The 221,665-nt window shown below is 67.8% G+C and carries 224 protein-coding genes, 3 tRNA genes and 1 riboswitch (2 of these 228 cut by a window edge); of the genes, 101 read left to right on the forward strand and 126 right to left on the reverse strand.

Annotation, left to right across the window (positions count from 1 at the left end):
- From ACP69V_RS00510 to ACP69V_RS00535, 6 genes are all read left to right on the forward strand, one after another.
- A protein-coding gene (locus ACP69V_RS00510) for an isoaspartyl peptidase/L-asparaginase family protein (protein ID WP_426022215.1) crosses the window boundary here: on the forward strand, positions 1-681 show its 3' portion. Its footprint begins 378 nt before the window's first position; the window shows 681 of its 1,059 coding nt (coding positions 379-1,059); the start codon falls outside the window, past its left edge; it ends in the stop codon at positions 679-681.
- A 48-nt stretch (positions 682-729) separates the two neighbouring features.
- A complete protein-coding gene (locus ACP69V_RS00515) occupies positions 730-996 on the forward strand; it encodes a hypothetical protein (RefSeq protein WP_426022216.1) in 267 nt (88 codons plus the stop codon).
- A 56-nt stretch (positions 997-1,052) separates the two neighbouring features.
- Positions 1,053-2,072 (forward strand): fumarylacetoacetate hydrolase family protein, encoded by a 1,020-nt coding sequence (locus ACP69V_RS00520; protein ID WP_426022217.1) that lies wholly within the window; start codon positions 1,053-1,055, stop codon positions 2,070-2,072.
- A 63-nt stretch (positions 2,073-2,135) separates the two neighbouring features.
- Positions 2,136-2,399: a hypothetical protein gene (locus ACP69V_RS00525; RefSeq protein WP_426022218.1), complete on the forward strand. Its 264-nt coding sequence runs from the start codon at positions 2,136-2,138 to the stop codon at positions 2,397-2,399.
- Entirely contained in the window at positions 2,396-3,184 is a 789-nt protein-coding gene (locus ACP69V_RS00530) for a hypothetical protein (RefSeq protein ID WP_426022219.1), read from the forward strand. Before ACP69V_RS00525 ends, ACP69V_RS00530 begins: the two co-directional genes overlap by 4 nt.
- A 48-nt stretch (positions 3,185-3,232) precedes the next feature.
- Positions 3,233-3,317: transfer RNA gene (locus ACP69V_RS00535), tRNA-Leu, on the forward strand.
- 17 nt (positions 3,318-3,334) lie between these two features.
- Here ACP69V_RS00535 and ACP69V_RS00540 read toward each other — a convergent pair.
- Positions 3,335-4,186: an alpha/beta hydrolase gene (locus tag ACP69V_RS00540; protein WP_426022220.1), complete on the reverse strand. Its 852-nt coding sequence runs from the start codon at positions 4,184-4,186 to the stop codon at positions 3,335-3,337.
- Positions 4,187-4,261: 75 nt separating this feature from the next.
- Positions 4,262-6,238, reverse strand: coding sequence for an AsmA family protein (locus ACP69V_RS00545; protein WP_426022221.1), 1,977 nt, complete (start codon positions 6,236-6,238; stop codon positions 4,262-4,264).
- 246 nt (positions 6,239-6,484) lie between these two features.
- Here ACP69V_RS00545 and ACP69V_RS00550 point away from each other — a divergent pair, with 246 nt between their 5' ends.
- Positions 6,485-6,841 carry a hypothetical protein gene (locus tag ACP69V_RS00550; RefSeq protein WP_426022222.1) on the forward strand — a complete coding sequence of 119 codons (357 nt, stop codon included), beginning with the start codon at positions 6,485-6,487 and terminating at the stop codon, positions 6,839-6,841.
- Positions 6,842-6,933: 92 nt separating this feature from the next.
- Here ACP69V_RS00550 and ACP69V_RS00555 read toward each other — a convergent pair whose 3' ends face one another.
- The gene (locus ACP69V_RS00555) at positions 6,934-9,045 is read right to left on the reverse strand and encodes a prolyl oligopeptidase family serine peptidase (protein WP_426022223.1); all 2,112 of its coding nucleotides are present in this window, start codon (positions 9,043-9,045) and stop codon (positions 6,934-6,936) included.
- Between the two features lie 125 nt (positions 9,046-9,170).
- Here ACP69V_RS00555 and ACP69V_RS00560 point away from each other — a divergent pair, with 125 nt between their 5' ends.
- A complete protein-coding gene (locus ACP69V_RS00560; protein WP_426022224.1) occupies positions 9,171-9,416 on the forward strand; it encodes a type II toxin-antitoxin system Phd/YefM family antitoxin in 246 nt (81 codons plus the stop codon).
- Positions 9,413-9,799, forward strand: coding sequence for a type II toxin-antitoxin system VapC family toxin (locus ACP69V_RS00565; RefSeq protein ID WP_426022225.1), 387 nt, complete (start codon positions 9,413-9,415; stop codon positions 9,797-9,799). The genes ACP69V_RS00560 and ACP69V_RS00565 overlap by 4 nt, the downstream gene beginning before the upstream one ends.
- A gap of 1 nt (position 9,800) precedes the next feature.
- Here the strand turns inward: ACP69V_RS00565 and ACP69V_RS00570 are convergent, their stop codons facing one another.
- Entirely contained in the window at positions 9,801-11,873 is a 2,073-nt protein-coding gene (locus tag ACP69V_RS00570; protein ID WP_426022226.1) for a prolyl oligopeptidase family serine peptidase, read from the reverse strand.
- A gap of 130 nt (positions 11,874-12,003) precedes the next feature.
- On the opposite strand from ACP69V_RS00570, the gene ACP69V_RS00575 reads away from it, so the two are divergent.
- The 8 genes from ACP69V_RS00575 to ACP69V_RS00610 all read left to right on the forward strand — a co-directional run bounded on the left by ACP69V_RS00575 (position 12,004) and on the right by ACP69V_RS00610 (position 22,558).
- Entirely contained in the window at positions 12,004-12,870 is an 867-nt protein-coding gene (locus ACP69V_RS00575) for a GNAT family N-acetyltransferase (protein ID WP_426022227.1), read from the forward strand.
- Entirely contained in the window at positions 12,867-13,325 is a 459-nt protein-coding gene (gene tsaE, locus ACP69V_RS00580; RefSeq protein WP_426022228.1) for a tRNA (adenosine(37)-N6)-threonylcarbamoyltransferase complex ATPase subunit type 1 TsaE, read from the forward strand. The genes ACP69V_RS00575 and tsaE overlap by 4 nt, the downstream gene beginning before the upstream one ends.
- Positions 13,312-14,409: an N-acetylmuramate/N-acetylglucosamine kinase AmgK gene (gene amgK, locus ACP69V_RS00585; protein ID WP_426022229.1), complete on the forward strand. Its 1,098-nt coding sequence runs from the start codon at positions 13,312-13,314 to the stop codon at positions 14,407-14,409. The genes tsaE and amgK overlap by 14 nt, the downstream gene beginning before the upstream one ends.
- Before the next feature lie 29 nt (positions 14,410-14,438).
- Positions 14,439-15,149: an N-acetylmuramate alpha-1-phosphate uridylyltransferase MurU gene (murU, locus tag ACP69V_RS00590; RefSeq protein WP_426024011.1), complete on the forward strand. Its 711-nt coding sequence runs from the start codon at positions 14,439-14,441 to the stop codon at positions 15,147-15,149.
- Between the two features lie 148 nt (positions 15,150-15,297).
- Positions 15,298-18,414, forward strand: coding sequence for a double-strand break repair protein AddB (addB, locus tag ACP69V_RS00595; RefSeq protein ID WP_426022230.1), 3,117 nt, complete (start codon positions 15,298-15,300; stop codon positions 18,412-18,414).
- Positions 18,411-21,833, forward strand: coding sequence for a double-strand break repair helicase AddA (gene addA, locus ACP69V_RS00600; protein ID WP_426022231.1), 3,423 nt, complete (start codon positions 18,411-18,413; stop codon positions 21,831-21,833). The genes addB and addA overlap by 4 nt, the downstream gene beginning before the upstream one ends.
- 117 nt (positions 21,834-21,950) lie before the next feature.
- On the forward strand, positions 21,951-22,286 hold the full coding sequence (gene trxA / locus ACP69V_RS00605) for a thioredoxin (RefSeq protein WP_135193854.1): 336 nt from the start codon (positions 21,951-21,953) through the stop codon (positions 22,284-22,286).
- 74 nt (positions 22,287-22,360) lie between these two features.
- Positions 22,361-22,558 (forward strand): hypothetical protein, encoded by a 198-nt coding sequence (locus ACP69V_RS00610; RefSeq protein ID WP_425986237.1) that lies wholly within the window; start codon positions 22,361-22,363, stop codon positions 22,556-22,558.
- Positions 22,559-22,739: 181 nt separating this feature from the next.
- Here ACP69V_RS00610 and ACP69V_RS00615 read toward each other — a convergent pair whose 3' ends face one another.
- Positions 22,740-24,026, reverse strand: coding sequence for a bifunctional folylpolyglutamate synthase/dihydrofolate synthase (locus tag ACP69V_RS00615; RefSeq protein WP_426022232.1), 1,287 nt, complete (start codon positions 24,024-24,026; stop codon positions 22,740-22,742).
- A 36-nt stretch (positions 24,027-24,062) separates the two neighbouring features.
- Between ACP69V_RS00615 and ACP69V_RS00620 the strand changes: the two genes are divergently transcribed.
- Positions 24,063-24,506, forward strand: a complete 444-nt coding sequence (locus tag ACP69V_RS00620; RefSeq protein WP_426022233.1) for a DoxX family protein — start codon at positions 24,063-24,065, stop codon at positions 24,504-24,506.
- Here the strand turns inward: ACP69V_RS00620 and accD are convergent.
- The 10 genes from accD to ACP69V_RS00670 form a co-directional block, all read right to left on the reverse strand.
- Positions 24,461-25,351, reverse strand: a complete 891-nt coding sequence (gene accD / locus ACP69V_RS00625; protein WP_426022234.1) for an acetyl-CoA carboxylase, carboxyltransferase subunit beta — start codon at positions 25,349-25,351, stop codon at positions 24,461-24,463. The two genes, ACP69V_RS00620 and accD, sit on opposite strands and share 46 nt — an antisense overlap.
- A 10-nt stretch (positions 25,352-25,361) precedes the next feature.
- Positions 25,362-26,204, reverse strand: a complete 843-nt coding sequence (gene trpA / locus ACP69V_RS00630) for a tryptophan synthase subunit alpha (RefSeq protein ID WP_426022235.1) — start codon at positions 26,202-26,204, stop codon at positions 25,362-25,364.
- A complete protein-coding gene (locus ACP69V_RS00635; RefSeq protein ID WP_426022236.1) occupies positions 26,201-26,671 on the reverse strand; it encodes a hypothetical protein in 471 nt (156 codons plus the stop codon). Before ACP69V_RS00635 ends, trpA begins: the two co-directional genes overlap by 4 nt.
- Positions 26,668-27,870, reverse strand: coding sequence for a tryptophan synthase subunit beta (trpB, locus tag ACP69V_RS00640; RefSeq protein WP_426024012.1), 1,203 nt, complete (start codon positions 27,868-27,870; stop codon positions 26,668-26,670). The genes ACP69V_RS00635 and trpB overlap by 4 nt, the downstream gene beginning before the upstream one ends.
- A 77-nt stretch (positions 27,871-27,947) precedes the next feature.
- Positions 27,948-28,589, reverse strand: coding sequence for a phosphoribosylanthranilate isomerase (locus ACP69V_RS00645; protein WP_426022237.1), 642 nt, complete (start codon positions 28,587-28,589; stop codon positions 27,948-27,950).
- Complete coding sequence (locus ACP69V_RS00650) at positions 28,586-28,999, reverse strand: type II toxin-antitoxin system VapC family toxin (protein WP_426022238.1); 414 nt, start codon at positions 28,997-28,999, stop codon at positions 28,586-28,588. Before ACP69V_RS00650 ends, ACP69V_RS00645 begins: the two co-directional genes overlap by 4 nt.
- Entirely contained in the window at positions 28,996-29,259 is a 264-nt protein-coding gene (locus tag ACP69V_RS00655) for a type II toxin-antitoxin system Phd/YefM family antitoxin (RefSeq protein WP_112863437.1), read from the reverse strand. The genes ACP69V_RS00650 and ACP69V_RS00655 overlap by 4 nt, the downstream gene beginning before the upstream one ends.
- 18 nt (positions 29,260-29,277) lie before the next feature.
- On the reverse strand, positions 29,278-30,027 hold the full coding sequence (locus ACP69V_RS00660; RefSeq protein ID WP_426022239.1) for a pseudouridine synthase: 750 nt from the start codon (positions 30,025-30,027) through the stop codon (positions 29,278-29,280).
- Between the two features lie 166 nt (positions 30,028-30,193).
- A complete protein-coding gene (locus ACP69V_RS00665) occupies positions 30,194-31,105 on the reverse strand; it encodes a class I SAM-dependent methyltransferase (RefSeq protein WP_426022240.1) in 912 nt (303 codons plus the stop codon).
- Positions 31,106-31,313: 208 nt separating this feature from the next.
- Positions 31,314-32,114, reverse strand: coding sequence for an undecaprenyl-diphosphate phosphatase (locus ACP69V_RS00670; RefSeq protein ID WP_426022241.1), 801 nt, complete (start codon positions 32,112-32,114; stop codon positions 31,314-31,316).
- Positions 32,115-32,244: 130 nt separating this feature from the next.
- Here ACP69V_RS00670 and ACP69V_RS00675 point away from each other — a divergent pair, with 130 nt between their 5' ends.
- Entirely contained in the window at positions 32,245-33,249 is a 1,005-nt protein-coding gene (locus ACP69V_RS00675) for a cation diffusion facilitator family transporter (protein WP_426022242.1), read from the forward strand.
- A 61-nt stretch (positions 33,250-33,310) separates the two neighbouring features.
- Positions 33,311-33,997, forward strand: coding sequence for a glutathione S-transferase family protein (locus ACP69V_RS00680; protein ID WP_426022243.1), 687 nt, complete (start codon positions 33,311-33,313; stop codon positions 33,995-33,997).
- 6 nt (positions 33,998-34,003) lie between these two features.
- Here ACP69V_RS00680 and ACP69V_RS00685 read toward each other — a convergent pair whose 3' ends face one another.
- On the reverse strand, positions 34,004-34,339 hold the full coding sequence (locus tag ACP69V_RS00685) for a GIY-YIG nuclease family protein (protein WP_426022244.1): 336 nt from the start codon (positions 34,337-34,339) through the stop codon (positions 34,004-34,006).
- 58 nt (positions 34,340-34,397) lie between these two features.
- Between ACP69V_RS00685 and ACP69V_RS00690 the strand changes: the two genes are divergently transcribed.
- Positions 34,398-34,946 carry a DUF2239 family protein gene (locus ACP69V_RS00690; protein ID WP_426022245.1) on the forward strand — a complete coding sequence of 183 codons (549 nt, stop codon included), beginning with the start codon at positions 34,398-34,400 and terminating at the stop codon, positions 34,944-34,946.
- A gap of 172 nt (positions 34,947-35,118) precedes the next feature.
- Positions 35,119-36,246, forward strand: coding sequence for a tRNA epoxyqueuosine(34) reductase QueG (queG, locus tag ACP69V_RS00695; protein WP_426022246.1), 1,128 nt, complete (start codon positions 35,119-35,121; stop codon positions 36,244-36,246).
- A gap of 340 nt (positions 36,247-36,586) precedes the next feature.
- Here queG and ACP69V_RS00700 read toward each other — a convergent pair whose 3' ends face one another.
- A complete protein-coding gene (locus ACP69V_RS00700) occupies positions 36,587-37,102 on the reverse strand; it encodes an FKBP-type peptidyl-prolyl cis-trans isomerase (protein WP_426018675.1) in 516 nt (171 codons plus the stop codon).
- A complete protein-coding gene (locus ACP69V_RS00705; protein WP_426022247.1) occupies positions 37,083-38,285 on the reverse strand; it encodes a threonine ammonia-lyase in 1,203 nt (400 codons plus the stop codon). Before ACP69V_RS00705 ends, ACP69V_RS00700 begins: the two co-directional genes overlap by 20 nt.
- Before the next feature lie 174 nt (positions 38,286-38,459).
- Here ACP69V_RS00705 and ACP69V_RS00710 point away from each other — a divergent pair, with 174 nt between their 5' ends.
- Both ACP69V_RS00710 and ACP69V_RS00715 read left to right on the forward strand, forming a co-directional pair.
- Entirely contained in the window at positions 38,460-38,975 is a 516-nt protein-coding gene (locus ACP69V_RS00710) for a hypothetical protein (protein ID WP_346495794.1), read from the forward strand.
- Positions 38,976-39,089: 114 nt separating this feature from the next.
- A complete protein-coding gene (locus ACP69V_RS00715) occupies positions 39,090-39,287 on the forward strand; it encodes a hypothetical protein (protein WP_135193876.1) in 198 nt (65 codons plus the stop codon).
- 15 nt (positions 39,288-39,302) lie between these two features.
- Here the strand turns inward: ACP69V_RS00715 and ACP69V_RS00720 are convergent, their stop codons facing one another.
- From ACP69V_RS00720 to ACP69V_RS00740, 5 genes are all read right to left on the reverse strand, one after another.
- Positions 39,303-39,836, reverse strand: a complete 534-nt coding sequence (locus ACP69V_RS00720; RefSeq protein ID WP_346495793.1) for a GNAT family N-acetyltransferase — start codon at positions 39,834-39,836, stop codon at positions 39,303-39,305.
- A gap of 167 nt (positions 39,837-40,003) precedes the next feature.
- Positions 40,004-40,291 carry a 50S ribosomal protein L27 gene (rpmA, locus tag ACP69V_RS00725; RefSeq protein WP_426022248.1) on the reverse strand — a complete coding sequence of 96 codons (288 nt, stop codon included), beginning with the start codon at positions 40,289-40,291 and terminating at the stop codon, positions 40,004-40,006.
- A 96-nt stretch (positions 40,292-40,387) separates the two neighbouring features.
- Entirely contained in the window at positions 40,388-40,942 is a 555-nt protein-coding gene (gene rplU / locus ACP69V_RS00730; protein WP_426022249.1) for a 50S ribosomal protein L21, read from the reverse strand.
- A 186-nt stretch (positions 40,943-41,128) separates the two neighbouring features.
- A complete protein-coding gene (locus ACP69V_RS00735; protein WP_426022250.1) occupies positions 41,129-41,662 on the reverse strand; it encodes a phosphoribosyltransferase in 534 nt (177 codons plus the stop codon).
- The gene (locus tag ACP69V_RS00740; protein ID WP_426022251.1) at positions 41,655-42,614 is read right to left on the reverse strand and encodes an MJ0042-type zinc finger domain-containing protein; all 960 of its coding nucleotides are present in this window, start codon (positions 42,612-42,614) and stop codon (positions 41,655-41,657) included. Before ACP69V_RS00740 ends, ACP69V_RS00735 begins: the two co-directional genes overlap by 8 nt.
- Before the next feature lie 71 nt (positions 42,615-42,685).
- Here ACP69V_RS00740 and ACP69V_RS00745 point away from each other — a divergent pair, with 71 nt between their 5' ends.
- The 5 genes from ACP69V_RS00745 to ACP69V_RS00765 are packed head-to-tail and all read left to right on the forward strand — an operon-like array spanning position 42,686 to position 46,513.
- A complete protein-coding gene (locus ACP69V_RS00745) occupies positions 42,686-43,408 on the forward strand; it encodes a cell division ATP-binding protein FtsE (RefSeq protein ID WP_426022252.1) in 723 nt (240 codons plus the stop codon).
- Positions 43,405-44,313 (forward strand): cell division protein FtsX, encoded by a 909-nt coding sequence (locus tag ACP69V_RS00750; RefSeq protein ID WP_426022253.1) that lies wholly within the window; start codon positions 43,405-43,407, stop codon positions 44,311-44,313. Before ACP69V_RS00745 ends, ACP69V_RS00750 begins: the two co-directional genes overlap by 4 nt.
- The gene (locus tag ACP69V_RS00755) at positions 44,310-44,969 is read left to right on the forward strand and encodes a YdcF family protein (protein WP_426022254.1); all 660 of its coding nucleotides are present in this window, start codon (positions 44,310-44,312) and stop codon (positions 44,967-44,969) included. Before ACP69V_RS00750 ends, ACP69V_RS00755 begins: the two co-directional genes overlap by 4 nt.
- The gene (locus ACP69V_RS00760) at positions 44,970-45,683 is read left to right on the forward strand and encodes a lysophospholipid acyltransferase family protein (RefSeq protein WP_426022255.1); all 714 of its coding nucleotides are present in this window, start codon (positions 44,970-44,972) and stop codon (positions 45,681-45,683) included.
- 41 nt (positions 45,684-45,724) lie between these two features.
- A complete protein-coding gene (locus ACP69V_RS00765; protein ID WP_426022256.1) occupies positions 45,725-46,513 on the forward strand; it encodes a MipA/OmpV family protein in 789 nt (262 codons plus the stop codon).
- 45 nt (positions 46,514-46,558) lie between these two features.
- On the opposite strand, the gene hisC is transcribed toward ACP69V_RS00765, so the two are convergent.
- The 5 genes from hisC to ACP69V_RS00790 are packed head-to-tail and all read right to left on the reverse strand — an operon-like array spanning position 46,559 to position 52,763.
- The gene (gene hisC / locus ACP69V_RS00770) at positions 46,559-47,647 is read right to left on the reverse strand and encodes a histidinol-phosphate transaminase (protein WP_426022257.1); all 1,089 of its coding nucleotides are present in this window, start codon (positions 47,645-47,647) and stop codon (positions 46,559-46,561) included.
- A gap of 13 nt (positions 47,648-47,660) precedes the next feature.
- Entirely contained in the window at positions 47,661-48,347 is a 687-nt protein-coding gene (locus ACP69V_RS00775; protein WP_426022258.1) for a hypothetical protein, read from the reverse strand.
- On the reverse strand, positions 48,347-49,399 hold the full coding sequence (locus ACP69V_RS00780; RefSeq protein ID WP_426022259.1) for a DUF2125 domain-containing protein: 1,053 nt from the start codon (positions 49,397-49,399) through the stop codon (positions 48,347-48,349). The genes ACP69V_RS00775 and ACP69V_RS00780 overlap by 1 nt, the downstream gene beginning before the upstream one ends.
- Positions 49,400-49,432: 33 nt before the next feature.
- Complete coding sequence (gene ybaK / locus ACP69V_RS00785) at positions 49,433-49,906, reverse strand: Cys-tRNA(Pro) deacylase (RefSeq protein WP_426022260.1); 474 nt, start codon at positions 49,904-49,906, stop codon at positions 49,433-49,435.
- A gap of 1 nt (position 49,907) precedes the next feature.
- Complete coding sequence (locus tag ACP69V_RS00790; RefSeq protein ID WP_426022261.1) at positions 49,908-52,763, reverse strand: ATP-dependent DNA helicase; 2,856 nt, start codon at positions 52,761-52,763, stop codon at positions 49,908-49,910.
- Between the two features lie 72 nt (positions 52,764-52,835).
- Between ACP69V_RS00790 and ACP69V_RS00795 the strand changes: the two genes are divergently transcribed.
- From ACP69V_RS00795 to ACP69V_RS00820, 6 genes are all read left to right on the forward strand, one after another.
- A complete protein-coding gene (locus ACP69V_RS00795) occupies positions 52,836-53,123 on the forward strand; it encodes a type II toxin-antitoxin system Phd/YefM family antitoxin (RefSeq protein WP_426022262.1) in 288 nt (95 codons plus the stop codon).
- Positions 53,123-53,539 carry a type II toxin-antitoxin system VapC family toxin gene (locus tag ACP69V_RS00800; RefSeq protein WP_426022263.1) on the forward strand — a complete coding sequence of 139 codons (417 nt, stop codon included), beginning with the start codon at positions 53,123-53,125 and terminating at the stop codon, positions 53,537-53,539. Before ACP69V_RS00795 ends, ACP69V_RS00800 begins: the two co-directional genes overlap by 1 nt.
- Positions 53,536-56,154: a ligase-associated DNA damage response DEXH box helicase gene (locus tag ACP69V_RS00805; protein WP_426022264.1), complete on the forward strand. Its 2,619-nt coding sequence runs from the start codon at positions 53,536-53,538 to the stop codon at positions 56,152-56,154. Before ACP69V_RS00800 ends, ACP69V_RS00805 begins: the two co-directional genes overlap by 4 nt.
- Complete coding sequence (gene pdeM / locus ACP69V_RS00810) at positions 56,151-56,903, forward strand: ligase-associated DNA damage response endonuclease PdeM (protein WP_426022265.1); 753 nt, start codon at positions 56,151-56,153, stop codon at positions 56,901-56,903. The genes ACP69V_RS00805 and pdeM overlap by 4 nt, the downstream gene beginning before the upstream one ends.
- A gap of 93 nt (positions 56,904-56,996) precedes the next feature.
- Positions 56,997-57,455 carry a hypothetical protein gene (locus tag ACP69V_RS00815; protein ID WP_426022266.1) on the forward strand — a complete coding sequence of 153 codons (459 nt, stop codon included), beginning with the start codon at positions 56,997-56,999 and terminating at the stop codon, positions 57,453-57,455.
- Positions 57,456-57,551: 96 nt separating this feature from the next.
- A complete protein-coding gene (locus ACP69V_RS00820; RefSeq protein ID WP_426022267.1) occupies positions 57,552-58,517 on the forward strand; it encodes a glycoside hydrolase family 5 protein in 966 nt (321 codons plus the stop codon).
- Positions 58,518-58,540: 23 nt separating this feature from the next.
- On the opposite strand, the gene ACP69V_RS00825 is transcribed toward ACP69V_RS00820, so the two are convergent.
- From ACP69V_RS00825 to ACP69V_RS00840, 4 genes are all read right to left on the reverse strand, one after another.
- Positions 58,541-59,101, reverse strand: coding sequence for an HNH endonuclease (locus ACP69V_RS00825; RefSeq protein ID WP_426022268.1), 561 nt, complete (start codon positions 59,099-59,101; stop codon positions 58,541-58,543).
- 139 nt (positions 59,102-59,240) lie between these two features.
- Positions 59,241-59,639: an ASCH domain-containing protein gene (locus tag ACP69V_RS00830; RefSeq protein ID WP_426022269.1), complete on the reverse strand. Its 399-nt coding sequence runs from the start codon at positions 59,637-59,639 to the stop codon at positions 59,241-59,243.
- A 3-nt stretch (positions 59,640-59,642) separates the two neighbouring features.
- Positions 59,643-60,302, reverse strand: coding sequence for a trimeric intracellular cation channel family protein (locus ACP69V_RS00835; RefSeq protein WP_426022270.1), 660 nt, complete (start codon positions 60,300-60,302; stop codon positions 59,643-59,645).
- Entirely contained in the window at positions 60,299-60,949 is a 651-nt protein-coding gene (locus tag ACP69V_RS00840; protein WP_426022271.1) for a DNA-3-methyladenine glycosylase family protein, read from the reverse strand. The genes ACP69V_RS00835 and ACP69V_RS00840 overlap by 4 nt, the downstream gene beginning before the upstream one ends.
- A gap of 80 nt (positions 60,950-61,029) precedes the next feature.
- On the opposite strand from ACP69V_RS00840, the gene gluQRS reads away from it, so the two are divergent.
- The gene (gene gluQRS / locus ACP69V_RS00845; RefSeq protein ID WP_426022272.1) at positions 61,030-61,890 is read left to right on the forward strand and encodes a tRNA glutamyl-Q(34) synthetase GluQRS; all 861 of its coding nucleotides are present in this window, start codon (positions 61,030-61,032) and stop codon (positions 61,888-61,890) included.
- Here gluQRS and ACP69V_RS00850 read toward each other — a convergent pair.
- The 3 genes from ACP69V_RS00850 to ACP69V_RS00860 all read right to left on the reverse strand — a co-directional run bounded on the left by ACP69V_RS00850 (position 61,874) and on the right by ACP69V_RS00860 (position 66,570).
- The gene (locus ACP69V_RS00850) at positions 61,874-62,683 is read right to left on the reverse strand and encodes a TIGR02186 family protein (protein ID WP_426022273.1); all 810 of its coding nucleotides are present in this window, start codon (positions 62,681-62,683) and stop codon (positions 61,874-61,876) included. The genes gluQRS and ACP69V_RS00850 overlap by 17 nt on opposite strands.
- On the reverse strand, positions 62,683-63,606 hold the full coding sequence (locus ACP69V_RS00855) for a sulfite exporter TauE/SafE family protein (RefSeq protein WP_346495768.1): 924 nt from the start codon (positions 63,604-63,606) through the stop codon (positions 62,683-62,685). Before ACP69V_RS00855 ends, ACP69V_RS00850 begins: the two co-directional genes overlap by 1 nt.
- Positions 63,607-63,705: 99 nt before the next feature.
- Positions 63,706-66,570, reverse strand: coding sequence for an SEL1-like repeat protein (locus ACP69V_RS00860; protein WP_426022274.1), 2,865 nt, complete (start codon positions 66,568-66,570; stop codon positions 63,706-63,708).
- A 216-nt stretch (positions 66,571-66,786) separates the two neighbouring features.
- Here ACP69V_RS00860 and ACP69V_RS00865 point away from each other — a divergent pair, with 216 nt between their 5' ends.
- The 3 genes from ACP69V_RS00865 to ACP69V_RS00875 all read left to right on the forward strand — a co-directional run bounded on the left by ACP69V_RS00865 (position 66,787) and on the right by ACP69V_RS00875 (position 68,555).
- A complete protein-coding gene (locus ACP69V_RS00865) occupies positions 66,787-67,005 on the forward strand; it encodes a hypothetical protein (RefSeq protein ID WP_135193905.1) in 219 nt (72 codons plus the stop codon).
- Between the two features lie 60 nt (positions 67,006-67,065).
- Positions 67,066-67,563 carry a pyridoxamine 5'-phosphate oxidase family protein gene (locus ACP69V_RS00870; RefSeq protein ID WP_135193906.1) on the forward strand — a complete coding sequence of 166 codons (498 nt, stop codon included), beginning with the start codon at positions 67,066-67,068 and terminating at the stop codon, positions 67,561-67,563.
- Between the two features lie 161 nt (positions 67,564-67,724).
- Positions 67,725-68,555: a hypothetical protein gene (locus ACP69V_RS00875; protein ID WP_426022275.1), complete on the forward strand. Its 831-nt coding sequence runs from the start codon at positions 67,725-67,727 to the stop codon at positions 68,553-68,555.
- 7 nt (positions 68,556-68,562) lie between these two features.
- Here ACP69V_RS00875 and argF read toward each other — a convergent pair whose 3' ends face one another.
- The 4 genes from argF to ACP69V_RS00895 form a co-directional block, all read right to left on the reverse strand.
- Complete coding sequence (gene argF, locus ACP69V_RS00880; RefSeq protein ID WP_426022276.1) at positions 68,563-69,477, reverse strand: ornithine carbamoyltransferase; 915 nt, start codon at positions 69,475-69,477, stop codon at positions 68,563-68,565.
- Between the two features lie 153 nt (positions 69,478-69,630).
- Complete coding sequence (locus ACP69V_RS00885) at positions 69,631-70,824, reverse strand: aspartate aminotransferase family protein (RefSeq protein WP_426022277.1); 1,194 nt, start codon at positions 70,822-70,824, stop codon at positions 69,631-69,633.
- Positions 70,825-70,942: 118 nt separating this feature from the next.
- Positions 70,943-71,941 carry a M28 family metallopeptidase gene (locus tag ACP69V_RS00890; RefSeq protein ID WP_426022278.1) on the reverse strand — a complete coding sequence of 333 codons (999 nt, stop codon included), beginning with the start codon at positions 71,939-71,941 and terminating at the stop codon, positions 70,943-70,945.
- Between the two features lie 40 nt (positions 71,942-71,981).
- Entirely contained in the window at positions 71,982-72,812 is an 831-nt protein-coding gene (locus tag ACP69V_RS00895) for an ABC transporter permease (protein WP_426022279.1), read from the reverse strand.
- A gap of 279 nt (positions 72,813-73,091) precedes the next feature.
- Between ACP69V_RS00895 and ACP69V_RS00900 the strand changes: the two genes are divergently transcribed.
- Positions 73,092-73,625: a GcrA family cell cycle regulator gene (locus ACP69V_RS00900; protein ID WP_135193912.1), complete on the forward strand. Its 534-nt coding sequence runs from the start codon at positions 73,092-73,094 to the stop codon at positions 73,623-73,625.
- Between the two features lie 383 nt (positions 73,626-74,008).
- Here ACP69V_RS00900 and apaG read toward each other — a convergent pair whose 3' ends face one another.
- Positions 74,009-74,416 carry a Co2+/Mg2+ efflux protein ApaG gene (gene apaG, locus ACP69V_RS00905; RefSeq protein WP_426022280.1) on the reverse strand — a complete coding sequence of 136 codons (408 nt, stop codon included), beginning with the start codon at positions 74,414-74,416 and terminating at the stop codon, positions 74,009-74,011.
- 81 nt (positions 74,417-74,497) lie between these two features.
- Here apaG and ACP69V_RS00910 point away from each other — a divergent pair, with 81 nt between their 5' ends.
- Positions 74,498-75,523, forward strand: coding sequence for a 2'-deoxycytidine 5'-triphosphate deaminase (locus tag ACP69V_RS00910; protein WP_426022281.1), 1,026 nt, complete (start codon positions 74,498-74,500; stop codon positions 75,521-75,523).
- A 161-nt stretch (positions 75,524-75,684) separates the two neighbouring features.
- Here ACP69V_RS00910 and ACP69V_RS00915 read toward each other — a convergent pair whose 3' ends face one another.
- Both ACP69V_RS00915 and ACP69V_RS00920 read right to left on the reverse strand, forming a co-directional pair.
- Positions 75,685-76,938: an MFS transporter gene (locus ACP69V_RS00915; protein WP_426022282.1), complete on the reverse strand. Its 1,254-nt coding sequence runs from the start codon at positions 76,936-76,938 to the stop codon at positions 75,685-75,687.
- On the reverse strand, positions 76,935-77,411 hold the full coding sequence (locus tag ACP69V_RS00920) for a cupin domain-containing protein (protein WP_426022283.1): 477 nt from the start codon (positions 77,409-77,411) through the stop codon (positions 76,935-76,937). Before ACP69V_RS00920 ends, ACP69V_RS00915 begins: the two co-directional genes overlap by 4 nt.
- A 42-nt stretch (positions 77,412-77,453) precedes the next feature.
- Between ACP69V_RS00920 and dapE the strand changes: the two genes are divergently transcribed.
- Positions 77,454-78,641 carry a succinyl-diaminopimelate desuccinylase gene (dapE, locus tag ACP69V_RS00925; RefSeq protein WP_426022284.1) on the forward strand — a complete coding sequence of 396 codons (1,188 nt, stop codon included), beginning with the start codon at positions 77,454-77,456 and terminating at the stop codon, positions 78,639-78,641.
- A gap of 161 nt (positions 78,642-78,802) precedes the next feature.
- Here the strand turns inward: dapE and ACP69V_RS00930 are convergent, their stop codons facing one another.
- Positions 78,803-80,107: an amidohydrolase gene (locus ACP69V_RS00930; RefSeq protein WP_426022285.1), complete on the reverse strand. Its 1,305-nt coding sequence runs from the start codon at positions 80,105-80,107 to the stop codon at positions 78,803-78,805.
- 90 nt (positions 80,108-80,197) lie between these two features.
- Between ACP69V_RS00930 and ACP69V_RS00935 the strand changes: the two genes are divergently transcribed.
- Positions 80,198-80,551 carry a hypothetical protein gene (locus ACP69V_RS00935; RefSeq protein WP_426022286.1) on the forward strand — a complete coding sequence of 118 codons (354 nt, stop codon included), beginning with the start codon at positions 80,198-80,200 and terminating at the stop codon, positions 80,549-80,551.
- Positions 80,552-80,607: 56 nt separating this feature from the next.
- Positions 80,608-81,042, forward strand: coding sequence for an SRPBCC family protein (locus ACP69V_RS00940; protein WP_426022287.1), 435 nt, complete (start codon positions 80,608-80,610; stop codon positions 81,040-81,042).
- On the opposite strand, the gene ACP69V_RS00945 is transcribed toward ACP69V_RS00940, so the two are convergent.
- The 10 genes from ACP69V_RS00945 to ACP69V_RS00990 all read right to left on the reverse strand — a co-directional run bounded on the left by ACP69V_RS00945 (position 81,039) and on the right by ACP69V_RS00990 (position 90,585).
- Positions 81,039-82,010 (reverse strand): type II secretion system F family protein, encoded by a 972-nt coding sequence (locus tag ACP69V_RS00945; RefSeq protein ID WP_426022288.1) that lies wholly within the window; start codon positions 82,008-82,010, stop codon positions 81,039-81,041. The two genes, ACP69V_RS00940 and ACP69V_RS00945, sit on opposite strands and share 4 nt — an antisense overlap.
- Before the next feature lie 22 nt (positions 82,011-82,032).
- Complete coding sequence (locus tag ACP69V_RS00950) at positions 82,033-83,010, reverse strand: type II secretion system F family protein (RefSeq protein ID WP_426022289.1); 978 nt, start codon at positions 83,008-83,010, stop codon at positions 82,033-82,035.
- Positions 83,011-83,014: 4 nt separating this feature from the next.
- Positions 83,015-84,688 (reverse strand): CpaF family protein, encoded by a 1,674-nt coding sequence (locus ACP69V_RS00955; protein WP_426022290.1) that lies wholly within the window; start codon positions 84,686-84,688, stop codon positions 83,015-83,017.
- Positions 84,689-84,691: 3 nt separating this feature from the next.
- A complete protein-coding gene (locus ACP69V_RS00960) occupies positions 84,692-86,260 on the reverse strand; it encodes an AAA family ATPase (protein WP_426022291.1) in 1,569 nt (522 codons plus the stop codon).
- Positions 86,261-86,264: 4 nt separating this feature from the next.
- Positions 86,265-86,966, reverse strand: a complete 702-nt coding sequence (locus ACP69V_RS00965) for a CpaD family pilus assembly protein (RefSeq protein WP_426022292.1) — start codon at positions 86,964-86,966, stop codon at positions 86,265-86,267.
- A 7-nt stretch (positions 86,967-86,973) separates the two neighbouring features.
- Complete coding sequence (locus ACP69V_RS00970; protein ID WP_426022293.1) at positions 86,974-88,497, reverse strand: type II and III secretion system protein family protein; 1,524 nt, start codon at positions 88,495-88,497, stop codon at positions 86,974-86,976.
- 11 nt (positions 88,498-88,508) lie between these two features.
- Complete coding sequence (gene cpaB, locus ACP69V_RS00975; protein WP_426022294.1) at positions 88,509-89,426, reverse strand: Flp pilus assembly protein CpaB; 918 nt, start codon at positions 89,424-89,426, stop codon at positions 88,509-88,511.
- A gap of 118 nt (positions 89,427-89,544) precedes the next feature.
- Positions 89,545-90,063 (reverse strand): A24 family peptidase, encoded by a 519-nt coding sequence (locus tag ACP69V_RS00980; RefSeq protein ID WP_426022295.1) that lies wholly within the window; start codon positions 90,061-90,063, stop codon positions 89,545-89,547.
- 49 nt (positions 90,064-90,112) lie between these two features.
- Entirely contained in the window at positions 90,113-90,301 is a 189-nt protein-coding gene (locus ACP69V_RS00985; protein WP_426022296.1) for a Flp family type IVb pilin, read from the reverse strand.
- A gap of 86 nt (positions 90,302-90,387) precedes the next feature.
- Complete coding sequence (locus tag ACP69V_RS00990) at positions 90,388-90,585, reverse strand: Flp family type IVb pilin (protein WP_426022297.1); 198 nt, start codon at positions 90,583-90,585, stop codon at positions 90,388-90,390.
- 237 nt (positions 90,586-90,822) lie between these two features.
- On the opposite strand from ACP69V_RS00990, the gene ACP69V_RS00995 reads away from it, so the two are divergent.
- From ACP69V_RS00995 to ACP69V_RS01005, 3 genes are read left to right on the forward strand one after another with little or no spacing between them, the layout of a single operon-like run.
- Entirely contained in the window at positions 90,823-91,224 is a 402-nt protein-coding gene (locus tag ACP69V_RS00995) for a pilus assembly protein N-terminal domain-containing protein (RefSeq protein ID WP_426022298.1), read from the forward strand.
- Positions 91,225-91,262: 38 nt separating this feature from the next.
- The gene (locus tag ACP69V_RS01000) at positions 91,263-91,805 is read left to right on the forward strand and encodes a TadE/TadG family type IV pilus assembly protein (RefSeq protein WP_426024013.1); all 543 of its coding nucleotides are present in this window, start codon (positions 91,263-91,265) and stop codon (positions 91,803-91,805) included.
- 38 nt (positions 91,806-91,843) lie between these two features.
- Complete coding sequence (locus tag ACP69V_RS01005; protein ID WP_426022299.1) at positions 91,844-92,341, forward strand: TadE/TadG family type IV pilus assembly protein; 498 nt, start codon at positions 91,844-91,846, stop codon at positions 92,339-92,341.
- 2 nt (positions 92,342-92,343) lie between these two features.
- On the opposite strand, the gene ACP69V_RS01010 is transcribed toward ACP69V_RS01005, so the two are convergent.
- From ACP69V_RS01010 to ACP69V_RS01040, 7 genes are all read right to left on the reverse strand, one after another.
- The gene (locus tag ACP69V_RS01010; RefSeq protein ID WP_426022300.1) at positions 92,344-93,651 is read right to left on the reverse strand and encodes an anthranilate synthase component I family protein; all 1,308 of its coding nucleotides are present in this window, start codon (positions 93,649-93,651) and stop codon (positions 92,344-92,346) included.
- Complete coding sequence (locus ACP69V_RS01015; protein WP_426022301.1) at positions 93,648-94,427, reverse strand: tyrosine-protein phosphatase; 780 nt, start codon at positions 94,425-94,427, stop codon at positions 93,648-93,650. Before ACP69V_RS01015 ends, ACP69V_RS01010 begins: the two co-directional genes overlap by 4 nt.
- A gap of 21 nt (positions 94,428-94,448) precedes the next feature.
- Entirely contained in the window at positions 94,449-94,751 is a 303-nt protein-coding gene (locus tag ACP69V_RS01020) for a winged helix-turn-helix domain-containing protein (RefSeq protein ID WP_135193933.1), read from the reverse strand.
- A gap of 2 nt (positions 94,752-94,753) precedes the next feature.
- On the reverse strand, positions 94,754-95,377 hold the full coding sequence (locus ACP69V_RS01025) for a hypothetical protein (protein WP_426022302.1): 624 nt from the start codon (positions 95,375-95,377) through the stop codon (positions 94,754-94,756).
- 137 nt (positions 95,378-95,514) lie between these two features.
- On the reverse strand, positions 95,515-95,694 hold the full coding sequence (locus ACP69V_RS01030) for a DUF1328 domain-containing protein (RefSeq protein WP_425986382.1): 180 nt from the start codon (positions 95,692-95,694) through the stop codon (positions 95,515-95,517).
- A 109-nt stretch (positions 95,695-95,803) separates the two neighbouring features.
- Positions 95,804-96,214 (reverse strand): hypothetical protein, encoded by a 411-nt coding sequence (locus ACP69V_RS01035; RefSeq protein WP_426022303.1) that lies wholly within the window; start codon positions 96,212-96,214, stop codon positions 95,804-95,806.
- Positions 96,214-96,558 carry a DUF883 family protein gene (locus tag ACP69V_RS01040; RefSeq protein ID WP_135193936.1) on the reverse strand — a complete coding sequence of 115 codons (345 nt, stop codon included), beginning with the start codon at positions 96,556-96,558 and terminating at the stop codon, positions 96,214-96,216. Before ACP69V_RS01040 ends, ACP69V_RS01035 begins: the two co-directional genes overlap by 1 nt.
- Positions 96,559-96,694: 136 nt before the next feature.
- Here ACP69V_RS01040 and ACP69V_RS01045 point away from each other — a divergent pair, with 136 nt between their 5' ends.
- From ACP69V_RS01045 to ACP69V_RS01055, 3 genes are all read left to right on the forward strand, one after another.
- A complete protein-coding gene (locus ACP69V_RS01045; protein ID WP_426022304.1) occupies positions 96,695-97,363 on the forward strand; it encodes a fumarylacetoacetate hydrolase family protein in 669 nt (222 codons plus the stop codon).
- Positions 97,360-97,995, forward strand: coding sequence for a maleylacetoacetate isomerase (maiA, locus tag ACP69V_RS01050; RefSeq protein WP_426022305.1), 636 nt, complete (start codon positions 97,360-97,362; stop codon positions 97,993-97,995). The genes ACP69V_RS01045 and maiA overlap by 4 nt, the downstream gene beginning before the upstream one ends.
- A 94-nt stretch (positions 97,996-98,089) precedes the next feature.
- On the forward strand, positions 98,090-99,010 hold the full coding sequence (locus ACP69V_RS01055) for an aldo/keto reductase (RefSeq protein ID WP_426018808.1): 921 nt from the start codon (positions 98,090-98,092) through the stop codon (positions 99,008-99,010).
- Here the strand turns inward: ACP69V_RS01055 and ACP69V_RS01060 are convergent.
- Complete coding sequence (locus ACP69V_RS01060; protein WP_426022306.1) at positions 98,994-100,820, reverse strand: TonB-dependent receptor plug domain-containing protein; 1,827 nt, start codon at positions 100,818-100,820, stop codon at positions 98,994-98,996. The two genes, ACP69V_RS01055 and ACP69V_RS01060, sit on opposite strands and share 17 nt — an antisense overlap.
- A 146-nt stretch (positions 100,821-100,966) precedes the next feature.
- A riboswitch (cobalamin riboswitch) is annotated at positions 100,967-101,152 on the reverse strand.
- 75 nt (positions 101,153-101,227) lie between these two features.
- On the opposite strand from ACP69V_RS01060, the gene mutS reads away from it, so the two are divergent.
- A complete protein-coding gene (gene mutS, locus ACP69V_RS01065; protein ID WP_426022307.1) occupies positions 101,228-103,909 on the forward strand; it encodes a DNA mismatch repair protein MutS in 2,682 nt (893 codons plus the stop codon).
- Between the two features lie 97 nt (positions 103,910-104,006).
- A complete protein-coding gene (locus ACP69V_RS01070) occupies positions 104,007-105,839 on the forward strand; it encodes a methyl-accepting chemotaxis protein (protein WP_426022308.1) in 1,833 nt (610 codons plus the stop codon).
- 91 nt (positions 105,840-105,930) lie between these two features.
- Here ACP69V_RS01070 and lpdA read toward each other — a convergent pair whose 3' ends face one another.
- Together lpdA and ACP69V_RS01080 are read right to left on the reverse strand one after the other, a co-directional pair.
- The gene (lpdA, locus tag ACP69V_RS01075) at positions 105,931-107,331 is read right to left on the reverse strand and encodes a dihydrolipoyl dehydrogenase (RefSeq protein ID WP_426022309.1); all 1,401 of its coding nucleotides are present in this window, start codon (positions 107,329-107,331) and stop codon (positions 105,931-105,933) included.
- A gap of 196 nt (positions 107,332-107,527) precedes the next feature.
- Entirely contained in the window at positions 107,528-109,780 is a 2,253-nt protein-coding gene (locus tag ACP69V_RS01080) for a TonB-dependent receptor plug domain-containing protein (protein ID WP_426022310.1), read from the reverse strand.
- A 261-nt stretch (positions 109,781-110,041) separates the two neighbouring features.
- Here ACP69V_RS01080 and ACP69V_RS01085 point away from each other — a divergent pair, with 261 nt between their 5' ends.
- Positions 110,042-111,151 carry a phytase gene (locus ACP69V_RS01085; RefSeq protein ID WP_426022311.1) on the forward strand — a complete coding sequence of 370 codons (1,110 nt, stop codon included), beginning with the start codon at positions 110,042-110,044 and terminating at the stop codon, positions 111,149-111,151.
- A 10-nt stretch (positions 111,152-111,161) separates the two neighbouring features.
- Here the strand turns inward: ACP69V_RS01085 and ACP69V_RS01090 are convergent, their stop codons facing one another.
- The 6 genes from ACP69V_RS01090 to ACP69V_RS01115 all read right to left on the reverse strand — a co-directional run bounded on the left by ACP69V_RS01090 (position 111,162) and on the right by ACP69V_RS01115 (position 115,574).
- On the reverse strand, positions 111,162-111,992 hold the full coding sequence (locus ACP69V_RS01090; protein ID WP_426022312.1) for a hypothetical protein: 831 nt from the start codon (positions 111,990-111,992) through the stop codon (positions 111,162-111,164).
- Positions 111,993-112,068: 76 nt separating this feature from the next.
- Entirely contained in the window at positions 112,069-112,341 is a 273-nt protein-coding gene (locus tag ACP69V_RS01095) for an HPr family phosphocarrier protein (protein ID WP_017506134.1), read from the reverse strand.
- The gene (locus ACP69V_RS01100; RefSeq protein ID WP_135193946.1) at positions 112,338-112,742 is read right to left on the reverse strand and encodes a PTS sugar transporter subunit IIA; all 405 of its coding nucleotides are present in this window, start codon (positions 112,740-112,742) and stop codon (positions 112,338-112,340) included. Before ACP69V_RS01100 ends, ACP69V_RS01095 begins: the two co-directional genes overlap by 4 nt.
- 120 nt (positions 112,743-112,862) lie before the next feature.
- Positions 112,863-113,291 carry a serine kinase gene (locus ACP69V_RS01105; RefSeq protein WP_346495725.1) on the reverse strand — a complete coding sequence of 143 codons (429 nt, stop codon included), beginning with the start codon at positions 113,289-113,291 and terminating at the stop codon, positions 112,863-112,865.
- Entirely contained in the window at positions 113,288-114,901 is a 1,614-nt protein-coding gene (locus tag ACP69V_RS01110; RefSeq protein WP_426022313.1) for an ATP-binding protein, read from the reverse strand. Before ACP69V_RS01110 ends, ACP69V_RS01105 begins: the two co-directional genes overlap by 4 nt.
- Complete coding sequence (locus ACP69V_RS01115) at positions 114,870-115,574, reverse strand: response regulator transcription factor (RefSeq protein ID WP_409719397.1); 705 nt, start codon at positions 115,572-115,574, stop codon at positions 114,870-114,872. The genes ACP69V_RS01110 and ACP69V_RS01115 overlap by 32 nt, the downstream gene beginning before the upstream one ends.
- A gap of 230 nt (positions 115,575-115,804) precedes the next feature.
- Between ACP69V_RS01115 and ACP69V_RS01120 the strand changes: the two genes are divergently transcribed.
- Positions 115,805-117,523, forward strand: coding sequence for a hypothetical protein (locus ACP69V_RS01120; protein ID WP_426022314.1), 1,719 nt, complete (start codon positions 115,805-115,807; stop codon positions 117,521-117,523).
- A 160-nt stretch (positions 117,524-117,683) separates the two neighbouring features.
- On the opposite strand, the gene ACP69V_RS01125 is transcribed toward ACP69V_RS01120, so the two are convergent.
- From ACP69V_RS01125 to ahcY, 3 genes are all read right to left on the reverse strand, one after another.
- Positions 117,684-118,061 carry a zf-TFIIB domain-containing protein gene (locus ACP69V_RS01125; RefSeq protein WP_346495721.1) on the reverse strand — a complete coding sequence of 126 codons (378 nt, stop codon included), beginning with the start codon at positions 118,059-118,061 and terminating at the stop codon, positions 117,684-117,686.
- Positions 118,062-118,576: 515 nt separating this feature from the next.
- Entirely contained in the window at positions 118,577-119,785 is a 1,209-nt protein-coding gene (locus ACP69V_RS01130; protein WP_426022315.1) for an NAD(P)/FAD-dependent oxidoreductase, read from the reverse strand.
- A 24-nt stretch (positions 119,786-119,809) separates the two neighbouring features.
- Positions 119,810-121,201, reverse strand: coding sequence for an adenosylhomocysteinase (ahcY, locus tag ACP69V_RS01135; RefSeq protein WP_346495719.1), 1,392 nt, complete (start codon positions 121,199-121,201; stop codon positions 119,810-119,812).
- Between the two features lie 188 nt (positions 121,202-121,389).
- Between ahcY and ACP69V_RS01140 the strand changes: the two genes are divergently transcribed.
- Together ACP69V_RS01140 and ACP69V_RS01145 are read left to right on the forward strand one after the other, a co-directional pair.
- On the forward strand, positions 121,390-122,874 hold the full coding sequence (locus ACP69V_RS01140) for a methyl-accepting chemotaxis protein (protein WP_426022316.1): 1,485 nt from the start codon (positions 121,390-121,392) through the stop codon (positions 122,872-122,874).
- Between the two features lie 35 nt (positions 122,875-122,909).
- Entirely contained in the window at positions 122,910-123,311 is a 402-nt protein-coding gene (locus tag ACP69V_RS01145) for a Tat pathway signal protein (protein WP_426022317.1), read from the forward strand.
- 4 nt (positions 123,312-123,315) lie between these two features.
- Here ACP69V_RS01145 and ACP69V_RS01150 read toward each other — a convergent pair whose 3' ends face one another.
- On the reverse strand, positions 123,316-125,496 hold the full coding sequence (locus tag ACP69V_RS01150; RefSeq protein WP_426022318.1) for a primosomal protein N': 2,181 nt from the start codon (positions 125,494-125,496) through the stop codon (positions 123,316-123,318).
- A 180-nt stretch (positions 125,497-125,676) separates the two neighbouring features.
- Between ACP69V_RS01150 and fsa the strand changes: the two genes are divergently transcribed.
- From fsa to ACP69V_RS01170, 4 genes are read left to right on the forward strand one after another with little or no spacing between them, the layout of a single operon-like run.
- Positions 125,677-126,330 (forward strand): fructose-6-phosphate aldolase, encoded by a 654-nt coding sequence (fsa, locus tag ACP69V_RS01155; protein WP_426022319.1) that lies wholly within the window; start codon positions 125,677-125,679, stop codon positions 126,328-126,330.
- A gap of 37 nt (positions 126,331-126,367) precedes the next feature.
- Positions 126,368-127,081: a DUF484 family protein gene (locus ACP69V_RS01160; protein WP_426022320.1), complete on the forward strand. Its 714-nt coding sequence runs from the start codon at positions 126,368-126,370 to the stop codon at positions 127,079-127,081.
- Entirely contained in the window at positions 127,063-128,007 is a 945-nt protein-coding gene (locus ACP69V_RS01165) for a tyrosine recombinase XerC (protein ID WP_426022321.1), read from the forward strand. Before ACP69V_RS01160 ends, ACP69V_RS01165 begins: the two co-directional genes overlap by 19 nt.
- Positions 128,008-128,016: 9 nt before the next feature.
- The gene (locus tag ACP69V_RS01170; RefSeq protein WP_426022322.1) at positions 128,017-128,964 is read left to right on the forward strand and encodes an NAD(P)-dependent oxidoreductase; all 948 of its coding nucleotides are present in this window, start codon (positions 128,017-128,019) and stop codon (positions 128,962-128,964) included.
- A 1-nt stretch (position 128,965) separates the two neighbouring features.
- Here ACP69V_RS01170 and ACP69V_RS01175 read toward each other — a convergent pair whose 3' ends face one another.
- The gene (locus ACP69V_RS01175) at positions 128,966-129,316 is read right to left on the reverse strand and encodes a hypothetical protein (RefSeq protein WP_426022323.1); all 351 of its coding nucleotides are present in this window, start codon (positions 129,314-129,316) and stop codon (positions 128,966-128,968) included.
- Positions 129,317-129,365: 49 nt separating this feature from the next.
- Positions 129,366-130,157, reverse strand: a complete 792-nt coding sequence (locus ACP69V_RS01180) for an SDR family oxidoreductase (RefSeq protein WP_426022324.1) — start codon at positions 130,155-130,157, stop codon at positions 129,366-129,368.
- Positions 130,158-130,297: 140 nt separating this feature from the next.
- Between ACP69V_RS01180 and ACP69V_RS01185 the strand changes: the two genes are divergently transcribed.
- Positions 130,298-130,675 carry a hypothetical protein gene (locus tag ACP69V_RS01185; RefSeq protein ID WP_426022325.1) on the forward strand — a complete coding sequence of 126 codons (378 nt, stop codon included), beginning with the start codon at positions 130,298-130,300 and terminating at the stop codon, positions 130,673-130,675.
- A gap of 97 nt (positions 130,676-130,772) precedes the next feature.
- On the opposite strand, the gene ACP69V_RS01190 is transcribed toward ACP69V_RS01185, so the two are convergent.
- The 3 genes from ACP69V_RS01190 to ACP69V_RS01200 form a co-directional block, all read right to left on the reverse strand.
- A complete protein-coding gene (locus tag ACP69V_RS01190) occupies positions 130,773-131,297 on the reverse strand; it encodes a hypothetical protein (protein WP_426022326.1) in 525 nt (174 codons plus the stop codon).
- A complete protein-coding gene (locus tag ACP69V_RS01195) occupies positions 131,294-132,217 on the reverse strand; it encodes a hypothetical protein (RefSeq protein WP_426022327.1) in 924 nt (307 codons plus the stop codon). The genes ACP69V_RS01190 and ACP69V_RS01195 overlap by 4 nt, the downstream gene beginning before the upstream one ends.
- A gap of 247 nt (positions 132,218-132,464) precedes the next feature.
- A tRNA-Ala gene (locus ACP69V_RS01200) sits at positions 132,465-132,540 on the reverse strand.
- A 162-nt stretch (positions 132,541-132,702) separates the two neighbouring features.
- Here ACP69V_RS01200 and ACP69V_RS01205 point away from each other — a divergent pair.
- From ACP69V_RS01205 to ACP69V_RS01230, 6 genes are all read left to right on the forward strand, one after another.
- The gene (locus ACP69V_RS01205) at positions 132,703-133,008 is read left to right on the forward strand and encodes a YggT family protein (protein WP_135193965.1); all 306 of its coding nucleotides are present in this window, start codon (positions 132,703-132,705) and stop codon (positions 133,006-133,008) included.
- 104 nt (positions 133,009-133,112) lie between these two features.
- Positions 133,113-133,994 (forward strand): 3-hydroxybutyryl-CoA dehydrogenase, encoded by an 882-nt coding sequence (locus ACP69V_RS01210; protein WP_426022328.1) that lies wholly within the window; start codon positions 133,113-133,115, stop codon positions 133,992-133,994.
- Positions 133,991-134,548, forward strand: coding sequence for a phthalate transporter (locus tag ACP69V_RS01215; protein ID WP_135193967.1), 558 nt, complete (start codon positions 133,991-133,993; stop codon positions 134,546-134,548). Before ACP69V_RS01210 ends, ACP69V_RS01215 begins: the two co-directional genes overlap by 4 nt.
- Before the next feature lie 46 nt (positions 134,549-134,594).
- Positions 134,595-135,839 (forward strand): DUF418 domain-containing protein, encoded by a 1,245-nt coding sequence (locus ACP69V_RS01220; protein ID WP_426022329.1) that lies wholly within the window; start codon positions 134,595-134,597, stop codon positions 135,837-135,839.
- A gap of 41 nt (positions 135,840-135,880) precedes the next feature.
- On the forward strand, positions 135,881-137,764 hold the full coding sequence (cobT, locus tag ACP69V_RS01225; RefSeq protein ID WP_426022330.1) for a cobaltochelatase subunit CobT: 1,884 nt from the start codon (positions 135,881-135,883) through the stop codon (positions 137,762-137,764).
- Positions 137,761-138,732, forward strand: coding sequence for an esterase-like activity of phytase family protein (locus ACP69V_RS01230; protein WP_426022331.1), 972 nt, complete (start codon positions 137,761-137,763; stop codon positions 138,730-138,732). Before cobT ends, ACP69V_RS01230 begins: the two co-directional genes overlap by 4 nt.
- A gap of 3 nt (positions 138,733-138,735) precedes the next feature.
- Here ACP69V_RS01230 and ACP69V_RS01235 read toward each other — a convergent pair whose 3' ends face one another.
- Genes ACP69V_RS01235 through otsB form a run of 3 tightly spaced genes read right to left on the reverse strand, consistent with a single transcriptional unit; the run spans position 138,736 to position 142,738 of the window.
- The gene (locus ACP69V_RS01235) at positions 138,736-140,148 is read right to left on the reverse strand and encodes an alpha,alpha-trehalose-phosphate synthase (UDP-forming) (RefSeq protein WP_426022332.1); all 1,413 of its coding nucleotides are present in this window, start codon (positions 140,146-140,148) and stop codon (positions 138,736-138,738) included.
- 42 nt (positions 140,149-140,190) lie between these two features.
- Entirely contained in the window at positions 140,191-141,975 is a 1,785-nt protein-coding gene (locus tag ACP69V_RS01240) for a glycoside hydrolase family 15 protein (RefSeq protein ID WP_426022333.1), read from the reverse strand.
- A 4-nt stretch (positions 141,976-141,979) separates the two neighbouring features.
- On the reverse strand, positions 141,980-142,738 hold the full coding sequence (otsB, locus tag ACP69V_RS01245) for a trehalose-phosphatase (RefSeq protein ID WP_426022334.1): 759 nt from the start codon (positions 142,736-142,738) through the stop codon (positions 141,980-141,982).
- Between the two features lie 168 nt (positions 142,739-142,906).
- Between otsB and ACP69V_RS01250 the strand changes: the two genes are divergently transcribed.
- From ACP69V_RS01250 to truA, 9 genes are read left to right on the forward strand one after another with little or no spacing between them, the layout of a single operon-like run.
- Positions 142,907-143,899, forward strand: a complete 993-nt coding sequence (locus ACP69V_RS01250) for a KpsF/GutQ family sugar-phosphate isomerase (RefSeq protein WP_426022335.1) — start codon at positions 142,907-142,909, stop codon at positions 143,897-143,899.
- Position 143,900: 1 nt separating this feature from the next.
- A complete protein-coding gene (locus tag ACP69V_RS01255; RefSeq protein WP_426022336.1) occupies positions 143,901-145,154 on the forward strand; it encodes a glycosyltransferase family 4 protein in 1,254 nt (417 codons plus the stop codon).
- Between the two features lie 60 nt (positions 145,155-145,214).
- Entirely contained in the window at positions 145,215-146,387 is a 1,173-nt protein-coding gene (locus tag ACP69V_RS01260; RefSeq protein ID WP_426022337.1) for a polysaccharide biosynthesis/export family protein, read from the forward strand.
- A 4-nt stretch (positions 146,388-146,391) separates the two neighbouring features.
- A complete protein-coding gene (locus ACP69V_RS01265; RefSeq protein WP_426022338.1) occupies positions 146,392-146,964 on the forward strand; it encodes a hypothetical protein in 573 nt (190 codons plus the stop codon).
- A gap of 32 nt (positions 146,965-146,996) precedes the next feature.
- Entirely contained in the window at positions 146,997-147,398 is a 402-nt protein-coding gene (locus ACP69V_RS01270; RefSeq protein WP_346495695.1) for an acyl-CoA thioesterase, read from the forward strand.
- Positions 147,399-147,458: 60 nt separating this feature from the next.
- Complete coding sequence (gene def / locus ACP69V_RS01275) at positions 147,459-148,037, forward strand: peptide deformylase (protein WP_426022339.1); 579 nt, start codon at positions 147,459-147,461, stop codon at positions 148,035-148,037.
- On the forward strand, positions 148,037-148,315 hold the full coding sequence (locus tag ACP69V_RS01280; protein WP_236547456.1) for a hypothetical protein: 279 nt from the start codon (positions 148,037-148,039) through the stop codon (positions 148,313-148,315). Before def ends, ACP69V_RS01280 begins: the two co-directional genes overlap by 1 nt.
- A 27-nt stretch (positions 148,316-148,342) precedes the next feature.
- The gene (fmt, locus tag ACP69V_RS01285) at positions 148,343-149,266 is read left to right on the forward strand and encodes a methionyl-tRNA formyltransferase (protein WP_426022340.1); all 924 of its coding nucleotides are present in this window, start codon (positions 148,343-148,345) and stop codon (positions 149,264-149,266) included.
- Entirely contained in the window at positions 149,266-150,009 is a 744-nt protein-coding gene (gene truA, locus ACP69V_RS01290; protein ID WP_426022341.1) for a tRNA pseudouridine(38-40) synthase TruA, read from the forward strand. The genes fmt and truA overlap by 1 nt, the downstream gene beginning before the upstream one ends.
- Positions 150,010-150,027: 18 nt before the next feature.
- Here truA and ACP69V_RS01295 read toward each other — a convergent pair whose 3' ends face one another.
- From ACP69V_RS01295 to ACP69V_RS01310, 4 genes are all read right to left on the reverse strand, one after another.
- Positions 150,028-151,071, reverse strand: coding sequence for an aspartate-semialdehyde dehydrogenase (locus ACP69V_RS01295; protein WP_426022342.1), 1,044 nt, complete (start codon positions 151,069-151,071; stop codon positions 150,028-150,030).
- A 420-nt stretch (positions 151,072-151,491) separates the two neighbouring features.
- Positions 151,492-152,709 (reverse strand): beta-ketoacyl-ACP synthase I, encoded by a 1,218-nt coding sequence (gene fabB, locus ACP69V_RS01300; protein WP_426022343.1) that lies wholly within the window; start codon positions 152,707-152,709, stop codon positions 151,492-151,494.
- Positions 152,710-152,773: 64 nt separating this feature from the next.
- Positions 152,774-153,307, reverse strand: a complete 534-nt coding sequence (fabA, locus tag ACP69V_RS01305; protein WP_426022344.1) for a 3-hydroxyacyl-[acyl-carrier-protein] dehydratase FabA — start codon at positions 153,305-153,307, stop codon at positions 152,774-152,776.
- Positions 153,308-153,376: 69 nt separating this feature from the next.
- Entirely contained in the window at positions 153,377-153,949 is a 573-nt protein-coding gene (locus tag ACP69V_RS01310; RefSeq protein ID WP_346495688.1) for an SH3 domain-containing protein, read from the reverse strand.
- Positions 153,950-154,017: 68 nt separating this feature from the next.
- Here ACP69V_RS01310 and ACP69V_RS01315 point away from each other — a divergent pair, with 68 nt between their 5' ends.
- Positions 154,018-155,004: a 2-hydroxyacid dehydrogenase gene (locus ACP69V_RS01315; protein ID WP_426022345.1), complete on the forward strand. Its 987-nt coding sequence runs from the start codon at positions 154,018-154,020 to the stop codon at positions 155,002-155,004.
- Here the strand turns inward: ACP69V_RS01315 and ACP69V_RS01320 are convergent.
- Entirely contained in the window at positions 155,001-156,209 is a 1,209-nt protein-coding gene (locus ACP69V_RS01320; RefSeq protein WP_426022346.1) for a DUF6880 family protein, read from the reverse strand. The genes ACP69V_RS01315 and ACP69V_RS01320 overlap by 4 nt on opposite strands.
- Before the next feature lie 120 nt (positions 156,210-156,329).
- Between ACP69V_RS01320 and ACP69V_RS01325 the strand changes: the two genes are divergently transcribed.
- Positions 156,330-156,581: a hypothetical protein gene (locus ACP69V_RS01325; protein ID WP_426022347.1), complete on the forward strand. Its 252-nt coding sequence runs from the start codon at positions 156,330-156,332 to the stop codon at positions 156,579-156,581.
- A gap of 3 nt (positions 156,582-156,584) precedes the next feature.
- Here the strand turns inward: ACP69V_RS01325 and ACP69V_RS01330 are convergent, their stop codons facing one another.
- From ACP69V_RS01330 to ACP69V_RS01340, 3 genes are all read right to left on the reverse strand, one after another.
- Positions 156,585-157,322: a HesA/MoeB/ThiF family protein gene (locus ACP69V_RS01330; protein WP_426022348.1), complete on the reverse strand. Its 738-nt coding sequence runs from the start codon at positions 157,320-157,322 to the stop codon at positions 156,585-156,587.
- A gap of 44 nt (positions 157,323-157,366) precedes the next feature.
- Positions 157,367-157,777, reverse strand: a complete 411-nt coding sequence (locus tag ACP69V_RS01335; protein ID WP_426022349.1) for a BLUF domain-containing protein — start codon at positions 157,775-157,777, stop codon at positions 157,367-157,369.
- A 94-nt stretch (positions 157,778-157,871) separates the two neighbouring features.
- The gene (locus ACP69V_RS01340) at positions 157,872-158,273 is read right to left on the reverse strand and encodes a BLUF domain-containing protein (RefSeq protein ID WP_426022350.1); all 402 of its coding nucleotides are present in this window, start codon (positions 158,271-158,273) and stop codon (positions 157,872-157,874) included.
- Positions 158,274-158,406: 133 nt separating this feature from the next.
- Between ACP69V_RS01340 and hslV the strand changes: the two genes are divergently transcribed.
- Entirely contained in the window at positions 158,407-158,979 is a 573-nt protein-coding gene (gene hslV / locus ACP69V_RS01345) for an ATP-dependent protease subunit HslV (protein WP_426022351.1), read from the forward strand.
- Positions 158,980-158,992: 13 nt separating this feature from the next.
- On the opposite strand, the gene ACP69V_RS01350 is transcribed toward hslV, so the two are convergent.
- Both ACP69V_RS01350 and ACP69V_RS01355 read right to left on the reverse strand, forming a co-directional pair.
- Complete coding sequence (locus ACP69V_RS01350) at positions 158,993-159,574, reverse strand: ClpP family protease (protein ID WP_426022352.1); 582 nt, start codon at positions 159,572-159,574, stop codon at positions 158,993-158,995.
- Positions 159,574-159,780, reverse strand: coding sequence for a hypothetical protein (locus ACP69V_RS01355; protein ID WP_426022353.1), 207 nt, complete (start codon positions 159,778-159,780; stop codon positions 159,574-159,576). The genes ACP69V_RS01350 and ACP69V_RS01355 overlap by 1 nt, the downstream gene beginning before the upstream one ends.
- A 165-nt stretch (positions 159,781-159,945) precedes the next feature.
- Here ACP69V_RS01355 and hisS point away from each other — a divergent pair, with 165 nt between their 5' ends.
- Positions 159,946-161,436 carry a histidine--tRNA ligase gene (hisS, locus tag ACP69V_RS01360; protein WP_426022354.1) on the forward strand — a complete coding sequence of 497 codons (1,491 nt, stop codon included), beginning with the start codon at positions 159,946-159,948 and terminating at the stop codon, positions 161,434-161,436.
- A gap of 366 nt (positions 161,437-161,802) precedes the next feature.
- Here hisS and ACP69V_RS01365 read toward each other — a convergent pair whose 3' ends face one another.
- Entirely contained in the window at positions 161,803-163,926 is a 2,124-nt protein-coding gene (locus ACP69V_RS01365; protein WP_426022355.1) for a M13 family metallopeptidase, read from the reverse strand.
- A gap of 156 nt (positions 163,927-164,082) precedes the next feature.
- Here ACP69V_RS01365 and ACP69V_RS01370 point away from each other — a divergent pair, with 156 nt between their 5' ends.
- Positions 164,083-165,918, forward strand: a complete 1,836-nt coding sequence (locus ACP69V_RS01370) for a cation:proton antiporter (protein WP_426022356.1) — start codon at positions 164,083-164,085, stop codon at positions 165,916-165,918.
- 193 nt (positions 165,919-166,111) lie between these two features.
- A complete protein-coding gene (locus ACP69V_RS01375; RefSeq protein WP_426022357.1) occupies positions 166,112-166,753 on the forward strand; it encodes a TetR family transcriptional regulator in 642 nt (213 codons plus the stop codon).
- A 66-nt stretch (positions 166,754-166,819) separates the two neighbouring features.
- Here ACP69V_RS01375 and ACP69V_RS01380 read toward each other — a convergent pair whose 3' ends face one another.
- From ACP69V_RS01380 to ACP69V_RS01390, 3 genes are read right to left on the reverse strand one after another with little or no spacing between them, the layout of a single operon-like run.
- The gene (locus tag ACP69V_RS01380) at positions 166,820-167,401 is read right to left on the reverse strand and encodes a Smr/MutS family protein (RefSeq protein WP_426022358.1); all 582 of its coding nucleotides are present in this window, start codon (positions 167,399-167,401) and stop codon (positions 166,820-166,822) included.
- Positions 167,398-167,637 (reverse strand): helix-turn-helix domain-containing protein, encoded by a 240-nt coding sequence (locus ACP69V_RS01385; protein WP_017504942.1) that lies wholly within the window; start codon positions 167,635-167,637, stop codon positions 167,398-167,400. Before ACP69V_RS01385 ends, ACP69V_RS01380 begins: the two co-directional genes overlap by 4 nt.
- A 24-nt stretch (positions 167,638-167,661) precedes the next feature.
- Positions 167,662-168,276 (reverse strand): DUF2975 domain-containing protein, encoded by a 615-nt coding sequence (locus tag ACP69V_RS01390; protein WP_426022359.1) that lies wholly within the window; start codon positions 168,274-168,276, stop codon positions 167,662-167,664.
- A 453-nt stretch (positions 168,277-168,729) separates the two neighbouring features.
- Here ACP69V_RS01390 and rdgB point away from each other — a divergent pair, with 453 nt between their 5' ends.
- Entirely contained in the window at positions 168,730-169,332 is a 603-nt protein-coding gene (rdgB, locus tag ACP69V_RS01395; protein ID WP_426022360.1) for an RdgB/HAM1 family non-canonical purine NTP pyrophosphatase, read from the forward strand.
- Positions 169,325-170,485, forward strand: a complete 1,161-nt coding sequence (hemW, locus tag ACP69V_RS01400; RefSeq protein ID WP_426022361.1) for a radical SAM family heme chaperone HemW — start codon at positions 169,325-169,327, stop codon at positions 170,483-170,485. Before rdgB ends, hemW begins: the two co-directional genes overlap by 8 nt.
- Here hemW and ACP69V_RS01405 read toward each other — a convergent pair.
- The gene (locus tag ACP69V_RS01405) at positions 170,482-172,107 is read right to left on the reverse strand and encodes a GNAT family N-acetyltransferase (RefSeq protein WP_426022362.1); all 1,626 of its coding nucleotides are present in this window, start codon (positions 172,105-172,107) and stop codon (positions 170,482-170,484) included. The genes hemW and ACP69V_RS01405 overlap by 4 nt on opposite strands.
- Positions 172,108-172,292: 185 nt before the next feature.
- On the opposite strand from ACP69V_RS01405, the gene ACP69V_RS01410 reads away from it, so the two are divergent.
- Positions 172,293-172,790, forward strand: a complete 498-nt coding sequence (locus ACP69V_RS01410) for a hypothetical protein (protein WP_426022363.1) — start codon at positions 172,293-172,295, stop codon at positions 172,788-172,790.
- 142 nt (positions 172,791-172,932) lie between these two features.
- Here the strand turns inward: ACP69V_RS01410 and ACP69V_RS01415 are convergent, their stop codons facing one another.
- On the reverse strand, positions 172,933-173,187 hold the full coding sequence (locus tag ACP69V_RS01415) for a GlsB/YeaQ/YmgE family stress response membrane protein (protein WP_055754335.1): 255 nt from the start codon (positions 173,185-173,187) through the stop codon (positions 172,933-172,935).
- Between the two features lie 179 nt (positions 173,188-173,366).
- On the opposite strand from ACP69V_RS01415, the gene ACP69V_RS01420 reads away from it, so the two are divergent.
- Entirely contained in the window at positions 173,367-173,753 is a 387-nt protein-coding gene (locus tag ACP69V_RS01420; protein ID WP_426024014.1) for a helix-turn-helix domain-containing protein, read from the forward strand.
- A 47-nt stretch (positions 173,754-173,800) separates the two neighbouring features.
- Positions 173,801-174,586, forward strand: a complete 786-nt coding sequence (gene hisN / locus ACP69V_RS01425) for a histidinol-phosphatase (RefSeq protein WP_426022364.1) — start codon at positions 173,801-173,803, stop codon at positions 174,584-174,586.
- A 21-nt stretch (positions 174,587-174,607) separates the two neighbouring features.
- On the opposite strand, the gene ACP69V_RS01430 is transcribed toward hisN, so the two are convergent.
- The 3 genes from ACP69V_RS01430 to ACP69V_RS01440 form a co-directional block, all read right to left on the reverse strand.
- Positions 174,608-175,660, reverse strand: a complete 1,053-nt coding sequence (locus ACP69V_RS01430; protein WP_426022365.1) for an alpha/beta fold hydrolase — start codon at positions 175,658-175,660, stop codon at positions 174,608-174,610.
- Entirely contained in the window at positions 175,657-176,577 is a 921-nt protein-coding gene (locus ACP69V_RS01435) for a methyltransferase (protein ID WP_346495666.1), read from the reverse strand. Before ACP69V_RS01435 ends, ACP69V_RS01430 begins: the two co-directional genes overlap by 4 nt.
- A gap of 113 nt (positions 176,578-176,690) precedes the next feature.
- Complete coding sequence (locus ACP69V_RS01440) at positions 176,691-177,497, reverse strand: class I SAM-dependent methyltransferase (protein ID WP_426022366.1); 807 nt, start codon at positions 177,495-177,497, stop codon at positions 176,691-176,693.
- Between the two features lie 271 nt (positions 177,498-177,768).
- Here ACP69V_RS01440 and ACP69V_RS01445 point away from each other — a divergent pair, with 271 nt between their 5' ends.
- The gene (locus tag ACP69V_RS01445) at positions 177,769-178,248 is read left to right on the forward strand and encodes an Hsp20 family protein (protein ID WP_426022367.1); all 480 of its coding nucleotides are present in this window, start codon (positions 177,769-177,771) and stop codon (positions 178,246-178,248) included.
- A 49-nt stretch (positions 178,249-178,297) separates the two neighbouring features.
- Here ACP69V_RS01445 and ACP69V_RS01450 read toward each other — a convergent pair whose 3' ends face one another.
- Both ACP69V_RS01450 and ACP69V_RS01455 read right to left on the reverse strand, forming a co-directional pair.
- On the reverse strand, positions 178,298-178,774 hold the full coding sequence (locus tag ACP69V_RS01450; RefSeq protein ID WP_426022368.1) for an RNA pyrophosphohydrolase: 477 nt from the start codon (positions 178,772-178,774) through the stop codon (positions 178,298-178,300).
- The gene (locus ACP69V_RS01455; protein ID WP_426024015.1) at positions 178,774-179,970 is read right to left on the reverse strand and encodes a divergent polysaccharide deacetylase family protein; all 1,197 of its coding nucleotides are present in this window, start codon (positions 179,968-179,970) and stop codon (positions 178,774-178,776) included. Before ACP69V_RS01455 ends, ACP69V_RS01450 begins: the two co-directional genes overlap by 1 nt.
- 191 nt (positions 179,971-180,161) lie before the next feature.
- On the opposite strand from ACP69V_RS01455, the gene ppc reads away from it, so the two are divergent.
- Complete coding sequence (ppc, locus tag ACP69V_RS01460; RefSeq protein ID WP_426022369.1) at positions 180,162-182,861, forward strand: phosphoenolpyruvate carboxylase; 2,700 nt, start codon at positions 180,162-180,164, stop codon at positions 182,859-182,861.
- Here ppc and ACP69V_RS01465 read toward each other — a convergent pair whose 3' ends face one another.
- Complete coding sequence (locus tag ACP69V_RS01465) at positions 182,862-183,827, reverse strand: magnesium and cobalt transport protein CorA (protein ID WP_135194013.1); 966 nt, start codon at positions 183,825-183,827, stop codon at positions 182,862-182,864.
- 137 nt (positions 183,828-183,964) lie between these two features.
- On the reverse strand, positions 183,965-186,148 hold the full coding sequence (locus ACP69V_RS01470) for a M3 family metallopeptidase (protein ID WP_426022370.1): 2,184 nt from the start codon (positions 186,146-186,148) through the stop codon (positions 183,965-183,967).
- Positions 186,149-186,278: 130 nt separating this feature from the next.
- Between ACP69V_RS01470 and ACP69V_RS01475 the strand changes: the two genes are divergently transcribed.
- Positions 186,279-187,136: a glutamate racemase gene (locus ACP69V_RS01475; RefSeq protein ID WP_426022371.1), complete on the forward strand. Its 858-nt coding sequence runs from the start codon at positions 186,279-186,281 to the stop codon at positions 187,134-187,136.
- A gap of 4 nt (positions 187,137-187,140) precedes the next feature.
- Here ACP69V_RS01475 and ACP69V_RS01480 read toward each other — a convergent pair whose 3' ends face one another.
- From ACP69V_RS01480 to argH, 5 genes are all read right to left on the reverse strand, one after another.
- Complete coding sequence (locus tag ACP69V_RS01480; protein ID WP_426022372.1) at positions 187,141-188,127, reverse strand: cation diffusion facilitator family transporter; 987 nt, start codon at positions 188,125-188,127, stop codon at positions 187,141-187,143.
- A gap of 78 nt (positions 188,128-188,205) precedes the next feature.
- The gene (locus ACP69V_RS01485) at positions 188,206-188,862 is read right to left on the reverse strand and encodes a hypothetical protein (RefSeq protein WP_426022373.1); all 657 of its coding nucleotides are present in this window, start codon (positions 188,860-188,862) and stop codon (positions 188,206-188,208) included.
- Positions 188,863-188,911: 49 nt separating this feature from the next.
- Positions 188,912-190,186, reverse strand: coding sequence for a diaminopimelate decarboxylase (gene lysA / locus ACP69V_RS01490; RefSeq protein WP_426022374.1), 1,275 nt, complete (start codon positions 190,184-190,186; stop codon positions 188,912-188,914).
- Positions 190,187-190,188: 2 nt separating this feature from the next.
- Positions 190,189-190,419 carry a hypothetical protein gene (locus ACP69V_RS01495; protein WP_426022375.1) on the reverse strand — a complete coding sequence of 77 codons (231 nt, stop codon included), beginning with the start codon at positions 190,417-190,419 and terminating at the stop codon, positions 190,189-190,191.
- The gene (argH, locus tag ACP69V_RS01500) at positions 190,416-191,855 is read right to left on the reverse strand and encodes an argininosuccinate lyase (RefSeq protein ID WP_426022376.1); all 1,440 of its coding nucleotides are present in this window, start codon (positions 191,853-191,855) and stop codon (positions 190,416-190,418) included. The genes ACP69V_RS01495 and argH overlap by 4 nt, the downstream gene beginning before the upstream one ends.
- Between argH and ACP69V_RS01505 the strand changes: the two genes are divergently transcribed.
- Positions 191,854-192,528: a TlpA family protein disulfide reductase gene (locus ACP69V_RS01505; protein ID WP_426022377.1), complete on the forward strand. Its 675-nt coding sequence runs from the start codon at positions 191,854-191,856 to the stop codon at positions 192,526-192,528. The genes argH and ACP69V_RS01505 overlap by 2 nt on opposite strands.
- Positions 192,529-192,536: 8 nt before the next feature.
- Here the strand turns inward: ACP69V_RS01505 and ACP69V_RS01510 are convergent, their stop codons facing one another.
- A complete protein-coding gene (locus ACP69V_RS01510) occupies positions 192,537-192,845 on the reverse strand; it encodes a hypothetical protein (protein WP_426022378.1) in 309 nt (102 codons plus the stop codon).
- A gap of 407 nt (positions 192,846-193,252) precedes the next feature.
- On the opposite strand from ACP69V_RS01510, the gene ACP69V_RS01515 reads away from it, so the two are divergent.
- A complete protein-coding gene (locus ACP69V_RS01515; RefSeq protein WP_426018943.1) occupies positions 193,253-193,408 on the forward strand; it encodes a hypothetical protein in 156 nt (51 codons plus the stop codon).
- Positions 193,409-195,083: 1,675 nt separating this feature from the next.
- On the opposite strand, the gene ACP69V_RS01520 is transcribed toward ACP69V_RS01515, so the two are convergent.
- Positions 195,084-195,160 (reverse strand) — tRNA-Met (locus ACP69V_RS01520).
- 185 nt (positions 195,161-195,345) lie between these two features.
- On the opposite strand from ACP69V_RS01520, the gene ACP69V_RS01525 reads away from it, so the two are divergent.
- The 4 genes from ACP69V_RS01525 (at position 195,346) to ACP69V_RS01540 (ending at position 200,517) form a co-directional block, all read left to right on the forward strand.
- On the forward strand, positions 195,346-196,581 hold the full coding sequence (locus ACP69V_RS01525; protein ID WP_426022379.1) for a PQQ-dependent sugar dehydrogenase: 1,236 nt from the start codon (positions 195,346-195,348) through the stop codon (positions 196,579-196,581).
- Positions 196,582-196,639: 58 nt separating this feature from the next.
- Positions 196,640-196,861, forward strand: a complete 222-nt coding sequence (locus ACP69V_RS01530; protein WP_426022380.1) for a hypothetical protein — start codon at positions 196,640-196,642, stop codon at positions 196,859-196,861.
- A gap of 241 nt (positions 196,862-197,102) precedes the next feature.
- The gene (locus ACP69V_RS01535) at positions 197,103-198,308 is read left to right on the forward strand and encodes an acetyl-CoA C-acetyltransferase (RefSeq protein ID WP_426022381.1); all 1,206 of its coding nucleotides are present in this window, start codon (positions 197,103-197,105) and stop codon (positions 198,306-198,308) included.
- Between the two features lie 16 nt (positions 198,309-198,324).
- Positions 198,325-200,517 carry a 3-hydroxyacyl-CoA dehydrogenase NAD-binding domain-containing protein gene (locus ACP69V_RS01540; RefSeq protein ID WP_426024016.1) on the forward strand — a complete coding sequence of 731 codons (2,193 nt, stop codon included), beginning with the start codon at positions 198,325-198,327 and terminating at the stop codon, positions 200,515-200,517.
- Between the two features lie 409 nt (positions 200,518-200,926).
- On the opposite strand, the gene recA is transcribed toward ACP69V_RS01540, so the two are convergent.
- The 7 genes from recA to ACP69V_RS01575 form a co-directional block, all read right to left on the reverse strand.
- Entirely contained in the window at positions 200,927-202,009 is a 1,083-nt protein-coding gene (gene recA / locus ACP69V_RS01545; protein WP_135194026.1) for a recombinase RecA, read from the reverse strand.
- A 169-nt stretch (positions 202,010-202,178) separates the two neighbouring features.
- Entirely contained in the window at positions 202,179-203,819 is a 1,641-nt protein-coding gene (locus ACP69V_RS01550; protein ID WP_426022382.1) for an MHYT domain-containing protein, read from the reverse strand.
- An 81-nt stretch (positions 203,820-203,900) separates the two neighbouring features.
- On the reverse strand, positions 203,901-205,754 hold the full coding sequence (locus ACP69V_RS01555) for a M20/M25/M40 family metallo-hydrolase (RefSeq protein WP_426022383.1): 1,854 nt from the start codon (positions 205,752-205,754) through the stop codon (positions 203,901-203,903).
- Positions 205,755-205,828: 74 nt separating this feature from the next.
- The gene (locus ACP69V_RS01560; protein WP_426022384.1) at positions 205,829-206,782 is read right to left on the reverse strand and encodes a right-handed parallel beta-helix repeat-containing protein; all 954 of its coding nucleotides are present in this window, start codon (positions 206,780-206,782) and stop codon (positions 205,829-205,831) included.
- Position 206,783: 1 nt separating this feature from the next.
- On the reverse strand, positions 206,784-207,581 hold the full coding sequence (locus tag ACP69V_RS01565) for a PA-phosphatase (RefSeq protein WP_426022385.1): 798 nt from the start codon (positions 207,579-207,581) through the stop codon (positions 206,784-206,786).
- Positions 207,578-208,081, reverse strand: coding sequence for a hypothetical protein (locus ACP69V_RS01570; protein WP_426022386.1), 504 nt, complete (start codon positions 208,079-208,081; stop codon positions 207,578-207,580). The genes ACP69V_RS01565 and ACP69V_RS01570 overlap by 4 nt, the downstream gene beginning before the upstream one ends.
- A gap of 76 nt (positions 208,082-208,157) precedes the next feature.
- Positions 208,158-208,427, reverse strand: a complete 270-nt coding sequence (locus ACP69V_RS01575; RefSeq protein ID WP_426022387.1) for a ribonuclease — start codon at positions 208,425-208,427, stop codon at positions 208,158-208,160.
- Between the two features lie 105 nt (positions 208,428-208,532).
- Here ACP69V_RS01575 and ACP69V_RS01580 point away from each other — a divergent pair, with 105 nt between their 5' ends.
- The gene (locus ACP69V_RS01580; protein WP_426022388.1) at positions 208,533-209,528 is read left to right on the forward strand and encodes an LLM class flavin-dependent oxidoreductase; all 996 of its coding nucleotides are present in this window, start codon (positions 208,533-208,535) and stop codon (positions 209,526-209,528) included.
- Between the two features lie 163 nt (positions 209,529-209,691).
- Here the strand turns inward: ACP69V_RS01580 and ACP69V_RS01585 are convergent, their stop codons facing one another.
- Entirely contained in the window at positions 209,692-210,663 is a 972-nt protein-coding gene (locus ACP69V_RS01585) for an alpha/beta fold hydrolase (protein ID WP_426022389.1), read from the reverse strand.
- A gap of 50 nt (positions 210,664-210,713) precedes the next feature.
- Between ACP69V_RS01585 and ACP69V_RS01590 the strand changes: the two genes are divergently transcribed.
- Positions 210,714-211,550: an aldo/keto reductase gene (locus ACP69V_RS01590; protein ID WP_372693276.1), complete on the forward strand. Its 837-nt coding sequence runs from the start codon at positions 210,714-210,716 to the stop codon at positions 211,548-211,550.
- A gap of 125 nt (positions 211,551-211,675) precedes the next feature.
- On the opposite strand, the gene ACP69V_RS01595 is transcribed toward ACP69V_RS01590, so the two are convergent.
- The gene (locus tag ACP69V_RS01595) at positions 211,676-212,080 is read right to left on the reverse strand and encodes an HIT domain-containing protein (protein ID WP_426024017.1); all 405 of its coding nucleotides are present in this window, start codon (positions 212,078-212,080) and stop codon (positions 211,676-211,678) included.
- Positions 212,077-212,982 (reverse strand): SIMPL domain-containing protein, encoded by a 906-nt coding sequence (locus ACP69V_RS01600; protein ID WP_426022390.1) that lies wholly within the window; start codon positions 212,980-212,982, stop codon positions 212,077-212,079. The genes ACP69V_RS01595 and ACP69V_RS01600 overlap by 4 nt, the downstream gene beginning before the upstream one ends.
- Positions 212,983-213,121: 139 nt before the next feature.
- Here ACP69V_RS01600 and mdh point away from each other — a divergent pair, with 139 nt between their 5' ends.
- A complete protein-coding gene (gene mdh / locus ACP69V_RS01605) occupies positions 213,122-214,084 on the forward strand; it encodes a malate dehydrogenase (protein WP_426022391.1) in 963 nt (320 codons plus the stop codon).
- A 207-nt stretch (positions 214,085-214,291) separates the two neighbouring features.
- Here the strand turns inward: mdh and ACP69V_RS01610 are convergent, their stop codons facing one another.
- Both ACP69V_RS01610 and zapE read right to left on the reverse strand, forming a co-directional pair.
- A complete protein-coding gene (locus ACP69V_RS01610) occupies positions 214,292-214,792 on the reverse strand; it encodes a YbjN domain-containing protein (RefSeq protein ID WP_426022392.1) in 501 nt (166 codons plus the stop codon).
- A gap of 36 nt (positions 214,793-214,828) precedes the next feature.
- On the reverse strand, positions 214,829-215,920 hold the full coding sequence (gene zapE, locus ACP69V_RS01615) for a cell division protein ZapE (protein WP_426022393.1): 1,092 nt from the start codon (positions 215,918-215,920) through the stop codon (positions 214,829-214,831).
- Between the two features lie 149 nt (positions 215,921-216,069).
- Here zapE and ACP69V_RS01620 point away from each other — a divergent pair, with 149 nt between their 5' ends.
- Together ACP69V_RS01620 and rarD are read left to right on the forward strand one after the other, a co-directional pair.
- Entirely contained in the window at positions 216,070-217,116 is a 1,047-nt protein-coding gene (locus ACP69V_RS01620; protein WP_426022394.1) for an aspartate-semialdehyde dehydrogenase, read from the forward strand.
- 143 nt (positions 217,117-217,259) lie between these two features.
- Positions 217,260-218,183: an EamA family transporter RarD gene (rarD, locus tag ACP69V_RS01625; RefSeq protein ID WP_426022395.1), complete on the forward strand. Its 924-nt coding sequence runs from the start codon at positions 217,260-217,262 to the stop codon at positions 218,181-218,183.
- On the opposite strand, the gene ACP69V_RS01630 is transcribed toward rarD, so the two are convergent.
- The 3 genes from ACP69V_RS01630 to atpD all read right to left on the reverse strand — a co-directional run.
- Positions 218,180-219,313, reverse strand: a complete 1,134-nt coding sequence (locus ACP69V_RS01630) for a serine hydrolase domain-containing protein (RefSeq protein WP_426024018.1) — start codon at positions 219,311-219,313, stop codon at positions 218,180-218,182. The genes rarD and ACP69V_RS01630 overlap by 4 nt on opposite strands.
- Before the next feature lie 706 nt (positions 219,314-220,019).
- Entirely contained in the window at positions 220,020-220,289 is a 270-nt protein-coding gene (locus ACP69V_RS01635; RefSeq protein ID WP_426022396.1) for an ATP synthase F1 subunit epsilon, read from the reverse strand.
- A 2-nt stretch (positions 220,290-220,291) separates the two neighbouring features.
- Positions 220,292-221,665 carry the 3' portion of a F0F1 ATP synthase subunit beta gene (gene atpD, locus ACP69V_RS01640; protein ID WP_409719602.1) on the reverse strand. 162 nt of this gene lie beyond the right edge of the window, so the window shows 1,374 of its 1,536 coding nt (coding positions 163-1,536); its start codon lies off the right edge, out of view; the stop codon is at positions 220,292-220,294.

Here is a 221,665-nt window from a genome sequence, read left to right on the forward strand (position 1 = left end):
ACCCGCCACCCCATCGCCGCCGCGCGGGCGGTGATGGAACGCTCGCCCCACGTCATGCTGATCGGCCCCGGCGCCGACGCCTTCGCCGCCTCGGTCGGGCTGGAACAGGTCGAGCCGTCCTGGTTCTTCACCGAACGCCGCTGGCAGGGTCTGACAAAGGCCCTGACCGAGGCCGGTCTGCCCGTCCCCGAGCGCCCCGCCGGCGCGCCGGCACCCAGCGATCAATCGGCCGCCGAAGTCGCCCCGCCCCTGAACGAGAAGAAGTTCGGCACGGTCGGCGCCGTGGCCCTGGACAGCCAGGGCCGCCTCGCCGCCGCCACCTCGACCGGCGGCATGACCGCCAAACGCTGGGGCCGGGTCGGCGACGTGCCGGTCATCGGCGCGGGCACCTACGCCTCCAACGCCGACGGCTGCGCCGTGTCGGCGACCGGAGACGGCGAATATTTCATCCGCGCCACAGTGGCCCGCGACATCTGCGCCCGGATCGGCGCCACAACGGCGGTCGACACGGCGGCCCAGGCCGAGATCGACGAGGCGAAAACCCTCGGCGGCCTGGGCGGCGTCATCGTCATGACCACGGGCGGCGCCCCCGCCTTCGCCATGTCCACCTCGGGCATGTATCGGGGCGCCGTCTCCTCGACCGCCCCGGCCCGCATCGCCATCTATGCCGACGAAGACTGATTTCAGACTATTCAGACGTTTCAGACTCTCTTTTTCCAGACCGAGCCCATGCCTGCATCCGACGATGAACTGACCCTGATGGCCCAGGAGGAGCTGGACGCCGCCTGCGCCATGCCCTTCGTCGAGCTGAAGAAGATCACCCCCTGGGGCGACAGCTACGAAGGCTTCGCCCCGTCCGGCCGCACGGTCGAGGTCGAGCGCCGCTACCTGTGGGCCGTCGAACCCGAGGGCGGCGTCATCGTCGAGGTCGAGGTCCGCGACGCGGCGGCCCGCACCGGCGCCGAGGCCCGCGCCCTGCTGACGCCGTCCGGTTGAGCCGACGCGTGATCGCTCGGTTTCCAACCCCGTGAATTCGGTTTAGGCCTTTGTCCATGAAACTCGCCTCGCTCAAGCACGGCCGCGATGGCCGCCTCGTCGTCGTCTCGCAGGACCTGAACTGGTTCACGGACGCCTTCCTGATCGCCCCCACCCTGCAGGCCGCCTTGGACGACTGGGAGCGTTGCGGTCCCCGCCTGCTGGCCCTGGCCGAAAGCCTGGAGCACGAGGCCGTCCCGCGCGGCCGCTTCCACGAGCGGGACGCCGCGTCCCCCCTGCCCCGCGCCTATCAGTGGGTCGATGGCTCGGCCTATGTGAACCACGTCGAGCTTGTGCGCCGCGCGCGCGGGGCCGAAATGCCCGCCACCTTCTGGACCGATCCGCTGATGTATCAGGGCGGTTCCGACAGCTTCCTCAGCCCCCGCGACGCCATCCCCTTGGCCGACGAGGCCTGGGGCTGCGACCTGGAGGCCGAGGTGGTCGTGGTCGTCGGCGACGTGCCCCAGGGCGCGACGCGGGAACAGGCGCTTGAGGCCATTCGCCTGGTCGGCCTGGTCAACGACGTATCCTTGCGCAACCTGATCCCGGCGGAACTGGCCAAGGGTTTCGGCTTCGTCCAGTCCAAGCCCGCCAGCGCCTTGTCGCCCGTCCTGGTCACACCCGAGGCGCTGGGCGACCGATGGAAAGACGGCAAGCTGCACGGCGCCCTGAACGTCCAGCTGAACGGCCAGGACTTCGGCAAGGCCGACGCCGGGGTGGACATGACCTTCGACTTCGGAACCCTGATCGCCCACCTGGCCAAGACCCGCTCGCTGGGCGCCGGCACCATCGTCGGTTCGGGCACCGTGTCCAACAAGGACGCCGACGGCGGCCCCGGCAAGCCGGTCAGCGAAGGCGGCCTGGGCTATAGCTGCATCGCCGAGGTCCGCACGGTCGAGACCATCCTGCGCGGCGCCGCCGAGACCCCCTTCCTCAAGCACGGCGACACGGTGCGGATCGAGATGCTGGACGACCGCCACCACTCCATTTTCGGCGCCATCGAACAGACCGTCGCCCCGCTTTCCAGCGACGCATGACAGGATTAGGCTGATCGCGTCGGCCTCGGGAGAGGCCGCATCCGGTCTTTGGGGAGAGACGACGTGCCGCCTGAAATGCTGATCCCTCTGCTCATGATCCCGATCATGCTGGTGATCCTGCTGGTCGTGCTGTTCGCCGGTCGGTCGCTGCTGCGCGACCTGGTCGAGAGCCACGCCGCGGACTGGCATCTGAACGCCATGGCCGTAACCGACGCCTTCCTGGTCTTCGCCATGGGCCTAATCGTCATGCAGCGCGTCGAAATGTATATCCGCGCCCGCCGCGTCCTGGCGGGCGGAACGGACAGCCATGTGGAGCTCGTGGCATGAGGGGCGCGTTGACGACTTTGGCCCTGATGCTGGCGGCCGGCTCTGCCATCGCCCAGGACGCTCCCCCGACCGGCGAAGACTGGGACCTGGTCAAGGACGCCAGGAAAAAGAGCACGATCGCCTATGTGACCACAACGACCGGCCTGTCCATCGCCACGCGCTGCATGGACTCCGGCTATTCCGCGCTCATCTTCGGCCTGCCGGAAGTGACCCGCCGGACCAAGACGCGTCCCCTGCAGATCACTTTCCGGGATGAGGAGGCCTCGGAATGGCGCTGGAACGTCACCACCGACCGGTCGGGCGCGGTGGCCGACTTTCCCGCACCCTTCGCTCGCGAACTGCGTCAGGGCGGGCGTCTTCAGATCGTCGTGCCGGACGGCGCCGGCGAGGGACGCAACCTCCGTTACGATTTGGAACTGCCGGCGTCAGGCTCAGCCATTGACGAGACTTTGACCGCCTGCAACCGCCCGCTTGTGGATCCGCGCGATCAGGAACTGGAAGCCATCGGCGAGGACGGCCTCCAGGTCGGCATGCGCTGGGATCGCCAAATCCGTCCGCGTTATCCGTCCCAAAGCCGCTATTCGGAGGGCTTCGCCGTAACAACCTGCGTCGCCCAGCCGGACGGCAAGCTGCGCGACTGTGTGATCGAGACCGAGCATCCGGGCGACGGCCGGTTCGGCGAAGCGGTGCTGAAGGCGGCCCGCGACGCCACCGTCGCCTATGACGGCGACCAGCCGACGGCGCCGCGCATGATGGCGTTCCGCGTGAACTTCATCATGCAGTGACAAGCCCTCTGGACCCACGTCGTGGGTCTGTGGCATGAGGCGGCCTCTGCGGGCGTGGTGGAATTGGTAGACGCGCTGGATTCAAAATCCTGTTCCGAAAGGAGTGCCGGTTCGACCCCGGCCGCCCGCACCACCTTCTTGAAAACCTGATCAGCCCAGTTGCCGGTGGAAGAACCCCGCCACGTCGGCGAGGACCGTCGCCTTCTTGCGGAACAGGGGCGAGAAGGTCGCGATCAGGTCGGCGTGGTCAAGGCCCGGATAGAGCTTGGCTTCCGAACGTCCGCCCACAGCGCGCATCCGATCGTTCAGGATGATCGTGTCCTCGTCGTGGACCACCGTATCGGCCGTGCCGTGGCCCAGCCACAGCGGCGGGGCGTCGGCGCGCACGAAGGTCACCGGCTGGGTCAGGGTCGGGTCCGGCGCGCGGCCGAAGGCGTTGCGCGACGCCGCCACATCGAACGGCAGGAAGTCGTAAGGCCCCGCCAGCCCCGCCGCCGCCTTGATCAGCTCGGGCCGGCCGACGGCGGCCATGTAGCGTCGGTCCAGCGCGATCATCATCGCCAGGTGCGCGCCCGCCGAATGGCCCAGCACGCCCAGCCGTGCGGGATCCCCGCCATGTTGAGCCGCCACGTCCGCCGCCTTGGCCGTGGCGGCGGCGGCGTCCTCGATGAAGGCGGGGAAGACGACCTGGGGCACGACGCGATAGTCCGGCAGGGCCACGACGAACCCCTGCGCCGCCAGAGCCTGCGCGGCCCAGCCGTACTGGCTGCGCGAGCCTGAATCCCAGCCGCCGCCATAGAAGAATACCAGGGTCGGATACGGTCCCGGCGCGGTCGGGGCGTAGAGGTCCATCTGCTGGCGCGGATCGTCGCCATAGGCGATGTCGCGCGCGACGCGGCGCACGCCGCCGTCCCTCGGCCCCAGGGTGTTGAGCAGGCCCAACGGCGAACAGGCGGCGGCGAGAAGCCCGAGGGCAGGCGCGAAAAGTCCACGGCGGGTCATGCGTAGTGCTCCATCGCGCTTCAATACGTTCGCTCCACCCGATCGGTCGTCGTCGCCTTGACGAATACCGCGCCCCTACCTGGCGTTGGCGATCAGCCGACCGCAGTCGGCGTCCTCGGCCAGGCCCGGATCGACGAAGGCGAACAGGGCCGTCACCGGCGCCACCACCGCGCCCAGCAGCCCCGCCAGCCCGCCCTGGGAGACCATCTCGCGCACGTCCACCCCGACCTTGGGCGCCGTCAATGGGCCAGACACCGTGATCGGCGCCCACAGGCGCAGCAGGCGCGGCTTCTTGGATTCGCCGTCGATCTTCAGGTTCAACGTCTCGGCCCCAAGGTCGATCGTGCCCTTGCCCTGGGCCAGCACGACATCGGTGTCGACGATGAAGGTCCGGGCCGTCGCCGTGCCCCCGCTGACGGTGAAGTCGGCGACCGCGCAGCGGATCTGGCTTTCGGACTGGTCGCCGCTGAGCAGTTTCAGCAGGCCCGCACTGGCGTTGATGCCCAGCAGTTCGGCGAAGGCCGCCCGCATCCGACCGTTCGGCACCACCAAGCTGAGCGAGCCCTTGGACGCCGCCGCAAAGTCATGGATCGAGGCGCCCGCCCCCTCCAGCTTGGCCCGGCCCAAGGCGCGACCGGTCAACGGCGAAGAGCCATTGCGCGCGGGAATGATCGATTCCAGCGGATAGCCGGCCAGCCGCAGATCGACGGTGCTGTAGGGCATGGTCTTGGTCGCATCGATCCGCGCTGTGCCGTTCATCTCGCCCCGGTTGAAGTTGAAGCTGATCGGGTCGAGCTTCAGGATGCCGTCCTTCAGATCGGCCCCCAGGTTCACGGCGCGCACGTCGAAGTCGTTCGCCTTCACCGCCGCCGCCCGATAGGTCAGTGTCCCGTCCATCGTCTGCAGGCGTTCGGTCTGAAGCTTGGCGTCCGGCAGAAGCTTGCCGCCGACGGCGACGGGCGCTTCGGTGTCGGTGCCGGCCGCATTGGTTTGGGTCCGCGCGCCCAGCACGGCGGCCAGGTCGTCGATGTCCAGCCGGCGCGAGGTCAGCTGGGCATCGACGCGCAGGCGCTCGGCGGAATCGATCCGCACCTCGCCCGACAGGTCGGATGCGCCGACCCGGCCGTCGAAATCCTTGAAGGTCCAGATTCGTTCGTTGCGGTTCAGCGCGCCCGACAGCCGATAGGCCGGGGTATTGGGCAGGGTGACGCCGGTCAGCAGATAGAGATCGGACAGATTGCCGCCCTCGATGGTCATCGTCGCGTCGAACCGGCCCAGGTCGAACGGCCGCGTGATCGCCCCCTTGGCGTTCAGCGACGAACCCGCCCCGGTCACGTTCGCCTCGAACCGATAGGGTCGATCGCGCCGAATGTTCATGAAGGGCCCGCCCTCGATCTTCAGCGTCAGCGGCGATCCCCTGACATCGCCCCGTCCGTCCAGCACGAAGCCGGCCGCGCCGCTGGCCGCCTCTCGCGCATTGACGGCGGCCTGCAGCGTCAGGCCGCGCCGTTGTTCGTCGAAGGACAGCTGGCCGTCGGTGATGATCAGTTGCTGGATGACCGGCAGCTTCAGCCCCTCTCCGGTGTCGGGCTTGTTCGGATTCAACGCCCAGCTCTTGCGACCGTCCTTGGCCGAGATCAGCACCACCCTGGGCCGGGTGAAGCTGAGCAGCGGCATCTCGATCTGGCCGGCCAGCAGCTTCCTCAGCCTGACCGAGGCGCGGATCTTATCGACATCGGCCGTATCGCGATCGCGCGCCCAGTCCGGCCCGCCGATCTTCAGCCCGCGCACCACGGTGGACGGCGTCCAGCTGAACAGGTTGACGTCCAGATCCCCCGTCAGGGCGATCTGCCGATCATATTTGACCGAGGCCCAGCGCCCTATGGGGCCGCGCAGCATGTTCCAATCGAACAGGGCCAGAAACAGCACCACAACCGCGACGAGGACCAGCACGACCCCGACCGCCCATTTTTCCACCGATCCGGGCCGCCGCGCCGCCGCATAGACGGGGTCGTTGTCGCGAACCCAGTCGCGCCAGGACCGCAGACGCACGCCCGCAGGAGCCAAGGCCCTTTGATGCACGTCAGCCCGAAAAGTCCGCCAATTCCGTGGGTTCGACAATCGCTCGTCTCCGTCAGCCACAGAGAACGCATCAGCCCCGGTTTGGCGCCGCAACGTCAACCCATCATTGGATGTCGCCTATTTGACGTGAAGTTGTCGCATAATCTTTACAAACAAAAATATCGGCGCATATTTCGTCAGAGTCCTGATCTTAATTCAGGCCGTGGAGGATGACCGATGACCCGTTTTCTCACCCCTGCCCTGATCGCCGCCGCCCTGGCGGCCGCCGCGACGCCCAGCCTTGCCCAGCAGAGTCTTGCCCAGCAAGGTTTGGCTCACCAGAGTCCGGCCCAGCAGACGCAAGCCCGCGAAACCGTCAGCCCCGCCGCGCTTCGGGCGGTCATGGCGTGCAAGACTGACACGGCCACGCGCCGCGCCTATCAGCGCGAGTTCGGCGCGGCGCCCGTCTTCGTGACCGCACAGGAGGCCGTCGCCGCCCGCCAGAACGGTCAGCGCTGGTCCACCCCGCGCTGCATGACCGAGCATCAGTACAACCGACTGGTCGCCTTCACACAGACGCGCGCCTCGCTCTGAGCCCCAGACCCAGCAGATAAGAACCGAGCGCATAAGATAAGGGGCGCGGCCTTTCGACCGCGCCCCTTTCTGTCATTCCGGACTGCCGCGCCTTACTGCGCGGGCGTCAGGTATTTGTTCAGCCAGCCGAACACTTCGTTGTGCCATTGCAGGCTGTTGGCCGGCTTCAGCACCCAGTGGTTCTCGTTGGGGAAGACGATCAGGCGGCTGTCGATGCCGCGACGTTGCAGGGCGGTGAAGGTCGACAGGCCCTGGGCGGTGGGAATGCGGAAGTCGCGGTCGCCCTGGACGACCAGCATCGGCGTCTTCCAGTTCTCGACGTGGTTGGCCGGGTTGAACTTCTGATAGCCCTCCGGCTTGTCCCACGGCGTGCCGCCGTATTCCCATTCTGTGAACCACAGCTCCTCGGTCGAATAACCCATGCCGAAGGTGTCGAAGACGCCGTCGTGATTGACCAGGCACTTGAATTCGTTGGACCAGTTGCCGGCGATCCAGTTGATCATATAGCCGCCGTACGACGCGCCGAGCGCGCAGGCGTTGTCGCCGTCCAGGAAGCTGTATTTCGCTTGAGCCGCCGCCCAGCCCTTCTGCAGGTCTTCCAGCGGGCGGTCGCCCCAGTGCTGGCTGATCGCGTCGGTGAAGGCTTGGCCGTAGCCGGTCGAGCCGTGGAAATCGATCATCACCACCGCATAGCCGGCGCCGGCATAGGTCTCGGGGTTCCAGCGATAGGACCAGCCGTCGCCGAACGAGCCCTGCGGCCCGCCGTGGATCAGGAAGGCGACCGGATATTTGCGGCCCTCGACATAGCCGACCGGCTTGATGACATAGCCGTGGACCGTCTCGTTGTTCCAGCCGGGGAAGCTGAACTGCTCATACTCGCCGAACGCCTTGGCGGCGAAGGCGGGGTTTGACTGCGTCAGGCGACGCGGCATTTCGCGACCGAGATAGGTCTTGAAATACAGGTCGCCCGGCTCGCGCAGGCTGTCCTGGGCGAAGACGAAGCCCGACGGTGTCTGCTGGAAGGCCGAGACATGGCCCGCGCCCGTGATCGGCGTCACCACGCCGTTGCGCGCATCCACCGAGAACAGCTTGGTCGAGCCCACGTCGCCCGCAGTGGTGTACAGCGTCTGGCCGTCGCGCGACCATTGCAGCGTGTCGGCCGATCGGTCCCAGTTCGAGGCGATCTCGCGCTTCTGGCCCGTTTCGACGTCCATCAGCACGATCTGATAGCGATCCGCCTCGAAGCCTGGCCGCGCCATGGCGCGATAGGCCAGGGTCCGCCCGTCCGGCGAGAAGACCGGGCCCGCATCCCAGGCGTCGTTGTCGTCGGTCAGGTTGGTGAAGGTGCCGTCGCCCGACAGGCCGTTGGTCTTCCACAGGTCGAAGTTGGTGCTCCACGGCTCGGTCTGACCCGCCAGACGCGCCGAGAAGACCACGGCGTCGCCCGCCGGCGTGAAGACGAACTCGCTCTCGTCGCCGAACGGTTTGGAGGGCGTGTCGCCGTCGAAGCCTTTCGTCACCCAGGCCGGCGTTCCCATGGCCTTGCCGTCGCGGCCGATGGACTGGACGAACAGGTGGTTCTGGGTGTGGTCGTTCCACGTGTCCCAGTGACGCACGAACATGCGGTCATAGACCTGGCCCGTCGTCTTGCCTTCGGCGATGGCCTTGCCCTGTTCGACCGAGGCGTTCAGGTCGGCCGCGTTCGGATAGACGGCCAGCGACACCGCCACCTTGTCGCCCGTCGGGCTGATCCGATAGGCGTTCACGTCGGTCGGCAGGTTAGTCACCTGCACCGGCGCCGACGTCGGCGAGGCGACGCGCCAGACCTGGCTCGCGCCCGATTTGCCCGACAGGAAATACAGATTGCCGTCCCCGCCCCAGCGCGCGGTGTTGGCGCCCTGGTCCGAGATGGCCAGTCGACGCGGCGCGGCGTCCGGCGTGGTCAGGTCCAGAATCCACAGGCTGCCGGCGCGGCTGTTGGCGTCCACGTCCGTGGTCGTGACCGAATAGACGACATAGCGACCGTCCGGCGACACCTGCGGATCGCCCAGCCGGTTGGCGGTGATCATGTCCTGATAGGTGAAGGCGTCAGGCGTCGCAGGCGCGGCGGGAACCGGGGCGGGCGGAACCTGGGCCAGGGCCGGAACGGCGCTCATCAGAGCGACAGCCGCGCAGGCGGCGGACAGAAGGGAACGGTGACGCATCAAGCTCTTCCTCGGAAATCTTGCTGCGGCGAGGCGTAGCACCGCCGTTCGTCGGGCGGAAGTTGTCGCGAACGACCGACTTAGCTAAGATAGTTAGACCAACCCACGATCCCGGGGAGCGAGACATGACCGTCGTCACCGTCCACCACGCCAAGACCCACCTGTCCAAACTGATCGCCGCCGCCGAACGCGGCGAAGAGGTCGTCATCGCCCGCGGCGACAAGCCGGCCGTGCGGATCGTGCCGTTCGAGCCCGCCGCCAAGCCTGATCGCAAGTCGGGTCGGTTGAAGGGCGTCGTCGCGATGGACGCGCGGTTCTTCGACCCCCTGCCAGAGGATGAACTGCGCCTTTGGGAGGGACGCGGCGAATGAGGCTGCTGCTCGACACCCACGCCCTGATCTGGTGGATGTCAGGCGAGGCAGGCCTCAGCCGAGCAGCCGAGGCGGCGATACGGGACGGCGGCAATACCGTCTTCGTCAGCGCGGTCTCGGCCTATGAGATCGCGCTCAAACACGGCATGGGTCGATTGCCTCAGGCTGCGCCTCTGGCGGAACGGTTCGAGGCTGAGGTCGAGCTCGAAGGATTCGCCATCCTCCCGATCACCGCCCGCGAGGCGTCGCAAGCCGGCCGCATGGACAATGCCCACCGCGATCCGTTCGACCGGCTGCTGATCGCCCAGGGCCTGCTGAACGAACTGACGCTCGTGTCCAACGAGCGCCTGTTCGACAGTTTCGAGGTCGCCCGGATCTGGTGACCTACTGCGCCGCCGTATAGCGGCCGACCCAGTCCAGGATTTCCTGCTGCCAGTCGACCCAGGTGCGGGGTTTCAGCACCCAGTGGTTCTCGTCCGGCACATGGACAAAGCGGCTGGGAACGCCCTGGCGCTGAAGGGCCGAGAAGGTCGCCAGACCCTGCTCCATCGGCACGCGGAAATCCTTGGACCCGTGCAGCACCAGCATCGGCTTGTTCCAGTCGCCCGCATAGGTCTCCGGGTTGAAGGCGTCGTACACCGCCTTGCGCTCCCAGCTCGGTCCGCCGAACTCGTGGATGAAGTTGCCGATATCCATGGCGTTCATCAGTTGGGGCACGTCGAACACCCCGGCGTGGTTGACCAGGCAGCGCCACGGCCCGTTCCACTTGCCGGCGATCATATTGACCATATAGCCGCCGTAGGAGGCGCCCAGGGCGCAGGCCCGGTCGCCGTCGATCCACGGATTGTTGGCCAGCGCCGCCGCCCAGCCCTTCTCCAGATCCTCCAGCGGTCGGTCGCCCCAGTGGTCGTTGATGGCGTCGGTGAAGGCCTGGCCGTAACCGGGCGAACCGTGGAAGTTGATCATCACCACCGCATAGCCGGCGGCCGTATAGGTCTGGGGGTTCCAGCGGTAGGAGAAGCTCTCGGTCCAGGGCGATTTCGGCCCGCCGTGGATCAGATAGACGGCCGGATAGCGCCGTCCCTCGACCGCGCCCGCAGGCTTGAACACCCAGCCCTGAACCGGCTCGTTGTTCCAGCCGGCAAAGGTGAAGGCCTCGCCCTTGGGCAGGTCCAGTTGCGCCAGCACCTCGGCGTTCTGGCGGCTGATCTGGCGCGGTTCGCCGTTGGCATGAACGAAGATCTGCGCCGGGGCGACGAAGCTTTCGTGGGCGTATGCCAGGACGCCCGCGACCTCTTCATAGGACCCGACCGCGCCGTTTCCGGTCAGGGGCGTGACCCGACCGTTGCGCGCATCGACCGAGAACAGCCGGTTCTGCCCCTCGTCCGCCGCCGAGACCAGCAGCGACCGGCCGTCGGTGCGCCATTGCAGGCCGCCCGCGCCGCGATCCCAGTCGGTCAGCTTCCTCGCGCCCGACCCGTCGGCGTCAGCCACCCAGACCGCCGCCTGATCCCCGCCGACATTCTCGCGCGGCGCCGACAGCCAGGCCAACTGACGGCCGTTCGGCGAGAAGACGGGATTGCCGTCGGGTCCCTTGTTGGCCTCCGTCAGATTGACCGGCGTCCCGCCATCGAGCGCCACGCGGAACACATCGCTGTTGCTGGTGAAGGGTTCGCCTGCCCCTTGCGTCTGGGTTCCGTAAACCAGCGTCCGCCCGTCCGGCGAAATATCGAAGCTGGAATCGCCCGCCGACACATCGGCGTCGAGGCCCGCCAGCAGATCGCGCGGCTCTCCTCCACCCAGGCCCGACCCGTTCAGCGGCTGGACGAACAGATGGGTGCGGCGCGTATCGACCCAATGATCGAAGTCGCGCAGCGGCAGACGGTCATAGGCCTGGAGCGTCGACTTGCCGCGCGCATCCAGCCGCGTCTTGGTGCAGGCCAGGTCAGCGCAATCGACGAAGACCGAGACCGCCAGCACCAGCGACCTGCCGTCCGGCGCGATGCGGAACCCCGACACGTCGAACGGCAGTGTCGTCACCTGGGCTGCAGCCATCCCGGCCACATCCGTGCGCCAGACCTGGTTCGATCCGCCCCGCGACGACAGGAAGTATATGGCCCCGCCGTCCGGCGCCCAGCGCGCGCCCGAGGCGCCGCCTTCCGAGATCGCCAGCCTGCGCGGCTCGCCGCCGTTGACGTCAGCCAGCCACAGGCCGTTGACGCCCTTGTTGCCGTCCCAGTCAGTGGTGCGCACGGCGTAGACGATCTGGCGGCCGTCCGGCGAGACGCGCGGCTCGCTGACCCGCTCCATCATCGCCAGGTCCTTCAACGACAGGCCGCGCGAAGCGGGCGCTGCCGCTTCGACTGGCGCAGGCGCCCCCTGTTGAGCGAACGCAGGCGCGGCGGCCAGCATCAGGGTTCCGAAGGCGGCAGCCGCCATCCAGCGTGAACGCGTCATGTCTCAATCCCCACAGGTTTTCCGACCTTGATAGGGGCCGCCCGCCGCATCGCCAAGCGTACAGGCCGTCGCGCCTCAACACGTCGGGCATCTTGCCCCCTCCGACCGAACCGGCGACAAGCGGTCATCCATGACCCCCGCCTCGCTCCCTGCCTCGACGCCCGCCAGACGCCAGCCGCACATCGTCGATGTGCTGATCGCCGAACGTGCGCCGCGCCTGACCGCCTCGCCCCTGTGGCCCGTGGTGCGACCGGCGCTTTACGGCGTGCTGGGCTATGGGGCGGCGGTGCGGATGGCCGACGCCATCCAGCCGCTGTCGGGGACTGAGACCTTCGACTACGTGTCCGATCTGCTGAAGCTGAAGGTCACGACGACGAACCTGCACCGCCTGCCCGCGACCGGCCGCTGCATCGTCGTGTGCAACCATCCGACCGGCATCGCCGACGGGGTCGCCGTGTTCGATGCGATCAAACAGCGGCGGAGCGACATGATCTTCTTCGCCAACGCCGACGCCATCCGCGTCTCGCCCCGGCTGGACGAGACCATCATCCCGGTCGAATGGGTCACCGACAAACGCACCCGCGAAAAGACCCGCGCCACCCTGACCGCGGCGAAAGAAGCCTTCGAGGCCGAACGCTGTGTCGTCATGTTCCCCGCTGGTCGTCTGGCGCGCGAGAGGAACGGCGTGCTGACCGATCCCGAATGGGCCCCGACCGCCGCCTCGATGGCGCGCAAATACGATGCGCCGGTGATCCCCATGCATGTCACCGGCCCCTACAGCCGCCTTTTCCACCTGTTCGACAAGGTCTCGCAGGAGCTGCGCGACGTGACCCTGTTCCACGAACTGCTGAACAAGGCGGGCAAGCCGTTCGGCGTCGATGTCGGCCTGCCGATTCCCGCTGACCGGCTGGATATTGACGCCGCAAAGGCGACCGAGGCGTTGAAGCATTTCACCGAACGGACCCTCGCCGCCGATGCCGACACGGTGTTCGCATGAAGATCGCCCTGCCCGACGCCGAGGCCACCACCGCCCTGGGCCAGGCCATCGCCCCCCTGCTCGCGCCGGGCGACAGCGTCCTGCTTTACGGGCCGCTGGGTATGGGCAAGTCGACGCTGGCGCGCGGCCTGATCCGCGCCCTGACCACGCCGGACGAGGACGTGCCGTCGCCGACCTTCACCCTGGTCCAGTTCTATGAGTCCGACCCGCCCGTCGCCCATTTCGACCTCTATCGCCTGACCCGGCCGGAAGAAGCCTTCGAGATCGGCCTGGACGAGGCGCTGGACGAGGGTTGCGCCGTCATCGAGTGGCCCGAACGGCTGGGCGAGGAACCGGGCCGATTCCTGGGGCCAGACCAACTGATGATTACGATTTCGGAACAGGGCGAAGGCCGCCTTGCGACCGTTTCCGGCGTAGGCCGATGGAAAGAGCTGATCGACCATGTCCGTTTCTGACCGCGAACAGCTTCGTCTCGACTTCCTGGCGTCCGCTGGCTTGGCCGACGCAGTGCGCGCCCCCCTGCCCGGCGACGCCTCGACGCGACGTTACGAGCGGCTGACGCCCGCGTCCGGCCCCACTCTGATGCTGATGGATCAGGCCCCCGCCGCCGAAAGCCCGCCCGCCGATCCGACGTGGAGTCCTGAGCAACGTCACGCCGCCGGCTGGAACGCCGTCGCCCGCCTGTCCGCCGGCCGGATCGAGGCCTTCGCCGCCGTCGCCGCCCATCTGAAATCCTTGGGCCTGTCCGCCCCCGGCATCCCGGCCCTCGACGCCCCGAACGGCCTTGCCGTGCTGGAGGATTTCGGCGACGATCTGTTCGCCCGCGTGATCGAGGACGGCGCCGACGAGACCTCGCTGTATCTGACCGCCGTCGACGCCCTGGCGACCCTTCACGACGCCGGCGTCCCGCCGCAGACCCTGCACGGCCCCGGCGGCGACTGGCCCCTGCTGACCTATGACGAGACCGCGCTTCAGGGCGGGGCCGACCTGTTCGTCGAATGGCTGCCCCGGCTGGACGATCGCGTCGCCTTCGACGCCGTCGCCGTCGCGGAGTGGCGCGAGGCCTGGGCGCCCCTGGTCGCCTCGGGCGCGGCCGGGGCCTCGGTCATGGCCCACCGCGACTATCACGCCGAGAACCTGATCTGGCTGCCCGACCGTGAAGGCCCCGCCCGCGTCGGCATGATCGACTTCCAGGACGCGGTGCGCGCCCACCCCTCCTGGGACCTGCACTCCCTGCTGCAGGACGCCCGCCGCGACGTGTCGCCGGCGCTGGAGGCCGAGGCCCTGGACCGCTATTTCGCCCTGCGTCCCGGCGTGGACCGCGCCGCCTTCATGGCCGACTACGCCGGGCTCGCCGCCCTGAACGAGGCGCGGATCATCGGCATCTTCGCCCGGCTGATCGCCCGCGACGGCAAGCCCCGCTACCGCCAGTTCCTGCCCCGCATGTGGCGGCATCTGAACGCCAATCTGGAACAGCCGGCCCTGGCGCCCGTCGCCCGCTGGTTCGACCGCCACGTCCCTGCCGAGGTGCGCGCATGACCGCTTCAAAGACCGCACCCAAGACGGCGATGGTCCTCGCCGCCGGCCTGGGCACCCGGATGCGTCCCCTGACCGACGACCGGCCCAAGGCCCTAGTCGAGGTTCAGGGCCGCGCCCTGATCGACCATGTGCTGGACCGATTGGCGGACGCCGGCGTCGAAAAGGCGGTGGTCAACGTCCACTGGTTCGCGGATCGTCTGGAAAGCCATCTGGCCGCGCGCGGCCAAAACCCTAAAAATCGAGGCCCGCAGATCGTCATCTCCGACGAACGCGCCGAACTGTTGGAGACCGGCGGCGGGCTGAAGAAGGCCCACCCTCTGCTGGGCAAGGATCCCGTCTTCGTCGCCAATATCGACAGCGTCTGGATCGACCGGGGCGATGCGTTGGGCGACCTCGTGCGCCTGTGGAACCCCGAGACGATGGACGCCGCCCTGCTGCTGGCTCGCCGCGAGGGCTCCATCGGCTTCGAAGGCGACGGCGATTTCTTCCTGCGTGATGACGGCGGCCTGGCCTTCCGGGGCGCGGCCGCATCCGCGCCTTACGCCTATATGGGCGTCCACATCACCCGGCCAAGCTATGCCGACAACGGCTGCGAAGGCCCCTTCTCCCTCAGCCCCCTGTGGCGCAAGTCCGCCGCCCAGGGCCGTCTGTTCGGCTGCGTCCTGGACGGCGACTGGATGCACGTCGGCGACCCCCAGGCGCGGGATCAGGCCGAAGCGAAACTGGCGGGAGACGCGTGATGCCGCCCGCCTCTTTCACGCGCCCCACCTCCTCCCCGTCATCCTCGGGCTCGTCCCGAGGATCCATACGCCCGGTGTTCGCCGGTGCGCACCGCCCTCGACGGAGTTTATGGATCCTAGGCACAAGGCCTAGGATAACGGAGTTGAAGTGAAGGCCTTCGACCCCTTCGCGGACGTCCCCCAAGCAGCCGACCGCCGCGCGGTCGGCGCTAGGGAAACGGAAGTGCGCCCCCGCTGGTACGCCATCCCCGCCCACCGGCCGTTCCTCGAAGACCTGGCCGCCGGCGTCCTGGCCTGGCTGGGCGAACTGCCGCCCGAGACCCTGTCCGACGCCACCATTCTGCTGCCCAACCGCCGGGCCGCGCGCGCCTTCACCGGCGCCCTGTCGAAACTGTCGGGCGACCGACCCATCCTGTTGCCCCAGGTCCGCCCGCTAGGCGATCTGGAGGAGGACGAGCCGCCCTTCACGCCCGGCGCTCTCGGTCTCGACCTGCCGCCCGCCATCCCCGCCCTGACCCGCCGGTTCGAAATGGCGCGGATGATCGTCGAACAGTTCGACAGCGACCTGACGCCGATGCGGGCCCTGGACCTGGCCGATGCGCTCGGCGGCTTCCTCGATTCCTGCCAACTGGAAGAAATCCAGAACCCCGAACGGATCGCTACACTGGTGGACGGCGAAATGGCCGAACACTGGGAACGATCGGCCGAGTTCCTGGGCCTCGCCGTCACCGCCTGGCCCAAACGCCTCGCCGAACTGGGTCTGGTCGATCCGGCCTGGCGCCGCGCCACCCTGCTGCGCCGCCTCGCCGAACTGTGGGACGCCCACCCCCCGACTCAGGCCATCATCGCCGCCGGCTCGACCGGCACCGTCCCCGCCGCTGGCGACGTGCTGAAGGCCGTGGCCAGGGCGCCGCTGGGCTGCGTCGTCCTGCCCGGCCTCGATCTCGATCTGGACTCCGGGGTCTGGGACCAGTTGGACGAACAGCATCCGCAGAGCGCGATGAAACGGCTGCTGGACCGCTGCGAAATTCCACGCGAGACCGTCCGCCCCTGGTTCCGCCCCGCCGTCTCCCCGGCCGTCGAGGCGCAAGGTCTGGCCCGCCAGCGGCTGGTCAACGAAGCCCTGCGCCCCGCCGAAGCCACCGACGACTGGCGCCGCGCCATCCGTGACATCCGCGCCGCCGCCGTCGCGCGCGGCGAGGCCCGCGACCCCATCGCCGAAGGCCTGCAAGGCCTGTCCCTGTTGACCGTCCGCGCCGAGGAGGAAGCCGCCGCCGCCATCGCCCTGATGATGCGCGAGACGCTGGAGACACCCGGCAAGACCTGCGCCCTGGTCACGCCGGACCAGGCCTTGGGCCGCCGTGTCGCCGCCCGGCTGGAACGCTGGGGCGTGATCCCCGATTCCTCGGCGGGCGCCCCCCTGTCGCGCCTGCCCGCCGGCGCCCTGGTCGATCTGTGCGCCCGCTGGATCGCCGATCCGGTCCAGCCCCATCTGCTGCTGGCGATCGTCAAACATCCGCTGGCCCGGTTCGACCTGGGCGACTCCCCTCAAGCCGCCGCCGTCGCCGCGCTGGAGGAGCACGCCCTGCGCGGCCCCCGCCCCCGCGACTCCGCCGCCATCCGCCTTCGCCTGATCGAGGCGGTCGAACCCGACCGACGCGGCAAGGCGCCGCCCGAATGGAAGCGTGACCGCCTGTCGGCCGCCACCCGCCTGGTCGAGCATCTGCAGGCCGCCGTCGAGGCCGCAACCGCCGCCTTCACGCCCGACGCCGATCTGAACCTCGCCGCCTCGGCCCTGACCCAGCTGATCGAGACCCTGGCGGGCCAGAACGCCTGGGCCGGTCCCGACGGCGAGGCCGCCGCGGGCCTTCTGTCCGGTCTGATCGAGGGCGGGGCGTCACTGGGCCGGATCGACCGCGCCGAACTGGCCGAACTGGTCACGTCCCTGGTCAAGGAAAACGTCGTGCGGACCGGCGGGGCGACCCACCCATCCCTGCGCATTCTCGGCGCCATCGAGGCGCGGCTGGTGCGCGCCGACCGGATGATCCTCGCCGGGCTGGAGGAAGGCGTCTGGCCCCAGGCCGCGCCGACCGATCCCTTCCTGTCGCGCCCGATGCGCAAGGCCCTGGGCCTGCCCCCGCCCGAACGCCGCCTGGGTCAGACGGCCCAGGACTTCGTCCAGGCCGCCTGCGCCGACGAGGTAATCCTGATCCACAGCGAACGGCGCGGCGGCCAGCCGGCCGTGCGGTCGCGCTGGCTGTGGCGGCTGGAGATGCTGACGCGGGGTGCAGACGCCAAGGACACGCCCGTCGCCATCGCCCGGCCGACCGCCGTCGTCGATTGGGCCCGCAGCCTTGACGCACCCCCGCCCGGTCCGCCGCGCTTCGCCAAACGGCCCGAGCCGCGCCCGCCGGTGCATCGCCGTCCGCGCAGCCTCTATGTCACCCGCATCGAGCGCTGGGTGCGCGACCCCTACGCCATCTACGCCCTGTGGGTGCTGGGGCTGGAAGCGATGGAGCGTCCCGGCGCCTCGGCCGAGGCCCTGGCGCGGGGCAACGCCGTCCATGCCGCGATCGAACGGCTGACCCTGGACTGGCCCGACGACCTGCCCGACGACTGCGAAGCCATCCTGCACGACCATCTGCTGCGCGAACTGGGCGCGCGCGGATTCGAGGATGCGGCCATGGCCCGCGAGGCCCCCCTGGCCCGCAACTGCGCCCGCTGGCTGACCGATTTCGAACGGCGCCGCCGGGCGCGCGGCGTCGACATCCTGGTCGAGCAGCAGGGGGCTATGACCTTCGACGCCCCCGCCGGCCCCTTCACCGTCAAGGCCTTCGCCGACCGGATCGAGCTGGCCTCCGACGGCGCGGCGGTGATGGACTTCAAGACCGGCGCCGCGCCCTCCGCCAAACAGGTCAAGTCCGGCTTCGCCCCGCAACTGACCCTGACCGCCGCCATCCTGGCCGACGGCGGGTTCGAACGCACCAACGGCCCGGTCACGCCCGACGAACTGACCTATGTCCGGGTGGTCGGCCGCAAGACGGCGGGCGAGGTCATCACCCGCGCCTCAGGCGCCGAGGCCGCCGACCTGGCCCAGGCGGCGCTGGAGGGGCTGAAGCGCCGCGTCGCCCGCTTCGACGACGAGAACACCCCCTATGTTTCCTGGGCCGCGCCCCAGTTCATGGGCAACCAGGGCGGCAACTACGATCACCTGGCCCGCGTCTGGGAATGGTCTGTGATCGGCGACGGCGAGGACAGCGAATGATCGCCCCCTCCCCTCAGATCGTTGCGGCCGACCCGCGCCTGACCGTCTTCGTCACCGCCAACGCCGGTTCGGGCAAGACCACCACCCTGGTCAACCGGGTGGCGCGGCTGCTGCTGGACCAGGTCGATCCCGGCGCCATCCTGTGCGTCACCTACACCAAGGCCGCCGCCGCCGAGATGCAGGCCCGCCTGTTCGACCAGCTGGGCGGCTGGGCCGTGCTGGACGACGCCGCCCTGTCGCGCGAACTGGCCCGGCTGGACGACGGCGACCCGCAGGCGATGGATCACGCCGCGCTTTCCCGCGCCCGCAAACTGTTCGCCCGCGCGCTGGAGACGCCGGGCGGGCTGAAGATCCAGACCATCCACGCCTTCTGCGAAAAACTGCTGCGCCGCTTCCCGCTGGAGGCCGGGGTCTCGCCCCGCTTCACCGTGCTGGAAGACCAGGCCGCGACCGCCCTCAGCCATTCCGCGCGCGAGGACCTGGCCCGCGCCGCCGTCGCCGACCCGGACGGTCCCATCGGCCTGGCCTACAGCCATTTCGCCGTCGAACTGGACTGGCAGAGGTTCCAGGCCCTGCTGTCGATGATCGAGGCCAAGCGCGCCGATCTGCTGGACTATATCGACCGCGCCGAGGCCGGAACCGCACCCGATCCCTGGTCCCTGACCGGCGCCGAGGCGGGCCGCAGTCCCGAGGCTCTGGAACACGACTTCGTCGCCTGGATCGACCCCGCCGAATGGAACCGCATGGCCGAGGCCATGGAGGCCGGCTCGACCAACGACCGCAAGATCGCCGACGCCATGAGCGTGGCCGCGCCCCCCTACGCCGGCTTCGCGGCCCTGGCCAGCGTCTTCTGCACCCAGGCGGGCGAGCCGCGAAAGAGCATGGGCACCAAGTCGGCGCCGCAAGGGGCGGTCGGCTGGTTGCTGGACCTCCAGACAAAATTCCTCGCCACCCGCGAGGCCCTGCGCAAGGCGCGAATCGCCGACGACACGATCAAGGTCCTGACCCTGGCCCGCGCTCACGCCGCCTTCTACGAGGCCGCCAAGGCGCAGCGCGGCGCCCTGGACTTCCCCGATCTGGTCGCCCGCGCCGCCGCCCTTCTGACCCGCAGCGGGGCCGCCGCCTGGGTGTTGTACAAGCTGGACGGCGGGGTCGATCACGTCCTGATCGACGAGGCCCAGGACACCGCCCCCGAACAATGGGCCATCGTCCGCGCCCTGACCGGGGAGTTCTATTCCGGCGAAAAGTCAGGCCGCACCGTCTTCGCCGTCGGCGACGAGAAACAGTCGATCTACTCCTTCCAGGGCGCCCGGCCGGAACGGCTTCGTCAGGAAAGGGCCGAATTCCTGGCCTTGGCCGAGGGCGCCGGCGAACCCTTCGCCGGACCCGAGCTGAACACCTCCTACCGTTCGACCGAAGAGGTTCTGACCTTCGTCGACGCCGTCTTCGCCGATCCCGACCGCACCCGCGCCCTGACCGGCCCCCAGGGCGACATCGCCCGTCACATCCCGGCGCGCATCGGCCAGCACGGCGCCATCGACCTGTGGCCCCTGTTCCTCGACGAACCCGCCCCCGAGACCGACGCCTGGGACGATCCGGTGGATCAAGAAAGCGTCGGCAGCGCCCGCAAGCGCCTGGCCCGCGACCTGGCCCGCGAAATCCGCCGCCAGGTCGAAAGCGGCCTCGCCGTCTTCGACCGCAGCACCCGCGAGCTCCGCCCCGCCGGCTACGGCGACTACATCGTCCTGGTTCGCCGCCGCGACGCCACCTTCGAGGAGATCATCCGCGCCCTGAAGACCGAGGGCGTCCCCGTCGCCGGGGCCGACCGGCTGAAACTGTCCAGCCATATCGTCTTCGACGACCTGATCGCCCTGGCCCGATTTGCTCTCTTCCCCGACGACGACCTGTCCCTGGCCGAGGTGCTGCGCAGCCCCCTGTGCGACGTGGACGAGGACGGCCTCTACGCCCTCGCCGGCCGCGAGAACCGCAAGTCCGGCCAGCTGTGGCGCGACCTGCGCGACCGGGCGCACGAACGCCCGGAATGGGCCCGCGCCCGCGACGCGCTCCAGGCCGCCGTCGATGGACGCGGCGGCGACCCCTTCGCCTTCTTCTCCCAGACCCTGAACCGCGTGGACGACTTAGGGCTCTCCGGCCGCGCCCGCATCCTGGCCCGGCTGGGCCGCGAGGCCGAGGAAGCCATCGACGAGACCCTGAACCAGGTCCTGGCGGCCGAGAACCGCGGCGCGATCGATCTGGAGACCTGCCTGGCCCAGCTGGAGGCCGCCGACGTCGAGGTGAAGCGCGAACTGGAAGGCGCGCGCGGCGAGGTTCGCGTCATGACCGTCCACGGCGCCAAGGGGCTGGAGGCGCCCATCGTCATCCTGCCCGACACCACGATGAAGGCGAAGGCCCAAGGGCCGTCCCTGATGCCCGCCGTCACGCCGGAGGGCGAAGGCGAAGCCTGGCTGATGGCCCCCGGCTCCGCCAAGGACGACTGCCCCGCCTCGGCCGACGCCCGCGCCGCGCGTCAGGCCCGCACCGACGACGAGACCCTGCGCCTGCTCTATGTCGCCCTGACCCGCGCCCGCGACCGTGTCATCGTCATGGGCCGCGCCTCCAGCCGGGGCGCCGAACCCGGCAGCTGGTGGTCGGTGATCGAAGAAACCTTCGACCGGCTGGGCGATCAGGTGCGCGAAGTCGAGAACGGCGTCCGCCGCTTCGGCGTCGATCCCGAACGCCGCCCGACACAGGCCGCCGCGACCGCCTCCACCAACGCCCTGCCCGCCTGGGCAGCCACCCCGCCGCCCGCCGACGCCGCCGCCCGCTTCGCCGCGCCGTCGCGGATGGAGGGGTCGATCCGTATCCCCGCCCCCTCGCCCCTGGCCCGCAGCGCAGCAGGCGGCGCCGCCCTGGGCCGATTCCGGCGCGGCGACCTGATCCACCGACTGCTGGAGCGCCTGCCCGAGATCGCGCCCGTCGACCGGCCCGACGCCGCGCGCCGCCTTCTGGCGCGCGAGACCGATCTGGACGACGCCCAGCGCGCCGAGATGATCGCCGCCGCCTTCTCGGTGCTGGACGACGCCCGCTTCGCCCCCGTCTTCGCCCCCGGCTCCCGCGCCGAGGTCGCCCTGACCGGCGCCCTGCCTGGCCCGTCCAGCGTGGCGGTCAACGGCCGTATCGACCGGCTGGTGGTCACCCCCGACCGGGTGCTGGTGATCGACTACAAGACCAACCGCCCAGCCCCTGACGCACTGGACCGGGTCGATCCCGCCTATGTGCTTCAGGCCGCCGTCTATGTCGCCGTGCTGAAACGTCTCTACCCCGACCGCCCGGTCGAGGCCGCCCTGGTCTGGACCGACGGCCCCAAACTGATGCCGATCCCGCAGGCCATGCTGGACGCGGCGTTGGCGGACAGTTGAATTGCCCGCGATTCGCTCCCACATCTGCCTCCGAACCCGGACGCTCCGGCCAACATCAACATGCGCTCAAACCGCTCGCCCCTGCGGGCCCGGCGACCGCGCCCCAAGGAGCCATTCATGGCGACTGTAAAAGTCACGGACGAAAGCTTTGACGCTGACGTCCTGAAATCCTCGACCCCCGTCCTGGTGGACTTCTGGGCCGAATGGTGCGGCCCCTGCAAACAGATTGGCCCGGCGCTGGAACAGATCGCCGACGAACTGGGCGGCAAGGTCACCGTCGCCAAGATCAACATCGACGACAGCCCCATGACCCCGTCCAAGCTGGGCGTGAAGGGCATCCCGACCCTGATGCTGTTCAAGGACGGCCAGATGACCTCGATGAAGGTCGGCGCCATGCCCAAGGGCAAGATCGTCGAATGGCTGGCCGAAGCCGGCGTCAAGGCCGACGCCTGATCCTTTCGACCGCTGTGAAGATCAAACGCCCGCCGGTCCCGACCGGCGGGCGTTTTTCGTGCTAGGATGCCGCCATGAGCGACGACGACACCCCCATCCCCGCCCCTATTTCTGACGAGGAAATTCCCGGCGAGACCCCCGTCCAGCGCGCCCTGCGCCTGAAGAACGCCAAGCTCGACGGCCGGCCGCAGGCCCCGCGCGGCGGCCGTTTCCAGCGCGAACAGAACGCCCGCATCGCGGCCGGCAAGTCGCGTCCCTGGATGAGCAAATAGAACGACTCTCCCTCCCCTTCATGGGGAGGGACGATCGCGAAGCGATCAGGGTGGGGGCGGCCCGGCAAAGCCGCACTTGCTTGACTGAAGAGCAGTCCGTGGGGCGTCGCTCTGCCGTCCCCACCCGGTCTCGCCTTCGGCTCGACCGCCCTCCCCCGCGGGGGGAGGGAAAATCCGGCGCCTAGTCCGGCCAAGTCTGTTCGCTGGCGCCCAGCACTTCGCCCGCCAGATACAGAGACCCACAAATGGCCACGCGGCCGGCGCCTAGGCGCAGCGCCAGGTCTAGCGCGTCGCCCACCGATCCCGCCGGGGTCGCCGCCAGCCCGTGCCCGCGCGCCACGGCCGCTAAAGCCACGGGATCGGCCGCCGCGCCGTCGAAGCCGACGGTGAAGACCGTCGCCTGGCTGTCCTTCAACGCGGCGAAGAACCCGCCCGCATCCTTGTTCGACAGCATGCCGCAAATCAGGGCCAGGGGACGCGGCGCCCGCGCCTGACGCTCGGCCAGAAACGCCGCCAGGGCCTTTGCGGCATGGGGATTGTGCCCCCCGTCCAGCCACAGCTCTGCCTCCGCCGCCCGTGCCGCCTCGCCATAAGGTCCGGCCGAAATCCGCTGCAGCCGCGCGGGCCAGCGCACGGCCTTCAGCCCTTCGGCGATCGCGGCCTCGGGCAGGTCCAACTCGACCGCCGCCGCCACGGCTAAGGCCGCATTGTCGATCTGGTGCGCCCCCGCCAGCGCCGGCGCCGGCAGGTCCATGAACAGTTCGGCCGTCTGGAACGCCAGGCCGCCCCGCTCGGCCCAGGCGTCGAAATCGACCCCCAGCACCGTCAGCCGCGCATGGACGTCGGCGGCGCGGCGTTCGATGGCCGCCATCGCCTCTTCGCGCTGTCGCGCGATCACGGCCGGCGCCCCGGCCTTCAGCACGCCCGCCTTCTCCGAGGCGATCCCCGCCAGGTCCGTGCCCAGGAACTCCGCATGGTCGTAATCGACGGGGGTGATCACGCTCAGCAGCGGCCGTTCGATCACATTGGTCGCGTCCAGCACCCCGCCCAGCCCGACCTCGATGATGGCCAGGTCGGCCGGCGTCTCCGCCATGGCCAGGAAGGCGGCGGCGGTGGTGCTTTCGAACACCGTGGCCTCGCTGTCCGTATCCGCCATCACGGCCTCGATCCGGTCCAGGATGGCGTTCAGCGCCTCGTCCTCGATCAGCTTGCCGGCCAGCCGTATCCGCTCGTTGAACCGCACCAGATGGGGCGAGGTATAGGCATGGACCTTCAGCCCCGCCGCCTCGGCGATGGCGCGGATCAAAGCGACGGTCGAGCCCTTGCCGTTGGTGCCCGCCACATGGATGACCGGCGGCAACTTGTGTTGAGGATCGCCCAGGGCGGCGCACAACACGCGCATTCTTTCCAGCGACAGGTCGATCCGCTGGGGGTGGCGCGCACGTAGACGTTCGGAGACGGGATCCATCCGCCTCCTTTAGCCCCTGATTTCGAGAACCGCGACATGACTTCCAGGCCGCACATCAGAACGGCGGCCCGCATCGTCCTGGCGACCGTCTTCCTGGGCGCCGGCGTGCTGCATCTGACGGTTCCCGGCCCGTTCGTGCGGATCACACCGCACTGGGTGTCGGACCCTGCCCAGGTCGTGGCGCTGACGGGGATAGCCGAGCTGTTGGGCGCGGCGGGGCTGATGATCCCGCGCCTGCGTGTCGTCGCCGGCTGGGCCCTGGCCCTCTATTGCGTCTGCGTCTATCCAGCCAACATCCAGCACGCCGTCCACGGCCTGACGACGGGCGTAGGGTTAGGCTGGGCCTATCACGGCCCGCGCCTGCTGCTTCAGCCGGTCATCGTCTGGTGGTGCCTGTGGGCCTCGACCGCGATCGACTGGCCCTTCAGGCGGTCTCAGGCGGCGGCGCGCGTCCCGCCCATCAGCATGGAGAGGATCTGACCCAGGGTGCGCGGCAGGTCGGCGCGGGTCACGACTCGGTCCACCATGCCCTTTTCCTGCAGATATTCGGCGCGCTGGAAGCCCGGCGGCAGTTTCTCGCGGATGGTGGCCTCGATCACGCGCGGACCGGCGAAGCCGATCAGGGCGCCCGGCTCGGCCAAGTGCACGTCGCCCAGCATGGCGTAGGAGGCGGTCACCCCGCCCGTCGTCGGGTCCGTCAGGACCACGGCGTAGGGCAGTTTGGCGTCCTTCAGCTCTTCAATGGCCAGGGTCGTGCGCGCCATCTGCATCAGCGACAGGGCGCCTTCCTGCATCCGCGCGCCGCCGGCGGCGGTGAAACAGATCATCGGGACCTTGCGGGCCACGGCCTCGCGCGCCGCCTTGATGAAGGCCTCGCCCGCCGCCATGCCCAGCGACCCGCCCATGAAGGTGAAATCCTGAACGATGACGACGGCCTCCTGGCCGCCGACGACGCCATAGCCGATGGCCATGGTGTCCTTGCGACCCGCCGCCTTGCGCGCGGCGCTCAGGCGATCCTTGTAGGACTTGCCGTCCGAGAATTTCAGCGGATCTTCCGGCACGTCCGGCGTGTCGATGGACTCATAGACGCCGCCGTCGAAGGTGGCCTTCAGGCGCGTCGGCGCATCGATCCGCATGTGACGGCCCGACGGCGTCACCCACAGGGACGCCTCCAGATCCGAACGATACAGCATCTCGCCGCTATCGGGATCCTTGACCCACAGATTGTCGGGGGTGTCGCGGCGCGACACGATCTTGCGGACGCCGGGCGCGAAACGGCTCAGCCAACCGCCGCGCTTTTCCTGAGGTTTGTTCTTGTCGACCATGGCCTGGCTCTTAGACGGTTTCCGCGGCGGAAGCACTACTGACGACCGATCGAACCGCGTCGCCCAGGGCCTTGACCCGGGCCAGAACGCGCGGCGCGGCGGGCTCATTGGCCTCCAGCGCGGCCGCCACCTCGTCCACCAGGGCCGAGCCGACCACCACCGCATCGGCCACCCGCGCGATCTCGGCCGCCCGCTCCGGCGTCTTGACACCGAACCCGACCGCGACCGGCAGGCCCGACGCCTTGCGCACCCGTTCCACCGCCGGCGCCACCACCTCGGCGTTGGCCTCCTTGACGCCCGTCACGCCCGCAACGGCGACGTAGTAGACGAAGCCCGAAGTGCCCTGGACCACGATCTTCAACCGCGCGTCGTCCGAGGTCGGGGTCGCCAGCCGGATCAGCGAGATCGACACCTTGTCCAGCGCCGCGATCAGCGGCCCGGCCTCTTCCGGCGGGCAGTCCACCACGATCAGGCCGTCGATACCGCAGTCGGCCGCATAGGCGGCGAAGGCGTCATAGCCCAGGCTCTCGATCGGGTTCAGATAACCCATCAGCACGATCGGTGTCGCGTCGTCGCCTTTGCGGAATTCCTTGGCCAGATCCATGGTCGAGCGCAGGCCGAACCCGGCCGCCATGCCCCGGATCGCCGCCCGCTGGATCGGCGGCCCCTCGGCCATCGGGTCGCTGAACGGAAAGCCCAGTTCGATGATGTCGGCCCCGGCGGCGGGCAGGCCGTTCAGGATCGCCAGCGCCTCCTCGCGCGACGGATCGCCCCCCATCACATAGGGAATGAAGGCCGCACGGCCCTCGGCCTTCAGCGCGGCGAAACGGGCGTCGATACGGGCGGTGGTCATTGCGGCGGCGATCCGGCGGGAGCGGCAGGCGGGGTCGCAGCAGCAGCCGCGCACACGTCGCCTGGAATGGTGGCGAAGCCCAGATAGGCGGGCAGTTCGGCGACGGCGGTCTTGGAGGTGTCGTAGAAGGCGACCATCTGCATGCCGTCGCAGCCGCCGGCCTCGCGGCGCTTGATAAGGACCACGCGGTTCTCGTCCCCGCCCGCCGCTAGCCAGCCCTTCGTCTCCAGATCGGCGATATAGGCGTCGGCCAGGGCGCCGATCTGGCCCAGTTGCGCGGTCACGCAATACGCCCGGCCGGCCAGATTGTTCAGTCCGCCGCAATCGGCCGACAGCTCCGCACCCGGCGACAGGCCGACATCGGCCGGGCCGCCCTGCTGTGCAGGGGGCGCGGGCGACGGCGTCTGGGCCTGAGCGGCGGTCGCGAGGCTCAAGACGGCGGTCGCCGCCAGCAGACTACGGATCACAGTTCCACTCCCAGATGTTTGGCGACCTGAAAGATGTCCTTGTCGCCGCGGCCCGACATCAGCAGCACGACATCGCCGCCCTTGCCGACTTCGCGCGCCACTTCGCCCGTCCGCGCCAGCGCGTGGGCTGGTTCCAGCGCCGGGATGATGCCTTCCAGCTTCGAGCACAGCTGGAACGCCTCCAGCGCCTCGTTGTCGGTCGCCGAACGATATTCCGCCCGGCCGATGTCATGCAGCCAGGCGTGTTCCGGCCCGATGCCGGGATAGTCCAGCCCGGCCGAGATCGAATGGCCTTCGACGATATTGCCGTCCTCGTCTTGCAGCAGATAGGTCCGGTTGCCGTGCAACACGCCCGAACGCCCGCCCTTCAGCGAGGCCGCGTGGTCCGGCGTATCCAGCCCATGCCCCGCCGCCTCGACGCCGATCAGGCGCACGGCCTCGTCCTCGATGAAGGGGTGGAAGGCGCCGATGGCGTTCGATCCGCCGCCGATGCAGGCGACCACCGCCTCGGGCAGCTTGCCCATCCGCGCCATCGACTGCGCCTTGATCTCCTTGCCGATCACCGACTGGAAATCGCGCACCATGGCCGGATAGGGGTGCGGACCCGCCGCCGTGCCGATGATGTAATAGGTGTCCGAGACGTTGGTCACCCAGTCGCGCATCGCCTCGTTCATCGCGTCCTTCAGGGTCGCGGCGCCCGCCGTGACCGAGAAGACTTCCGAGCCCAGCAGGCGCATGCGGAACACGTTCGGCTGCTGTCGCTCGACGTCCACCGCGCCCATATAGACGGTGCAGGGCAGGCCGAACCGCGCCGACACCGTCGCCGACGCCACGCCATGCTGACCGGCGCCGGTCTCGGCGATGATCCGGGTCTTGCCCATACGCCGCGCCAGCAGGATCTGGCCCATGCAATTATTGATCTTGTGCGCGCCCGTATGGTTCAGGTCCTCGCGCTTCAGCCAGATCCGCGCCCCGCCGAAATGTTCGGTCAGCCGCTCGGCGAAATACAGCGGGCTTTCGCGACCGACGTAATGGGTCAGGAAACCGTCCAGCTCGGCCTGGAAGCTCGGATCCGCCTTGGCCGCCTTATAGGCCGCGTCCAGCTCGTGGATCAGCGGCATCAGGGTCTCGGCCACGAACTGCCCGCCATAGGGCCCAAACCGACCCTGCGCGTCCGGCCAGGCGTAGGCGTTGGACAGCGGCTGGCCTGGGGTCGGGGTCTGGATGGGGGTTTGAGCGTTCACGAGTCCAACTTTCACGCGGGGAGGCGTCGTAATTACGTCCGGCGCGCGTTTTGGATGAAGGCCGCGATCCGGTCGGCGTCCTTAACACCCGGCGCGCTTTCCACGCCAGAGGACACATCGATCATGGGCGCCCCGGTGATCCTCAGCGCCTCGGCCACATTGTCCGGGTTCAGCCCCCCCGCCAGGAACCAGTCGTGGCGAAAAACCCGATCCGCCAGCAGGGTCCAGTCGAAACTATGCCCCACCCCGCCGGGCAGCACCGACCCCTCGGGCGGCTTGGCGTCGAACATCAAGTGATCGGCGTGATAATCCCATTCGTCGGCGGCGGCGAAGTCGTCGCCGTGCCGGATCGGCAGGGCCTTGATCACCCCCGTCCCGGTCAGGGCCCGCACCCGTTCCGCCCGCGGCGGGGTCTCCGCCCCATGCAACTGGACGAAGTCGGGCCGCAACACCCGCGCGATCTCATCCAGCAAGGCATCGTCCGGGTCCACCGTCACCGCCACGATCTTCGCTCGCCCCCGCGCCCGTTTGAACAGACGCGCCGCCGCCTCGGGCGCCAGATGCCGGGGGCTTTTCGCAAACACCACCGCCCCCACGAAATCCGCCCCGCCGTCCAGCGCGGCGTCCAGGGTGTCCGGCGTGATCAGGCCACAGATTTTTATTGCGGTCGTCATGGTACGATCACCGTCAGGCCGATGTCGGTCGCGACCGCAGCCATATCCGTATCAAGGGTTGCCAGAACGAAGCCGTGCCGCACGGCAAGGGCGAGATGGATGCCGTCGGGCGCGCGCAGCCTAACGTCGTTTCTGACCAGTCGGCGCGCGGCGACGATGTCGCTGTTCATCACGTCCAGCACGACTCGTGTCGATAACCAGTGATCGAGTTCGAGTTCGAGCTTACGACGGTCGCGGTCAATCAATCGCTTCATGCGCGACTGCACAGACAAGGCGGAAGTGAACTCGGTCGCGGTCCAGGTGCTCAAGACAAGATCATCGACATGCCCTGCCCACTCCAGGACGCGGACGGTGTGATGATCCTCATGCAGGAGCGACACCAGCACGCTGGTGTCCAGATAGACCGTCAAATCTCTTCGTCCCGCATCATCCGCACGAGCGTGACCGAATCCATCGGGACGGTAGGCTTCACGCGAACGCGCTTGAACCATTCGACATCGATCGGCCCCGACGTCGGAACGACCTCCTGCGCCGGCTCCAGCCGCGCGATCGGCACGCCGCGCCGCGTGATGGTCACGGCCTCGCCCGCCAGCATGCGATCCAGCAGCTTGGGCAGGTTGTTCTTGGCTTCGGCGACGGAGTAGCTGGACATGGCCATCAAGATAGCCATCTGCCGCCAAAAGTCCAATCAGCCGCCCGCCGGTTCCACAAAGATCGACGCGATCTCTTCCGGGCTCAGCAGCCGCCACTGTCCCGGCGCCAGATCGGCCGGCAGGGCCAGCCCGCCCATTCGTTCGCGGTGCAGGATCTCGACATGGTTGCCGGCGGCGGCGAACATGCGCCGCACCTGGTGATAGCGCCCCTCGGTCACCGTCAGCAGGGCCTCGGTCGGGGACACCACCTCCAGCACAGCGGGCGCCAGCGGCTTGTCCTCGCCCTCCAGCACCAGCTCCCCGGCGGCGAACAACTCACCTTCCGTCCCCACCAGCGGCCGCGCCAGCCCGGCGCGATAGACCTTGGTCACATGGCGCTTGGGCGAAATCACCCGGTGCAACAGGTCGCCGTCGTCGGTCAGCAGCAGCAGGCCCGTCGTCTGCTTGTCCAGCCGCCCGATCGTCGAAATGGCCGGATCGCGCGCCCGCCACCGTCCCGGCAGGATGTCATAGACCAGCGCCCCCTCTTCCTTGTGCGAACAGGTCATGCCCAGCGGCTTGTTCAGCATGATCACCAGCCCCTGCACGGGGTCCAGCGGCTCGCCGTCGATCTCCATCCGCGTGGGCAGGTCGCGCGTCACCGGGATGCGTTTGGACACATCCGTCAGATCCGCCCCGTCCAGCACGATCCCGCCCGCCTTGGCCATCCGCGCCATCTCGGCCCGCGAGCCATAGCCCATCGAGCCCAGCAGACGGTCCACGCGAGAGGTGGGGGTCTTGCTCATGCGTTCACCCCCACACCCACATCCGTCATCCACCCCAAACCCGTCATCCTAGGGCTTGTCCCTAGGATCCAGACTCCCGATGCGTCGGCAGACAACGCTCCCCTCGAACACCGGGAGTCTGGATCCTCGCCACAAGGGCGAGGATGACGGCTCAGAGAAGAGCGCGTCACTTCACCGCCTCGAACAGCTTGTAGCCGCCCGCCTCGGCGACCAGCCGCACCCGCTTGAACGCCGCATTCAGCTCCGCCTCATAGGGCAGGTGCCGGTTGGCGACGACCCAGGCGACACCGCCCTTCTTCAGCAGTTCGGCCGCCTTGCGGATGAAGGCCTGGCCCAGACGCCGGTCCTCGGCCCCGCCGTCGTGGAAGGGCGGGTTGCTGACCACGAAATCCTTGTCGCCCTTTGCCTCCAGGGTGCGGGCGTCGGACCACCAGACCTTGGCCCGCTCATCCGTGACGTTCTCGCGCGCGGCGCGGATGGCGCGGCGATCAAGATCGACCAGCTTCAGCTTGGTCACCGCCGGCGAACGCAGCGCCACGATCGACAGGGCGCCATAGCCGCAACCCAGATCGACCCCCTCGCCCTTCATCGGCGGCAGGTGTTCGGCCAGCAGCGCCGACCCCGCGTCGATCCGGTCCCAGGCGAAAATCCCCGGCTGCGACCAGGCCTCAAGCCCCGGCACGAACTGCGGCCCGCCCGCGGCGATGGCGGCGTCGATCGCCGCGTCCAGCCCCTGCGCCGTCTCGGGCTTGAAGACGATGCAGCGGCGATGGTGGGCCTTGGCCGTCTCGGCGACCTCGACGCCGAACGCCTTCAGCTCCTTGCCCAGGCGCGACCCGCCCTTGTCCTTGGGCGCCATCACGTCCAGCCGCCCGCCGACCTTCAGCGCCCTCAGCGCCAGGGCCAGGACATAGCGCCGTTCCAGCACGCCGGGCGGGGCGTAGATCATCACCGTATCGGCTGAGCCGGGGTCCTGTGCCTCCAGCGCGGCGGAATCCGGGATCAGGGGCGAGGTCTGGGTGGCATCGCCAGGCGGATCGAAAACGACAGGCGGGCGGCCATAGAGAAGCGTGGTCATGCCCCGCCCTTAGAGGGTGAAGGCGAAAATCGCCAGCCGGGGGACAGCCCTCCCCCCAATCCCGTCACCCTCGGGCTCGTCCCGAGGGCCCACTGCAAATGCGGACACTCGCCAACGCCATTTCGCAAAGGCGCCGAAACTTCAGGCCATCGAGATCGCCTGACCGTAGGCCCTCGGGACAAGCCCGAGGGTGACGGCCTATTGATGCTCAGAACCCCGCCTGCAGCAGCGCCAGCCCCACGACCCCGACCACGATCCGCCACCAGGCGAAGACGCCGAAGCCGCGCCTGGACACGAAATCCAGCAGGAACCGCACCACCGCCAGGGCCGAGAGGAAGGCCACGACGAAGCCCACGACGATCAGGCCCACGTCACTGAAATCCAGCGTCTTGTGGTTCTTGAACAGGTCATAGGCCACCGCCGCCCCCATGGTGGGCAGGGCCAGAAAGAAGCTGAACTCGGCCGCCGACCGCTTGTCGGTCTTCAGCAGCAGGCCGCCGGCGATGGTGGCGCCGGACCGCGACACGCCGGGGATCATGGCCAGGCACTGGAACAGGCCGATCAGGAAATAGATCCGCATCGGATAGGCCTCGGCGTCCAGCCATTTGGGCCGCTTGTCCATCCGGTCCAGAGCCAGCAGGATCACCCCGCCGACGATCAGGGCCACACACACCACCTGCGGCGTGTCGAACAGCACCGTCTTGATGTAGTCGTAAGCTAGGAAGCCGATCACGACGGCGGGCGCGAAGGCGACCAGCAGGCCGATCAGGAACCGCCGCGCCTCCGGATCGAACGGCCAGCGCGTCGCCAGCGCCCACAGCCGTCTAAAATAGACGCTGATGATGGCCAAGAGGGCGCCCAGCTGGATCACGATCTCGAACGTCTTGCCCGAACTCTCGAAGCCCATGAAATGGCCCAGCAGCAGCATATGGCCCGTGGACGAGACCGGAATGAACTCGGTCAGCCCCTCGACCAGACCCAGGATGATGGCCGCCAGCCAGTCCGACATGAAAACCCCGAAACAGGTCCGGGATCACGACGCGCCCGGTTCGCCCCTGCCTTAGCGCAATCGTCCCCGATTAGGCGAGGGACGGCGAGCGGTTGGCTTTCCGCCATGATTGCGCGAGAAGAGGCCGCATATGACGACGCCCGCCCCCGCACCTGCGCCTCTGGAAGACGCCAACCTGGCCACCCGCCGCATCACCCGCCTGTCGGTGGGGGTCGCGGTCGTGCTGATCGCGATGAAGGCGTTCGCGCTCGGCGCCTCCGGCTCGGTCTCCATCCTGGCGACCCTGGCGGATTCGGTGCTGGATTTGGCGGCGTCCCTGACCACCTTCTTCGCCGTGCGCTGGGCCGCCGCTCCCGCCGACGAAAACCACCGCTATGGTCACGGCAAGGGCGAGGCCCTGTCCACCCTGGTCCAGGCCGGCCTGGTCTTCGCCTCGGCCCTGTTCATCGCCTGGGAGGGGGTGCAGCGCATCTTCGATCCGCGCCCCGTCACCTCGGGCCTATGGGCGACCGGCGTCATGGTCGCCGCCATCGCCATCACGGCCTGGCTGGTGTGGATGCAGACCCGGGCGTTGAAGAAGACCGGCTCTCTCGCCGTCGCCGGCGACCGCGCCCACTACGCCGCAGACCTGGCCGCCAACGTCGTGGTGCTGATCGGGGTGATCTCGGGCGCCTTCCTGGGCGCGCCGGGCCTGGATGCGGCCGCCGGCATCGTCGTCGCCGTCTGGCTGTTCTGGGGCGCGACCGGCATGTTGAAGGCCGCCGCCGACCACCTGCTGGACCGCGCCGTGCCCGAGGCCGACCGCGCCGCCATCACCCAGGCCGTCCTGGCCGATCCTCAAGTCTTCGGCGTGCACCAGCTGCGCACCCGCATGGCCGGCCAGGTGATGATGATCCAGATGCACGTCGATCTGGACGCCCACCAGACCCTGGACACCGCCCACGCCATCGTCGTCGCGGCCGAGAACCGGGTGCTGGCCCTCTTCCCCACGGCCGACATCCTGATCCACGCCGACCCGCGCGGTCGCACCCGTCTGCAGGCGGACGTTCCCGCCGTCGCGACGCCCGCGCCAGAGCCTGAACGGCCGGCCGTCGAGGCCCCGACCGGCCCCGCGCCAAAGGGCCCCTGGTCCTGACCTTGCGTCCAATTTCAATGCAGTAAACGCGCATTAACGGGTCGGGGCGCATCAACCCCTGATGGCCGACCCTTGCGTTCTCTTCCACTTCGCCTTCCAGCCCGCCTCGCGCGCCGCGCGCCTGGCGCTGGGCGAGGCGCGGATCGAATGGACCGACACCCCGGTCCGTCCGTGGGAGGCCGACTGCCCGGTCAACGACTTCAATCCGTCCGGCCTGCCGCCGGTGATCCAGACGATGGATCGCGGCCGCCCCCTGGTCCTGTGCGAACTGCCCGCCGTCCTGGGCTGGATCGAGGATCAGCAGAAATCGCCCCTGCTGCTGCCCGCCGACGCCGCCGAACGCGCCGAGGCGCGGCGCCTGACCGGCTGGTTCGAGCGTCGCTTCATGGACGAGGTCGACGCCGTCCTGCTGCACGAGCGGATGGAGAAACCCCTGCTCAAGCTCGGCCCGCCCGAGGCCCGCGCCCTGCGCGAGGGCCGCGACGCCCTGAAAGCCCACCTCGCCATGCTGGAGGATCTGGTCGCCGCCCGCGACTGGCTGGCCGGCCGTCGCCTCAGCCAGGCCGACCTGATCGCCGCCGCCCACCTGTCGGTGCTGGACTATTTCGGCGAGGTCCAGTGGAAGAACTGGCCCGGTCTGAAGACCTGGTACTCCAAGCTCAAATCCCGCCCCTGCTTCCGCCCCCTGCTGGCGGACCGCTTCGTCGGCGTGCCCCCGTCGGCCTGGTATGCGGATCTGGATTTCTAGGCGCCCCTAAAGCGCCTCCGCCCCCAGCCGCGCGATCCACAGCTTCGCCCGGCTGACCAGTTCGTCCTTGCGCCGCAGGTCCGAGACATCCTCCGGCAGTCGGTCCAGCTGTTCGAACCGAAAGTCCTCGGGCGCATGCGCCTTCCACGCCGCCTGAAGCGACCGATAAGGACTGCCGCCGTGGCGCAGCGTGAACCACAGGCCGTTCTGTTCGGTGTCGATGTGGCGGCTCTTGCCGACCCAGGCCTGTCCCGTCGCGCTGCAGATCACGGCGAAGACCCCGGCGATGGTCGGCCGCTCCTTGTATTCCGCGATCTTCAGCTTGCGACTTGCCGGCGTCATGGCCTTCTCCTATTTATCCGGGTATAAATATGGCACGTGATTTTATCCGGGTAAATAGATGAGTGACGAGGATCGCGACCTGGTGCTGTTCGACGGCCCCAACCGCATCGCCAGGGGCTCCGACGCCGTCGTGTCCTCCGCCTTTCGCGCCGCCCTCTCCGCCTCGGCCCAGCCGACGCTTCGGGTGTTCGACCTCGAAACCGGCCGTCCGGTCGATCTGGACCTCCGCACCAAGACATCCGAGCCCGCCTCGCCGCCCCGGCGTGGGCGGCCGCGCCTGGGGGTCGCCGCGCGCGAGGTCACGCTTTTGCCCCGCCACTGGGACTGGCTGGCGACCCAGCCCGGCGGCGCCTCGGCCGCCCTGCGTCGTCTGGTGGAGCAGGCCCGCAAGACCGGCGCGGACGCCGACGCGCGCCGTCGCCGCACCGACGCCGCCTATGGCTTCATGGTCGAGATGGCCGGCGACGCCCCCGACTTCGAAGAGGCCAGCCGCGCCCTGTTCGCCGGCGACCGCGACCGGCTGACCGCCCTGATCACGCCTTGGGCCACGGACATCCGCGCCCAGATTTTGGATCTGTTCGACGGCGAGGCCGCATCAGGGGAATGACGATGTCGTCTCCTCCCCACGCAGTGGGGAGGGGGACCGCGAAGCGGTGGAGGGGCTCTTGAAGTCCCAAAGGCGCCTGTGATGCGGTGAAGAACCCCTCCGTCACGGCGCGAAGACGCGCCGCGCCACCTCCCCGCTCCGCAGGGAGGAGACTTCATGCTATCCCCCGCCCGTGTCCGATCGCCTGAAAACCTTCATCCGCCAGCGCGCGGCCGAGCTCGGCTTCGATGTCTGCCGTTTCGCCTCGGCGGCCGACGCCTGGCCGGCGGGCGAGCGGCTGCGGCGTTTCGTGGACGAGGGCCGGCATGGCGACATGGAGTGGATGGAAACGACCCTTGACCGTCGCCAGCACCCCACCGCCATGTGGGACGAAGCGAAGACCGCCATCGTCCTGGGCATGAACTACGGCCCCGAGGACAATCCGCTGGATCAGCTGGCCGACCGTTCGGCCGGATACATCTCGGTCTATGCGCGCGGCGACGACTATCACGAGGTCATCAAGGGCCGGCTGAAACAGCTGGCGGGTCAGATCGCGGCCCGCAACGGCGCCGACATCAAGGTCTTCGTCGATACCGCCCCCCTGATGGAGAAACCCCTGGCCCAGCGCGCCGGACTGGGCTGGCAGGGCAAGCACACCAATCTGCTCAGCCGCACCCACGGCAACTGGCTGTTCCTGGGGACCATACTGACCGCCGCCGAGATCGAACCGGACGCGGCCGAGACCGAACACTGCGGCCGCTGCACCGCCTGTCTGGACGCCTGCCCGACGAACGCCTTCCCCGCCCCGTTCCAGCTCGACGCCCGGCGCTGCCTGTCCTACCTGACCATCGAGTTCGCCGACCCCTGGCCGGTCGAGTTCCGCACCCTGACCGGATCGCGCATCTATGGCTGCGACGACTGCCTGGCGGTCTGTCCGTGGAACAAGTTCGCCCAGGAAGCCCGCGAGATCCGGCTGGCGCCCCGCGAGGCCTTCAAAAGCCCGCGCCTGCACGACCTCTTGGCGCTGGACGACGCCGCCTTCCGCGCCCTGTTCACCAAGAGCCCGGTCAAGCGGATCGGCCGCGACCGCTTCTTGCGGAACGTCCTCTACGCCGTCGGCAACTCGGGCGACGCGTCCCTGATCGCCCCGACGCAGGCCCTTCTGGCCGATCCCTCGCCCCTGGTGCGCGGCGCCGCCGTCTGGGCCCTGTCGCGACTGACGCCGCCCGCCGAGTTCGCGGCCCTGTCCGGCGCGACGATGGAGACCGACCCCCAGGTCCTGGCCGAATGGCGCCGGGCGCAAACGCCTCAACCCGCATAATCGCCGCGACGAACCGCAGCGATTTCAAGGCCCTGATCGGGACCAGCGACCGCTACCCTGCCGCCCTCGCGCGCTGGGCTATACTGCCCGCCTGGTCTTTGACATCCGCCGGGGAACTGCAAACCGCTCGCAAAAATCTGCACGAAAGTGCACTCAAAAAATTTGCAGTGCACTTTTCGTCTCCTCCCCGCTTCGCGGGGAGGGGGACCGCGCGTAGCGTGGTGGAGGGGCTCTTGAAGTCCCACAGGCGTCTGTGACGCGTCGCAGAACCCCTCCGTCACGTCGCCAAGCGGCGCCGCGCCACCTCCCCACGAAGTGGGGAGGAGCCGGATCGCTGGGATCACCCCATCGCCGTGCCGACACCCGATCCGCCGCCCGGCACCTTGGCCACGTCCAGCAGTTTCAGCCGGAAGATCAGCACCGAATTCGCCGGGATCTTGGGGCTTGAGCGCTCGCCATAGCCCAGCTCGGGCGGCACATAGAGCAGCCACTCGTCGCCGACGCGCATCTTCTGCAGCGCCTCGGTCCAACCCTTGACCACCTCTTCCGGTGTGAACACCGCCGGCGCCCCGCGCGCGAACGAGCTGTCGAACACGCTGTTGTCGACCAGCTTGCCCTCGTAATCGACCTTGACCAGGTCGTTGCGGTCCGGGCTGACGCCGCTGGCCGGCCCCGCCTGCACCACCTTGTATTGCAGGCCGCTGGGCAGGGTCACGACGCCGTCGGCCTTGGCGTTCTCGGTCATGAAGGCGACCGCCTCGGCCTTGCCCGCGTTCGGATCGACCGGCTCGGCCTGGCCGCAGCCCGCCAGCAGCAGCGCGGCGACGACTGCCGCCTTACCCCATCCGAAGTTCATAGCCGCGTTCCTTCAAGGCCTCGCCGATCTCGTCGGCGTGGGCGCTATCGCGCGTTTCGACCATGATGTCGAACTCGGCGCCCTTGGCCGGCACGTCCAGCGCCAGACGGTTGTGGACCACGTCGATGATATTGCCGCCCAGGCCGCCGATCACCGCCGCCATGGCCGACAGCATGCCCGGCCGGTCGTCGCCCAGGATGCGGTAAACCAGCAACCTCCGTTCACGGACCATCTCGCGGTTCAGCACCACGGCCAGCATCCGCGCATCGATGTTGCCGCCGCACAGCTCCAGCCCGACCTTCATCCCCTTGAACCGCTCGGGATAGGCCAGCAGGGCCGCCAGACCGCCGGCGCCGGCCCCCTCAGACACCGTCTTCTCATAGGTGACATAGTGGGCCACGGCCCGTTCGAAGTCCGCCTCCTCGCAGACGAAGACCTCGTCCACCAGCGGGTCGGCCAGGGCGAAGGGGATGTCGCCCACCGCCTTGATGGCGATGCCCTCGGCGATGGTCTGGCCGGTGCAGACCGGCGGCAGGCCCGCCCGCCGCGCGGTGAAGGACGGATAGCGCGCCGCCTCGACCCCGAACACCTTGATGTCCGGCTTCATCGCCTTGGCCGCGATGGCGCAGCCGGCGATCAGCCCGCCCCCGCCGATGGGGATCAGCAGCGCCTCGATGTCCGGCGCATCCTCCAGGAACTCGATGGCGCAGACCCCCTGGCCCGCCACGATCCCCGCGTCGTCGAAGGCCGAGACGAAGACATAGCCCTTCTCCGCCTCCAGCCGCTGGGCCGCCTCGGTCGAGCCGGTGAAGTCCAGCCCCTCGATCACCACGGTCGCCCCGTGCGACCGGGTGCCGTTGATCTTGGCGAAGGGCGTGCCCTCCGGCATGACGATGGTCACCGGCACCCCCAGCCGCCCGCCGTGATAGGCCAGGGCCTGGGCGTGGTTGCCGGCGCTGGCCGCCACCACGCCGCGCTTGCGCTCCTCGGGGCTCAGCATCAGCAGGCGGTTCAGGGCGCCGCGCTCCTTGAAGCTGCCGGTGAATTGCAGGTTGTCGAACTTGACCCAGACCTCGGCCCCGGTCAGCTGCGACAGCTTTCTGGAATAGCGGGTCGGGGTATGGTCGACCTGGCCTGCGATCCGGGCGCGGGCGGCTTGGATGTCGGCGAAGGTGACGGTCATGCGGGCGTTTCCGAGCTGTCGCGCCTCGACGAAGGGGCGCGTTGTTCGGGCCTGTTTCGCGCGTTGTCGGGTCCGGGTCCAGAGGCGGGCGTCTTGACCGTGGAAGTGGGAGGCCGGGTCTGCGATAGTGGGCGCGTCGTCCCCCCGACCGCGAAATCCCCCGGAGGAAAGCCCATGTCGATCCGCCCCTTCGCCGCCCCAGGCCTCGCCCTCGCCCTGACCGCCGCCGCCCTTTCGGCCTGCGCCCCCACGACCGGAGGCGGCCTGCCCTATGCCGGGCCTGCGGCCTTCGACGAAGGCGATTTCGGCTGGTCCCAGGCGCCCGGCCGCAACAGCATCGAAGGCCAGATCGCCTTCGCCCAGGACGGCAAGACCTTCGCCTGCGTCGGCTCGGCCGGCCTGACGCCCGACACCCCCTACACCCGCGCCCGCTTCCGCACCCTGTATGGCTCGACCGAGCGCGCGGCCGTCCCCGCCGCCGTGGTCCGCGCCCGCACCGTGCCGGACGCCAACGCCAACTACAGCGGCTATGTCCGCTCCGAACGCTGCGAGAACGGCCGCGTCCGCTTCGACGGCCTGCCGGACGGCGGCTGGTTCCTGATCGTGCCGGTGACGGCGGGCGATGCGCCTCTGGTGCTGATGCGCCACGTCCAGACGCGCGGGGGCCGGGTCGTCGCCGTCACCCTGTGACCCCCACGCCTGTTCTCACGAAGATGCGACCCCGGTAACGCGGATCGCCATCTTCTGACCACGAGCGCCCCGGACTGATCGCTTCTTCTGTGCGAGAGTTCGGGGAGCGTTTTCTTGTCCCAACACAATATCGTAGGGTCCGAGGCCTTTACACGAGGGCCATCGGTCATCATACGCAAATACAAGGCGGGCGGCATGCGGCGGCGACGGTCCAAGACCATCGCCACCTTCATCGCCGGCGCGGGCGCCATGCTGGTGGTCGGCCTGATCACCGCCGCCGCCGTCTATGGACCGACCCTGGCCGGCGGCTGACGCCTGGCTGGCTGTTCAGGCCAGCCAGACCATCATGCGGGTGTCCGCCTCGGCCCGACGCGCCTTGCTCCAGGCTCGGCGCGTCTCGCCGGTGTAGAGAAAGCCCGCCTTCTCCAGGACGCGGCCCGAGGCCGGGTTGTCGGCGAAATGGCCGGCGACCAGCGCCCGGCGCTTCCACTTGCGGCTGGCCCAGACCAGGGCGGCGTCCAGGGCCTCGGTGGCGAAGCCCCGACCCCAATACTCGCGCCCGATCCAGTAGCCCGTCTCGGGCACGCGATCCTCGCCCTCGAACAGGCCGATCACGCCGATCGGTCCCACATCCTCATGGTCGATGACGAAGGTGTTGGCCCGCCGGGGATCCTGGGACGCCACCTGCAGCACGAAGTCGTCGGCGTCGCGCATCTGGAAGGGATGCGGCATCCGCTTGGTCATGCGCGCGATGTCCAGGTCGTTGGCCAGGGCCGCGATGCGCGGGGCGTCCTGGGGCGCGGGCGCCCGCAGGACCAGACGCCGGGTCTCGACGACGGGAGAGGTTTCGATGACGCACATGGGCGTTGCCTCGGATCTTCAACCGTCTCCTTGAAGGGCTCGGACGGTCTTCGAGGCGGGGAAACGCAAACGGGGAGCCTGGTGATCCAGACTCCCCGCGGAATATCTTCCCTGGTCCGGACCGGCTGCTTTCAGGAGCAACACGATCCGGAGTGTTCCAGACTGCGTTACTCGGCCGCCATAGCCTGGGCGGCGTCGTCGTTGGCCGCGAGGACCGACACATAGCATCGACCGCCGGCTTTCTTGGTGAATTTCACCGCGCCGTGCGTCAGGGCGAACAGGGTGTGGTCGCGGCCCATGCCAATGTTCTCACCCGGGTGGAAGGTGGTGCCGCGTTGGCGCACGATGATGTTGCCGGCCAGCACGCGCTCGCCGCCATACTTCTTCACGCCAAGGCGCTTCGACTCGGAGTCGCGACCGTTACGCGACGAACCACCGGATTTCTTGTGAGCCATCTTGCCGCTCCGTCTTTCTTGGTGCGCTACCGGCCTTTCGGCCTACTTGAGCGCGTCCGTAACTAGGTCTGGCGCTGTGAGGCGCCGGTGAATGTCTTAGGCTTCGTCGCCGGCGGCTTCAGCCTTGGGCGCGGCCTTCTTCTTGGCCGGGGCCTTCTTGGCGGGAGCCGAGCTCTCGACCACGACGCCCTTGACCTCGGCGCCGTCCACGTCGGTCACGACCGTCTCGGTCGATCCCAGCGAAGAGGTCGCGTCACGGGCGGCCAGGTTGCGGGCCCGCAGGTTGATCTCGGCCTTGGTCGTCAGATCGACCTTGCCGTCCCACTTGGCGGTCTCGCCGGCGCCGTCGATGCCGGTGATGCGCAGAACCGATTCCATCTGGCGGTGGCCGTTGGTGCGGCGATAGCCCTGGCGACGGGTCTTCTTGAAGATCTTGATCTTCTCACCCTTGCGGGTTTCGACCAGGGTCGCGCCGACGAAGGCGCCGTCGATCAGGGGAGCGCCCAGGGTCACACCGTTGTCGCCGCCCAGCATCAGGACGCTGTCGAACTTCAGCTCCGAGCCGGCGTCGCCGTCGAGCTTTTCGACGACAATGGTGTCGCCCGGTTGGACCCGGTACTGCTTGCCGCCGGTCTTGATCACCGCGTACATGTTGAAGCCTCAGCGCAAACGCAAAAAAAGATACGCCGCCCAAGGACACCCCCGGCGGCGAAGAGCGGCGACATATACGGAAGGGTGTCCGAGAGTCAACGCCGAACCCGGCGGAAATTCAGCCCCGGACGGATTATCCCCCGCCGTTATGGCCCATACGGCCTCAGTCCCAGACTCAATCCAGACTCAATCCAGGGCGCAGATGTCGGGCAGGCCGCGCAGGGCGCCCGCGTGGTCCAGGCCGTAGCCGACCAGGAAGCGGTTCGGCGCCTCCCAGCCGACGAAGTCCGGCTCGGGCGCACGCGGCGCGGGCCAGGGCTTTCTGGCGAAGACGCAGGTCAAGACCTCGGACGCGCCGGCTTCCCTGGCGATGCGGACCGCCTCGGCCAGCGACAGGCCGGTGTCGAACACGTCGTCCAGGATCAGGACGCGACGCCCGGTGATCGGGCGCTGGAACGGTGCGTATACGTCGATGCGGCCCCGGCTGGTCTGTTCGTCGCCGTAGGAGGCCAGCCAAAGCGCGTCGAAGCGGACGTTGCGCCCGACGCGCGACAGGGCGCGGGTCAGGTCGGCGGCGAACCACAGGCCGCCGGTCAGCAGCACGGCGGCGACGGTGTCGTCGTCGATCACCGGGGCGATACGCTGGGCCAGGTCGGCGACGATGCGCGCCACCTCGGCCTCGGGCAAAAGAACGGTCGGCGTCGGGGAGGGATCAGCCATGATGCGAGGGCGATACCGCCTCACCCTGCCCCTTGTCCACCGCCCCCACGGGTCGCGCGTCGATCGGCGCGGCGTTGTTCGGGGCCTCGGCGCCGGGCGCCGTGGCCGAACGCAGCCCTTGGGCCGTCACCGGCGGCGTTGCGGCGGGGGCGTGGTCGGAAGTCGGTTTGGCCCCGTGCGCCGCAGCCTTCTTGTCGTCGTCGTGCCCGGCGGCCGGCCTGGCTGGGGTCGGGCTCACCGGGGCGAAATCGACGCCGATGCCGGCGCCGTGTCCGCCCGGATCGGGGATCAGGGCGGCGAATCCCTGGACCTTGCCCGGCAGGACGGGCGCGGCGTCGATCTGCACGATCTTGAAGCCCACCTCCGCGCCGTTGGCGTCCACCAGGGCGACGCGGACGGGCGGCGACACGATCTCGACGTCGCGCACGTTGCGAAGGGCGCCGGACACCACGACCATGCCGGGATGGCCCGGCGCGGCCTTGGCGGTCAGGGCCTCGAAGTCCAGCCCGACCGGGTTCACCGTCGCGCCAAAGAATTTGTAGGCCGAGGCCGCCTTGGGGAAGGCCTGGACGATCTCGACCCGGAACAGGAAGGCCGCCACGATCAGGCCGATGAAGACGCTGGCCAGGCCCGCCCAGACGACGCCCTGGGCGGCAGCGCGGCGCAGCTTCTTCTGGCGGTCGGCGCGGGCGCGGAAGGCGCGGGGCAGTTCCGGGGCGGGGGTCTCGGCCAGACTGGCGGTCGGCGCGGGCTCCTGCTCCGGCGTGCTTTTTGGGGTGGGGGTGGGGGCGGCGGCGACCGGCTCGGGCGTCAGGGTCAGTTCCAGCGGCTCGTCGGGGGTCGCGCGCCACACTTCGCCGCAAGACTGGCACCGCACCTTGCGGCCGTTCGTACCGACCGCGTCATCGCGAATGAAATAGCTGGTGGCGCAGGCGGGGCAGGTCAGTATCATGTGGCTGACTGCGAGGCTGTCGCCCCCTCCCGTAAGGCGCGACGCCGCGCCCTGTTCCTGAAACACATATCATGCCGTCCTCGCCCGCCGAACCCGCCCCCATGACTGGAGCCACGACCGAGACCGTTCGCCTGTCGGGCGTCGGCTTCGGCTATGCAGGCGCGCCCGACGTGCTGAGGGACGTTAACCTCATTCTGCCGCGTGGCTCTTTCCACTTCCTTACCGGGCCGTCCGGGGCGGGAAAGTCTTCGCTGCTGCGCCTGCTGACGCTGGCGGACCAACCCCAGACGGGCAGCATCCGCCTGTTTGGATCGGATGTCACGCGCATCGACCGCCGCGACATCCCCGCCTTTCGACGGCGCATGGGGGTGGTGTTCCAGGATTTTCGCCTGCTGGATCACCTGTCCGCCTTCGACAACGTCGCCCTGCCCCTGCGCCTGGCGGGCGGATCCGAGGCCGACTATGCCGCCAATGTGCATGAGATGCTGAAATGGGTCGGTCTGGGTCGCCGCATGGACGCCCGTCCCCCGGCCCTGTCCGGCGGCGAGAAACAGCGGCTGGCCATCGCCCGCGCCGTCATCACCCGGCCCGGCCTGATCGTGGCGGACGAACCGACGGGCAGCGTGGACGCCGTCATGGCTGACAAGCTGCTGCGGCTGTTCCAGTCGCTGAACAAGCTGGGGGCCACGGTTCTGATCGCCAGCCATGACGAGGCCCTGGCCCAGAGGTCCGGCGCGCGCGTCCTGCGTCTGGACGCCGGGCGTCTGAGCGAACCGTCGCGGGCCGCCGCATGATCCGCCTGTCAGATTTCAGCCTGTCCAGCCGCCGCCCCGGCCTGTTGCCGCCCGCCGCAGCCGGCGAGCCCTGGCTGATGACCGTCATCGCGGTCCTGTGTTTCCTGGCCTGTTTAGCCGCCGTCGCCGCCTCCGCCGCCGACCGGGCCGCGCACGGCTGGGCCAGACAGTTGGGCGCAGAGGCTACGGTGCAGGTGCGCCCCAGTGTCGGCGAGACCGGCGACACCGCCGCCGCCCGCGCGGCCGAGACCCTGTCAGGCGTCGACGGGGTGGAAGAAGCCGCCGCCCTGAGCCGCAAGGCGGCCGAGGATCTGCTGCGACCCTGGCTGGGCGACGCGGTCCTGCCCGACCTGCCTCTGCCCCATCTGGTGACCGTCAGGCTGAACGCCCAGGCGCCGGCCAGCGCCGTGACCCTCAGCCGCGCCCTGGCCGAGGCCGGGCTGGACGCGACGGTGGACGACCACAGCCTGTGGCGCGGCGAGGTCGAGCGGTCCGCCGCCCTGATCTCGGCCCTGGCCGGCGCCGCCTTTTTAGCCGTCGCCTTCGCCGCCGCCGCCGCCATCGCCTATGCGACCCGCGCGGGTCTGGCCGCCGGGCAGGGCGTGATCGAGACATTGAGCCTGAACGGCGCGACGGACGGAGCCATCGCCTGGCTGTTCCAGCGGCGATTCGGCCTGATGGCGGCGGGCGCGGGCGCGATCGGCGCCGGGCTGGCCGCGATCCTGCTGGCCTTCCTGAGGTTCCTGGGAGGATCGGACGGGCTGTCGGCGGCGTTGCCGATCACCTGGAGCGACCTTGCGCTGCTCTCGCCATGCCCGCTGCTCGCGGCTACGGTTGCGGTTCTCGCCGCGAGATTCGCCGCCATGCGAGTGCTGGCTTCGGGCAAGGATGGAGGAGGCGCATGAGACTGTTGAGCGTCATCGCCATCGCGGCCCTGATCTGGCTGGTCGGCCTGTTCGCCTTTGCGCATCGGGTGCGCGAACTGACGCCGGCCGACGATCCCGCACGCGCCGACGCCATCGTCGCCCTGACCGGTCCCTCGTCCGAACGGGTCAACACCGCCATTCGCCTACTGGAACAGGGCAAGGGCGAGCGGGTGCTGATCTCGGGCGTCAACCGCGAGGTCCGCCGCCAGGAACTGCGTGAGCTGACGCCCGGCTCCAGCCGCCTGTTCAACTGCTGCGTCGATCTGGGCTTCGAGGCCGAGGACACCGTCGGCAACGCCCAGGAGATCGCCGCCTGGACCCGCGCCAAGGGCTATCGCAGCCTGATCGTGGTCACCTCCGACTATCATATGCCGCGTTCGCTGGTCGAAATCCGGGGCCAGCTGCCGGGCGTGACGCTGACGCCCTACGCCATCTCCACCCCGTCGCTGGACAATGTCCGCTGGTGGCGGGCGGCGGTGACGGCGCGGCGCATGACGCTGGAGTATATGAAATATCTCGCCGTCCTGGGTCGTGAGGGCGTGCGTCGCATCACCCGAGACCGGCCCGCCAACACGGAGGGCGACGCCGTGACGCCCTCCCCCGACACGTCTCCTGACGAAAAGGCCGAGTCTTAAGTGAACACCCTGCGTTCCCTGCTCTTCACCGCTTGGCTCTATCTGTCGATGCCGATCATCGCCATCGGCCTGTCGCCCATCCTCCTGGCGCCGCACCGCTATGTTCAGGGTGTGTGCAAGCTGTGGGCGAAGATCGTCCTGTTCGGCCTGCGCTGGATCGCCGGGGTCAAGGTCGAGGTGCGCGGGCTGGAGCACGCCCCGTCCGGCGCGGCCCTGATCGCGTCGAAACATCAGGGGATGCTGGACATCGTGGCCCTTCTGGCCGTGCTTCCGGACGCCTGTTTCATCATGAAGAAGGAGCTGATGCCCCTGCCCTTCTTCGGCTGGTTCGCCTGGAAGGCCAAGATGATCGCGGTGGACCGCGCCGGCCACGCCAAGGCCCTGAAAGACATGACTCGCCAGGCGCACGACCGCCTGTCCGAAGGCCGCCAGATCGTCATCTTCCCCGAGGGCACCCGCAACGACCCCGGCGTGCCCGGCGACTACAAGCCCGGCGTCGCCGCCATCTATCGCGATCTGGAAGGGCCATGCTGGCCCGTGGCCACCAACTCCGGCGTCCATTGGCCGGCGCACGGCTTCCGCCGCTATCCCGGCAAGGTGGTGTTCGAATTTCTGGAGCCGATCCCGGCCGGGCTGAAGCGCGGGACGATGATGGCGTTGCTGGAAAGTCGCATCGAGACGGCTTCGTTGGCCCTGTTGGAGCCAAAGTCCTAGCCGAACGTATGGGGTGACCGAATTCGTCCAAGGAACTCCCCATGTCCCCGCGTACCCTGGCTCTTGCCGCCGCCGCTGCCGCCTGCGCCTTCGCCGGCTCCGCCTTCGCCCAGTCGCAACCCTATGAGCAGCTTCGCCCTGCGCCCCAGGGCTGGACTGTCGATCTGGGCGTCGGCGCCCTCTACAGCAAGGACAGCGGCGGCGACACGGGATCCCAGACCACGGTCGTGCCGTGGGTGTCGGCCAACTATCGCGACGTCGTCTATGTGAACGCCATCGACGGCCTGGGCTGGAACGCGATCAAGACCGACGACTTCCGCGCCGGCCTGCAACTGCGCCCGCGCTTCTCGCCTGAAGACATCGAGGGCCTGGACCTGGATCGTCCTGATTTCGGCGCCGATCTCGCCGCCTATGCCTACAAGCGTCTGCCGGGCAACATCGTGGTCGGCGGCCGGGTCAGCCGCGACGTGACCGACGTCAGCGAAGGCACCGAATACTACGCCTCGGTCGGCCATCAACGCGTCACGCCGATCGGCCTGCTGAACGCCTCGGTCTATGCCCGCGGCGGCGACGCCAAGCTGGCCGACGCCTACTACGGCGTCAGCACCGCCGAGGCCGTGCGCAACGGCATCGACGCCTATTCGCCGGGCAGCGGCCTGCAAGGCGCAGGCGCCAGTCTGGTGCTGCTGGTTCCGATCGGCGACAAATGGGGCGCGGGCGCTCTGGTCAACTACGAACGCCGTTTGGGCGACGTCGCCGACAGCCCCCTGTCCCAGGAAGACGACACCATCCGCACAGGCGTCTTCTTCGCCCGCCGCTTCGGCGGCTGATTACAGAACGGCGGCCGTGGATGCGGCCGCCGTCCCTTGCTTCGATCAGCCCGCCGCGAACTCGCTCAGCGCGTCGATGACGGCCCGATTCTGATCTTCGGTGCCGATGGTGATGCGCAGGGCCTGGGGCAGGCCGTAGCCGCCGACCGGGCGTACGATAATGCCCTTGGTGTTGAGATATTCGTTGGCGGCGGCGGCGCGTTCGGGCCCGTCGAACATCACCAGTACGAAGTTGCCGGCGCTGGGCAGCACCTCCAGGCCGAAGCCGCGCAGGGCCTGGGTCAGGCGCGGCTTCCAGTTCGACACCAGGTCGCGCGACGCGGTCTGGTGCGCCTCGTCGAACAGGGCGGCGGTGGCGGCGTCCACGCCCGGCACCGAGACGTTGAACGGCAGGCGGATGCGGTCGATCGCCTCGGCGACCTTCAGCGGCGCATAGCCGAAGCCGATGCGCAAACCGCCCAGTCCGTGGATCTTGGAGAAGGTGCGGGTGACGACGATGTTCTGGGCGTCCTTGGCCAGCGGGAAGGCGGTCTCCCAGTCGGCCTCGGTCACATATTCCGCATAGGCCTCGTCCACGACCAGGATGATGTGGGCCGGAAGAGCTGAGTGCAGGCGGCGGATTTCCTCGCCCGTGTTGTAGCTGCCGGTCGGGTTGGACGGGTTGGAGACATAGACGATCTTGGTGCGGTCATCGACCTGGGCCAGCAGGGCGTCGACCTCGGCCTTGAAGTTCGGCTCGGGCGCAAGCTTGACCTGGGCCTCACAGCCCAGGGCGCTGATGCGATAGGCGAGGAAGCCGTACTGGCCGCAGACGATGTTGTCGCCGGCCGTCAGATAGGTCTGGTTCAGCAGGGCGAAGACCTCGTCCGAGCCATTGCCGAAGATCAGCCGTTCGGGCTCCAGCCCGTGGATCTCGGCCGCGGCGTCGCGCAGCTTGGTGGCGCGGCCGTCGGGATAGATGTGGATGTTCTTGATCGCGGCCTCATAGGCGGCGCGCGCCTTCTCGCCCGCGCCCAGCATGTTCTCGTTCGAGGACAGCTTCATCGGCTCGGCGACGCCGGCGATGGACGACTTGCCGCCGACATAGGGGGCGATGTCGAGGATGCCGGGCTTGGGGGCGGGCGCGTCGGTCATGGGAAACCTTGAACTAATAGATGGGGGCGGCGCCGATGACGCCGTTCAGGCGGCCGGGCGCGGTCTTCAGCCGCCCGTCCTCGGCCTGCACATAGCCCGTCAGCACGAACAGCTTCAAGCCGCCCGCCGCCGCCAGTGGATCGGCGACCAGACCAGCCTCGCCCAGGGCCTCGACGATCTTGGTCTCGGACCAGCCGCTGTCGGTGACCCAGAAGCTGCGGTCGTCGCCGGTCGGGCCGGAGGTTTCCCTGGACACCACAAAGGCCTGGGGCCGGCCGCGCCGGTCGTCGGGCAGGGCGGCGACGATCTTCAGTTCAGGCCGGGCCAGCAGTCGCCCCCACCACGGCCGGTCAGGCGTCAGATCGATCACGGCGCGCGCGCCGGCCTCGACCGCCTTCAACGCTTCATCGGCCGACATGGGCCGCGATCCCAGGCCATAGCGATCGACCGCCAGAGCCTGGGCCAGGCCGCCGCAGACGACCAGGGCCGGGCCGGTCGCGACCTCGACACGGCCCCACACCGCCTTGACCGCTGCGGCCTCGGCGGGCGATGCGCCGTCCAGCAACTGACGCAGGGCGATGGCCGAGGCGTCGGCCCGGTCGCGCGGTCCCGCCGCAACCCGCGCTCGCACCGCCTCGACCAGGGCGCGGTCCAGCGCCAGCAGGGCCTCGTTCGTCTCGGGTTCGTCCAGCAGGGCCATCAGAACAGCTTGGGCGCCGGTGCCAGAGGGAAAGGGCCGAGCCAGGTGCGACCGTCGCGGAACACCAGCGTCAGGGGCAGTTGTTCCTGGCCCGTCGCTTCGGCCGCGCCCGCCGCAGCGGCGGCTCCGGCCGCGCCGATCCGGTTGACCGGCCCCTGCCGCGTCGCCATCAGCCCGGCCAGCGCGGGCAGAGGTTTCTGCGCCTGCAGTTCGACCTGTCCCGTCAGACGTCCGTTCGCATCGGCGCGTAACACGTCGCTGCTGAGGGTCGCGCGGCTGTCGCCCGCCTGCAGGTCGCCGCGCACATTGCGGAACGTCCCGCCCGACTTCGTCCAGGCCGAGAAGACCCCGGCCGCGTCGCCGCCGGTCTTCAAAAGGCTGGCCTGGCCGATCACGGCCTCCAGCTGGGTGGTCAGGCGGCCGTCCTGGGCGAAGCCTTCGACGGGGCCGTCGGCGCGACCTTGGCCGTCCACCAGTCGGAACATGACATCGACGTCGTCGGTCGGCGTGGTCGAGCCTTCCAGATGCGGCCTAGCGTACAGCTCGATCCGCGCGGCGCGGGCGATGGGGAAGGGTTCGGCGCCGGTCTGGGTCGTGAAGACCGGATTGACCATCTCCAGCGCCAGATTGGGCCAGCGCTGGTCGATGCCGCTGGCGCTCATGCGGATGGCGTCGCCCTTGACCGCGACCTCGCCCTTGCCGGCGCGGGTCAGCATCAGCCCCTGCGGCGCCACCACCACCCATTTGGTCGGCTGATAGGCATTGGCCTCGGCGTTCAGTTCGGCCGCATTGATGGCGTGACCCGACGGCGTCTGCACAACCAGCTGGGTCAGGCCGACACGAGCGCGGAAGGGCCAGCCGGTGATCGTCTTGTCTGCGAACCGCACGTCCCAGCCGTCCTGACGCAGGGTCTGGACCTGGGCCTCCAGCCGCGTGTCGATCTGGCGCGTCAGAAAGGCCCACCAGCCGGTCCAGGCCGCCAGGGCGATCAGCACGAGGATGAAGGGCGCATAGAGGCCCTTGCGGCTGGGTCGCTTGGTGGTGTCGGTCATGCGCGATCCTATAGCGCGCCATTTCAAGCCGTTCTAGGCGGTGAGGTCGGCCAGAACGGCGTCGGTCGCTCGTCGTGCCTCATTCGGCGCGACGCCCAGCAACAGCCCGCGCTGGCCCCCATTGATCAGCACCCGATCAAACAGGATGGCCGTCTCGTCCATGGCGGTCGGCACGGTCTTCTTCTGGCCGAAGGGACTGACCCCGCCGACCTTGTAGCCGGTCAACCGTTCAGCGTCGGCGGGCCTCATCATCTGGGCCGACTTGCCCCCCAGCACGGCCGCCAGCTTCTTCATGCTGACCTCGCAGTCGGACGGAACGATGACGCAGGCAGGGGCGCCGTCGACCGAGACCATCAGGGTCTTGAACACCTGCTCGGGCGCAATCCCCAGGGCCTCGGCGGCCTGCAACCCCACGCGCGGCGCATCGGGATCATAGTCGTAGGGGAACAGGTCGAAGGCGACCCCGGCCTTGGTCAGGGCGACGGTCGCAGGCGTGGTCTTCGACATCTCAGGTCGTCTCGGGATTCAGGAAGCTGCGGGTCAGTTCCACCGCATCGGCCAGGCCCATGCGTTGGACCTCCGTTCCCGGCGGCAGGCTGGCGAACAGGCGCGTCGGCGTGGCGGCGTCCAGCATCAGGAACACCCCCTTGTCGTCGCCGCGCCGGATCAGCCGCCCGAAGGCCTGGGCGATGCGGGCGCGGGCGAGCGCATCGTCATAACCCTTGCCGCCCAGGCGTTCGCGCCGCGCCTTGTGCAGCAGATCCGGGCGGGGCCAGGGCACGCGATCGAAGGCCAGCACGCGCAGCGACCGCCCCGGCACATCCACCCCGTCGCGCACGGCGTCGGTGCCTAGCAGGCACGAGTTCTCCTCGACCCGGAACATGTCGACCAGCGCCCCGACCTCCAGCGGATCGACGTGCTGGGCGTACAGGGGCACGCCGGACTTCGCCAGGTCCGGCCCCAGCCTTTCATAGACCGCCTTCAACCGGCGAATGGCGGTGAACAAGCCCAGCCCCCCGCCCCCGGCCGCCAGGAACAGTTCGCGCATCGCCGCCGCCGTCTGGCGCGGATCATCCTTGACCAGATCGTTGACGACGATGACCCGGCTGTTGGCCGCATAGTCGAACGGGCTTTCGACCTTCAGGGTGCGGGGCGGATCGATCAGACGGGCCGATCCGGTCCGCATCCGCGCCAGGTCGAACGGATCCTCCTGCATCGGATCGGACAGGGTCGCCGAGGTCACCAGCACCCCGTGCGACGGCACGATCACGGCGGCCTCCAGCGGCACGGTCGGATCGATCCAGTGGCGGCGCAGGGCGACGTCATGGATGCGGCCGAACGCCGTCTCGGCCGACAGCCAGTCGACGAAGTCGGGATCGGGCTGATCGCCGCCATCCTCCAGCGCCGCCAGCATCGAGCGCCAGCCCGGCAGGGTCATGCGCGCGCGCCGGTCCAGACCGCGTAGCGCGCCTTCGATCCGGGACCGCTGCGACCCGTCCAGCTCGGCCGCCTCGTCGTCGAGGATGTCCTCCAGATGCCGCGACAGGGCCAGCAGCGGCGCCTCCAGCGCGGCCAGGGCCTGGGCCGCCGCGCGGGCAGTCTCCGCCACCGGATCGGTCACAGGCTTCAGCGCGCACTCCATGCCGAACTCGGGGCCGCCGTATGTGTTGGTCTCGGCCGTGCGGGCGCGCAGTTGATCGAGCGCGGCGGCCAGAAAGGCCTCGATCGGCCCGATGGGATTGACCTCGCCCGAGGCCGGGGCGACGCGGCCGGACACCCCTTCGCCCGGAAGCGCAGCCGAGGCGCGGATGGCGTCCTGAAGCGCCTTCAGCGCCGCCTCATTGTCCCCGACCATGTCGCCCAGCCGCTGTTCCAGCCCGCGCCCGCGACGCCCCCGCCCCTCCGGCCCACGAATCCAGCGGCGCAGCTCGGCCGCCTCCTGGCCCGACAGACAGGCGGAAAAGGCGCTGTCGGCGGCGTCGAACAGGTGGTGACCCTCGTCGAAGACGATGCGTTTCAGGGCCGCCGTCTCGCCGTCCTGTTTTTGGCCCCGCGCCGACCGCGCCCCATCGAAGGCGGCCTGGGTCAGGACCAGGGCGTGGTTGGCGATGACCAGGTCCGCGCGGCGGCTGGCGCGAATGGTCTTCTCGACGAAACAGGTGCGATAGTGGGGACAGGCGGCGTGAACGCATTCGCCCCGCCGATCCACCAGATTGGCCGCCCCCGCCGCATGGGCCGCCGGCATGGCGAATAGGCCCGGCAGCCAGCCGGGGAAATCCCCGCCGGTCATGTCGCCGTCGCGCGTATGCAGCGCCCAGCGCCCGGCCAGGGCCAGGCCGATCAGGTCGCCGTTCCCCAGCTGGGCCGCCTGGACCATGTCCTGCAGGTTCAGGACGCACAGATAGTTCTCGCGCCCCTTGCGGATCACCGCCTTTTTCTTGCGCTCGGCCGGATCGGGCCACAGCGAATGGCTCTCGCGGTCGATCTGGCGTTGCAGGGCGCGGGTATAGGTCGAGATCCAGGCCGCCCCCTGGTTCCGCTCGGCCCACAGGGAGGCGGGCGCCAGATAGCCCAGGGTCTTGCCCGTGCCGGTCCCGGCCTCGGCCAGCAGGACGCGGGGTCGCCCCTCTTCGTTGCGGGGCGAAAAGGCGAAGGCGGCTTCGGCGGCATAGTCCGACTGGGTCGGCCGCGTTTCGTCCAGGCCCGAGGCCTGAAGCAGCTTCTCCAGCCGGATGCGCGCGCTCTCGCTATCGACCGGGGCCGATCCCGCCTCGCCGCGCGGCGCCTCGTCCTCCCATTCGGTGAGGCGTGACCAGACGTCCAGGCCCGACCCGCGATGCTGGCGCGCCCGCACCCCGCCGGCTTCCAGCGCCTGAACCACCCGCTCGCCCCAGGCCCAACCCGCCCGCTGCATCGTCAGCGCCAGGACATAGGCCGCCTCGCGCTCGGGATAGGCCGCTTCCGCCAGTTCGCGCAGCAACAGGCCCGCCGCCTCGCGCAGGGCCGACGCCTGTTCCTCCGCCGACTTGGGCTCGGCCAGCCCCAACGACAGGGCCAGCCCCGTCGGCGACGGGGCGCAGAACCGCGCCGGCCGCACGAAGGCGTAAAGCTCCAGCACATCCATCAACTCAGGCGACCTCGGCGGCGGCGTCAGCCCCAGCCGCCGCGCCGTCAGCGAGGCGTGCGCCACCATCACCGGCCCGACGCTGAAGAACCCCTCGGCCGCCCCCCGCCCGATCTTCCTCGCACCCGCCTCGTCGCACACCGCGCCTGCGCCTGGCGGCGTGGCGAGCGCCGGCGGCAGGGCCAGCCACGGCTCGGCGCCGGTCAGGCGGGTTTCAGCGATGACGGATTCGTCGGACACGACCGATAGATAGCGACCTCGGGGCTGAAACGGAACGGGAACATTTCATTGACCGAAGCGCTAACCGAGAGTATGGCCATAACCGATAGCCAGACCGGAGACGCAGCGATGAACTGGAGCGTGGCCAAGGCCAAGGACAACTTCTCCGAGGTCATTCGGAAATCCCGCACCGAAGGGCCGCAGGAGATTTCTCTGCATGGCGAGGCTGCCGCCGTCGTCATCTCGGCCGAGGATTTCAGACGCCTGAAGGATCCGCGTGCGTCGCGTGACTTCAAGGACTGGCTGCTGAACGGCCCGTCTCTGGAAGGTGTCGATCTGGAACGCGACGGCCGACCGGCGAGGGAAATCGACCCCTTCTGATGTTCCTGCTCGATACCAACGTCATCAGCGAACCCAAACGCGCGCGTCCCGATGCGGGCGTGATGGCATGGCTGGCCGACCAGTTGCTGTCGGACCTGCATCTCAGCGTCATCACCGTAGGAGAGCTGCGACGCGGCATCGTGCGATTGGAGCCTGGGCGGCGTCGCGACGATCTGGACTACTGGCTGACGGATCTGATCCTTCGGTACGGCGCACGCATTCTGCCGGTCGATCTGGAAGTCACCGAGCGTTGGGCGTCTTTGGCCGAAACCGCTCGCACCTTGGGCCGCCCGTCAGAAATGACGAACGAGTTGATCGCGGCGACGGCTCACGTCCACGGGCTGACGGTGGTGACCCGAAATCTTCGCCACTTCGAACATAGCGGTTGCCGTCTGCTGTCGCCGTGGAGCGTGTGACGATCCTTCCCCCTCTTTTCGCCGACTGGTTCGCGTCGCGCGGCTGGTCGCCTCGGCGGCATCAGCTGGAGATGATCGCGGCGGGTGAAGCGGGCCGGCATGCGCTGCTGGTCGCGCCGACTGGCGGAGGCAAGACGCTGGCGGGGTTTCTGCCCAGTCTGATCGAACTGGCGGAGCGTGGATCCAGGCCGGCGACCGGGCCGGGGTCGGGGGTGCATACCCTGTATCTGTCGCCGCTGAAGGCCCTGACCACCGATGTCGAGCGCAATCTGATGACGCCGATCCGCGAGATCGGACTGAACATCCACGTCGAGACGCGGACGGGCGACACGAAGCAATCCAAACGCCAGCGTCAGCGCGACTTTCCGCCCGACATCCTGCTGACCACGCCCGAGCAGTTGGCCCTGTTCTGCGCCTGGGAGGGCGCGCGGGCCTATTTCGCCGATCTGAAATGCGTGGTGCTGGACGAGGTGCATGCGATCTGGAGCGGCAAGCGGGGCGACCTGCTGTCGCTGGGGCTGGGGCGGTTGCAGAGTTTTTCGCCAGGGATGCGGCGGGTGGGTCTGAGCGCGACCATCGAAGATCCCGATCTGATCCGGGGGTGGTTGGCGCCGGGTGATGCGGACACAAAGAACCCCTCCACCGCTTCGCGGTCCCCCTCCCCGCACAGCGGGGAGGAGACGCAGGCCGAGCCGTCTCCTCCCCATTTCATGGGGAGGGGGACCGCTGGCGAAGCCAGGGGTGGAGGGGTTCTTGATGCGGTCACGCTGGTCCGTGGCGACCCCGGCGCGCCCGCCGTCATCGATGTCCTGATCTCCGAGGGCAAGGTGCCGTGGGCGGGCCATACCGGCCAGCACGCCATCCCGGAAGTCTACGCCGCCATCCAGCGTTCGACCCTGGCGCTGATCTTCGTCAACACCCGCTGGCAGTCGGAGTTCGTGTTCCAGCAGTTGTGGGCGATCAACGACGACAACCTGCCCATCGGCCTGCACCACGGCTCGTTGGCCGCCGAGCAGCGGCGCAAGATCGAGGCGGCGATGGCGCGGGGCGACCTGCGGGCCGTGGTCTGCACCTCGACGCTCGATCTGGGCATCGACTGGGGCGATGTGGACCTGGTCATCCAGATGGCGGCGCCCAAGGGATCGAGCCGCCTGGTCCAGCGGATCGGCCGCGCCAACCACCGGCTGGACGAGCCGTCGCGCGCCCTGCTGGTGCCCGCCAGCCGGTTCGAGATGCTGGAATGTCAGGCCGCGCGCGAGGCGGTGGCCGACAACGCCTTCGACTGGGAGCCGGTCCATATTGGAACGCTCGACACCCTGGCCCAGCACGTGATGGGCGTGGCCTGTTCGGAGGCCTTCGACATGCAGGCACTGTACGAGGAAATTGTCGGCTGCGGCCCCTATCGCGACCTGACGTGGGAGCAGTTCGAGGAGGTGGTCGATTTCGTCGCCACCGGCGGATACGCGCTGCGCACCTATGACCGGTTCGCGCGCATCGTCAGGACCCAGGATGGCCGCTGGAAAGTGCGCAACCAGCATATCGCTCAGCGCCACCGCATGAACGTCGGGGCCATCGTCTCGGCCGGCACCCTGAACGTGCGGGTGGCCAGCCGCCGGGGCGGGGCGTCTCGTCAACTGATCGCCGGCCGCAAGGTGGGCGAGGCCGAGGAGTGGTATTTCGAACAGCTGACGCCCGGCGACACCTTCCTGTTCGCCGGTCAGGTCTGGGCGTTCCAAGGCATCACGGGGACCGACGCCCTGGTCACCCACGCCAACGACAAGGACCCCAAGATCCCATCCTGGGGCGGGTCGAAGTTCCCGCTGTCGACGTCGCTGGCCGACCGGGTGCGGACGATGATCCACGACCGCGACCACTGGCGCGTCCTGCCGCCCGACGTGCAGGAATGGCTGGAGTTGCAGGAGACCCGTTCGGTCATCCCCAATGCGGAATCCATGCTGGTCGAGACCTTTCCGCGCGGCAGCCGGCATTTCCTGGTCGCCTATCCGTTCGAAGGCAATCTGGCGCACACCACCCTGTGCATGCTGCTGACGCGGCGGCTCGACCGGATGGGCGTCGGGCCGCTGGGCTTCGTCGTCACCGACTATTCGCTGGCCATCTGGTCGATCAAGCCGATGGACGGGATCGACCTGGACGCCCTGTTCCAGTCCGACATGCTGGGCGACGATCTGGAGGCCTGGCTGGAGGAAAGCTTCATGATGAAGCGGTCCTTCCGCAATTGCGCCCTGATCTCGGGCTTGATCGAGCGTCGTCTGCCTGGCGCCGAGAAGACCGGCCGCCAGGTGACCTTTTCCACCGACCTGATCTACGACGTGCTGCGCCGCCACCAACCCGACCATCTGCTGCTCAAGACCGCCCGCGCCGACGCCGCCTCGGGCCTGCTCGACGTGGCGCGGCTGGGCCAGATGCTGACGCGGATCGAGGGCCGAATCCGGCATCAGCCCCTGACCCGTGCCTCGCCCTTCTGCGTGCCGGTTCTGGTCCAGATCGGGCGCGAGCGGGTGGGCGGGGACGCAGCCGAGATGATCCTGGACGAGAGCGCCGACCTGCTGATCGCCGAGGTCATGGACGACGCCGAACCCGGCGAGGCTGCATGAACGCCGCCTTGCGCCAGACCCTGTCCCCCGCCCGCAAGACCTGCGGGTCGTTGAGCGTGCGGATCGCGGGCCAAGCCTGCGTTCTGCGCTGTTCCGGGGCCATGTGGGTTCCGGCCCACGGCGCCCTGATCGTGGCGGATCTGCACCTGGAAAAGGGGTCCGCCTTCGCCGTGCGCGGACAGTTGCTGCCGCCCTATGACAGCCGCGCCACGCTGGACAAGCTTGAGGCCGAGATCGCCGAACTGGACCCGGCCATGGTCGTGCTGTTGGGCGACAGTTTCCATGACACGAAGGCGATCCCCCGTATGGCCGCCGAGGACCGCACGCGGCTGGACCGGCTGGCGGCGGGGCGCGACTGGCTGTGGCTGGAGGGCAATCACGACCGCGAGGCGCTCGCTCGGGATGCAGACGCTGCGGCCCGCCTGCCCGGCCGGATCGTCGGCGACATGGCGCTGGGCCCGCTTCGCCTGACGCATGAGCCTGAACCGCTGACGGCCGAAGACGACCGGCGCGGCGAGGTCGCGGGACACCTGCATCCCGCCGCGCGCGTCGCCGCCTATGGACGCGGCGTGCGCCGGCCGTGTTTCGTCACGGACGGATCGCGCATCATCCTTCCGGCCTTCGGCGCCTTTACCGGAGGATTGAACGTGCGTGATCCCGCCATCGCCGATCTGTTCGCCGTCCCGCCCCTGGCCGCCGCCCTGGGACGGGACCGGGTCCACGCCCTGGCCTGGGACGTGCTGCGATAGGTCGTTCGTAAACCGTTCAGCACGTCGCTTCACCGCATCTTGGCGGACAGCAATGCAGGATGACGGCGGATCGATTTCACGGACGCCCGCCTCATGCTCACCCCCCGCCGCATCGTCATGGCCGCCCGCCTCGGCTTCGCCCTGGCGGCCCTGGGCATGGCTGTCCTGATGCTGGGACCGTTTCAGGGGCTAGAGCAGGTCTTTGGCCTGAACGACAAGGCCGCCCACGTCATCACCTTCTATGGCCTGGCCAGCGGCCTGTTCCTGATCGCGCCCAGCCAGCGTCGCGACGACCTGGCCCTGTACGTCATCGCCGCCGCCTTCGGGGTCGAACTGCTGCAGGCCCTGACGGGCCGCAGCGTCTCCATCATCGACTTTTTAGCCGGCTCCGCAGGCGTCGCGGCAGCCTGGGCGCCCGGCCGTATCGAACAGTTGCGCCAGTCGTTCCGCCGACATCCCGACCTGACCCTGACCGAAATCGACCGTCTGGACCGACGCCTTCGTCGGCGCAGGGTTGCTGAGACCGTGACCCTGCGACGCCCTGCCCTATAGACTACGACGGCACGGCCGACGCTCTCCCGTGATGCTTCTTTGCGTCCATCGGACGGGTTGCTAAGGATCGCAGCTTAGCAACGGCAGAGGTGGCGCATGACGAAACTGATCCCTCTCATCTTGGCGGCCCTACTCCTGGCCGCGCCCGCCTATGCCCAGACGCCGGTTGAGCGACACGGGGCGCTCAGCGTCAAGAACGGGCAGGTGGTGGACGCCGCCATGCAGCCCGTTGTGCTGAGAGGCATGTCGCTGTTCTGGAGTCAGTGGGACGCCAAATACTACAATCCCGAGGTCGTGCGGTGGCTCAAGACAGACTGGAACGTCGACGTGGTTCGCGTCGCCGTCGCCGTCGACGATGACGGCTATCTGAGCGCCCCGGAGCGTGAGATCGCCAAGGCCGAGACGATCATCGACGCCGCGATACAAGAAGGCCTGTACGTCATCGTCGATTGGCACGCGCACGAGCCGCATGCCGCCGAGGCCGCCGCCTTCTTCGAACGGATCGCCAAAAAATACGGCGCCTATCCGAACCTGATCTACGAGACCTACAATGAACCCCTGCAGCACCATGGTTGGGCCGAGGTCGTGCGCCCCTATCACATGCAGGTCGCAGCAGCGATCCGTGCGGCGGACCCTGACAATCTGATCGTCGCCGGCACGCCGAGCTGGTCGCAGGCCGTCGATGTCGCCGCCGCCGATCCTCTGCCGTTCTCCAACCTGGCCTATACGCTGCATTTCTACGCCGGCACTCATCGCCAGTGGCTGCGCGACAAGGCGCAGGCCGCGCTGGATCGGGGCGCGGCCCTGTTCGTCACGGAATGGGGAACCAGCGAAGCTAACGGCAATGGCGTGCTGGACGCCGAAGAGACACGCCTTTGGTGGGAGTTTCTGGAGACGCGAAAGCTGAGCTACGTAAACTGGGCCCTCACCGACAAGGCGGAAACCTCGGCTGCGCTCCGTCCGGGCGCCCCAGCCCGAGGCGGATGGACGGATGAAGAGCTGAGCCCCTCCGGCCGTCTTGTGCGCGAACACATAAGAAGCAGGGCCGACCAGCAGGACTGACGCCGTCGCGATACAGTCCCGCTCTAGGGCTCCAGCTCGATGTCCCAGTAGAGGTAGTCGAGCCAGCTCTGGTGCAGGTAGTGCGGCGGGAAACGACGGCCGGCGTCCTGAAGCTGCCAGGCGTTGGGGCGATAGGGTTCGCGGCGGATCGGCATCATGGCCTGGCGCGGGGTGCGGCCGCCCTTGGCCAGGTTGCAGGGACTGCAGGCGGCGACGATGTTCTCCCAGGTCGTGCGGCCGCCATGCGAGCGGGGGATGACGTGGTCGAAGGTCAGTTCGGTGGATTCGCCGCAGTACTGACAGGCGAAACCGTCGCGCAGGAAGACGTTGAAGCGGGTGAAGGCGGGGTTGCGGTCCTGGTCCACATAGCTTCGCAGCGCGATCACGCTGGGAAGCTGCATCTCCATCGAGGGGGAGCGGACGACCTTGTCATACAGGGACACCACGTCAACGCGGTCCTGATAGACCGCCTTGACCGCCTCCTCCCACGGCCAGAGCGACAGCGGATAGTAGGACAACGGCCGGAAGTCGGCGTTCAGCACCAACGCGGGAAAGCCGGAGGGCGGTCGATGGAGAACCTGCATCAGGCCCTCCCGCGCGGACGGGGGGATATCGAGGCGACAGAGGTGAGGACACGTCTCCTTCCCTAGTCTTGCAGCGATAGCCTACCCGTGATTCCCGCTCATCGCCATGACCAGAGTGCAGCGTTTTCGTGACGCAGCGTCAGAAAATCTCGACCAGTTCGAACCGCTCGCAGACGACCTTCATGCCCGGCGCCCAACTGCCCTCGCGGCGGTAATAGGCCTCGTGCGCGTCGCGCCACCATGCGTAGCTCAGATCGCCCTCTCCCTCGGCGCGGGCGAAGTCCTCGCCGACGTCTTCGAAGGCCATGATCTCAACCTCGGTCGTGCGGATGGCGCAGCGGGGCGCGCCCGCGCCGTCCAGGATCACGCTGACCTCGCCGACGGTGGGCATGATGTCGGCCTCGCACGCCGCCAGAGACGAACAGGTGGCCCGCTTGCCGCCCGCCAGCACCAGGGCCAGCAGTTCGTCGGCCAGTTCCGGGCTGTCGCCGAACGGCCAGCGCGGGGCGTCGCGATAGGTGTCGGGGACTTCGCTCATGACCTAGGCGCGGCTGGCATGGGTGGGAAAGCCCGGAAGGGTCCAGCCCCAGCGCAGGGCGGCGGCCCGCAACAGGAAACCGCACAGGGCGGCGACGATGGCGGCGGGCCAGATCGGCATGCCGGGCGCGCGCAGCGCGATATAGACCGTCGCCGCCAATATGGCCGCCGTGACGTTGATCTCTCGCCGCAGCAGGATCGACGGCTGCCCCGCAAGCGTGTCGCGCACTACCCCGCCGAAACAGGCCGTCAGCGTGCCCATGACGATGCAGATCAGGGCCGGCGCGCCCGCCGCCTCGGCCTTGGCCGCGCCCATGACGCCGTAGGCCGCAAGGCCGATCGCATCCAGCCACAGCAAGGCGCGGAACCGCCAGTCGCGCTGACCCACCAGCCACAAGGCCGTCGAGGCGAACAGGCAGACCGCCAGATAGCGCCAGTCCTGAACCCAGAACACAGGCAGGCCCAGCAGCAGGTCGCGCAATGTGCCCCCGCCCACGCCGGTGATGGCGCCGAAGAAGGCGAAGGTGACCACGTCGTGCTTCTCGCGCGCGGCGGCCAGGGCGCCTGTCGCGGCGAACACCGCGACGCCGGCGAAGTCCAGCGCCGACAGCACGGTCTGGGGATTGCGCAGGGGTTCGGTAAGGGCGGGATCGAGCGGGGTCATTGCGGCGTCTCCAGAACGATCTCGCCGCGCTTGACGCCCGTGTACCAGGCCCACAGCAGATGGGTCGCCACCGCGCGATAGGGTCGCCATATCTCGGCGCGGGCATAGGCGGCCTTCTGGTCCGGCCGCACCTCGGCGCCGTCCGCCCAGCGGATCGCCTCCTGCAACGCCACGTCGCCGCCGGGAAACACGTCCAGCCGTCCCTCGCACATCAACAGATAGGCCTCGGCCGTCCACAGCCCCACGCCCTTCAGCGCCGTCAGGGCGGCGATCGCCGCTTCGTCGTCCAGACTAGCCAGATGCTCCAGATCGATCTCGCCGGCGAGCTGGGCCCGCGCGATGCCCTGTCCATAGGTCGCCTTCTGCCGCGACAGGCCCATGCCCCGCAGTTGATCCAGGTCGTGCGCCAGCAGCAGCTCGGGCGTGATCCCGCCCATGCCCTCGCGCAGCCGCGCCCAGACCGAGGCCGCCGAGGCCACAGAAACCTGCTGCTCCACGATCATGCGGAACAGCCCCTCGAACCCGCCGACCCGCAGCCGCCATTCGAAGGGCGGCGTCTGCGCATGCACCCTCGCCATGGCCGGATCGGCGGCGACCAGCGCCTCGCGCGCGGCGGCGATGTCCTGGGGCGTGGGCTGAGGCGGCATTCGTCATGCTTACGGCTCGTCGCGCCCGTCGGAAAGAGCGGGGGCGCCGTTGATGGCCGCAAACCGCTAGGATCATCGCGATGTTCACGACCCGCTTCGCTCCCTCGCCCACCGGCCGCCTGCACAGGGGCCATGCGTTCTCGGCCCTGAACGCCTGGTCGGCGGCGAAGGCGGCGGGCGGGCGGTTCGTGCTGCGGATCGAGGATATCGATCCGACACGGTGCAGACCGGACTACGAGGCGGGCATTCGGGAGGATCTGGCCTGGCTGGGTCTGGACTGGGAGACGCCGGTGCGGCGTCAGTCCGATTATCTGGACGACTATGCCGCCGTGATCGAAGGCCTGAGAGAACGCGGCCTGCTCTATCGGTGTTTCCGCACGCGCAAGGAAATCCTGAACGGCATCGGCGATGCGCCGCATGGGGCGATGGAGACGGTGCGGCCCGGCCCCCATCCCGCGCAGGAAGAGGCGCAGCTGCTGGCCTCAGGCGCGCCCTTCGCCTGGCGGCTGTCGCTGGATCGAGCGCGCGAGGCGCTGGGCGAGGCGGTCTGGACCGGCCTGAGCTTCGTCGAGGAGGGCGAGGGTCCGAACGGCGAGACCGGCGGCGTCGCCGTAAACCCCGAGGCCGCGGGCGACGTTGTGCTGGCGCGCAAGGATACGGGCGTCGCCTATCATCTGGCGGTCACCCACGACGACGCGCTGCAGGGCGTGACCCATGTGATCCGGGGACAGGACCTGTTCGAGGCGACCCATGTGCAGCGGCTGATCCAGACGCTGATGGGCTGGCCCGCGCCGACCTATCGCCATCATCGGCTGCTGGCAGGACCGGACGGGCGGCGCTACGCCAAGCGCGATCGTTCGGTCACCCTGGCCGAACTGCGGGCGGGCGGATTGACGCCCGAGGCCCTGCGCGCCGAACTGCGCTTCAGCTCCGGCGACTGAAGATGCGCGAGGCGCCGTAGCCGGTCAGGGCGGCCAGCACGACGCACAGCACGCCGTAAAGCCACGGCCGACGATGGGCGAACTCGTAAATGTCGCGCTCCAATCCGACCTTCTCGACCGTCAGGGTCAGGTTCGACACCGACTGCGGCTCACCGTTCTGGAACAGCCAGACCTCGGCGTAATATTTGCCCGTCGGGGCGACGGTGGGCAGTTCGACCTCGGCGCGAAACAGGCCCCGGTCCACGAACTCGACCCCCTGGGAATCCGTGTCGTAGAGGGCGGCGGCCTCCTTCAGACGGATCACGGCGCGGCGCCAGTCCAGATAGTCGTCGCCAAGCCGGCTGACGACCACATCACGCACGCCGTAACGGGTGACGGTGCGGCTTTCCTCCGGCGCGTCGATGCGCAGGTGATCGACCCCGACGCCGAGGCGACGCAACTGTCCGAAGTCGGCGATGTCGCTGAGCGGGCGGGTCGAGGCGGTCATGTAGAAGCCAGGCGCGCCCTCGAACAGCACGGGCCGGCTGTTCAGCCAGACGCCCGAGGTGCGCGTCTTCTTGACCAGGCGGATCGGCGCGTCGGGCCCTCGCACCACCACGACGACGTCGGCCGGTTCGTCCGTGGGATTGAACACCGCGCCATACAGGACGATGGACGCGCCCGTGAAACTGGAATCGACCCGGACCTGGGCGTCGGTCAGGGCGGCGGCGACGCGTAGGTCGCCCGTCGTCGCCTCCGACCGATCCGGAGCCGGCGCCGTAATGGCGGGCGGTGGAGGGGGAAGCGCCTGCATCAGTCCGCGACCCCTGGGGCGATCATGAAGATGTCGTTGGGGCGCACGAACAGGTCCAGCCCCATCTGGATTCCGACCAACAGCACGATCAGCCCCAGGGCCGCCCGCAGCTCCTCGGCGCGGAAACGACCGGCGAACCGGGCGCCGATCTGCGCCCCGACCACCCCGCCCAGCAGCAGGATGGTGGACAGGACGATGTCGACCGTCTGGTTGCGCCCGGCCTGAAGGATGGTGGTGATGGCGGTGGTGATGATGATCTGGAACAGGCTGGTCCCCACCACCGCGCCCGCCCGCATCCGCAGGATATACAGCATGGCCGGCACCAGGATGAAGCCGCCGCCCACCCCCATGATGGCCGACAGGACGCCCGCGAAGACGCCCAGGCCGAACGGCGGCAGGGCGCTGATGTACAGACCCGACTTGGGGAATTTCATCTTCAGCGGCAGACCGTACAGCCACATCGGCCGCCGACGCTGCTTGTGCGGCGCGGGCAGGCCCCGACGACGGCGCAGGATCTCGGTCAGGCTCTCGTTCAGCATCAGCACGCCGATGGCGCCCAGGAAGACGAGGTAGGAGACGGCGACGACCAGGTCGGCCTGGCCCAGCAGGCGCAGGTATCGAAACAGCTCGACCCCCGCCAGGGCGCCGACGGCGCCTCCGGCCGCCATCACCGAGCCCATCTTGAAATCGACCGCGCCTGCGCCCGCATAGCGGATGACGCCGGAGGTCGAGGAGGCGACGACGTGGCTGGCCTGGCTGGCGACAGCGACCGTCGGGGGGATGCCCAGGAAGACCAGGATCGGGGCCATCAGGAAGCCGCCGCCGATGCCGAACAGGCCGGACACGAATCCGACCACCGCCCCCAGGATCACCAGGGTCGGCCAGTTCACCGAAACCTCGGCGATCGGCAGATAGATGTCCAAAGGACGCGCCTTCGGCTGGAGCGGTTAAAGGATCGCCGTCAGGCGGCAGCGGGGGTCGTCAACGACCGGGCGACCGATAGCCGCCCGACGCATGTGAATCTACCCCGTTGCCTGCGACGCGGGTTGAGACTGGGGCTGGGACTGGGCCACGAAGGCGTCTGCAGCGGTGCGGGCGGCGCGCTGGGCGGTGGCGCTGGCCGTCGGACGCAGGCGCGTCACGGCGGCCTGGGCCTCTGTATCCCCGCCGCGCGCGGCGATCATGTACCACTTCAGGGCTTCGGTCGGATTCTTGGCCACGCCGTCGGCGCCGGTCTCGTAGATGCGCGCGACATTGTACTGGCTGTCCGGCAGACCGCGCTCGGCGGCGTTGAGCAGCCAGGTCAGGGCCTCGGCCTGATTGGTCGCGCCGCCGTCGCCTTCATACAGTTGCATCCCGTAGAGATGCATTCCGCGCGGATCGCCGCCCTCGGCCGCACGACGGCCCCACTGACGGCTCAGCGCCGGGTCGGCGGGAACGCCGTTGGCGCCGTCCAGATACAGCTGACCCAGATAGGTCTGGGCGGGCGCGTAACCCAGGTTGGCGGCGCGCTTCATGGCGTCCAGACCGGAGTTGTCGCCAGCCTCCAGCTTACCGATGGCGGCTTCGTAATCCGCCGCGCCGGGACCGGCGAGATCGAAGGTCGGGCGCACGCCGGTCGGCGTCACCGCCGAGGCGGCGATAGGCAGGGCGGGTCCGGCGGCCTGGGCGTCGCCGCCGAAGTTCGGCAGGTCGAAGTCCGGCGCGCCGCCGTCGGTCAGGGACAGATAGCCATAGACGCCGCCGGTCAGGGCGACCGCCGTGACCGAGGCGAGGAAGGTCTTTTTGGCGGTCGAACCGTTCTTTGCCGCCTGCCTGTCCAGCCGCTCCTGCAGCTTGGACTTGCCGCCCCGCTTGAGGCCGAAGCCTGAACGCGGCGCCGGTTCCGGCTCGGGCGGCGCGGTGATGGCGGCGCGAGCGGCGTCGATGGTGCTGCGGGTCGCCGAGGCGCGACCGGCGGCGGCCGCAGCGCCCATGGTGGCGCGAAGCTGGCGCGGATCGACGAACTCGGTCTCGCCGCCGAAATCGTCGTCGTCGGCGTCCAAAACGGGGGCGGCGCGCTTTTCGGTCGCGGCGGTCGAGAAGCCGGGCGAGGTCGCTTCCAGCGCGTCCTCGACATCGGCGCCGCCGAAGCCGCTGAAGGGCTGGATGATCGGTTCGACACCGTCGGGATCGACCTGGTGCGACGGCGTCTCGTCCGCCTCGGCGGCGACCGGCTCGGGTTCCGGCTCGGCGAAGGCGGTCGCGGGGAAGGGCGAGGCGGCGGCGACTTCGGGCGTGACCGGATCGCTGGACCAGGCGTCCTGATCGGTGAAGGTTTCGTCCGGGAAGGCGGCGGCGCGCCAGTCGCCATCGACCGAGGCGGACTGGATCGGCGCAGGCGCAACGCGTTCAGGAACAGCGCGCGACGGAGCCCAGGACGGTTCGTTGTCCAGCGGCTTGTCGCGGATGGCCGACGGCGTTCGCGTCTCTATGCTCTCGCGCGCCTCGGCCAGCAAACGGGCGGTGCGCTCTTCGCTCATCCGCATCCGCTCGGCCAGTTCGCCCGAGGCGCGGTCGTAGCGTTGCTCGATCTTGTCCGAGCTTTCCGACAGGCGACGGCCGATGTCTTCCAGCGCCTGCTGCGAGCGGCGCTCCGACTGGGCGATGCGGTCGCTCAGCTGGTCCGAGATGCGGGTGATCTCGCCGCCCAGTTTTTCCAGCGCGATGGCGTGGCGGTCGTCGCTGGCGGTCAGGCGTTGATCGACGCGGTCTACGTGACGCGCGAACTCCTGATCCAGGCGACCGGCGCGGCGTGCGACCTCGGTCTCGATGGTCTGGCCGACGGCCTCGGTCACGGCGCGGGCGACCGCGTCGGTGCGGCCGTCGCTGTCGGTTTCGACCTTCTGGACGCGGGCGTTCAGGTTGCGGGCGATGCGCAGGACTTCGCGACCCATGGCCTCAAGGCCCACGGCGCCCTTCTGCTCGGACGTCTTGATCTGGTCGCCGACGGCCTGGACGGCGCGTTCGATGCGGTCGATGCGCGCGCCGGTTTCGGCGGCGTCGAGACGCTGCATCATTTCGGCGCGATTGTTCTCGATCTGGCGCGACAGGCTTTCGGCCAGTTTCTCGAAGCGCGCGAGATCGCGCGCGCTTTCCGGCTCGACCCGGCTCTCGGCCGACCGCATCCGCTGATCCAGCTCTGCGAACGAGCGTTCCAGCGTCTTCAGCGCTTCGGTCGTGCGGTTCTGGGCCTCGTCCAGACGCGCGCCGACCTGGGCCAGCATTTCCGTGCCGACGCCGGGACCGGCGGCCTTTTCGACCGCCTCCATCCGCTCGCGCAGGTCGTTGACGCCTAGACGCTGGCGCTCCTCGATGTCGTACAGACGGCCGGTCAGGGCGCCCAGCGAGGCCTCGACCTTGCCGAACGCTTCTTGCGTCAGCGGGCCGGTGTCGCGTTCGAAGGCGCGCAGTCGGCGGTGGCCCTCGCGCAGTTCCTCGGCGATGTCGTCGATACGGCGCGCGGCGCCCTGGGCCTCGGCTTCCTGGCCGTCGAGCCGGCGCATCAGGCCGGAAACCGCCTGGTCCACGCCCTGGATGGCGACGGTCGAGCGACGTTCGGCGGCTTCCAGCCGCGCGGCGATCACGTCGATGGAGGCGCTGATCCGATGCCCGTTGTCCTCGGCGACATCATAGGCGTCGTCGAGACGGCGGCTGCGGTTGCGGCGTTCGTATTCGGACGCTTGGGAGCGACGCGGCAGGGTGGCGTAACCCTCCTCCTCGTCCTCCATGATCATGGAGTTGAGCCATTCGCCCAGCGTCATGCCGGAACGACGCGCAAGGTCCTTTGCGACCTCACGGGCCTTGGGATCGATTCCCTTAACGCTCCAAGGCGCTGCAGCGCTCACTGATTCGGCTCCCGACCCATACGACGCAGGCTATACCGTCAATATCGAGGGTGTAAACTGATGGTTAACCGCAATATCTAGCGGCGGTCTCCCAATCCTGTGGACACCCCTCCAGACGCCGGGATTAGTGAATCATCTCGGTTAACGCGGTGTGAAGATTAACCTCCCGGCAAGGGTTGGCTTGCCAAGCGGCGCGCGCTTCGTCACGTGCGGCGCATGAGCCTGACGACAACCCTCATTTTCCTGGCCCTGACCCTGGCCGTCATGGTCTTCACCGGCTGGCGCGGGGCGCGTCCGCCCGACCCGCTCAAGGGGCCGCGCATGATGCCGTGGCGGTTTCTGATGGTCGGGTCCGCGGCCATCGCCATGCTGCTGCTGATCCATCTGGCGACCCTGTTCGGCGCCGAACGCGCGCCATGGATTCCCGGAGCTTAGCTTTAGGAACCCGAACCCGGCCGGTCTGTTGATCCTGCAGCTCACTCAAGGAGATGCTGCATGACCGACAAGCTGACCGCCGCCGAGGCGGAAAAGGAATTCTGGAAGAGCCTGAAGGAGTCCAACACCGGGATGCTGGGCCTGGACAAGCCCGGCTATCACCATCAGCCCATGACCGGCTATGGCGAGGACGAGACCGGAACCATCTGGTTCTTCACCCGCGACGACACCGACTTCGCCCGTGACGTGGCCGGCGGCGGCCAGGACGGCATGTTCTGCTACCAGGCCAAGGACGGCAAGGTTCAGGCCTGCATCCACGGCCGCCTGGCCATCGACCAGGATCGTACCCGGATCGACAAATACTGGAACCCCGTCGTCGCCGCCTGGTATCCCGACGGCAAGGACGACCCGCACCTGACCCTGGTCCGTTTCGACGCCAACGACGGCCGCGTCTGGGTGTCCGACAAGGGTGCCCTGGGCTTCGGCTACGAAGTCCTCAAGGCCAATCTGACCAAGTCGACGCCCGACGTCGGCGGTGTGTCGGACGTGAAGCTGTAGGCAGGCCATATCGCGCGCTCTCCAAGTAAAAGAGCCGCCTCACCTGACCTAATTACGCGCGCCAGACAGGGTCTGGCGCGCGTCTTTATCTTTTACAAAAGATCGAGACCGACCGCTTTCCCAAAATGTTGGGAGGCGCGACCATAATTTAGCCCTCCAGGTTGCTGCGAATGCAACTTCGAACACCAGAGGGGAAATCAATGCTGGGACTTTTCGCCGCCGCCGCTATCGCGGCCTGTTCGCCGCCGTCAGGAACCTCAGCCCTGCTTGATCGAGCGGAGCGTATCATCGTGATCGGGGAGCTGCACGGCACAACGGAAGCGCCGCAGGCGGTGGGCGAGATCGCCTGCGCAGCGACCGAACAGGGACCCGTCGTCGTGGCGCTGGAACTGGAAGACACGCTGCAGCCGACGCTGGACGCCTTTATCGCCGCACCTGACGAGGCCAGCGCTCTGGCGACACTGGAGGGGTCGTCCCTGCTGAACCGCGCGGTGCAGGATGGGCGAACAAGCCAGGCCTTGTTGGCCTTGCTAAACAGGGTGCGTGAGCTGAAGGCGGCGGGGCGCGACATCGGTCTGCACCTCTTTCAACCGAGCAGCTTGACGCGCGGCGAAGGCCTGGATCAGGCTTGGTACGAACTCAACATGGGCTATCTTCTGGCTCAGGCCCGACAGAAGCGCCCGGACGCGCGGATCATCGGACTGGCCGGCAACATCCACGCCCGAAAAACGGCCTTTGCGGACTACCCTGATCTGGGCGTTCCGGCCGCCGGACACCTGCCGAACCGCGAGACCTTGAGCCTGAAGATCGCGCAGCAGGGCGGGTTCGCCTGGAACTGTTCGCGCGACGAGTGCGGCGTCAATCCCTCCATAGAAAGATACGACGCGCAGGCCCGCGGCGTCATTCTGACCCCATTGGATGACGGCGGTTACGACGGTTTACTCGCCCTGGGACCTTGGACAGCCTCGCCGCCGATCGGCAGCGAGGACTGACGGGCGTTCAGCCCGCGAAACACCAGGCCAGCACGGCCTTCTGGGCGTGGATGCGGTTTTCGGCCTCGTCCCAGACCAGGGAACGCGGTCCGTCGATGACCGCGTCGGTGACTTCCTCGCCGCGGTGGGCGGGCAGGCAGTGCAGGAAGACGGCGTCGGGATCGGCCAGGGCCATCAGGGCCTCGTCCACCGAATAGGATTCGAAGGCGGCCAGACGCGCCTCATAATCCTGATCGCCCATCGAGACCCAGGTGTCGGTGACGACCACGTCGGCGCCCTTGACCGCCTCGCGCGGGTCGCTGGTCAGGGTGACGGCGTTCGCGCCCTTGGCCAGGTCGCGCAGGTCGGGATGATATTCCGCCGGGCAGGCGACGTTCAGGTGGAAGCCGAACTTGGGCGCCGCGTGCATGAAGCTGTGGCAGACATTGTTGCCGTCGCCGATCCAGGCGATCGTCTTGCCGGCGATGGGGCCGGAATGTTCCTCGATCGTCTGCAGGTCGGCCAGGATCTGGCACGGGTGGCTGCGGTCGGTCAGGCCGTTGATCACAGGCACGGTCGAGACGCGAGCGAACCGCTCGACATCCTCGTGGTCATTGGCGCGGATCATCACCGCATCGACCATGCGCGAGAGGACGCGGGCGGTGTCCTCGACCGGCTCGCCGCGCCCCAGCTGCATGTCGGCGGCCGTGGCGATGATCGACGACCCGCCCAGCTGGCGAATGGCCGCGTCGAAGCTGAAGCGAGTGCGGGTCGAGTTCTTCTCGAAGATCATGGCCAGGACGCGGTCCTCGCCCGGCGCATCGGCGTCGGGCCGCCCCTGGGGCCAGCCCTTGCGCGCGGCCTTGCGAGCGTGGGCGTCGTCCAGAATGGCGCGCAGATCGGCTGCTTCGAGCCGGTGGATGTCGAGGAAGTGCCGGACCATTGAGCCGCCCTTCTCCCTCCCCGCTCCGGGGAGGGTGGTCCCGCAGGGACCGGGTGGGGCCGGCCCTGAGAAACGGATTGAATTAGGTCGCCCCCACCCTGTCGGCGCTCAGCGCCGACCACCCTCCCCCGTCGGGGGAGGGAGAGATATCAATCACGCCGCCAGCTTCTCGCGCGCGACTTCGCAGGCGCCCTCGAACCGGGCGATGGCCTCGCGGGCCTCGTCCAGCGTCAGGTTCAGCGGCGGCAGCAGGCGCACGCAGTTGTCGCCGCCGCCGGCGATCAGCAGCTGCTGCGTATCGCGCGCCAGGGCCATGAACTCGCGATTGTTCGGCACCAGCTTGATGCCGATCAACAGTCCCTTGCCGCGCACATCGGCGATCACGTCGGGGAACCGTTCCTGCAGGCCCACGAACTGCTGCTTCAGGTAGCCGGCGATCTCATTGACGTTATTCAAGATTTCAGGACTGTTGATCAGGCTCAGCGCCTTTTGACCGACAGCCATGGCCAGAGGGTTGCCGCCGAAGGTCGAGCCGTGAACGCCGACCGTCATGCCCGAGGCCGCCTTGGCCGAGGCCAGGCAGGCGCCGATGGGGAAGCCGCCGCCCAGGGCCTTGGCCACCGCCATGATGTCGGGCGCCATGCCGGCCCATTCGTGGGCCCACAGCTTGCCAGTCCGGCCCATGCCGCACTGGACCTCGTCGAAGATGATCAGGACGCCGTGTTCGTCGCACAGTTCGCGCAGGCCACGCAGGCATTGGTCCGGCATGGCGCGGCAACCACCCTCGCCCTGGACCGGCTCGACGATGATGGCGGCGGTCGTGGGATTGGCGATGGCGGCCTTGATCGCATCATGGTCGCCCCACTTCAACTGGTGGAAGCCCTGCATCGGCGGGCCGAAGCCCTCGGTGTAGCTGGGGTTGGCGGCGGCGTTTATCGCCCCATAGGTGCGCCCGTGGAACGAGCCGTCGAAGCCGTAGATGTCGATCCGCTCGGGCGCGCCGTTGGCGGAGTGATATTTGCGCGCCGTCTTCAGCGCGCACTCGACCGCTTCCGTACCCGAGTTGGTGAAGAAGACTACGTCGGCGAAGCTCGACTCGCACAGGGCGTCGGCCAGGGCTTCCTGGCCTGGAATGCGGAAGATGTTGGAGACGTGCCACAGCTTCTCGGCCTGATCCTTGACCGCCTGGACCAGCTCGGGGTGGGCGTGGCCCAGGCCGTTGGTCGAGATGCCGGCGACGCAGTCGAGATATTCGGTCCCGTCGGTCGCCCACAGACGCGCGCCTCGGCCGCGTTCCACTTCCAGCGGCGCGCGATTGTAGACACCCATCAGATGTTCAGTGGACACGGACCAAGACCTCCAAAAGCGATACGGCCCCGCCGCGAGCGCGACGGAGCCGGATTGATACGGACAGGCGTTGTCGGATTAGTGACGGTGTTAGTCAACACCGGCGCCAAAGCGACGCCTAGGGGTTGCTCGGCGCCGGCGCCGGGGCGACAGGGGCGGTCTCGGCGGCGACGGCGGCGTCCTTGGCCTGAATCTCGACCAGGCGCTTGTCCAGGGCCAGACCCAGGTCGGCGATGAACAGGCCGAAGCGGGCCACGTCCACGCCCTTCAGATACGACAGCCTGTCCTCGGCCGAATGGATGCGCTGGAACACCGGCGGGACGAAGCCCTCCTTCAGGCCATTGTTCTCACCGCCGTTGAAGGCCAGCCACATCTGGTGGGCGCCGACCGCGTCCTGGGTGCCCATCGACACCACCGGCACGCCGGCCGCCGAGAAGGCGCGGTCGTCGCTGGGCGGATAGACCGGATAGGGCATGCAGTCGAAGCCGCGCTCGGCGCACAGGCTGCGCAGCGTCTCCAGCACGAAGTCCGACTGGTCGCCGTTGTTCTCGCCATACATGATCGTCTGGCCATAGGCGGCGACGTCGGCGTTGATGACGGCGGCGATCCTGTCCTTGCCGTGCTTTTCCAGGAAGGCCTTGGCGCCCAGCAGGCCCAGCTCTTCCTGGTCGGTGAAGACGAAGACGAAACGGTGGGCGACCGGCTGGCCCTCCAGCCCCATCTCCAGGGTCTTGGCCGCCTCCATCATCGCCATGACAGAGCCGACATTGTCGACGATGCCCTGCGACAGGGTTCCGTCGCGCAGCTTCACCGCGTCATAGTGGGCCGTCAGGACGATGTCCTTGGCGCCCTCGCCGACCGTGACGACGACGTTCGCGCCTTCCATCGGACCGGTGGCCTGGTTGCCGCCGGCGAAGACCTGGATCTCGGGCGTGAAGCCCAGCGTGGTCAGCATGCCGACCAGGACCTGGGTCCGTTCGGCGTTGGTGGGCTTGACGAACTGGGCGGCGCCGGCGCCGATGTCGGGGCGGTCCCCAGCCTGGGGCGTCGCCTCCTGAGCGAAGGCGGGAACAGCGGCGAACAGCGCCGTGGCGGCGACGAGCGAACGGAACAGCATGGCGGACCTCTCGGGGGAGCGATCCGCAAAAGGTAGCGATCTAGCTCTTAAGGCGCCACCCCGAGCGGAACACCAGCCAGCAGACGACGCCCATGACGACCATCAGCACGGCCGAACCGACGACCCCGATCATCAGATTGCTCTCGGCATGGCCGATGAAGCCATAGCGGAAGCCGTCGATCAGATAGAAGAAGGGGTTGTAGCGGCTGAGCGAGCGGAAGGGTTCGGGCAGGTTCTCGACCAGATAGAAGGTGCCCGACAGGAAGGTCATGGGCATGACGATGAAGTTCTGGACCGCCGACAGATGGTCGAACTTCTCGCTCCACAGTCCCGCCAGCACGCCGGTGATGCCCATGACGAAACAGGCGGCCAGAGCGAACCAGACGATGGCGAAGATATTGGCGATGCCCAGCGGCGCGAACGGCAGGACGCAGATCGCCGTCACCAAACCGACCGCCAGGCCCCGCGTCGCCGCGCCCAGGGTAAAGCCCAGCGTCAGCTCCAGCGGGCTGAGCGGCGGGGTCAGGAAATCGGTCGCCGTGCCCATGATCTTGGCCTGGATCAGGCTGGACGAGGCGTTGGCGAAGGCGTTGTTCAGCATGGCCATCATGATCAGGCCGGGCGCGACGAACAACGCAAACGGCGTCCCGTGCAGCGGCGGCCGGGCGTTCTGAAGCGCCACCACGAACACCAGCATATAGAGCAGCGTCGTCACCACCGGCGCCGCCACCGTCTGGGCGCCCACCTTCCAGAAGCGGCGCACCTCGCGCAGATACAGCGTCTGCACCCCGATCCAGTTGACCCCCGGATAGCGACGCGGCTGCGGCAAACCGGCGGGGCGGGTGGAGATCAGGTCGGGGGTCTCGGTCATGGCCCGCCAGATGCGCTCGACGGCCGCGCTTCGCAAGGCCGGGGTGATGGTGATTGGTGAATCGTGACGGTCGCTGTGCAGTCGCCTGACTCACGATCCACGCGTCACCGCATCGCCAATCCGCCTTAACCTTAACGATGATTCAATATCTGGTTTCTGTGGACGGTTGATTCGCACATCTTGCGTCTCTTAACGGCTGGTTTACGATTAGTTGTAGGTCAAGACCCCGGAGGGGGAGCCTGGACCTAGATATTGAATCCAAACTCGCTGGAGGGTGGCATGACCGCAGGCTGGACTGACGACCGCGTAGGCGCGCTGAAGAAGCTCTGGCTTGAGGGCCAGTCCGCGAGCCAGATCGCCAAACAATTGGGCGGCGGGGTCACCCGCAACGCCGTGATCGGCAAGGTGCACCGCCTGGGCCTGTCGGGCCGGGCCGCCCCTTCGCAGCCGGCGCGCACCGTCGCCGCGACCTTCCGCACCGCCCGTCCGCGCCCCGCGCCGGCCGCGCCGGCCCAACCCTCGGCCCCGCGCCGTCTTGAGGCCGTCCAGCCCAAGCCGGTCCAGCCCGCCGCGCCCGTCCCTGCCCCGATCCCAGACCTGCCGGGCACCGCGACGGTGATGACCCTGGGCGCACACATGTGCAAATGGCCGATCGGCGACCCGTCGTCGCGCGAGTTCAGCTTCTGCGGCCGCCGCTCCTCGGAAGGCGTCTATTGCGTCGAACACGCCCGCGTCGCCTACCAGCCGCAAGTCCGTCGCGGCTCCAAGGAAAGCGGTTCCGACCTGGCCCGCAGCCTGCGTCGTTACATCTAAGGGCGCTACGCTCACGACGCGGTCGCTCGCTGCTTGAGCGCCGCGCTTCGCGCGGGTCATTCCCGCGTCACAGATGCTCCTTAAGGGAGCCGACTTCCCCCTCGCCGGCTTGCGCAAGCAAGCCGGCGAGACTTCAGGGGCGGGGCTGCGGTTCATCCGGGTTGACGCAGCCCCATCCGCCTTCTCGATCCTCCCCAGCACAGCGGGGGAGGGGGACCGCGCGAAGCGGGGTGGAGGGGGCGAAACGGGTTCAATCTTCAAAGTTCAACATCAGACTTCGCCAGACCGACTATCGGCGTTTGGCGTGAAGTCTGCGTCCGCCCCCTCCACCGCTTCGCGGTCCCCCTCCCCCGTTTCGCTACGCTTCTCGGAGGAGGATTTCGTCAGTTCAACACCCGCCGCGCACCCGGCGTGTCCAGCGAGAACGCCGGGATTTCCGCCTCGAAACTGCGGCCCTCGGCGTCCGTCATATAATAGGCGCCGACCATCGACCCGCTGTCGGTGCTCAGCGGGCATCCCGATGCATAGGCGTAGCTGCCGCCCGGCTCGATCACCGGCTGTTCGCCGACCACGCCGGGTCCGCGCACCTCTTCGACATGGCCGTGGGCGTCGGTGATGGTCCAGCGGCGGGCCATCAGCTGAACCGTCGATCCCGACAGGTTCACGATCTCGATCTGATAGGCCCAGACCCAGCGGCCCTCGTCGGGATCCGACTGCCCTGCCAGATAGCTGGGGCGCACCCGGATCAGGATGCCGTTCGATTCGGCGGTATAGGCAGGTCCGTCATGCATGGGCTATATGCTCGCCCCGCCGTGCGCGGGCTGCAAGCGCGACTTGGAGACAAGTCGTGAAAACCGTGTGAGACAGACGCCATGAGCTCCTTCCAAGCGCCCCGTCCCGGCATCCTGCCCGCCCAGTCCATCGAGACGCTGATCGCCACGGGCGCCATCACGTCGGACACAGAATTCGATCACGACCAGGTCCAGCCGGCCAGCCTGGACCTGCGCCTGTCGGACCAGGCCTGGCGCGTCCGCGCCTCCTTCCTGCCCGGCCATCGCAAGGTCGAGGAGCGGATCGCAGACGTGGCCATGCACGCCATCGAGATCACCCCCGCCGGCGTCGTTCTGGAAAAGGGCTGCGTCTATATCGTGCGGCTTCAGGAACGGCTGAACCTGCCCAAGGGACTGATCGCGCGAGCCAATCCGAAAAGCTCGACCGGCCGTGTGGATGTCTTCGTGCGCCTGCTGACCGATCAGGGCGCCCGTTTCGACGACGTCGCCGAAGGCTATGACGGCCCCCTCTACATGGAGGTCGCGCCCCAAACCTTTTCCATTCTGGTGCGCCCCGGCACCCGGCTGAACCAGCTGCGGCTGAAGGCCGGCGATCCGCCCAAGCTGGAGACCCGTTCGGTCGGCGTCGATCTTCAGGGCGGCGACGTCGTCGGCTTCCGGGGGCGCCGCCACGCCGGGGTGGTCGATCTGGACCATATCGACGGCCACGACCCGCGCGACTTCTGGGAGCCCCTGACCCTGCGTCGCGGCGAACTGCTGCTGGATCCGGGCGAGTTCTACATCCTGGCCTCGTCCGACGACGTGGAGATCCCGGTCGATCAGGCCGCAGAGATGACCCCCATCGACCCGTCGGTCGGCGAGTTCCGCGTCCACTACGCCGGCTTCTTCGACCCCGGCTTCGGTACGGACGAGGCGCACGGCGCCGGCTCCAAGGGCGTGCTGGAGGTCCGCACCCACGACACCCCCTTCCTGCTGGAACACGGCCAGATCGTCGCCCGCCTGGTCTACGAGCCCCTGACCGAACGCCCCAGCCGCCTGTATGGCGAAAGCGGCAGCCACTATCAGAACCAGGGGCTGAAGCTGTCGAAGCATTTCAGGGGGTGGTGAGCCGGCGCTAAAGTCTCCTCCCCGCTTCGCGGGGAGGTGGCTCGTAGCGAAGCGGAGAGACGGAGGGGTTCTTCGCCGCATCACAGACGCCTGCGGGACTTCAAGAGCCCCTCCACCGCTACGCGGTCCCCCTCCCCACAAGTGGGGAGGAGACGCGGTCCTCACGTCAATCGATCCGCCTTCCTCAGCCCGGGGAACATCGCCGACCAGGCGCCCGTGGCCGCCAGTGCGCCGAAGCCGCCGAACACCGCCGCCCCGACCGCGCCGAGCAGACGGACCATCACGCCCGAATAGGCCTCGCCCAGTTCGTTCGACGCGCCGATGAACAGCATCGACACCGAAGACACCCGCCCGCGCATGTGATCGGGCGTGGCCAGCTGGATCAGGGTCTGGCGGATATTGACGCTGATCATGTCCGCCCCGCCGCCGATCAACAGGGCCAGGGCGCTGAGCCAAACGATCTTGGACAGCCCGAACGTCACCGTGCATATCCCGAACACCGCCACCGCCGCGAACATCCATCGCCCGCCGTGCCGCACGATGGGGTAACGGCTCAGATAGATCGCCACCACCATGGCCCCGACACCGAACGACGCCCGCAACAGGCCGAACCCCTGGGGGCCGACGTGGAGGATGTCGCGCGCGAAGATCGGCGTCAGCAGGGCCACGCCCGCGAACAGCACCACGATCAGGTCCAGCGAAATGGCGCCCAGGACGATCTTGGTCTTGTAGACATAGGCCAGCCCCTCCTTGACGGACTCGATGGGCGACAGGGGATTGGCCTGGGGCGCGGGCTTGCCGCTGGTGCGGATCAGGATGAAGGCCGCGACCGCCAGCAGGAACATGCCCAGCGACACCGCATAGGCCAGGGGCACGTTCACCCCCACGATCACCCCGCCCAGGGCCGGGCCGGCGATGGCCCCGGTCTGGAAGGCGATGGACTGGGCCGCGATGGCGGGCGGCAGGGCCTTGCGCCCCACCACCATCGGCAGGAAGGCCTGGCTGGCCGGCGCCAGGAAGGCCCGCGCCGCGCCGAACAGGGCGGCGACCGCCAGCAGGCCCCACAGGGGTGGATTTCCGTGCAAGGCCATGGCCAGGAAGGAGCCGGCGCAGGCGGCCTCGACCAGGATGGAGATCCACACCGTGCGCTTTCGATCGCGCCGGTCGGCCATGGCCCCCGCCGGCAGAGTGAAGGCCAGCAGCGGCAGGAACTGACACAGGCCGACCAGGCCCAGATACAGGCTGGCCTGCTCGATCGGGTGATCCCGCCGCGCGATCTCATAGACCTGCCACAACAGGGCCGAGGACTGGATCTGGATCGCCAGCACGGCGACCACGCGGCCGAACCACAACAGGCGGAAATCGCGGATGCCCCACGGACTGGAGGGGCCGGCGTCAATGGAGTTTGAGGTCACGTGCGTCTGGGCCGTTTCGGATAGGGCGAACCGTCGCGGTGGAAGTAGCGGTCGGCGCCCGCGGGCAGGACCATGTCGATGTCGGGGTAGTCGCAAGGGGTGACGGTCGGGCTGCGCGTGCCGACCTCCAGCAGAACCGCCTCATGGCCGGACCGGTTCTCGATCCTGTGGCCGTTGGGGACGCCGGCCTTGAAGCCGGCGCAGTCGCCGGCGCGCAGCACCGTCTCGCCCTCGTCCTCAACCAGGATGACCTCGCCCTCGACCACCATGACGAACTCGTCTTCGGCTTCGTGCCAGTGGCGCTGGCTGGACCAGGCGCCGTCGGGCAGACGCAGCAGGTTGACGCCGAACTGGCTCAGGCCCGCCGCATCGCCCAGCTTCCAGCGGCGGCGCGGCAGACAGGGGCCGGCGAAGGCGTCGGGATAGGTCGTGCCGTCGCCCCGGGGCGCGGCGTCGATGTCGATCTTGGGCATGGGACTTCTCGCCGTGACGCGATGTCCGTAAAGCATAGGCGCATGAGCCGCGCATCAACTCCTGTGATCGATCCTGTCGAACTGACCCGCGACCTGATCCGTATTCCGTCCGTCACCCCCGCCGACGAAGGGGCCATGGACGTGCTGGAACGCCATCTGACGGCCCTGGGCTTCACCTGTCGCCGGCTGGCGTTTGAGGGCCCGGGGGGCGAAGGGGTCCATGCGCGGATCGAGAACCTGTATGCGCGACGCGGAACCGCCTCGCCCAACCTGTGCTTCGCCGGCCATACGGACGTGGTGCCGACCGGGCCGTCGGAGCAGTGGTCGTCGCAACCCTTCACCGCCGAGGTCCGGGACGGCGTCCTGTACGGCCGGGGCGCGGTGGACATGAAGGGCGGGATCGCCGCCTGGGTCGCCGCCGTGTCCCAGGTCATCGCCGAGGGCGAGCCGAAGGGCTCCCTCTCCTTCCTGATCACCGGCGACGAGGAAGGCCCGGCGCTTCACGGCACCAAACGGGTGGTCGAGACCCTGGCGGCCGAGGGCGAGGTGATCGACGCCTGCGTGGTCGGCGAACCGTCGTCGTCGCAGCACCTGGGCGACATGATCAAGGTCGGGCGGCGCGGCTCGCTGAACACCTGGATCACGGTCACGGGCAAACAGGGCCACGTCGCCTATCCCGAACGGGCGGCCAACCCCGCCCCGGTGATCGCGCGCCTGATGGCCCGCCTGAACGACCATGTGCTGGACGACGGCTATGAGGGCTTTCCCTCGTCGAACCTCGAAATCACCACCATCGACATCGGCAATCCGGCGACCAACATCATCCCGGCCCAGGCCAAGGCGCGGCTGAACATCCGCTTCAACCCCAGCCATACGGGGGACGGCCTGATCGACTGGCTGAACCGCGAGGCCGGGGCCATGCAGGCCGAGACCGGGCTGCAGATCACCCTGGAGCACCTGTGCTCGGGCGAAGCCTTCCTGACCGAACCGGGCGCCTTCGTCGCGGCGGTGCAGGACGCGGTCGAGGCCGTCGTCGGCCGCCGGCCCGAGGCCTCCACCACCGGCGGCACTTCCGACGCCCGCTTCATCCGCGCCCTGTGCCCGGTGCTGGAACTGGGCCTGGTCGGCCAGACCATGCACCAGATCGACGAACGGGTGCCGGTGGCGGAGTTGGAGACCCTGACGGCGGTCTATCGCCGGGTCATCGAGACGGTGTTCGAACGGCTGTGATGATCTCCGTCTCCTGCCCGCTCTGCGGGGAGGGGGACCGCGAAGCGGTGGAGGGGTCTGTCCGCCGCACCGAGTCCGGGGCAAGAACCCCTCCGTCACGGCGCTGAAGAAGCGCCGCGCCACCTCCCCGCGAGGCGGGGAGGAGACAGGGGGATCGCAACTTAACTCCGCTCCAAAAACCGCAGCGCGGTCAGCACGTGCGTCTTCACCCCCAGCGGCAGGACCTTCTCGTTCGGTGAGAACTCCGGTGAGTGGTTGGGCGCCGAGGTCGCGGGGCCCACGCCCTCAGGGCTGGCGCCCAGGTGGTAGAAGACGCCGGGGATGACCTGCTGGAAATAGCTGAAGTCCTCGGCCACCGTGGTCGGGGGCGTGGCGGGGTTGACGTTGCCGGCGCCCGCCGCCTCGGTCAGGACCGGGGCCAGCCAGGCGGACAGGCCGGGGTCGTTGAAGACCAGGGCGGCGTTCTGTCTGACGCCGAACTCGGCGGTGGCGCCATAGGCGGCGGCGACGTGGTCGATGGCGGTCTCCGCGCGGGCGACCAGGGCGTCGCGCTGGGCCACGTCGAAGGTGCGCAAGGTGCCCGACAGGGTCGCGCTGTCGGGGATGATGTTATAGCGGACGCCGGCGTTCAGGGTGGCGATGGTGAAGACCGTCGGGGTGGTCGTCGGATCGACCGTGCGGGCGGTCAGGGTGTTGACCGTCTCGATAACCTGGCCCGCCACCGCGATCACGTCCACGCCGCGCCAGGGCCAGGCGCCGTGGGTCTGTTTGCCCTTCAGGCTGATGTCCACACGGTCGGACGCCGCCATGAAGCCCTCGGGTCGATAGAAGACGCTGCCCGGACGGCCCGGCACGACGTGCAGGCCGAAGATGGCCTCGGGCTTGGGATCGTTCAGCGCGCCCTCGGCGATCATCAAGGCGGCGCCGCCCTTGGGTTCTCCCGGAGGGGCCCCCTCCTCCGCCGGCTGGAAGACGAAGACCACCGTGCCGGCGATCCGGTCCTTCATGCCCGCCAGGACTTCAGCCGCCCCCATCAGCATGGCCATATGCATGTCGTGGCCACAGGCGTGGGCGACCGGCACCGTATTGCCCATGTATGTGCCGGTGGCGGTGGAGGCGAAGTCCAGGCCCGTGGCCTCCTGCACCGGCAGGGCGTCCATGTCGGCGCGCAGGGCCACGACCCGGCCCGGACGGGCGCCGCGCAGGACGCCTATGACGCCGGTCTTGCCGACGCCGGTGCGGACCTCCAGCCCCAGGGACCGCAGATGGTCGGCGATCACCCCGGCCGAGCGGGTCTCGGCGAAGCCCAGTTCGGGATGCTGATGGAAGTCGCGACGCCAGGCGGTCACCTCGGGCATCACGCGCTGGACGGCGGCGTCCACGCTCGCCGTATCGACGGCTTGCGCCTGGGCGGCGCCGGCCGCGAGCAGCAGCGCCAAGGTGGAGGCGGCGAACAGTCGGCGCATGTGAAGGTCCCGTGAAATTTTAAGCCTGATCGCAGGTGACGGCGCCGCGAGCGCTTGTGCAAGCCATCGCGAACGGCGATTTCTGTCGGCATGGCCGAGAAGGACTTCAAGACCGCGAAGACGGAATGGCGGGACGTGGTCCTGGTGTGCCGCAAATGCTCCAAGAAGCTGGACGGCGGCTTCGGCCCCGGCGGCGACCTGACGCTGAAGAAGGCGCTGCGCAAATACCTGCACCTCAAGAAGGGCAAGCAGGGGCGAAAGGGCGGGCTGATCGTCACCGGCGCCGACTGTTTCGACATCTGCCCCAAGGGCGGGGTGGTCGCCGTCAACTCGGCCCAGCCCAAGAAGCTGCTGATCATTCCCGCCGGCGCGGACCTGTTCGAGGTCAAGACGCGGCTGGGGCTGGACGACGGGCGGCGGCTGAAGTTGGTCGAACCGGACTGAAGCCAGACGGCGGGTTGCGCCTTCCTTCCGGCGACAAGCCGTGCCAGAGCGAAACCATGGATGACACTCGTATCGAAAAACGCGTCGGCGTTCAGGCGACCTCGGACCGGATCTGGGATCTGATCGCCGACCTGTCCGGCTGGAGCGCCTGGAACCCGGTCGACACCGATGTCGAAGGCGCTATCGCCTATGGCGGGCGGCTGACGATGACCGAGGCCTGGCCCGACATGCCCGAGCGTCAGGCCCTGGCCCAGGTCGTCGAATGGCAGCCGCGCATGCGTCTGGTCTGGGCGGAACGACGCGGCTTCCTGTTCCAGAGCCTGCGCTACATTCAGATCGAGGAGTTGGGGCCCGGCAACTGCATCCTGACGGTGGGCATCCGCTTCTCGGGCCTGCGCGGCGAACTGTTCCACGACAAGCACCGCCCGGCGATCAGGGGGGCGCTGGAGCGTGCGGCCGAGGGTCTCAAGTCGGCGGCGGAGGCGGGCTAGCCGCCGCCTGCCTTCATCATGTCGATCACGGTCAGAATCGCCGGTCCCAGGATGACGATGAACAGCACCGGCAGGAAGAACAGGATCATCGGCACGGTCAGTTGCGCCGGCAGGGCCGAGGCCTTCTTCTCGGCGGCCGACAAGCGCAGGTCACGGTTTTCCTTGGCCATGACGCGCAGGGCGGTCGACAGCGGCGTGCCGTAGGTTTCGGCCTGGGTCATTGCGGTGGCCACCGACTTCACGCCCGGATGATTGGTGCGCTTGCCCAGGTTCTCATAGGCCATGCGACGCTCAGGCAGATAGCTGAGCTCCGCCGACAGCAGCGACAGTTCTTCGGCTAAATCGATCGACGACGGCCCCATTTCCTGGCTGACCTTGGTGATCGCCGCCTCGATGGACATGCCGGACTCGACGCAGATCAGCAGAAGATCCAGCGCATCGGGAAACGCCTGCATGATCGAGGTTCGGCGCTTGTTGATGCGGTTCTTCAGATAGAGGTTGGGCGCATAGAAGCCCGCGACGGCGGCCGCCATGACCAGCGTCAGCTTGTTCATCGTGGGCCAGTCCACGATCTTCATCACGAACATGTAAAAGGCCGCCACGATCATGAAGACGAAGGGCGAGGCGAAGCGGAAGAAGTAGAAGGTCGTCAGCGGCTTTGGCCCGCGATAGCCGGCCTGGGCCATCTGGCCGGCGACCTTGGGGTCCTCCAGAAGCTTGGTCAGGTTCAGCCGATCCACGACCCGCTTCTTGAAACCGTCGTCGGTGTGGCGCAGCCCGCCCTGCCCCGATGCGATATTGGCGCGCGAACGGCGCTTCAGATCGTCCCGGCGTTCGGAGACGGCCTTCATCCGTTTGTCCAGATCGACTTCACCGCCCATCGACGACAGCAGGGTCAGTACGGTGGCGAAGACCAGCACGCCCACGCCGATGCTGAGCAGGTTCTGCGGATCAGTGAGGAGACGCATCAAGCTTTCCATGATCCTCGCCTCAGAACTTGAACGAGATCATGCGCTTCATCACGAAGACGCCGGTCGCCATCAAAGCGACCGCGACAAGCAGCAGGAAGTTGCCGCGAAAGTCGTTGAACAGGGGCATCATGTAGGCTGGCGACGTCAGCAGGACCAGGCCCATGACCACCGGCGGCAGGGAGGCGATGATGCCCGCCGAGGCCAGGGCTTCGGACGACAACGCCTTGATCTTCTCGCCCATCATGCGTCGCGCGCGCAGCACGGTGGACAGGTTGCCCAGGGCTTCGGCCAGGTTGCCGCCGGTCTTCTGCTGAATGGCGATGACGATGGTGAAGAAGCGCAGTTCCGGCGTCGGCATCCGCTCGTACATCTTGTCCAGCGCCTGCTCCAGCGTCAGGCCGACGCCGAGGCCTTCGACCAGTTTCTGAAACTCCGGTCCCAGCGGCGCGGGGCTTTCGCGGCCGATGATCTTGAAACACTCGTGGACCGGCAGGCCCGACTTGATGCCGCGCACGATGACATCGACGGCGTTGGGAAACTCCAGCGAGAACTTCTTCATCCGCCCCTTGGCCAGGATGCCGACGACCCAGCGCGGCAGGCCCAGGCCAAAGATCAAGGCGACGCCCAGCACCACCAGGATGTGCAGCCCGAACACCAGGGCGACCAGCGTCGCCACCACACCGACGACGACGGAGATGATGTAGAAGGCCCGCACCTTAAGGCTCAGTCCCGCCTGTTTCAGGCGCGCCGCCAGGGTGGTGCGCGCCTTGCGCTCACGACGGTCCGCTTCCTGAAGCTGGATCAGAATCTGCTTGCGGCGCGCATCGGGCGTATTGGCGGCGGCGGCCTTGCGGGCGATGGCGGGGTTCTTCTTGGCCTCGCCCAGGTTCTGGGCGCGCTTGACCGCCTGGGCCGACGAATCGTCGCCCCCGACGAAGACCCAGCCCAGGCCGCCGATGGTGATGAAGGCCAGAACGGCGGCGAGGATCGGCAGCATCGTCCTACTCCGCCGCGTCCAGGGCGTCGGCCAGCTCGCGCTCCAGCCCATAGTAGCGGGCGCGGTCCCAGAAGCGGGGACGGGCGATGCCGGTCGAACGATGACGGCCGATGATCTTGCCGTTCTCGTCCTCGCCGGTGATGTCGTAGACGAACAGGTCCTGGGTCACGATCACGTCGCCCTCAAGCCCCACGACCTCGGTGATGTGGGTGATGCGGCGCGAGCCATCGCGCAGGCGGGCGGCCTGGATGATCACGTCGACCGAGCCGACGATCATCTCGCGGATGGTGCGCGAGGGCAGGCCGTAGCCGCCCATGGTGATCATGGATTCCATCCGGCTGATGGCTTCGCGCGGGCTGTTGGCGTGCAGCGTGCCCATGGAGCCGTCGTGACCCGTGTTCATGGCCTGCAACAGGTCGAAGGCCTCGGGGCCGCGCACCTCGCCGACGATGATCCGCTCGGGACGCATCCGCAGGCAGTTCTTGACCAGATCCCGCATGGTGATCGTGCCCTGCCCTTCCAGGTTGGGCGGGCGGGTTTCCAGACGCACCACATGCGGCTGCTGCAGCTGCAGCTCGGCGGCGTCCTCGCAGGTGATGACGCGCTCGGTCGGGTCGATGAAGGCCGTCAGGGTGTTCAGCAGGGTCGTCTTGCCCGAGCCCGTGCCGCCCGAGATGACCAGATTGCATCGCGAGGCGCCGATGACGCCCAGGACGCGCGCGCCCTCGGGACTGATGGAGGCGTACTCCACCAGGTTCTTCATCGTCAGCTTGTCCTTCTTGAACTTCCGGATCGTCAGCGTCGGGCCGTCGATCGCCAGCGGCGGCGCGATGACGTTGACGCGCGACCCGTCAGGCAGACGGGCGTCGCAGATGGGACTGGATTCATCGACGCGGCGGCCGACCTGAGACACGATCCGCTGACAAATGTTCATCAGCTGGGTGTTGTCGCGGAAACGGACATTGGTCAGCTGGACCTTGCCGTTCACTTCGATGAACACCCGGCCTGCGCCGTTGACCATGATGTCGGCGATGTCGTCGCGGGCCAGCAGAGGCTCCAGCGGGCCATAGCCGAGGACGTCGTTGACGATGTCTTGGACCAGATGCTCCTGCTCGGCGACCGACATGGAGACGTTCTTGATCGCCACCAGCTCGGCGACGATGTCGCGGATTTCCTCGGACGCCGCCTTCTGGTCCAGATGCGCCAGCTGGGCCAGGTCGATGGTGTTCATCAACGCATTGAAGATCGTCGTCTTCGTGGCGTGATAGTAGTCGCTCTGTTCACGGACGATTTCGGCGACCGCCTGGGCCTTCTTCAGCTGTTCCAGACCGGCCGTGGCCTTGGGGCCGGTTCCGGCGACGTTGCCGGTCGGGCGCGGCGCTTCCGGCTTGGGTTTGGGGCGCGAGGCCAGGGCGTCGAGACGGTCGGCGGGCGCGGGCTGCGTCGGGGCCGATGCGCGCTCGAAGGCGTCCGCCGCCGGCTCCAGATCTTCGTCGGCGAAGGCGTAGGCCTCAGCCTTGGCCTGAGCTTGGGCCCGAGCTTGGGCCTGGGCGGCCATCCCCGGCGGGGGCGCGGCCGCATCGACCTTGAAGACGGACACAGGCTCGCCGGCCAGCGCAGGCGCCGGACGCATCGGCGCCGTCGTGACGCCTGGCTGACCTGTGCGCTTGCCGAACACGCGTCAGCGCTTCTTGAACATGTTGGCGAACAGGGACTTGGACGGCGACGCCGCCGGCTTGGACGCCTTGTCGGCTTTCGCCGGCTTTCCCTTCGGTCCCGCGACCATGGGCAGTTCGCGACGCGACACGATCTGGGCCAGGGTTTGGAAGGCCTCGGCCGCCTTGGTCTTGGCCCCGGCGTCCAGGATCATCTGGCCGTTGTTGGCGGCGGCGCCGAAGGTCTTGGCGTCGAAGGGAATGATCAGGCTGGGGTGAACCCCCAGGGCGGCGCCGAAGTCCTTGGCCGGGATCTCGGGACGGCCCGGCACGCCGACCTGGTTCAGCACCAGGCGCGGCGGCGCATCGTTGGGGCGACCCTGACGGATCAGGTCGATCATGTTCTTTGCGTTGCGCAGCGAGGCCAGGTCGGGCGTGGCCACCACCACCACCTCATCGGCGCTGATCAGGGTGCGGCGCATCCACGGCGACCAAAGGTGTGGCAGGTCCAGCACGACGAACGGCGCCGTGGCGCGGATCTGGTTCGTGACCTCCTCGAACGCCTCGGTCGAGATGTCCCAGTCCGTGTCCAGACTGGCGGGGGCGGCGAACAGGCTCAGCTTGTCGGTGCAGCGGACCATCATCCGGTCCAGCAGGGTCGCGTCCAGCCGGTCGGGCTGGCCCAGGGCGTCGGCGACCCCGCTCAACGGGTCCTGGTTGAAGTCCAGGCCGGCGGTGCCGAACGGCAGGTCATAATCCACGATGACGGTATTGGCGCCGATCCGTTCCGAGATAGCATAGGCGGTGTTGTGCGCCACCGCCGAGGCCCCCGCCCCGCCCCGTGCGCCGACGAAGGCGATGGTGCGGCCGACGAAGGGCTGGGCCGGATCGTTGAACAGGCCGCCGATGGCCGCGATCAGCTGCAGCGGCTGCAACGGCGCGACCAGATATTCGCTGACCCCGCGACGCATCAGCTCGCGGAACAGGATGATGTCGTTGGTCGCCCCGACGACGATCACCTTGGTGCCCGCGTCGCAGACCTCGGCCAGCTGATCGACTTCCCACAACAGGGTCTGGGGGTCTTTCAGGCACTCGACGATGATCAGCGGCGGCGTGGGTTCGTGATGATAGGTCTCGACGGCGGCCGGCACACCCCCGACGCGGATCTGGGTGGTCGCGCGCGACAGACGGCGATCCTGGGCCGCGCGCTCGGCAGCCGCCAGCGTATCCTGGCGCTCGGCGAACACATGGATGGCGATGCGCGGCACCGACACCTCGCCGATGGAGCTGGACGGCGCCAGTCCCGTGGAGCCCAGACCGACGGCGTCCAGCCCGGTCTCGATCAGGCTGGCCTGCGCTTGGGCCACCACGTCCCCGACAGGGTTGAAGGCCGGGGCCTCGGGGACATAGGCGGGCGCTGCGACGACAGGCGCAAGCGGTTGGGGCGCCGGTTGAACGGGCGCGGCGGCCGTGAACACAAGCGGCGCACGCGTCCGCTCCGTCGGAACCTCGGCCAAGGGCTCGGAGAAATCCATATCGACATCGAAGGCGTCGTCGAAAGTATCGAACTCGCGGGGGACGGGGGCGGTGCTCATGGCTCTAGTTCACCGCATTGGAGACGGCGGTAGCCGTGACCAGGGTTTCAGCCGCAGCCGCCGTCTGCCGTCCGGCACGATAGTTGTCGAACACGACGGTTCGGCGTCCGGCGTCGGCCGGGGTCATGGCGCGCGGCGTCTGAATGTCGCGCGGATCGGCGATCTGGGCCGCCAGATTGGCCGTGACCGCGCATCCGAAGTTAGAGGCCGACTGGTTGTCGCCCGAACGGCCCAGATTGCCCCACGTCGTCCCGCACCGCGGCACGACGGCGCGAACGGTCTGATAGCCGACGACGACCGGCGCACGCGGATCTGGCGCGGCATAGCTGACCAGCATGATGCGATCCGGCGACACGCCCCAGGCCGCCAGGGCGGACTTGACGTCATAGGCCCGCTGCAAGGCGACGGGATCGTTTCCGGCCGGCGCCTCGATCACCAGAGGCACGGCGTCCACGCTGCGATAACGGGCGACCAGCGCCTGAATCGCGTCACCCTGGGCGGGTGACAGGCCGGTCTCATGGACCGCCAGGGCGATCCGGTCCAAATCGGGTTCGACCTGGAGCTGATAGCGCGACGTCGGGGTCAACGGCGGCTCGCCGCCCAGGCTGGCCGGTCCGCCGACGCAGGCGCCGAGCGCCAGAACCGTCGTGATCAGAAGGGCGATAGTCGGGGTGCGGATCATGCTGCGGGTCACGTTTCGGGTCACGGGGCGCTCACTCGATCACATAGCCGACCGAACCGGCCGGGGGCGCATTGGGCAGGCCATAGACCTGGTTCAGCTGACCGAAGAGAATCGTCTGGCTGTCGCTGGCGATCCGCAGGCCGTCGGCCGGCGTCTGCATCCGGCCCGGCGAGGTCGGGCTGACGATATAGGGCTCGACGATCACCACCAGCTCGGTCTCGCCCATCAGATAGTCGCGCGAGCGGAACAGTTGCCCCAGCACCGGCAGATTGGTGACGCCGGGCAGGGAATCGACCGTCTGGCGGCTGTTTTCCTGGAGCAGGCCGGCGATCATCATCGAGCCTCCCGACGGAATTTCGATGGTGTTTTCGCTGCGACGAACCGTCAGGCCCGGCAGGGTGATCGAAGAGGCCGTGCCGGCGCCGATCGTCAGCCCGCCCTGGGACGACAGCTCGGACACCTCGACCTTGACCTGCAGGCTGATGCGGCCGCCCGACAGCACGACCGGCCGGAAGGACAAGCCGACGCCGTAAGGCTTGTACGTGACGGTGACCTGGCCCTCGCTGTCGCGACTGGCCGGAACGGGGAATTCGCCGCCGGCCAGGAAGCTGGCCGCCTCGCCGTTGACGGAGGTCAGATTGGGCTCGGCCAGCGTGCGCAGCAAGCCTACGCGTTCAAAAGCCTTGAGCATGGCCTCGCCCTTGTTCAGACCATCCGAACCAGGCCCGGTACCCGGCTGGGCCGTGTCCCAGTTGGAAGGATCGCCGGGGCTGCCATCGACTGTGATCGGGCAAAGCGCGTCCGCCGGGAAGGCGCCGCCACAAGGGGCCTGCATCTGGTAGTTCTTTGTCGTGTCGATCGACGGACCGGCGCTGATCCCACCGAGAAGCGCGCCGTTAACGCCCCAGCTTGCGGCGTTGGCAAGCAGCCACTGGGTGTCACCCAGCCTGCCTAGGACGGCCGATGTGTTGAACCCCAGCTGCTTTATCACATTGCGCTGAACCTCGACCACACGAACCTTCAGGGTCACCTGGTCCGACCCCGGCACCGTGATCAGGTTCAGAACCTTCTCGGGCGCGGAAACGAAGGCGGCGGCGATGCGGGTCGCCTGGGCCGAAGCCGCAGGATTTTCCGCCACGCCGGTCAGGATGATGCTGTCGTTGACCGCCTCGGCGCGGACCTGACCGCCTGGGATCAGGCGGCTCAATGTATCCTGAAGCGCACTGGTGCCCGCATCGACGCGAACACGCAGGCTCAGAATCGTGCGGCCTGCGGCGTCCAGGAAGACGGCGTCGGTCTCGCCCGGCGTGATGCCGATCACGGTGATGCGGCGTGGCGAGTGCAGCATGGCCTCGGCCACCTGGGGATTGGAGACGATCACGTCGCGCGCATCGGCCGGCAGATCAACGGCGAACGAGGCGCCGCGCGGCAGGTTGATCAGTTGCGGTGCGGCGCCCATCGACACGGCGGTGCGCGTCTGGGCGATACCGGCAGGCGCGCCGGCCAGGCTGGCCAGAAGGGCGCAGACGACGGCGGCGATTGCGGGCTTGCGCATTGGAACAGCTTTCATGGCACCGCCACCACTTCGGGCGCGCCGCCGCGATAGATACGCACCGCTTGGGGTTGGGCGGCCGCCGCAACGCGGCGACGCGTGGCGCCGGAGGGCCCAGCGGTATCGGCATAGGAGCGAAGCGACAGCGACAACTCGCCCTCGGATTTGGCTTGGGCCAGCAGCACCGCGTCCTGAGGCTGGACCTCCAGGGTCGCGGTCGCGCCGACCACGGCCTGTTCGTCGTCGCCCGCGCGGGTCGACTGGTCGATGGCCAGAACCTTGATGTTCTGGAGGACGACGCCCGACGCGAACTTGGAGCTGGTCGCGCCCTCGACGGCGCCGTTGCGATTGGTTTCGGCGGTCAGCACCACATCGACACGGTCGCCAGGCAGGATGAAGCCGCCCGCCGCGGACTCCACGGTCACGCCGATGGCCATGGCGCGCATGCCGGGCTCCAGATAGGCGGCCATATAGCCGCTGTCGCCGGCGCGAACGATCTTGCGCGCCACGATCGGCTCTCCGGCCAAGATGGGTTCGCGTACGACTGAGCCGATATAGTCGGACTTGGCTCCAGGCCCCGCCATATCGGTCGCGGCCTTGGCGACACTCTCGACCGCGTTGGAGGCCTTTTCTGTCGTGGTTTCGGCGACAGGTTTGGCCGGAATGGGCGTGGAGCCGTCGGTGATGAAGACGGGATTGACCTCGTCCACCGGCCAGTCTTTCCAGGCCAGATCGCCTTCGACTAGGCGCTTGCCCGGCTCCAGATCCTTGGCGGCGACCAGCACCTTGGCCATCGGTCGAACTTCGACCTGAGCGGCGGCGGCGGGCGCGACGGGTTGGTTCGACGAAGACCCCATGGCCCGGACCACCAGGGCCAGACCAATGGCCGATACGGCGGCGATGCAAATGACGACGATGCGGGCAGGCTTCATCCAGGATGTCTCCAGCAGGCGTTCTGTCTCGGATACGACCCCCGACGCCTGCCGTTAACGATCATGAGCCCTGCGGGTTAACGCTTCCTAAGCGCCGCGAACGGCGGTCAGCGTAGCCTTAACGGCCGGATGCAAACGCCAGGAACAGGCCGCTTTCCGGCAGGGCCAGCAAGGCGCCGATGGCGATGGCGACGCCGTACGGAATGGCGCCCTTGGGCTGCATCAGATTGACGACCCAGCCCTGAGACACCGATGGCGCGAGCATCGGGAAATACTGACGTGCGGTCATGAGCAGCAGGCAGAAGGCGCCCCCGGCCAAGCCTGTCCAGATCAGGAAGGGTGCAAGGCCGCTCATGCCCATCCAAAGGCAGCTGGCGGCCAGCAGCTTGGCGTCGCCGCCGCCCACCCATCCCGCGGCGAACAGGCCCATTCCGATCAGAAGAGCAACCACGCCGACAACGACGTGAAGCGCGATATCCACGGGACCGGCCCCGATCAGCAGGGCGACAGGAAAGAAGGCGCCGACCAGCGCCAAAGAAACCCAGTTCGGAATCTTCATGGTGATCAGGTCGTGCAGACCGCCGACGATCACGAGAGCCGGAAAGACGCCGAGGACGATGAGCAGCAGAATATCCATGACCGCTATGCTGGCATCGAGACCTTAAATACCGGTTTCCAAGCCCAAGCTAACCGTTCGTGACGTTCGGCGGCGTGGCGAGATCGGATCCCATCTGGACGAACGCGGCTTTCAGACTGGGACCATAGGCCGAGAGAACGGCGATGATCACGGCAGCCATCAGGGCGCTGATCAATCCATACTCGATGGATGTCGCACCTGAGCGATCACGGAAAAAATCGCTTAAAAACTGGCGCATCCTGAAAACCTCTCAAAGGTGATCCTGAATCAAAATGGGGGCCGGCCTTAGCGGCCGGCCCCCAAAATGTAGCGAACTTCAGACGATCACGAACCCGCAGTGATGTCGGTGTCAGAGGCGCCGCTCATCGAGCTGCCGATGTTCGTGAAGGCAGTTTTCATTTGCGGGCCGAAGGCGGTCAGGCAGGTGATGATGGCGACGGCCATCAGGGCGGCGATCAGGCCGTATTCGATGGCGGTGGCGCCCGACTCGTCTTTGGCGAAGCGCGAAATGAACTTGGTCATGGGTAGTCCTTTTTCAAAATGGTCCAGCGAGCAACTTGGCGGGGGGAGCCGGTAGCCCGCTTGACCCCCAAACGCAGGATCAAAATGCCTGCCCCCCGTTAAATCTGAGTCACGAGGTTTGGTTACGCGCGGATTCACCAAAGAAAATTCTCATCTTGGTGTTTCAGCCTTTGTTGAGGATCACGGCGGCATGATGCGTGCGTCCGCGTCTGCACGCGCCCTCATTCAGAGCCGCCGATGTCTCGCCTCCCCGCCGCCCTTTTCGCCGCCGCCCTCCTAGTCGCCCCCCTGGCTGCCCAAGCGCAGGACGGCGCGCTCAATGTCGAGATCGACCGCTCGGCCCGCGTTCAGCTTCGCGGCGCCGCCGCCTCCGTGATCGTCGGCAACCCCCAGATCGCCGACGTCTCCATGGTCGACGCCAACACACTGTTCATCGTCGGCAAGGGCTATGGCGTCACCGAGGTCGTCGCCGTCGATGGCGCAGGCCGCACCCTGTTCCAGCGCGAGATCGTCGTCTCGGGCGGTTCGACGGGTTCGGTTCGCGTCTGGCGTGGCGGTCAGGCGACCGAAATGACGTGCGGCGCCTCATGCGCGCCCAGCATCCGCGTCGCACCGGCGACCGGCTCTACCGCGCCCTGATCGACGCCTTGACGTTCAGGGGATCACTGATGCGGCGCATGCGACGCCGGCGCGAACGCGAAGGGGTCGCGGCCGTTGAGTTCGCCATGGTCGCCATTCCGTTCTTTCTGGTGATCTTCTCGATCCTGGAACTGGGCATCGTCTTCATAACGAGTGCGATGCTGGAGACGGCGACGATGGACACTGGCCGTCTGGTCCGCACCGGTCAGGCGCAAACCCAAGGCTTTGACAAGGCGCGTTTCAAGTCGGAGTTTTGCAGCCGGATGGCGCTGTTCCAGGACGACTGCGACAAAAGGGCGACGATCGACGTGCGTGTGATTTCGCAGTTCGGTGTGGACGACCTCAAGGATCCGATCACAGACGACGCCATCGACCCCGAGAAGACCACCTATGACGACGGCGGCCCGAATAGTCTGGTTCTGGTGCGGGTGTGGTATGCGTACCCCCTGGTCACGCCCTTCCTGAACCAATCTGTTTCACGGATTGGAAAGGGCAAGGTTCTGCTCACCGCGGCCACGGCCTTCCGCAACGAAGGGTTTCCGGCCCCGCCGCCCCCGCCGCCCTCAGGATCTTCATCATGACTTTGCGATTGAGGTCATGGGCGCGTGACACAAGCGGCTTGGCGGCGATCGAGTTCGCCTTCATCGCCCCGATCATGATCCTGATTTACTTTGGCATGGCCGAGTTGTGTCAGGGCTATATGGCTTTGAAGCGCACGGGTCATATCGCCTCGATGGTGGCGGATATCGTGTCGCGGTCAGACGTAATAACCAAGCAGGAAGCCGAAGACGTTCTCGACATCGGCGTATTGATTATGAAGCCGTTTCCAACGGCCGCTCTCAAACAGCGGGTCAGCAGCGTCACCCGCATTGATGAGACCAACTACAATGTGGATTGGAGCGTCGGCGTCGGAGACGGCATGGATGACAAGCTGACCGTCACCGAGGACAATATCCCTTCGGACCTGTTGGCCATCGGCGAGACGGCCATCGTCGCCGAGGCGGAGTACGACTACAAGTCACCGTTCGGCGAACTGACGAAAGCCGCCCCGGATTTCAAGCGCATGGCCTATCTGCGACCCCGATCGGTGGACTTCATCCCTTGTACCGGTTGCTGAACCTAAAAACCGACCAAGGCTTCCCGCAGCGCCGAAATCTTCGCGTGGGTCTCGGCCTCCTCGGCTGACCGATCGCTGTCGGCGACGATGCCCGCGCCGGCCAGGGTGCGGAAACGCCAGACGTCGCCGGCGCGTTCAAAGCTGGCCGTGCGGATCAGGACCGACGCGGTCAACGTGCCGCCCTCCTCGATCAGGAACAGCGATCCGCACCAGGGCCCGCGCGGCGGTTCGTGCGCCGCGATGACCTTCATGGCCTGATGCTTGGGCGCGCCGGTGATCGAGCCCGGCGGGAAGGTCGCCTCCAGCAGGTCGGCGGGGCCGATGCCGAGGTCGGCCTGAGCCGTCACCGTCGAGACCAGGTGATGCACGGTCGGATGGTTCTCGATCTCGAACAGGGTCTCGACGCGGACCGATCCCGGCTGCGACACCCGCGCTAGGTCGTTGCGCATCAGGTCCACGATCATCAGGTTCTCGGCCCGGTCCTTGGCGCTGGATTTCAGCTCGTCCGCCAAGGCGGCGTCCTGGACCGGATCGGCGGCGCGGGGGCGGGTGCCCTTGATCGGGCGGGCCTCAATGCGGCGGCTGGCGGCGTCGAAGGCGAGGAACAGTTCGGGCGAGTTGGACACCAGCGCCCGCTCCCCGATCCGCCAATAGGCCCCGAACGGCGAGGCGCGATCCTGCTGAAGTCGCAGAAAGACGTCGAACGGATCGGCGGCCGGCTTCAACGCCCCCGACCAGGCCTGCGCGATATTGGCCTGGAACAGCTCGCCCGCCGCGATCCGCTCCACCACGTCCGACACGGCGGCGCGATAGGCGCCCGGCGACATTTCGGCTTCGAAGGTCTCGGCCGGCGCCGACTGTGGCGCGACGACGGCGGCGTTGGCCAACCAGCCGAGGGCGACCTCTGCGGCCACACCCGCCCTCTCCGCCGTCGCCCCTCGCCCCACCGCGCGCACGGTGCGCTGATGATGATCAAAGGTCAGCATGGCCGGGTAGCGGGCCAGCATCAGGTCGGGCCATGTCGTCTCTCGCCGACCCGTCGCCGGCCGCGCGCCCGCGTCATAGGCGGCCAGCCCCACCACGCCTGCGCCGAACGCCGGATCTCTCAGCGCCTGGAACGGCACGGCGTCATCGACAGGGCCGACCTGAACGCGGTCCGGCGCCGTGGCGACGTGCGACCAGCGCCCGCCCGGTCCGCCGTCCGACAACAGAGCCAGCACGCCGTCCCCGCCGCCCAGACCCGCTGCGACCTCGACCGGCTCGACCCACGGCGCATCGCGTGTGACGACGTGGCTCAGAACATCGCTCACGCCGACAGTCGCTCCACGATCCGGTCGCGCCGGGCCGTATCGACACCCAGGGCGTCACGCAGATAGGCGTCCACCGACCCATGCCGCGCCTCGACCTTGGCGAACGCCGCCTCCAGATAGGCGGCCTCCACGCCCAGGAAGGCGACGATGGCGTCGTCCGAGGCGATCCGGCCGGTCACCTTGTGCAGCTGTTTGGCGATGCCGGGCGCACGCCCCGCCAGATCGACGGCCGTATTGGTCAGCAGATAGTCCTCGACCATGTCGTCGCGCGACACGCCCAGCAGATGATGCGTCAGGGCGGCGAGAAACCCCGTGCGGTCCTTGCCCGCCGCACAGTGGATCACTACCGGCCGGTCCTGATCGGCCAGAGCCTGAAAATAGCGAGCGAAGACGTCCTGATGCGACTCATCGAACGGCAGGGTCCGATAGGTGGCTTCCATAAACCGCCGCCCGGACTCGGGCGTCAGGTCGGCGGTCTTCAGGAAGGTGATGTGCGGCGCCTCGGCGCCGTCGTCCACGCCGCCTTCGATCACCCGTCCGGTGAAGCCCTCCGGCCGGCGCGACGGCTGATCGCGACGTTCGCCGGGCCGGCGCAGATCGACCACGGCCCCGATGTCCAGCCGCCGCAGCCGCTCCAGGTCCGCATCACTGGCCCGCGCGTGGTGGGCGGAGCGCAGCAGACGGCCGGGCTGCACGCGCCGCCCGGCCGTCGTGGCGTAGTCGCCAAAGTCGCGGAAGTTGTCGATGGCCTCGAAGGCATGAAGGCGGGTGGTCATACCCACGCTTCTAGCTTGATTTCATCGCTCTGGCAGCAGACCCGCCATCGCATCCAGATAGGCGACGAAGGCGTCGCGTCCCTGGTCGGTCAGGCTGGCCTCGGTCAGGGGCTTTCGGCCCTTGAAACTCTTGGTCACCGCGACGAAACCGGCCTCTTCGAGCTTGCGCAGATGGACCGACAGATTGCCGTCCGTGGTCTGCAACCGGGCCTTCAGACTGGTGAAGTCCGCCGTCCCCGCACCCGACAGATAGGCCATGATCCCCAGCCGGATGCGCCCGTGGATCACATCGTCGATCCGGCTGATATCGAAATCGTCGGCCATGCTCAGACGATCTCCGACGGTTCCTGACGCATCAGGATGATCCCGGGAACCAGGGCCACGGCCATCAGGACGACCGTAAAGACCAGATAGATCGCAGGGCTATCGACGAACCAGGCCACCGCGACCGCGCCGGCATAGGCCGCCAGGGCCGTGAACGACATCCAGCGCGTTTTCGTCATCGCCGCTCCGATCATCCAGGCCGAACCATAGGCGACCAGCACCGTCGTCGGCATCACCGCCATCCAGGACCAGTTTCCGGTCTTCACCGACAGGGCGACCAAGGCCAGCCAGGTGACGAAGATGCCGTAGCCGACCCCGGTCCAGGCGGCGCCCACCGCCTTGTTGCCGGCCGAGTTCATGCCCGGCTTGCCCTTCATACGCCCGATCAGCATCGTCAGCGCGACGGCAAAGACGACGCCAGCGCCGATCCAGAGCCAAAGCTGCGCCCAGGGACTGACGTCCAGAACCCCGGCCTGGATGGCCCATTGGCCAAGGTTGGCGGTTCCGAACACGATGGCGGCGGTGACCAGCATCGGTCCCGCCAGCAGCGGCGCATGGCGCCCCTCGTGCGCGAGGCTGCGCATATAGGCGATGTCGTCCTGAATGGCCTGGGTCTCGCGGGTCATGGGTCTCTCCTCCTCAATCCGATAAGAGAGCATCGCCCACAAACTTTGTATTGTAAAGTTCTTTCTCAGGATCCGTTTCACGCATAGAAAAAGGGGCGAGACCGAAGTCCCGCCCCTCAATCCGATTGTCTCGCCCGTTAGAGTCGGGGCGTGCCGCCGCGTCCGCGAAGTCCGCCGGCCACAAGGGCGATGACGAACAGAATGATGGCGACGACAGCGACGAATTTTGCGATCTCGAACGAGAAGTTCGCGATGCCGCCGAAGCCGAGGACGGCCGCGACCAAGGCCACGACCAGGAAGATAATTGCCCAACGCATCATGGGTTTGGCTCTCCTGAGTTGATGTTGCCGTCGGCGACCCGAGAGCCGTTCGTCGGTCCGATACATCAACGTCGTCGCGGCTTGGCCGTTCCGTCCTTCGGGCGCCTTATCGACGACGACGGCGCGAATAGCCGCCCTGATCCATCTTGCGCTCGGCGACCATGCTGGCGACGATCGCCGCCAGGGCCGGATTGCGCAGCAGCAGGAAAGCCGCGCCCAGACCGCCGACGGCGCCCACGATCGGGCGCTCGCGCACGATATGGATCACCTTGGCCAACAGACCTTCCGGCTCGTCCTCTTCATCGTCCTCGTCGTGCTTGTCGCCCTTCAAAAAGACGACGGCCACGATCAGGGCGACCAGGGCGAACAGACCGAAGGTCACGGCCGCGGCGCCCAGCGGCGTCAACGTCAGGCTGAGCGCATAGAAGATGGACACACCCAGGAAGACGACGGCCAGAAACACGCTGGCGGCGACGACGGCCGTCGCCACCAGCTTTTTGACGATGCCCTTGAACATCAGCGGCGGCGGCCGGCCAGCAGCAGGCCCAGGATGACGCCGACGCCCAGAGCCACGGCCGTGGACTGAAGCGGACGCTCCTGCACGCGCTCGACGACATAGCGTTGCGCCTCGTCGAAGCGTTCGGCGGCGTCGTCGTAATATTCGCGGCCCTTCACGCGGGCCTCGTCGTAATAGCCACGGGCCTGGTCGCGCACTTCGTCGCTCTTGGCGCGCAGCTTGGCTTCGGCCTCGGCGGCCTTTTCGCGCAGGCGCTGGGTTTCCTCGCGGGCGCCGGTCTTCAGATCCTCCTTGAGGGTCTTCAGGTCGGCCTTGATGTCTTCTCGGGCCTTGGTGGTGGCCATGATGCGCGCTCCGTTTAAAGCTTGGCGGTAGAATAGAGAACCCCGTCTGGCAACGCCACACTCCGAACGAGGTTCCAACAGATGGGCGCCCGCGTCTGCCCTCGCCACGGGCTTTTCGCCGCACTAGAACGGTCGCATGACCCAATGGCTGTTCCCGCCCCGCCCCGTCCCGTCGCTGCCGATCGTCGGATCGGACCAGCGGTTTCCCGTCCGTCGCATCCTTTGCGTAGGCCAGAACTACGCCGCCCATGCGCGCGAGATGGGATCGGACCCCGACAAGCAGACGCCCTTCTTCTTCGCCAAACCCGGCGACGCCGTGGTGTCGGACGGGGCCAACCCCGCCTACCCTTCGGCGACGGCCAATCTGCATTACGAGGCCGAACTGGTCGCAGCCATCGGGCCGGATGCGGACGGCGGTGTCGCCATCCTCGGCTGGGCCGTCGGTTGCGACCTGACGCGCCGCGATCTCCAAGCCGAGGCCAAGAAAACCGGCCGCCCCTGGGACGCGGCCAAAGGCTTTGACCAGTCCGCGCCGTGCGGTCCGATCACCCTGGGCGCCCTGCCCCATCCCGCCGGCGCCATCGGCCTTAGCGTCAACGGCGAGGTCAAGCAGGCAGGCGCGCTGGACGACATGATCCTGAACCCCGACCGCATCGTCGCGGCGGCGCAGGCCCTGTGGAGCCTGCAACCCGGCGACCTGATCTTCACCGGCACCCCGTCCGGCGTCGGCCCAGTCAGCCCCGGCGACCGCGTGGTCGTCACCGTCGAGGGTCTGGAGACGCTCAGCTTCGAGATCCAGCCATGATCCTGCACGGCTATTGGCGTTCGGGCGCCAGCTACCGCGTCCGCATCGCCCTGAACCTGAAAGGCCTCGGCTACGACCTCGCCGCCCACGACCTGCGCAAGGGCGAGCAGAAGACGGCCGACTATCTGGCGCTGAACCCGCAGGGCATGGTGCCCGCCCTGCAGCACGGCGACCTGATCGTCACCCAGAGCCCGGCCATCCTGGAATGGCTGGAGGAAACCCACCCCGAGCCGGCCCTGTTGCCGACAGCCGCTAACGATCGGGCGACCGTGCGCGCCATGGCCGCCCTGATCGGCTGCGACATTCACCCGCTGAACAACCTGCGAGTGCTGAAAGCGTTAAGGTCGAATTTCGAGGCCGATCAGGCGACCGTCGACGCCTGGGCCGCCGGGTGGATCGCGCCGGGGTTCGATGCGCTTGAGGCCCTTATCGCACGCCACGGCGGCGCCTGGTGTTTCGGCGACGCGCCGACGCTGGCGGATTGCTATTTGATTCCACAGCTCTATTCAGCGCGGCGGTTCAACATGGACCTGTCGCCCTGGCCCCGACTTCTGTCCATCGAGGCGACCGCCCAGGCCCACCCCGCCTTCGCCTCGGCCCACCCGGATCGCCAGCCAGACGCGGATGTCTGATTTTCGCCGGATTGCGCATATCAGCGGTGGATAAGTAGGGTTCGCTTAAGGTCTCGCTCAGCGTCCCTTAAGCATTGGGCGTCATTGTGCGGGCGTGTCGTATTCCCCCGCCACACCTTCGGCGTCGTCGCCCATCCATCGCCTGGCTCTCGCCGTGGTGACAGAGCCCGAACGCGCGCCCGGCGCCTTCATGAGCGCGCCGTCCGGCGCCCGTGAAGAGGCCATGCGTTTTCTGCTTCAGACGGGAGCCGACGCCGGGGTTAAACTGATCGCCACCCGGCCCGAGGGCGACGGCGAGCGTCTGCTGGGTCAGGCCTGGCCCTTCCCCTCGCCCTTCCAGGTCACGGTGCGGACCGTGCCGTTGAGCGAAGGTCTGGACCGGGTCGAGGCCCGCGCCCGGCGCTCGCTGGAACGGATGGGCCTGCCCCGCGGCGACGTTTTGCTGATTTCCAACGCCGCCGATTTGGCCGGCGCCGAAGGTCGCGCCCTGTGGGATCGCGCCCGCAGCCTGAAGGATCGCGGCCTTTATCGCCGCATCGGCTTCTGCGCCACATTGGAAGACGGCCCCGCCCTGTTGGCCCGCCGTCTTGAAGCGGACGTGGTTCAGGTGCCGTGCAGCCTGCTGGACCAGCGCGCAGCCCAGGACGGCGTGCTGGAGGCCATCGCCGATACGGGCGCATCCGTTCATCTGTCTTCGGTCTTCGCCGGCGGCCTGCTGTTCGCGGGCGGCGACGATCTGCCGGCCGAACTGGCCAGCCACGCCCAGGCCCTGTCGCGCACGCGCAGACGCTTGGCCGAGCAACGCTGCGATCCGATGCAGGCGGCCCTGGGTTACGCCCTGGCGCTCAAAGGGGTGGACAAGGTCGTGGCCAGCGTCGCCTCTGCCGCCGAACTGCGCGCCATTTTAGCTGCCGCCCACGCCCCCTGCCCCAATCTGGACTGGGGATCATTGGCGCTGGAAGCGCCGGCGGCCTTCACCGCCGGCGCCCGCGCCCGGATCAGTAGCGCAGCCTGATCCCGACATAGCCGGACCGTCCCGGCTCTCCGTAACCGAACACCTGCTGATAGTGTTCGTCGCTCAGGTTCTCGATCCGCGCCGTCAATGTGACCTGATCGGTCAGTTCATAGGCCGCGTTCAGGTTCGCGGTGACGAAGCCGTCGCGCGCCACGGTCGAGAAGCCGCCGCTGTCATCCTGGTCGCCCTCGGCCCGCACCGTCAGCGCGCCCGAGACCCGGTCGCCCGTCCAGCCCAGGGTCGCCGAACCGGCGTGTTCCGGCACGCGCAGCAGGCGCAGGCCCGTCGAGCGATCCTCGGCGTCGGTCCAGGCATAGGCCAGCGTCAGGTCGAAACCGGCCCCCAGCAGCGCGCGGCCTTCCAGCTCGAACCCGTCCGAACGGGTCTTGGCCACATTGATGTAACGGCCGGCCGTATAGGTGATCTGGTCCTCGACGTTCAGGCGATAAAGGGTCGCGCGACCGTCGAACCGGCCGTCGGCCGAGGCCCAGCCCAGGGCGATCTCGACGCTGTCGGCCGTTTCCGGCTTCAGTTCGGGATAGGGCAGCGGCGCAAAGCAGAAGTCGCACACCGCCTGGCTGACCGTCGGCGACTTGAAGCCCGTGCCATAGGCGCCCGACAGGATGAAGCCGCCGGCCAGATCATAGGCCGCCGAAATCCGTCCCGTCGTCTTGGATCCGAAGTCGTCGGTGTCGTCGTAACGCAGGCCGCCGCTCAGGTTCAGCGCGCCGACGTCATACTGGGCCACGCCAAACACCGAGGTGATCGACAGGTCGCGCGACAGGCCCGACGACAGGGCCGCCGACGCCTCGTTGCGCTCGACGCCGAACGCATAGTCGATGTCCTGCATCGCGCCGTTGGCTTGCCAGCGATAGGCCTGGCGGTCGCCCGTGAATGTCGAACCGAAGCCGTCGCTGACCGAGGAGCGGTCCATATCCGACGCGGAGACGCTGAACTGATGGTTCAGGCCAAACGCCTGGGCGGTCACCCGGCCAAAGCCCGACCACTGCTCGCTTTCCTGGGTGTCGTCGGTGTCGGCCAACGCGAAAGTCGGGGCCGGGAAGCCGTCCAGGTCGGCCTTGCTTTTGTTCCAGCGCACCGAGCCGTCGACCTTGACCAGGTCCGAGAAGGCGTAGCGGCCCTTGGCGCCCAGGGTCGTGCTGCGGAATCCGTCGGCCTCGGGATTGCCGTCCGCCTCGTCGGCGGCGGAGATGCCGTCGGTGTCGAAGCGCGAAACATAGGCGCTGACGGCGTAGGTCTCGTTGGCGACGCCGGCCGATACGCGGCCGCGCACCGTGTCGAAACTGCCGGCCTCGGCCTCGGCGCGCACGCCGTCGATCTCCTTGGTCGTGAAGGCAATCACGCCGCCGATGGCGTCGGAGCCCCAGAGCGACGACTGGGGCCCGCTCAGCACCTCGATGCGCTCGATGTCGGCCAGCTCGAAGCTGGAGAAGTCATAGGCGCCGTTGGGCTCGGCCGCGTCGTTGACGGGCGCGCCATCGACCAGCACCAGGGTCTTACCGGGCGTGGCGCCGCGCATGCGGACCTGGGCCACGCCGCCGAAGGCGCCCGAGCGCGTCACCGACAGGCCCGGCACGTCGGCCAGGATGTCGGCGGCGAAGATCGCCCCGCGTTGTTCGATGGTCTTGGCGTCGATGACGCGGGCGCCGGGCGTGTCGGCGACGATGGCGGGAATGCGGGTGGCGGTGATGACGACGTCGTCCAGCTGGGTCGCATCATCAGCGGCGAAGGCAGGCGCGGCGAAGGCGGCGGCTATCGCAGCCGTCGAGAGAAGAATGGAACGCTTCATTGAGCGAGATCCCCGTTTCGGTCCCGCGAGTGCGCGCGAGAGACCGTCATGAGCGAGCCGACCCGCCAGACCGCGAGGGTCTGGACGGCGCAAGGTCGGGTCGCTGCGACGGTTAAGTCCCCGCGCCTCTGTCTGGTCCCGGACAGCAGCGAGCGACACAGGCGGCCAGGTTTCCTGGCTTGCGGGTCAAAAACCGTCGTCCTCGCCTTCCCAGTTTCCCAGTGGCGCCGAAGTCGTCAGACCCCGGACGGACGACGCTCTCGCCGCCTACAGTTGCGGGCACAGCCACGGTGTCTCACCGTGTTCCCTAAACCGCCTGGCGCGGCCTATCGCAGGGGCGACAAGCCTGTGCAAGGGCCGTTCAACGGCCTTGAGCCGCCGGGCGCGATCCGTCACCCTGTCGCCACATGAACGCCCCCGTCACTCACCCGCCCGAAATCGCCGCTTCGCTGGAGGGCGCGACGCCGTTCATGGCGCAATATCTGACGGCCAAGGCGGGTCAGCCGGACGCCATCCTCTTCTTCCGCATGGGCGACTTCTACGAACTGTTCTTCAAGGACGCCGAGGTCGCCGCCGCCGCCCTGGGCATCACCCTGACCAAGCGGGGCAAGCACCAGGGCGAGGACATCCCGATGGCCGGGGTGCCGGTTCACGCCATGGAGGGCTACCTCGCCCGCCTGATCCGCATGGGCCACAAGGTCGCCATCTGCGAACAGCTGGAAGACCCGGCCGAGGCCAAGAAGCGCGGCGGCAAATCCGTGGTCCATCGCGGCGTGGTGCGGGTCGTGACGCCCGGCACCCTGACCGAGGACAGTCTGCTGGACGCGCGCGGCGCCAATCGCCTGGCGGCGGTCGCGGTGCGCAAAGGAAGGGCGGCGGTCGCCGTGGTCGAACTGTCGTCCGGCGCCGTCGATTCCGTCGCCTGTTCCATCGAAGACCTGGGCGCGGCGCTGGCCGCCTTCCGGCCTTCCGAGGTTCTGGTCACCGACCGGATGTATTCGGACGAGGCCACACGCGATGCGCTGGATGGTTCGGGCGGCGTGGTCCAGGCGCTGGCCAGCGCCATCGCCGAACCGCAGGCCGCGCGCGTGCGGGTCGAGCGGCTGTACGGCGTCTCGGCGCTCGACGGCTTCGGTGCCTTCGAAGAGGCGGAGGTCTCGGCGCTGGGCCTGATCGCCGCCTATCTGGAGACGACCCAGGCCGGCAAGGTTCCCGCCTTGGCCCCGCCGCGCCGTCTGGGCGAGAGCGGCTTCCTCGCCATCGACCCGGCGACCCGAACCAGTCTGGAGATCGACCGCACCCAGCGCGGCGAGCGCGAGGGCAGTCTGCTCGCCTGTATCGACCGCACCGTCACCTCGGGCGGGGCGCGCGCCCTGGCCGAACGGATCGCGCGGCCCCTGCGCGATCCGCTGGCGATCAACGAGCAACTCGACGCCGTCGAATGGCTGCTGGAACGGCGCGATCTGCGGCGTGATCTGCGCGAGGCCTTGAAGGCGTCGTCGGACATCGCCCGCGCCGTGGGACGGCTGGCTCTCGGTCGCGGCGGCCCGCGCGACCTGGCGGCGGTGCGCATCGGCCTGTCGATCGCCGAGGGCGTCGCCGGCCTGTTCGTCGGGCAAGTCGATCCGCTGACCGGCCAACCCCGCCGCATCGCCTCGGCCCTGGACCGACTGACCCTGTCGACCGACGTGTCGCGGCTGAAGGCCGATCTGATCGACGGCCTGGTGGACGAGCCCTCGCACCTGGCGCGCGACGGCGGCTATGTGCGGCCCGACTATCGCCCCGAACTGGACGCCGCCCGCACCCTGCGCGATGACAGCCGCCGCGTCGTCGCCGACCTGGAAGCCCGCGCCGTCGCCGAATCCGGCGTGCCCTTCAAGATCAAGCACAACGCCGTCCTGGGCTATTTCCTGGAGACCAGCGCCAAGGCCGCCGAGGGCCTGCTGCGCGCCGGTCCCGACAGCCCCTTCATCCATCGCCAGACCCTGGCGAGCCAGGTCCGCTTCACCACCGTGGAACTGTCGGAACTGGACGCCAAGATCAGCCAGGCCGGCCATCGCGCCCTGGCCATAGAGGGCGAGACCTTCGAGGGCTGGCGACGCGAGGCCGCCCGCCTGGCCCAGCCGCTGCAGGCGGTGGCAGAGGCCTTGGCCGAACTGGACGCCCACGCGGCTCTCGCCGAATGGGCCCAGGAGGTCGGCGCGACCCGGCCCGTGGTGGACGACACCCTGACCTTCTGCGTCGAGGCCGGTCGCCACCCCGTCGTCGAGGCGGCGGTGAAGGCGCAAGGGGCGCCCTACACCCCCAACAACGCCCGTCTGGACGGGTCGGGCCAGGACGGATCGCGCCTGGCCATCGTCACCGGGCCGAACATGGCGGGTAAATCGACCTTCCTGCGCCAGAACGCGCTTCTGGTGATCCTGGCCCAGGCCGGCGCCTTCGTGCCCGCCCGCTCTATGCGGCTGGGCGTGGTGGATCGGCTGTTCAGTCGCGTCGGCGCCGGCGACGACCTGGCGCGCGGCCGCTCCACCTTCATGATGGAGATGGTCGAGACCGCCGCCATCCTGACCCAGGCCACGCCGAAGAGCTTCGTCGTTTTGGACGAGATCGGACGCGGCACCGCCACCTATGACGGTCTCGCCATCGCCTGGGCAACGGCCGAGGCGCTGCACGAGACCAACCGCGCCCGCACCCTGTTCGCCACCCACTATCATGAGCTGGCCCAGCTGGAGACGCGGCTGGACCACGTCTGCAACCTGTCCATGGTCGCGCGCGAATGGAACGGCGAGCTGGTCTTCCTGCACGAGGCGGCGCCCGGCGCGGCCGACCGGTCCTATGGCGTTCAGGTCGCCAAACTGGCCGGCGTCCCCGCCGCCGTCGTCGCCCGCGCCCGCTCGGTTCTGAACCGGCTGGAAGGCGAAAAGGCCGCCGCCGCACGCTTGGACGACCTGCCCCTGTTCGCCGTCGCCGAACCCGAGCCGATGCGCGGTCCCTCGCCGCTGGAAAAGGCCATGCAGGACGTCGATCCCGACGCCCTCAGCCCCCGCGAAGCGCTGGAAGCCCTGTACCGGCTGAAGGGCCTGGCTTGACCACAACTACGCAAGACTCCCTATAGGTTGAGAATCTTAACCTCGTTCGGCCAGAGTTGAGCCTCACCCTCTCCGGCCGCTCCAACCGAACGAGACAATGAAGCTCAGCGCCCTTTCCCTTTCGGCCAAGACGGCCCTGATGGTCATCGCCGCCCTCGGCGCCCTGACCCTGGCCGTGATGGCGGTCGCCGCCGTCCTTCTGACCCGCGACGCGGCGGCCAGAGCGGCCGAGCGGCAGGAAACAAACATGCGGGTCGCCTGGGACGTGCTGGCCGACTACGGCGACGGTTTCACCGCGCGCGACGGCAAACTCTACGTCGGCTCGACGCCGATGAACGACTTCACCGCCCCCGTGGATCGGGTGAAGACCCTGGTCGGCGGCACCGCCACCGTCTTCCTGGGCGACCTGCGCGTCACCACCAATGTGGTCAAGGACGACGGCTCGCGCGCGGTCGGCACCCGGCTGAAGCCCGGCCCGGTCTTCGACGCCGTGCTCAAGGACGGAAAGCCCTATCGCGGCCAGGCCGACATCCTGGGCAAGCCCTATTTCGTCGCCTACGACCCGATCAAGACCACGGCGGGCCAGACCATCGGCGTGCTGTATGTCGGCATTCCCAAGGCCGACTTCATGGCCTCGGTGAACAATGTGATGATCGCCCTGTTCGCCTGTGGCCTGGTCGTGGCCCTGTTGACGGTCGGCGCCTGCCTGGTCGTGTCGCGCCGGATGTTCTCGCCGCTGAAGGGCCTGTGCGACCGGATGGAGGCCCTGCGTCAGGGCCGCACCGACTTCGACGCTCCCTGGGTCTCGCGCGGCGACGACATCGGCCAGATCTCGCGCGCCGTCATCGCCTTTCGCGACGCCGCCGTGCGTCAGAAGGAGACCGAGACCGAGGCCGAGACCATGCGTGAAAGCGCCCGCGCCGCCCGCCTCGCCGGCGAGGCCGAACGCGAACGTCTGGCCGCCGAAGACGCCGTGGTGGTCGAGGCCCTCGGCGACGGCCTGGCGGCCCTGGCGCGCGGCGACCTCACCTACCGGATCACCACCACCTTCGCCGAGCGCAGCAAGAAGCTGAAGGACGACTACAACGCCGCCGCCGACACCCTGACGGCGACCATGGGCGACATCATCGAACTGGTCGGCGCGATGCGCTCCGGCACGGCCGAGGTCACCACCGCGACCAACGACCTGTCGCGCCGCACCGAGCAGCAGGCCGCCGCCCTGGAAGAAACCGCCGCAGCCCTGGATCAGATCACCGTCACGGTGAAGAAGACCGCCGAGGGCGCCCAGTCCGCCGCCGGCATCACCGCCAAGGCCCGCAGCGGCGCCGAGGAGCGCGAGCGGATCATCGCCGACACCACCGCCGCCATGGGTCAGATCGAAAGCACCTCGGGCCGCATCGGCGAGATCATCGGCGTCATCGACGAGATCGCCTTCCAGACCAACCTTCTGGCCCTGAACGCCGGGGTCGAGGCGGCACGTGCCGGCGAGGCCGGTCGCGGCTTCGCCGTCGTCGCCTCCGAGGTTCGCGCCCTGGCACAGCGTTCGGCCGACGCCGCGCGCGAGATCAAGGGGCTGATCGCCGCCTCCAGCGCCAGCGTGGGCGAAGGCGCCCGACTGGTGTCCCAGACCGGCAGCGCCCTGACCGCCCTGATCAGCCAGGTCGCCGACATCAACCTGCTGGCCGCCGAAATCGCCGCCTCCGCCCGCGAACAGGCGGTGGGTCTCGCCGAGGTCAACGTCGCCGTGAACCAGATGGACCAGACCACTCAACAAAATGCTGCGATGGTCGAACAGACCACCGCCGCCAACCAGGCCCTCAGCCACGAGGCCGAGCAGTTGGCCGAGTTGGTGTCGCGCTTCAGCATCGACGCAGGCCGCCAAACCAACGGCAGCGGGGCCCAGGGCCGCGAGAACGCCTGGGCCGCCTGACGCACCTCTGAACAGCAAAAGGCCCGGCCGACGAACGTCGACCGGGCCTTTTTCTTGTCCTGGAGCCTGCGCCTTTCGACGCAGCGCCGGATCAGGCCTGCATCATCCAGCCTTCGACATCCATGGCCGCCTGGCGGACGGCTTCCGAACGAGTCGGGTGGGCGTGGCAGGTGCGGGCGATGTCTTCCGAGGCGCCGCCGAAGCTCATGGTGATGGCGGCCTCGTGGATCATTTCGCCGGCTTGCGGACCCATGATGTGGACGCCCAGCACCTTGTCCGTGGCGGCGTCGGCCAGGATCTTGGCGAAGCCGTCGGTCTCGTGGTTGATCTTGGCGCGGCTGTTGGCGGTGAAGGGGAACTTGCCCTTCTTGTAGGCGACGCCGGCGGCCTTCAGCTGATCCTCGGTCTGACCGACCCAGGCCACTTCGGGGAAGGTGTAGACCACGCTGGGAACCAGGGCGTAGTCGACGTGGCCGTATTTGCCGGCGATGGTGTCGATCACGGCGACCGCGTCTTCTTCCGCCTTGTGCGCCAGCATCGGGCCGTGGGTCACGTCGCCGATCACCCAGACGCCGTCAGCGACCTTGAAGTGGTCGTGGTCGATGAAGCCGCGCTTGTCCGGCGTGACGCCGACGCTCTCCAGACCCAGTCCCTCGGTGTAGGGGCGACGGCCGATGGCGATCAGGACGACGTCGCCCTTGATCGTTTCGGCCGCGCCGCCGGCCGAAGGCTCGACCGTCAGCTCGACCCCGTCCTTGACCGACTTGGCGGCCGTGACCTTGGCGCCCAGTTTGAAGCTCATGCTCTGTTTGGTCAGGGTCCGCTGGAAGGCGGTGGCGACCTCGGTGTCCATGCCCGGCGTGATGCGGTCCAGGAACTCAACCACGGTGACTTCCGCGCCCAGGCGACGCCAGACCGAACCCAGCTCCAGGCCGATGATGCCGGCGCCGACCACGATCAGCTTCTTGGGCACGGCCGGCAGGGACAGGGCGCCGGTGGAATCGATCACCTTGCCGTCCTCGAAGGCGACGCCCGGCAGGGGGGTGGGCTCCGAGCCGGTGGCGATGACGATGTTCTTGGCGTCCAGCGTCTGGACCGAACCGTCGGCGGCGGTCACCTCGACCTTGCCCTTGCCGACGATCTTGCCGCGCCCCTTGATCCAGTCGGCCTTGTTCTTCTTGAACAGGAACTCGATCCCCTTGGTCAGGGCGGTGACGCTCTCGTCCTTGGACTTGTGCATCTGGCCCAGGTTCAGCTTGGGCTGGACCTCGATGCCGATCTTGGCGAACTCGCTGTTGGCGGCGTTCCACATTTCCGAGGCGTGCAGCAGGGCCTTGGACGGCATGCAGCCGACGTTCAGGCAGGTTCCGCCCAGGGTGGCGCGCATCTCGACGCAGGCGACCTTCAGGCCCAGCTGGCCCGCACGGATCGCGGCGTTGTAGCCGCCAGGGCCTCCGCCGATGATGACGACGTCGTAGGAAGCTTCGGCCATGGTGTCCTCTGATCGTTCGGTGCGGGGGGAGAGGCCCCGCGAATACAGGCTCTCGGGGCTGTAGGCAGCCGCCCCGTCGGGGTCAACCGCCCCACCGGCATATGGGGTCGCGAATGCGACCTTTGGAGGGGCGCCGCCACGCAAAAGGGCCGGACGTCGCCGCCCGGCCCCCTTCGTCGTCTGGAAAGGCTAGGCCTCAGAAGGCCATCCGCGCCACCAGCTGGAACACCGGGCCGGCGTTCTCGGATTCGATCTCGAACTCATCGTAGTCGCGGTCGATCTGGTCGGCGATGGTGTTGAACTTGTCGAACACCTCGTCCTTGGACGAGTCGAGCAGGTTCGAACCGGTGAAGCGGATCACCACGTTCGAGGCGACCTGCTTCTCGATGAAGATTTCCAGGTCGCCGCCGTACGAAGTGACGACTTCTTCGCCGACGATCCGGCTCTTGGCGTCGCCCTGTTTGCGATAGGTGGCGCCGAAGGCCGCGCCCCAGGTCGGGATGTCCTGGGTGAAGCCGACGTTGAAGACATAGTCCGACTGCGAGTTGAAGCGACGCTCGCCCAGGAAGTCGTCGACCGAACTGTCCAGCCACGAATAGTTCACGAAGACGCCCGTGTGCTCCATGCCGATGAAGTCCAGCGGCGTGGACAGGTCGAACTCGACGCCCCAGACCTGGCCGTCGCCGACGTTCTCGGCCGTCAGGCGGAAGGCGTCCGGTTCGTCCTCGGCCTCTTCACCCGTGTTGGTGATTTCGATCAGGTCGGTGATGTCGCGATAGAAGGCGTTGACGCCGATCACGCCGCGGCGGCCCAGACGACGCTCGAAGCCCAGGTCCGCGCCCCACGCCGTTTCCGGCTCCAGGTCGGGATTGCCGATGAAGTCGTTGTCGCCGTATTCGCCTTCCAGCAGGGCCGGCGACAGGAAGTCGAAGTTCGGACGGCGCACGGTGCGGGCCACCGAAGCCGTGATCCGGTCGCTGTCCGACAGCTTGAAGCGCACGCTCGCGGACGGCAGCAGGATGCCATAGTCCTTGTCGTTGGTGCGGTCGGCGGCGTCGACGGTCTCGTCCGTGATCGAGAAGTCGGTCGTCTCGTAACGCAGGCCGGCCTCCCACTTCGCCGCGCCGTTCTCGCCCGACAGCATGATGTAGGGGTCGATCCGGGTCTCTTCGATCGAGTTGATGCCGCCGTCGACGGCTTCGAAATCACCGTACTCGCTGTCGAGCAAGGCGCGGAAGACCGGCTCGTCCTCGACTTCGGCATCGGCCGAGAAGACCGTGCTGTCGCGGTTCTTCTTCGAATACTGGACGCCGAATTCCAGCTCCATGTCGCCGCCCAGCTTGATCTTGTGCTCGATGGCGGCCTGGATTTCCTCGTCCGTGACGTTGGTGCGGGTGCGTTCGCCCTCGATCACCTCGTCGCCGACGTCCAGTTCCTCTTCCTGCTCGAACTGTTCGTCGTCGATGCTGGCGTAGCCCAGCTTGAAGGTCGTCTCGCCGCCCAGCATCTCGCGCTCATAACGGCTGTTGACCGCCCAGTTGTCGGTCAGGATGTCGAGCGGGTTCGCATTGACCTTGGCCACGTCGTTGACGTCGCCCTCGTCGTATTCGATCGAGCTTTCGTCCTGGACGCGGTCGGTGCGAACGAAGACGCCGCTCAGTTCCAGGTTTCCGCCGGCGACCGGCATCTCATACGACAGGTTGGCCGAATAGTCGGTGCCGTCGCGGGTGTCGGTCTGGGCCTCGGTGTCGGTCAGTTCGCCGTTCGGCTCCGAATAGCGTTCCGAGAACTTCTGCTTCGGATTGCGGCGATCCTGGATGTTGCCGCCGATCAGCAGGCGGCCCGGCCCGACCTGGCCGCCCCAGACGGCGCCGTAGGTGCCGCCCCACTGGCCGTATTCGCTGTCTTCCCAATGCAGCGCGCCCAGGCGGACATAGCCGCCGTCCAGCGACAGGGCGTCACGCAGCACGATGTTGATGGCGCCGGCGACCGCGTCGCCAGAGCGGTTGGCCGACGAGGAGCGAACGACTTCGACCCGCTCGATCAGTTCGGCGGGGATGCGGTCCACGAAGAAGGAGCGATCCAGGTTGGCGCCGGGAACCCGCTCGCCGTTGATCAGGATCTGCGTATAGGCCGAGTCCAGACCGCGCATCCGCACGCCGTCCGATTCCAGCACGTCCGACAGGAAGGTCACCGAAGGCACGCGCTTCAGGGCGTCGCCGGCGGTCAGCGGCTCGAACCGCTGGAAATAGTCCAGGTCGTAGGACAGGGTCGGCACCACGTCGTCGGTGCGGTTGCGCATGGCCGGCTCGCCGGTGACGACGACTTCTTCCAGCGCCGTGACGGGCGTCTGGGCGGTCTGCTGCGGCGCGATCTCGTCGGCGGCCAGAACGGGAGCGGCGAAGGCGAGCGGGGCCAATGCGGCGCCCATGAGCAGTTTGATTTTCATCTCGATGATCCCCAGCGGCGGGCGACGTTTCACCTCTGCCGATGGGCGGCCCGATAGCGGGGACTGGCGACGCGAAAGCGACGTTTCGACGACGGCGATTTCGCGGTTTCAGGACAGTTGCGCGACGATCCGTCCCGACACCGATCATGCGTCATCGAACCGCATTCAAACCGTCACCATAAGTCCGTTGACCTGTCGGCGGTCGGCCTTGATCTGGGCCCCGACGAAATCACGTGACGAAATCACACCCGGGAACCTGCCATGACTTCGCCGATCCGACGCGCCGCCCGTTTCACCGCCGCCGTTTCCGTCTTCGCCCTGCTCGCGGCCTGCGCCACGACGGAAGTCGATTTCCAGGGCGAGGGCGAGGGCTTCGTCGGCCCCGGCGCGTCGGTCCAGGCCGTGCTGGAAACCCCGTCGGTCGGCACGGCGGGCCAGGACGCCGCCGACGATCCCGCCGTCTGGGCCAGCGCTGCGCCCGTCAGTGTAATGGGCAAACAAACGCCCGGCTTCGTCGCCGGCACGGACAAGAAGTCCGGCCTCTATATCTATGGCTTCGACGGCCAGATCCTGCAGTTCCTGCCCGAGGGCCTGCTGAACAATGTCGATGTGGTCGAGGGCCTGTCGGTCGGCGGTCGGCCGCAGGTGGTGCTGGGCGCCAGCGACCGCACGCCGGGCAAGACCGGCATCTCGCTCTATACCTTCGACCCGGCCGGGACCGGCGACAACGGCGTGCGCTACTGGGGCGCCGTCGCCACCGACGTGATCGAACCTTACGGCTTCTGCTTCGCGCGTCGCGGGGCCGAGGTCCACGCCATCCTGGTCGGCCATGAGGGCGAACTGCGCCAGTTCATCCTGAGCGTCGGCGCCGACGGCAAGCCCGCCGCCCACGAGGTCCGCCGCGCCGAGATCGGCACCATCTCCGAAGGCTGCGCCGCCGACGAGGCGACCGACGCCCTCTATATCACCGAGGAGAATGTGGGCCTGTGGCGCTACGGCCTGAACCCAGCCTCGGGCGCGGCCCGCACCCTGATCCAGCCCATCGCCAAGGACGTTCTGGTCGCCGACGCCGAGGGCCTGACGACCATCACCGACGCCTCGGGCCGCTACCTGATCGCCTCCAGCCAGGGCGATTCCAACTTCCCCGTCTGGCGTATCGACGGCGCGGCGCCGGAATATAAAGGCCGGTTCAAGGTCGTGGACGGCGCGGTGGACCGCATCACCGGCACGGACGGCCTCGCCGCCGCCAGCGGCCCGGTCGGCCCCTTCCCCGAAGGCCTGGTCGTCATCCAGGACGACGTCAACGACGTCGGCACCCAGAACTTCAAATACGTCGACTGGCGCGACATTCGGCGGGCGTTGGGGCTGTAGAACTTAGGTCTCAGTGGCGGATGATGGTGGTTCGCCTCATCTCGACCGCCTCCAGCCGATCAACGCCCTTGAGGATCACGGTCCATGATCGCCAATCTGGCGGCGACGCGTCGAAACTGACCGTCGCCTGAGGCCAGCGGCCGTTTTCCACGGGCTGCATCTTGCGAACGCGGACGCCGTTCTGAATCGGTTCGTCCTGATAGAGGGTGTTCTGCAGATGGATGCCCAAAAGACTGTTCAACGGCAGATCGGCCAAGGCCCGGCGTGCGTCCGGACAAGGCCCCGATGTCGAATGGGATGTCTCGGTGGTGCAGGCGATGTCGAAGGGCAGACGGGCGTCGCCGGCTGCCTGGCGCATCGCGTCCGTCAGGCGCGCCAGCATCCGTAGTGTCGGCTCAGGCCGGTCTGGCGGAGTTCCGATCCAGCCCTTTGCGGTCTGACACATCGCGTCGTTGGCCGTCATTGGATAGGTCGGCGCGTAGAAGATGACAGGACTGAAGGGCTGGAGCGCCAAAGGCGTATCGCCCGACGCCGCCTCTACGGCCGCCGGCGCCCCCGCCCCGCCGATATGGGACAACCGTCGGCACATTTCGGGCGCGTGAATCTCGGCGCGTTCGTCCAGCCTTATGAAGTAGACCTGTCCCGGTGCCCATTGGCGACGTACCAGCCCGCCGACAACCTTGGATGCCGCATCTGGTGGCAGCACCCGCGCCGCCAGCACCGCCGGATCGGCCCCTCGGACCTGATCCAGTGCCAGGGTGGGAACCTGCGGCGGGATCGCCGTGTCGGATTGGGCGTCGCCTGCCGCAAGAGCCAGCATCAACGCGAATGCCAAGGTCATCGTCGTGTCCCAAAAATGACTGTAGCTAAAGCTGGCGCAGCCGGACCTGGAGCGCAACCAGAAAGCGTGCCGACCCCTACTGATCCTCGTCGAACTTCCTGGCGACCAGGTCCGTCAGGGCTTCCATCGCCTCTTCGGCGTCCGGGCCTTCGGCGGAGACGTCGATGCTGCAGCCGATGCCGGCGCCCAGCATCAGCAAGCCCATGATCGAGCGGGCGTCCACCGTCACGCCGTCGCGGGTGACGTGGATCTCGCTTTCGAAGCTGGAGGCCAGTTTGACGAACTTGGCCGAGGCGCGGGCGTGCAGGCCCCGGGTGTTGCAGATGTTCAGGGTCGCGGTGACGGTCATTTTTCGCCTGCGAGCACCCAGGACGCGACGGAGATGTATTTGCGGCCGGCGTCCTGCGCATGGGCCACGCAGGATTCCAGCGTCTCGCGACCGCGCACGCTGGCCAGTTTGATCAGCATGGGCAGGTTCAGCCCGGCGATCACCTCGGCGTGGGTCTGTTCCATCACCGAAATCGCCAGGTTCGAGGGCGTGCCGCCGAACATGTCGGTCAGCAGGATGACGCCGTCGCCGTCGTCCACGGCCGCCGCCGCGTCCACGATGTCGCGACGCCGACGCTCCATGTCGTCTTCCGGCCCGATGCAGATGGCCGCGACGCCGCGCTGCGGGCCGACCACATGCTCCATGGCGGAGAGAAATTCGGACGCCAGCCCGCCGTGGGTGACGATCACCAGACCGATCATGAGGACTTCACTCGCATCCCGCCCTGAACCGTCCCAGGCATTCCCCCGCCCGGCAAGGGAGGCCGGACGCCGCCCTCTTTGGACCGCAAGGGGCGTTTCATAGACCCGTCTTTCGGGGTTTCAAAGCGTCTCCAGCGCGACTGCGACCACATCGACGGCCGAGGCCGGTCTGGGGTCCAGCGCCAGCAGGGGCAGGTCCACCCCCGCGAAACGCCGTGTCTGCGGCTCTGGAAGCCGTTCGACGGCCTCCGGCACGCAGGCGACGGCCAGCACCACTCGGGCCAGGGGGCGTGTCGCCGCGGACACGATTCCGACCCCGCGAACCTCGATTCGACCCGCGATGGAGGCGGGCGCGGAGGCATGAACCGCCCCGCCCGAGGTCCAGACCTGGGTGTAGTCGTCGCTGACCAGCCGCCAGCCGCGCCCGATCAGCCGCAGCGCCAGGTCGCTCTTGCCGACGCCCGACGGTCCCAGGATCATCACCCCCTGCCACGCGCCGCGCCTGCGAACGGCGACCGTCGTGGCGTGGACGGGCGGCTCCATCGTCATGCCCTGCGGCCGACCGCCGGGAAGACGATCTCGAACCGGGCGCCGCCCTCGGGACGGTTCTCGGCATGGACGCGGCCGCCGTGCGCCTCGGCGATCTGGCGCACGATGGACAGGCCCAGGCCCGAGTTCGACCCGAACGCCGCCCCCTTGGGCCGCGAGGTGTAGAAGCGCTCGAACACCGTCTCCAGGTTCTCGGCCGGGATGCCCGGTCCCTGGTCTTCGACCCGCACGCGGATCGGCAGGTCGTCGGTCGTCTCTTCCAGCGTCACCTTGACCACCCCGCCGGCCGGGCTGAACGAGCGGGCGTTGTCGATCAGGTTGCGGAACACCTGCCCCAGCGGCCCGTCGCGCCCCATGACCCGCAGCGGCTGCTCGGGCGCCGTGAAGGTCACCGGGATGTCGCCGGGCTTGGCCGTCGTCTCATAGATGCCGACGATGTCGGCCAGCAGCCGGTTCACGTCCACCGGGCGGGGCCGATCCCGCGACAGTTCCGCATCCAGCCGCGACGCATTCGAGATGTCGGTGATCAGCCGATCCAGCCGCCGCACGTCCTGTTGCAGCAGGGCCGTCAGCTTCTCGCGGTGCGCATCCGTCTTGACCAGCGGCAGGGTCTCCAGCGCAGACCGGATCGAGGTCAGGGGGTTCTTGATCTCGTGCGACACGTCGGCCGCGAACCGCTCGATGGCGTCCATTCGCGTGGACAGGGTGTCGGTCATGGATTCCAGCGACCGGGCCAGGTCGCCGATCTCGTCCTTGCGATCCTCAAGATCCGGCAGGGAGATGGCGCGCGCGCGTTGCAGCTTGACCTGATCCGCCGCCGCCGACAGCCGCATGATGGGCCGCGCCACGAACAGATGCAGCAGCAGCGAGGCCAGCAGATTGACGCCCAGCGCCACCAGTGCGAACGGCACCAGGGCGCGCCGCTGGGCGCTCAGGATCTCGTCCACATCGCCGGACTCGACCGTCAGCACGCCCAGAACCTGGCGCACATGGCGCACGGGGATGGAGACGGACACGACCCGGTCGCCGGATTCGTTGCGGCGCAAGGTCGCCTGGGGCGCGCCTTCCAGCGCGGCCGCGACCTCGACGGCCAGTTCGCTGTCCGCACGGGCGACGCGGCGCTCGGACAGGATGCTCTCCGCCGCGCTGTCGGGCGTCGGCGCCCCGGCCGGATTGGCGTCGGGCAAGGGCCGTCCGCCGATGGCCTCGGTCACCTGATAGCTGTCCACCAGCAACAGGCCGTTGATGTCGTACAGCCGCACCCGCTGCCCCGCCGGAATGAACCGGTCGGTCAGCCACAGCGAGGCGCGGATCGGGTCCAGTTCCGGCGTCGGCTCGCCCCGCGTCACGCCCTCCTCGCGCAGCACGTTGGCCAGCAATTCGGCCTGGACGCTCAACGATTCCTGGCGCGCCTCGATCAGCCCCTGACGCCATTCGTTCAGGGCCAGGGCCCCGCCGAACAGGATCAGCAGGCTGAGCAGATTAAGGGCAAGGATAAAGCCGCCCAGCCGCGATCCGCCGAAGCGGAACAACGGCCGGCGCACAGGCTCCTCGTCGGGCTCTCGCCCGCCCGGAAGATCAGCTCTCGCGGTAGCGGTAGCCGACGCCATACAGGGTCTCGATCGCGTCGAACTCGTTGTCCACGGCGCGGAACTTCTTGCGCATCCGTTTTACGTGGCTGTCGATGGTGCGGTCGTCGACATAGACCTGATCGTCGTAGGCGGCGTCCATCAGGTTGTCGCGGCTCTTCACGAAGCCGGGCCGCTGGGCCAGGGCCTGCAGCAGCAGGAACTCGGTGACCGTCAGCTTGACCGGCTTGCCGTCCCAGGTGGATTCGTGACGCGCGGGATCCATCGACAGCTTGCCGCGCTTGATGGCGCGCCCCGAGACCTCGGCCGCCGTCTCCGGCTCGCCGCCGTCGGCGCCGGTGCGACGCAGCAGCGCCTTCACCCGCTCGATCAGCAGACGCTGGCTGAACGGTTTGTGGATATAGTCGTCGGCGCCCAGGTTGAAGCCGAGGATCTCGTCGATCTCCTCGTCCTTGGACGTCAGCATGATGACCGGGATCTGGGAGGTCTGGCGCAGGCGACGCAGCACCTCCATCCCGTCCATGCGCGGCATCTTCACGTCCAGGATCGCCAGATCGGGCGGCGACGATTCCAGCGCGGCCAGGCCCGATGCGCCGTCGTGATAGGCGGTGATCTTGTGGCCATGGCTTTCCAGCGCCAGCGACACGGACGCCACGATGTTCTCGTCGTCATCGATCAGGGTGATGTTGGCCAAGTCTGTCTTCTCCTGAACTTGCGTCCTCGCGAACGACAACGCGCAACAAGCGTAACCGTTCGATCACGGTGACATTAGGGCTGGAGCCCGGCGGGCAGAAGGGAATTCGATCCACAATCTCCAACAGCGCGCGAACGCCCAAGATGGTTCGTCGCCCCGCCCATTTCAACGCGGCGCCAAATTCGCCCCTGCAAACCTCGCCTTAAAGCCTTGCCCGCCAGGGTGACGCCATGGCCGGTCCGATCCACTACGAAGTCTATGTCCGCAAGAGCGCGCCGTCCGCATGGACCCTGCTGATCGCGACCGAAGACCGTAAACACGCCATCGAGACCGCCGAAGACCAGTTGAACGACCGCCTCGCTGTCGCCTCGCGCGTCACCAAGGAGACGCTGGACCCCGACACGATGGAGTTCAGCTCCCTGACCATCCTGACCCTGGGCGCGCCGGAAGAGAAAAAGAAGAAGGTCGCCGACCCGGCGATCCGCCCGGCCTGCAGCGGCCCGGCCGAGCTCTATTCCCCCCACGCCCGCGCCCTGATCGGCCGGGTGCTGGAGGACTGGCTGAGGCGCGAGGGCGTCACCGCCTTCGAACTGCTGCACCGCGCGGACGTGGCCGAACGGCTGGAGGCCGCGGGCGTCGAGCTTCAGCACGCGATTCAGAAGGTCGCCGTCCCCGAGAGCCAGGCCACAGGCCAGGACGTCCACGGCGTCGTGCGCCACTATCAAAAGCTGGTCGAACAGGCGATGGCCCGCCTGCGCAAGGCCGGGCGCGACGGGATGTTCCCCTCGCTGAACGACCGCTCCATCGCCGACCTGGCGCATCGCCTGGCCGGAGCCTCCGACCGCGCCTTCAGCATGGGCGGCGTCGTCGCCGGCGCGCTGAAGGATCGGCGCGGCGCACGCGAGCGGCTGGGCGCGCTGATGGACCTGATGGACGCGGCGCCGACCGACGGCCCGCCGCGTGCCCTGGTCCTGGTGGCGGTCGAGCAGATTGTCGCCGAGATGCTGGCGGTGCGCACCAACCTGACAGAGATCCTCGGGCCGTCGCTCGACCAGGGCGCCAATCTGGCGGCCGTCGTGCGGATGGTGGCGCCCGCCGAGATGGACAGCCTGCTGCGCATGGACCCGCGCCTGGCCCTGATGATGCCCGATGTGGACGGCCCGGCCGCGCGCCTGGGCGTGCATCTGGCGGCCGGCGAGTTTCCACTGCTGGCCGCGTCCCTGGCGCGTCTGGTGACGCGCGAACTGACCAGTCAGCGCCGTCTCCGCCCCCAGGATCCGGTCGGAGAGATCGACATCCTGCGGCTTCTGGCCATGGCCCTGACCGCCTCGGCCGGTCGCCTGCTGACGCTGGAAGAGGTTCAGACCGCCTTCGTCGAACGCTCCAAGAGCCTGGTCACGGCGGACTTCGTCGGCGCCTACGTCAACCCCTGCCCCACCGTTTTAGCCGAGGCCGAGCAACTGACCCGGCTGTGCGAGAACGTCACCGGCGGCGCCAACAAGCGCGCCGCCGCCCGCTGGCTCAGCGCCTGCATCGGCTCCCTGCGGTTCGAGACGGAAGTGCGCCACTCCACCCCAGGCGGCCCCAGCGCCTCGCAGAAACTGGCCACTCTGGCCCGGCTCCAGCGCTCGGTGCGCGCCGCCCATCTGGGCGACCACGACCAGGCCCAGATCGTCGAGGCCATCGGCGCGGTCGGCGGCAATCTGGAAGGCGACGCCAATCTGGTCGGCCAGATCGTCCGCGCCCAGGTCTCCGCCCCTCAGAAACTGGCGGCCCTGCTCAAACTGGCGGTGGGCGAGGCCGGCCCGCTGGGTCCCGCAGCCGACCGCGCCCGGTCCGAGGCCGTCAAGCTGCTGCGGGCGCCGGACGTCCGCACCGCCCTGTCGGCCGCGCCCGAAAGCGTCGCCGCCCTGAAGGGCCTGATGCAGGCGGCGGGTTTCGCCGCGTAAACCCACCTACAAACCCGTCACCCTCGGGCTCGTCCCGAGGGCCCACGGCAAGGTCGGATTCGGCGTGCGACGTTGCAGACGAAGGTGTCAGCCCTTCGGTCCCGAGCGCCATTGAAGGTGGGCCCTCGGGACAAGCCGAGGGTGACGGCATTTGGGCTGCTCAGTCGAAGATGTCGAAGATGCTGTCGCGCTTCTTCTTTTTGTAGCGATAGTCATCATCGCGGTGGCGATCGTCTCGCTTGTAGCCCCGATCGTCGCGATACGGCTGCGGCGCCGCACCACCCCACGGCTGGGGTTGGGGATGAGGTTGGGCGTATTGCTGCGGCTGGGGCTGAACCGGCGGCGGGGCATAGGCTTGGGGCGCGGGCGCGACCGGCGCAGAGGCGCGGCCTTCCTCGACGGCGGCGGCCATCAGTTTTTCCAGCTCGCCGCGATCCAGCCAGACGCCCCGGCAGTCGGGGCACATGTCGAATTGGACGCCGTTGCGCTCCAGCGTCTGCATGGCGGCATTGTCGTTGGGGCACATCAGAAGAGGCATTTCGGGCTCCGGTCGAAAGATTCAGGATCGGGCGGTCGATACGACGGGCCAGGAGGGGGAGAAGCCCCATCGCATCGACGCACCCGTGCGGTCCGACATCGCGTCGCACAGCCCGGCGCAAGGAAGGGGAGCGCCAGACCGCAACAACGCCAGAGGGGCCCGTTCCGCTCCCTGAAGCTAGGCGCCGCCCTACCCCGCCGCCATGCGTCGCGGGGCCGCAGGCGTCGCATTTCGCCGCGCACCTGCCCCAGCCGGCATAGGCTGGGCGATGAAGCGTCGCGTTTACAGCGACTTGAGATCAAGCAGCGGCAATCGGCCATCCACGCCCGCGACAGGACTTATGATCCCCCTTCGGTCTTTGACATCGCCATTGGAACGGACGGGGCTGTTTTCGTTTCGAGTTGAGACCGTCTGAATTTCTTCGGACGAAAAGTCTTTCGAAAACAGCGGCATGATTCTGGAAGTGCACACTTTGCACTCTGTTTTTGTCACTGCGAGCGTCTGAAACCCGTCGCCTAACAGACCTGCCCGGCCGCCCAGCCCGACGACCAGGCCCACTGGAAATTATAGCCGCCCAGCCAGCCGGTCACGTCCACCGCCTCGCCGATGAAATAAAGCCCCGGCACGGCCTTGGCCTGCATCGTCTGCTGATCCAGCGCGGCCGTATCGATCCCGCCCAGGGTGACCTCGGCGGTGCGATAGCCCTCCGACCCCACCGGTTTGACGGCCCAGGCGTTGACCGCCTGATCCAGCCGCTTCAACACCTTGTCCGACAGGTCCGCCAGATTGCCTGACGCGCCCTCGCGCTGGCACAGGCTCTCGGCCAGGCGGCGCGGCACGATATGGCCCAGCGCCGTATGCACGGCCTGGCGACCGTTCGACGCCTTGGCCGCCTTCAGCTCCTCGAACACGTCGCGGCCCGGCGCCATTGAGGCCACCACCGCCTCGCCCTCGCGCCAGTAGGAGCTGATCTGCAGAATGGCCGGGCCGGACAAGCCCCGGTGGGTGAACAGCATGGCCTCGTTGAAGCTGGCCTTGCGGGCCTTGGCCCCTTCGGGCGCCGAGGCGACCGAGGCGTCCACCGCCACCCCCGCCAGCGGAACCAGCGCCTCCAGCAGTCCCGCCTCGAACGTCAGCGGCACCAGGGCCGGCCGCGTCTCGGTGACGCGAATGTCGAACTGGCGCGCGATGTCATAGGCCCAGCCGGTCGCGCCCATCTTGGGGATCGACTTGCCGCCGGTCGCCACGACCAGAGACGCGGTTTCCACCTGCGATCCGTCCGACAGGGTCGCGGACCAACCGTCGCCCGAGCGCGCGATCCGCTCGACGCCGGTCTTCATGTTCAGCGCTGCGCCCGCCGCCGCCATGTCGTCCGTCAGCATACGGACGATCTGCTTGGCGCTGTCGTCGCAGAACAGCTGGCCCAGCGTCTTTTCGTGCCAGGCGATCCCGGCCTTGTCGATTCGCTTGATGAAGTCGTGCTGGGTGTAGCGGCGCAGGGCCGAGGTCGCGAACCGGGGATTCTCGCCCAGGAAGTTCGCCGGTCCGCAGCCCAGATTGGTGAAGTTGCAGCGCCCGCCGCCCGAGATGCGAATCTTCTCGCCCGGCCGGTCGGCATGATCGACGACCAGCACCCGGCGCCCGCGCCGTCCGGCCTCGATCGCGGCCATCATCCCGGCCGCCCCTGCCCCCACGACGAGGACGTCGAACGACGCCCTCGTCATGACAGGCCCCTCGGTTCGAGGGTCTTAGTAACGATAGTGATCCGTCTTGAACGGGCCTTCGACCGGCACGTTGATATAGTCGGCCTGGTCCTTGGTCAGGACGGTCAGCTTGGCGCCCAGCTTGGCCAGGTGCAGCATGGCGACCTTCTCGTCCAGGTGCTTGGGCAGGGTATAGACCTTGTTGTCGTAGGCCTTGGCGTTGGTCCACAGCTCGATCTGGGCCAGGGTCTGGTTGGTGAAGGACGCCGACATCACGAAGGACGGGTGGCCCGTGGCATTGCCCAGGTTCACCAGACGGCCTTCCGACAGCAGGATGATCTTCTTGCCGTCCGGGAACTCGACGTGGTGGACCTGCGGCTTGATCTCGTCCCACTTGAAGTTCTTCAGGCCGGCGACCTGAATCTCCGAGTCGAAGTGACCGATGTTGCAGACGATGGCGTTGTTCTTCATCTGCCGCATGTGATCGACGGTGATGACGTCCTTGTTGCCGGTCGTGGTCACATAGATGTCGGCGCGGCCGGCGGTGTCGTCCAGCGTCTGGACCTCATAGCCTTCCATCGCGGCCTGCAGGGCGCAGATCGGGTCGATCTCGGTCACGATCACGCGGGCGCCGCCCTGGCGCAGCGAAGCGGCCGAGCCCTTGCCCACGTCGCCGTAACCGCAGACCACGGCGACCTTGCCCGACAGCATGACGTCGGTGCCGCGACGGATGGCGTCGACCAGCGATTCACGGCAGCCGTACAGGTTGTCGAACTTGGACTTGGTGACGCTGTCGTTGACGTTGATGGCGGGGAAGGGCAGCTCGCCCTTTTCGGCCATCTGATACAGGCGGTGAACGCCCGTGGTCGTTTCTTCCGACACGCCGCCGATGGCGTCGCGGATGGCCGAATAGAAGCCGGGCTTCTCGGCGATGTAGCGCTTCATCACCTTGAAGAGGGCTTCTTCCTCTTCGTTCTGCGGGTTCGCCAGGACCGAGATGTCCTTCTCGGCCTTGGGGCCCAGCACGGTCAGCAGGGTCGCGTCGCCGCCGTCGTCCAGGATTAGGTTCGGATAGCCGCCGTCGGCCCATTCGAAGATCTTGTGGGCGTAGTCCCAGTATTCTTCCAGCGTCTCGCCCTTGGTGGCGAAGACCGGCGTGCCGGCCGCGGCGATGGCGGCGGCGGCGTGGTCCTGGGTCGAGAAGATGTTGCACGAGGCCCAGCGCACTTCGGCGCCCAGGGCTTCCAGCGTCTGGATCAGGACCGCCGTCTGGATGGTCATGTGCAGGCTGCCGGCGATGCGGGCGCCCTTCAGGATCTGCTGCCCGCCGAACTCCTCGCGCAGAGCCATCAGGCCCGGCATTTCGGTTTCGGCGATCTCGATTTCCTTATTGCCCCAATCGGCCAGGGTGATGTCGCGAACGATGTAGTCGGTCATGTCAGGGCTCCGAGCCGCAGGAAGGTTTGGGGCCTCATAGCCCGGCGAGCACCAACTATCAACAAACACATAAAGATATCCTTATGCGATCTGGATACACGACGGCGTTAACGTCTCGAAAACCCACACAGACTATGGGGACAATGCCGTGACGGGGGCGTCCGGCAATCAGCAAGAGGCTTGCGTGCATGTCAGAGACGTCGATCCAGCAGCGAACGGCCTTCGCCGGCCTGTCCAGCCCGTCGTCCGCCTACACGGCGATCCAGGGCGCCATTCGCGGCGCCGTGCCCGGCGCCTTAGACGCCTTCTACGACCGCATCCGCGCCACACCCGAGACCCGGCGCTTCTTCCGTGACGAGACCCATATCGGCCGCGCCAAGTCCGCCCAGGTGGGCCACTGGGATGCGATCGTGGAAGGGCGCGCAGACGCCCACTACGCCCGCGCCGTCACCGTCATCGGCCAGACCCACGCCCGCATCGGCCTGGAGCCGCGCTGGTATATCGGGGGCTACGGCGTGCTGCTGGCCGAGCTGATGAAGGCCGTGGCGACGCGGCCTCGCAAACGGTTCGCCGGCGCCGCCCACGACCGCGAAACCGGCGAGGGCCTTGCCGAATTGACCCAGCGCGCCCTGCTGGACATGGACCTGGCCATCTCGATCTATTTGGACGCGCTTCAGCAAGAACGGGACAACGCCGCCGCCGCCAAGGCCGAGGCCGATGCGCGTCAGGCCGAAGTGGTGGCGGCCCTGGGACAGGCCCTGAAGACACTGGCGAGCGGCGACCTCAGCATCGCCATCCAGTCCGAATTTCCCCAAGAGTATCGCACGCTGAAGGACGACTTCAACAGCGCCGCCGCCAGCCTGCGGAGCGCCTTCGGCGCCGTCGCCGAGAGCGCCGAGGCGGTGCGGACCGGCTCGGACGAACTGGCCAGCGCATCGGACGACCTGGCTAACCGCACCGAACGCCAAGCCGCCGGGCTGGAGCGCACCGCAGCCACCACCGAAGAGATCGCCGCCGGGGTCGAGCAGACCGCCAAGGGCGCCCAGAATACCGCTCAGGCCGTCGCCGCCGTGCGCCGCGACGTCGAGAACGGCGGCGAGGTGGTCGACGAAACGACCCAGGCCATGACCGCCATCCAGGAGTCGTCGGTCGAGATCGCCCGCTTCACCTCCCTGATCGATGAGATCGCCTTCCAGACCAATCTGCTGGCCCTGAACGCGGGGGTCGAGGCGGCCCGGGCAGGCGAGGCCGGCCGCGGCTTCGCCGTCGTGGCCTCCGAAGTCCGCGCCCTGGCCCAGCGCTCCGCCGAAGCCTCCGGCGAGATACGCACCCTGATCGCCACCTCGGCCGCCCAGGTCGCGCGGGGGGTGGACCTAGTCGAACGCGCAGGCCAGGCGCTGGACCGGATCGGCGAACGGGTCGCGGCGGTGGACGACCTCGCCGGCGACATGGCCTCGGCCTCGCGGCATCAGGCCGACCGACTGTCCGAGGTTCGCCAGGCCCTGGCCCAACTGGACGAGATCACCCAGCAGAACGCCGCCATGACCGAACAGGCCACCGCAGCCAGCCGCCAACTGGCTGGAGAAGCCGAGACCCTGGCGCGTCAGATCGCGGGCTTCCAGTTCGAGGCCTCGACGCCTGACGCCCGCTCATTGCACCGCCGCGCGGCGTGAGGGTTTCTTAAGCCGTCGGGGTTAGAGTCGATCTCATGGAACGCCGCGCTCTTCTCGGTCTCGCCGTCGTCGCGACGACCGCCGCCTCGACCTCTGCTCGCGCCTCGTCGAGCGGCGGCGCGGCGCCGTCCGCCGACACCTATTTCCGCCTGCCGGTCATCACCGCCTCGATCCTCCACGCCAGCGGCCGTCGCGGGGTGCTGAGCATCGAGACGGGGGTGGACGTGCCGGATGCGGCCTTGCGCACCCGCGCCCAACAGTCGGCCCCGCGCCTGCGCGCCGCCTACAACACCGCCGCCCAGCGCTTCGCCAACGGCCTGCGTCCCGGCGCCGTGCCCAATATCGACCAGCTGTCGGCCGAGCTTCAGGCGGCGACCAACGCCACCCTGGGCCGGGCCGGCGCCCGCGTGCTGCTGGGCACGGTGATGGCGGTCTGAGGGTCTAAAGAAACGAATAGGGATCCACGTCCACCGTCAGGCGGACCGAGGCCGGCACCTTCACCCGCGCCAGCCAAGCGCGCAGGAAGGCCTGGATGTTCACGTCCCGGTCGGCCCGCACCAGCAGCCGCTTGCGCCGGCGTCCGCGCACCAGGGCGAGGGGCGCATCGGCGGGTCCATAGACCTCCAGCCGTTCGGCGTTGGGAATGGCCTGGGCCAGGTCGTTGGCCGTCTTCTCGACCGCCGCCGCGTTCTCACTCGACAGGATGATCGCCGCCAGCCGGCCATAGGGCGGCAGGGACGCCGCCTCGCGCTCGGCCATCTCCGCCTCGACGAAGGCGTCCCGGTCGCCCGCCGCCAGGGCCATCAGCACCGGATGCTCGGGCGTCCAGGTCTGCAAAATGGCTCGCCCCGGCCGATCCGCCCGCCCCGCCCGTCCCGTCGCCTGGGCCAGCAGCTGATAGGTCCGCTCGGCCGCCCGCAGATCGCCGCCGCGCAGCCCCAGGTCCGCATCCACCACCCCCACCAGCGTCAGGCGCGGGAAGTTGTGACCCTTGGCCGCCGCCTGGGTGGCGACCAGGATGTCGATCTCGCCGTCGGTCATGCGCTGGATCAGGGCGCGCGCCGACCGCGCGTCGGGCGCGGTGTCGGAGCTGAACACCGCCGTCCTCGCCTCGGGGAACAGCTGGCGCACCTCTTCCTCCACCCGCTCCACCCCCGGCCCGACCGAGACCAGGGAATCCTCGGCCCCGCACGACGGACACAGCTTGGGCCGCGCCATGGAAAAGCCGGTCAGATGACAGACCAGCCGCCCTGTGTAGCGATGCTCGACCAGCCAGCTGTCGGTGTCCGGCGCCGTCAGCCGGTGCCCGCAGACGCGACACAGGATCACGGGCGCATAGCCGCGCCGGTTCAGGAACAGCAGGGTCTGCTCGCCCCGCAGCAGGGTCTCGCCGATGGCCAGCCGCAAGGGCTGCGACAGCCAGGTCTGGGGATCGGGCGTGTTCTGGCGCAGGTCCAGCAATGCGATGTCCGGCAGCACCGCCGTCCCGTGCCGCGCGCCCAGCTTCAGCCAGTCGTAGCGCCCGCTCTGGGCGTTCCACAGCGTCTCCAGCGACGGCGTCGCCGAGGCCAGGACAACGGCCGCCCCCTCGATCCGCGCCCGCGCCACCGCCAGGTCGCGCCCGTGATAGACCAGCCCCTCCTCCTGTTTGAACGAGCCGTCGTGCTCCTCGTCCACCACGATCAGCCGCAGGTTGACGAAGGGCAGGAACAGGGCCGACCGCGCCCCGACCACGATGTTGCAGCGCCCGGCGACCACCGCCTCCCACACCTGGCGACGGCGCGGCGGGGCGACGCCGGAATGCCATTCGGCCGGGGCGGCGCCGAACCGGGCCGTGATCCGCTCGATCAGGGCCTGGGTCAGGGCGATCTCGGGCAACAGGATCAGGATCTGCGCCGCCGGATCGGCCCGCAACACCCGCGCGATCGCCTCCAGATAGGCCTCGGTCTTGCCCGAGCCCGTCACCCCGTCCAGCAGGAAGGGTCGGAAGCCGCCGCCCGTCACCCCGGCCGCCAGGGCCGTCGCCGCCGCCGCCTGGTCGCCGTTCAGGGTCGCCGGCGCATGGTCGGGATCGGGCCGGTCGAACGCCGCCTCCGCCGCGATCTCGATGATCTCCAGGACGCCCTCGTCGATCAGCCCCTTGATCACGCCGGACGACACGCCGGCGGCCCGCGCCAGATCGGCGGCCGCCATGGATCGCTCGCCCAGGGCCTCCAGCACGCCGGTCCGCGCCGGCGTCGCCCGAGACGGCAGCCGCTCGCCCACCCGCCGCACCCGGCGTTCCGGCCGAGGGCGCGGCGCCCTCAGGCCCTTCAGCGCCGTCGCCGCCATCTCGCCCGGCGGCGACAGGGTCCAGCGCCCGGCCCATTCGACGAAATCCACGACGCGCGACGGCAGGGCCGGATCGTCCAGCAGACTGTCCACCGCCTTCAGCCGCCGGTTCGACCCGGTCGTCTCGAACACCTCGGACACGATGCCCCGCATCAGGCGCGGCCCCAGGGGCACGGCGACCTGATCGCCGCGCGCCAGGGTAAGCGCCTCGGGAACGTCGTAATCGAAGGCTTCCGGCACCGGCAGGGGAATGAGGACCGAGGCGACTTTCACCCGCCGTCTCCTCCCCATGAAATGGGGAGGGGGACCACGAAGTGGTGGAGGGGCTCTTTCCGCATCACAGGCGCCTGTCGTGCGGCCAGAGCCCCTCCGTCACGGCGCGAAGACGCGCCGCGCCACCTCCCCACCGCGAGCGATGAGGAGGAGAAAGGGAGTCGCATCCGCTCTTCGGTGGCGCTAAAAGCCCTGCCCATGAAACTCTTTCTCGATACCGCCGACGTCGCCGTCATCAAGGACATGGTCCCCACCGGAATGGTGGACGGCGTCACCACCAATCCGTCGCTGATCGCCAAGTCGGGTCGGAACATCGCCGAGGTCATCGCCGAAATCTGCGCCCTGGTCGAGGGTCCGATTTCCGCCGAGGCCGTCTCGCTCGATTTCGAGACCATGGTCAAGGAGGGCGACAAGCTGGCCGCCATCGCCCCCAACGTGGTCGTGAAACTGCCCCTGACCTGGGATGGCCTGCGCGCCTGCCGCGTCTTCACCGACAAGGGGATCAAGACCAACGTCACCCTGTGCTTCTCGGCCGCCCAGGCCCTGCTGGCCGCAAAGGCCGGCGCCACCTTCGTCTCGCCCTTCGTCGGGCGACTGGAAGACAACGGCGCCGACGGCATCGGCCTGCTGGAAGAAATCCGCGTCCTGTATGACGTGCACGGTTTCGACACCCAGATCTTGGCCGCGTCGCTGCGCAACGTGAACCACGTCGCCGCCGCCGCCGTCGCCGGATCGGACGCCGCCACCTTCGGCGCCGACACCTTCAAGGCCCTGGTGAACCACCCGTTAACCGACAAGGGTCTTGATGCCTTCGTGGCGGACTGGGCCAAGACGGGTCAGTCCATTCTGTAGCATCGCGGTTCCCGGAGAGGTCTGTTTGAGCGGCTCATTGGACCTTTTCGAAACGTCGGAATCGGACGCAACGCCCCATATCGGCGACGGCCTGCACTGGCCCGACGTGCGCGGCTGGCTACAGACCCATCCCCAGACCCTGCTGGACGACCGGTCCCTGCTGGAAGAGATCGGCCTGCGTCCCCACGGCCGCAACGTGGTCGAGTTTGGCGCCGCCGCCCTGACGCGGCTTGAGGCCGTGGTCGAGCGCGAGACCGGCGCCCGGCGCGAGATCGAACTGGTCGCGCGGGCCAACTTCGCCGCCCAGACCCAGACGCACGTCGCGACCCTGGACCTGATGGAGGCGCGCAACCATTCCGACCTGGCCCGGCGTCTGGATGCGGCGGCGCAGGGGCGCTTTGGTTTGGCCGGCGCCGCCATCGCCCTGGAAAAACCCGGCGGCGTGCCCTTCGGCTGGCGCGCGCTGGAAGAGGGCGACGTCGACAACCTGCTGGGCGAACACGGCCTGACCTGGCTGGGTCCGATGATCTCGGGGCTGAACTTCTTCGGCGCGACCGAGGATCAGGTGAAGTCCATCGCCCTGGTCCGCATGGCTCCGCACCTGGCGCCCGGCGGACCGCCGCGCCCCTGCATCTGCGCCTTCGGCTCGCCCGAGCCCGAAGGTTTCACCCCGAACATGGGCTGCGAACTGGCCGCCTTCCTGGCGCGGGTGACGGAGCGGATGGCCGAGCGATGGCCGGTTCTGAACTGAAAAGCTCTCAATTGACCGCCTCCGACGCCCTGCGCGCCTGGCTGGACCATCTGGCGCACGAGCGTCGGCTGTCGCCTCGCACGCTGGAGGCCTATGGCCATATCGGCCGGCTCTATGTCGCCTTCCTCGAACGCCATCGCGGCGAGACCCTGTCGCTGAAGGACATGGGCACGATCACCGCCGCCGAGGTCCGCGCCCACATGGCCGAGCGCCGTTCAGGCGATCACCCGCTGGCGGCGCGGTCGCTGAGCCAGAGCCTGTCGGCCATTCGTGGTTTCCACGCCTTCCTCGACCGGCGGCTGGACACGCCCGCGCCGCAACTGGCCCTGGTGCGCGGCCCCAAGGTCAAGCCGTCCCTGCCCCGGCCGGTGACCGAGGATCAGGCGCGCGGTCTGCTGGCCGAACCGGACGCCGATCCCGACGCCGAACCGTGGGAGGCCGCGCGCGACCGGGCGGTGCTGACACTGCTCTACGGCTGCGGCCTGCGGATTTCCGAGGCCATGTCGCTGGTTCGCAGCGATGCGCCGCTGGGCGAGACCCTGCGCATCGTCGGCAAGGGGTCCAAGACCCGGATCGCCCCCATCCTGCCTGCCGTGCGGGCGACGGTGGACGCCTATCTGGCCCTGCTGCCCTTCCCGCTCCAGCCGACCGACGCCCTGTTTCGCGCCCGGCGCGGCGGCCCGCTCAGCCCCCGTCACGTCCAGGCCTCGGTGCAGAAGCTGCGCGGGCGGTTGGGCCTGCCCGAGCGCACCACCCCCCACGCCCTGCGCCACAGTTTCGCGACCCATCTGCTGGGCGCCGGCGCCGACCTGCGTTCAATCCAGGAACTGCTGGGCCACGCCAGCCTGTCCACGACCCAGAAATACACCGGCGTCGATGCGGATAGACTTTTGACCGCCTATGCGGCCGCCCATCCCCGCGCCTAGAACGGCCGGATGACCATCGACATCCTGGCCATCGGCCTGCCCGCCCTCGCCGACACGATGCTGATCCAGCGCGCGCCCGACCTCGGTTGGACCCTGCATCGCCCCGGCCCCGACGGCCTGGCGCCGCCCGAGGTCGCCGAGCGGATCGTCGGCGTCGCCGCCTCGGGCGCCGCGACCGTGGACACCCGACTGATCGACGCCCTGCCCGCGCTGAAGATCGTCTCGGTCCACGCCGTCGGCTACGACCTGACCGACGTCGCCCACGCCCGGTCGCGCGGCGTGATCGTCACCCACACGCCCGATGTCCTGAACGAGGACGTGGCCGACCTGGCCCTGCTACTGACCCTCGGGACCTTGCGTCGCCTGCCGGCCATGGACGCCTGGGTTCGCGCCGGGCGCTGGGTTTCGAACGGGCCGCCGCCGTTGTCGCGCAGCGCGACAGGCCTGCGTTATGGCCTGCTGGGCCTGGGCCGGATCGGCCAGGCCATCGCACGGCGGCTGGAACCGCTCGCCGGAAGCCTCGCCTATCACACCCGCAATCCGGTCAAGGATGCGCCCTGGCGGCACGTGCCGAACCTGGTCGATCTGGCGGCCCAGGTCGATGTGCTGATCGTCATCGTGCCGGGCGGCGCCGCGACGCGCGGCCTGGTCTCGGCGCAGGTGCTGGAGGCCCTGGGTCCGACCGGCATGCTGATCAATGTCGCGCGCGGCGAGGTGGTGGATCAGGACGCCCTGGTCGCCGCCCTGACCTCGGGCCGGCTGGGCGGCGCGGGCCTGGATGTGTTCGCGAACGAGCCGAACGTGCCCCAGGCCCTGATCGACAGCGACCGCTGCGTCCTGACGCCCCACGTCGCCTCGGCCACCGTCGAGACCCGCAACGCCATGGCCGAGCTGATGATGGCGAACCTGGAAGCCGTGCTGGCGGACAGGCCGCCGGTCACGCCTGTGCCGGACTAACCTACTGACCCGGCCGTGAAGGGCGGGGCGGCGTCACCGACACGATCGGGCCGAACACCCGGCCCAGGGCGCGCGGCTGATCGGGGATCGCATAGCTGATCGGCAGGGGGCAGTTGTTCCGATCGCGCCGATCCAGCAGCAGATAACGCCGCGCCTGGCCGTCATCGAGAGAGCGGTCAAGCAACGCCCCCGCGCGATCCCCTGTTCGCTGCTCGGCCTGCATCAGAGGGTCGGGGCAAGGCATGGCCGCCCGGTCCGCGACAGGCGCGCCCCGGACCATGGCCTGGTCGGCGAGGGGCGCAGGCTGGACGGTCACGGCGTTCGACAAGGCCAGCATCAGCAGGGTCAGCATGGCATTCCTCCCAATCTGACCGGAGGCTACACCCGCAACCCCGGATTGACTAGATCGCCTTGATCGCCCCGCCGTCCAGCCGGATCAGCGAGCCGGTGACATAGGCCGCCAGCGGGCTGGCCAGGAAGGCGACGGTGGCGCCGAACTCCTCGGTCGTGCCGATGCGGCCGACGGGAATGGACTTGACGGATTCGGCCCGCGCCTGCTGCGGCGTGACGCCGGTGCGCTCGGCCGTCGCCTGGTCCAGGCGTTCGATGCGCGGCGTGTCGATCCGCCCCGGCAACAGGGTGTTGACCGTCACCCCGTCCGGTCCGACCTCGTTCGCCAGCGTCTTGGCCCAGGCGGCGACCGAAGCCCGCAGGGTGTTGGACACGCCCAGCGCCGCCGACGGCTCCACCACCGTGATCGAGGCGACGTTCAGGATCCGCCCCCAACCGGCCGCCCGCATGCGTGGCAACACCCGGTCCGTCAGGCGGAAGATCGACAGCACCATCGATTCGAAATGATCGCGCCAGACCGCCGGCTCCAGCCCCGACACCCCCGACGGCGGCGGCCCGCCCGTGTTGTTCAGCAGAATCTCGATATGACCGCCCAGCAACTCTTCGGCGAGGTCCGCCGCCTTCAGCAGCGCCGCGTGATCGGCCAGGTCCGCCGTCACCACGACCGCCTTGCCCGGCCCGGCCGCGTTCAGCGCATCCGCCACGGCCTGAAGCTTTTGCGCATCGCGCGACAACAGGGCGACATGCGCCCCTTCCGCGACCAGAGCCGTCGCCACGGCGCGGCCCAGGCCCGAGGATCCGCCGCAGATCAGGGCGCGCTTGCGCTCCAGTTTCAGGTCCATGGTCGATCTCCGGCTTCGATTTCAGTCCCGGATATCGGACGCCCGTTCGCGCGGCGCAACGCGGCGTTAACCGACGCGGCGCACCTTCATGCCGAAGCGGCCGCCATCAGCCGCCAGGACAGGCCGGGGAGGGCTCGCCCATGTCGACCAAAATGACGTCGAGCATCCGCCGACACAGCGATCATTTCGAGCCGCAGGACACCGATCCCCAGGAACAGCGCCGCCTGCGCGGCCAGCTGGAACAGATCGACTACGCCGCCTACGTCGCCAACAAGGAGGTGATCGGCCACGCCCTGACCGGCGTCGATGCGTCGTCCCTGCAAAAGCTGGCGGTCATGACCGCCACGGCCCGCGCCAAATGGGTGGCGGAATCGCTGCGTCTGGCCCACTCCGGCTCCGCCGTGACGCCTGACCAGGTCGCCCGCCTGACCGCCGCCCGCACCGCCTACGACGAACTCGCCGAAGCCTACGAGGCCCTGCGTCGCATCATCGAGCGGGGGTATATCTCGCTGCGGTGAGGTGACGGCGTGGCGTGGCGTGGCGTGGCGTGGCGTGGCGTAAAAAGGGACCACAGCAAGATGCTGCCCACGCTTAGCTAGCGTTGAGTGATCAATCCTAATCTAATGTATATTCTTTATGGAAAAGAACATGTGTCCTTTTTACAGTCATTAGCAATGTCATCAAGAAGTGCATCGACGTGGAAACGACAATGCACACCGCCAAGGGCGTGAAATTTTTGAACACAAAAAAACAGAATGTTTCAACTAGAGCCACACAACACACTAAAGTAAGATATGATAGGTTCGCATTCAACTCTCCGAGAAGTTCTCTACGCTCTCTAGTCCGATCTTGATGTATCGGCAGGAGTTTTTTATCTGACGGTGGAGGCCACTTTCTTTGAAAAATTCCAAATATAGCAACTTGCACATTCAGTAATAGCGCAATGAAAATTCCGAAAAATGTAATAGCCGCGTTATAGACATCTCGATCTAAGGGCATCTTAACAAGAAACGCTGCCAAACCCATAATCACAGGCACGAAAAAGAATATCAAAAGATCACTGACAGATAATCGTTTTGTCCGCCCATCTTTCAGCGTCGAAAGATGGTCACCTATGATCTGCCGGATATCGATCTTCACGCCGGGCGCTCGCCTATGCGTCGGTTCATATCGAGAGCAATCATTGTAGCCTGCTCCGCAATAGAATCGAAGGTAGGATGGCCGTCCAATCCCCATTCAACCGCTTCAGTGACGTCTACAGCACCAGTATCTGCGGTTGGACCGGCGAGCCCGACAGGGCGATATTGGCGACCAATCATTACAGTCGCCACTGCCTGATCAAATTCTTGTCCATCAAAGACAACGATCCCATCGTCATTTGGACTCAGGTCGTCAAAGAAATCTGCAAGCGTGCCTAGCGCTCCACCCCGTCCAGCTTTGTAGGCCAACTCGACGTCAATATGTCGCCGACGACCGCTCGCAGCATAAGTCGAGAAGCGGTCTGCAGACACGTGACTTTTGATCAAAGTAAGCTTCTTGACGGGCGCATTAGCATACAGGCTACGAGTTGAACCCACAGCTAACAGCTTCTTGATCCTCAACAAGACTCCTGGGTTCGCATCCTCAAAACGCTCCCTAATCCTTTCAAGCACCAACGTTACGCATGATCGCCCTTGAAAAGACTGGAATGTAAAAATGAAGTGCTCTTGCCCCTCTGGGCGCCAGAATTCAAAGAAGAGCGGAACTTCTTCTACGTCCTTCACACCACGGCTATATCTAACCTCTTTCGTTTCTACGTCACGGAAGGTGCTTTCGAAACCAAATGTTCCATACAGAATGTGGCCACGCACGCTGTTTGGACCATCTCCTTCTTGTTCGTCGAAGTACCAACTGCGTTGGTGACTATCACTCCTTACCTGGACAGAGTTCTCGCTCACAAACGTTCGAACAAAGTCATCCAAAGGTGTGCTGAGGTTGGCGTCCGGCACAACGTCGTCACCCTTGCTGTTCCGCACGTGCGCGGTCACCTGATAGAATCTCAGACCAATCGACGACGTCATTATCCCTCCGGCGAACCAGCGAAACATAGCGCTCGCGGACTGGTTAGCAACTGCGTTCGTTAAGGTTGATTAGCTGCAGAAAACTGCAGTCGTTCCGCAAGGCGATTAGGGGCTGATCACCCCTGTCCGATTTGATGCACCAATTCTGAGCGGTCTAAGGATGGCAGCCCTATCGAAAAGCGTTCGATAAGAGCAACATAGCCATCATGAAGAAGACGCGGGACAACTTAATCGTTATGAAAACGCCTGGTGGAGCCGAGGGGAGTCGAACCCCTGACCTCGTCATTGCGAACGACGCGCTCTACCAACTGAGCTACGGCCCCGTTTCCAGCGTGGGATCGGGTTCACAGGCGTGGCGGACATAGAAGGCGGGCGGGCGTGGTGTCAACGGGCTTGTGCGCGCAATCCGCGCAGCCCGGAAACGGCCGTTGTCGGACCGGGTGCGAACACGCTAGAAGCGCCGATCCAAGCAGGAGTTACGGTTCATGGGCTACGCCCTCGTCTGGTTGATCAACGCCATCATCAGTCTGATGATCTGGTTCATCATCGCCCAAGCCATATTGAGCTGGCTGGTGGCGTTCGACGTCGTCAACTATCGCAACCGCTTCGTCTATTCGGTCGGGACCTTCCTGGACCGGGTCACCGCGCCCCTGCTGGAGCCGTTCCGCCGCATCATTCCCAACCTGGGCGGCATCGACATCTCGCCCATCGTGGTGATCCTGCTGCTGCAGTTCATCAGCGTGCTGTTCAACCGCACGGCGGCGCCGGCCCTGGTCCAGTTGCTGGGCTGAGGCGACACGGCGGGCGGAAATCTGACGCCCCGGCGCCGATCCGCTCTTGCGCCGCGCGCCGTCCTTCCTAAAGGTGCCCGCCCGACCACTTTCGACCACGGTTCATGACCACGATCACCACAGTCGCCATTCTGGGCGCCGGACAGATGGGCGCAGGCATCGCCCAGGCGGTGGCGCTCGGGGGCTATTCGGTCCGGCTCTATGACGTCGTCGCCGACCGGCTGCCGCTGGCGCAGGGCGAGATCGCGGCCAGCCTGTCGCGTCATGTCGCGCGCGGCCTGGTCGATCAGGCCGCCGCCGACGCAGCCCTGGCCCGCATCGCCGTCAGCGACGTGATCGCCGAGGCGGTCGCCGGCGCCGATCTGGTCATCGAGGCCGCACTGGAGGACGAGGCGGTCAAGAAGGCCATCTATGCGCAGGTCCTGCCGCATCTGGGGCCGAACACCCTGCTGGCCTCCAACACCTCCTCGATCTCGATCACCCGCCTGGCGTCCTCGACCGACCGGCCGGATCGGTTCGTCGGCCTGCACTTCATGAAGCCGGCGCCGATCATGAAACTGGTCGAGATCGTGCGCGGCATCGCCACCTCGGCCGAGACCCATTCCGCCGCCGTCGCCTTCGCCGAGAGCCTGGGCAAGACGACCACGGACGCCGAGGACTTCCCCGCCTTCATCGTCAACCGCATCCTGGTGCCGATGATGAACGAGGCGATCTTCGCCCTGTACGAAGGCGTCGGCAACGTCGCCTCGATCGACAAGGCGCTGCGCCTGGGGGCCAACCATCCGATGGGGCCGCTGGAGCTGGCGGACTTCATGGGTCTGGACGTCGTCCTGGCCATCATGAACGTGCTGTACGACGGCTTGGCCGACAGCAAATACCGCCCCTGCCCGCTGCTGGTGAAATATGTCGAGGCCGGCTGGCTGGGCCGCAAGAGCGGACGCGGCTTCTACGACTATTCCGGCGACACGCCGGCGCCGACGCGATGAGCCGGTTCGAGAGCTATTCCGATCTGCCGGGTCAGGCGACCATCGCCGCACGGCCCGCGCCTCTGTATCCGATCCTGGCCTGTCTGGCCGGCGCGGCCTGGCCCCCGCTGTGGCTGACCCTGCCGTTCTGGCGGCCCCATGCCTTCATGCCGGGCCGCGACATGGACTGGCGGCTGGTGGTGATGGTGATCGGCCTGATCACCGTGCCGCTGGCGCTGTATCGCATCCTGAACGAGCGCAAGCGCGACGGACGTCCCGGCACGCGGCTGGGCGTCGTGTGGCGCTTCATGATGTACGGCGGCCTGGCGGCGGCCCTGGTCCAGATCGTCGTGGCCCTGGGCATGAGCGTCATGGGCTGGATCGAGGCCGGCGACTTCATGCAGGCCTTGGGCGCCACCGAGACGACCCTGCTGATCTTCGGTGTCGGCGGCCTGCCCATCGCCATGATCGTGGGCGTCAGCTACGCCCTGTGGGCCGGTCTATGCGCCGCCTTCATCGCCTTCGAGGCCCGGCCGGCGGTCAAGGACAGACTGGGCCTGATGCCCAAGCGCTGAGGCATCCGCGCTTAAGGCTGACATCTGGGGATTGGGGGATCCGCACATGACCATGGACGATAACGAAGCCGACGCCGCACCGATGCTGTCGCCGGTCGTCGCGACCTCGCGCATCGCCAGCCTGGACGTCATGCGGGGCCTGGCGGTGCTGGGCATCCTGGCGGTCAATGTCGTCTCCTTCGCCCTGCCCTTCATGGTCTATGAAGACGCGAGCCTGAGCCCGTTTGCGGTGACGGGCGCCAACGCGGTTGCGCGCTGGACGATGGACGTCTTCTTCCACCAGAAGTTCATCACCCTGTTCTCGATGCTGTTCGGCGCCTCGATCTTTCTGGTGGGGGGCGAGCGGGGCGATTCGGCGCGCGGGCGGCTGTTGCGGCGGCGCCTGTTCTGGCTGTCGATCATCGCCCTGATCCACGGCCTGGCCTTCTGGTACGGCGACGTGCTGCTGCTCTACGCCTGGTCCGGCCTGTTCGTGATGCTGATGCGGTCGATGCGGGCCGGGACGCTGATCGGGGTCGGCCTGGGCGTCACCCTGGCGCTGGGCGCGATGCAGGCCCTCGCCACCTGGCTGATCGTCGCCGGACCGCCTGCCTTCACCGAGGCGATGAGCCAGGGCGGACCGCGGTACACCGCCGCCATGGTCGCCGACGCCATCGCCGCCTATCGCAGCGGATGGGCCGGGGCGATGGGCCAGAACCTTCAGAGCTGGATGTTCCTGCAAGGGGCCAGCCTGACCATGTTCGTCTTCTCGACCGTGGCCCTTATGATGCTGGGCATGGGGCTGTTCAAGTCGGGGTTCTTCAGCGGCCGGGCGCCGACATGGGTCTATGCGACGCTGATCGCCGTGGGCGGGGCGGTGCTGGCCCTGCTGGGCGTGCTGGAATGGACCGAGGCCATGGCGGCGCCAAACACAGACCCGACGCGCGGCCTGGCGGGGGCGGTCGCCTCCTTCCCGATCTTCGTCACCCTGGCCTACGTTAGCCTGATCGTCCTGGCGACGACGCGAGGTCTGGCGTGGATCACGGCGGCGCTGCGACCCGTGGGCCAGATGGCCTTCACCAACTATCTGACCCAGACCCTGATCATGACGACGATCTTCTACATGCCGTGGGGGCCGCGCCTGTTCGGACAGGTGGACTATGTGCAGATGTGGGGCCTGGTCCTGGGCGTCTGGGCGCTGCAACTGGTCTGGTCGCCGCTGTGGTTGTCACGGTTCAGCATGGGGCCGCTGGAGTGGGTTTGGCGCTGTCTGACCTATGGTCGCCGGGTGCCGATCCAGAAACCCGGCTGACGGCGCTTTTATCGCAGGCGCGAAGGGATTAACTGAGGGCCATGGCCGCCCAGGATACTCCCGCCGAAACCTTCAAACGCGCGCTGGGTCATGCCGCGCGGGCGCTGGCCGAACAGCCCGAGCTTGAGGTGACGTTCGGGTCCGACGGTCCCAAGCTGTCGAACGGCGTCCTGACCCTGCCCCATCCGCCACGCGATCCGTCGGGGCCCGAGAGCGCCTCCCTGCGCGGCCAGGCCGACCGGCTGGCGCTGCGGCTGGCCAACCACGACGTGGCGGTGAACGCGAAGATGCGGCCGGCCGACGTCAAGGCGGCCGAGGTGTTCGATGCGGTCGAGCAGGCGCGGGTCGAGGCGTTCGGCTCGGAACACCTGGCCGGAGTGCGCGACAATCTGGGCGCCGCCCTGATCACCCGGCTGGAAAAGACCGGCGCCCTGCGCATCAATGACGCCGACCGCGTGCCGGTGTCCGAGGCCGTGGCGCTTCTGGTGCGCGAGCGGCTGACCGGACGGCCCGCGCCGGACGGCGCCAAGGCCATGCTGGATCTGGTGCGCGCCAATATCGAGGCCAAGGCGAGCGCCAAGCTGGACGCCCTGGCGGGCACGGCGGGCGATCAGGAAGGCTTTGCGCTGAAGATGCGCGAGGTGCTGCGCGCCCTGGACCTCGACCCCGGCGACGGGCGCGGCGAGGACTCTTCTGAAGATCCCGGCGACGAGGAGCCCGATCCCCAGGATCCGGCCGCCGACGACGATCAGGACGAGGAGGAAGAAGAGGACGGCGGCGAGGGCTCCCAGTCGATGGAGGGCGACGCCGACGATCAGTCCTCGGACGAAGAACGCGAGAGCCGCCCCGAAGGCGCGCCGGCCGATCCCGACGGCGAAGGCTCCGACGACGGCCCCGAACTGCAGGAAGGCCAGCAGCCGAACCGCCAGCAGACGGCCGACGACGGCCGCGCGGTCGATTTCTACCGCGTCTTCACCACCGCCTTCGACGAGGTGGTGGACGCCGCCGACCTGTGCGACCCGGTCGAACTGGACCGACTGCGCGCCCTGCTGGACGGCCAGCTGGCCATCCTGTCCAGCGTCGTCTCGCGCCTGGCCAACAAGCTGCAACGCCGCCTGCTGGCCCAGCAGAACCGCTCCTGGGTCTTCGATCTGGAAGAGGGAATGCTGGACACCGCCCGGCTGACGCGCATCGTCACCGATCCGACCGCCCCCCTGTCGTTCAAGGCCGAAAGCGAGAGCCCGTTCCGCGATACGGTCGTGACCCTGTTGCTGGACAACTCCGGCTCGATGCGCGGGCGGCCGATCATGGTGGCGGCGGTCTGCGCCGACATCCTGGCGCGCACGCTGGAACGCTGCGGGGTCAAGGTCGAGATCCTGGGCTTCACCACCCGCGCCTGGAAGGGCGGACAAAGCCGCGAGGCCTGGATCACCGCCGGCAAGCCCGCCAATCCGGGCCGACTGAACGACCTGCGCCACATCATCTACAAGGCCGCCGACGCGCCGTGGCGTCGGGCCAAGAAGAACCTGGGCCTGATGATGCGCGAGGGCCTGCTGAAGGAAAACATCGACGGCGAGGCGCTTCAGTGGGCGCACAATCGCCTGCTGGCCCGGACCGAGCAGCGCCGCATCCTGATGGTCATTTCCGACGGCTCGCCGGTCGATGACTCGACCCAGTCGGCCAATGCAGCGCTGTATCTGGACAAGCACCTGCGTCAGGTGATCGCCGAGATCGAGGATCGCTCGCCGGTCGAGCTGCTGGCCATCGGCATCGGCCACGACGTGACCCGCTGGTATCGCAAGGCCCTGACCATCGTGGACGTGGAACAGCTGGCCGGCGCCATGACCGAGAAACTGGCCGAACTGTTCGAGAACGAGGGCGCGGCCGGTCCCACGCGACGGACGCGAAAGAAGCTGGCGGCATGAGCCGTTTCGGCCGTCTGGCCTGCGTCTGGATCGCGTTGTCGCTGACGGCCTGCGCCGCCTCGCTTGGCGCGCCGCAGCCCTATCCGTTGTCTTCGGACGGCTGGACGCCCGGGGTCGCGGAGCTGAGAAGCGTCAGCCTGGGCCTGCCGGGCGGGGCGCAGTTGGCGGACGGCGTGCGGTTCGCCGGGGGCCTGCAACTCATCGCCGCACCGACCTCGACCCTGCACAGCCTGTCGGACCTGAAGCTGACCGGCGACGGGGGCTTCGTCACCGTGTCGGATGCGGGCGATCTGGTGCGCGGCGACATTCGCTTGGACGCCGCCGGGCGGCTGATCGGCCTGGATCATTTCCGCTCGCGCCGCCTGACGCTGGAAGACGGACGCGCAATCTCCGACAAGCAGGACGGCGATGCCGAAGGCCTGGTCGTCACCCCCTCCGGCGATCTGCTGGTCAGTTTCGAACGGCGTCACCGGATCTGGAACTACGGCCCGCTGTCGGCCCTCAAGACCCAGCCGACGCCGATGCGGGCGCCCGACTTCGCCTTCACCGAAAACGACGGGATGGAAGGGCTGGCCGTCGCACCCCGCGGCTGGCGCGTCTCGGGCGAGGACGGCGGCGTCTGGGACTGCTCATCGGCCCGGTGCACGGTCGTGACCCCGCCCGAGACACCCATTCCCGACAGCCAATACCGCATCACCGGCCTGGATCGCGATCCGTCCGGCGACGGATGGTTCGTGGTCCAGCGCCTGTACCGTGCGCCCATCGACATGCGCGCACGCGTTCGGCGCATGGCCCCGGACGGAACCTTGGGGCCTATCCTGATCGAACTGAAACTGCCCGGCACCACCGACAATTTCGAAGGGGTCGCCGCCGAGACGCGCCATGGCAAGACGCGCCTCTACATCCTGTCCGACGACAACTTCAATCCGGCCCAGCGCACCCTGATGCTGGCCTTCGACCTGAGCTGATCTTCAAGCGGCCCCGGCCCATTGGGTCGATTGGGCCGTCGCCTCGTCCGAGCGCAGCGCGCGCACGAAGTCGTCGCGCCAGATGCCCACGTCGGTGGCGCGCACCACCTCCATCAGGGCCTCCCATTTTCGAATACGCTCGGCCTGCGGCATGGTCAGCGCCTTCTGGATGGCGTCAGACAGCTCCTCGCGGCTGTAGGGATTGACCAGCAGGGCCTCGCCCATCTGCTCGGCCGCGCCGGCGAAGCGCGACAGGATCAGCACGCCGGGATCTTCGGGGTTCTGGGCGCAGACATATTCCTTGGCCACCAGATTCATGCCGTCGCGCAGCGGCGTCACCAAGCCCACCCGAGCCGCGCGATAGATGCCCGCCAGCTGATCCCGGCGATAGGTGCGGTTCAGATAGCGGATCGGCTGCCAGTCCATGTCGCCGAAGGCGCCGTTGATCCGCCCCGCCAAGGCGTCCAGCCGCGCGCGAATATCCTGGTACGAGTCCACGTCGTCGCGCGAGATCGGCGTGACCTGCAACAGGAAGACCTCGCCCCGCATCGAGGCGTTGTCCTGCAGGAACTGCTCATAGCCGAGCAGCCGCTCTTCCAGCCCCTTGGAATAGTCCAGCCGATCCACGCCCACCATCATCGACCGGAAGGCCGAAGACGCCGCCATCCGGTCATAGGTCCGCGCCCCAAGGGTCGAGTTCCGCGCCGCCAGGAAGCCGTCCACGTCGATGCCGATGGGGAAGACACCGGTCTGGACCTTGCGTCCGAAACACTCCAGCCCGCCGGTCCCGTCCAGTTCGCCCTGGGCCTCAGAGACCACATAGTCGGTGAACAGGTCGCTCCATTCCTGGGTGTGGAAACCGATCAGATCGAAATCGAACATGGATTCCACCAGCCGCCGGTGATGCGGCAGGGTCACCAGCAACTGACGCGCCGGCCAGGGCGTGTGCAGGAAGAAGCCGATCCGGTTCCGGATGCCCAGGCGGCGCAGATCCCGCGCCATCGGGATCATGTGATAGTCGTGGATCCAGATCATGTCGTCGGGCTGGATCAGGGGGGCCAGCACCTCGGCGAAGCGACGGTTCACCCGCTCATAGCCCTCGCCATACGACCGCTCATACTGCGCCAGGTCGATGCGGTGGTGGAAGAGCGGCCACAGCGTCTTGTTGGCGTAGCCATTGTAGTATTCGTCGACGTCCTGGGCTTCCAGATCGACCAGGCCGACAGTCACGCCGGCCCGGTCCTCGATCTTCACCTCGCCGGTGTAGTGTTCGATCGTCTCGCCGGACCAGCCGAACCACAGGCCGTCGTATTTTCTCAACGCAGCGGACAGGGCCATGGCCAGGCCGCCGGCGGACCCTGCGGCAGGGTCTGCCGGGGCGGAGACCCGGTTGGAAACGACGATAAGGCGGCTCATGACTTCACTTCGAACGGCGACCCCACCCCCGGGGTCCGGATATTAACGCACATCGGTCCACGAACGGCTCAACAGCACGGCGCAATTGATGATCCCGACAAGCGAATAGGTCTGCGGATAGTTGCCCCACAGTTCGCCGTCGTCGATCGAAATGTCCTCGCTCAACAGGCCTGCGGCCGTGCGGCGGTCCAGCATTTCCTGGAAGATGGTGCGCGCCTCCTCGATCCGGCCGTTCTGGTGCAGGGCCTCGATGAACCAGAAGGTGCAGAAGTTGAAGGCGGTTTCCGGCTCGCCGAAGTCGTCCGGCTCGACGTAGCGGAACAGGAACGGCCCCTTCTTCAGATCGCGCTCGATGGCGTCGAAAGTGGCGACCTGACGCGGATCGTGCGCCTCCAGGAAGCCCAGATCGGTCATCTGCAGCAGGGAGGCGTCCAGCTCGCGCCCGCCGAAGCTGGCGGCGAACCGGCCTTCGTCGGGCAGATAGGCCTCGGCCTCGATCCGCTCGCGGATGATGCGCGCCCGCTCACGCCAGAACTCGCCCCGATCCGGCAGGCCCAGATGGTCAGCCGCCTTGGCCAGACGATCGCAGGCCGCCCAGCACATGACGGACGAATAGGTGTGGACCCGCGCGATGGTGCGGAACTCCCACAGGCCGGCGTCGGTCTTGTCGTGCATGGCGAAGGCCCGGTCGCCGATAGTCTCCAGCGCATGGAAGTCGTCGAGCGTGCCGGGGCGCAACAGGCGCACGTCGTAGAAGGCCTGGACCAGCGGCAGGACGATCTGTCCGTACACGTCATGTTGCAGATGCTCGTGCGCCTGATTGCCGATCCGCACCGGCTTCATGCCGCGATAGCCCTCGACGGAGTCGATAATGCTCTCGCCGATGCCCGGCTCCAGACCCACGCCATAGACCGGCTGGACGTGGCCGCCGGCGGAATCGTCGACCAGGTTCCTCAGATAGACGAGGTAATTCTCAAGGATGTCCACGGCGCCCAGCCGGTTCAGCGCCCGCACCGTGTAATAGGCGTCGCGGATCCAGCAGTAGCGATAGTCCCAGTTGCGCCCGCTCTCCTTGAACTCGGGCACCGAGGTCGTCATGGCGGCGACGATGGCCCCCGTCTCCTCATAGGCGCAAAGCTTCAGCGTGATCGCCGCGCGGATCACCGCCTCCTGATAGTCCAGCGGCAGATAGAGTTTGCGCACCCAGTCCTGCCAATAGGCCACCGTCCGGTCCAGCGCGCCCTGCACCCCGTGACCGACGTCCTGGTCATAGCCCTCGTCCGGCCCCAGGAAGAAGGCGTGCGGCCGTTCCAGCCGGAACACCCGTTCCTCCAGCACATGCGACACCGGACAATCGGTCGTCAGGCGGAAGGTCACGTCGGCGCACATATAGCGGATATGGTTGGAGCCGGAGGTGTTCGGCGCCGGGCGCGCGCCCCAGTCGGTCGAAGGCCGCAGCCTGACCCGAATGCGCGGCGTGCCCGACAGCGGCCGCACCATCCGCGCAAAGGCCAGCGGGCGATAGGTGCGTGAATGTTTGGGATGGCGCGGGGCGAAATCGATGATCTCGGCGCTAGACCCGTCCTCGGCCGTCATCACCGTGCGCAGCACCGGTGTGTTGCGGACATAGGCCTGCTCGATCGACGTCATCCCCTCCATCTCGATGGCCCAGAAACCGTGATCGGGTTCCTCGCCGTCCATCAGGGCGGAAAACACCGGGTCGCCGTCCACGCGCGGCGCGCAGGCCCAGACGAAGCGGCCCTGACGGTCGATCAGGGCGCTGACGCCGCAGTTGCCGATGGGGAAAAGATCAAGATTGGGCTTCATCGGTTCAGGCCTTCGCTACGGCTTCAAGCCAGGTCAGTACGGCGTCGACATCATCCAGGCGGTAACGCGCCGCCGTCTCGCGCTCGGGGCCGACCAGCACGCCATAGCCGCCCAGGGCCGCCGCCGCCTCGAACCCGTATTCATCGGTCAGGTCGTCGCCCAGCATGACCGGAACCGCCCCCTTGAACGGCGCCTCCTGCATGAAGGCAGTGACGGCCGTGCCCTTGTCGGCTCCCGGCGTCTTCAACTCCAGCACCATATGGCCGGGTTGAAGCGTCAGGCCGGTTTCGGATTGCAACTCTGCAGCCAGCGCCTTGGCCGCGCCCGCTTCGTTCGGCGCCTGGCGGTAGTGCAGGCCGACCGACACGCCCTTGTCCTCGACGATCACGCCGGGGCGGTCGGCGGCGAAGGCCTCGAAGGCCTCCATGGCCTCGGCGACCCCCGCATCCGCCGTCTTACGCTGGATCGAACCGTCTTTCAGACGGCGCTCCAGCCCATGCACGCCCGAGCCGGAAACAAGGGCGTGGTCGGATATGCGGTCGATCTCGGCGATGGTGCGGCCGCTGACGATGGCGACACGGCCTGACAGCCGCGCCTCGACCGCCTTCAGCGCCGATGTGCGTCGCGCTGTGGGCAGGACCGCGTCGGGCGTCGGGGCCATCGGCGCCAGCACGCCGTCCATGTCCAGAAACAGGGCGATTCCGTCGGCGACGACAGGCGGTGTCGGGAGCAATAGCGAGGCGGCTCCGGCATGAGACGGCATTGACGATCAGACTCTTTGTTTGACTTCCCCGACGATCCTAACGCGCCAATGCGGCAAAGGTTGACCAGAAACCGACAAAGTCGTCTGAAAGGAGGGCGGCGCGCGCCACGCAGTCACGGTGGATCGCGCCCGTCAAAGAAGGAGAGCCCGGTTGCGGGCCGTCAGAGCATGACCGAGATCGTTCACTCGACCCCCGAAGACATCGCCAGCATGACCGATCGCGCGCGAGAGGTCGTCCGGCTGAACATTGAGGCGCTGGAAGCGCTGGAGCGTTCGATCGACGTTTCCATCGCCCGCGCGGTCGACGTGATCATGAGCCGACCCGGCTATGTCGTCGTCACCGGCATGGGCAAGTCGGGTCATATCGGCAACAAGATCGCCGCGACCCTGGCCTCGACCGGCACCAACGCCTTCTTCGTTCACCCGGCCGAAATGAGCCACGGCGACCTGGGCATGCTGCGCCCCGACGTGACCCTGCTGGCCCTTTCGAACTCTGGCGAGAGCCGCGAACTGCGCGATCCGCTGATCTATTGCCAGCGCAACGGCATCCCCGTCATCGCCATCACCCAACGCCCCGCCAGCTTCCTGGGCCGCAACGCCGCCGTCTGCCTAACCATGCCCAAGGTGGCGGAGGCCTGTCCCAACGGCCTGGCGCCGACGACCTCGACCCTGATGGCCTTGGCCCTGGGCGATGCCCTGGCCATGGTGCTGATGGACCGTCGCGAGTTCACGGCGATGGACTTCGGCCTGCACCACCCCGGCGGCGCCCTGGGCATGAGCCTGCAAAGCGTGCGCGAATGGATGGGCGACAACGCCGCCGCTCCGGCCAGCGTGCCGCTGAACGCCAGCTTCGGCGACGTGGTGTCGGCCGTCACCGAGGGTCGGAAGGGCGCAGTCGCCGTGCTGAACGATGACGGAACCCTGGCGGGGATCGTCACCGACGGCGACCTTCGCCGCGCCTTCCAGCGCGACACCACCCATCTGACGGCGGCCGACATCATGGGCGCCAACCCGATCACCGTCGATCCCGACGCTCGCATGAGCGACGTCGTGGACTTGCTGACCGCCAACAAGATCGCCAACCTGTTCGTGATCGAGGATGGAAAGCCCACGGCCATCGTCCACATCGCCGAACTGATGCAGGCCGGTTACGTCGCCTGACATGCGTATTCTCTATGACGCCAGCCGGCTGATGAGCCGGGCCGATCGCTCCGCCCCGACCGGCGTGGACCGGGTCTGTCTGGCCTATGCCGAATGGCTGCTAACCTCGTCGAACGTGACGACCATTCCGGTGCGGGGTCGCAAGAACCGGCTCGTCGCCGTCGAGATCGGCTGGTTCCGGCGTTTCGTCGTCGATCTGCGCGCAAAATGGAACGGCGCCGCCAGTGCGCCAGCAGACCTTGCGCACGAACAGCGGCTGCTGGCGGCCTTGACGTCAGAGACTCGGCCCGCTGCATCGGTGCTGGGCGCGCCCCCGGCCCCCGTTCAGGAGAAGCCAGCCGACAAGACCCGCGTGCTGAAACAGTTCTTTCGATCCCGTCATGCCAAGCCTTTGCCGGAGGCCGACCTCTATTTGACCGTGGGGCACACCACCCTGCACGATCCGGCGGCGCTTCAAGATCTTCAGGCGGCCGGGATCGAGCGGGTCGTCCTGATCCACGACCTGATCCCTGTGACCCATCCCGAGTTCTGCCGCCCTGGCGACGGCGAGAAGCACCATGCGCGCGTCGCCAACACCCTGCGTCACGCCAGCCGGATCATCGTCAACTCGGCCTACACCGGCGAGGAACTGCGCGCCTTCGCCAGTCGTGAAGGCCTGCCCCAGCCGCCCATCCACGTCGCCCACCTCGGGCTGGAGCCAGCCTTCGTCGCCGGCGACGCCGTCGCGGCGGCCCGCCCCTATTTCGTTCACGTCGGCACCATAGAGGCGCGCAAGAACCTGGCCCTGCTGCTGACGCTGTGGCGCCGGCTGGAGGAGCGGCTGGGCGAGCGAACCCCGTCGCTGGTGCTGGTCGGCCGCTACGGCTGGGAGAACGAGGCCGTGCTGGATCATCTGCAACGCTCGCCCAATCTGCAGGGCGTGGTGCATCAGGCCTCCAACCTGTCCGACACCGTCCTCGCGCGCCTGATGCGCGGCGCCCGCGCCGTGCTGGCCCCCTCCTCCGTCGAGGGGTTCGACCTGCCGGCGGTCGAGGCCTGCGCCATGGGCCTTTCCCTCTTCGCCTCCGACATCCCGCCGCACCGCGAATTGACGCCGAACGCCGAACTCATCGATCCGCTCGACGGCCTGGGCTGGTTGGCCGCCATCGAGCGCGCCACTCAGGCGGCCCCGGCCTCGCCGCCGGCCTATGTCGCCCCGGACTGGCCAGGGCATTTCCGCATCGTCGCCGACGCCATCGGCCTTGAACACGCCTAGCCTCTGGCGAGCGGGCTCAAAGGCTTGTAATCAATCCGCGAACAAGGGCCATCCAGCTTCATGACGCGCACCATCCTGCCGCTTGCCATCGTCGCCATCCTGGGCGGCTGCTCCACCCTGCCGCGCGACGGACCGTCGGGCGCCTCGGTCAACGCCGGCGCCACCACAGCTTCCGCCTTGGGCAGCTACGCCCTGGTGCCGCTGACCTATGAGGTCACCGAGCGGATGAAACAGGTGCCGCCGCAGTTCTTCGGCACCCTGGCCGCCGGATCCAGCGACCAGCCCGCCGACGTGATCGGCGAAGGCGACACCCTGGCGATCTCGATATTCGATCCTTCCGGCTCGTTGTTCGGCGGAACACTGGGCTCCGGCTCGTCGTCCGGCCGCACGAATACGACCCTGTCCGGCGGCAATCAGGCCCTGCCGGGAGCCGTCGTCGATCGCTCGGGCTCGGTCGCCATTCCCTTCGGCGGTCAGGTTCGCGTCCAGGGCCTGACCTCGACCCAGGCGGCGGCGGCGATCCGACGCTCGCTGGTCGGCAAGGTCGCCAATCCGCAGGTTCTGGTGTCGATCGCGGGCAATGCGTCCAACACCGTCAACGTACTGGGCGACGTTCGCCAGCCGGGCCGCGCGCCCCTGGGCGTCAACAGCGACCGCATCCTGGACGTCATCGCTGCGGCCGGCGGTTCGGCCCGCACCACCGACGATTTGACCATCAGCATCCAGCGCGAAGGCCAGACCTACACCGCGCCCCTGTCGGCCGTGACGACCGAGTTCGGCGAGAACGTCCGCTTGCAACGCGGCGACGTGGTCAATGTCCAATACAAGCCCCGCCGCTTCTCGACCTTCGGCGGCCTGAACGCCGTGGCACAGGTCGATATGCCGGCCGGCCCCATGACCCTGACCGGCGCCATGTCCAAGGTCGGCGGCCTTAACACCAACACGGCCAACGCCCGCCGCGTCCTGATCTTCCGCTTCGAACGCCCCGAGGTGGCCCAGGCCCTGGGCATCACCCAGCCCGCCACCCCGCGCGGCGTGCCTGTGGTCTATGAGCTGGACTTCAGCGACGCCGCCAACGTGTTCGCCGCCACCAATATGCAGGTCATGCCGGAAGACGTGATCTATGTACCCCTGGCCGGCGCTGCCGAGATGCGGAAATTCTTCGAGGTGGTTCAGAGCCTGACCCGCGTCGTCTATGACGTGTCGGTGACCAGCACGCTCAACAACAACTGACGTCATGGCCAGACGGCGGGCGCTGCTTTCGGGTCTGTTTTCACGCAAGCCCGCCGCCGCGTCTGCCGACGACCGCGCCGATCCGTTCGAGCGTCCCGCCGATCTCGAACCCGTCGAGCCCGACGCCCTAAGCTTGGCGCTGGACGAGATCGAGGCCGGCGCGCTCGACATCTACGCCGGCGCCGGCTGGCCGACGCAGCCCGGTCATTACCGGCGCGAGCCCGACAGCGAGGACTGGACGTTTCTCGCCGCCGACATTGGGCCGTCCGAACGGTTCGCGCTCGCGCTTGAATACCCGCCCGAACGGGGCTGGCGGTTCGCCAGGCTTCAGGATCTGGGCGCCCGCTCGGAGCGCGAAGACCTCCGCGCCGCCGCCCGTCTGCTGGGCGATGTCGCAGCCTTGCGGAACTCCCGGCGAGAAACCCTAACCCAGGACCATCTTCTCACCGCTATGGAGCTGGGCGCCGCCTGGCGTGCGCTGCGAGACGCCCAGGCCGTGCGAACCTCCCGCCTGACGCTCTCTGTGCCAGCGCGAACAAGATCGCTCAAAGGCGACAAGCCGCCAAAGCCGCGCTAGAGAGCCCGCCTCCCCGAACAGCAGGCTCCATCATGTCCGACGCCCCCGAAAAACCGCCCGAGTTCCAGCCCGTCGGCCGCATCATCGCCATGCCGGCGGACACCAACCCCGAGGGCGACATCTTCGGCGGCTGGCTGCTGGCCCAGATGGATGTCGCGGGCGCGACGCCGGCGTTTGAACTGGCCTGCGGGCGCTGCGCCACCGTGGCGCTGGACGGCATGGTCTTTCACCAGCCCGTGTCGGTCGGCGACGAGGTCAGCATCTACGCCCACGTCATCGGCTCGGGCCGCACCTCCATCCGCGTCCACGTCGAGGCCTGGAAGCGCGCGCGGGGCCAGCCCCAGGCCGCGTCCGTGCGGGTGACCCAGGGCGTCTTCACCTATGTGGCCATCGACGAGCACCGCAAACCGCGCGCCCTGCCCGGCAAGGAATGAGGCCGGCAAGGAATAGGCGCAAATCTTGACCTTGGGCCGGGGCGGGCTTACGTCCCGGCCATGGCCATCCGACGCATCCTCACCATCGACAACGCCGCCGACCTGGCGATCCTGAAGCAGGTTTCCACGCCCGTCGCGGCGGTGGACGACGCCGTCCGCGCCCTGATGGACGACATGCTGGAGACCATGTACGACGCGCCCGGCATCGGCCTCGCCGCCGTGCAGATCGGCGCCCTGGACCGGGTCATCGTCATGGACCTGGGCGATCGCGACGGCACGGTGCCCGAAACCGAGGAAGAGGACACCCCCGAGGCCTTCGAGGCGCGCAAGAACCCGCGCTTCTTCGCCAACCCGGAAATCCTGTGGACCTCGGACGAGCTCTACACCTACGAGGAAGGCTGCCTGTCGATCCCCGAGTATTTCGACAAGGTGGAACGCCCGGCCCGCGTCCGCATTCGCTATTTGAACCGCGACGGTCAGTCGGTGGAGGAAGAGGCCGAGGGCCTCTACGCCGTCTGCATCCAGCACGAGATGGACCACCTTAACGGCGTGCTCTTCATCGACCATCTGTCGCGTCTCAAGCGGGATCGCGCCGTGACCAAGGTCAAGAAGGCCGCCCGCGACAGGATCGCCGCCTGATGACCAAGATCGTCCGCCCTGAACGTATCGAACGCGCCGCGCGCCGCATCGCGCCGTCCATTCCGCGCGGCCGCTCGCTGATCATCGATTCCTCGGGCCGTCGTCGCCTGACCCGCAGCCAGAAGATCGGCGTCGCCGGGGTCGCGACCCTCGCGGGCGTGGCCCTGCTGGGCGTCGTGGCGGGCCTGCTGCTGGACAAGCTGCTCGACTTCGACGACGCCCTGGACGCGGGCGGCGAATGGGATGAGGGCGGCGGCGTCTTCACCCGCTGGCAGTAGGCGGCCTAAACCTCTAAAGGCGTGCCCATGCGCCTTGCCTTCATGGGAACTCCCGACTTCGCCGTGCCCTCCCTGGCCGAGCTGATCGCCTCGGGCCACGAGATCGTCGCCGTCTATTCGCAGCCGCCGCGCCCCAAGGGCCGGGGGCAGAAGCTGACGCCGTCGCCGGTTCACGCCTTCGCCGAGACCATGGGCCTGCCGGTCTTCACGCCCGAGAGCATGAAGGCCCAGGACGCCATCGACACCTTCCAGAGCCTGGACCTCGATGCCGCCTGCGTCGTCGCCTACGGCCAGATCCTCAAGGCCGAGGTGCTGGATGCGCCCCGCATGGGCTGTTTCAACCTGCATGGATCGCTGCTGCCCCGTTGGCGCGGCGCCGCGCCGATCCAGCGCGCCATCATGGCGGGCGACGCCCAGACCGGCGTCCAGATCATGCAGATGGGCGTCGGCCTGGACGAAGGCCCCATCCTGCTGACCGAACTGATGGACATTCGCGCCGACGACACGGCCGCCACCCTGTCCGAGCGCATGTCCCATGTCGGCGCCGGCCTGTGGCCACGAGCGCTGGCCGCCATCGAGCGGGGCAGCGTGACCCCATCGGAACAGGTCGGCGAACCGACCTATGCGAAGAAGATCACCCCCGCCGAAGCCCGCATAGACTGGACCCGTCCGGCGGCCGAGGTGGACGCCCATATTCGCGGCCTGTCCCCCTTCCCAGGCGCCTGGTTCGAAGCGCCCTCCGACACCGGGCCGGTGCGGATCAAGGCCCTGCTGTCGGCCCTGGCGGACGGTTCGGGCGCGCCCGGCGCGACGCTGGACGACGCCCTGACCGTCGCCTGCGGGACTGGCGCCGTGCGTCTGATCCGCGTCCAGCGCGAAGGCAAGGCGGCGCAAGGCGTCGATGAGATGCTGCGGGGCTTTGCCCTGCCGGCCGGGACCGTGCTCGGCTGATGCCGCGCTACAAGCTGACCCTCGAATACGACGGCACGGCCTACAACGGCTTTCAGGCCCAGGAGGACCAGCCGACGGTCCAGGGCGCGGTCGAGGCCGCCATACTGGCCTTTTCGGGCGAGCGGATCCGTATCGCCGCCGCCGGACGCACCGACACCGGCGTTCACGCCACCGCCCAGGTCATCCATGCCGATCTGGAGCGCGACTGGCCGGTGGAAACCGTCCTGAACGCCATCAACGCCCATCTGATCAAACAGGACGTCTGCGTCCTGTCGGCCGAATATGCGCCTGATCCCGACTGGCACGCCCGCTTCTCGGCCACCGGGCGGGGCTATCTGTACCGGATCCTGAACCGGCGGCCTCAGCCGGCGCTGGAGCGGGACCGGGTCTGGCACGTCAAGAAGACCCTGGACGCCGAGGCCATGCACCACGCAGCCCAGGTCCTGGTCGGCCTGCACGACTTCACCACCTTCCGCGATGTGGGCTGCCAGTCCAAGTCGCCGGTCAAGACACTGGACGTGGCCCGCGTCAGCCGGTTCGGCGAGGAGGTGCACCTGGTCTTCCAGGCCCGCAGCTTCCTGCACCGTCAGGTCCGGTCGATGGCCGGCACCCTGGTCGAAGTGGGTCTAGGCCGCTGGACCGCCCACGACGTCAAGGCCGCGCTGGAGGCGAAGGACCGCGCCCGGTGCGGTCCCGTCGCCCCCTCGGCGGGGCTCTATCTCAGCGGCGTGCGCTACGACTGAACCCCGCCTGGGGCCGGATCAGCCGCGCTGTCGAACCAGCACCTCGGCGATCTGGACCGCGTTCAGGGCCGCGCCCTTGCGCAGATTGTCGTTCGAGACGAACAGGGCCAGGCCGTGCTCGACCGTCGGATCGGGACGCACCCGGCCGACGAAGACCGGGTCCTGGCCCGCAGCTTCCAGCGGGTTCGGCACGGCGGTGACGACCACGCCCGGCGCCCGGCCCAGCAGGTCCAGCGCCTGGGTCACGGACAGGGCATGCTCGAACTCGACATTGATCGACAGGGAGTGGCCGGTGAAGACCGGCACCCGCACGCAGGTGCCCGAGACCGGCAGGCCGGGGATTTCGAGGATCTTGCGGCTCTCGTCGCGCAGCTTCAGCTCCTCGTCGGTATAGCCGTCTTCGCCGAGGCTATAGTTTAGGGCCACGACATTGGCGGCGATCGGCACGACCCACTTCTCGGGCGCGCCGAAGTCCACGGCCCCGCCGTCACGGGCCAGGGCCGCGCCCTGCCCCACGGCCGCACGCGACTGGTCCTCCAGCACGCGAATGCCCTCGACCCCGCCGCCCGAGACGGCCTGATAGGTCGAGACCGTCAGACGCTTCAGCCCCGCCGCATCGTGCAGGGGCTTCAGCACCGGCATGGCGGCCATGGTGGTGCAGTTGGGGTTGGCGATGATCCCCTTGGGCAGGTTCGCCAGGGCGTGGGGGTTCACTTCGGCGACCACCAGCGGCACCTCGGGATCGCCGCGCCAGGCGGAGGAGTTGTCGATCACCACCGCCCCGGCGGCCGCCACCCTGGGGGCCAGGGCCTTGGACGTGTCGCCGCCGGCCGAGAAGAAGACGATATCCAGACCGGCGTAGTCGGCGCTCGCCGCATCCTCGACCACGATGTCGGTCTCGCCGAAGCGGATGGTCTTGCCCGCCGAGCGGGCCGAGGCGAACAGGCGCAGCGAGGCCAGGGGGAAGTTCCGCTCGGCCAGCAGGCCGCGCATCATCTCGCCGACGAGGCCGGTGGCGCCGACGATACCGACATGAGGCGGATTGGACGGGGAAAAGGACATTCAGGCGTCTCCTGGAAAGATGGAGGCGCGGGGTTCAGCCGGATCGACCGCCCCGCGCATCGGCGGGGCTTGGGATCGGGGTTCGGCGCTTCAGACCTCGCGCACACCCGAAACCGCCCCGCCGAAGCCGGTGGTTTTCGAGGTAATCGCTTTGGTCATGTTCTGCGTCACGGCGACGCTCTCTAAGGGCAAGGATTGTCCCTGTAAACTGGCTGTCGCGAAAGAATTGGCGTGGTGGCAAGCTTAATGGATCGCACGTCGCAATAAACTATCGCCACACAGTTCTTTCCCGTCATCCTCGGGCTTGACCCGAGGATCGGATGATCTGTTGCATTGCGCTTCATCCAGACGCACAGCCCGCCCAACACCCGGTCCTCGGGTCAAGCCCGAGGATGACGGGTGCGTAGGAGGAAGGCCTCCTCAGACCTTCGACAGGATCAGGGTGCCGTTGGTGCCGCCGAAGCCGAAACTGTTGGACATGACGTGGGTCAGTTCGCCCTCGTGGCGCTGACGCAGGATCGGCATGCCCTCGAACGCCGGATCGAGGTTTTCGATATGGGCGCTCTCGGCGGCGAAGCCGTTCTGCATCATCAGCAGGCAGTAGATGGCTTCCTGCGCCCCCGCCGCGCCGAGCGAGTGGCCCGTCAGCGACTTGGTCGAGGAGATCATCGGCATCTGGTCGCCGAAGACGGCGCGCACGGCCTCCATCTCCTTAGAGTCGCCGACCGGGGTCGAGGTGCCGTGCGGGTTCAGGTAATCGATCCGGGGATTGCCGGCCTGTTCCAGCGCGATCTTCATGCAGCGCTGGGCGCCCTCGCCCGAGGGGGCGACCATGTCGTGGCCGTCGGAATTGGCGCCATAGCCGGTGACTTCGGCCAGAATGGTCGCGCCGCGCGCCTTGGCCCGCTCGTATTCTTCCAGCACCACGATGCCGGCGCCGCCGGCGATGACGAAGCCGTCGCGGTTGACGTCATAGGCGCGCGAGGCGACCGACGGATTGTCGTTGAAGTCCGAGGACATGGCGCCCATGGCGTCGAACATGTTCGACATGGACCAGTCGATGTCCTCGCAACCGCCGGCGAAGACCACGTCCTGCTTGCCCCACTGGATCTGTTCGACCCCGGCGCCGATGCAGTGGGCCGACGTCGCACAGGCCGAGCTGATCGAATAGTTGACGCCGCGCATCTGGAACCAGGTCGACAGAACCGCCGAGGGACCGGACGCCATGGCCTTGGGCACCGCGAACGGGCCGATGCGCTTGGGCGAGCCGCGCTCGACCGTGGTGGCGGCGGCCTGCAGGATGACCTGGGTCGAGGGACCGCCCTCGCCGACGATCAGGCCGATGCGGTCGTCCTTGATCTCGTCGGCCGTCATGCCCGACGACTTCAGCGCTTCTTCGAAGGCGATGTGCCCCCAGGCCGTGCCGTTGGCCAGGAAGCGGGCCGCGCGACGGTCCACCAGCTCTTCCCACGGGCCGATCTTGGGCGGCGCCCAGACCTGGCTGCGGAAGCCGTATTTGGCGTGATCGGGGGCATGGACGACGCCCGAACGGGCTTCGCGCAGAGACTGGGTGACCTCTTCGGCGCCGTGACCGATGGAGGAGACGATGCCCAGGCCAGTGACGACGACACGACGCATGGTGTTTCCTTCTGATGCTTCTTGACCCGAGGGTCTTCCGCCTTGTTCGCGGTTATATAGGGGCTTAAGCGCCCGCCGCCTCAACCTTGGCGCCGAACAGGCCGACCCGCATGTCATTGCAGGTGTAGATGACCTGACCGTCGGCCTCCAGCACGCCGTCGGCGATGCCCATGACCAGTTTGCGGTTGATGACGCGCTTCAGGTTGATCTTGTAGACCACCTTCTTGATGTCGGGCGTGACCTGGCCCGTGAACTTCACCTCGCCGACGCCCAAGGCGCGACCCTTGCCGGGTCCACCGATCCAGCCGAGGTAGAAGCCGACCAACTGCCACATGGCGTCCAGGCCCAGGCAGCCGGGCATGACCGGGTCGCCGATGAAGTGGCACTGGAAGAACCAGAGCTCGGGATTGATGTCCAGTTCGGCCTCGACATAGCCCTTGCCGTGCTCGCCGCCGTCCGCATTGATCGTGGTGATACGGTCGAACATCAGCATCGGCGGGGCGGGCAACTGGGCGTTGCCGGGACCGAACAGTTCGCCGCGGCCCGAGGCCAGCAGGGCCTCATGATCAAAGGACGAAGGGTATTGGGACTGGGTCAAGGCGCTTCCGTTTCTTGATACGTTGCGCGCGGGTTACACGACCCCGCCGCTTCGCTCAACAGCGTGCGGTCAGTTGCGTCCCGTGCCCGCCGGCCGATTGGCGTTGCACAGCGCCCGTTCCTGGGTTCCGAACACCGCCCGCTGCGCCACCCAGCCTTCCAGCCGCCGCGCCCGGACCTTGCACCAGCCCTCTTCGCATTCGTCCAGCAACACCAGGGCGCGCGGCGACAGACGCGCCCGCACAGAGGCCGTCTCGGATCGGCCCGACCGGATCGGCACTTCCTGGGCGGTGGTGTTGAACACATAGCGGCGGCCCGACGACACGGTGCGGTGGATCCAGGCCACGGCGCCGTCCGGGTCGCAGATCTTGCGCCATTCGGTCGTCTCGGCGATCACCTGAACGGGCAGGCCGGCGGCGCGGTATTCCCACAGGATCGGATAATCCAGCCCCGGCCCCTGACGGGCGCGCACGTGCGAGGACTTCAGAGAAATCCAGCGCGGCACCTCCAGCCCGGTCGGGGTCGGGCGGCCGTCGGGCATGGTCGCGCCCGCGCTGGCCATCACCCCGAGACCGAGAATCGCCAGAACGACGGCGGTGCGGCGTCGCAGGCTTTGGAAGATGGCGGCGGCTTTGCTAGACACTGAATGGAACGACCCGTCGCGCGGGCTTTCGATCCGTCTGAATCGCCGCCCGCAAACCAAGGCCCGCAATGTCCGCCCGCAAGCTTAAGGTCGTATTAACCAGACGCCTGCCCGACGCGGTGGAAACGCGGATGCGCGAGCTGTTCGACGCCGAACTGAACCTCAAGGACCAACCGATGGATCGCGCCGCGCTCCAGGCCGCCGTCCAGCGCGCCGAGGTTCTGGTGCCGACCATCACCGACGTCATCGACGCCGACCTGATCAACGGCGCGGGCGAGCAGTTGAAGATGATCGCCAACTTCGGCGCCGGCGTGGACCATATCGACATCGACGCGGCCGTGGCGCGCGGCGTCATCGTCACCAACACCCCCGGCGTCCTGACCGAGGACACCGCCGACTTGGCCATGAGCCTGATCCTGGCCGTCAGCCGCCGCATCGTCGAGGGCGCCCAGGTGGTCGCCGAGGGCCGGTTCGAGGGCTGGACCCCCACCTGGATGTGCGGCCGCAAACTGTGGGGCAAGCGGCTGGGCATCGTCGGCATGGGCCGGATCGGCCAGGCCCTGGCCCGCCGCGCCAAGGCCTTCGGCCTTCAGGTCCATTATCACAACAGAAAACCCGTCTCCGCCCTGATCGAGGAAGAACTGGGCGCGACCTACTGGGACGATCTGGACCAGATGCTGGCGCGGATGGACATCGTCTCGCTGAACTGTCCGGCGACCAGGGACACCCACCATCTGCTGTCGGCCGAGCGTCTCGCCCGGCTTCAGCCCCACGCCATCCTGATCAACACCGCGCGCGGCGAACTGATCGACGAGGCGGCCCTGTCTCAGGCCGTGGCCATGCGCGCCCTGTCCGGCGTCGGCCTGGACGTGTTCGAGAACGAGCCGGCCATCCACCCCGGCCTGCTGGGTCAGCCCAACGTCGTCCTGCTGCCCCACCTGGGCTCAGCGACGCTTGAGGCGCGCCAGGACATGGGCGACCGGGTCATCGCCAACGTCATGACCTACCAGAACGGCCACCGTCCGCCGGATCGCGTCATTCCCGCGATGCTTTAGGCCGCAGCCAGCAGTCGCTCTGCGGCGTCCGGGTATTTCTGCGCCAGCCGCGCCGCCCAGTCCGCCTTCAACGGCAGCGGCGCGCGAACCTTGCGGATGCGGCGCTCGACCAGGGCGGCCGCCTCGCGGTGCGCGGGCCAGTCCATCAGAAAGCCCAGCGCCGTCTCGAAATCGGCATAGGTCGCGGCGTGCGCGAGGGCGCGGTCCAGCGCCTCGACGTCATCGAAATCCGGCAGGCGCGCCAGATAGGCCCTCAGCACCGGCGTCGACAGGTCGCGTTCGAACATCGCCCAGCGAAGCTCTTGCGCCTCGTCCTTGCGGCCCTCGGCTTCCAGCAGGTCGATCGAGGTCGCCTCCCAGGCCGGCGTCAGGGTCGGCGGGCCGGCTTGCGGCGAACGCCCAAAGGTCCAGCGCCGATTGCCCGCCGATGGCGCCAGCGCCGCCTCCAGCGCCTGTCGCGCCTCCGGAATACGGTCAGCGACCAGCAGCCGCTTGGCGACCACCGCCGCGAAATCCGGCGAGCCCCGCTCCTCCGGCGTCGTCAGCGACAGCCACAGATCAAGATCGCCCGCCCGGTCCGCCAGCCGCCGCATCACCGTCCGCATCCCGCGCGCGCTCGATGTCTTGTCCAGAGTGTCCAGCAGCCGCCTGGCCAGGTCCACCGTCAGTTCCTCGCCGCCCGCCCCGATCCAGCGGGCGTATTCCAGCGGCTGACGCTCCACCGCCTGGGCCAGCGGTGCGACGGCCTTCTCGTCCGCCTGAACGGCAGCCCCGGCGATCCGCCACAGGTCCGGCGCCGCCGTCTCGAACGCGGCCGACACCTCGCCCTTCTGATCCTTGACCCGCGTCGCCAGGCCGCGAAACAGGTCGAACCAGGCGATCAGCCGCTCCAGCCCCTCCCGCGGCGCCGCCACGGCCAAATCGTCCACGATGGCCCCGCGCAGAATGTCCAGATCGCGCAGCAGGTCGGGCCGCTTGCGCCACGACACCCGCGCCCGGCTGGCGGCGATGGTCGACAGACGCTTGTGCAGTTCCAGCGCCAGCAGGTCCGGCCCGGCCTCGGCCGCCAGCACCAGCCTGAGCCTGCGCTTCAGAATGGCGTCCGCGTCGGCCGCCTGCATCAGCAGTTCGCCCAGGCGATCCGCCCCCAACCCGCTCAGATTGGCGGCGTTCAGGCGTTTGGGCGAGGCGGGACGTCGGGCCATCGGGCCTCCTTTTCACAAGTCTGTCGGACCGGACTCACACGGCTGTCGAAAACCACGGGCAGGGGAGGAACCGTCGCGAGCGGGCTTCGTTTCCGGCGACCTGTCTGAGGAAGTGTTGCGTTGGACTCCTACTATTGCATCGTCAACCTGCCCGGCGTTCCGGTGCGGGACATCTGCGTCCTCGACGCCGCCAACGACACGGCGGCCAATCATGCGCTGGAGGGCATCGCCCGCAACTGGGTCGGGTTCGAGACCCTGTATCTGTATTGCGGCGAACGACTGGTGACCGTTCTGAGCAACCCTGCCCTGGGTTTCGCCGCGCCCCTGCCGGATCTGGACCTGGCCGACATCCGTTTCGCCACGGCCGCCTGAAGCTCAGCCGCCGCAGACGGGGCAATGGGGGTCTGACCCCACCCGTACGGTGCGCGCCGTGCCCGCAAGACCGTCATAGAGCAGCAGACGTCCGGTCAGAGCCTCGCCTGCCCCCGTGATCAGCTTGATCACCTCCAGCGCCGCCATCGACCCGATCACGCCCGCCAGCGCCCCCACGACACCCACGCGCGAACAGGTCTCGGCGTCCGGCGGAATCTCCGGCGTCAGGCATTGATAGCAGGGCCGGCCCGCAAACACCCCGACCTGACCGTTCCAGCGCCCCAACGCCCCCGACACCAGCGGCTTGCCCGCCGCGACGCAGGCCGCATTGACCCACAGCCGGGTCTGGAAATCGTCAGTGCCGTCCAGGACGATGTCGAAGGCGCCCACCCGCGCCGCTGCATTGTCGAGCGTCAGCCGCTCGGCGAAGGTCTCGACGGACACATGCGGATTGAGCCCCTCCAGCCTGTGCGCCGCCGCCTCCACCTTGGGCCGGCCGACCTCGGATGTCGAAAAGGCGATCTGGCGTTGCAGGTTGGACAGGCCCACCACGTCGTCGTCGATCAGGCCCAGCGTCCCCACGCCCGCCGCCGCCAGATAAAGCGCCGCCGGCGACCCCACGCCGCCCGCGCCGACGATCAACACCCGCGCGCGTTTCAGCCCCTGCTGCCCCGGCCCGCCGACCTCGGACAGGACCAGATGCCGCGCATAGCGTTCGACTTCGTCTTCGGAAAAGATCACGCCCCCATTTAGCGGTCCCGGCGCCTGGGCGCGAGGGGCGTGTTCTAGACGGCGTGCGCCGCCGTCTGCTCCAAGCTGGCCAGCAGCCGTGCCACCCCGCCGGAGGCTTCCGCCTGTGTCAGATCGCTGGCCATGAAGGCTTCGACCTCGGGGGTCGTTTCAAGGCGCGCCATGGTCCAGTCGGGAAATAGTCGCTGCGAGATGGGCTGGTCGGACAGGATGCCCAGATTGTCATGGCGCCGATCCTTCACCACCCGCGCCATCACCCGGTTCAGATCGCTTCGCGCGCCTTCCAGGATTTGCAGGAAACGGCCTTCGTGACGCATCAGGACACCGGTCAGATGGTCGCGACGATTGTTCTGTTCGGACACGCCGATAATGTCGATCAAGGCCATCAGACTGGAGCCGACGGACCCGGTCGCCTCGCTCACATAAACGATGCGGAACAACGCCATAACCACTCTTACGCTACTAAAGGGCCAAGGCCCGATGCGGACAGCTTGGCGATTAACGGTTAACGGTTAACAGTTGATGCCGATGTCGTGCGGTTCACGCCGCCATCTTGACCTGCTCGCACGACAAAAGTTTTTCGAGCCCGGCGGCAGAGAGATCACTCAACCGCCGACCGCGCAGAATGTCATTCGCCTGGGTCTCGCTGAGCGCACAAAGGCGGGCCGTGTCATTTATCCTGCGATGCATGACCGGCCGGTCTTCGAGCACCTGCATATTGCGATGACGCGGATCGTTCGAAAGACGAGCCAGCAAGCGATCGACGTCCGCCCGCGCGCCTTCGATCAGCTGGGCGGCCTCGCCGTCGTGAAACATCATGGCGCTGCTGATCTCGTCGCGACGATTATTGCGCTCGGACGCGCCCAGGATTTCGGCGACGGACTGCACGTCCGCGCCAGCCATGGCGACCATTTCACTCACGAAAACGAGACGATACAGCAACGGACATTCCGGATTTCAAGGCAATCACGCCAGTATTTTGCCGTTATACGACCAAGTAGGGTCAGAATATGACCCGGGCGTCAGCGTCCTGCCCCGTCTTGATCCATCGCCGCCGACTGTCCATCTGATCGGGATGAACCGATCCTTTGACGCCTCCGCCTCGTCCTTCCCCGACTGGCACGGCACCACCATTCTGGCGGTGCGCAAGAACGGCCGCACCGTCATCGCCGGCGACGGCCAGGTCTCGATGGGACCGACCATCGTCAAGGGCGCGGCGCGCAAGGTGCGGGTTCTGGCTGGCGGCAAGGTGCTGGCGGGCTTCGCCGGGGCCACGGCCGACGCCTTCACCCTGATTGAACGGCTGGAGGCCAAGCTGGAGCAGTATCCCGACCAGCTGGCCCGCGCCTGCGTGGACCTGGCCAAGGACTGGCGCACCGACCGCTATCTGCGCCGGCTTGAGGCCATGCTGCTGGTGGCGGACAAGTCGTCCATCTTCACCGTTACCGGCGTCGGCGACGTGCTGGAGCCGGAATACGGCGTCGCCGCCGTCGGTTCGGGCGGCAACTATGCCCTGTCGGCGGCCCGCGCCCTGATCGAGGAAACCGAGCTGGACGCCGAACAGGTCGCCCGAAAGGCCATGAAGATCGCCGCCGAAATCTGCGTCTACACCAACGGCAATCTGACGGTGGAGACGCTTCAGGCCTGATCCGGCCGCCGGGTCAGATCACTTCCGCGATCAGGCCCAGCGCCTTGGCCTCCTGGGCCTCGATATACCAGTTGGCAGGCGCGCGTTTCAGCACCTCCTCCATGGTGACGGAGGATCCCCGCACCAGATTCTCGAACCCCTCGTTCTGGATGGTGATGGAGTGTTCGAGCTCGTTCAGCATCGCCCGGACCGAGGCGATGCAGGTGGTCAGCGGCCCGATGACGTGCAGCTGCTGGTCCATCTTGCGCTCATGGATCATCACCCGCGCGCCCCGCGTCAGATAACGGTTCGGGGTGGCGAAGAAGCTCATGAAGGTGGCCCCGGCCGAATAGATCGCCGCCTTGCCAAGGAAGACCAGCCGTCGCGACGGATTGATGTCGCTCTGGAACCGGACGTCCTCGCCCATCATCCGCGCCACCTCGGGATCGCCGCCCAGGGTCGACAGCTCGATCACAGTCAGCCCGGTCTTGGGGGCGGCCGCCAACTGATCACGAAACCGGTCGTACATTGCATAATCTACGGCGCCGGCCAGAAGGATGCGCGGCGTGTCGAAGGCTTCGGCGGTCAGGACGCCCGTCGGCGCGGAACGCGACATCAGGCGTCGGGCGACGACGCGGCGTCCTCGCTGACCGGATAGCCCTGCGCCGAGGCCCAGGATTTCGCCTCGCCGATGGAAAAGAAGGCCTGATGACGGATACGCCGAGACCCGTCGGTATCGACCAGTTCGCACTCCCACCAGCGGATCGTGCGTCGGTCCGACGTATTGCAGGTGCGAGGTACGAGAAGGGCGTGTGGCGTCATGGCGCTCAACAACGGCAAGCCTGCGCCCAAGTTCCGCCCCAATGCGATTTCTCTTCGCGTTAACAAACGCCTGTGTCCGCTGACCGACATTGGACCGCACAGCGCATATGGCGTCAACGGCCCATGCAATTTGCGGTGACCCGCCCCTTGGCTTAAGCGCGCGCCATGACCATCGACACGCCGATCCGCCCCATTGCCCGCAACCCGCGCGGTTTCGCCGACAAGCGCGGCCGCGACCTGACCGCCGAACGCCGCATCGTCGCGCGCGTGTCCGAAGTCTATGAGCGCTGGGGCTTCGAGCCGCTGGAGACGCCGGCCTTCGAATACGCCGACGCGCTGGGCAAATTCCTGCCCGACGCCGACCGCCCCAACGAAGGCGTGTTCGCGCTTCAGGACGACGCAGGGTCGGACGAGCCGGGCGAGTGGATGGCCCTGCGTTACGACCACACCGCGCCCCTGGCCAGGTTTGCGGCCCAGACGTGGGAGACTCTGCCCAAGCCGTTCCGGCGCTACGCCTATGGGCCGGTCTGGCGCAACGAGAAGCCCGGCCCCGGTCGCTTCCGCGAGTTCTGGCAGTGCGACGCCGACACCGTCGGCTCCGACCGGCCCGAGGCCGACGCCGAGATCATCGCCATGGCCTGCGAGGGTCTGCGCAGCGCCGGCCTGGACGCCGGCCAAGCCCAGATCCGCGTCTCGAACCGCAAGCTGTTCGACGGCCTGTTCGACGCCGGCGGGGTGACCGAGGCCGGTCAGCGGCTGACGGCCCTGCGCGCCATCGACAAGTTCGACCGTCTTGGCTGGGAGGGCGTGGTCCAGCTGCTGGGCGAAGGCCGCCTGGACGAGTCCGGCGACTACACCAAGGGCGCCAGCCTGCCGACCAAGGTCACGGCGGCCATCGAGGCCTTCCTGGCCTCGGCCAATACGCCAGGCCTGACGCGGGCGCAGACCCTGGACGCCGTCGCCCGCTCCGGCGACCTGGGCGCGGCGGGCGAGGCGGCGCTGAACGAACTGGCAGCCATCGACCGGGCGCTTGGCGCCATGAAGGTCGGTCAGGAGGCGGTGAAGTTCGACCCCACCATCGTGCGCGGCCTGGAATATTACACCGGCGCCGTGTTCGAGGCCGAACTGCTGCTGGACACCGTAGACGACAAGGGTCGCCCCGTCCGTTTCGGCTCCATCGGCGGCGGCGGCCGCTATGACGACCTGGTCGCCCGTTTCACCGGCCAGAGCACCCCCGCCACCGGCTTCTCCTTCGGCGTCTCGCGCCTGGCCTCGGCCCTGCGCGCGGCCGGACGCGGCGCCGAGGACGCCGTGCGCGGCCCCGTGGTGGTCATCGTCTTCTCCGAGGACGACATGGCCCATTATCTGACCGCCGTCGCCGAACTGCGCGCCGCGGGCGTCTCCGCCGAACTCTATCTGGGTCGCGCGGGCATGAAGGCCCAGATGAAATACGCCGACCGGCGCGGCGCCCCTGCCGTCGTCATCCTGGGTGGGGACGAGATCGCCGCCGGCGAGGTCACCATCAAGGATCTGGACGCCGGCCGCGCCGCCGCCGCCGCCATCACCGACAACGACGCCTGGAAGGCTGAACGTCCGGGCCAGATGAAAATCCCTCGCGAGGGCCTGGTCACCGCCATCAAATCTATTATCGAATAAGCTTCGATAATAAGGAGCCTCAAAGATGGGTTATCAGCGATAAGTCGAAGAAAGTTCGACTCGGGCGAAACCCGCCGTTGACGCGGACGGGGCCGATGCGTCAAATGAACTCACTCAAGGGCAAGCGTTGCTCAAGCGCGCAGCACTTGAAGGCGTTTCGGGGAGGAAACGTCCGCTCTGCAAAGAGCGCGAAAGCCCGCTGCGATGTATCCCCCGCAGCGGGCTTTTTCGTGCCCGAAACCCGGCACACCTCCGAAAAAACTCGATAAATTGTCGATGCGATGTCGAGGTTTCGGCAGGCGATTATCGACATGAAAAAGGCCGGGGCGGACCCCGGCCTTTTCCGTTTATCGAAGAAGCGTCACCTTACCAGAGGCGGACGCGTTCCTCTGGCGTCAGATAGTATTTCGTGCCCGGCTGGACGTCGAAGGCGTCGTACCAGGCGTCCATGTTGCGCACCGGGCCGATGACCCGGAACTGGGCCGCCGAGTGCGGGTCGGTGGCGACCTGCTGCTTCAGGGCTTCGTCACGATACTTCGACTGCCAGACCTGGGCCCAGCCGTAGAAGAAGCGCTGGTCGCCCGTCGCCCCGTCCAGAACCGGCGCCGGCTGGCCGTTCAGTGACAGGTGATAGGCCTCTAGGCCCACCGCCACGCCCGAGGCATCGCCGATGTTCTCGCCCATCGTCAGGCCTGGATTGATGTGATAGCCCGCGATCGGCTCATAGGTCGCATATTGCGCGCCCAGACGCGCGGTCAGGGCCTCGAAATTGGCCTTGTCCTGGGGCGTCCACCAGTTGCGCAGCACGCCGTCGCCGTCGGACTTGGAGCCCTGATCGTCGAAGCCGTGGCCGATCTCGTGGCCGATGACGCCGCCGATGCCGCCATAGTTGACCGCCGCATCGCCGTTCGGATCGAAGAAGGGCGGCTGCAGGATCGCCGCCGGGAAGACGATCTCGTTGTTGGCCGAGTTGTAATAGGCGTTCACCGTCTGCGGGGTCATGCCCCACTCCGACTTGTCGACCGGTTCGTTCAGGCGGGCCAGGTCATAGTTCCATTCGAACAGACCCTTGCGTTCGGCGTTGCCGACCAGGTCGTCGGGGCGGACCTCCAGGCCGGAGTAGTCGCGCCACTTGTCGGGATAGCCGATCTTGACCGTGAACTTGCGCAGCTTCTCCTGCGCCGCCGCCTTGGTCTCGGTCCCCATCCACGTCAGGTTCTCGATCCGGTGCGACAGGGCGGTGCGCAGGTTGGCGACCAGTTCTTCCATCTTGGCCTTGGATTCGGCGGGGAAATACTGGGCGACATAGAGCCGGCCCGCGGCCTCGCCCAGCGAACCTTCAGCAAAGGAGATGGCGCGCTTTTCGCGGGTGCGCTGCTCGGGCTGGCCCGACAGGTCGCGCGAGCGGAATTCCCACTGGGCGTCCGAGAAGCGCTTGGACATCATCGGCGCCATGTCGTCGGCGGTGTGGAAGGCTTCCCAGGCCTGCAACAGCTCAACCGGGGTCTCGGCGTAGATGGCCGCGATCTTTGGCATGGCCGTGTCCTGACGCACGATCAGGCGCGGCACGCCGCCCAGTTCGGCGGCGTCGTAATAGGCCTGCCAGGCGAAGCCCGGCGCGTCCTCGGCCAGCTTGGCGATGGTGAATTCGTTGTAGGTCTTGTCGCGGTTGCGGTTCTCGGCCGGCGACCAGTGGGCCTCGGCGATCTTGCTTTCCAGAGCCACGATCTGGGCGGCGGTCTCGGTCGGGTTGGCCCAGCCGATCATGCCCAGCATGCGCGCGACATAGGCCTCGTACAGGACCTTCTTGTCGGCGAAACGGGCGTCCAGATAGTAGTCGCGGTTCGGCAGACCGATGCCCGATTGGCCCGTCGAAACGACGTAGCGGGTCGGTTGTTTGGAATCGATGGTGATGCCGGTGCCGAAGAAGGACGAACCGAAGCGGCCGACCGTCTGGCCCATGTAGACGGCCATCTTGTCATGGGTGTCGGCGGCGCGGATCGCGGCCAGATAGGGTTGCAGCGGCTGGGCGTCCAGCTGCTCGATGCGCGCCTCGTCGATGTAGGCGCGATAGGCGTCGGCGACCTTGGCCTCGTCCGAACCGGGCGCCAGGTCGGTGCGGTTCGCCAGGCCCAGAACCAGTTCCTTCATGCGGTTGTCCGACAGTTCGCGCAGCAGGGCGAACGAGCCGTAGCTGGTGCGATCCGACGGGATCACCACTTTTTCCAGAGCCGTGCCGTTGGCGTACTGGAAGAAGTCGTCGCCCGGCTTTACCGACGTGTCGCGGCCGGCCATGTCGAAGCCCCAGGTCCCGTAGCGGGGCGCCTCGACGCCTTTCCAGCCCGCCGCCGTCTCTTCGCCCGAGAACAGCGAAACGATCGAGCAGGTCTCGTCGATGCAGGCGTGGTCGTGGCCGACGTCCTGCGCGAAGGCCGCGCTGGCGGGCAGAAGAAGGGCGCCGACAGCAGCGCCGATAAGCAGTCTTTTCATCACGGATTCCTGGAAGACGCCCCTGAAACGGACGGATCGGGCCGGACCCTAGACCCGCGCGGTGAGGTGTCGCCTTAAAAAAAGTTCATGAAAGCCGTGCGACCTCTCGCCACGGCCGGGGGAACAAGGTCACATAGGTGGACACAAGGAGGGCGGATGCACGGTCAGGGCGGGGACTATAAGGATCTGGTGGTCTTTCTGGCCGCCGCCGGCGTCATCGTGCCCCTGGTCAACCGGCTCAAGATCAGTCCCATCCTGGGTTTCCTGGCGGCGGGGGTGCTGCTGGGACCGGACGGCCTGGGCCGGTTCGCGCAGAGCGTGCCCTGGCTGTCGTGGTTGACCATCGGCGATCCGGGGCAGTTGGCGCAACTGTCGGAACTGGGCGTCGCCTTTCTTCTGTTCATGATCGGGCTGGAGCTGTCGTGGGAGCGGCTGCGCGCCATGCGCCGGCTGGTGTTCGGCCTGGGCCTGATGCAGGTCGTGGTCTGCACCGCCGTTCTGGCCTGCGGTTTCCTGCTGATGGGCCAGACGCTGGCCAGCGCCGTGGTGCTGGGCATGGGCCTGGCCCTGTCCTCGACCGCCGTGGTCATGCCGGTCCTGGCCGAGCGCGGCCGGCTGAAGGGGACGGTCGGCCGCTCCACCTTCGCCATCCTGCTGGCCCAGGATCTGTCGGTCGCCCCCATCCTGATCACCGTCACCGTCCTGGCGGCCCTGGCCCAGCAGGGCGGCGCGCTGGACACCGCCGTCCTGGGGCGAGCCCTGTTCACCCTGGTGCCCGCCGCCATCGGCCTGGGGCTGATGGTCCTGCTGGGCCGCGTCGTGCTGCGGCCGATGTTCCGGTCGGTGGCCAAGGCCCGCAAGGTCGATCAGGGCGGCGAACTGTTCGTCGCCGCCTCCCTACTGGTGGTGGTCGGCGCCGGCCTCGCCGCCCAGGCCAGCGGCCTGTCGATGAGCATCGGCGCCCTGCTGGCCGGGGTCCTGCTGGCCGAGACCGAGTTCCGGCGCGAGGTCGAGGTCTCCATCGAACCGTTCAAGGGCCTGTTGCTGGGCGTCTTCTTCGTCGGCGTCGGTCTGGGGCTGGACCTAGACGCCATCGCCGCCGATCCCGTCGGCGTCTTCGGTCTGGCCCTGGCGCTGACGGTCGTGAAGACGGGCGTCATCTTCAGCCTTGCGCGGTTCTGGGGCCTGGGCGCGCGTCCCGCGCTGGAGACGGCCCTGGTCCTGGCCCCGGCGGGCGAGTTCGCCTTCGTCGTCTTCGCCACCGGACTGGTGGAAGGCCTAGCCCCGCCGCAACTGACCAATACCGTGGCCCTGTCGGCGACGGTCAGCATCTTCTCCATCCCCCTGCTAGCCCTGCTGGGTCAGCGGCTGGCGCGTAAGACGGCGCCGGATGGCGAACGCCTGCCCGACCTTCCGCCAGAGGCGATGGACGGGGCCGTGATCATCGTCGGCTTCGGCCGCGTCGGGCGGCTGATCGGCGAGATGCTGAAGGAGCACGACCAGGCCTTCATCGCCCTGGACACCGATCCCGGCATCGTCTCGGCCGGCCGGCGCGACGGCTTCGACGTCTTCTATGGCGACGCCGGCCGCCGCGAGATGCTCCAGCACTGCGGCGTGCACTCCACCCGCGCCCTGATCGTGACCATGGACGCGCCGACCAAGGTGGACGAGGTGGTCACGGCCGCGCGGTCCATGCGTGAAGACCTGATCCTGATCGCCCGCGCCCGCGACGACCAGCATGCCATGCGACTGTATGGTTTGGGCGTCACCGACGCCGTGCCGGAGACGACCGAGGCCAGCCTGCAGCTGGCCGAAAACACCCTGGTCGATCTGGGCGTGCCTATGGGTCTGGTGCTGGCCTCCATCCACGAGCGACGCGACCAGTTCCGCAAGGCTTTCCAGGCGGCGACCCCGATCGAGCGGCGCAATCGCCCCAGCCGGGCGCTGCGCCAGACCGTCCGCCCCGCCCGAGTTGACCCCAACCAAGACTAGGGACTCATACCTACAGTCGAGCAGCGGACCCATTTTCGTCATGGTTCCGTGATGCAAGCGCGGCTTCTGAATTCCTGCATCTTCGGAGCAGCAGCGCCCATCTGTCCCGCCTCTGGACCGAGATATTCACCTGAAGTCGATGGCGGATGCTCCCCCTCATCCGCGACTTAAAGTAGAGTAAAAGCCTGATTTTATGACAGACACCGTCGCCTCCCTCGCCGTCGAGCCCCGCCTGAACCGCCGCCAAGCCGCCAAGATCCGCACGCGGCAAAAGGTTCTCGACGCCGCCCGCTCGCTCTTCGCCGAGCGCGGCTACGAACCCGCCACCATCCGCGACATCGCCAAGGGCGCAGGCATGTCCACCGGCGCCGTTTTCGCCAACTTCCAGGACAAGGCCGAACTGTTCGAGGCTGTTCTGACCGAGGACATGACCCGTCTCGCCGAAGTGGTCGAGGCCGCCGCCCCCAAGGGCGAGCCCGTCCGCCAGCGCCTGGTGACCGCCCTCAGCGCCGGCTACCACTCGTCGCTGGACCAACTGCCCCTGTTCCAGGCCATCGTCGCCCGGTCGTGGTTCCAGCCGCTGGCCGCCGAGATGCGCGCGCGCGCCGCGACCAAGAACCTGCTGCTCGCCATCGGCGGAATCCTTCAGGACGCCGTCGCCAAGGGCGAACTGTCCAAGGACGCAGACATCCGCCTTTTGGTCGAGCTGATCTGGGACGCCTATCTGTCGAACTATCGCCGCGCGGCCTATGACGAATGGGATGCGCAGGCCCTGTCGGACCATATGGGCAAGCAGATCGACGTGATCCTGGCCGGCGCCATCACCGCCAAGTAAGTCGAAGAGAAGCCGCTTTCGAAAAGGCCGGGTCCGCCAGCGCGGGTTCGGCCTTTTTCTTTGCCGTCAGAGACGCCTTTTCAGGGTGACGTAGAAGGCGCCGTTTCCGCCGTGCCGCTGGTGGGCGATGGTGAAGCCCGACACCACGCCACGCAGCGCGGGCGACGACATCCACTCCGCGAAGGCCGAGCGGATGACGCCGCCGCCCATCCGGCCCTGGCCGGTGATGACCAGCACCGCCCGCATCCCGCGCGCCTGGCACGAGGTCAAAAAGCCGCGAAGCTGATCCTCGGCCTCGAACCGGCCGAAGCCGTGCAGGTCGATGCGCGCCTCGATGGGGTCGCGTTCGCGCGACAGCCGCTGCTTGCGACGCGGCTCCAGATCCTCGGGCGCAGGCTTGGAGCGTGGGGGCGAAGGGCGTTTTTCGACCGGGGGCGCGGCGGCGACGCGTTTCGGCGACGACTTGGCTAGCGGACGCGGGCGCTCCATCGGCGTGACGACGATCTCGGGCGGGGTCTCGGCGCCGGGGGTGACGCGGGCGGCCTTGCGCGTTTTCGGCGCCGACACCGATCCGGCGACGCGGGTCCAGATACGACGGTCTTCGGGCGTCAGTCCGTTGTCGTCACGGCTCGGACCCTTTCGCCTCATGCCTCGCCGTCGTCCTCGATGGTGTCGCCCGGACCTGGCTCGTGCGCCAGAAGATCGCCGGGCTGGCAGTCCAGTTCGCGGCACAGGGCGTCCAGGGTCGAGAACCGGACTGCACGCGCCTTGCCCGTCTTCAGGATCGACAGGTTCGCCACCGTCACCCCGACCCGGTCGGCGAGTTCGGTCAGCGACATGCGGCGTTCCACGAGGACGCGGTCGAGCTGGACGCGGATGGCCATGCGGAAAATCCTATTCGAAACGGCTCAGATCGTCAGTTCGGATTCGCGGCGCAGGCGCGCACCCTCGCGGAACACCTCCGCCAGCACGAAGACGATGAGCACGGAAAAGATCGGGGTCAGCAGTTCGCCGAACCCTTGCGGGTCCATGACGCCGGGCGCCAGCCGCTTGGCGACGAAGCCTTGCGCCACCCAGACGCCGCCGGTCACGACCGCGAGCGTCAGACCGATCTGGCGCAGACGGCGCACATTGTCCGGCTGGAACGGATCGCCCATGGTCAGGGTGCGAATGATGCGGCGCAGACTGCGCAGGATCAGCATGAAGCCGCCGAAATAGGCCGTCACGGCGCCCAGACCGAACAGCAGCAGGGTGCGCGTCAACGGCAGTTGCTTGCCGCCGGAATCCCCGCTGACGGTGATGTTCACATTGTCCAGGGGAATGAAGATCGCCGTGGCTGCCAGCAGCAGCAGCAGGCCGGTGATCAGCCAGAGCAGGATATAGGCGACGTCCAGCACCACCTTCAGCACGCTGGAGACCGAACCCGGCCCCATTGCTTTAAGCGGAACACGCAGGGCGCTCAGCCCCTTCAGGGCGCTTGCCTCGCCTCGCTTCAGCGGATTTGGCGGCGTCGGCAGGCGCATGGTCTCTCTGATCTCAGGCCGGGGAAGGCGGGGCGATGGCCACGCGGGGTCCGGCGAACCCGCGCGCGGCTCTATACATCGCGGTCTTCATACAGGTCGTCAAAGCTCTCTTGATCGAAAAAGGCTAGATCAGAAGCCTTGGAACAGAATGACGACCAGGGCGGTCGGCAGGGCGGCGATCAGAACGGTGCTGACAAAAGCAGCGCCGACCTTGTCGAGCCACATCGAGACGTTCATCGTGTGCATGGTGTTTCTCCGTCTTTCCTGTTTGGGCGATTATCGCCCTTTGCATTTGTTAATCGCATGATCGTTTCCGTTTTTGCGGAAGCCATGAACGTTGCGACCTCGTTCCTGACGATCAATAGATACGCCGTGCGGACGGAAAAGGCACGTTACATATCGTTTAACGATATTAAACTTTGGCAATAGACTGTTTCAGGGGCGTGATCGTCGATGAATCTTAAGCTTATCAAGGGGATGCGGCTCGTGGTCGCGACTCATAACCCCGGCAAGGTCCCGGAAATCTCGGCCTTGCTGGACGGAAATTACGAGATCGTCACCGCAGGCCAGTTGAATCTGCCCGAGCCGGACGAGACCGAGACCACTTTCGCCGGCAACGCCATGCTGAAAGCCCGCCATGCGGCCCAGCTGTCGGGCGAGGTTTCGCTGGCCGACGATTCCGGCCTGTCGGTCGCGGCCCTGGACGGGGCGCCGGGCATCTTTTCCGCGCGCTGGGCCGGACCGGGCAAGGATTTCGCCGTCGCCATGAAGAAGGTCGAGGAACGGCTGGAAGAGATCGGCGCGACCGACCGGACCGCCTGGTTCACCTCGGCCCTGGCCGTCGCCTGGCCCGATGGCCCCTGCGTGGTGGTCGAGGGCGAGATCCACGGCCAGCTGACCTTCCCGCAGCGCGGCGACCGGGGCTTCGGCTACGACCCTCTCTTCATTCCCGACGGCGGCGACCTGACCTTCGGCGAGATGGAGCCGGCGGCCAAGGACGCCATCAGCCACCGCACCCGCGCCTTCGCCAAGCTGAAGGCCGCCCTGATTGACTGATCCCCGCGATCCAGGGACCGACATCGGGCTCTACGTCCACTGGCCCTATTGCGCGCGCATCTGCCCCTATTGCGATTTCAACGTCGTGCGCGACCGGGGGCGTAGCGATGAGCAGGCGGGGCTGGTCGAGGCGATCCTGGCCGATCTGCACGCGCAGAGGGTTCTGACCGGCCCGCGACGGCTGGCGTCGATCTTCTTCGGCGGGGGCACGCCGTCGCTGATGGCGCCCGAGGCCGTCGCTCGTATCGTGGCGGCGGCGCGCGACCTGTTCCCACCCGCCGGCGACATCGAGATCACGCTGGAGGCCAATCCCACCGACGCCGAGGCCGGCCGGTTCGCCGCCCTGGCCGACGCCGGGATCAATCGCCTGTCGATGGGGGTTCAGGCGCTGGACGACGTCGCCCTGCGCTTTCTGGGTCGCGACCATTCGGCGGCCGAGGCCCTGCGCGCGGTCGATCTGGCCCGCCGCGCCTTCGACCGCCTGTCCATCGACCTGATCTACGCCCGCCCGGACCAGACGCCCGGCGACTGGGCCGCCGAACTGACCACGGCCCTGGCGCTGGGGTTCGAGCATGTCTCGCCGTATCAGCTGACCATAGAGCCCACGACCGCCTTCGGTCGGGCCTTTGCGCGGGGCACCCTGACGCCGCCGGACGAGGACCGCGCCGCCTCTCTTTATGAAACCACCCAGGCCGTGCTCTCGGCCGCCGGCTTCGACGCGTATGAGGTGTCCAACCATGCGCGCGGCCCGGCCGCCCGGTCGTCGCACAATCTGCATGTCTGGCGCGGCGGCGACTATCTGGGCCTCGGCCCCGGCGCCCACGGACGGCTGACCCTGGATGGCGTCAGGACCGCGACCGTCGCCCATCGCCGCATTGCCGACTATGTCGTGGGGGTCTCGGCCGGCACGCCCTGGTCCGACCGTGACGCCCAGAGCCCCGCCGATGCGGCCGAGGAGCGGTTCCTGCTGGCCCTTCGCACCACCGAGGGCGTGCCTGCATCCCTGCTCTCGGCTCTGGCCATGTCGCCCGTGCGCGCGCCGGTCGCCGACCTGATCGCCGACGGCTTCCTGATGCTGCAAGACGGCCGGCTGATCGCCACCGCACGCGGCCGTCCGGTGCTGGACGGGGTTCTGAAGGCGCTGCTGACCTAACCCTTCCTCAGACCCAGCATCCCCAGCCATCCGCCGCTGGTCAGAAGCGCCACGTCCAGCAGCGCCAGCGGCAGGGGCGTGGACACGGGGGCGGCGATGAAGCGCGAACGCCAGTCCGGCCCGAACTTGCCCTTGTAACTGCGCAAGCCCTGGAAGCCATAAAGCGCCCCGCCTTCCTCGAACACCAGGGCGCCGACACGCGCGAACACCGGGGCGATCCGGCGATCCTCCAGGCCCGCCAGCGGCGCCATCCCCAGGTCGAAACTGGCCAGGCCCTCCGCCTTGGCCCACTGGGCGCAGCGGATGAACAGATAATCCATCACCCCGTGCGGCGCGTCAGGCCTGTGGCGCATAAGGTCCACCGCCGCCTCGTCCGGCGAGGTCAGAAGATTGGCGAACGCCACGATCCGCCCGCCCTCTCGCACCACGGCCAGCGGGGTCAGATCCAGATAGGCGGCGTCGAACCGACCCATGGAGAAAGATTTTTCGGACCCCTCGTGCATGGCCAGCCAGGCGTCCGAAATCTCACGCAGCTCGTGGGCGATGGGTCCGGCCGAGCCGGGCGGCAGCACCTCGAACGACGACCCTTCGCGTTCGGCGCGATTGACGGCCGTGCGCAGGTTCTGCTTGCCCTTGCCCTCGATGGAGAATTTTTCGGCCTCAATCACCGCCGTCTCCCCGACCTTGCGCACTGCCAGCCCCATCGTCGCCAGATCGCCCAGCACCTCTTCGCTGACGGAATAGAAGACTGCGGCGCCGCCATAGCTGTCGGCCATCTCGGCGAACGACCACAGCAGTTCGCGCCGCTCGCTCTTCAGGCCCGCCGGTTCGCCCATGGCGATCCAGCGCCGCCCGCGCACGCGATAGGCCAGAAAGCTCGCCAATGATGGACTGAACATCAGGGCCTTGTCGCCCAGCATGGCCAGCCAGGCCTCGGGGGGCGCCGAGTCCGCCGCCTTGAGCGCCGCCGTCGCGCGTTCGATGTCGGCGGCGCCGGCCGGGCCGTGATTGTGTGCGCCCGGTGAACTCAACAAGGAGCGCCCCGCCACGACCAGCGTCAGGATCGCAAGCACCAGCCCCGCCCGCAGGAAGCCCGACGCCTGACGGTCGCTGAGGAAACGCCACCACAGCTCGTCACTATAGGCCACGTCGCGATAGGCGAAGAAGCCCAGCCACAGCATGGCCGCCACGACTGCCGTCAGAAGCAGCAGCCAACTGGGCCGCAGCGGCTCGCTCAATCTCGACCGACGATTGAAGGCCGACCGGCACGGCGCCAGCAGGGCCGCGACCATCACGAGATTGATCGCCTGCTGCCAATCCAGCCCCTTCAGGATGGAGAACACCGCCCCCGTCGCCAGCACCAGCAGGGCCGCCCAATAGGCGCCGCGCCGACGCCGCCACAGCCCCGCTGACAACAACAGCAACAGGAAGCCGGCGATGCTGGCGACGAAGTGGGACAGATCGATCAGGATTGGAGACACGACCCCGGTCAGCCGACGCAGCCGGTCGTCGAACTCGGGCGTCACCGCCGTTACCAGCATCAAGGCCCCCGCCACGAACGCCACGATGGCGAAGATCTGCGGCGTCAGTTCATAGGCCAGGCCCAGAAGACGGCGGATCAAACCTGAAGCGTGCTTGGGACGGCTGGACAAGCGTGGTCTTTCGAATCGTGATTGCCCGAACATAGACCAAGTCTCGTCCAACCGGGGCGCTCCCAAGGTCATTTCTAGGCAGATGAAACAATCCGTAACGTGGGGAGTATATTGCGGTGCGGGCGTCGGGCCCGCGTAACCGGGGACGTTTTCCCATGACCATCAAGACCGCTCTTCTGGCTGGCGCTGCCGCCGCCTTCATGACCGCCGCGCCGGCTCTGGCGCAAGAAACTACGCCCGCTCCTGCTGCTGCGCCTGCCGCCGCTGCGTCCTCGCAGCAATCGCTCTCGCTCAATCCCGGATCGAGCGTCGCAGGTCCTGACGGCGAACTGGGCAAGCTGGAAGGCGTTCAGTCGAATGCCGAAGGCAAGCAAGAGCTCACCGTTCGCGGCGCCGATGGCCAGCTTCGCGCCGTGCCGCTGAGCGGCATTCGTCAGGAAGGAACCGGCGTGGTCGTGGCCTACACCAAGGCCGAGTTCGACGCCGCCGCTCCTATCGCCGGCGCACCGCCTGCTCCGGCCGCTTCGCCTGCACCGGCTCCGACTTCGGACCCGATGGCCGCGCCGACTACGGAACCGACCGACCCGGCAATGACCGAGCCGGCGACATCCGCGCCGGATGCGGCGACCCCGGCTCCGACCGAGCCGCAGTAAAACAGCCTTTCAAGGTTGAATGACGAAGGGCGGTCGGGTTTCCCAACCGCCCTTTCGTTTGCCTGCAATCGATCAACGACATCGCGCAGCAAAAAGGGCGGCTCTTCCGAGCCGCCCTCTTCGTCTTCAGCCTATTGCCGGATCAAGCGCGACGCTTGACCAGTCCCAGCAGGAACAGCAGCAGGCAGGCGCCAAGGAACGCCACGATCAGGGTGACGAAGTTGAAGCCGCCGACCGGCGTGCCGAAGATGTTGTTGGAGATGAAGCCGCCGAGCAGAGCGCCGATGACGCCGACGATCAGATTCGTCAGCAGGCCGTGATTACGACCCATGACCTTTTCAGCCAACCAGCCGGCGACGATGCCGATGACGAGCCAACCAATGATTCCCAAACCCATGCTGTGGTTCCTTCCTTTAAAAGCCAAGCTGCAGCAGTAAATGCAGCTCGGGCCATACGGTTGCGTCGTCTCTTCACGTTCGCCGCAATATCGCCGAACTCGCCTCGGACGCGATCCGGCACGACGATTGCCGCCATCGACGTGTGTCGTCCCGCATCGGGACAGACGTTGAGACGAGGATCACGGCCATGGCCGCCGACATCGACCTGCATCTGGGCCGCCGCCTGCGTCGCCGCCGGCGTCTGTTGGGCCTGACCCAGCAACAGCTGGCCGTCCAGGTCGGCATCCGCTTCCAGCAGATCCAGAAATACGAATGCGGCGCCAACCGCATCTCGGCCGCCCGCCTGTGGCAGTTGTCCGAGGCGCTGGAAACGCCGGTCGCCTATTTCTACGACGGTCTCGCCGAGGCGTTGGAGAACGACGCGGCCCCGCCCAAGGGCGGCGAAGTCTTCTCGCGCAAGGAGACCCTGGACCTGATCCAGGCCTATTATCAGCTGGACGAACGGCCCCGCCGCCGCCTGCTGGACCTAGCCAAGTCCCTGCACACGGATGTAGCCCCAAGCTGAGACGACCAGGGGCGCCCAAGCCGGCTAAAGCGCGGTAAGGGAGCCTCATGACCGAATACGAAGCCTTCGCCATCGAACTGGCGCGCGAAGCCGCGCGCGTCACCCTGCCCTTCTTCCGCTCGGACATCGGGCATGAGGACAAGGGCGGCGCCGCCGGTTTCGACCCGGTCACCGAGGCCGACAAACAGGCCGAGGCCGCCATCCGCCGCCTGATCGCCGCCCGCTATCCCGACCACGGCGTCATCGGCGAGGAATATGGGCAAGACAGGCCGGACGCCGAAAACGTCTGGGTGCTGGACCCCATCGACGGCACCCGCGCCTTCATCTCGGGCCTGCCGCTGTGGACCACCCTGATCGCCCTGCGTACGGGCGGCAAGCCGACCGTGGGCGTGATCGCCCAGCCCTATCTGGACGAAATCTTCATCGGCGGTCCGTCCGGCGCGCGGCTGCTGCGCGGCGAGACCCAGATGCCGCTCGCCGTGCGGTCCTGCGAGAAACTGACCGACGCCGTCATCTCGACTACCGACCCCGACATCTTCAACGGCGCCGAATTGGGCGCCTGGACCCAGGTCCGCGCGACCGCGCGCCTGGCCCGCCTGGGCTGCGACGCCTATGCCTATGCGATGGTGGCGGCGGGCAAGATGGACCTGGTCGCCGAGACCAGCCTCAAGCCCTGGGACTGGTCCGCCCTGGTCCCCGTCATCGAGGCCGCCGGCGGTCAGGTCGTCAACTGGCGCGGCGCGGCGCCGGACGACAACGGTCAGATCCTCGCCGTCGGCGACGCCCGCCTGATCGACCAGGCCCTGGTGACGCTAAAACGCGCGGCGATCTGAGGACGAGCGAACGCGGCCCTTTCAGAGATTAGGCGACGGCGTCTCCGCCGTCACATCCACCGTCCTGGCCGACGGATCAACGACCGCATCCGCCGTCGGGGCGACCATGTCGGCCATGGCGTCGAACTCGTTCAGGAAGACGGCGCGCAGGTCGTCGGCCTCCATGATGACCTCGTGCTTGGCCCCAGCCACCTCGACGTAGCGGCCGCGCGGGATGCGTTTGGCGGCCCAGCGGTTCGTCTGTTTCCACACCACGTCGTCGGCGTCGGCCTGGACGATGACGACCGGCGCCTTGACCGCCTTCAGCGCCTTGGGCTTCAGCGCCCGCTCGCCGGCGTCCAGCGCAAAGGCCAGCCACCCATAGGTCGGGCCGCCGATGGCCAGGTGCGGGCAGGCATACAGCTGCTGGCGCCACATCTCGTATCGGCTCTCGTCCGAGGTCAGGGCGTCCTCGGCGAAGTTATGGTCGAACGGATCGTCTGGATCGCCCAGGATGTAGTCGCCCGCCTGGCCGTGGCGGATGTTCCAGCGCACCACCAGCTTGACCGACCACATCGACCGCTTGCCGGTCTTGATGCGCAGCATGGGGCTGGACAGGACCGCGCCCGCGAACCGATCCTCGCCGCTTTCGAGGGTCAGCAGATTCAGGCAGGCGCCCATCGAATGCCCCACCATGATCCAGGGCTTGGGGCACTGGTCCTCATAGGCGTTCAGCAGGCGGTTGTAGTCGTCCAGAAACTCCTCGACCGCGCGGGCGTGCCCCTTCAATCGGTCGGGCAGCAGGCGCGCCGACAGACCCTGGCCTCGCCAGTCATGGCTCAGCACGCACCAGCCGCGCGCCAGGAAGTTGCCGATGACCTCGTAGTATTTCTCGATCGGCTCGGTGCGACCGGGGCTGAGCACCACCGTCCCGCGCACCTTGTCCGCGCTCAGGTGCGACGGTTTCCACAGGCCGGCGCGCAGGCGCATTCCGCCCGCGCCGCGGAACCAGTCGCCCTTGCCGCCGGGGGGCGAGGCGGCGCCGGGAACCCCCATCAGGGGGGCGTTGGCGGCGAAGGCTTGGGCGCGGTTCACTCGGGCTTCCTGAACTTCAAGGTCATGCGATCGCTCTCGCCGATCGCCTCGTATTTCGAACGGTCGAAGGCGGGATCGGCCGGCTCGCCGCGCGGCGCCGTCAGACGCGTGGGCGGCAGGGTGTCAACGCCGAACGGATGGTCCTTCGTGTCGGCCTCGTTGGCGTTGATCTCCGACGCCGCAACGAAGACGAAGCCCGCCTCGGCCGCCAGCTGGCGCACGAAGGCCTCCTGGACATAGCCGTTGGCGGCGACGGGATCCTGATCCTCTTCTGGCGACAACCGGTGCTGCTCGATCCCCAATATGCCGCCGGGCCGCAGCGCGGCGAAGGCGTCGGAGAAGGCCTTCTCGACGATGCCCGCCGCCATCCAGCCGTGCAGGGTGCGCATGAACAGACACAGTTCCGCCGTCCCCGCTGCAGCGGTCACCGGACCGGACCCCGCGCCGAAGATCGAAAACTTCGGCTCGCCGTATAGCTTCCTGTCGCCGGAGAAGCGGGCGCGGAAGGCGGCGTTCAGGGCCGCTTGGGCGAGATCGTCAGTGGGGCCTTCGGGGAACAGGGCCGCCACATAGGTTCCGCCGCCCTTGGCAAGATAGGGCGCCAGAATCTCGGTGTACCAGCCGCTGCCGGGCCAGAACTCCACCACCGTCATGCGCGGTTGCAAGCCCAAGAACCGCAGCGTCTCCATCGGATGACGGAAGGCGTCTCGCGCCCGATCGGGTGCGGATCGCCACGGCCCCTCGACCGCCCATTCCAGCGACCCTTCCGACGGGCCGGCGGGCGCAGCCGGAGTTTCCGGCGCCTTGGTCGCTTCCTTGCGCCCGCAGGCGGCGACGCCGGTCAGCGCTAGCCCGGTCGCGCCGCTCAGCAGAAACCGACGCGACACCTCGCCCGCGCTCGCTGGAAAATCAGCCATACAACACTCCCGCAGGACATCGGGCCCCGCGTCCGACAAACCTTGGTGGAACGGGCTTAATCAGGTTCGCGGCGCCGGTCAAAACGCAACGCCCGTTCGAGCCCATTCAGAGCCTATTCCGGCTTGCGGAACCGCAGGGTCATCCGGTCGCTCTCGCCGATGGCGTCGAAGGCGTCCCGTTCCTCGGGCGTCAGTGTGCGGCCCGACGGATCGTTGCGCGCCGCCGACTGGCGGTTCGGCGGCAGGGTCCAGACACCGAAAGGATGGTCGTGATCGTCCTTGGGGTTGGCGTTCAGCTCGCTGCGCGCCTCCAGCACGAAGCCGGCGTTGCGGGCCTCGTGGATGACATAGCTTTCAGGCACATAGCCGGTCGAGGCCACATCGGCGACGTTCAGCCCCTCGGCGCTGCGGTGCTGTTCGACGGCCAGAACGCCGCCTGGCTTCAACGCCTTGAAGAAGGCCTGGAGATAGGGCTGGGTCCGGCCGTTGCGCGACCAGTTGTGGAAGGCGCGCGCCACCAGGATGAAGTCTGCGCTGCCTTCAGCCACGCCCATGTCCTCCAACGGGCGGTTGACGGGCACGTAGCGACCGCCGGTCGCCGCCGCATAGGGTTCCAGGATGTGCCGCCACCAGCTGGCGCCGCCCGGCTCGATCTCCACCACGGTCATGCCCGGCGTCAGGCCCCAGAAGGTCAGGGATTCGTAAGGGTGGCGATAGACGTCGCGCGCGCGGTCGGCGGCGGGCCGGGTCTCGGCGGCGACAGCGGCCTGCAAGGCCGTGTCCTCGGCGAAGGTCGGCAGGGCGCTGGACAGGGCCGAGCGCGGCGGCGTCCACGCCCCTTCGGTCTGGGGCGACTGTTGGGCGACGGCGGGGGCGACGGACAGCAAGACGGCGGCGAGGCCAAAGACGGCAGGGCGCATGATCAGGGGCTCCGGGTTCAGGTCCTTCTCCATAGGCAGACGCGGCGCCCGAGCAAATGACGTTCACGAGACGCCGGCCAATTTGACGCAACCCGTTTCGTCACGTCGCGCCCCTTGACGCGGTTTTGCAGGTCACCATCTCTTCTCCCGAGAGCGCCGATTTCGGGTTCTCCAGACTGACGACGCCGGTTTCGGGTCGTCGGACTGCATCCCTACCGTCCGGGCCAAACCGCCGGGCGGCTCAACCTTGCTGATCCTCAGGAGGATGCTGATGCGTACCTATGATTTCACCCCGTTGTACCGTTCGGCCGTCGGCTTCGACCGTCTGGCCAATCTGCTGGAAAGCGCCTCGCGCACGACCGGCCAGGACACGGGCTATCCGCCCTACAATATCGAGACCACGGGCGAGAACGCCTATCGCATCGAGATCGCCGTCGCCGGCTTCGGCCCTGACGAGCTGAATATCGAGGTGAAGGAAAACCTTCTCACCGTGACCGGCCGCAAGACCGCCAACGACGATGCCGCGACACAGAAGACCTATCTGCACCGCGGCTTGGCCGAGCGCGATTTCGAGCGCCGCTTCCAACTGGCCGACTATGTCGTCGTCACCGACGCGAACCTGGTCAACGGCCTGCTGTCGATCGCTCTGAAGCGCGAACTGCCCGAGGCGCTGAAGCCCCGCCGCATCGAGATCGGCGCCGGCCAGCCGTTGATCGAAGGCAAGGCTGAAAAGAAGGCCCAAGCGGCCTAAGCCGTTTCAAGGCGAACTATAAAAGGGCGGCGTTCGCGCCGCCCTTTTTCTATGACGCCAGATGCGAAAAGGCGGCGACGACCTGTTCATAGGCAGGCCGTTTGAACGGCACGATCAGGTCGCAGGCGTCCGACAACGGACCCCAGCGCCAGGCGTCGAACTCGACATCGTCGTCGGCCGCCAGATCGATCTCGGCCTCGTCGCCGGTGAAGCGGAAGGCGAACCACTGCTGCTTCTGACCCTTGAAGCCGCGCCAGGCCTTGGCGTTGTTCATGGCCTCGGGCGGAAAGTCGTACAGGATCCAATCGTCCGTCCGCGCCAGGAGCTGGACAGATATCACGCCCGTCTCCTCGCGCAGTTCGCGCCGGGCGGCCGCTTCCAGATCCTCACCCGCATCGACGCCCCCTTGCGGAAACTGCCAGTTATGCGGGCCGGGCGTGGCGTGGCGCTGGCCGTACCAGACCAGGCCGTCGCGGTTGAACAGCACGACCCCGACATTGGGCCGATAGGCGTGGAGATCGGACACTAGCGCCCCGGCCGCATCGACATGGACGAGGCGGGCGCCAGTTGCAGGCCGCGCTGTTCCAGACCGGCGGTCCAGCGGGCGGCGGCCTCGACCGTCACAGGATAGCTGAAGCCGGTTCCCAGGGCAGAGCCGCGCAGCTTGGCCTGGGCTTCCAGGCTGTTCAGCGAGGCGATGATGGCGGCCGGCGACTGGGTCCGGTCGATGACGCGATCCGCGCTGGCCCGCGCCCAGGCGCCCGGCCGGCGCTGGAACGAACCGTCGTCCAGGAAGGCGACTCCGCGCTGGCGCAGGATGCCCAGGAAGGCGTTCATGCCCGCATCCGAGCTTGAGAAGCGGTCGCCCAAATAGTTGGTCACGCCGAAATAGCCGGTGGCCCGGCCCAGCAGCCAGTCCATCTTGGCGCCCACGTCATCCGCGCCGCCGTCGGCCAGCAGCGTATAGGGGCCGGGATCGTTGTCGGGATAGCCGGTCGGCTCCATCGGCATTTCCAGCATGACCTCGTGGCCCTGCGCACGCGCCTGGTCGATCCAGGATTGCAGGTTGTCGGCATAGGGAACGAAGCTGAGCGTCACTTCCGGCGGCAGGCGTTCGATAGCCGCGCGGGTCGTCACCGCATTCAGGCCGAGACCGCCTACGATCAGCGACACGCGCGGCTTGCCGTTGGGGCGGAACGGACGGGCATAGGCCTGGGCCGGGACGCGGCCGTCAGGCGCGATCATCGGCAAGGGACCATTAGAGCCGGGCTGAGACAGGCCCGCGATGGGGGCCTTGGCCAGGGGCGAGGCCGCATGGACCGGGGCGCTGATGGGCGCGCCCTGGCCCGACACGCTGCCGCCGTCCGGCAGGGTGATGACCGCATCGCCGCCCGCCGCCGGATCGCCGCCGCCCGCGAGATTTTGATAAAGCCCCATCGCCCCCATGGAGAAGGCTTCGAACCCGGTGGGCGCGACCGTTGGAGCTTGCGGGACCGGGGCTTCGCGCTCCAGCGCGACATGGGCCGACGGCGTGCCGGCCTTGGGATCGCCCAGCACCATCAGGAACAGGGCGCTGGTGCTCAGCAGGAACAGCCCGGCCAGGCCCGCCACGACCGGCGGCTTCTTCAGGGCGTTGATGACGGGCGTCAGGCTCGGGCCGTCCTTTGCGCGCGGAGCGGCTCCGGCGGCGGCGGCGAGGGCGGATTGGCGTTTGGCGAACATGGGCACGGGCGGAACCGATCTGGAATCCTACGCCGACATCATCGCCCCGCGCCGGTTAAGAAACCCTAACGGCGGGTTCACCATGAACGCTGCGGGTATCTCTGCGGGCGGCTGTCACGGATCGTGCGTTGACGCGGGCGCATTCGCACTTCCAGATGCCGATCTCCCCGTGCCGACCAAGGATATTCTACATGATGAGCCCCGCCGCCGACGACGCCTTGCGCGACGAAGTCCGACTGCTGGGCGGTCTTCTGGGCGACATCATCCGCGACGAGGGCGGACAGGCCCTGTTCGACCACGTCGAGGCGGTGCGTCAGGCCTCCATCGCCTATCACCGCGACCCGGCCTCGCATCCGGCCAAGCGGTTGGAGAAGCTATTGACCGCCATGTCGGTGGATCAGGCGGCTGGCCTGGCGCACGGTTTCGCCCTGTTCTCGCTGCTGGCCAATATCGCCGAGGACCGCTCGACCCGCAGGCGGGCCCAGAGCCAGGCCGAGGCCGGCGCTCGCCCCGATACGCCCGAAGGCGCGCTGAAGCGTTTGGCCGATCAGGGCGTGGATCGCGAGGCCGTGCGTGCCCTGCTGGATCAGTCCCTGATCTCGCCCGTCCTGACCGCCCACCCGTCCGAGGTCCGGCGCAAGAGCGTCATCGACCGGATCGCCGCCATCACCGACCTGCTCGACGCCTGCGACAAGGCCGGCGACGCCTGCACGCTCGACGCCGTATCCGAGCCGCTGCGCCGCCAGATCGTCATCCTGTGGGCCACGCGTCTGGTGCGTACCCAGGGGCTGGTGGTGCAGGACGAGATCGACACCGTCGTCTCCTTCCTGGAACGCATCTTCCTGCACGTCGCGCCCAAGCAGCTGGCGGCCTGGCGGCGCCTTCTGGACGCGCCTGACCTCAAGCCCTTCATGCGGGTCGGCACCTGGGTCGGGGGCGACCGCGACGGCAATCCGAACGTGGACGCCACGGTCATGACGGCCGCCTTCCGCACCCAGGCGCGGGCCGTATTGACCTTCTATCTGGACGAGGTCCACGCCTTGGGCGCCGAGCTCAGCCTCGCCGCCGAACTGGCCCAGGTCTCACCTGAACTTCAGGCCTTGGCCGACGCCGCCCACGACCCCTCGCCCCACCGCGCCGATGAGCCCTATCGCCGCGCCCTGACCGGCGTCTATGCCCGGCTCGCGGCCACGCATCAGAAGCTGGGCGAAGCGCCCGCCCCACGTCGTCCCGCCGTCGAGGCCCAGCCCTATCCCGGTCCCGACGCCTTTGAGGCCGATCTGAAGACCCTGCACGACAGCCTGGTCTCGCACCACGGCGGCGTGTTCGCCGACGACCGGCTCAGCGACCTGATCACGGCGGTCGAGGTGTTCGGCTTCCACATGGCGACCCTGGACATGCGCCAGAACGCCGACGTCCACGAACGCGTCGTCGCCGACCTGCTCAAGGTCGCCGGCGTCCAGTCCGACTATCTGGCGCTGGACGAGGAAGGGCGACTGAAAGTCCTGGCCGAGGAATTGGCCTCGTCGCGCCTGCTGTTCAGCCCCTATGCCGACTACGAGGCCGTGACGCTGAAGGAACGCGCCATCCTTCAGGCGGCGGCGACCGCGCTCGCCGCCTTCGGGCCCCAGGCCATCCGCACCCATATCGTGTCCAAGACCGACGCGGCCTCGGACCTGCTGGAGGTCTATCTGCTGCTCAAGGAGGTCGGTCTCTATCGGCCGGAAGACCCCGCCGCCTGCCCGATCCAGGCCGCGCCCCTGTTCGAGACCATCGAGGATCTGCGCGCCGCCCGCCCGACGCTGGAGCGTCTGCTTCAGGAACCGTCCGCCCTCGCCGTCGCCAAGGCGCGGGGGGTGCAGGAGGTGATGATCGGCTATTCGGACTCCAACAAGGACGGCTCCTATCTGACCTCGGGCTGGGAACTGCACGAAGCCTCGCGCGCCCTGGTCGAGGTGACGCAGACGCACGGCCTGAAGCTGCAACTGTTCCACGGGCGCGGCGGCACGGTCGGGCGCGGCGGCGGCTCGTCATTCGCCGGCGTGCTGGCCCAGCCGGAAGGCACGGTCCAGGGCCGGATACGCACCACCGAACAGGGCGAGGTCATCGCCAACAAATACGGCGAGCCCGAGATCGCCCTGCGCAATCTGGACGCCTTGACCTGCGGCGCCATGCTGGCCTCGCTGGGCAAGGGAACGGATCACGCCTTCACCGCCGAACACGGCGCCACCCTGTCGGACCTGTCGGCCCGGTCAATGGCCGCCTATCGCAAGCTGGTCTATGAGACCGACGGCTTCGTCGACTATTACCGCGCCGCCACCCCCATCGCCGAGATCGCCGATTTGAAGATCGGCTCGCGCCCGTCGTCGCGCACAGCCTCGACCCGGATCGAAGATTTGCGCGCCATTCCCTGGGTGTTCAGCTGGTCGCAGAGCCGGGTCATGCTGCCGGGCTGGTTCGGCTTCGGCTCGGCCGTGCAAGACCAGGACATGGGCCAGCTGAAGGCGATGGCCGAGGCCTGGCCCTTCTTCAAGACCCTGGTCCAGAACATGGAGATGGTCATGGCCAAGTCCGACATGACCATCGCCCGCCGCTACGCCACCCTGGTCCCCGACGCCTCTCTGGCGTCGCGGATCTACGGCGAGATCAGGGAGGAGTGGCAGCGCACCCATGACGCCATCCTGGCCATCACCGGCCACGACCAACTGCTGGGCGGCCAGCCGGAGCTGGACCGGCTGATCCGCCTGCGCATGCCCTATGTCGAGCCGCTGAACCACGTCCAGATCGAGCTGATCCGCCGCCGCCGCGCCGGCGACGACGACCCCCGCGTCCGCGAAGGCATCCTTCTGGCCATCAACGGCGTGGCGGCGGGATTGAGGAATAGCGGGTGACTACAGCCACTTCGTCCGCTTGAACGTCACGTACAGGCCCGCGCAGATGGCGGCGATGACGCCCAGGACCGCATAGTATCCATATTCCCACCGCAGCTCGGGCATGTGCTCGAAGTTCATGCCGTAGATGCCGGCGATGGCGGTCGGCACGGCCAGGATGGCGGCCCAGGCGGCCAGCTTGCGTGTGATCAGGCCCTGGCGTTGCTGCTCCAGCAGGTTGGCGACCTCGAACACCGACGACAGGATGTCGTTCAGCCCACCCAGCCGGCTGTTCACCCGTCGCACATGGTCGCTCACGTCTCTGAAATAGGGCCGCACGTCGGGATCGATACAGGGCATGTCCAGCGACTGCAGGCGCCCCAGCACCTCCTCCATCGGCCCCAGGATGCGCCGGAACTTCAGCAGTTCGCGGCGCAGGGTGAACAGGCGCCGGATCTCGACCCGCGACAGGAAGGCGTCCAGCGTGCGCTGCTCCATCTCCAGCACGCTGTCCTCGGCGTCGTCGACGATGGGAGCATAGGCGTCGACGATGAAGTCCAGAATGCCGTGCAGGACAAAATCCGGCCCCTTCTTGAGTTGTAGCGGCGACGCCTCCAGCTGCGCCCGCAACAGATTGTGCGCCCGCGCCGATCCGTGGCGGATGCTGACCACGTGGTCGTCGCCGACGAAGACGTGGGTCTCGCCATAGGCGATGCGATCGTCGATCTTCAGCGCCGTGCGGGCGACCACGAACAGTTCGCGGCCATAAACCTCGACCTTGGGCATCTGGTGCGCGGCCAGGGCGTCCTCGACCGCCAGCGGGTGAAGCTTGAACCGTTCGACCAGGACATCGATCTCGGCGTCCGTCGGATCATACAGGCCCACCCAGACGAACTCTCCCGGTTCGAGCGCCAGCCCCTCGGGCGTCAACGGCGCCTCGCGCACGCGCTGGCCGTCGCGATAGACGTAGGAGGCGACGACGGTCATGCAGGTTCCTGATCTACGCGGGTCTCGACCTGCTCTAGGCCAGCTTTCGCACAAACGAAACGGCCGGCGGATCGCACCGCCGGCCGTTCGCACGTTCAACTGGCCTCAAGTAGCCCAAAGGGCGGTAGGCCCCAGGATCAAGAGACCGGGAAACCCCGGACCTTCAGCAGGGCCGCCACGTCCGGGTCGCGACCACGGAAGGCGCGATAGGCTTCCGCGCGATCCGTGGTGTTGCCCGGCGCCAGCATGATCGACTTGAAGCGGCCGGCGATGTCCGGATTGAAAACGTCGCCCGACTCTTCGAAATAGGCCCAGGTGTCGGCGTCCATCGTCTCGGACCACAGATAGCTGTAGTAGCCCGCCGAGTATCCGTCCGACGTGAACAGGTGATTGAACTGCGGCAGGCGGTGCCGCATCACGATCTCCTTGGGCATGCCGATCCGCGCCAGGCTGGCCTTTTCGAACGCATCGATATCGGTCGGGGGCGTGGCTTGCGTGTGCAGGTCCATGTCCACGATGGCCGAGGACAGATAGCTGACCGTCGCATAGCCCTGGTTGAAGGTGGCGGCGGCCTCGATCTTGTTCACCAGCTCCTGCGGCATGGCCGCGCCCGTCTGATAGTGTTTCAGATAGCCGTCCAGGATCGGGCGGCTCAGCACCCAGTGCTCGTGCACCTGCGAAGGATATTCCACGAAGTCGCGCGGCGTATTGCCGAACGAAGGATAGGTCACGTTCGACGAATAGTAATGCAGGGTGTGGCCGAACTCGTGGAACAGGGTCTCGGCGTCGTCCAGCGAGATCAGGACGGGCTCGCCCGGCTCCGGCTTGGTGAAGTTGTTGTTGTTCGAACCCAGGATCACCTTCGACCCGTCCAGCGTCGAGAACGACCGATAGGTGGTCATCCAGGCGCCCGAACGCTTGCCCGGACGGGCGTAGTCGTCGGTGTAGTACAGGCCGATCAGCTTGCCGGTGGCCTTGTCGTGCAGCTCATAGACCTCGACGTCCGGCTCGAAGGTCGGGACCGAACCCTTGGGAAGCTTGGTGAACTTGAAGCCGTACAGGCGCTCGGCCATGGCGAAGGAGCCGGCGCGCACCGCGTTCAGTTCGAAATAGGGCTTCAGCTGGTTCTGATCCAGGTCGTACTTGGCCTTACGGACCTTCTCGGCGAAGTAGAGGTAGTCCCACGGCTCGATATCGAAACCGGCGATCGCCTTCATGTCGGCGACCTCTTCGGCGACGCGCGCCTTGGCCGGCGCCCAGACGCGATCCATCAGGGCCTGAGCCGCCGCAGGCGTCTTGGCCATGGTGTCCTGCATGCGCAGTTCGGCATGGTTGCGATAGCCCAGCAGCTTGGCGCGCTGGTCGCGCAGCTTGACGATCTCGGCGATGGTCGCGTTCGTGTCGTTGGCGTCGCCGTTGTCGCCGCGGTTGACGAACTTCTTCCAGACCTGCTCGCGCAGCGCCCGGTCGTCGGCGAAGGTCAGGAAGGGATCCACCGACGAACGGGTGTTCAGGATGGCCCAGCCTTGCAGGTTGCGGCTGCGTGCGGCGCCCGCAGCGGCGGCCTTGTTGGAATCGGGCAGGCCCGCCAGACCGGCTTCGTTCGGGATCAGGGTCCAGGCGTTCTCGTCGGCGACGACCTTCTGGCCAAACCGGGTGAAGGCGTTGGACAGGGCGGTGTTGATCCGGCCCAGCTCGGCCTTGCCGGCCGCGTCCAGATTGGCGCCCGAACGGATGAAGGCGTCGCGACGACGCTCGGCCAGACGCTTCTGCTGGGCGCTCAGGCCCGCCGCGTCGGCCGTGTCGGCGACGGTCTTGACCCGCAGGAACAGCTTCTCGTTGAAGGTGATCTCGTCCGAGGCGGCCGACAGGATCGGCGACAGTTCGGTATCGAGAGCGTCGAAGGCCTCGCCGCCGATGTTCGACGTCATGACGCCATAGATGTTGGACGCCCGATCCAGCGGCTCGGCGGCCAGTTCCAGCGCCGTCATGGTGTTGGCGAAGGTCGGGGCCTCGGGGTTGTTGGCGATGGCGGCGATGTCTGCGCGCTGCAGTTCGATGCCTTCCAGCATGGCTTCGCGCAGCTTGGCCGGCGTCACCTTGTCGAACGGCGGCACGCCGTCATAGGAGCCGGTCCATGGCTGAAGCAGCTCCGCACGCGGCGTCTGGGACGGCAGGACGGCGCGGGCGATGCGCGCTTCCTCGACCAGGCTGGCGGCCGACGGGGCGGCTGCGGACCCGCCCGAGGCGGCCCCCGTCGAGGCGCAGGCCGACAGGGCCATCAGGCTGCCGCCCGCGATGAGAAGCTGGCGTCTATGCATGGAATGCTCCGAAAGAAGATCATGATTGCCCACACACTTAGGCGCACCGGACGGCCCCGTCACCTGACAGGACGGTAATCTTCTCGGCAATCCGGTTGGATACGTCGTCGCACTGCTCTAAAGCGCGCCCATGGCTATTGGCGTTTTCGACTCCGGCGTGGGCGGTCTGACCGTTCACCGCGAACTGACACGGCGGTTTCCCGCGCGGGACTTCATCTATCTGGCCGATCAGGCCCACGCCCCCTATGGCGGGCGCAGCGGCGAGGACATCGTCGAACTGACAAAGACGGGGTGCGAGCGGCTGTTCGACGCCGGCGCCTCCGTGGTCGTCCTGGCCTGCAACACCGCCAGCGCCATCGCCCTTCGCCGCCTGCAACAGACCTGGCTGCCGGGTCTGCGCGAACGGCTGGGGCGTCCGGTCAACATTCTGGGCATCATCGTCCCCACCATCGAGGCCGCGACCGGCAAGCCCTGGAGCTTCGAGGCCGAGCGCCCGCAGGAGGGCGAGAAGGTCGCCTCCATCGCCATCACCGGCGTCTTCTGCACCGCCGCCACGGCCATAAGTCGCGTCTATGAGATCGAGATCGACAAGCGGCGCGAGGATATCGCCGTCTTTTCCGAGCCCTGCCCCGGCCTGGCGGGCCTGATCGAGCTGGGCGCCCCGCGCGAAGAGCTGAAGGTGGTGATCGACGACCACGTCGACGCCCTGCGCCGTCGCATCGGCCGCCATCCCGACAAGGCCATACTGGGCTGCACCCATTACGAGATCGTCGCCGAACTGTTCGCCCAGGCCCTGCCGGCGGGAACCGCGCTGATCGAACAGCCCAAGGCCGTCGCCGATGCGCTGGAGCGTTATTTCAAGGCGCACCCCGAATACGACCTGGGCGACAGAGGCCGCCGAGATTTCCTGACCACCGGCCAGGCCGGCCCCCAGTCGGAGATGGTGTCCCAGTTCTGGGGCGCGCCCCTGACGTTCGCCCAGGCCTAGAGGGTCAGCAGCCCGGACAATCCGGCAGCGGCTCGTTCTCCAGCTGCAGCGTCGTGTGGCCGATGGCGTAACGTTTCGCCACGGCCTGGGCCTCGCAAATCAAGGCCGCCGTATCGAGACGGTCGTGAACCAGATGCGCCGTCAGAGCCGTCTCGGTCGTGGACAGGCCCCAGACGTGCAGATCATGCACCGCCCGCACGCCCGGCAGGGCGACCAGCGCCTTTTCCAACGCCGGCACGTCCACGCCCGTCGGGGCGCCGTCCATGGCCAGATTGACCGAATCCTTCAGCAGGCCCCAGGTCGACCACAGGATCACGACCATGATCGCCAGGCTGACCAGGGGATCGACCACGGACCAGCCGGTCAGCATGATCAAGCCCCCTGCCGCCACGACGCCCAGCGACACCCCGGCGTCGGCCATCATGTGCAGATAGGCGCCGCGCGCATTCAGGTCGTGCTGCGACTTCATGAACAGAAGCGCGGTGCCCAGGTTGATGACGAAGCCGATGCCCGCCACCGCCATGATGACGCCCGACCCGACCGGCGCCGGCTCGTTGAAGCGGCGCACCGCCTCGAAGGCGATGGCCCCGCAGGCGAAGATCAGAAGCAGCGCATTGCCCAAGGCCGCCAGAACCGTCGCCTTGCCGAACCCATAGGTCCGCCGACCGCCCGCCGCCCCATGCGCCCCGCGCCGCGCCAGCCAGGCCGCACCGCCCGCCATGGCCAGGCCCAGCACGTCCGACAGATTATGTCCCGCATCGGCCAGCAGCGCCGTGGAATCCGCGATCAGCCCCGCGCCGAACTCGCACGCCACGAACAGCAGATTGACCACCAGGCCGACAGCGTAGCGCCAGTCGCCGGTATCCACCGGGCCGTGGCTGTGTCCGCCATGACCGTGGCTGTGCCCATGATGGCTGTGTGAATGGCCGTGCCCGTGATCCGAGTGATCGTGGTCATGGTCGTGATCGGCGTGGTCGTGCGCGGCGTTCATGGCTCGCCTATACGCCGTTTGGCGCAACAGCCAAGCTGATACATGATAACGCATTGAATGTTATCATGTAATGTCGCCTCAGTGCTGATGCATGGCGACGACGAGGCCCAGTGCGATCAGGGCCACGCCCAGCACCGCCCCTTCGTATCTCGCCCACCGCTCCAGCCGCAGGATCGAGGCGCCGGCGCTGGCCAGGGCCGTGAACGTCGCCATGCCGGCGATGGTGCCGACCGCAAACACCACCGTCAGCATCGCAAGAGCGCCGATGCCCGCCGAGGCCGAGGAAAGATAGATGGGCAACAACACCTCGCCCGGCGACACCGCCATCATCGCGATCAGGCCCAGGAAGGCCGCCTTGTCCGACACCGCCGGCTCTGAGGTCTCCACGGCGGGGCCGCCCGCCACAGCCGGCCGGCGCAAGGTCGCGCGGGCCAGGTAGAAGGCGCCGAACAGGAACAGCAGCACCGCCGCCAGATGCGGCAACACCCCCTCGATCCATTGATCCAGCGCCAGGCCCGCCGCCACGATCAGGCCGCCGACCACCGCCGTCGTGGCGATATGGGCCAGGCCCGCCGCCGTCACCGCCATCAGGATCCGCGACGGTCGCCAGCCTTGCGCCCGCCCGACCAAGGTGAAGGGCAGCCAGTGGGTCGGCAGGGCCGCATGCAGGAAGGCCGCGACGAAGCCGCCCCCCAGCAGGGAAAGCATGACGGACTGTTCGGGACCGGGGGACATGACCGGCCCTATAGCGTGTTACTTTATAACGGTCGAGAGGGATTCTCGCCTAAAGCCAGTCAGCGAACGGCTCGCGGTCCAGCATCTCCTCATAGGTCGGGCGCGGCCGGATCACGGCCCACTGATCACCGTCCACCAGAACCTCGGGGACCAGGGGCCGGCTGTTGTATTCGCTGGCCATCACCGCGCCGTAAGCCCCCGCCCCGGTGAAGACGACCAGGTCCTCGGCCTCCAGCGGAGGCAGGTCGCGATCGCGCGCGAAGGTGTCGCCCGTCTCGCACACCGGCCCGACCACATCGTGCGGCAGGCGCTCGCCCACACGCGGATTGACCGGCTGGATGTCGTGGAAGGCGTCGTACAGCGCCGGCCGCATCAGGTCGTTCATCGCCGCGTCCAGCACCAGGAAACGCCGCCCGTCCGAACGTTCGTTGACCTGGATCACCTGGCTGAGCAGCACGCCGGCGTTGGCGGCCAACAGCCGCCCTGGCTCGAACGCCGCCTCGACGTCCAGCCCGTTCAGAACCCGCGCGGCCATGGCGACATAGTCGGCCGGCGACGGCGGTTCTGTCCCGCCGGAATAGGGCACGCCCAGCCCGCCGCCCAGGTCCAGCCGCGTCACGGCATGACCCTGAGCCCGCAGCTCCCGCGTCATCTCGGCCAGAACCTTGAAGGCGGCCTCCAGCGGGGCCAGGTCGGTGATCTGGCTGCCGATGTGACAGGCCAGCCCCACCGGCGTGACGTGGGGCGAGGCCGAGGCGCGCGCGTACAGCCCCATCGCCTCCTCGACCGGCACCCCGAACTTGTCGCCCTTGCCGCCCGTGGTGATCTTGGCGTGACCGCCGGCGCCGACGTTGGGATTGACGCGCACGGCGATGGCCGGAGAGGTGTCCGTCATGGCCGCGATGGCGATCAGCCGATCCAGCTCCGCGCCGGATTCGATATTGATCTGGCGCACGCCGACGCTGATGGCGAAGGCCATTTCCACGTCGGTCTTGCCCACGCCGGAAAAGATGATCCGGTCGGACGGAACGCCCGCCGCCAGGGCCCGGCGTATTTCGCCCTCGGAGACGGTGTCGGCGCCCGAGCCCAACTTGGCCAGGGTCGCCAGCACCGACAGGTTGGAGTTGGCCTTGACCGCAAAGGCGATCAGCGCCTCGCCCAGGGCGTCACGATGCGCATCGGCGGCGGCGCGCAGCAGGCCGTAGTGCCGCTTCAGCGTCGCGGTCGAATAGACATAGGCCGGCGTGCCGACCTCGTCCGCGATCAGCTCCAGCGGCACACCCTCGGCATACAGGGCACCGTCCTTCAGGTCGAAGTGGTGCAAGGCTAGCGCGGGTCGTTCTGGGCGGCGCCGGCGCCGATGGGGTTCGACGGCCCGCCGTCGATCGGCACGCTGCTGGACGGGCGGTTCATGGTCGCCGGCTCGGGCAGATGCGGCGCGCGGCTGTCACGCGGCGCGCGCTCGGTCTCGCGCACCGGCGATTCCAGATCGGCCATGCGACCGCAGGCGGAGGTCATAAGGGCGAGCGCGCCCACGACGATGAGGGTTCTTTTCACAGGCGGGCTCTCCAGTCGGCGATACGCGCACGGACCTGTTCCGGCGCGGTTCCCCCATAGCTTTGACGGCTTTCGCAGGAAGCCTGGGCGGTCAGCACCTTGTAAACCGCTTCGGTGACGCCCGGCTCCAGTTTCTGCATTTCTTCCAGCGGCAGTTGCGACAGGTCCACGCCCAGGCCCTCTGCCCGCTTCACCGCCGCCCCCGTCACATGGTGCGCCTTGCGGAACGGCAGGTTCAGCTCGCGCACCAGCCAGTCGGCCAGGTCCGTCGCAGTCGAGAAGCCCGCGCCGGCCGCCTGGGCCATACGCTCGGTGTTCGGCTGCAGCGCCGAGACCATGGCCGTCATTGCGACCAGCGCAAGATCCAGGGCGTCGAAGGCCTCGAACACCGGCGGCTTGTCCTCCTGCATGTCCTTGGAATAGGCCAGCGGAAGGCCCTTCATCACCGTGGACAGGGCGACCAGCGAGCCCATGATCCGGCCCGTCTTGGCCCGCACCAGTTCGGCGGCGTCGGGATTGCGCTTCTGCGGCATGATGGACGAGCCGGTGGTCAGGTCGTCGGGCAGGGAGGCGAAGCCGAACATCGGCGTCATCCAGATGACGATCTCCTCGGCCAAACGCGACAGGTGCCCCGCCGTGATCGAGGCGGCGGCCAGGCTCTCCAGCGCGAAATCGCGGTCCGACACCGCATCCAGGCTGTTCGCCATCGGCCGGTCGAAGCCCAGCGCCGCCGCCGTCATCTGTCGGTCGATGGGGAAGGGCGACCCGGCCAGGGCCGCGGCGCCCAGCGGGCTTTCGTTCATCCGCGCACGCGCATCGTTGAAGCGCCCCGCATCACGGCCGAACATCTCGACATAGGCCATCAGATGGTGACCCAGGGTCACGGGCTGGGCCGTCTGCAGATGGGTGAAGCCGGGCATCAGGTCGCCCGCATGTTGTTCGGCGCGCGCCAGCAGCGCGGCCTGCAACGCTTTCAACTGAACGACAGAACGATCGCAGGCGTCGCGGACCCACAGGCGGAAATCGACGGCGACCTGGTCATTTCGGCTGCGCGCTGTGTGCAGGCGGCCGGACGGCTCGCCGATAAGCTCGTTCAGGCGCGCCTCCACATTCATGTGGATGTCCTCGAACTGGTCGCGGAAGGGGAAGGTCCCGGCCTCGATCTCGGCTTCGATGGCGTCCAGCCCGCCCAGAATGGCTTCGGCGTCGGCCTGCTGGATGATGTTCTGTTTGGCCAGCATGCGGCAATGGGCGCGCGACCCCGCCAGATCCTGGCGCCACAGCCGCTGATCCACGCCGATGGAGACGTTGATCGCCTGCATGATCTCGGCGGGGCGCGACGAAAAGCGTCCGCCCCACATGTCTTGACCCGCGGGCTTCACCGGCGCAGTCGAACCGCCAGATGGCTTGGCGTCGGAAGAGGTGGATTCAGTCATGAGCGGCTCTAGAAAGGCGATCTGGGCGGTCGTCGGCGCGGTCGTCGTCGTCAGCACCATCGCCGGCGCCGGCGGCATGGCGATGTCGCTATACGCCAATCATCGCCAGAAGGCGCAAGTCGAACAGGCCGCAATCGCCGCCGCGACGCCGAAAAGCGACCTGGCGCGGTTCGCCATCGGTCCCCTGGCGGCGCTTTCGACCCCGGCAGATGCCAAGACGGCGCCTGAATACGCCTTCCGCGACCGCACCGGCACCGCCGTCCGCTTTTCGGCCTTCCAGGGCAAGGTGGTGGTCGTGAACCTGTGGGCGATGTGGTGCGCGCCGTGCAAGGCGGAGATGCCGACACTTCAGGCCCTGGCGAAAGCCTATGAGGCGAATGAGGATCTGGTGGTCCTGCCGATCAATGTGGACGCCACGTCCGAGGCGGCGGCCGAGGCCAGACGCTTCCTGGACGACCACGCGCCCTTGCCCTTCTACAGCGACATCCGTTTCCAGCTGCCGTTCGAGTTTCCCGGCAAGGGCGCCATGCCGCAGACGATCATCCTGGATCGCCAGGGCCGTATCCGCGCCGCCATGGCGGGCGAAGCGGACTGGTCCAGCCCCCAGGCCCGAGCCCTGATCGACGCGGTGCTGGCGGAAGGCCCCCAGTCCGGGGTGACGCCTCCCGCCTGATCCGTGCTTTAGTTATCGACCGGAACACGTTCGTCGGTAGCGGGATTGATCGCGCCGGGCTTGCCTTCGCCCGCCGCCTCGGCCTGTTCGCCTTCCAGCTTGTCCGCGACCTTGCCGGCCCCGCTTTCAACCGCCTGCGCGGCCTTCATCGCGCCGCCCTCGATCACCTCACCGGCACGCGACGCCACATCCGCCGTCTTGTCGGCGGCGGCCTCGGCATGGGCTTCGGTATTTTCCTGTTCGGCCTCGGTGCAGGCAGCGGCGCCCAGGGTCAGGGCGGCGACGGCCGCCATCAGGGCTTTGGTTCGGATCGTCATGGCGAATCTCCGGTCAAGGTTGAGGTCTCGACCGACAAACGCAGCACAACGGCACAGGTTGCAGTTGGCGGCCTGCCCCGAGCGGAACTCCGTCACAACCGCGCGGGAGGAGCGCGCGCTGGCGTCGCGATGTCGCATTTCAAACGGCGAGCCCGTCGTACCGACAACGCGCCGCAACCGTGAGTCCCTGCCGATAGTCCGTGGGATTTGCCAGGCGAGCGAAGACGTGAGAGCTTGGAGGATCAGGGAGAAAAGCCATGTTCTCAACGCCTATTATTTTCGCCGCCGCGCTAGCGTTTCAAGCGTCCGCTCAAACTCCACCCGTCACGACACCGCCTTCACCCCAGGCCGGTGCGGCGGAGCAGCCGGCGCCGGCCCGCGCACGTCGCGTCTGCGAACGGCGCGCCTTGACGGGCCGCAGACTGGAGCAAACCATTTGCTATACGCCGGAACAATATGCTGCGCTGGTCCAGGCCAAGCGCAAGGAGTTGGAGGACATCCAGAGCCGCAACAATGTTCAATATGATCGCGGGATCGTCGGCATCGGCCCTGGACCACTCTAGCCCCGCCGACCTCTAGGAAAGTGGTGACTGGAGGCGGGATCATGCACAGACCCACATCTCCTGCGGTGCGCATCGCCTGTTGAATCAGGCTTGATCACGGCGCAAGGGCCGCATGCGTTCGCGTGGCCGGGGACGCATTACCTATCAGCGGATGTTCTCAAGTTCCGCTAAGGGTCGTTTGCGGACACTTCTTGGGGGCTTCCGTCCAGGGGGCGTCAGCCTATTTCTCCAGCCAGTCCGCCACGATCAACGGCAGGTATGCAAAGGAAGGCGCAAGCTCTTCGAGCGCTGCTCGGCAGCCGCGCTCCAACGACACCAAGCCATGAAACCCAATGACCACCCCCAAGTGCGTTGGCTCAGACCCCCCGTTACAACCCAGGGTTAACTGGCCACTGGGGTTCGACGCCAGTCGGGTGTCACAGCTCAACAGCAGAGGCACGTCATCGACAGTCCACATCGCTTGAATCTGTAAGCTGGATTTGTCAGGCGACGGCGGCGGTGGCAGGTCGTCGACGCATTGCTGCGTATCCAACCATAGATCGACGTCGGGAAGTTCGGGCAGGCCACGTTCCGAGCGAACCCATCCGTCCGGAACAGGGACCGAAGCTGGAGCTGGAGCCGGAAGCGCGGCCGGCCCACGCGGACGATTGAACTCGACCGAGGCAAGCACCCGGTTCCGCGGCGGGTACAAATCTCCAGGCTGCTGCACGACCATTGTCACGGTTCTCAGCATAACCGCCGCGCTCGTATACGCAGCGGGTGTTCCGTGGCCGAACTCCGCTAATTCGACATAGGGCGCACGCGGAATCGAGTACCGACGATCCCCGACCTGAACTGTCCCAGCGGGTTCCATGGCCGTGGAATTCTGCAGTTGATGGATTTCGCGGCCCGTGAGTAACGAGGTGCTTGAGTCCGACCGCGCTGACGTCTGGGCCTCGCATCCCGAAGACACAAGCAGAACGAGAATCGCGCTGGTGACTCGGCTCACATCCCCGAGGCGCCAGTGTCGCCAAGCATCGCGCTCGCCGCTAACTGTCGCATCCTTGGAACTCAGACACCTAGCTTGGGGCATTGCTTTACTCTCAAGGCCGGTCTGCGCCGTGGATGGCGCGAAGCGCGTCCATAGAATGCCAAGACGGAAGTTCCGCAATGGGTCGATTTCAGCCTTAAGCGTCGCCGCCGAAAGCGGGCGGTGCCGGCGAGCCTGAAAACCGGAGTTGCAAACTGCGGCTAGCGGCGGAAGGCAATCATTCCCTACGGACCGCAGCCTTCAGCCCGAAAAACTGGCAAACCAAATAACCGCCTGCCAAAGCCAAAAGCAGGAGATAGGACAACTCGCTTGAATACGGCCTAAAGGCAGGACCATCGCCCATCGCCCACCCGATAAAATACAGAAAGGCGACGTAGGACATTAGCCCGTAGACCGCGGAAATCAGCAAAAACGAGGCGAGCGCTCGGAGAAGTTTTCGCATCATTGATCTGGTCATTGGTGCCCCCCTTGAGCCGCCACACGCCTCATTCTCTCACGCTGACCAATGTCCGCAATGGGTCGATTTCGGTCTTAGGTTTTGCTGCCGAAAGCGGACGTTGGGTTGGATTTAGCAAAGCCGCAGGGTCTACGTTTGCGACACCCCAAACCTTTACGGTAATAAGTCATTAACAATTAAGGCAAAAATGGTGACTGGAGGCGGGATCGAACCGCCGACCTGTGGGTTATGAATCCACCGCTCTAACCATCTGAGCTACCCAGTCCCGGGCCTGCGCGAGGCCGAGGGCCAGCGCGAAAGAGGCGTGCCTATATCGCCGTCGGGCGCGCGGTTCAAGTCGTCTCGGTGCAGATCGTGCGGCGATAGGGCGCAAGACGCCGCAGGGCCGGAACGGTAACGCTGGCGTCGCCGTTCCAGAACCAACGCCTGTTTCCCATCGGAGCCTCTGCCATGCGCCTGATCGTCGCCGCCGCCTCGACGTCCCTGCTTGTCCTCGCCGCCGCCTGCGGCGCGAACGGCGAAAGCGCGAACGCTCCGCCCCAGGCCGGCGCGCCGCTGGAAACCCGCCCGGCCAACAATCCTGACCAGCAACCAGCCTTCGCCGGCCAGACGCGCGCGCCGGGCGTCAAGACCGAACAGGCGATGAGCCACACGGTCGTGGCCTCCGGCCTCGTTCATCCCTGGGGACTGGCGGCACTATCCGACGGCGGCTGGCTGGTGACGGAGAAGCCCGGCCGCCTGCGCATCATCAGCGCCCAGGGCCAGATCAGCGAGCCGGTCGCCGGCCTGCCCGCCGTCGACGCCCGCGGCCAGGGCGGCCTGCTGGACGTCATCGTTGGCCCCGGCTTCGCCCAGGACCGGATGATCTACTGGAGCTATTCCGAACCGCGTGACGGCGGCAACGCCACCTCGGTCGCTCGTGCGCGTCTGTCGGACGACGGCGCGCGAGTGGAGAACGTCCAGGTCATCTTCCGCGCCCTGTCCATATATGACGGCGACAAACATTTCGGCTCGGCACTGGCGTTTGCGCCGGACGGCAAGCTGTTTATCACCCTGGGCGAACGCTCGGATCGGCCGATGCGGCCCCAGGCCCAGGACCTGGGCTCGCACATGGGCAAGACGATCCGCATCAACGCCGACGGCTCCGTGCCCCAGGACAATCCCTTCGTCGGCCGCGCCGGCGCCCTGCCCGAGATCTGGAGCCTGGGTCACCGCAACGCCCAGGGGATCGCCGTCCAGCCCGGCACGGGCGCGATCTGGACCATCGAACACGGCACACGCGGCGGCGACGAGGTCAACCTGGACAAGCCGGGCCTGAACTACGGCTGGCCCGATGCGGCTTACGGCGTCGAATACGCCGGCGGCCAGATCAACAGCGGCGTGACCCAGGCGCCGGGCACCGAACAGCCGGTCTATTACTGGGATCCGGTCATCGCACCGGGCGGCGCGATCTTCTATCAGGGGGCTATGTTCCCCGGCTGGGACGGAAACCTGCTGGTCGCAGGCCTGAAGGAAAAGCACATCGCCCGTCTGGTGATCCAGAACGACCGCGTGGTCGGCGAAGAGCGTTTGTTGACCGACCTGGGCGAACGCGTCCGCGACGTGGCGGTCGGCGCCGACGGTGCGGTCTGGGCCATCACCGACGAGGACGACGGCAAGCTGGTCAGGCTGGCGGCGACGCAGTAACCTTCAAACGCCGGGGGGCAAGGAAGGAGCGCATCGTCGCTCCAGGGAGCACCGAGCCATGCGTATCCTCATTCTCTCCGCTGTGATCAGCCTGCCCTTGCTGGGGGCCTGCGGCACGACGGGCGGCGTCAACAGCTACCAGAAGGACATGGACGCGTTGGAGGCGGAATGCACCCGTAGCCAGGGCATCCTGACGCCGACCGGCCTGCAGACCGGACGGCCCCAGACGGAATACGCCTGCAAGATCACCGGCGGCGCGACCCGAATTCCGCCGCGCTGACGGAACGCGAGCGGGCCTGGCCATTGCGCCGGCCCGCTCGCCCGCGGCGTCGAAACCCCTGCTGAATCGAAAGACACCGGCCCCATAGCGCGGCATCACGCGGCTTATTACTTGACGTTGACGTAAACGTAGCGTTCTTGGCGTCCACGCTTGGAACCGCCCTGCCCTCATGTCGCGAACCGCCCATTCCTTTCAAAAGGGGGCGGTGAGCAGGGGGGCCACAGATGGAGACACACGCCCCATGGCTGACGCCTATATCTACGACGCCGTCCGCACCCCGCGCGGCAAGGGCAAGAAGGACGGCTCGCTGCACGAGATCACCGGCCTGAGCCTGGCCACGCAGGTGCTGGAGGCCCTGCGCGACCGCAACGACCTGGATACCTCCAAGGTCGACGACGTCATCCTGGGCTGCGTCACCCCCGTGGGCGAACTGGGCGCCGATATCGCCCGCACGGCGGTTCTTTCGGCCGGCTGGTCGCAATATACCGCCGGGGTTCAGGTCAACCGCTTCTGCGCCTCGGGCCTGGAAGCCGTGAACATGGCCACGGCCAAGGTGAAGTCCGGCGAGGCCGATTTCGCCGTCGGCGGCGGCGTCGAGGCCATGAGCCGCGTGCCCATGGGCTCGGACATGGGCGCCTGGCCCACCGATCCGTCTTCGGCCTTCCCCACCTATTTCGTGCCGCAAGGCGTGTCGGCCGACATGATCGCCACCAAATACGGCTTCAGCCGCGACGACGTGGACGCCTATTCGGTCGAGAGCCACAAGCGCGCCGCCCAGGCCTGGGCCGAGGGCCGGTTCAAGAAGTCGGTCATCGGCGTCAAGGATCAGCTGGGTCTGACCATCCTTGATCATGACGAGACCATTCGTCCGAACACGGACATGCAGGCCCTGGGCGGCCTGAACCCTTCCTTCGCCATGATGGGCGAGATGGCCTTCGACAGCGTGATCAACCAGCGCTACCCCGAGGTCGAGCGCGTCAACCACGTCCACACCCCCGGCAACTCGTCCGGCATCGTCGATGGTTCGGCCGGCGTGCTGATCGGCTCGCTGGAGGCCGGCCAGGCCCTGGGCCTGAAGCCGCGCGCCAAGATCCTGGGCGGCGCCTCGATCGGCTCGGAGCCGTCGATCATGCTGACAGGCCCGGAATATGTGACCCGCAAACTGCTGGGCAAGCTGGGCATGACGCCCGACGACATCGACGTGTGGGAGCTGAACGAGGCGTTCGCCGCCGTCGTCCTGCGCTACATGCAGGCCCTGAACATCGACCACGCCAAGATGAATGTGAACGGCGGCGGCATCTCGATGGGCCACCCCCTGGGCGCCACCGGCGCCATGATCACCGGCATCGCCCTGGACGAGTTGGAACGCTCGAACAAGTCGACGGCCCTGATCACCCTGTGCATCGGCGGCGGCATGGGCACCGCCACCGTCATCGAACGCGTCTGATCCGGAGCGAATGACTATGGAAAACTTCAAGATCGACATCGACGCCGACGGCATCGCCGTCATCGCCTTCGACGTGCCGGGCCGTTCGATGAACACCCTGACCTCCTCGGTGATGAAGGAAATCCCCGAGCTGGTCGAACGCATCAAGACCGACGAGGCCATCAAGGGCGCCGTCATCACCTCGGGCAAGGCCTCGGGCTTCTGCGCCGGCGCGGACCTGGGCGACATGGCCGGCGGCGTCCTGTCGGGCGGCGGCGACCTGCAAAAGGCGTTCGACGCCGGCTGGAAGCTGAACGGCGCCTTCCGCGCGCTGGAGACCTGCGGCAAGCCGGTGGCGGCGGCGATCAACGGCCTGGCCCTGGGCGGCGGGCTGGAGTTCACCCTGGCCTGCCATTATCGCGTGGTCGAGAACGACAACAAGATCCAGCTGGGCCTGCCCGAGATCAAGGTCGGCCTCTTCCCCGGCGGCGGCGGCACCCAGCGCCTGACCCGCCTGGTCGGCGTGCAGAACGCCATGATGGCCATGAGCGAAGGCAAGTCCTTCCGTCCGAACGACGCCAAGGGCGCCGGCATCGTCCATGAGGTGGTCGAAAAGGGCCAGTCGGTCGAGGCCGCCAAGACCTGGATCAAGAACGGCGGGAAAGCTGTCCAGCCGTGGGACGACAAGTCGTTCAAACTGCCCGGCGGCGGCCCCTATCACCCAGCCGGCATCCAGAACTTCATGGTCGGCAACGCCATGCTGCGCAAACAGTCCTACGGCAACTATCCGGCCGTGGTGAACCTGATGAAGGCCGTCTACGAAGGCGCCCAGGTGCCGATGGACGCGGCCCTGCGGATCGAGACCCGCTATTTCATCAAGACCCTGATGACGCCGCAGGCCCAGGCCATGATCCGCAGCCTGTTCCTGTCCAAGCAGGAGCTGGACAAGGGCGCCGTGCGTCCGGCGGGCATTCCAAAGTCGGACGCGAAGAAGGTCACCGTCATCGGCGCAGGCATGATGGGTGCGGGCATCGCCTATGTTCAGGTCATGGCCGGCATCGAGACCATCCTGATCGACCAGACCCAGGAAGCCGCCGACAAGGGCAAGGCCCATGTCGAGGAACTGCTGAAGAAGCGTCTGTCACGCGGTCAGATGACGCAGGACAAGTATGACGCCACCCTGGCCCTGGTCACGGCGACAACCGACTATGACCACATCAAGGGGTCGGACCTGGTCGTCGAGGCCGTGTTCGAAAGCCGCGAGATCAAGGCCGACGTCACCAGGCGCGCCGAGGCGCAACTGGCCGACGGCGCCGTCTTCGGCTCCAACACGTCGACCCTGCCCATCACAGGCCTGGCCGAGGCCTCGGTCCGGCCTGAGGACTTCATAGGCATCCACTTCTTCTCGCCCGTCGACAAGATGATGCTGGTCGAGATCATCTTGGGCGAAAAGACGGGTCAGGCCGCCATCGCCAAGGCGCTGGACTATGTGCTGAAGATCAAGAAGACGCCGATCGTCGTCAACGACAGCCGCGGTTTCTACACCTCGCGCTGCTTCTCCACCTTCCTGATGGAGGGCATGGCGATGCTGGAGGAGGGTTACGGCCCGGCCCTGATCGACAATGTCGGTCGCATGACCGGCATGCCGCGCGGCCCGCTGGAGATGCACGACGACGTCGCCCTGGACCTGTCCTACAAGATCGCCAAACAGACCAAGGCCGACCTCGGCGACAAGTACGTCGCCAACGAGGGCGAGCAGATCGTCGCCACCATGGTGGAAGGCGGGCGTTTCGGCCGCAAGAACGGCAAGGGCTTCTACGACTATGACCAGAAGCCCAAGACCATCTGGAAAGGGCTGAGCGACCTGGCGCCGACCACCAAGGGCATCGACAAGCCCGAAGAGGCGACCGCCTTCGCCCAGATCGACGAGTTGAAGACCCGCCTGCTCTATCGCCAGGCCGTCGAGGTCGCCCGCTGCTGGGAAGAGGGCGTCATCGACGACCCACGCGAGGCCGACCTGGGCGCCATCCTGGGCTGGGGCTTCGCGCCCTGGACCGGCGGCCCGATCAGCATGATCGACGGCATCGGCCTGGCCCAGTTCGTCGAGACGGCGGACCGCCTTGCGGCGACCTATGGCGACCGGTTCAAGGTCCCGCAGTTGCTCCGCGACATGGCCGCCAAGAACGAGACCTTCTACGGCAAGTTCGCCCCGGAGAAGGCCGCCGCCTGATCGGCTGCGGACTGCTTCAGACTAGGAAACGGGCGGCCTTCGGGTCGCCCGTTTTCGTTTGTCAGCCCTCTTTCCTCTCGTCCCGGTGAAAGCCGGGACCCAATGCTTTGGGTTATCCGGCTCGTCCCCTGGCCCAATCACTCAATACCAAAGCACTGCCGAGCGACAGAACTGGGTCCCGGCTTCCGCCGGGATGAGCGGATGCGAGTATCCGGCCTCAAGTCGCGCGAACGCGCGATAGGCCACCAAAAAAGACCCGCCCGACACGAGGTCGGGCGGGTCGCTCCGCCGCCCTTCGCGGGGTCGGTGGCGGGTCGCTAGGGGCGACGGAGTAGGGGTGAAAAGACCGGGCCGCAGCCGGAGCGAACCCTTCAGGTTCGCTCCGGCCGCCCAGCCTCTTGTCTTGGTGTCAGCCTTCCAGATCCTGGCCTTCGTCCGGCTCGGGCGTGCCCAGCAGTTCGTCGGCGATCTTGTTGGTCGAGGCCCGCACCGCCTTCTCGATCGAGACGGCGATGTCGGGGTTCTGTTTCAGGAATTCGCGCACATTCTCACGGCCCTGGCCGATCCGGGTAGAGTCATAGCTGAACCAGCTGCCCGACTTCTCGATCACCCCGGCCTTGACGCCCAGGTCGATGATCTCGCCCAGTTTGGAGATGCCCTCGCCGTACATGATGTCGAAGATGACCTCGCGGAACGGCGGGGCGACCTTGTTCTTGACCACCTTGACCCGGGTGGTGTTGCCGACCACCTCGTCGCGGTTCTTGATCGCGCCGGTGCGGCGGATGTCCAGACGCACCGAGGCGTAGAACTTCAACGCATTGCCGCCCGTCGTCGTCTCGGGCGAGCCGTACATGACGCCGATCTTGTGACGGATCTGGTTGATGAACAGGACGATGCAGTTCGACTTGGAGATCGAGGCCGTCAGCTTGCGCAGCGCCTGGCTCATCAGACGCGCCTGAAGGCCCGGCAGGCTGTCGCCCATCTCGCCCTCGATCTCGGCGCGCGGCGTCAGGGCCGCGACCGAGTCGATGACCACGATGTCCACGGCGCCGGAGCGCACCAGCGTATCGACGATCTCAAGCGCCTGTTCGCCGGTGTCCGGTTGCGACACCAGCAGGTCGTCCAGATTGACGCCCAGCTTCTGGGCGTAGCCCGGATCCAGCGCGTGTTCGGCGTCCACGAAGGCGGCGACGCCGCCGGCCTTCTGAACCTCGGCCACCGTATGCAGGGCCAGGGTCGTCTTGCCCGAAGATTCAGGCCCGAACACCTCGATCACCCGCCCGCGCGGCAGGCCGCCGATGCCCAGCGCCATATCCAGACCCAGCGATCCGGTGGACACCGAGGGGATCACGTCGGCGACCCCGCCCTTGCCCAGTTTCATCACCGAACCCTTGCCGAAGGCGCGATCGATCTGCGCGATCGCCGCCTCCAGGGCGCGTTGCTTGTCGCCGTCGTCCTTGCCCACCAACTTGAGTGCTGCCTGTGAAGCCATTGCCTTCGTCTCCCTTGCCATGATTCCCGTCATTAAGCTTGGGAGAGACCCGCCTGGACCCGCCCCCGTTTCGTGAGGCCGACTATGTGCATGGTTTGTTCTGGTTCACAAGATGTTCTCGTCGATCAAAACAAGAACATCGAAAAGCCACGTCCGTTTTTGACGCAGGCTACAACGGCAACCTCAGGCTGAAGCTGAGGCCTTCGGGCAGATAGGCCAAGGCCGCCGACCCGCCCAGAGATCGGTTGACGGTGGACTCGATCAGGGCCGAGCCGAAGCCCCGACGCTGTGGCGGCTGCACCTGCGGCCCGCCGCTTTCGACCCAATCCAGCAGAAGGTGACGGTCCGTCACCGACCAATCGACGCGAACGCATCCCGTCGCATTCGCCAGGGCGCCGTATTTCGCGGCGTTCACCGCCAACTCATGGAACACCATCCCCATCCCCAATGTCTGCTGGGCGTTCAGATCGACGTCGGGGCCGGTCAGGCGCACCTGTTCCTCGGCATAGGGCGCCAGTTCCTGTGCTAGCATGGCGAGCAGATCGACGCGTTCCCAGTTGCCGGCCGTCAGCAGGTTCTGGGTGTTGGACAATGCCAGAAGCCGCGCCTCGAACAGGGTGGTGAAGGTGGCCACGTCAGGCGTCCGCCGGGCGGTCTGTCGGGCGATCGACTGCACCGTCGCCAAGGTGTTCTTGACCCGGTGATTCAGCTCGTTGATCAACAACCACTGCAACCGTTCGCTGTCGGCCAGGGCGGCGAAGGCCTCTCGGCGGTCGGTGATGTCGGTGATCACGCCGGACATCTTCAGGGGCCGCCCCGAGCGACTGCGGATCAACCGCCCGCGCAGATGAATCCATCGGCCGGCCCCCGGCAGGAACCATTCCTGATCGTATTCGTCGGTCCCCGCGATGGCCTGTTCCAGCGCCTGGCGATGCCGCGGCAGGTCCTCTGGCGACAGGCGGTCGCCGATTTCACTGGGGCCGAGGCGCTCGGCGGGGTCGATGGACAGAATCTCCCTGGCTCTGCGGGACATGACCGGCGCCTTCATCGGCAGCGTCGCCTCCCAGAAGCCGACGCCTCCGGCGTCGACGGCGGCCAGGACATTAGCCCTCTGGTCCGCCATGGAAGCGCCGACGGCGAGAAACAAAAGGGTGACCGCGCCCGCCGTCACCGCGACCGCCAGCACCACCGGAGAGGCCCCGCCCTCGACCGGCGCCCCGCCGGCGTTGGCGGTCACCGTCAGGGCCGCCATGCCGATATGGTGCATGGAGACGATGGCCAACCCCAGGATGACGGCGGCGACGCCGCGCCAGGCCCGGTCGCGCTCCTGACGGGCGGCGATCAGGGCGGCATAGGCGGCGACCACGGCGACGACCACCGACAAGGCGACCAGCCCCGGCCGATAGGTCAGGGTCGCATTCAGCCGCATCGCGGCCATGCCGACATAGTGCATGGCGACGATCGCGCCGCCCATCAACAGCGCCGCCGGCGCCAGTCGCCATGCTGCGGGCCCCGCCGTTCCCGCCGCCAGAAAGGCCGCCGCCGTGCCGGCCGTCGCCAGCAGGAACGAGACCAGCGTCAGGCCGGCGTCATAGGAAACCGGCTCCTCGACATGGAAACCCAGCATGGCGAGGAAATGCATCGACCAGATGCTGACGCCCAAAGCCAGGGCGGCGACGCCCAGCCAGCGCAATCGCGCCGCGCCCAGGTGGCTGCGGGTCCGATTGAACAGGTCCAGAGCCGTCCACGCGCCCAGGATCGCAATCGCCAGCGACAGGACGGTGAACGGATTGACGTATGCGTGGTGCAAGCGCGCCTGGGCTCCGGAAGAAAAACAGCCGCACCCATAACCCGGATCGATGACCCCTACGACCCGGAAATCACGGCGGCGTCAGGAGACGAACCGGGCCGCCAGCGCCACGGCGCAGCCCGTCAGCAGGCCGACGGAGGCGAGCAAGCTAACTACCCGCACCTCGCCTGCCGATGTCGGCGCCAGCGGCCGGGCCGTCAGCACCACCAACAGGGCGATCAGACCCAGGGCGCCGGGCAGGTCCATGCCGACGCCCAGAAACACGCCGTGGCCCTGGACAAGCAGCCATCCGCCCACGGCCACGGTTGCGACCGCCGCCGGGATCAAGGCGCGCCAGGATGTCAGCCGGGCCCCGATCACGGCCGCAATCGCTGCGGCGAGCGCCGCGATCAGGCCGGACCAGAGGAAGAGGAAGGCCGCCTCGGGCGCCACGGCCTGGATCAACCCGCCCAGGATCAGCACCAGCACGATCAAGCCCAGCCAGCCGCCCCAGGTCGTCCGGTCCTCGTCCGAAGGCCACAGGCTGAACCCCACAGCGACCACCGCCGCCCCGACGACCAGCAGGCTGAAACCGCCCAGAGCCGTCGCAAGCACCGCCGCCGCGGCGACTACTCCGACTATGACCCTTTGGCCGATGCGCTCCCGTCCCCCCGCCGCCACCAGAACCAGGGAGAGCATCGCCAGCGCCACACCGACCTCCAGCATCGGCAGGCGGCGCAGCAGGGTGTAATAGGTGTCAGCCGAATCGATCCGGCCGCCGACCGGTCCGGCCAGCACCCGTACGGCCTGGCCGACGACCACGGCGCTGGCCAGCAGCCACAGTCCATCCGTCGCGCCCCGCACCACCGACATCGCCCTCAGCCCCGTCGCATGATGCGCGCCCCAGGCGGCGAAGGCGGTCGCCAGCCCGGCCACGACCAGCAGCATCCAGCCGACGACCGGCGGGTGACGCACGACGAACAGGCCGTACACATCGGCATAGACCGCATTCTGCGTCGCCTGGGGCAGGGTCGGCGCACGCAGGAAGGCGTCGGCGGTCTCCAGGGCCTGCGACCCGATATGCTGCAGACTGCCCTGGTCCAGAGCCTCGGGCGTAGAGGACGGCGAATGGTACTGGGCCGGGCGGCCGATGAAGGCCAGGTTGATGCCCGCCAGTTCGCGCCCCGCCGCCACCGTGAAATCCGTGCCGTTGGGCATCAGCCGATAGATGAAGATCGCCAGGGCGTTGCTGGACGGGCCGCCGGTCGCCTTGCGCGTCGCCTGGGCGTAGCGGGCGATGGTCTCGGCGTTGCCGGGGCCGGTCTCGAACATCATGGCGCGCCCGCCGCCGCCCCGCGCCTCCAGATTGATCACGGCCCCGATGCGGTCGCGCAACGGATGCTCGCTGAAGAAGGCCCGCGCCCCGTCCAGGTTCAGCTCCTCGGCATCGGTCAGCAGCACGACCAGCGTCCTGTCCGCCCCGCCCCGCGCCTTGATCGCCCGCACCGCCTCCAGGATCGCGGCGACGCCGCTCGCATCGTCGGCGGCCCCCGGCGAGTTCGGCACGCTGTCGTAATGGGCCATCAGGGCGACGGCGGGCAGGCCGGGATCTCGCCCCGGCAGAACTCCGATGATATTGACGGCTCTCAGCGCGCCGGCGTCGCCGCCGTCCTTCTCGATCCGCGCCACAGCGGCCGGCGACAGGGCGCCGGATTGCAGGCTGGGCTGCAGCCCCAGGGCGGCCAGCCGCTGGACCAGATAGGCCTGGACCCGCTGATGTTCGGCCGATCCGACAGGATGGGGCGCGCGGGCGATGCGGCGCACATCGGCCATGGCCCGCTCGGCGGAAAAGCCGATGGCGGGCGTCGAGGTCGGCAGGGGCGCGGGCGTCTGACTAGCGATTACGGCCAGTCCCAGGGCGGCGGCCAGGGACGCGAGAAACAGGACCAGCCGCATACTCAAATCCCCCGATCGATCATGCGCTCAGTCAGCCTCGAACCGCGAGGTTTCGCAAGTGCGGCGCAAAGGCCTCACCGCCGGACGATATTGCGCGCCGCCACATTGCCCGTGGCGCCATCGCCGTCGTTCGCGCTGGACCCGAACGGCCACCCCCGGTCGTCCCCGCAATAGCGCCGCCCGCCCTCGCGAGACCCGATCACCACCGCGCGCGGACGCAGCCAGCCGGCGCCGGTGAAGATATTGTCCGTGATTTGATTATAGGACGGCGTCTGGTGCCGGATCACCCCGTCCTCGCCGCAGTTTCGGTACAGGAACACCCCGCCCTTACCGCCCAGGGCCAGCCGGTTGCCGACGATGCGGTTGGCGCCCGATCCGTCCACGGCGATCTGCTCGCGCCCAGTTCGGATGTCGAAATCGTTGTCCTGAATCAGCGCGCCCGCGCTCTCGGCGTCCAGATAGACGGCGGTCGAGGTCGAACGCCCGGAAAAGGTCGAACGCGTCACCGTCGTGCGCGTCACGCCCGGCCCGACATAGAGGGGAATGGTCCCGACGCCCTCGAACCGCACCCGGTCCAGGGTGACCCGGATCGGCGCCGCAGACTGGGCCGCCTGCGTATGACCGGCGGTGCGCGAGGAGGCCAGCAGGTCGCGCATCGACCCGCCCGCCCCCATGCCCCAGATCCGCACATTGCCGACGACTGTGCAGTTGCGCACCGTGACATCGACCGGCCGCGACCATCGTTCTCCGTCACGACGGGACCAAACGGCCACGGTCGGGGCAGAGGTCGTCGCCTGGCCCGGCGCGCGGACAGCGCCCCCGCCGCAGTCCAGCGACGCGCCCGACGCCTCGGCGCCCTCGATCAGGACGCGGCGGCGAACGTCGGCTCCAGACAGTTGGGCCCGGCACCTGAGACGATAGGGCTGGTCTGACGGCGTCGTCAGGTCGCGCTGTTCCTGCGCCGTGCAGGGCCGGTCGGCGGGCGGCGCCTGTAACGCCAGAGCGGCCATGGCGAGCCACAGCGCCATGTCAGGGCAGGACGGTCGCCAGGGCCGCGCGTTCGGCCGCGCAGCCGGGGTTGGTCCGGCCGCTGCGACGCGCGGCCTCAAGTTCCGCTCGCGCCGCCGCGGCATCCGCTTTGAAGGCAGGCGTCTGCACGACCTCGACGACGACGGCCCGGCCGATCTCCTCGCCTACAGCCACGTCGGTCGGATAATGCATGGCGCAGATCAGGCGGCTGACGCCGATCTGATGGCCGATTCGTCGCACGGCCTCGGCCCGATCCGGCTCCAACGCAACGAAGGCCTCGCCATAGGCCATGCCGACGGCGGCGCTGCCCGACGGATAGGAGGCGCCTTGTCGCGCGGCGGCGTTCACGACCTGACAGGCGCGCCGTCGGGGATCGTCGCCGACCGGTCGGGGCCGCGCCTGTCGCGCCTTCACCCGTTCCGCCACGCTGTTCGCGTCATGAAACACGCGCGCCATCAGCCGATCCAGCGTCGGCGTCTCGGCCGACCCCAGCCGCACGCCCAGGGCGCAGTCGAAATGCTGCAGGGCCAGGGGCGGACGCAGTTCCGCGTGAGAGGTCGCCAGCAGCCAGCGATCGCTGTCTTCCAGCGCGACATAGCGCGCGGAGGCCGCCTTGTCCGCCAGGTCCTGGGCCGACCCGACCACAGGCGGCGGCGGAACCGTATCGGCCAGCCGCGCGATCGCCGCCTCGGCCAGAAATCCCTCGCTCGGCATCGTCACGACCGGTTTCGGGGCGCCGGCGCAACCGACGACCAGCAGGATCGCCGTCGCCGCGCCCAGGGCGGCGACCGGCCTCACTGCCCGGCGCTCCAGCCCAGCTGGACCGAGGTCGCGCCCGCATCCGTGGGCGCCGCCACGACCTGGAGCGACGGCCCGTTCGCCTGGTCGCCCGCCGCGCCATAGGCCCGCGCCTCGCCCTGGTTCATGCCCGTGACGGACCGCAGCCCCGCCGCCTCCGCCCGCTCGCGATAGAAGGCCACAACCTGATCGGGCGAGGCGTCGGTGGTGAAGGTGACCAGACCGCCGGCGCCCGCTTCGCCGCCGGCCAGCAGCGGCTGTCCCTCGACCTGGGCGCCCGGATAAAGCGCCGCAAAGACCGGCGCGCCGTCGACCGCAGGCGCACCCGCAACGGGGGCGTCGGCGGACGGCGCCACAGGGTCAGGCGTCGGCGTCTCTGCAACCACCGCAGGCGCGGCCGCATCGGGCGCCTGTTTCGCATCGGCCGGCTTGGCCGTGCGGTCGCATCCGGCGATACAGAACAAAACCACGGCGGCGGCTGCCGCCCTACGAAGCGTCATCGAGAGATCGTCCCTGACCTAATTTGGTCGAAGCGCCACCGTGGCGCATGCGTGCGGCGGCAGCAAGGCGCCGTCGTCAGTCGCCACGCTCGACCGCATCGGCGGACTCGCGTCCCTCGTCCGCCAGGGCCTCGTTGATCACGCGCGAATCGGGATCGTCGTCCGATCCTGAGGCCGATCCGCCCCGCAGCGATCCTGCCCGCGTGTCCGATCCCGAATCGCTGCCGTCCAGGGCGTCGATCAGCGTGTCCGCCTTGTGCCCCAAATCCGGCTTTTCGCCCATGTCGGCGGCCTCTCTTGCGTCGTCGCAATCCACTTCGGGCTTGTTGGGATCGATGTCCGTCATGGCGCAGGTCTCCGTAGTGAGGATTTGAGTCTTAAAGCGCCCGACCCGGTTGCGGTTCCGCCGCCGCGCCCTTGAACCTCGGCGGACAGCCCCGATCTAGGCGTCATGATCCCGTTCTCAGTTCTTGACCTCTCCCCCATCGTCGAAGGCGGCGACGCCCGCCGCGGCCTGGACGAAACCCTGGCCCTGGCCCAGGCCGCCGACCGTCTCGGCTACGAGCGGTTCTGGCTGGCCGAGCACCACAACATGCCCGGCATCGCCAGCGCCGCGACCTCCATCGTCATCGGCCATGTGGCGGCGGGGACGCAGCGTATTCGCGTCGGCTCCGGCGGGGTCATGCTGCCCAATCACGCGCCCCTGGTCGTCGCCGAACAGTTCGGCACGCTGGAGACCCTGTTTCCCGGACGGATCGACGTCGGCCTGGGTCGCGCGCCCGGCACGGACGGCGCTACCGCCCGTGCGCTCCGTCGCTATTTCGAAGGCGCCGACCAATTCCCGCGCGACGTGGTCGAGCTGATCCAGTGGTTCGAACCGGCGTCCGAGAACCAGCCCGTCCGCGCCGTGCCCGGCGCCGGGTTGCGCGTCCCCGTCTGGCTGCTGGGCTCCAGCCTGTTCAGCGCCCAGCTGGCCGGTCAGCTGGGCCTGCCCTACGCCTTCGCCAGCCATTTCGCGCCCGAACTGCTGCTTGAGGCCCTGGCGCTTTATCGCCGCACCTTCACCCCGTCTGACCGCCTGGCCAAGCCTCACGCCATGGCCGCGATCAACGTCTTCGCCGCCGACACCGACGAAGAAGGCGTGCGCCTGTCCACCTCGATGCAGCAGAGCTTCGCGCGCCTCTCGACCGGAAAGCCCGGCAAACTGCCCCCGCCGGTCGACGACATCACCACCGTCCTGACGCCGCAACAGATCGAGGGCGCAAAAGGTCGCCTGCTCTATTCCGCCGTCGGCGGGCCCGAGACGGTCAAGCGACAGCTCTCTGACTTCATCGCCCTGACTGGCGTGGACGAGCTGATGGTCACCGGCATGATGTTCGACAACGCCGCCCGCATCCACAGCCTCGAAATCGTCGCCGAGGCGCGCGAGCGGATGGCGGCTGCCTAAACCTAATCACCCTCTCCCGTTGGGAGAGGGCTTGAGCGCACGGCGGCGATAGCCGTCGTTCTGGCGCGAAAGGGTGAGGGTTGCGACTGTGCGAACTGGCCCACCGACCGACCCTCATCCGGCTCTTCGAGCCACCTTCTCCCAATGGGAGAAGGTACAGGTTTCAAAGCCCGTCCAAAAACTCGACCAGCAGCCCGCTCACCTCGTCCGCCCGCTCCTGCTGGATCCAGTGCCCCGCCCCAGGCACGACCACCGAACGGGTCAGCCCCGGCGCCCAGTCCTTCAGCCCCTCCTCATGCCCGCCGGCGTAATGGCGCACCGGATCGTCCTCGCCGACGATGAAAAGCGCGGGCGGGGTGATCTTCTGGTCCTGCACGAAGGCCGTTAGCGACCAGTTCAGGTCCATCGCGCGGTACCAGTTCAGCGGCGCGTCGAACCCGCCCGCCGAAAACGCCTGCACATACTCGCCGAAATGCGCCTCGCTCATCCACGGCGGCAGGGTCGCTGCATCGTCGATGGTGTCGAGCAAATCCACGCCTTGCGGCATGAAGCCGGTGGAGCGCCGATCCGCCGGGGTCGCCCCGTCATAGGCGTAGAACAGCTTCCTCAACGCCGTCGCCGGATCGGCGTCCATCGCCATGTGGGCGTCCGGCGCCTGGAACCGGCTGATGTAGAGATCGCCCAGCCCGGCCCGTTTCGAGATCGCGGCCATGGCGGCGGTGGGCGGTCCTTTAAGCCGGCGCGGCTGGAACGGCACCGACAGGCCCGCCACGGCCGTGAACAGGTCGGGCCTCAACAGGGCGCAATGCCAGGCCACCGGTGCGCCCCAGTCGTGACCCACGACGACGCAGGACGCCTTGCCCAGCGCCCGGACCAGATCGACCATATCCCCGACCAGATGCAGGATGGAATAGGCCTCCACCCCCGCCGGCTTCTCGGTCCCGCCATAACCCCTCATGTCGGGGGCGACGACGTGGTATCCTGCCTGGGACAAGGCCTCGACCTGGGCCCGCCAGCTGACCCCCAGTTCGGGAAAGCCGTGGATCAGCAGGACCAGCGGCGCGTTGGGGTCCTCGAACCCGGCGTCCAGAACCTGTTGGACCAGGCCGTCGGTCTTGATAAGCCGCGTTCGCATTCCACCCTCTTTCGCGGTCTTCGCCGCTTCTAGTTTTCGTCAGGACGGACATGACCCGCCTCGTCACCTTTGCGGACGGTACGACCGTTCCCGCCCTCGGCCAAGGCACCTGGGAGCTGGGCGACGACCCGGCCTGGCGCGACGAGGAGCAGCAGGCCCTGGCCCGCGGCATCGACCTGGGCATGACCCTGATCGACACGGCTGAACTGTATGGCGACGGCCGCTCCGAACGGCTGGTGGGCGAGGTCATCGCCGACCGCCGCGACGAGGTCTTCCTGGTCTCCAAGGTCCGGCCCGAGAACGCCTCGGAGATGAAGATGATGCTGGCCTGCGAGAAGTCGCTGGAACGGCTCGGCGTCGAACGGCTGGATCTCTATCTGCTGCACTGGGAAGGCAACGTCCCGCTGGAGGAGACCGTCGAGGCCTTCCGCGACCTGGTCGATGAGGGGATGATCGCCCGCTGGGGCGTGTCCAACCTGGACCTGCGGGCCATGGAACAGCTGATGGAGATCGAGGGGGGCGAGGACTGCGCCGCCAACCAGCTGCTCTATAATCTGGCCTCGCGCGGGGTGGAGTTCGACCTGCTGCCCTGGATGCAGGCGCGCGACATGCCGATGATGGCCTATTCGCCCTTGGGACGCGGCGAACTGCTGGAACAGCCCCTGATCCGCGACATCGCCAACCGCCATTCGGCCAGCCCCGCCCAGGTCGCCCTCGCCGCCGTGCTGCGCCACGACGGCGTCATCGCCATCCCAAAGGCCAGCTCCGTCGAACACGTCGAGGCCAATGCCGACGCCCTGGAAATCCAGTTCGACCTGGAAGACCTGGAACGCCTGGACGAGGCGTTCCGGGCTCCGAACCACGCGGTGCCGCTGGATATTATCTAAGGGTCATGGCGCGACCCGGCCCTTAACCCCGTCATCCTCGCCCTTGTGGCGAGGATCCAGACTCCCTGTGCGTCCGCAGAGTGCGCCATCGGCGAAACCGGGAGTGTGGATCCTAGGCACAAGGCCTAGGATGACGAACTCAGGATGGACATCAGCCGAACCCGCTCTTCATCCGTATACGGAGCAGCCGGCCCTCGCCCCCACACCGGATCGGGCCAAAGGCCGTCGTCGCGCCTCCGCCCGACCACATGGACATGCAGCTGAGCCGTCACATTGCCGATGGCGCCGACGTTCAGCTTCTCCACCACACCCAGCCGCCGAACCAGCGCCCCGGCCCGCACCGTCTCCTCCATCAGCATCGCCCGCTGCTCGACGCTCAGATCCTCCAGCTCCACCGCCCCCTCGACGCGCGGGATCAGGATCAGCCAGGGAAACCGCGCATCGTCCTGCAGCCGCACCTGGCACAGCGGCCATTCGGCGGCGGCGACCGACCCGGCCTCGAAGGCCGGCGCGACCTCAAACCCCATCAGTTCAGCCCGTAGATGACGCAGGCGCTGTCGGTCAGGGTCTGCAACGGCGGTTGCAGCGCCAGCCGCGCCGCCTCTATGTCCGCCTCGCTGGGGCCTGCCCCGCCGGCCATCGGCGCAGGGGGGGCGGGAGGCGGAGCGAAGGCCGCCTCTGCCCTGACCCGCGATCCGGTCACCACAATTTCGTCCACCGTCGTCGCCTGTCCCCCGGCGGCATAGGAGGGCCAACCCGCCAGCACGTCCGTCTGACAGACCCGTCCCGACGGATCGATGATCTTGACCCGCCCCAGGGTCGCGCCCGCATTCGTCGCCGCCGCCTCGGCCCGGCGCCGCGCATCCTTCATCGCCTCGGCCTGAAGATTGGCCTTCCAGCTGTTTTCCGGCTCAAGCTGGAAGTTCACCTGACCGATCGACGTCGGACGCGAGGCCACGATCGTCGCATAGACCCGCTCGATCAGGCGCACGTCGCGCACCGTCACGCTGACCGAGGCGTCGGCCTGATAGCGGGCCACGCGGTCGGCGCGGGTGTTGTCGCGCATCACCCCGTTCTCGTCGCGGTACTGGTCATAGAGGGGCCGGGTGGTGACGCTGGTCCCGACCCGCACCTTGTCCGCCCCATAGGCCGACAGCGCCTGGCTCAGCGCCCGCACCTGGTCGGCGGCGGCGCGCGAGGCCTCCGTTACGCTGCGGTCCACCGACTGGAAGCTGGCGGAGACGAAGGCGCGGTTGGCCTGGATCTCGACCCGCACCTGGCCGACCGAGGCGATCACCGGATCGCGCATCCACCAAGGGGCGGGAATGTAGCGGTCGCCAATGGTGGCGGGGGGCGTCTGGGCCAGAACCGGCGCAGACGAGACGACGGGCGCGGCGCCCAGCAGCAGGGCGAAAGCGAGAGAAGGGCGCATCCAAATCCTCCGGTTGGGGCCGGACCTTCGCAAGCCTGACCAAGGCCGTAAAGCGAGGTTCTTGCGACAGCCGCTTGAGGGGTCTAGACCGCCCGCACGATTAATCCCCATTTCGCACACGCAATAAACGGAGACATCCATGGCTCGCGCGAAGATCGCCCTTATCGGCGCCGGCATGATCGGCGGAACCCTGGCCCACGTGGCCGCGCGCGAAGCCCTGGGCGACGTGATCCTGTTCGACATCGCCGAAGGCACGCCACAAGGCAAAGCCCTCGACATCGCCGAGGCCACCGCCGTCTTCGGTTCGGACGTGTCGCTCAAGGGCGCCAATGACTACGCCGACATCGCGGGCGCCGACGTCTGCATCGTCACCGCCGGCGTGCCGCGCAAGCCGGGCATGAGCCGCGACGACCTGATCGGCATCAACCTGAAGGTCATGAAGGCCGTCGGCGAAGGCATCAAGGCCCACGCCCCCAATGCCTTCGTCATCTGCATCACCAACCCGCTCGACGCCATGGTCTGGGCCCTGCAGAAGTTCTCGGGCCTGCCCAAGGAGAAGGTCGTCGGCATGGCTGGCGTGCTGGACTCGGCCCGCTTCGCCTACTTCCTGGCTGAAAAGACCGGCGTCTCGGTTCAGGACATCCACGCCTGGACCCTGGGCGGTCATGGCGACGACATGGTGCCGATGGTGCGCCACTCGACCGTCGGCGGCCTGCCCCTCCCCGACGCCGTCGCCGCCGGCCTGCTGAGCCAAGCCGATCTGGACGCCATCGTCGACCGCACCCGCAAGGGCGGCGGCGAGATCGTCGCCCTGCTGAAGACCGGCTCGGCCTTCTACGCGCCCGCTGAATCGGCCATCGCCATGGCCAAGTCCTACCTGCTGGACCAGAAGCGCGTCCTGCCCTGCGCCGTCTGGCTGTCGGGCGAATACGGCCTGTCAGACCTCTACGTCGGCGTCCCCGCCCTGATCGGCGCCGGCGGCGTGGAGAAGGTGATCGAGTTCACCACCAACGACGAAGAAAAGGCGATGTTCGAAAAGTCCGTCGCCTCCGTCCAGGGCCTGCTGCAAGCCTGCAAGGATATCGACGCCTCGCTGGCTTAAGCCACCCTCTGTCGAATGACGAAGGGCCGCGGAGCAATCCGCGGCCCTTTTTCTTTCTCCCTTCTCCCCTTGGGAGAAGGTGGCCCGCAGGGCCGGATGAGGGTCGGGTGGTGGGCCAGTCGCACGAGCGCGACCCTCACCCTTTCGCACCAGAACGACGGCTATCGCCGCCGCGTGCTCAAGCCCTCTCCCATCGGGAGAGGGAAATCATTGCGGCGCCACATAGCCCATCTCGCCAGCGAACTTCGGCAGCAGTTGCAGCCACACCGCCAGCGGGTCCGCCAGTTGCGCCACGCCTTCGCCCGACAGCACGACGACGTCGTATTGCGCCGTCGCCGTGGGGGTCGCCGCAGCAGTATGGAAGGCCTTCAGATAGCGGTTGTCGCGGTTCCAGGCGTTGACCTTGTCCAGCGTCGCGCCGGCGCCCGGCACGACGGCGCTGAACTGAACCTCGCCGCAGACGCCCGCCTCGCAGCCGTAGAAGAACACCGCCCAGGTCAGGCCCGCATTGGTCACGGTGAAGAAGGTCAGACCGTTCTCAGTCTGCACCGGCCCGACGCGACCGCCCAGCCCGGTGATCCAGGCCCCGACCTCGGCCGGCGTCAGACCGCGACTGGCCGTCGCCGGCGCCGTCTGGGCCAGGGCCGCCCCCGCCGTCATGGGCGGTACGATCAAGGCAAGGGCGGCGGCGAGGGCGAGGCGGCGCATGGAAACTCTCCGAAGGTCAGCCCCCCACCCTAGCCGTCAGTCACGCACGTGCGCCAGCCAGTCCTTGCTCTGCATCTCGTTGAACCGCGACACGGTGCGCTCGAACTCGAACGCCCCCACCCCTTCTGTATAGAGGGCCTCGGGCTTGGCCGCCGCCAGCACGATCAGCTTGGTCTTGGCCTCATAGAGCGCGTCCACCAGGGTCACCAGACGCCGCGCCTCGTGGTGGTTGGCCGAGCTCAGGATCGGCACGTCTTCCAGAAACAGGGTGTGGAACCGCTGGGCGACGGCCAGATAGTCCTGCGGCCCCAGCGGTTTGCTGCACAGCTCGGCGAACGTCGCCCGCGCCATCGAGCCGACGGTGCGCTCCACCACCACGTCGCGGCCCAGCACGGTCAGGTGCGCCGGCTCCTCGGGCTCGCCGCCCTTCAGCTCACGCCACAGATCCTCGAAGCCTGCGCGGTCGTCGGGCGTGTGCCACACCTGGGCCGAGGTCATCCGGTCCAGCCGCCAGTCGCGCGCCCCGGCCATCTCCACCACCGCGCAACGCTCGCGAATGATGTCGATGAAGGGGACGAACAGCTGGCGGTTGATGCCGTTCTTGTACAGGTCCTCGGGCGCCCGGTTCGAGGTGATGGCCAGCACCACCTTGTCCTCGAACAGGGCCTCGAACAGCCGGCCCAGGATCATGGCGTCGGCGATATCCGTCACCTGCAGTTCGTCGAAACACAGCAGCCGGGCTTCCGACGCGATCAGCCTGGCGATGGGGGGGATTGGGTCGTCGCCCTTATGGGTGCCGAACACGGCCTTGCGCGTCCTCGCATCCCCCTCGCGCCACTGTTTCACCAGGTCGTGGATGCGGGCCATGAAGGCGTGGAAGTGGGCGCGGGTCTTTCGCGGCTCGGGCGTCGCCGAATAGAACAGGTCCATCAGCATCGACTTGCCCCGCCCCGGCGGCCCGTAGAGATAGATGCCCCGCACCTCCGGCGCCTTGCCGAAGAGGCCGCGCCTGGCCAGATCGACCTCCAGCCGCTCCAGCGCCGCGATCACAGCGCTTTGCGCCGGATCGGGCGTCAGCACGCCCTCTTCCACGCGGATATCGTAGGCGTTGCGGATGCGGGAGGTCATGCGGCCCTGCTTAAAGTCCCCCGAACCGAAAAGCGATTGCTTCGCGGCTGCGAACGCCTAATTGCAGTCCCCAACCACCACACCAAAAATGCGCTCAAGTAGCGAGGCTCCGCTGAGCCGAGCGTAGCGCGTCCGAAGGACCAAGCATCATGGGTTATCGCGTCGCCATCGTCGGAGCCACGGGCAATGTGGGCCGCGAAATGCTGAACATTCTGGAAGAGGTCGAATTCCCCGTCGACACCATCCACGCCATCGCCTCGCGCAAGTCCAAGGGCGTCGAGGTCTCGTTCGGCGACAAGACCATCAAATGCCAGGACATCGAACAGTTCGACTTCTCGACCGTCGATATCGTCCTGATGTCCGCCGGCGGCGCGGTGTCCAAGGAATGGTCGGAAAAGATCGGCAAGGCCGGCCCGATCGTGATCGACAACTCCTCGGCCTTCCGCAAGGACCCGGACGTGCCGCTGATCGTGCCGGAGGTGAACCCCGACGCCATCAAGGACGCGACCAAAAAGAACATCATCGCCAACCCCAACTGCTCGACCATCCAGCTGGTGACGGCGCTGAAGCCGCTGCATGATGTGGCGAAGATCAAGCGGGTGGTGGTCTCGACCTATCAGTCGGTGTCCGGCGCCGGTAAGGAAGGCATGGACGAGCTGTGGAACCAGACCAAGGCCATCTACGGCCTGGGCGACGCGCGTCCGAAGAAGTTCCCCAAACAGATCGCCTTCAACGTCATCCCCTACATCGGTTCCTTCCTTGAGGACGGCTCGACCGACGAGGAGCAGAAGATGTCGGACGAGACGCACAAGATGCTGGACCCCGACATCAAGGTCACCGTGACCTGCGTGCGCGTGCCGGTCTTCGTGGGCCACTCAGAGGCCGTGAACATTGAGTTCGACCGCGCCATGGAACCCGACGAGGCCCGCGCCATCCTGCGCGAGGCGCCGGGCGTGCTGGTCATCGATAAGCAGGAGCACGACGGCTACATCACCCCCGTCGACGCCGCCGGCGAACACGGCGTCTATGTCAGCCGCATCCGCAAGGATCCGACCGTCGAGCACGGCCTGAACCTGTGGGTCGTGTCCGACAACCTGCGCAAGGGCGCCGCCCTGAACGCCATCCAGATCGCCCAGCTGCTGGACGAGACGGGCGTGATCACCTCGTCGTCGGGATATCGCTCGATCACCGTGTGATCTCTCTTTCGTCATCCTCCGGCTTGACCCGAGGACCGGATGTTCAGCCGCTGGTGCGAACGAGCGACGCATAGGCGCCCGCCGCGTCCGATCCTCGGGTCAAGCCCGAGGGTGACGGCAGGGCGTGAAAGGACACGCGCCCCATGACCGCCCCCGCCACCCCCAACGACCCCCGCGCGGTCGGCACGGCCATCGCCTGCTACACCCTGTGGGGCCTCTTGCCGCTGCTGTTCATGGCGATGGCGGCCAACGGGTTCGGCGCGCCCGAAATCCTGGCGCATCGGGCCGTCTGGTCCGTCTTCATCGCGGGCCTGGTTCTGCTGCTCGCCGGCCAGTGGGGCGAGGCAAAAAAGGTGCTGGCCACGCCGCGCACCCTGGCCTGGCTGGCCCTGTCGGCCCTGCTGATCGCGACGAACTGGAGCCTCTACGTCTACGCCACGACGCACCATGCGACGCTGGAGGCCAGCCTCGGCTACTATATCAATCCCCTGCTCAACATGGCGGCAGGCGCCGTGCTGTTCCGCGAGAAGATCGACCGCTGGAGCGCCGTCGCCATCGGTCTCGCCGCCGTCGGCGTCGTGATCCAGACCGTCGCCCTGGGTCATGTGCCGATCATCGGCCTGACCCTGGCCGTCACCTTCTGCGCCTATGCGGTGATCCGAAAGCGCGTGCCCGCCTCGGCCCAGACCGGCCTGTTCGTCGAATGCCTGGTCCTGCTGCCTATCGGCGCGGTCTTCCTGGCCTGGCTGACGATCCAGGGTCAGGCAGTGGGCTTTGCCTCGCCCTCGGGTCTGGCCTGGGCCCTGATCAACGGGCCGGCGACGGTGATCCCGCTGGTGCTGTTCGCCTGGTCGGCGCGGCGTCTGCCCCTGTCCACCGTCGGCTTCATCCAGTTCCTGGCGCCCACGCTTCAGTTCGCCTGCGGCGTCCTGACGGGCGAGGCCCTGACCCCGCTGCGCATCGTCTCGTTCGTCTTCATCTGGGCCGGCGCCGGCGTCTTCGCCCTGGGCGCGCTCAACCGCTCACGCGCCGCCAAGCGCGCCGTCACCCTCTCTGAAACGGTCTAGAGCGCCCCGTACAGCGCCTCCAGCAGGCGTTTGGGACGCGGGTCGCCGATCAGGTGCGGCGACTGGCGCGTCATCACATAGGCCGCCGACAACCGGCGCGACGGATCGGCCATGGCCATCGACCCGCCCCAGCCATAGTGCCCGAAGGCTTCGTCCGGCCCGAACACCTTCAGCCCGTCGTTGCGCATCAGCCCCGCCGCCCAGCTGATCTCGAACGGCAGCACCTTGTCCGGCCCGTGGATCCGTTCGCGCGTCAGCTGCTCCAGCGTCCCCGCCGACAGCACCGACCGGCCGTCGAGCACGCCGCCGTTGGCGACCACCCCCAGCATCCGCGCCAGCCCCAGGGCCGTGCCGTGCAGGTTGGCCGATGGAATCTCCATCTCGCGCCATGCGGCCGAGCCCCGCCCGCCGGGCGCCGAGCCACGATCCAGGAAGGCGGCCTGTTTGATCGGATCGATGGTCCCCAAGCTGGGCGCCGCGGTCGGCTTCCTCATCTGCGCCACCCGGCCGTGCTCGCTTTCCGGCAGGCCGATCCACAGATCCAGATCGGAGAAGTCCTGGCGCAGGGCCTGACCCATGGTCCGCCCCGTCGCACGGCGGAACACCTCATTGGCCAGATAGCCGACCGTGACGGGGTGATAGCCCGAGGCCGTGCCCGGCGCCCACATCGGCGCCTGGGCCGCCAGCCGCGCCAGGACGGCGGGCACGTCGAACCAGATGGTCGGATCGACCGCCTCGGAGAAGCCGGGCAGGCCAGACTGATGGCTCATCAACTGGGCCACGGTCACGTCCGCCTTGCCCGCCGCGCCGAACTCGGGCCACAGCGAGGCGACCGTCTGGTCATAATCGATCTGCCCCGCCTCGACCGCCGTCGCCATCAGGATCGCCATCACCGCCTTGCCGGTCGAGAAGACCGAGGTCAGGGTCGTCTCCGTGAACGGCGTCGTCTTCGCCGTATCCGCATGACCCGCCCACAGATCGACGACCGCCTCGCCCTCAACCAGCACGCTGAACCGCGCCGCCTGCTCGTTCAGCCCCTCGGGCGCCTCGGTGAAGTTCGCGGCGAACGCCTCGCGCACGGCCTCATAGCCGGGTGTGCAACAGCCTTGGATGTCGATCGGATCGGTCATGATACGCGTCATAGACCGTCTCCCGCTGGCGGGGGAAGTGTAGGAACGCTGCGCACCGGCTAAGATCGTCGGTACAAACGGCGGCGTTCAATGCGCCTCTTGCACGCGGCCACGCCTCACGATGACCATAAGGGCTGACGGAGTTCCATCCTCTATCGGTTTAACCCAAGAGGCCGTTACCGCCTCATTCTGATCGTACCGAATGAACCCGAAGCCGAGTTGGCTATGATCGGCGATGAAGCCATGTTGCTCGAACCACTTGGGCAACATCGCGTCCAGACCGCCCGTCGCAACGGCGCCAACCAAACAGCCCTGCATCCTATCGGTCTGGACGGGATCGGCCTTCGTGCTCGCGTTCACCCATACCTTCTCGGCGCCGGACCCCGTTTCCCAAGACATGAACCCCGTTGCCGGCTGGGCTTGGAAAGCGGCTGGTGCACCAGGCCGCCCCATCGCCCAGTCCTCTACACAATATCTGACGCCCTCAGCCACCAGAGCGGGTCGATCCAAGCTTTGGGCACGACCTAGACCCGGCGTAACGAGCGAGACCCCCGCAAGGCAAACTACAACCCAACGGCGGCGTTGAAACATCACAATTCTTCCATGCAACTATGGCTGTAGCGACTTTTAAGTCCGTAACAGCAATACATGAAAAAGGCCTCCCGCCGAAACGGGAGGCCTCAAATCGTTCGACCCTTGGACAGGATCAGGCCGCGACAACCTCGGTCGCCTGTTCAGCCAGGATGGTCAGGCCTTCGCCGTTGACGTCGGCGAAGCCGCCGTGGACGTCGTACTGGATCTTGGTCCCGCCGTTATAGACGGTGACCAGACCCTCGCGCAGGGCGGTCATGAAGGGGGCGTGGTCCGGCAGGACGCCGAAGTCGCCCTCGACGCCCGGCGCGTCCACCTGGTCGACGAGGCCCGAGAAGACCTCGCGTTCCGGCGAGACGAGGGAGAAGTTCAGCTTGCCGGCCATGATCAGGCTTCCGAAGCCATCTTCTCGGCCTTGGCGACGGCCTCTTCGATGGCGCCGACCATGTAGAAGGCGGCTTCCGGCAGGTGGTCGTAGTCGCCGGCGACGATGCCCTTGAACGAGCGGATCGTGTCGGCCAGTTCGACGAACTTGCCGGGGGCGTTGGTGAACTGCTCGGCCACGAAGAAGGGCTGCGACAGGAAGCGCTGGATCTTGCGGGCGCGCGAGACGACCAGCTTGTCCTCTTCCGACAGCTCGTCCATGCCCAGGATGGCGATGATGTCCTTCAGGCCCTTGTACTGCTGCAGCACTTCCTGGACCGAACGGGCGACCTGATAGTGCTCTTCGCCGATGACCAGCGGGTCCATGATCCGCGAGGTCGAGTCCAGCGGATCGACGGCGGGGAAGATGGCCTGGGCGGCGATATCACGCGACAGCATGGTCGTCGCGTCCAAGTGGGCGAAGGACGCGGCGGGCGCCGGGTCGGTGGGGTCATCGGCCGGGACGTAGATGGCCTGGACCGAGGTGATCGAGCCCTTCTTGGTCGAGGTGATGCGCTCTTGCAGGTTGCCCATCTCGGTGGCCAGCGTCGGCTGATAGCCCACGGCCGACGGAATGCGGCCCAGCAGAGCCGACACTTCCGAACCGGCCTGGGTGAAGCGGAAGATGTTGTCGACGAACAGCAGGACGTCCTTGCCTTCTTCGTCGCGGAAATACTCGGCCTGGGCCAGGCCGGTCAGGGCGACGCGGGCGCGGGCGCCGGGAGGCTCGTTCATCTGGCCATAGACCAGGGCGCACTTGGAACCCTCGGTCGAGCCGCCGTTCTTGGCCGGGTCCACGTTCACGTTGGACTCGATCATCTCGTGATACAGGTCGTTGCCTTCGCGGGTGCGCTCGCCCACGCCAGCCAGGACCGAATAACCGCCGTAAGCCTTGGCGATGTTGTTGATCAGTTCCTGCATGGTAACGGTCTTGCCGACGCCGGCGCCGCCGAACAGGCCGGTCTTGCCGCCCTTGGTGTAGGGGCAGATCAGGTCGATCACCTTGATGCCCGTGACCAGGATTTCAGACGAGTTGGTCTGCTCCTCGAAGGTCGGCGCCTCGCGGTGGATCGGACGATATTGCGTGGTCTGGATCGGACCGGCTTCGTCGATCGGCTGGCCGACGACGTTCATGATGCGGCCCAGCACGCCCGGTCCGACCGGGGTCTGGATCGAGGAGCCGGTGTCGATCACGGGCTGACCGCGCGTCAGGCCTTCGGTCGTGTCCATGGCGATGGTGCGGACCATGTTCTCGCCGAGGTGCTGGGCGACTTCCAGAACCAGGGTGAAGGGCTCGCCCGTCTTCTGGTCGACGTTCTGGGTGTTCAGGGCGTTCAG

The sequence above is a fragment of the Brevundimonas sp. PWP3-1b1 genome (assembly GCF_049896065.1).
Taxonomy (GTDB): domain Bacteria; phylum Pseudomonadota; class Alphaproteobacteria; order Caulobacterales; family Caulobacteraceae; genus Brevundimonas; species Brevundimonas intermedia_B.

Bases quoted from the DNA above. Each gene is read 5' to 3' on its own strand.
- ACP69V_RS01255 (WP_426022336.1), top strand. From the start codon at position 143,901: ATGCGTATTCTCTATGACGCCAGCCGGCTGATGAGCCGGGCCGATCGC.
- ACP69V_RS01570 (WP_426022386.1), bottom strand. From the start codon at position 208,081: ATGACGCTTCGTAGGGCGGCAGCCGCCGCCGTGGTTTTGTTCTGTATC.
- ACP69V_RS01620 (WP_426022394.1), top strand. From the start codon at position 216,070: ATGGGTTATCGCGTCGCCATCGTCGGAGCCACGGGCAATGTGGGCCGC.
- trxA (WP_135193854.1), top strand. From the start codon at position 21,951: ATGGCGACTGTAAAAGTCACGGACGAAAGCTTTGACGCTGACGTCCTG.
- ACP69V_RS01475 (WP_426022371.1), top strand. From the start codon at position 186,279: ATGGCTATTGGCGTTTTCGACTCCGGCGTGGGCGGTCTGACCGTTCAC.
- ACP69V_RS01130 (WP_426022315.1), bottom strand. From the start codon at position 119,785: ATGACGAGGGCGTCGTTCGACGTCCTCGTCGTGGGGGCAGGGGCGGCC.
- ACP69V_RS00620 (WP_426022233.1), top strand. From the start codon at position 24,063: ATGACTTCCAGGCCGCACATCAGAACGGCGGCCCGCATCGTCCTGGCG.
- ACP69V_RS00675 (WP_426022242.1), top strand. From the start codon at position 32,245: ATGACGACGCCCGCCCCCGCACCTGCGCCTCTGGAAGACGCCAACCTG.
- ACP69V_RS00870 (WP_135193906.1), top strand. From the start codon at position 67,066: ATGACCGACAAGCTGACCGCCGCCGAGGCGGAAAAGGAATTCTGGAAG.
- ACP69V_RS01080 (WP_426022310.1), bottom strand. From the start codon at position 109,780: ATGAAAATCAAACTGCTCATGGGCGCCGCATTGGCCCCGCTCGCCTTC.
- recA (WP_135194026.1), bottom strand. From the start codon at position 202,009: ATGGCTTCACAGGCAGCACTCAAGTTGGTGGGCAAGGACGACGGCGAC.
- ACP69V_RS01210 (WP_426022328.1), top strand. From the start codon at position 133,113: ATGACCACGATCACCACAGTCGCCATTCTGGGCGCCGGACAGATGGGC.
- ACP69V_RS01590 (WP_372693276.1), top strand. From the start codon at position 210,714: ATGACCCGCCTCGTCACCTTTGCGGACGGTACGACCGTTCCCGCCCTC.
- ACP69V_RS01560 (WP_426022384.1), bottom strand. From the start codon at position 206,782: ATGGCGCTGTGGCTCGCCATGGCCGCTCTGGCGTTACAGGCGCCGCCC.
- hisC (WP_426022257.1), bottom strand. From the start codon at position 47,647: ATGACCGACGCGCCCGCCCCCAAGCCCGGCATCCTCGACATCGCCCCC.
- ACP69V_RS01445 (WP_426022367.1), top strand. From the start codon at position 177,769: ATGCGTACCTATGATTTCACCCCGTTGTACCGTTCGGCCGTCGGCTTC.
- ACP69V_RS00950 (WP_426022289.1), bottom strand. From the start codon at position 83,010: ATGCTGCCGATCCTCGCCGCCGTTCTGGCCTTCATCACCATCGGCGGC.
- ACP69V_RS01535 (WP_426022381.1), top strand. From the start codon at position 197,103: ATGGCTGACGCCTATATCTACGACGCCGTCCGCACCCCGCGCGGCAAG.
- ACP69V_RS01030 (WP_425986382.1), bottom strand. From the start codon at position 95,694: ATGCGTTGGGCAATTATCTTCCTGGTCGTGGCCTTGGTCGCGGCCGTC.
- argF (WP_426022276.1), bottom strand. From the start codon at position 69,477: ATGGTCCGGCACTTCCTCGACATCCACCGGCTCGAAGCAGCCGATCTG.
- ACP69V_RS00540 (WP_426022220.1), bottom strand. From the start codon at position 4,186: ATGACCCGCCGTGGACTTTTCGCGCCTGCCCTCGGGCTTCTCGCCGCC.
- argH (WP_426022376.1), bottom strand. From the start codon at position 191,855: ATGACTGAATCCACCTCTTCCGACGCCAAGCCATCTGGCGGTTCGACT.
- ACP69V_RS00690 (WP_426022245.1), top strand. From the start codon at position 34,398: ATGAGTGACGAGGATCGCGACCTGGTGCTGTTCGACGGCCCCAACCGC.
- ACP69V_RS00900 (WP_135193912.1), top strand. From the start codon at position 73,092: ATGACCGCAGGCTGGACTGACGACCGCGTAGGCGCGCTGAAGAAGCTC.
- ACP69V_RS01410 (WP_426022363.1), top strand. From the start codon at position 172,293: ATGACCATCAAGACCGCTCTTCTGGCTGGCGCTGCCGCCGCCTTCATG.
- ACP69V_RS01125 (WP_346495721.1), bottom strand. From the start codon at position 118,061: ATGCCTCTTCTGATGTGCCCCAACGACAATGCCGCCATGCAGACGCTG.
- ppc (WP_426022369.1), top strand. From the start codon at position 180,162: ATGATGAGCCCCGCCGCCGACGACGCCTTGCGCGACGAAGTCCGACTG.
- otsB (WP_426022334.1), bottom strand. From the start codon at position 142,738: ATGCCGTCTCATGCCGGAGCCGCCTCGCTATTGCTCCCGACACCGCCT.
- ACP69V_RS01390 (WP_426022359.1), bottom strand. From the start codon at position 168,276: ATGCGCCTGCCGACGCCGCCAAATCCGCTGAAGCGAGGCGAGGCAAGC.
- ACP69V_RS00665 (WP_426022240.1), bottom strand. From the start codon at position 31,105: ATGACCACGCTTCTCTATGGCCGCCCGCCTGTCGTTTTCGATCCGCCT.
- ACP69V_RS00575 (WP_426022227.1), top strand. From the start codon at position 12,004: ATGACCCCCGCCTCGCTCCCTGCCTCGACGCCCGCCAGACGCCAGCCG.
- ACP69V_RS00895 (WP_426022279.1), bottom strand. From the start codon at position 72,812: ATGACCGAGACCCCCGACCTGATCTCCACCCGCCCCGCCGGTTTGCCG.
- ACP69V_RS00745 (WP_426022252.1), top strand. From the start codon at position 42,686: ATGCCGTCCTCGCCCGCCGAACCCGCCCCCATGACTGGAGCCACGACC.
- ACP69V_RS00645 (WP_426022237.1), bottom strand. From the start codon at position 28,589: ATGACGACCGCAATAAAAATCTGTGGCCTGATCACGCCGGACACCCTG.
- ACP69V_RS01585 (WP_426022389.1), bottom strand. From the start codon at position 210,663: ATGCGAACGCGGCTTATCAAGACCGACGGCCTGGTCCAACAGGTTCTG.
- ACP69V_RS00520 (WP_426022217.1), top strand. From the start codon at position 1,053: ATGAAACTCGCCTCGCTCAAGCACGGCCGCGATGGCCGCCTCGTCGTC.
- ACP69V_RS00830 (WP_426022269.1), bottom strand. From the start codon at position 59,639: ATGAGCGAAGTCCCCGACACCTATCGCGACGCCCCGCGCTGGCCGTTC.
- ACP69V_RS00655 (WP_112863437.1), bottom strand. From the start codon at position 29,259: ATGGCTATCTTGATGGCCATGTCCAGCTACTCCGTCGCCGAAGCCAAG.
- ACP69V_RS00680 (WP_426022243.1), top strand. From the start codon at position 33,311: ATGGCCGACCCTTGCGTTCTCTTCCACTTCGCCTTCCAGCCCGCCTCG.
- ACP69V_RS01090 (WP_426022312.1), bottom strand. From the start codon at position 111,992: ATGACCTTGGCATTCGCGTTGATGCTGGCTCTTGCGGCAGGCGACGCC.
- mutS (WP_426022307.1), top strand. From the start codon at position 101,228: ATGAACGCCCCCGTCACTCACCCGCCCGAAATCGCCGCTTCGCTGGAG.
- ACP69V_RS01140 (WP_426022316.1), top strand. From the start codon at position 121,390: ATGTCAGAGACGTCGATCCAGCAGCGAACGGCCTTCGCCGGCCTGTCC.
- ACP69V_RS01370 (WP_426022356.1), top strand. From the start codon at position 164,083: ATGCACGGTCAGGGCGGGGACTATAAGGATCTGGTGGTCTTTCTGGCC.
- ACP69V_RS00780 (WP_426022259.1), bottom strand. From the start codon at position 49,399: ATGACCGACACCACCAAGCGACCCAGCCGCAAGGGCCTCTATGCGCCC.
- ACP69V_RS01170 (WP_426022322.1), top strand. From the start codon at position 128,017: ATGACCATCGACATCCTGGCCATCGGCCTGCCCGCCCTCGCCGACACG.
- ACP69V_RS01455 (WP_426024015.1), bottom strand. From the start codon at position 179,970: ATGTTCGCCAAACGCCAATCCGCCCTCGCCGCCGCCGCCGGAGCCGCT.
- cobT (WP_426022330.1), top strand. From the start codon at position 135,881: ATGGCCGCCCAGGATACTCCCGCCGAAACCTTCAAACGCGCGCTGGGT.
- hisN (WP_426022364.1), top strand. From the start codon at position 173,801: ATGACCGAATACGAAGCCTTCGCCATCGAACTGGCGCGCGAAGCCGCG.
- ACP69V_RS00700 (WP_426018675.1), bottom strand. From the start codon at position 37,102: ATGAACTTCGGATGGGGTAAGGCGGCAGTCGTCGCCGCGCTGCTGCTG.
- ACP69V_RS00800 (WP_426022263.1), top strand. From the start codon at position 53,123: ATGTTCCTGCTCGATACCAACGTCATCAGCGAACCCAAACGCGCGCGT.
- lpdA (WP_426022309.1), bottom strand. From the start codon at position 107,331: ATGGCCGAAGCTTCCTACGACGTCGTCATCATCGGCGGAGGCCCTGGC.
- cpaB (WP_426022294.1), bottom strand. From the start codon at position 89,426: ATGAAGCCTGCCCGCATCGTCGTCATTTGCATCGCCGCCGTATCGGCC.
- def (WP_426022339.1), top strand. From the start codon at position 147,459: ATGGCCATCCGACGCATCCTCACCATCGACAACGCCGCCGACCTGGCG.
- ACP69V_RS00890 (WP_426022278.1), bottom strand. From the start codon at position 71,941: ATGCTGTTCCGTTCGCTCGTCGCCGCCACGGCGCTGTTCGCCGCTGTT.
- gluQRS (WP_426022272.1), top strand. From the start codon at position 61,030: ATGTTCACGACCCGCTTCGCTCCCTCGCCCACCGGCCGCCTGCACAGG.
- ACP69V_RS01230 (WP_426022331.1), top strand. From the start codon at position 137,761: ATGAGCCGTTTCGGCCGTCTGGCCTGCGTCTGGATCGCGTTGTCGCTG.
- rdgB (WP_426022360.1), top strand. From the start codon at position 168,730: ATGAATCTTAAGCTTATCAAGGGGATGCGGCTCGTGGTCGCGACTCAT.
- ACP69V_RS00735 (WP_426022250.1), bottom strand. From the start codon at position 41,662: ATGGCTGATCCCTCCCCGACGCCGACCGTTCTTTTGCCCGAGGCCGAG.
- tsaE (WP_426022228.1), top strand. From the start codon at position 12,867: ATGAAGATCGCCCTGCCCGACGCCGAGGCCACCACCGCCCTGGGCCAG.
- ACP69V_RS01540 (WP_426024016.1), top strand. From the start codon at position 198,325: ATGGAAAACTTCAAGATCGACATCGACGCCGACGGCATCGCCGTCATC.
- ACP69V_RS01380 (WP_426022358.1), bottom strand. From the start codon at position 167,401: ATGAGGCGAAAGGGTCCGAGCCGTGACGACAACGGACTGACGCCCGAA.
- ACP69V_RS00660 (WP_426022239.1), bottom strand. From the start codon at position 30,027: ATGAGCAAGACCCCCACCTCTCGCGTGGACCGTCTGCTGGGCTCGATG.
- ACP69V_RS01165 (WP_426022321.1), top strand. From the start codon at position 127,063: ATGGCCGGTTCTGAACTGAAAAGCTCTCAATTGACCGCCTCCGACGCC.
- ACP69V_RS01095 (WP_017506134.1), bottom strand. From the start codon at position 112,341: ATGACCGTCACCGCGACCCTGAACATCTGCAACACCCGGGGCCTGCAC.
- ACP69V_RS01105 (WP_346495725.1), bottom strand. From the start codon at position 113,291: ATGACGATGGAGCCGCCCGTCCACGCCACGACGGTCGCCGTTCGCAGG.
- ACP69V_RS00850 (WP_426022273.1), bottom strand. From the start codon at position 62,683: ATGCAGGCGCTTCCCCCTCCACCGCCCGCCATTACGGCGCCGGCTCCG.
- ACP69V_RS01610 (WP_426022392.1), bottom strand. From the start codon at position 214,792: ATGCGCCGCCTCGCCCTCGCCGCCGCCCTTGCCTTGATCGTACCGCCC.
- ACP69V_RS01240 (WP_426022333.1), bottom strand. From the start codon at position 141,975: ATGAAGCCCAATCTTGATCTTTTCCCCATCGGCAACTGCGGCGTCAGC.
- ACP69V_RS00685 (WP_426022244.1), bottom strand. From the start codon at position 34,339: ATGACGCCGGCAAGTCGCAAGCTGAAGATCGCGGAATACAAGGAGCGG.
- ACP69V_RS01205 (WP_135193965.1), top strand. From the start codon at position 132,703: ATGGGCTACGCCCTCGTCTGGTTGATCAACGCCATCATCAGTCTGATG.
- ACP69V_RS00825 (WP_426022268.1), bottom strand. From the start codon at position 59,101: ATGCAGGTTCTCCATCGACCGCCCTCCGGCTTTCCCGCGTTGGTGCTG.
- ACP69V_RS01635 (WP_426022396.1), bottom strand. From the start codon at position 220,289: ATGGCCGGCAAGCTGAACTTCTCCCTCGTCTCGCCGGAACGCGAGGTC.
- ACP69V_RS01260 (WP_426022337.1), top strand. From the start codon at position 145,215: ATGACGCGCACCATCCTGCCGCTTGCCATCGTCGCCATCCTGGGCGGC.
- ACP69V_RS01025 (WP_426022302.1), bottom strand. From the start codon at position 95,377: ATGACCCGCGAGACCCAGGCCATTCAGGACGACATCGCCTATATGCGC.
- ACP69V_RS01375 (WP_426022357.1), top strand. From the start codon at position 166,112: ATGACAGACACCGTCGCCTCCCTCGCCGTCGAGCCCCGCCTGAACCGC.
- ACP69V_RS01070 (WP_426022308.1), top strand. From the start codon at position 104,007: ATGAAGCTCAGCGCCCTTTCCCTTTCGGCCAAGACGGCCCTGATGGTC.
- ACP69V_RS01265 (WP_426022338.1), top strand. From the start codon at position 146,392: ATGGCCAGACGGCGGGCGCTGCTTTCGGGTCTGTTTTCACGCAAGCCC.
- accD (WP_426022234.1), bottom strand. From the start codon at position 25,351: ATGGTCGACAAGAACAAACCTCAGGAAAAGCGCGGCGGTTGGCTGAGC.
- ACP69V_RS01465 (WP_135194013.1), bottom strand. From the start codon at position 183,827: ATGACCGTCGTCGCCTCCTACGTCTATCGCGACGGCCAGCGCGTGCGC.
- ACP69V_RS00960 (WP_426022291.1), bottom strand. From the start codon at position 86,260: ATGAGCACCGCCCCCGTCCCCCGCGAGTTCGATACTTTCGACGACGCC.
- maiA (WP_426022305.1), top strand. From the start codon at position 97,360: ATGATCCTGCACGGCTATTGGCGTTCGGGCGCCAGCTACCGCGTCCGC.
- ACP69V_RS00550 (WP_426022222.1), top strand. From the start codon at position 6,485: ATGACCCGTTTTCTCACCCCTGCCCTGATCGCCGCCGCCCTGGCGGCC.
- ACP69V_RS00910 (WP_426022281.1), top strand. From the start codon at position 74,498: ATGAGCTCCTTCCAAGCGCCCCGTCCCGGCATCCTGCCCGCCCAGTCC.
- ACP69V_RS00530 (WP_426022219.1), top strand. From the start codon at position 2,396: ATGAGGGGCGCGTTGACGACTTTGGCCCTGATGCTGGCGGCCGGCTCT.
- ACP69V_RS01250 (WP_426022335.1), top strand. From the start codon at position 142,907: ATGACCGAGATCGTTCACTCGACCCCCGAAGACATCGCCAGCATGACC.
- rarD (WP_426022395.1), top strand. From the start codon at position 217,260: ATGACCGCCCCCGCCACCCCCAACGACCCCCGCGCGGTCGGCACGGCC.
- ACP69V_RS01630 (WP_426024018.1), bottom strand. From the start codon at position 219,313: ATGACCGATCCGATCGACATCCAAGGCTGTTGCACACCCGGCTATGAG.
- ACP69V_RS01215 (WP_135193967.1), top strand. From the start codon at position 133,991: ATGAGCCGGTTCGAGAGCTATTCCGATCTGCCGGGTCAGGCGACCATC.
- ACP69V_RS01185 (WP_426022325.1), top strand. From the start codon at position 130,298: ATGTCGACCAAAATGACGTCGAGCATCCGCCGACACAGCGATCATTTC.
- ACP69V_RS01415 (WP_055754335.1), bottom strand. From the start codon at position 173,187: ATGGGTTTGGGAATCATTGGTTGGCTCGTCATCGGCATCGTCGCCGGC.
- ACP69V_RS00945 (WP_426022288.1), bottom strand. From the start codon at position 82,010: ATGCGTCTCCTCACTGATCCGCAGAACCTGCTCAGCATCGGCGTGGGC.
- ACP69V_RS01020 (WP_135193933.1), bottom strand. From the start codon at position 94,751: ATGGCCGACGATTTCGATATCAGCCGGATCGACGATGTGATCCACGGG.
- ACP69V_RS00610 (WP_425986237.1), top strand. From the start codon at position 22,361: ATGAGCGACGACGACACCCCCATCCCCGCCCCTATTTCTGACGAGGAA.
- ACP69V_RS00560 (WP_426022224.1), top strand. From the start codon at position 9,171: ATGACCGTCGTCACCGTCCACCACGCCAAGACCCACCTGTCCAAACTG.
- ACP69V_RS01335 (WP_426022349.1), bottom strand. From the start codon at position 157,777: ATGGCGTTGTTCCGCATCGTTTATGTGAGCGAGGCGACCGGGTCCGTC.
- ahcY (WP_346495719.1), bottom strand. From the start codon at position 121,201: ATGACCGACTACATCGTTCGCGACATCACCCTGGCCGATTGGGGCAAT.
- ACP69V_RS01580 (WP_426022388.1), top strand. From the start codon at position 208,533: ATGATCCCGTTCTCAGTTCTTGACCTCTCCCCCATCGTCGAAGGCGGC.
- fmt (WP_426022340.1), top strand. From the start codon at position 148,343: ATGCGCCTTGCCTTCATGGGAACTCCCGACTTCGCCGTGCCCTCCCTG.
- fabB (WP_426022343.1), bottom strand. From the start codon at position 152,709: ATGCGTCGTGTCGTCGTCACTGGCCTGGGCATCGTCTCCTCCATCGGT.
- ACP69V_RS01015 (WP_426022301.1), bottom strand. From the start codon at position 94,427: ATGACCACCCGCCTTCATGCCTTCGAGGCCATCGACAACTTCCGCGAC.
- ACP69V_RS00570 (WP_426022226.1), bottom strand. From the start codon at position 11,873: ATGACGCGTTCACGCTGGATGGCGGCTGCCGCCTTCGGAACCCTGATG.
- ACP69V_RS00815 (WP_426022266.1), top strand. From the start codon at position 56,997: ATGCTCACCCCCCGCCGCATCGTCATGGCCGCCCGCCTCGGCTTCGCC.
- ACP69V_RS01045 (WP_426022304.1), top strand. From the start codon at position 96,695: ATGACCCAATGGCTGTTCCCGCCCCGCCCCGTCCCGTCGCTGCCGATC.
- ACP69V_RS01600 (WP_426022390.1), bottom strand. From the start codon at position 212,982: ATGCGCCCTTCTCTCGCTTTCGCCCTGCTGCTGGGCGCCGCGCCCGTC.
- ACP69V_RS01145 (WP_426022317.1), top strand. From the start codon at position 122,910: ATGGAACGCCGCGCTCTTCTCGGTCTCGCCGTCGTCGCGACGACCGCC.
- zapE (WP_426022393.1), bottom strand. From the start codon at position 215,920: ATGACCTCCCGCATCCGCAACGCCTACGATATCCGCGTGGAAGAGGGC.
- ACP69V_RS01440 (WP_426022366.1), bottom strand. From the start codon at position 177,497: ATGCGCCCTGCCGTCTTTGGCCTCGCCGCCGTCTTGCTGTCCGTCGCC.
- ACP69V_RS00995 (WP_426022298.1), top strand. From the start codon at position 90,823: ATGTCTCGCCTCCCCGCCGCCCTTTTCGCCGCCGCCCTCCTAGTCGCC.
- ACP69V_RS01270 (WP_346495695.1), top strand. From the start codon at position 146,997: ATGTCCGACGCCCCCGAAAAACCGCCCGAGTTCCAGCCCGTCGGCCGC.
- ACP69V_RS01220 (WP_426022329.1), top strand. From the start codon at position 134,595: ATGACCATGGACGATAACGAAGCCGACGCCGCACCGATGCTGTCGCCG.
- ACP69V_RS01295 (WP_426022342.1), bottom strand. From the start codon at position 151,071: ATGTCCTTTTCCCCGTCCAATCCGCCTCATGTCGGTATCGTCGGCGCC.
- ACP69V_RS00705 (WP_426022247.1), bottom strand. From the start codon at position 38,285: ATGACCGTCACCTTCGCCGACATCCAAGCCGCCCGCGCCCGGATCGCA.
- ACP69V_RS00740 (WP_426022251.1), bottom strand. From the start codon at position 42,614: ATGATACTGACCTGCCCCGCCTGCGCCACCAGCTATTTCATTCGCGAT.
- ACP69V_RS01035 (WP_426022303.1), bottom strand. From the start codon at position 96,214: ATGTTCAAGGGCATCGTCAAAAAGCTGGTGGCGACGGCCGTCGTCGCC.
- ACP69V_RS01385 (WP_017504942.1), bottom strand. From the start codon at position 167,637: ATGGCCATCCGCGTCCAGCTCGACCGCGTCCTCGTGGAACGCCGCATG.
- ACP69V_RS00775 (WP_426022258.1), bottom strand. From the start codon at position 48,347: ATGGCCCTGCTGGACGAACCCGAGACGAACGAGGCCCTGCTGGCGCTG.
- ACP69V_RS00865 (WP_135193905.1), top strand. From the start codon at position 66,787: ATGAGCCTGACGACAACCCTCATTTTCCTGGCCCTGACCCTGGCCGTC.
- ACP69V_RS01040 (WP_135193936.1), bottom strand. From the start codon at position 96,558: ATGGCCACCACCAAGGCCCGAGAAGACATCAAGGCCGACCTGAAGACC.
- ACP69V_RS01180 (WP_426022324.1), bottom strand. From the start codon at position 130,157: ATGGACCTGAAACTGGAGCGCAAGCGCGCCCTGATCTGCGGCGGATCC.
- ACP69V_RS00920 (WP_426022283.1), bottom strand. From the start codon at position 77,411: ATGCCCAAGATCGACATCGACGCCGCGCCCCGGGGCGACGGCACGACC.
- ACP69V_RS00840 (WP_426022271.1), bottom strand. From the start codon at position 60,949: ATGCCGCCTCAGCCCACGCCCCAGGACATCGCCGCCGCGCGCGAGGCG.
- ACP69V_RS00670 (WP_426022241.1), bottom strand. From the start codon at position 32,114: ATGTCGGACTGGCTGGCGGCCATCATCCTGGGTCTGGTCGAGGGGCTG.
- apaG (WP_426022280.1), bottom strand. From the start codon at position 74,416: ATGCATGACGGACCTGCCTATACCGCCGAATCGAACGGCATCCTGATC.
- ACP69V_RS00970 (WP_426022293.1), bottom strand. From the start codon at position 88,497: ATGCGCAAGCCCGCAATCGCCGCCGTCGTCTGCGCCCTTCTGGCCAGC.
- mdh (WP_426022391.1), top strand. From the start codon at position 213,122: ATGGCTCGCGCGAAGATCGCCCTTATCGGCGCCGGCATGATCGGCGGA.
- ACP69V_RS00555 (WP_426022223.1), bottom strand. From the start codon at position 9,045: ATGCGTCACCGTTCCCTTCTGTCCGCCGCCTGCGCGGCTGTCGCTCTG.
- ACP69V_RS00820 (WP_426022267.1), top strand. From the start codon at position 57,552: ATGACGAAACTGATCCCTCTCATCTTGGCGGCCCTACTCCTGGCCGCG.
- ACP69V_RS01120 (WP_426022314.1), top strand. From the start codon at position 115,805: ATGGCCGGTCCGATCCACTACGAAGTCTATGTCCGCAAGAGCGCGCCG.
- ybaK (WP_426022260.1), bottom strand. From the start codon at position 49,906: ATGTCGAAGACCACGCCTGCGACCGTCGCCCTGACCAAGGCCGGGGTC.
- ACP69V_RS01320 (WP_426022346.1), bottom strand. From the start codon at position 156,209: ATGGCCCGACGTCCCGCCTCGCCCAAACGCCTGAACGCCGCCAATCTG.
- ACP69V_RS01525 (WP_426022379.1), top strand. From the start codon at position 195,346: ATGCGCCTGATCGTCGCCGCCGCCTCGACGTCCCTGCTTGTCCTCGCC.
- ACP69V_RS01350 (WP_426022352.1), bottom strand. From the start codon at position 159,574: ATGTCGCGTTCCGCGCCGACGGGCGTCCTGACCGCCGAAGCCTTCGAC.
- hslV (WP_426022351.1), top strand. From the start codon at position 158,407: ATGAACCGATCCTTTGACGCCTCCGCCTCGTCCTTCCCCGACTGGCAC.
- ACP69V_RS00755 (WP_426022254.1), top strand. From the start codon at position 44,310: ATGAGACTGTTGAGCGTCATCGCCATCGCGGCCCTGATCTGGCTGGTC.
- ACP69V_RS00515 (WP_426022216.1), top strand. From the start codon at position 730: ATGCCTGCATCCGACGATGAACTGACCCTGATGGCCCAGGAGGAGCTG.
- trpA (WP_426022235.1), bottom strand. From the start codon at position 26,204: ATGACCACCGCCCGTATCGACGCCCGTTTCGCCGCGCTGAAGGCCGAG.
- ACP69V_RS01355 (WP_426022353.1), bottom strand. From the start codon at position 159,780: ATGACGCCACACGCCCTTCTCGTACCTCGCACCTGCAATACGTCGGAC.
- rpmA (WP_426022248.1), bottom strand. From the start codon at position 40,291: ATGGCTCACAAGAAATCCGGTGGTTCGTCGCGTAACGGTCGCGACTCC.
- ACP69V_RS01485 (WP_426022373.1), bottom strand. From the start codon at position 188,862: ATGTCCCCCGGTCCCGAACAGTCCGTCATGCTTTCCCTGCTGGGGGGC.
- ACP69V_RS00795 (WP_426022262.1), top strand. From the start codon at position 52,836: ATGGCCATAACCGATAGCCAGACCGGAGACGCAGCGATGAACTGGAGC.
- dapE (WP_426022284.1), top strand. From the start codon at position 77,454: ATGAGCCGCGCATCAACTCCTGTGATCGATCCTGTCGAACTGACCCGC.
- ACP69V_RS01280 (WP_236547456.1), top strand. From the start codon at position 148,037: ATGACCAAGATCGTCCGCCCTGAACGTATCGAACGCGCCGCGCGCCGC.
- ACP69V_RS01555 (WP_426022383.1), bottom strand. From the start codon at position 205,754: ATGCGGCTGGTCCTGTTTCTCGCGTCCCTGGCCGCCGCCCTGGGACTG.
- ACP69V_RS00835 (WP_426022270.1), bottom strand. From the start codon at position 60,302: ATGACCCCGCTCGATCCCGCCCTTACCGAACCCCTGCGCAATCCCCAG.
- ACP69V_RS01365 (WP_426022355.1), bottom strand. From the start codon at position 163,926: ATGAAAAGACTGCTTATCGGCGCTGCTGTCGGCGCCCTTCTTCTGCCC.
- ACP69V_RS00720 (WP_346495793.1), bottom strand. From the start codon at position 39,836: ATGTGCGTCATCGAAACCTCTCCCGTCGTCGAGACCCGGCGTCTGGTC.
- ACP69V_RS01100 (WP_135193946.1), bottom strand. From the start codon at position 112,742: ATGATCGGTCTGGTGATCGTCACCCACGGCGGGCTGGCGTCCGAATTT.
- ACP69V_RS01315 (WP_426022345.1), top strand. From the start codon at position 154,018: ATGTCCGCCCGCAAGCTTAAGGTCGTATTAACCAGACGCCTGCCCGAC.
- ACP69V_RS01110 (WP_426022313.1), bottom strand. From the start codon at position 114,901: ATGGCGTCGGCTACCGCTACCGCGAGAGCTGATCTTCCGGGCGGGCGA.
- ACP69V_RS00765 (WP_426022256.1), top strand. From the start codon at position 45,725: ATGTCCCCGCGTACCCTGGCTCTTGCCGCCGCCGCTGCCGCCTGCGCC.
- ACP69V_RS01470 (WP_426022370.1), bottom strand. From the start codon at position 186,148: ATGCATAGACGCCAGCTTCTCATCGCGGGCGGCAGCCTGATGGCCCTG.
- ACP69V_RS01085 (WP_426022311.1), top strand. From the start codon at position 110,042: ATGACTTCGCCGATCCGACGCGCCGCCCGTTTCACCGCCGCCGTTTCC.
- ACP69V_RS01175 (WP_426022323.1), bottom strand. From the start codon at position 129,316: ATGCTGACCCTGCTGATGCTGGCCTTGTCGAACGCCGTGACCGTCCAG.
- ACP69V_RS00935 (WP_426022286.1), top strand. From the start codon at position 80,198: ATGGCCGAGAAGGACTTCAAGACCGCGAAGACGGAATGGCGGGACGTG.
- hisS (WP_426022354.1), top strand. From the start codon at position 159,946: ATGACCATCGACACGCCGATCCGCCCCATTGCCCGCAACCCGCGCGGT.
- addA (WP_426022231.1), top strand. From the start codon at position 18,411: ATGATCGCCCCCTCCCCTCAGATCGTTGCGGCCGACCCGCGCCTGACC.
- ACP69V_RS00710 (WP_346495794.1), top strand. From the start codon at position 38,460: ATGTCGATCCGCCCCTTCGCCGCCCCAGGCCTCGCCCTCGCCCTGACC.
- rplU (WP_426022249.1), bottom strand. From the start codon at position 40,942: ATGTACGCGGTGATCAAGACCGGCGGCAAGCAGTACCGGGTCCAACCG.
- ACP69V_RS01235 (WP_426022332.1), bottom strand. From the start codon at position 140,148: ATGAGCCGCCTTATCGTCGTTTCCAACCGGGTCTCCGCCCCGGCAGAC.
- ACP69V_RS00980 (WP_426022295.1), bottom strand. From the start codon at position 90,063: ATGGATATTCTGCTGCTCATCGTCCTCGGCGTCTTTCCGGCTCTCGTG.
- ACP69V_RS01575 (WP_426022387.1), bottom strand. From the start codon at position 208,427: ATGACGGACATCGATCCCAACAAGCCCGAAGTGGATTGCGACGACGCA.
- murU (WP_426024011.1), top strand. From the start codon at position 14,439: ATGGTCCTCGCCGCCGGCCTGGGCACCCGGATGCGTCCCCTGACCGAC.
- amgK (WP_426022229.1), top strand. From the start codon at position 13,312: ATGTCCGTTTCTGACCGCGAACAGCTTCGTCTCGACTTCCTGGCGTCC.
- ACP69V_RS01150 (WP_426022318.1), bottom strand. From the start codon at position 125,496: ATGGGGAGGAGACGGCGGGTGAAAGTCGCCTCGGTCCTCATTCCCCTG.
- ACP69V_RS01480 (WP_426022372.1), bottom strand. From the start codon at position 188,127: ATGAACGCCGCGCACGACCACGCCGATCACGACCATGACCACGATCAC.
- truA (WP_426022341.1), top strand. From the start codon at position 149,266: ATGCCGCGCTACAAGCTGACCCTCGAATACGACGGCACGGCCTACAAC.
- ACP69V_RS00990 (WP_426022297.1), bottom strand. From the start codon at position 90,585: ATGACCAAGTTCATTTCGCGCTTCGCCAAAGACGAGTCGGGCGCCACC.
- ACP69V_RS01435 (WP_346495666.1), bottom strand. From the start codon at position 176,577: ATGGCTGATTTTCCAGCGAGCGCGGGCGAGGTGTCGCGTCGGTTTCTG.
- ACP69V_RS01510 (WP_426022378.1), bottom strand. From the start codon at position 192,845: ATGACGATCCGAACCAAAGCCCTGATGGCGGCCGTCGCCGCCCTGACC.
- ACP69V_RS00985 (WP_426022296.1), bottom strand. From the start codon at position 90,301: ATGCGCCAGTTTTTAAGCGATTTTTTCCGTGATCGCTCAGGTGCGACA.
- fsa (WP_426022319.1), top strand. From the start codon at position 125,677: ATGAAACTCTTTCTCGATACCGCCGACGTCGCCGTCATCAAGGACATG.
- pdeM (WP_426022265.1), top strand. From the start codon at position 56,151: ATGAACGCCGCCTTGCGCCAGACCCTGTCCCCCGCCCGCAAGACCTGC.
- ACP69V_RS01530 (WP_426022380.1), top strand. From the start codon at position 196,640: ATGCGTATCCTCATTCTCTCCGCTGTGATCAGCCTGCCCTTGCTGGGG.
- ACP69V_RS00565 (WP_426022225.1), top strand. From the start codon at position 9,413: ATGAGGCTGCTGCTCGACACCCACGCCCTGATCTGGTGGATGTCAGGC.
- ACP69V_RS00940 (WP_426022287.1), top strand. From the start codon at position 80,608: ATGGATGACACTCGTATCGAAAAACGCGTCGGCGTTCAGGCGACCTCG.
- ACP69V_RS01195 (WP_426022327.1), bottom strand. From the start codon at position 132,217: ATGACGTCGTCGATTGGTCTGAGATTCTATCAGGTGACCGCGCACGTG.
- ACP69V_RS01000 (WP_426024013.1), top strand. From the start codon at position 91,263: ATGCGACGCCGGCGCGAACGCGAAGGGGTCGCGGCCGTTGAGTTCGCC.
- ACP69V_RS00930 (WP_426022285.1), bottom strand. From the start codon at position 80,107: ATGCGCCGACTGTTCGCCGCCTCCACCTTGGCGCTGCTGCTCGCGGCC.
- ACP69V_RS00615 (WP_426022232.1), bottom strand. From the start codon at position 24,026: ATGGATCCCGTCTCCGAACGTCTACGTGCGCGCCACCCCCAGCGGATC.
- ACP69V_RS01505 (WP_426022377.1), top strand. From the start codon at position 191,854: ATGAGCGGCTCTAGAAAGGCGATCTGGGCGGTCGTCGGCGCGGTCGTC.
- ACP69V_RS00750 (WP_426022253.1), top strand. From the start codon at position 43,405: ATGATCCGCCTGTCAGATTTCAGCCTGTCCAGCCGCCGCCCCGGCCTG.
- ACP69V_RS01060 (WP_426022306.1), bottom strand. From the start codon at position 100,820: ATGAAGCGTTCCATTCTTCTCTCGACGGCTGCGATAGCCGCCGCCTTC.